This window comes from Streptomyces sp. NPDC006733, assembly GCF_040636125.1.
Taxonomy (GTDB): Bacteria; Actinomycetota; Actinomycetes; order Streptomycetales; family Streptomycetaceae; genus Actinacidiphila.
Map to the genome: position 1 here is coordinate 1 of NZ_JBEYJD010000006.1, position 222,373 is coordinate 222,373.

177 protein-coding genes, 6 tRNA genes and 1 riboswitch are annotated in these 222,373 nt (G+C 72.8%); of the genes, 88 read left to right on the top strand and 95 right to left on the bottom strand.

Annotation, left to right across the window (positions count from 1 at the left end; genetic code table 11):
• Nucleotides 1-58 precede the first annotated feature (58 nt).
• Together ABZ721_RS07550 and ABZ721_RS07555 are read right to left on the bottom strand one after the other, a co-directional pair.
• Entirely contained in the window at nt 59-1,309 is a 1,251-nt protein-coding gene (locus tag ABZ721_RS07550) for a PTS transporter subunit EIIC (RefSeq protein WP_358787662.1), read from the bottom strand.
• Between the two features lie 230 nt (nt 1,310-1,539).
• The gene (locus tag ABZ721_RS07555) at nt 1,540-2,838 is read right to left on the bottom strand and encodes a PTS transporter subunit EIIC (protein WP_358787663.1); all 1,299 of its coding nucleotides are present in this window, start codon (nt 2,836-2,838) and stop codon (nt 1,540-1,542) included.
• Nucleotides 2,839-3,083: 245 nt separating this feature from the next.
• Here ABZ721_RS07555 and ABZ721_RS07560 point away from each other — a divergent pair, with 245 nt between their 5' ends.
• The 4 genes from ABZ721_RS07560 (at nt 3,084) to rdgB (ending at nt 5,276) form a co-directional block, all read left to right on the top strand.
• Nucleotides 3,084-3,323, top strand: a complete 240-nt coding sequence (locus ABZ721_RS07560; RefSeq protein ID WP_138356607.1) for a PTS glucose/sucrose transporter subunit IIB — start codon at nt 3,084-3,086, stop codon at nt 3,321-3,323.
• 73 nt (nt 3,324-3,396) lie between these two features.
• Entirely contained in the window at nt 3,397-4,119 is a 723-nt protein-coding gene (rph, locus tag ABZ721_RS07565; RefSeq protein WP_358787664.1) for a ribonuclease PH, read from the top strand.
• 147 nt (nt 4,120-4,266) lie between these two features.
• Nucleotides 4,267-4,656: a hypothetical protein gene (locus ABZ721_RS07570; RefSeq protein WP_358787665.1), complete on the top strand. Its 390-nt coding sequence runs from the start codon at nt 4,267-4,269 to the stop codon at nt 4,654-4,656.
• 17 nt (nt 4,657-4,673) lie between these two features.
• The gene (gene rdgB / locus ABZ721_RS07575; RefSeq protein WP_358787666.1) at nt 4,674-5,276 is read left to right on the top strand and encodes an RdgB/HAM1 family non-canonical purine NTP pyrophosphatase; all 603 of its coding nucleotides are present in this window, start codon (nt 4,674-4,676) and stop codon (nt 5,274-5,276) included.
• 58 nt (nt 5,277-5,334) lie between these two features.
• Here rdgB and ABZ721_RS07580 read toward each other — a convergent pair.
• From ABZ721_RS07580 to bcp, 4 genes are all read right to left on the bottom strand, one after another.
• Nucleotides 5,335-5,419, bottom strand: a tRNA-Leu gene (locus ABZ721_RS07580).
• A gap of 46 nt (nt 5,420-5,465) precedes the next feature.
• Entirely contained in the window at nt 5,466-6,485 is a 1,020-nt protein-coding gene (locus ABZ721_RS07585; protein ID WP_358787667.1) for an HNH endonuclease, read from the bottom strand.
• A gap of 173 nt (nt 6,486-6,658) precedes the next feature.
• On the bottom strand, nt 6,659-8,167 hold the full coding sequence (gene proP, locus ABZ721_RS07590; RefSeq protein ID WP_358787668.1) for a glycine betaine/L-proline transporter ProP: 1,509 nt from the start codon (nt 8,165-8,167) through the stop codon (nt 6,659-6,661).
• A 108-nt stretch (nt 8,168-8,275) separates the two neighbouring features.
• Nucleotides 8,276-8,743 (bottom strand): thioredoxin-dependent thiol peroxidase, encoded by a 468-nt coding sequence (gene bcp / locus ABZ721_RS07595; RefSeq protein ID WP_358787669.1) that lies wholly within the window; start codon nt 8,741-8,743, stop codon nt 8,276-8,278.
• 132 nt (nt 8,744-8,875) lie between these two features.
• Here bcp and ABZ721_RS07600 point away from each other — a divergent pair, with 132 nt between their 5' ends.
• The 3 genes from ABZ721_RS07600 (at nt 8,876) to ABZ721_RS07610 (ending at nt 9,969) form a co-directional block, all read left to right on the top strand.
• Nucleotides 8,876-9,199, top strand: a complete 324-nt coding sequence (locus tag ABZ721_RS07600; RefSeq protein ID WP_358787670.1) for a DUF3618 domain-containing protein — start codon at nt 8,876-8,878, stop codon at nt 9,197-9,199.
• 49 nt (nt 9,200-9,248) lie between these two features.
• Entirely contained in the window at nt 9,249-9,551 is a 303-nt protein-coding gene (locus tag ABZ721_RS07605) for a co-chaperone GroES (protein ID WP_250980180.1), read from the top strand.
• Nucleotides 9,552-9,617, top strand: a riboswitch (guanidine-III (ykkC-III) riboswitch).
• Nucleotides 9,618-9,648: 31 nt separating this feature from the next.
• Complete coding sequence (locus ABZ721_RS07610; RefSeq protein WP_358787671.1) at nt 9,649-9,969, top strand: multidrug efflux SMR transporter; 321 nt, start codon at nt 9,649-9,651, stop codon at nt 9,967-9,969.
• A gap of 41 nt (nt 9,970-10,010) precedes the next feature.
• On the opposite strand, the gene ABZ721_RS07615 is transcribed toward ABZ721_RS07610, so the two are convergent.
• Entirely contained in the window at nt 10,011-12,275 is a 2,265-nt protein-coding gene (locus ABZ721_RS07615) for a transglycosylase domain-containing protein (RefSeq protein ID WP_358787672.1), read from the bottom strand.
• Between the two features lie 291 nt (nt 12,276-12,566).
• Here ABZ721_RS07615 and ABZ721_RS07620 point away from each other — a divergent pair, with 291 nt between their 5' ends.
• The 3 genes from ABZ721_RS07620 (at nt 12,567) to ABZ721_RS07630 (ending at nt 15,392) form a co-directional block, all read left to right on the top strand.
• The gene (locus ABZ721_RS07620; protein ID WP_358787673.1) at nt 12,567-13,376 is read left to right on the top strand and encodes an ABC-2 family transporter protein; all 810 of its coding nucleotides are present in this window, start codon (nt 12,567-12,569) and stop codon (nt 13,374-13,376) included.
• Nucleotides 13,377-13,497: 121 nt separating this feature from the next.
• Nucleotides 13,498-14,301 carry an ABC transporter permease gene (locus ABZ721_RS07625; RefSeq protein ID WP_358787823.1) on the top strand — a complete coding sequence of 268 codons (804 nt, stop codon included), beginning with the start codon at nt 13,498-13,500 and terminating at the stop codon, nt 14,299-14,301.
• A gap of 47 nt (nt 14,302-14,348) precedes the next feature.
• Nucleotides 14,349-15,392 (top strand): ATP-binding cassette domain-containing protein, encoded by a 1,044-nt coding sequence (locus ABZ721_RS07630; RefSeq protein ID WP_358787674.1) that lies wholly within the window; start codon nt 14,349-14,351, stop codon nt 15,390-15,392.
• Here ABZ721_RS07630 and ABZ721_RS07635 read toward each other — a convergent pair.
• Nucleotides 15,381-16,523: an aminotransferase class V-fold PLP-dependent enzyme gene (locus ABZ721_RS07635; RefSeq protein WP_358787675.1), complete on the bottom strand. Its 1,143-nt coding sequence runs from the start codon at nt 16,521-16,523 to the stop codon at nt 15,381-15,383. The genes ABZ721_RS07630 and ABZ721_RS07635 overlap by 12 nt on opposite strands.
• A gap of 133 nt (nt 16,524-16,656) precedes the next feature.
• Between ABZ721_RS07635 and ABZ721_RS07640 the strand changes: the two genes are divergently transcribed.
• From ABZ721_RS07640 to ABZ721_RS07660, 5 genes are all read left to right on the top strand, one after another.
• The gene (locus tag ABZ721_RS07640) at nt 16,657-18,000 is read left to right on the top strand and encodes a DUF445 domain-containing protein (RefSeq protein WP_358787676.1); all 1,344 of its coding nucleotides are present in this window, start codon (nt 16,657-16,659) and stop codon (nt 17,998-18,000) included.
• 63 nt (nt 18,001-18,063) lie between these two features.
• Nucleotides 18,064-18,918, top strand: a complete 855-nt coding sequence (locus ABZ721_RS07645) for a class E sortase (protein WP_358787677.1) — start codon at nt 18,064-18,066, stop codon at nt 18,916-18,918.
• Nucleotides 18,919-18,929: 11 nt separating this feature from the next.
• Entirely contained in the window at nt 18,930-19,136 is a 207-nt protein-coding gene (locus tag ABZ721_RS07650) for a DUF3311 domain-containing protein (protein ID WP_358787678.1), read from the top strand.
• The gene (locus tag ABZ721_RS07655) at nt 19,133-20,611 is read left to right on the top strand and encodes a sodium:solute symporter family protein (RefSeq protein WP_358787679.1); all 1,479 of its coding nucleotides are present in this window, start codon (nt 19,133-19,135) and stop codon (nt 20,609-20,611) included. The genes ABZ721_RS07650 and ABZ721_RS07655 overlap by 4 nt, the downstream gene beginning before the upstream one ends.
• A 332-nt stretch (nt 20,612-20,943) precedes the next feature.
• Entirely contained in the window at nt 20,944-21,801 is an 858-nt protein-coding gene (locus ABZ721_RS07660) for a fumarylacetoacetate hydrolase family protein (RefSeq protein ID WP_358787680.1), read from the top strand.
• A gap of 96 nt (nt 21,802-21,897) precedes the next feature.
• Here ABZ721_RS07660 and ABZ721_RS07665 read toward each other — a convergent pair whose 3' ends face one another.
• From ABZ721_RS07665 to ABZ721_RS07675, 3 genes are all read right to left on the bottom strand, one after another.
• On the bottom strand, nt 21,898-22,986 hold the full coding sequence (locus ABZ721_RS07665) for a hypothetical protein (protein WP_358787681.1): 1,089 nt from the start codon (nt 22,984-22,986) through the stop codon (nt 21,898-21,900).
• 346 nt (nt 22,987-23,332) lie between these two features.
• On the bottom strand, nt 23,333-23,803 hold the full coding sequence (locus ABZ721_RS07670; RefSeq protein ID WP_358787682.1) for a heme-degrading domain-containing protein: 471 nt from the start codon (nt 23,801-23,803) through the stop codon (nt 23,333-23,335).
• Complete coding sequence (locus tag ABZ721_RS07675; RefSeq protein WP_358787683.1) at nt 23,800-24,873, bottom strand: Gfo/Idh/MocA family oxidoreductase; 1,074 nt, start codon at nt 24,871-24,873, stop codon at nt 23,800-23,802. The genes ABZ721_RS07670 and ABZ721_RS07675 overlap by 4 nt, the downstream gene beginning before the upstream one ends.
• A gap of 56 nt (nt 24,874-24,929) precedes the next feature.
• On the opposite strand from ABZ721_RS07675, the gene ABZ721_RS07680 reads away from it, so the two are divergent.
• The 11 genes from ABZ721_RS07680 (at nt 24,930) to ABZ721_RS07730 (ending at nt 35,113) form a co-directional block, all read left to right on the top strand.
• A complete protein-coding gene (locus tag ABZ721_RS07680; protein ID WP_358787684.1) occupies nt 24,930-26,024 on the top strand; it encodes an ROK family transcriptional regulator in 1,095 nt (364 codons plus the stop codon).
• Between the two features lie 38 nt (nt 26,025-26,062).
• Nucleotides 26,063-26,809, top strand: coding sequence for a GntR family transcriptional regulator (locus tag ABZ721_RS07685; RefSeq protein ID WP_358787685.1), 747 nt, complete (start codon nt 26,063-26,065; stop codon nt 26,807-26,809).
• A gap of 138 nt (nt 26,810-26,947) precedes the next feature.
• Nucleotides 26,948-28,066, top strand: a complete 1,119-nt coding sequence (locus tag ABZ721_RS07690) for a TIGR03364 family FAD-dependent oxidoreductase (protein WP_358787686.1) — start codon at nt 26,948-26,950, stop codon at nt 28,064-28,066.
• Nucleotides 28,067-28,073: 7 nt separating this feature from the next.
• On the top strand, nt 28,074-28,808 hold the full coding sequence (locus ABZ721_RS07695) for a phosphonatase-like hydrolase (RefSeq protein WP_358787687.1): 735 nt from the start codon (nt 28,074-28,076) through the stop codon (nt 28,806-28,808).
• Nucleotides 28,805-29,935, top strand: coding sequence for an ABC transporter ATP-binding protein (locus ABZ721_RS07700; protein ID WP_358787688.1), 1,131 nt, complete (start codon nt 28,805-28,807; stop codon nt 29,933-29,935). The genes ABZ721_RS07695 and ABZ721_RS07700 overlap by 4 nt, the downstream gene beginning before the upstream one ends.
• Nucleotides 29,936-29,942: 7 nt before the next feature.
• A complete protein-coding gene (locus ABZ721_RS07705) occupies nt 29,943-30,926 on the top strand; it encodes a 2-aminoethylphosphonate ABC transporter permease subunit (protein WP_358787824.1) in 984 nt (327 codons plus the stop codon).
• The gene (locus ABZ721_RS07710; RefSeq protein ID WP_358787689.1) at nt 30,913-31,710 is read left to right on the top strand and encodes an ABC transporter permease subunit; all 798 of its coding nucleotides are present in this window, start codon (nt 30,913-30,915) and stop codon (nt 31,708-31,710) included. The genes ABZ721_RS07705 and ABZ721_RS07710 overlap by 14 nt, the downstream gene beginning before the upstream one ends.
• A 68-nt stretch (nt 31,711-31,778) precedes the next feature.
• Complete coding sequence (locus ABZ721_RS07715) at nt 31,779-32,843, top strand: 2-aminoethylphosphonate ABC transporter substrate-binding protein (RefSeq protein ID WP_358787690.1); 1,065 nt, start codon at nt 31,779-31,781, stop codon at nt 32,841-32,843.
• A 110-nt stretch (nt 32,844-32,953) separates the two neighbouring features.
• Entirely contained in the window at nt 32,954-33,733 is a 780-nt protein-coding gene (locus tag ABZ721_RS07720; RefSeq protein ID WP_358787691.1) for an HAD-IIA family hydrolase, read from the top strand.
• Nucleotides 33,734-33,916: 183 nt separating this feature from the next.
• A complete protein-coding gene (locus ABZ721_RS07725; protein WP_358787692.1) occupies nt 33,917-34,456 on the top strand; it encodes a hypothetical protein in 540 nt (179 codons plus the stop codon).
• A 6-nt stretch (nt 34,457-34,462) separates the two neighbouring features.
• Complete coding sequence (locus ABZ721_RS07730; protein WP_358787693.1) at nt 34,463-35,113, top strand: class F sortase; 651 nt, start codon at nt 34,463-34,465, stop codon at nt 35,111-35,113.
• A gap of 78 nt (nt 35,114-35,191) precedes the next feature.
• Here the strand turns inward: ABZ721_RS07730 and ABZ721_RS07735 are convergent, their stop codons facing one another.
• From ABZ721_RS07735 to ABZ721_RS07755, 5 genes are all read right to left on the bottom strand, one after another.
• On the bottom strand, nt 35,192-35,749 hold the full coding sequence (locus tag ABZ721_RS07735; RefSeq protein WP_358787694.1) for a hypothetical protein: 558 nt from the start codon (nt 35,747-35,749) through the stop codon (nt 35,192-35,194).
• A gap of 192 nt (nt 35,750-35,941) precedes the next feature.
• Nucleotides 35,942-37,072 carry a PP2C family protein-serine/threonine phosphatase gene (locus tag ABZ721_RS07740; RefSeq protein WP_358787695.1) on the bottom strand — a complete coding sequence of 377 codons (1,131 nt, stop codon included), beginning with the start codon at nt 37,070-37,072 and terminating at the stop codon, nt 35,942-35,944.
• A gap of 22 nt (nt 37,073-37,094) precedes the next feature.
• Nucleotides 37,095-37,451, bottom strand: a complete 357-nt coding sequence (mnhG, locus tag ABZ721_RS07745) for a monovalent cation/H(+) antiporter subunit G (RefSeq protein WP_358787696.1) — start codon at nt 37,449-37,451, stop codon at nt 37,095-37,097.
• Nucleotides 37,452-37,497: 46 nt separating this feature from the next.
• Nucleotides 37,498-37,716 (bottom strand): monovalent cation/H+ antiporter complex subunit F, encoded by a 219-nt coding sequence (locus ABZ721_RS07750; protein WP_358787825.1) that lies wholly within the window; start codon nt 37,714-37,716, stop codon nt 37,498-37,500.
• 47 nt (nt 37,717-37,763) lie between these two features.
• Nucleotides 37,764-38,285 carry a Na+/H+ antiporter subunit E gene (locus ABZ721_RS07755; protein ID WP_358787697.1) on the bottom strand — a complete coding sequence of 174 codons (522 nt, stop codon included), beginning with the start codon at nt 38,283-38,285 and terminating at the stop codon, nt 37,764-37,766.
• Nucleotides 38,286-38,395: 110 nt separating this feature from the next.
• Here ABZ721_RS07755 and ABZ721_RS07760 point away from each other — a divergent pair, with 110 nt between their 5' ends.
• Both ABZ721_RS07760 and ABZ721_RS07765 read left to right on the top strand, forming a co-directional pair.
• Complete coding sequence (locus ABZ721_RS07760; protein ID WP_358787698.1) at nt 38,396-39,853, top strand: penicillin-binding transpeptidase domain-containing protein; 1,458 nt, start codon at nt 38,396-38,398, stop codon at nt 39,851-39,853.
• A gap of 183 nt (nt 39,854-40,036) precedes the next feature.
• Nucleotides 40,037-41,509: a M1 family metallopeptidase gene (locus ABZ721_RS07765; RefSeq protein ID WP_358787699.1), complete on the top strand. Its 1,473-nt coding sequence runs from the start codon at nt 40,037-40,039 to the stop codon at nt 41,507-41,509.
• Between the two features lie 13 nt (nt 41,510-41,522).
• Here the strand turns inward: ABZ721_RS07765 and ABZ721_RS07770 are convergent, their stop codons facing one another.
• The 3 genes from ABZ721_RS07770 to ABZ721_RS07780 are packed head-to-tail and all read right to left on the bottom strand — an operon-like array spanning nt 41,523 to nt 46,494.
• Complete coding sequence (locus tag ABZ721_RS07770; RefSeq protein WP_358787700.1) at nt 41,523-43,142, bottom strand: Na+/H+ antiporter subunit D; 1,620 nt, start codon at nt 43,140-43,142, stop codon at nt 41,523-41,525.
• Nucleotides 43,139-43,624 carry a Na(+)/H(+) antiporter subunit C gene (locus ABZ721_RS07775; protein ID WP_358787701.1) on the bottom strand — a complete coding sequence of 162 codons (486 nt, stop codon included), beginning with the start codon at nt 43,622-43,624 and terminating at the stop codon, nt 43,139-43,141. The genes ABZ721_RS07770 and ABZ721_RS07775 overlap by 4 nt, the downstream gene beginning before the upstream one ends.
• On the bottom strand, nt 43,621-46,494 hold the full coding sequence (locus ABZ721_RS07780; protein WP_358787702.1) for a Na+/H+ antiporter subunit A: 2,874 nt from the start codon (nt 46,492-46,494) through the stop codon (nt 43,621-43,623). The genes ABZ721_RS07775 and ABZ721_RS07780 overlap by 4 nt, the downstream gene beginning before the upstream one ends.
• A 114-nt stretch (nt 46,495-46,608) precedes the next feature.
• Between ABZ721_RS07780 and ABZ721_RS07785 the strand changes: the two genes are divergently transcribed.
• Complete coding sequence (locus tag ABZ721_RS07785; RefSeq protein WP_358787703.1) at nt 46,609-47,448, top strand: metallophosphoesterase; 840 nt, start codon at nt 46,609-46,611, stop codon at nt 47,446-47,448.
• 138 nt (nt 47,449-47,586) lie between these two features.
• Nucleotides 47,587-47,982: a nuclear transport factor 2 family protein gene (locus tag ABZ721_RS07790; protein ID WP_358787704.1), complete on the top strand. Its 396-nt coding sequence runs from the start codon at nt 47,587-47,589 to the stop codon at nt 47,980-47,982.
• Between the two features lie 114 nt (nt 47,983-48,096).
• Here the strand turns inward: ABZ721_RS07790 and ABZ721_RS07795 are convergent.
• A tRNA-Lys gene (locus ABZ721_RS07795) sits at nt 48,097-48,170 on the bottom strand.
• A gap of 122 nt (nt 48,171-48,292) precedes the next feature.
• A complete protein-coding gene (locus tag ABZ721_RS07800) occupies nt 48,293-52,039 on the bottom strand; it encodes a S8 family serine peptidase (protein ID WP_358787705.1) in 3,747 nt (1,248 codons plus the stop codon).
• Between the two features lie 214 nt (nt 52,040-52,253).
• Here ABZ721_RS07800 and ABZ721_RS07805 point away from each other — a divergent pair.
• Nucleotides 52,254-52,327, top strand: a tRNA-Lys gene (locus ABZ721_RS07805).
• Nucleotides 52,328-52,394: 67 nt separating this feature from the next.
• Here the strand turns inward: ABZ721_RS07805 and ABZ721_RS07810 are convergent.
• Nucleotides 52,395-53,150 carry an IclR family transcriptional regulator C-terminal domain-containing protein gene (locus tag ABZ721_RS07810; RefSeq protein WP_358787706.1) on the bottom strand — a complete coding sequence of 252 codons (756 nt, stop codon included), beginning with the start codon at nt 53,148-53,150 and terminating at the stop codon, nt 52,395-52,397.
• A gap of 334 nt (nt 53,151-53,484) precedes the next feature.
• Between ABZ721_RS07810 and ABZ721_RS07815 the strand changes: the two genes are divergently transcribed.
• Both ABZ721_RS07815 and ABZ721_RS07820 read left to right on the top strand, forming a co-directional pair.
• Nucleotides 53,485-54,594, top strand: a complete 1,110-nt coding sequence (locus ABZ721_RS07815; RefSeq protein WP_358787707.1) for an LLM class flavin-dependent oxidoreductase — start codon at nt 53,485-53,487, stop codon at nt 54,592-54,594.
• Between the two features lie 222 nt (nt 54,595-54,816).
• Nucleotides 54,817-56,619: a glycosyl hydrolase family 18 protein gene (locus tag ABZ721_RS07820; RefSeq protein WP_358787708.1), complete on the top strand. Its 1,803-nt coding sequence runs from the start codon at nt 54,817-54,819 to the stop codon at nt 56,617-56,619.
• A gap of 127 nt (nt 56,620-56,746) precedes the next feature.
• Here ABZ721_RS07820 and ABZ721_RS07825 read toward each other — a convergent pair whose 3' ends face one another.
• On the bottom strand, nt 56,747-58,471 hold the full coding sequence (locus ABZ721_RS07825; protein ID WP_358787709.1) for an EAL domain-containing protein: 1,725 nt from the start codon (nt 58,469-58,471) through the stop codon (nt 56,747-56,749).
• A gap of 372 nt (nt 58,472-58,843) precedes the next feature.
• Between ABZ721_RS07825 and ABZ721_RS07830 the strand changes: the two genes are divergently transcribed.
• Nucleotides 58,844-60,031 carry a M6 family metalloprotease domain-containing protein gene (locus tag ABZ721_RS07830; protein ID WP_358787710.1) on the top strand — a complete coding sequence of 396 codons (1,188 nt, stop codon included), beginning with the start codon at nt 58,844-58,846 and terminating at the stop codon, nt 60,029-60,031.
• A 4-nt stretch (nt 60,032-60,035) separates the two neighbouring features.
• Complete coding sequence (locus ABZ721_RS07835) at nt 60,036-61,289, top strand: M6 family metalloprotease domain-containing protein (protein ID WP_358787711.1); 1,254 nt, start codon at nt 60,036-60,038, stop codon at nt 61,287-61,289.
• A gap of 85 nt (nt 61,290-61,374) precedes the next feature.
• On the opposite strand, the gene ABZ721_RS07840 is transcribed toward ABZ721_RS07835, so the two are convergent.
• The 13 genes from ABZ721_RS07840 to ABZ721_RS07900 all read right to left on the bottom strand — a co-directional run bounded on the left by ABZ721_RS07840 (nt 61,375) and on the right by ABZ721_RS07900 (nt 77,361).
• Nucleotides 61,375-61,803: an OsmC family protein gene (locus tag ABZ721_RS07840; RefSeq protein ID WP_358787712.1), complete on the bottom strand. Its 429-nt coding sequence runs from the start codon at nt 61,801-61,803 to the stop codon at nt 61,375-61,377.
• Between the two features lie 107 nt (nt 61,804-61,910).
• Nucleotides 61,911-62,801 carry a polysaccharide deacetylase family protein gene (locus ABZ721_RS07845; protein WP_358787713.1) on the bottom strand — a complete coding sequence of 297 codons (891 nt, stop codon included), beginning with the start codon at nt 62,799-62,801 and terminating at the stop codon, nt 61,911-61,913.
• A gap of 180 nt (nt 62,802-62,981) precedes the next feature.
• Nucleotides 62,982-66,179, bottom strand: a complete 3,198-nt coding sequence (lysX, locus tag ABZ721_RS07850; RefSeq protein WP_358787714.1) for a bifunctional lysylphosphatidylglycerol synthetase/lysine--tRNA ligase LysX — start codon at nt 66,177-66,179, stop codon at nt 62,982-62,984.
• A 98-nt stretch (nt 66,180-66,277) separates the two neighbouring features.
• Nucleotides 66,278-66,925: a hypothetical protein gene (locus ABZ721_RS07855; RefSeq protein WP_358787715.1), complete on the bottom strand. Its 648-nt coding sequence runs from the start codon at nt 66,923-66,925 to the stop codon at nt 66,278-66,280.
• 249 nt (nt 66,926-67,174) lie between these two features.
• Nucleotides 67,175-69,772 carry a phosphatidylglycerol lysyltransferase domain-containing protein gene (locus ABZ721_RS07860; RefSeq protein WP_358787716.1) on the bottom strand — a complete coding sequence of 866 codons (2,598 nt, stop codon included), beginning with the start codon at nt 69,770-69,772 and terminating at the stop codon, nt 67,175-67,177.
• 177 nt (nt 69,773-69,949) lie between these two features.
• Complete coding sequence (locus ABZ721_RS07865) at nt 69,950-70,669, bottom strand: class F sortase (RefSeq protein ID WP_358787717.1); 720 nt, start codon at nt 70,667-70,669, stop codon at nt 69,950-69,952.
• A gap of 162 nt (nt 70,670-70,831) precedes the next feature.
• Nucleotides 70,832-70,905 (bottom strand) — tRNA-Lys (locus tag ABZ721_RS07870).
• A gap of 58 nt (nt 70,906-70,963) precedes the next feature.
• Nucleotides 70,964-71,581 carry a bifunctional DNA primase/polymerase gene (locus ABZ721_RS07875; protein WP_358787718.1) on the bottom strand — a complete coding sequence of 206 codons (618 nt, stop codon included), beginning with the start codon at nt 71,579-71,581 and terminating at the stop codon, nt 70,964-70,966.
• A gap of 163 nt (nt 71,582-71,744) precedes the next feature.
• Nucleotides 71,745-72,107 (bottom strand): hypothetical protein, encoded by a 363-nt coding sequence (locus ABZ721_RS07880; RefSeq protein ID WP_358787719.1) that lies wholly within the window; start codon nt 72,105-72,107, stop codon nt 71,745-71,747.
• A gap of 102 nt (nt 72,108-72,209) precedes the next feature.
• Nucleotides 72,210-73,592 (bottom strand): AAA family ATPase, encoded by a 1,383-nt coding sequence (locus tag ABZ721_RS07885; RefSeq protein ID WP_358787720.1) that lies wholly within the window; start codon nt 73,590-73,592, stop codon nt 72,210-72,212.
• Nucleotides 73,589-75,220 (bottom strand): hypothetical protein, encoded by a 1,632-nt coding sequence (locus tag ABZ721_RS07890; protein WP_358787721.1) that lies wholly within the window; start codon nt 75,218-75,220, stop codon nt 73,589-73,591. The genes ABZ721_RS07885 and ABZ721_RS07890 overlap by 4 nt, the downstream gene beginning before the upstream one ends.
• The gene (locus ABZ721_RS07895) at nt 75,211-76,356 is read right to left on the bottom strand and encodes a hypothetical protein (RefSeq protein WP_358787722.1); all 1,146 of its coding nucleotides are present in this window, start codon (nt 76,354-76,356) and stop codon (nt 75,211-75,213) included. Before ABZ721_RS07895 ends, ABZ721_RS07890 begins: the two co-directional genes overlap by 10 nt.
• A gap of 21 nt (nt 76,357-76,377) precedes the next feature.
• Nucleotides 76,378-77,361: a phosphatase PAP2 family protein gene (locus ABZ721_RS07900; RefSeq protein WP_358787723.1), complete on the bottom strand. Its 984-nt coding sequence runs from the start codon at nt 77,359-77,361 to the stop codon at nt 76,378-76,380.
• A gap of 213 nt (nt 77,362-77,574) precedes the next feature.
• Between ABZ721_RS07900 and ABZ721_RS07905 the strand changes: the two genes are divergently transcribed.
• Both ABZ721_RS07905 and ABZ721_RS07910 read left to right on the top strand, forming a co-directional pair.
• A complete protein-coding gene (locus ABZ721_RS07905) occupies nt 77,575-78,276 on the top strand; it encodes a TetR/AcrR family transcriptional regulator (protein ID WP_358787724.1) in 702 nt (233 codons plus the stop codon).
• Between the two features lie 39 nt (nt 78,277-78,315).
• The gene (locus tag ABZ721_RS07910) at nt 78,316-78,924 is read left to right on the top strand and encodes a histidine phosphatase family protein (protein ID WP_358787725.1); all 609 of its coding nucleotides are present in this window, start codon (nt 78,316-78,318) and stop codon (nt 78,922-78,924) included.
• A 31-nt stretch (nt 78,925-78,955) separates the two neighbouring features.
• On the opposite strand, the gene ABZ721_RS07915 is transcribed toward ABZ721_RS07910, so the two are convergent.
• Nucleotides 78,956-80,260 (bottom strand): tetratricopeptide repeat protein, encoded by a 1,305-nt coding sequence (locus tag ABZ721_RS07915; RefSeq protein WP_358787726.1) that lies wholly within the window; start codon nt 80,258-80,260, stop codon nt 78,956-78,958.
• Between the two features lie 253 nt (nt 80,261-80,513).
• On the opposite strand from ABZ721_RS07915, the gene ABZ721_RS07920 reads away from it, so the two are divergent.
• Together ABZ721_RS07920 and ABZ721_RS07925 are read left to right on the top strand one after the other, a co-directional pair.
• Entirely contained in the window at nt 80,514-80,873 is a 360-nt protein-coding gene (locus tag ABZ721_RS07920) for a hypothetical protein (RefSeq protein ID WP_358787826.1), read from the top strand.
• Nucleotides 80,874-80,898: 25 nt separating this feature from the next.
• On the top strand, nt 80,899-81,765 hold the full coding sequence (locus ABZ721_RS07925) for a fused MFS/spermidine synthase (protein WP_358787727.1): 867 nt from the start codon (nt 80,899-80,901) through the stop codon (nt 81,763-81,765).
• Nucleotides 81,766-81,864: 99 nt separating this feature from the next.
• Here the strand turns inward: ABZ721_RS07925 and ABZ721_RS07930 are convergent, their stop codons facing one another.
• On the bottom strand, nt 81,865-82,404 hold the full coding sequence (locus ABZ721_RS07930) for a hypothetical protein (RefSeq protein WP_358787728.1): 540 nt from the start codon (nt 82,402-82,404) through the stop codon (nt 81,865-81,867).
• Nucleotides 82,405-82,571: 167 nt separating this feature from the next.
• On the opposite strand from ABZ721_RS07930, the gene ABZ721_RS07935 reads away from it, so the two are divergent.
• From ABZ721_RS07935 to ABZ721_RS07945, 3 genes are all read left to right on the top strand, one after another.
• Nucleotides 82,572-83,261: a response regulator transcription factor gene (locus tag ABZ721_RS07935; protein WP_358787729.1), complete on the top strand. Its 690-nt coding sequence runs from the start codon at nt 82,572-82,574 to the stop codon at nt 83,259-83,261.
• Nucleotides 83,258-84,652 carry a HAMP domain-containing sensor histidine kinase gene (locus ABZ721_RS07940; RefSeq protein WP_358787730.1) on the top strand — a complete coding sequence of 465 codons (1,395 nt, stop codon included), beginning with the start codon at nt 83,258-83,260 and terminating at the stop codon, nt 84,650-84,652. Before ABZ721_RS07935 ends, ABZ721_RS07940 begins: the two co-directional genes overlap by 4 nt.
• A 125-nt stretch (nt 84,653-84,777) precedes the next feature.
• Nucleotides 84,778-86,256, top strand: a complete 1,479-nt coding sequence (locus ABZ721_RS07945) for a cellulose binding domain-containing protein (protein ID WP_358787731.1) — start codon at nt 84,778-84,780, stop codon at nt 86,254-86,256.
• Between the two features lie 133 nt (nt 86,257-86,389).
• Here ABZ721_RS07945 and ABZ721_RS07950 read toward each other — a convergent pair whose 3' ends face one another.
• The 4 genes from ABZ721_RS07950 to ABZ721_RS07965 all read right to left on the bottom strand — a co-directional run bounded on the left by ABZ721_RS07950 (nt 86,390) and on the right by ABZ721_RS07965 (nt 91,326).
• Complete coding sequence (locus tag ABZ721_RS07950; RefSeq protein WP_358787732.1) at nt 86,390-87,847, bottom strand: GH1 family beta-glucosidase; 1,458 nt, start codon at nt 87,845-87,847, stop codon at nt 86,390-86,392.
• 58 nt (nt 87,848-87,905) lie between these two features.
• Nucleotides 87,906-88,823 (bottom strand): carbohydrate ABC transporter permease, encoded by a 918-nt coding sequence (locus ABZ721_RS07955; protein ID WP_358787733.1) that lies wholly within the window; start codon nt 88,821-88,823, stop codon nt 87,906-87,908.
• A gap of 4 nt (nt 88,824-88,827) precedes the next feature.
• Entirely contained in the window at nt 88,828-89,838 is a 1,011-nt protein-coding gene (locus ABZ721_RS07960) for a sugar ABC transporter permease (protein WP_358787734.1), read from the bottom strand.
• Nucleotides 89,839-89,982: 144 nt separating this feature from the next.
• Nucleotides 89,983-91,326, bottom strand: a complete 1,344-nt coding sequence (locus ABZ721_RS07965; protein WP_358787735.1) for an ABC transporter substrate-binding protein — start codon at nt 91,324-91,326, stop codon at nt 89,983-89,985.
• Nucleotides 91,327-91,616: 290 nt separating this feature from the next.
• Between ABZ721_RS07965 and ABZ721_RS07970 the strand changes: the two genes are divergently transcribed.
• Complete coding sequence (locus ABZ721_RS07970) at nt 91,617-92,645, top strand: LacI family DNA-binding transcriptional regulator (protein WP_358787736.1); 1,029 nt, start codon at nt 91,617-91,619, stop codon at nt 92,643-92,645.
• Between the two features lie 155 nt (nt 92,646-92,800).
• Here the strand turns inward: ABZ721_RS07970 and ABZ721_RS07975 are convergent.
• The 3 genes from ABZ721_RS07975 to ABZ721_RS07985 all read right to left on the bottom strand — a co-directional run bounded on the left by ABZ721_RS07975 (nt 92,801) and on the right by ABZ721_RS07985 (nt 94,832).
• Nucleotides 92,801-92,873, bottom strand: a tRNA-His gene (locus tag ABZ721_RS07975).
• A 67-nt stretch (nt 92,874-92,940) separates the two neighbouring features.
• On the bottom strand, nt 92,941-93,543 hold the full coding sequence (gene orn / locus ABZ721_RS07980) for an oligoribonuclease (RefSeq protein ID WP_358787737.1): 603 nt from the start codon (nt 93,541-93,543) through the stop codon (nt 92,941-92,943).
• Between the two features lie 5 nt (nt 93,544-93,548).
• Entirely contained in the window at nt 93,549-94,832 is a 1,284-nt protein-coding gene (locus ABZ721_RS07985; protein WP_358787827.1) for a helix-turn-helix domain-containing protein, read from the bottom strand.
• 1,097 nt (nt 94,833-95,929) lie between these two features.
• On the opposite strand from ABZ721_RS07985, the gene ABZ721_RS07990 reads away from it, so the two are divergent.
• Nucleotides 95,930-96,451 (top strand): universal stress protein, encoded by a 522-nt coding sequence (locus ABZ721_RS07990; RefSeq protein WP_358787738.1) that lies wholly within the window; start codon nt 95,930-95,932, stop codon nt 96,449-96,451.
• A 73-nt stretch (nt 96,452-96,524) separates the two neighbouring features.
• Here ABZ721_RS07990 and glmS read toward each other — a convergent pair whose 3' ends face one another.
• Nucleotides 96,525-98,339, bottom strand: coding sequence for a glutamine--fructose-6-phosphate transaminase (isomerizing) (glmS, locus tag ABZ721_RS07995; RefSeq protein WP_358787739.1), 1,815 nt, complete (start codon nt 98,337-98,339; stop codon nt 96,525-96,527).
• A 127-nt stretch (nt 98,340-98,466) separates the two neighbouring features.
• Nucleotides 98,467-98,742, bottom strand: coding sequence for a hypothetical protein (locus ABZ721_RS08000; RefSeq protein ID WP_358787740.1), 276 nt, complete (start codon nt 98,740-98,742; stop codon nt 98,467-98,469).
• Between the two features lie 175 nt (nt 98,743-98,917).
• On the opposite strand from ABZ721_RS08000, the gene ABZ721_RS08005 reads away from it, so the two are divergent.
• A complete protein-coding gene (locus ABZ721_RS08005) occupies nt 98,918-100,606 on the top strand; it encodes a beta-N-acetylhexosaminidase (protein ID WP_358787741.1) in 1,689 nt (562 codons plus the stop codon).
• 182 nt (nt 100,607-100,788) lie between these two features.
• On the opposite strand, the gene ABZ721_RS08010 is transcribed toward ABZ721_RS08005, so the two are convergent.
• The 4 genes from ABZ721_RS08010 to ABZ721_RS08025 are packed head-to-tail and all read right to left on the bottom strand — an operon-like array spanning nt 100,789 to nt 106,482.
• Entirely contained in the window at nt 100,789-101,949 is a 1,161-nt protein-coding gene (locus ABZ721_RS08010; protein WP_358787828.1) for an acyl-CoA dehydrogenase family protein, read from the bottom strand.
• Between the two features lie 8 nt (nt 101,950-101,957).
• Nucleotides 101,958-102,896 carry a hydroxymethylglutaryl-CoA lyase gene (locus tag ABZ721_RS08015; protein ID WP_358787742.1) on the bottom strand — a complete coding sequence of 313 codons (939 nt, stop codon included), beginning with the start codon at nt 102,894-102,896 and terminating at the stop codon, nt 101,958-101,960.
• On the bottom strand, nt 102,893-104,854 hold the full coding sequence (locus tag ABZ721_RS08020; RefSeq protein ID WP_358787829.1) for a biotin carboxylase N-terminal domain-containing protein: 1,962 nt from the start codon (nt 104,852-104,854) through the stop codon (nt 102,893-102,895). Before ABZ721_RS08020 ends, ABZ721_RS08015 begins: the two co-directional genes overlap by 4 nt.
• 14 nt (nt 104,855-104,868) lie before the next feature.
• Nucleotides 104,869-106,482 carry a carboxyl transferase domain-containing protein gene (locus ABZ721_RS08025; protein WP_358787743.1) on the bottom strand — a complete coding sequence of 538 codons (1,614 nt, stop codon included), beginning with the start codon at nt 106,480-106,482 and terminating at the stop codon, nt 104,869-104,871.
• 84 nt (nt 106,483-106,566) lie between these two features.
• Between ABZ721_RS08025 and ABZ721_RS08030 the strand changes: the two genes are divergently transcribed.
• The 3 genes from ABZ721_RS08030 (at nt 106,567) to tesB (ending at nt 109,285) form a co-directional block, all read left to right on the top strand.
• The gene (locus ABZ721_RS08030) at nt 106,567-107,178 is read left to right on the top strand and encodes a TetR/AcrR family transcriptional regulator (RefSeq protein ID WP_358787744.1); all 612 of its coding nucleotides are present in this window, start codon (nt 106,567-106,569) and stop codon (nt 107,176-107,178) included.
• 63 nt (nt 107,179-107,241) lie between these two features.
• A complete protein-coding gene (locus ABZ721_RS08035) occupies nt 107,242-108,399 on the top strand; it encodes an acyl-CoA dehydrogenase family protein (protein ID WP_358787745.1) in 1,158 nt (385 codons plus the stop codon).
• Nucleotides 108,400-108,409: 10 nt separating this feature from the next.
• Complete coding sequence (gene tesB / locus ABZ721_RS08040; protein WP_358787746.1) at nt 108,410-109,285, top strand: acyl-CoA thioesterase II; 876 nt, start codon at nt 108,410-108,412, stop codon at nt 109,283-109,285.
• A gap of 16 nt (nt 109,286-109,301) precedes the next feature.
• Here the strand turns inward: tesB and ABZ721_RS08045 are convergent, their stop codons facing one another.
• The 4 genes from ABZ721_RS08045 to ABZ721_RS08060 form a co-directional block, all read right to left on the bottom strand.
• On the bottom strand, nt 109,302-110,471 hold the full coding sequence (locus ABZ721_RS08045) for a histidine kinase (RefSeq protein ID WP_358787747.1): 1,170 nt from the start codon (nt 110,469-110,471) through the stop codon (nt 109,302-109,304).
• On the bottom strand, nt 110,468-111,136 hold the full coding sequence (locus tag ABZ721_RS08050; RefSeq protein ID WP_358787748.1) for a response regulator transcription factor: 669 nt from the start codon (nt 111,134-111,136) through the stop codon (nt 110,468-110,470). Before ABZ721_RS08050 ends, ABZ721_RS08045 begins: the two co-directional genes overlap by 4 nt.
• 104 nt (nt 111,137-111,240) lie before the next feature.
• Nucleotides 111,241-112,032, bottom strand: a complete 792-nt coding sequence (locus ABZ721_RS08055) for a phosphatase (RefSeq protein ID WP_358787749.1) — start codon at nt 112,030-112,032, stop codon at nt 111,241-111,243.
• Between the two features lie 169 nt (nt 112,033-112,201).
• Nucleotides 112,202-113,752, bottom strand: a complete 1,551-nt coding sequence (locus tag ABZ721_RS08060) for a PucR family transcriptional regulator ligand-binding domain-containing protein (RefSeq protein WP_358787750.1) — start codon at nt 113,750-113,752, stop codon at nt 112,202-112,204.
• Nucleotides 113,753-113,943: 191 nt separating this feature from the next.
• On the opposite strand from ABZ721_RS08060, the gene speB reads away from it, so the two are divergent.
• The 3 genes from speB to ABZ721_RS08075 all read left to right on the top strand — a co-directional run bounded on the left by speB (nt 113,944) and on the right by ABZ721_RS08075 (nt 120,519).
• Nucleotides 113,944-114,915, top strand: a complete 972-nt coding sequence (gene speB / locus ABZ721_RS08065; protein WP_358787751.1) for an agmatinase — start codon at nt 113,944-113,946, stop codon at nt 114,913-114,915.
• A 217-nt stretch (nt 114,916-115,132) separates the two neighbouring features.
• Nucleotides 115,133-118,975: an ABC transporter ATP-binding protein gene (locus tag ABZ721_RS08070; protein ID WP_358787752.1), complete on the top strand. Its 3,843-nt coding sequence runs from the start codon at nt 115,133-115,135 to the stop codon at nt 118,973-118,975.
• Between the two features lie 86 nt (nt 118,976-119,061).
• A complete protein-coding gene (locus ABZ721_RS08075; RefSeq protein ID WP_358787753.1) occupies nt 119,062-120,519 on the top strand; it encodes a S28 family serine protease in 1,458 nt (485 codons plus the stop codon).
• A 13-nt stretch (nt 120,520-120,532) separates the two neighbouring features.
• Here ABZ721_RS08075 and ABZ721_RS08080 read toward each other — a convergent pair whose 3' ends face one another.
• From ABZ721_RS08080 to ABZ721_RS08100, 5 genes are all read right to left on the bottom strand, one after another.
• Nucleotides 120,533-121,246, bottom strand: coding sequence for a hypothetical protein (locus ABZ721_RS08080; RefSeq protein WP_358787754.1), 714 nt, complete (start codon nt 121,244-121,246; stop codon nt 120,533-120,535).
• Nucleotides 121,247-121,509: 263 nt separating this feature from the next.
• A complete protein-coding gene (locus tag ABZ721_RS08085) occupies nt 121,510-123,330 on the bottom strand; it encodes a glycoside hydrolase family 3 protein (protein ID WP_358787755.1) in 1,821 nt (606 codons plus the stop codon).
• A gap of 78 nt (nt 123,331-123,408) precedes the next feature.
• Nucleotides 123,409-124,497 carry a hypothetical protein gene (locus ABZ721_RS08090; protein ID WP_358787756.1) on the bottom strand — a complete coding sequence of 363 codons (1,089 nt, stop codon included), beginning with the start codon at nt 124,495-124,497 and terminating at the stop codon, nt 123,409-123,411.
• Between the two features lie 311 nt (nt 124,498-124,808).
• The gene (locus ABZ721_RS08095) at nt 124,809-125,606 is read right to left on the bottom strand and encodes a sugar phosphate isomerase/epimerase family protein (protein ID WP_358787757.1); all 798 of its coding nucleotides are present in this window, start codon (nt 125,604-125,606) and stop codon (nt 124,809-124,811) included.
• A gap of 203 nt (nt 125,607-125,809) precedes the next feature.
• On the bottom strand, nt 125,810-126,886 hold the full coding sequence (locus tag ABZ721_RS08100) for a LacI family DNA-binding transcriptional regulator (RefSeq protein ID WP_358787758.1): 1,077 nt from the start codon (nt 126,884-126,886) through the stop codon (nt 125,810-125,812).
• Between the two features lie 158 nt (nt 126,887-127,044).
• Between ABZ721_RS08100 and ABZ721_RS08105 the strand changes: the two genes are divergently transcribed.
• The 7 genes from ABZ721_RS08105 (at nt 127,045) to ABZ721_RS08135 (ending at nt 136,524) form a co-directional block, all read left to right on the top strand.
• A complete protein-coding gene (locus ABZ721_RS08105) occupies nt 127,045-128,196 on the top strand; it encodes a Gfo/Idh/MocA family oxidoreductase (RefSeq protein ID WP_358787759.1) in 1,152 nt (383 codons plus the stop codon).
• On the top strand, nt 128,193-129,440 hold the full coding sequence (locus ABZ721_RS08110; RefSeq protein WP_358787760.1) for a dihydrodipicolinate synthase family protein: 1,248 nt from the start codon (nt 128,193-128,195) through the stop codon (nt 129,438-129,440). The genes ABZ721_RS08105 and ABZ721_RS08110 overlap by 4 nt, the downstream gene beginning before the upstream one ends.
• Nucleotides 129,437-130,306 (top strand): sugar phosphate isomerase/epimerase family protein, encoded by an 870-nt coding sequence (locus ABZ721_RS08115; RefSeq protein ID WP_358787761.1) that lies wholly within the window; start codon nt 129,437-129,439, stop codon nt 130,304-130,306. Before ABZ721_RS08110 ends, ABZ721_RS08115 begins: the two co-directional genes overlap by 4 nt.
• A 336-nt stretch (nt 130,307-130,642) precedes the next feature.
• Complete coding sequence (locus tag ABZ721_RS08120) at nt 130,643-132,859, top strand: ATP-dependent RecD-like DNA helicase (RefSeq protein ID WP_358787762.1); 2,217 nt, start codon at nt 130,643-130,645, stop codon at nt 132,857-132,859.
• A 124-nt stretch (nt 132,860-132,983) separates the two neighbouring features.
• Nucleotides 132,984-134,273, top strand: a complete 1,290-nt coding sequence (locus ABZ721_RS08125; protein WP_269270072.1) for a citrate synthase — start codon at nt 132,984-132,986, stop codon at nt 134,271-134,273.
• A 491-nt stretch (nt 134,274-134,764) separates the two neighbouring features.
• Nucleotides 134,765-135,514, top strand: a complete 750-nt coding sequence (locus ABZ721_RS08130) for an SDR family oxidoreductase (protein ID WP_358787763.1) — start codon at nt 134,765-134,767, stop codon at nt 135,512-135,514.
• A gap of 260 nt (nt 135,515-135,774) precedes the next feature.
• On the top strand, nt 135,775-136,524 hold the full coding sequence (locus ABZ721_RS08135; RefSeq protein ID WP_358787764.1) for a VTT domain-containing protein: 750 nt from the start codon (nt 135,775-135,777) through the stop codon (nt 136,522-136,524).
• Nucleotides 136,525-136,575: 51 nt separating this feature from the next.
• On the opposite strand, the gene ABZ721_RS08140 is transcribed toward ABZ721_RS08135, so the two are convergent.
• Complete coding sequence (locus ABZ721_RS08140) at nt 136,576-137,166, bottom strand: TetR/AcrR family transcriptional regulator (protein ID WP_358787765.1); 591 nt, start codon at nt 137,164-137,166, stop codon at nt 136,576-136,578.
• A 172-nt stretch (nt 137,167-137,338) separates the two neighbouring features.
• On the opposite strand from ABZ721_RS08140, the gene ABZ721_RS08145 reads away from it, so the two are divergent.
• Entirely contained in the window at nt 137,339-139,564 is a 2,226-nt protein-coding gene (locus ABZ721_RS08145) for an MMPL family transporter (protein ID WP_358787766.1), read from the top strand.
• 42 nt (nt 139,565-139,606) lie between these two features.
• Here the strand turns inward: ABZ721_RS08145 and ABZ721_RS08150 are convergent, their stop codons facing one another.
• Nucleotides 139,607-139,810 (bottom strand): MarR family transcriptional regulator, encoded by a 204-nt coding sequence (locus ABZ721_RS08150; protein ID WP_358787767.1) that lies wholly within the window; start codon nt 139,808-139,810, stop codon nt 139,607-139,609.
• Between the two features lie 230 nt (nt 139,811-140,040).
• Between ABZ721_RS08150 and ABZ721_RS08155 the strand changes: the two genes are divergently transcribed.
• From ABZ721_RS08155 to ABZ721_RS08165, 3 genes are all read left to right on the top strand, one after another.
• On the top strand, nt 140,041-140,664 hold the full coding sequence (locus ABZ721_RS08155) for a helix-turn-helix domain-containing protein (protein ID WP_358787768.1): 624 nt from the start codon (nt 140,041-140,043) through the stop codon (nt 140,662-140,664).
• 52 nt (nt 140,665-140,716) lie between these two features.
• The gene (locus ABZ721_RS08160) at nt 140,717-143,260 is read left to right on the top strand and encodes an FtsX-like permease family protein (protein WP_358787769.1); all 2,544 of its coding nucleotides are present in this window, start codon (nt 140,717-140,719) and stop codon (nt 143,258-143,260) included.
• 96 nt (nt 143,261-143,356) lie between these two features.
• Nucleotides 143,357-144,817, top strand: a complete 1,461-nt coding sequence (locus ABZ721_RS08165; protein ID WP_358787770.1) for a cellulase family glycosylhydrolase — start codon at nt 143,357-143,359, stop codon at nt 144,815-144,817.
• On the opposite strand, the gene ABZ721_RS08170 is transcribed toward ABZ721_RS08165, so the two are convergent.
• A complete protein-coding gene (locus ABZ721_RS08170) occupies nt 144,814-145,230 on the bottom strand; it encodes a CBS domain-containing protein (protein WP_358787771.1) in 417 nt (138 codons plus the stop codon). The genes ABZ721_RS08165 and ABZ721_RS08170 overlap by 4 nt on opposite strands.
• A gap of 265 nt (nt 145,231-145,495) precedes the next feature.
• Nucleotides 145,496-145,571: transfer RNA gene (locus ABZ721_RS08175), tRNA-Arg, on the bottom strand.
• Between the two features lie 318 nt (nt 145,572-145,889).
• Between ABZ721_RS08175 and ABZ721_RS08180 the strand changes: the two genes are divergently transcribed.
• From ABZ721_RS08180 to ABZ721_RS08205, 6 genes are all read left to right on the top strand, one after another.
• On the top strand, nt 145,890-147,500 hold the full coding sequence (locus tag ABZ721_RS08180) for a dynamin family protein (RefSeq protein ID WP_358787772.1): 1,611 nt from the start codon (nt 145,890-145,892) through the stop codon (nt 147,498-147,500).
• Nucleotides 147,501-147,539: 39 nt separating this feature from the next.
• Nucleotides 147,540-149,147: a GTPase gene (locus tag ABZ721_RS08185; protein WP_358787830.1), complete on the top strand. Its 1,608-nt coding sequence runs from the start codon at nt 147,540-147,542 to the stop codon at nt 149,145-149,147.
• Between the two features lie 562 nt (nt 149,148-149,709).
• On the top strand, nt 149,710-151,152 hold the full coding sequence (locus ABZ721_RS08190; RefSeq protein WP_358787773.1) for a thioester domain-containing protein: 1,443 nt from the start codon (nt 149,710-149,712) through the stop codon (nt 151,150-151,152).
• Between the two features lie 218 nt (nt 151,153-151,370).
• Complete coding sequence (ettA, locus tag ABZ721_RS08195; RefSeq protein ID WP_358787774.1) at nt 151,371-153,035, top strand: energy-dependent translational throttle protein EttA; 1,665 nt, start codon at nt 151,371-151,373, stop codon at nt 153,033-153,035.
• Nucleotides 153,035-153,490, top strand: a complete 456-nt coding sequence (locus tag ABZ721_RS08200) for a thioesterase family protein (RefSeq protein ID WP_358787775.1) — start codon at nt 153,035-153,037, stop codon at nt 153,488-153,490. Before ettA ends, ABZ721_RS08200 begins: the two co-directional genes overlap by 1 nt.
• Nucleotides 153,487-154,191, top strand: coding sequence for a hypothetical protein (locus ABZ721_RS08205; RefSeq protein WP_358787776.1), 705 nt, complete (start codon nt 153,487-153,489; stop codon nt 154,189-154,191). Before ABZ721_RS08200 ends, ABZ721_RS08205 begins: the two co-directional genes overlap by 4 nt.
• A gap of 72 nt (nt 154,192-154,263) precedes the next feature.
• Here ABZ721_RS08205 and ABZ721_RS08210 read toward each other — a convergent pair whose 3' ends face one another.
• The 4 genes from ABZ721_RS08210 to ABZ721_RS08225 form a co-directional block, all read right to left on the bottom strand.
• Entirely contained in the window at nt 154,264-155,250 is a 987-nt protein-coding gene (locus tag ABZ721_RS08210) for an ABC transporter ATP-binding protein (protein ID WP_358787777.1), read from the bottom strand.
• Entirely contained in the window at nt 155,250-158,222 is a 2,973-nt protein-coding gene (locus ABZ721_RS08215) for an FtsX-like permease family protein (RefSeq protein ID WP_358787778.1), read from the bottom strand. Before ABZ721_RS08215 ends, ABZ721_RS08210 begins: the two co-directional genes overlap by 1 nt.
• A gap of 1 nt (nt 158,223) precedes the next feature.
• Complete coding sequence (locus ABZ721_RS08220) at nt 158,224-161,550, bottom strand: FtsX-like permease family protein (RefSeq protein WP_358787779.1); 3,327 nt, start codon at nt 161,548-161,550, stop codon at nt 158,224-158,226.
• A 194-nt stretch (nt 161,551-161,744) separates the two neighbouring features.
• Nucleotides 161,745-162,149 (bottom strand): globin, encoded by a 405-nt coding sequence (locus ABZ721_RS08225; protein ID WP_358787780.1) that lies wholly within the window; start codon nt 162,147-162,149, stop codon nt 161,745-161,747.
• 222 nt (nt 162,150-162,371) lie between these two features.
• Here ABZ721_RS08225 and ABZ721_RS08230 point away from each other — a divergent pair, with 222 nt between their 5' ends.
• Nucleotides 162,372-163,517, top strand: coding sequence for a methyltransferase domain-containing protein (locus tag ABZ721_RS08230; RefSeq protein ID WP_358787781.1), 1,146 nt, complete (start codon nt 162,372-162,374; stop codon nt 163,515-163,517).
• 26 nt (nt 163,518-163,543) lie between these two features.
• Here ABZ721_RS08230 and ABZ721_RS08235 read toward each other — a convergent pair whose 3' ends face one another.
• The 14 genes from ABZ721_RS08235 to ABZ721_RS08300 form a co-directional block, all read right to left on the bottom strand.
• Complete coding sequence (locus tag ABZ721_RS08235) at nt 163,544-164,449, bottom strand: FHA domain-containing protein (RefSeq protein ID WP_358787782.1); 906 nt, start codon at nt 164,447-164,449, stop codon at nt 163,544-163,546.
• A 48-nt stretch (nt 164,450-164,497) separates the two neighbouring features.
• The gene (locus tag ABZ721_RS08240) at nt 164,498-165,841 is read right to left on the bottom strand and encodes a VWA domain-containing protein (protein WP_358787783.1); all 1,344 of its coding nucleotides are present in this window, start codon (nt 165,839-165,841) and stop codon (nt 164,498-164,500) included.
• A 58-nt stretch (nt 165,842-165,899) separates the two neighbouring features.
• The gene (locus tag ABZ721_RS08245) at nt 165,900-167,165 is read right to left on the bottom strand and encodes a PP2C family serine/threonine-protein phosphatase (RefSeq protein WP_358787784.1); all 1,266 of its coding nucleotides are present in this window, start codon (nt 167,163-167,165) and stop codon (nt 165,900-165,902) included.
• Nucleotides 167,166-167,169: 4 nt separating this feature from the next.
• On the bottom strand, nt 167,170-169,788 hold the full coding sequence (locus tag ABZ721_RS08250) for a tetratricopeptide repeat protein (protein ID WP_358787831.1): 2,619 nt from the start codon (nt 169,786-169,788) through the stop codon (nt 167,170-167,172).
• 127 nt (nt 169,789-169,915) lie between these two features.
• Nucleotides 169,916-171,187 carry a hypothetical protein gene (locus ABZ721_RS08255; protein WP_358787832.1) on the bottom strand — a complete coding sequence of 424 codons (1,272 nt, stop codon included), beginning with the start codon at nt 171,185-171,187 and terminating at the stop codon, nt 169,916-169,918.
• Nucleotides 171,188-171,326: 139 nt separating this feature from the next.
• Nucleotides 171,327-172,322, bottom strand: coding sequence for a glutamate ABC transporter substrate-binding protein (locus ABZ721_RS08260; RefSeq protein ID WP_358787833.1), 996 nt, complete (start codon nt 172,320-172,322; stop codon nt 171,327-171,329).
• 50 nt (nt 172,323-172,372) lie between these two features.
• Nucleotides 172,373-173,752: a hypothetical protein gene (locus ABZ721_RS08265; RefSeq protein WP_358787785.1), complete on the bottom strand. Its 1,380-nt coding sequence runs from the start codon at nt 173,750-173,752 to the stop codon at nt 172,373-172,375.
• Nucleotides 173,753-174,103: 351 nt separating this feature from the next.
• On the bottom strand, nt 174,104-175,102 hold the full coding sequence (locus ABZ721_RS08270) for a BadF/BadG/BcrA/BcrD ATPase family protein (protein WP_358787786.1): 999 nt from the start codon (nt 175,100-175,102) through the stop codon (nt 174,104-174,106).
• On the bottom strand, nt 175,093-176,355 hold the full coding sequence (locus ABZ721_RS08275) for a 6-phospho-beta-glucosidase (RefSeq protein WP_358787787.1): 1,263 nt from the start codon (nt 176,353-176,355) through the stop codon (nt 175,093-175,095). The genes ABZ721_RS08270 and ABZ721_RS08275 overlap by 10 nt, the downstream gene beginning before the upstream one ends.
• Entirely contained in the window at nt 176,352-177,257 is a 906-nt protein-coding gene (locus ABZ721_RS08280; protein ID WP_358787788.1) for a carbohydrate ABC transporter permease, read from the bottom strand. Before ABZ721_RS08280 ends, ABZ721_RS08275 begins: the two co-directional genes overlap by 4 nt.
• 5 nt (nt 177,258-177,262) lie before the next feature.
• The gene (locus ABZ721_RS08285; RefSeq protein WP_358787789.1) at nt 177,263-178,210 is read right to left on the bottom strand and encodes a sugar ABC transporter permease; all 948 of its coding nucleotides are present in this window, start codon (nt 178,208-178,210) and stop codon (nt 177,263-177,265) included.
• Nucleotides 178,210-179,538, bottom strand: coding sequence for an extracellular solute-binding protein (locus ABZ721_RS08290; RefSeq protein ID WP_358787790.1), 1,329 nt, complete (start codon nt 179,536-179,538; stop codon nt 178,210-178,212). Before ABZ721_RS08290 ends, ABZ721_RS08285 begins: the two co-directional genes overlap by 1 nt.
• Nucleotides 179,539-179,678: 140 nt before the next feature.
• Complete coding sequence (locus ABZ721_RS08295; RefSeq protein ID WP_358787791.1) at nt 179,679-180,938, bottom strand: ROK family transcriptional regulator; 1,260 nt, start codon at nt 180,936-180,938, stop codon at nt 179,679-179,681.
• 209 nt (nt 180,939-181,147) lie between these two features.
• Nucleotides 181,148-182,215 (bottom strand): mechanosensitive ion channel family protein, encoded by a 1,068-nt coding sequence (locus ABZ721_RS08300; RefSeq protein WP_358787792.1) that lies wholly within the window; start codon nt 182,213-182,215, stop codon nt 181,148-181,150.
• A gap of 233 nt (nt 182,216-182,448) precedes the next feature.
• Between ABZ721_RS08300 and ABZ721_RS08305 the strand changes: the two genes are divergently transcribed.
• Nucleotides 182,449-182,985: an HNH endonuclease gene (locus ABZ721_RS08305; RefSeq protein WP_250975937.1), complete on the top strand. Its 537-nt coding sequence runs from the start codon at nt 182,449-182,451 to the stop codon at nt 182,983-182,985.
• Nucleotides 182,986-183,084: 99 nt separating this feature from the next.
• Here ABZ721_RS08305 and ABZ721_RS08310 read toward each other — a convergent pair whose 3' ends face one another.
• Nucleotides 183,085-186,582 carry a beta-N-acetylglucosaminidase domain-containing protein gene (locus tag ABZ721_RS08310; protein WP_358787793.1) on the bottom strand — a complete coding sequence of 1,166 codons (3,498 nt, stop codon included), beginning with the start codon at nt 186,580-186,582 and terminating at the stop codon, nt 183,085-183,087.
• Nucleotides 186,583-186,714: 132 nt separating this feature from the next.
• Between ABZ721_RS08310 and ABZ721_RS08315 the strand changes: the two genes are divergently transcribed.
• The 3 genes from ABZ721_RS08315 (at nt 186,715) to ABZ721_RS08325 (ending at nt 190,729) form a co-directional block, all read left to right on the top strand.
• Nucleotides 186,715-188,142: an amidase gene (locus tag ABZ721_RS08315; protein WP_358787794.1), complete on the top strand. Its 1,428-nt coding sequence runs from the start codon at nt 186,715-186,717 to the stop codon at nt 188,140-188,142.
• A gap of 158 nt (nt 188,143-188,300) precedes the next feature.
• The gene (gene malQ / locus ABZ721_RS08320) at nt 188,301-190,361 is read left to right on the top strand and encodes a 4-alpha-glucanotransferase (protein WP_358787795.1); all 2,061 of its coding nucleotides are present in this window, start codon (nt 188,301-188,303) and stop codon (nt 190,359-190,361) included.
• A gap of 119 nt (nt 190,362-190,480) precedes the next feature.
• Nucleotides 190,481-190,729, top strand: coding sequence for a hypothetical protein (locus tag ABZ721_RS08325; RefSeq protein ID WP_358787796.1), 249 nt, complete (start codon nt 190,481-190,483; stop codon nt 190,727-190,729).
• Between the two features lie 104 nt (nt 190,730-190,833).
• Here ABZ721_RS08325 and ABZ721_RS08330 read toward each other — a convergent pair whose 3' ends face one another.
• Nucleotides 190,834-191,352, bottom strand: coding sequence for a MarR family transcriptional regulator (locus tag ABZ721_RS08330; RefSeq protein WP_358787797.1), 519 nt, complete (start codon nt 191,350-191,352; stop codon nt 190,834-190,836).
• 118 nt (nt 191,353-191,470) lie between these two features.
• On the opposite strand from ABZ721_RS08330, the gene ABZ721_RS08335 reads away from it, so the two are divergent.
• Both ABZ721_RS08335 and ABZ721_RS08340 read left to right on the top strand, forming a co-directional pair.
• Entirely contained in the window at nt 191,471-192,769 is a 1,299-nt protein-coding gene (locus tag ABZ721_RS08335) for an MFS transporter (RefSeq protein WP_358787798.1), read from the top strand.
• Between the two features lie 82 nt (nt 192,770-192,851).
• Entirely contained in the window at nt 192,852-193,817 is a 966-nt protein-coding gene (locus ABZ721_RS08340; protein WP_358787799.1) for an EamA family transporter, read from the top strand.
• Here the strand turns inward: ABZ721_RS08340 and ABZ721_RS08345 are convergent.
• On the bottom strand, nt 193,709-194,173 hold the full coding sequence (locus tag ABZ721_RS08345) for an ATP-binding protein (RefSeq protein WP_358787800.1): 465 nt from the start codon (nt 194,171-194,173) through the stop codon (nt 193,709-193,711). The genes ABZ721_RS08340 and ABZ721_RS08345 overlap by 109 nt on opposite strands.
• 170 nt (nt 194,174-194,343) lie before the next feature.
• Between ABZ721_RS08345 and ABZ721_RS08350 the strand changes: the two genes are divergently transcribed.
• Genes ABZ721_RS08350 through ABZ721_RS08360 form a run of 3 tightly spaced genes read left to right on the top strand, consistent with a single transcriptional unit; the run spans nt 194,344 to nt 195,648 of the window.
• A complete protein-coding gene (locus ABZ721_RS08350) occupies nt 194,344-195,219 on the top strand; it encodes a helix-turn-helix transcriptional regulator (RefSeq protein WP_358787801.1) in 876 nt (291 codons plus the stop codon).
• 12 nt (nt 195,220-195,231) lie between these two features.
• Nucleotides 195,232-195,438 (top strand): DUF397 domain-containing protein, encoded by a 207-nt coding sequence (locus ABZ721_RS08355; RefSeq protein WP_358787802.1) that lies wholly within the window; start codon nt 195,232-195,234, stop codon nt 195,436-195,438.
• Between the two features lie 9 nt (nt 195,439-195,447).
• A complete protein-coding gene (locus ABZ721_RS08360) occupies nt 195,448-195,648 on the top strand; it encodes a DUF397 domain-containing protein (protein WP_358787803.1) in 201 nt (66 codons plus the stop codon).
• A gap of 680 nt (nt 195,649-196,328) precedes the next feature.
• Here ABZ721_RS08360 and pepN (ABZ721_RS08365) read toward each other — a convergent pair.
• Nucleotides 196,329-198,905: an aminopeptidase N gene (pepN, locus tag ABZ721_RS08365; RefSeq protein ID WP_358787804.1), complete on the bottom strand. Its 2,577-nt coding sequence runs from the start codon at nt 198,903-198,905 to the stop codon at nt 196,329-196,331.
• 184 nt (nt 198,906-199,089) lie between these two features.
• Between pepN (ABZ721_RS08365) and ABZ721_RS08370 the strand changes: the two genes are divergently transcribed.
• Complete coding sequence (locus tag ABZ721_RS08370) at nt 199,090-199,968, top strand: ABC transporter ATP-binding protein (protein WP_358787805.1); 879 nt, start codon at nt 199,090-199,092, stop codon at nt 199,966-199,968.
• Nucleotides 199,965-202,568 (top strand): FtsX-like permease family protein, encoded by a 2,604-nt coding sequence (locus tag ABZ721_RS08375; protein WP_358787806.1) that lies wholly within the window; start codon nt 199,965-199,967, stop codon nt 202,566-202,568. The genes ABZ721_RS08370 and ABZ721_RS08375 overlap by 4 nt, the downstream gene beginning before the upstream one ends.
• A 107-nt stretch (nt 202,569-202,675) precedes the next feature.
• On the opposite strand, the gene ABZ721_RS08380 is transcribed toward ABZ721_RS08375, so the two are convergent.
• From ABZ721_RS08380 to pepN (ABZ721_RS08390), 3 genes are all read right to left on the bottom strand, one after another.
• Nucleotides 202,676-205,993, bottom strand: coding sequence for a S8 family serine peptidase (locus ABZ721_RS08380; protein ID WP_358787807.1), 3,318 nt, complete (start codon nt 205,991-205,993; stop codon nt 202,676-202,678).
• A gap of 155 nt (nt 205,994-206,148) precedes the next feature.
• On the bottom strand, nt 206,149-207,183 hold the full coding sequence (locus ABZ721_RS08385; protein WP_358787808.1) for a hypothetical protein: 1,035 nt from the start codon (nt 207,181-207,183) through the stop codon (nt 206,149-206,151).
• 242 nt (nt 207,184-207,425) lie between these two features.
• Nucleotides 207,426-210,002: an aminopeptidase N gene (pepN, locus tag ABZ721_RS08390; protein WP_358787809.1), complete on the bottom strand. Its 2,577-nt coding sequence runs from the start codon at nt 210,000-210,002 to the stop codon at nt 207,426-207,428.
• A 148-nt stretch (nt 210,003-210,150) separates the two neighbouring features.
• Between pepN (ABZ721_RS08390) and ABZ721_RS08395 the strand changes: the two genes are divergently transcribed.
• Both ABZ721_RS08395 and ABZ721_RS08400 read left to right on the top strand, forming a co-directional pair.
• A complete protein-coding gene (locus ABZ721_RS08395) occupies nt 210,151-210,789 on the top strand; it encodes a DsbA family protein (protein ID WP_358787810.1) in 639 nt (212 codons plus the stop codon).
• On the top strand, nt 210,789-211,178 hold the full coding sequence (locus ABZ721_RS08400; RefSeq protein ID WP_358787811.1) for a VOC family protein: 390 nt from the start codon (nt 210,789-210,791) through the stop codon (nt 211,176-211,178). Before ABZ721_RS08395 ends, ABZ721_RS08400 begins: the two co-directional genes overlap by 1 nt.
• Before the next feature lie 91 nt (nt 211,179-211,269).
• Here the strand turns inward: ABZ721_RS08400 and ABZ721_RS08405 are convergent, their stop codons facing one another.
• Complete coding sequence (locus ABZ721_RS08405) at nt 211,270-211,911, bottom strand: superoxide dismutase (protein ID WP_358787812.1); 642 nt, start codon at nt 211,909-211,911, stop codon at nt 211,270-211,272.
• 84 nt (nt 211,912-211,995) lie between these two features.
• Entirely contained in the window at nt 211,996-213,432 is a 1,437-nt protein-coding gene (locus tag ABZ721_RS08410; protein ID WP_358787813.1) for an amino acid permease, read from the bottom strand.
• 322 nt (nt 213,433-213,754) lie between these two features.
• Between ABZ721_RS08410 and ABZ721_RS08415 the strand changes: the two genes are divergently transcribed.
• The gene (locus ABZ721_RS08415) at nt 213,755-214,357 is read left to right on the top strand and encodes a biotin transporter BioY (RefSeq protein WP_358787814.1); all 603 of its coding nucleotides are present in this window, start codon (nt 213,755-213,757) and stop codon (nt 214,355-214,357) included.
• Between the two features lie 71 nt (nt 214,358-214,428).
• Here the strand turns inward: ABZ721_RS08415 and ABZ721_RS08420 are convergent, their stop codons facing one another.
• Nucleotides 214,429-215,877, bottom strand: a complete 1,449-nt coding sequence (locus tag ABZ721_RS08420; RefSeq protein WP_358787815.1) for an amino acid permease — start codon at nt 215,875-215,877, stop codon at nt 214,429-214,431.
• Between the two features lie 138 nt (nt 215,878-216,015).
• Here ABZ721_RS08420 and ABZ721_RS08425 point away from each other — a divergent pair, with 138 nt between their 5' ends.
• A complete protein-coding gene (locus ABZ721_RS08425; RefSeq protein WP_358787816.1) occupies nt 216,016-216,501 on the top strand; it encodes a ribose-5-phosphate isomerase in 486 nt (161 codons plus the stop codon).
• A gap of 7 nt (nt 216,502-216,508) precedes the next feature.
• Nucleotides 216,509-217,330, top strand: a complete 822-nt coding sequence (locus ABZ721_RS08430; RefSeq protein WP_358787817.1) for a DNA-formamidopyrimidine glycosylase family protein — start codon at nt 216,509-216,511, stop codon at nt 217,328-217,330.
• A gap of 31 nt (nt 217,331-217,361) precedes the next feature.
• On the opposite strand, the gene ABZ721_RS08435 is transcribed toward ABZ721_RS08430, so the two are convergent.
• Nucleotides 217,362-218,594, bottom strand: a complete 1,233-nt coding sequence (locus ABZ721_RS08435; RefSeq protein ID WP_358787818.1) for a GNAT family N-acetyltransferase — start codon at nt 218,592-218,594, stop codon at nt 217,362-217,364.
• A gap of 112 nt (nt 218,595-218,706) precedes the next feature.
• Here ABZ721_RS08435 and ABZ721_RS08440 point away from each other — a divergent pair, with 112 nt between their 5' ends.
• Both ABZ721_RS08440 and ABZ721_RS08445 read left to right on the top strand, forming a co-directional pair.
• Nucleotides 218,707-219,849 (top strand): PP2C family protein-serine/threonine phosphatase, encoded by a 1,143-nt coding sequence (locus ABZ721_RS08440; protein WP_358787819.1) that lies wholly within the window; start codon nt 218,707-218,709, stop codon nt 219,847-219,849.
• A gap of 243 nt (nt 219,850-220,092) precedes the next feature.
• Nucleotides 220,093-220,287 carry a hypothetical protein gene (locus ABZ721_RS08445; protein ID WP_358787820.1) on the top strand — a complete coding sequence of 65 codons (195 nt, stop codon included), beginning with the start codon at nt 220,093-220,095 and terminating at the stop codon, nt 220,285-220,287.
• On the opposite strand, the gene ABZ721_RS08450 is transcribed toward ABZ721_RS08445, so the two are convergent.
• Nucleotides 220,252-221,265, bottom strand: coding sequence for an asparaginase (locus tag ABZ721_RS08450; protein ID WP_358787834.1), 1,014 nt, complete (start codon nt 221,263-221,265; stop codon nt 220,252-220,254). The genes ABZ721_RS08445 and ABZ721_RS08450 overlap by 36 nt on opposite strands.
• 117 nt (nt 221,266-221,382) lie before the next feature.
• On the opposite strand from ABZ721_RS08450, the gene ABZ721_RS08455 reads away from it, so the two are divergent.
• The gene (locus ABZ721_RS08455) at nt 221,383-221,835 is read left to right on the top strand and encodes an Lrp/AsnC family transcriptional regulator (protein WP_358787821.1); all 453 of its coding nucleotides are present in this window, start codon (nt 221,383-221,385) and stop codon (nt 221,833-221,835) included.
• Nucleotides 221,836-221,864: 29 nt separating this feature from the next.
• On the opposite strand, the gene ABZ721_RS08460 is transcribed toward ABZ721_RS08455, so the two are convergent.
• On the bottom strand, nt 221,865-222,236 hold the full coding sequence (locus ABZ721_RS08460; RefSeq protein ID WP_358787822.1) for an ArsC/Spx/MgsR family protein: 372 nt from the start codon (nt 222,234-222,236) through the stop codon (nt 221,865-221,867).
• Nucleotides 222,237-222,373 lie beyond the last annotated feature (137 nt).

A 222,373-nucleotide genomic window follows, 5' to 3' on the forward strand; every position in this document is an offset into this window, starting at 1 on the left:
GCGCCCGCCGGCGCCCCCCCCCCCCCGTTCCGCCGCCCAGCGGGCGGCGGCACCGGGCTCACGCCTTGGTGAGGTCCTCGATCTCCTCCTCGGGCTCGCGGCCCGGGGTGGTGAGGTTGAACTTGAGGATCGCGAAGCGGAAGACCACGTAGTAGACCACCGCGAAGCAGAGCCCGATCGGGATGATCAGCCAGGGCTTGGTGGAGAGGTTCCAGTTCAGCGCGTAGTCGATGAAGCCGGCCGAGAAGGTGAAGCCGGCGTGCACGCCCAGCGCCCAGGTGACGGCCATCGAGACAGCGGTGAGCACCGCGTGGATCGCGTAGAGCACCGGGGCGATGAACATGAACGAGAACTCGATCGGTTCGGTGATACCCGTGACGAACGAGGTCAGCGCGAGCGAGATCATCATGCCCATGACCGCCTTGCGGCGCTCGGGGCGGGCGCAGTGCGCGATGGCGATGGCGGCGGCCGGCAGGCCGAACATCATGATCGGGAAGAAGCCCGACATGAACTGTCCGGCGGTGGGGTCACCCGCGAAGAACCGGGTCAGGTCGCCGTGCACGACCTCGCCCGCGGAGTTCTTGAAGTCGCCGAGCTGGAACCAGGAGACCGAGTTCACGAACTGGTGCATGCCGACCGGGATCAGCGCGCGGTTGATCAGGCCGAACAGGCCGGCGCCGACGGCGCCCAGACCGGTCATCCACTCGCCGAAGTCGCTGATGACCTTGCCGACCGGCTCCCAGCCGAGGCCGAATATGACACCGACGAACGTTCCGACGAACGCCATGATGATCGGGACCAGGCGGCGGCCGTTGAAGAAGCCGAGCCAGTCGACCAGCTGCTTGCGGTGGTAGCGCTGCCACAGCACCGCGGCGAGCAGGCCCATGATGATGCCGCCGAGGACGCCGGGGTTGTTGTACACCGCCGGATCGTCCTTGCCCGCCTTGATGACGGCCTCGGTCACCGGGAACGCCTTCAGCACGTTGCTGTAGACCAGGAAGCCGACCAGCGCGGCGAGCGCGGTCGAGCCGTCCGCCTTCTTGGCGAAGCCGATCGCCACACCGATGCAGAACAGCATCGGCAGGTTGTCGAACACCGCGCCGCCGGCGGTCGCGAAGACAGCCGCGACCTTGTGCCAGCCCAGGCCCTTGTCGCCGAAGACGTCATCCTGGCCGAGACGGAGCAGGATGCCCGCGGCCGGCAGGACGGCGATCGGCAGCTGGAGGCTGCGACCGACCTTCTGCAGACCGGAAAAGAGACCGGAGCCCCGCTTCTTTGCGGGGGCCGCCGCAGCGGTGGCCGTACTCATCAGATTCCTCCTGGTGAGGCGGGCTCTTCAAGGGGGACGGCCCGCCGCTATGGTCTATACCACTGAGTGGTGTAGACCAGTTTTACACGTCGGGACGGAATAAAGGAATCCCCAATTCCGATTCAGTCCCAGTGGTCTGGACCACACGCCGAACGGCCCCCGAGTCCAAGGACTCGGGGGCCGTTCCGCGCGGAGCTTTGTACCCGGACATCCGCCGGGCGGCTGTTGCGTTACTTGATGTTCTCCTGCACCAGTTCCTCCTCCACCTCGTCCGGCTCGCGGCCCGGCGTCGGCAGGTTGAACTTGGTGATCACGAAGCGGAAGAGCACGTAGTACACCACCGCGAAGCAGAGCCCGATCGGGATGATCAGCCAGGGTTTGGTGGCCAGGTTCCAGTTGATCAGGTAGTCGATCAGACCCGCCGAGAAGCTGAAACCGTCATGGACACCGAGCCCCCACGTGACCGCCATCGAGACGCCGGTCAGCACCGCGTGGATCGCGAACAGCAGCGGGGCGATGAAGAGGAACGAGTACTCGATCGGCTCCGTGATCCCGGTGACCAGCGACGTCAGGCCGATCGACAGCATCATGCCGCTCACCTCCTTGCGGCGGTGCGGCTTGGCGCAGTGCGCCATCGCCAGCGCCGCGGCCGGCAGCGCGAACATCATGATCGGGAAGAAGCCCGAGGTGAACTGGCCCGCCGTCGGGTCGCCCGCCAGGAAGCGGGTGATGTCGCCGTGCACGACCGTGCCGTCCTGCTTCGTGAAGTCGCCGAACTGGAACCAGACGAAGACGTTCAGGAACTGGTGCAGGCCGATCGTCAGCAGCGCGCGGTTGGCGACGCCGAAGATGCCGGAGCCCACCGAGCCCAGGTCCACCAGCCACTTGCTGAAGCTGGTGAGCGCGTCACCGATCGGCGGCCAGATCCACAGGCAGAGCACCGCGAAGACGATCGCCACGAACGACATGATGATCGGCACCAGGCGGCGCCCGTTGAAGAAGCCGAGCCAGTCCACCAGCTTGGTGCGGTGGTAGCGCTGCCAGAAGAACGCCGTCGCCAGCCCGATCACGATGCCGCCGAAGACCCCCGGGTTCTGGAAGGCCGCCGCCGTGACCGTCGTGCCCTCCAGGCAGACACCCGTGGAGAACTTGCCGCCGCCGCAGTCCTCCGGGAACTGGCGCAGCACGTTGTAGTAGACGAGGAAGCCCGCGACCGCCGCCAGCGCGGTCGAGCCGTCCGCCTTCTTGGCCATCCCGATCGCCACACCCACGGCGAACAGCAGCGGCAGGCCCAGCGAACCGTCCAGCAGCGCGCCGCCGGCGCCGGCGAAGACCTTGGCGACCTTGTCCCAGCCCAGGCCGTCCGCGCCGAAGACGTCCGGCTGGCCCAGCCGGTTCAGGATGCCGGCCGCCGGAAGTACGGCGATCGGCAACTGCAGGCTGCGGCCCATCTTCTGCAGCCCCTGGAAGAAGCCGCTCGTCCACTTCTTCCTGGGTCGCTGCCCGACGGCGGCGTTCTCCGAACTCATCGGTGGCCTCCTGGTGCTGCCGGTCCGGCGGCGTCGCGGCGCCCTCCGGCTCTCCTGTTTTGTCGCGTGGCCCAAAGTGGTGTAGACCATTTACGACGAGGGTGGCACTACGCCCCCGAGGGCACGGCACCAGTGATCGTTATCATTCGGCACAAACCGGAACCCTGCCCGCGAAGATGGGCCAAACGTGCGTTACCGTTTGAAATCGGACCGGGCCGCCGGGCCGAGACACTCAGGAGTGAGCAATGGCCACCAAGGCTGAGCAGATCGTCGCCGGACTCGGCGGACTCGACAACATCGAAGAGGTCGAGGGCTGCATCACCCGCCTCCGCACCGAGGTGAAGGACCCCGGCCTCGTCGACGAGGCCGCCCTCAAGAAGGCCGGCGCCCACGGCGTCGTCAAGATGGGCACCGCGATCCAGGTCGTCATCGGCACCGACGCCGACCCCATCGCCGCCGACATCGAAGACATGATGGACAACTGAGGCCCACTTCTCAGCGCGGGGGCCCGTTCCGACACCGGAACGGGCCCCCGCTGTTTGTCGATAGGCTCGAACCATGTCTCGATTCGATGGCCGCACCCCCGAACAGCTCCGCCCCGTCACCATCCAGCGCGGATGGAGCAAGCACGCCGAGGGCTCGGTCCTCGTCTCCTTCGGCGACACCAAGGTCCTCTGCACTGCCAGCGCCACCCAGGGCGTACCCCGCTGGCGCAAGGGCAGCGGCGAAGGCTGGGTCACCGCCGAGTACTCCATGCTCCCCCGCGCCACCAACACCCGCGGCGACCGCGAAGCCGTCCGCGGCAAGATCGGCGGACGCACCCACGAGATCTCCCGCCTCATCGGACGCTCGCTCCGCGCCGTCATCGACTACAAGGCCCTCGGCGAGAACACCATCGTCCTCGACTGCGACGTCCTCCAGGCCGACGGCGGCACCCGCACCGCCGCCATCACCGGCGCCTACGTCGCCCTCGCCGACGCCGTCACCTTCATGCAGCAGAAGAAGCTCATCAAAGCCAGCGCCAAGCCCCTGACCGGCACCGTCGCCGCCGTCAGCGTCGGCATCGTCGACGGCCTCCCCCTCCTCGACCTCGCCTACGAGGAGGACGTCAAGGCCGAGACCGACATGAACGTCGTCTGCACCGGCGACGGCCGCTTCATCGAGGTCCAGGGCACCGCCGAAGGCGCCCCCTTCGACCGCACCGAACTGGGCGCCCTCCTCGACCTCGCCGTCGGCGGCTGCGCGGAACTCACCGCCGCCCAACTCGCCGTCCTCGGCTGACCGGCCCGGCCACCAGACCCCGACCCGACGCTCCACGAACCGGCCTCAAAGCTGTCACTTTCGTGCAACCAGGCAACTGGGGCGGCGCGCGGCGCGTGTCTACCGGTACAGATCTCACACGGAGATCCCCCGGGGAGGAACCCACCCATGGCCACGCGCCGCCGTCTCACCATCGCCGCCCTCGCCGCGGCCGCCGCCCTGACGCTCCCGGCCGCCGCCGGCTGCAGCGCCATCGACAAGGCACTCGACTGCGCCCACGTGGCCGCCACCGTCGCCGGCGACGTCCAGAACCTGCAGAACGCCGTCAGCAACGCCGGCAACAGCCCGCAGGACGCCGTCAACGCCCTCGACCAGATCTCCGCGGACCTCAAGGACGTCGGCAGCAAGACCGACAACGCCGACGTCACCAAGGCCGTCAACGACCTCAACACCGCCGTCCAGAACGCCCGCACGGCCGCCAACAAGGGCACCACCCCCGACGTCTCGCCCGTCGCGGACGCGGCAAGCGAGCTGACGAAGGTCTGCACCCCGGGCTGAGCGCGATAATCGACGGCATGCAGCGCCTTGTCCTCGCGACCCGAAACGCCCACAAAGTCACCGAACTCCGCGCCATCCTCGCCGACACAGGTCTCGCCGTCGACCTCGTCGGCGCGGACGCCTACCCCGAGATCCCCGACGTCAAGGAAACCGGCGTCACCTTCGCGGAGAACGCCCTCCTCAAAGCCCACGCCCTCGCCCAGGCCACCGGCCTGCCCGCCGTCGCCGACGACTCCGGCCTCTGCGTCGACGTCCTCGGCGGCGCCCCCGGCATCTTCTCCGCCCGCTGGGCCGGCACCCACGGCGACGACGCCGCCAACCTCGCCCTGCTCCTCGCCCAGCTCTCCGACATCGACGACCCGCACCGCGCCGCGCACTTCGCGTGCGCGGCCGCGCTCGCCCTCCCGGACGGCACGGAACGCGTCGTGGAAGGCCGCCTCCCCGGCACCCTCCGCCACACCCCGGCCGGCACGGGCGGCTTCGGCTACGACCCGATCCTCCAACCGGCGGGTGAGACGCGCACGTGCGCGGAACTGACCCCGTCGGAGAAGAACGCGATCAGCCACCGGGGGGAGGCGTTCAGGGCACTGGCGCCCCTGGTCGCCGACCTGCTGGGCTAGGAACGCCGAAGGCCCGATCCGAGCACTGCTCGGATCGGGCCTTCGAATCGTAGGCAAGTGCGGCCGGTGGGATTCGAACCCACACGAGGTATGACCTCACTGGGACCTAAACCCAGCATGACTGCCAGTTCCATCACGGCCGCATGTTTTGGTCATGGTACCGGCTGCCACTCCGGGGTTCACGCGGTTTCAGTCCCCTGCCACGCGCCGGACACGCCCCTCCGTTCGGCGACTGCGACACCACGTTTCGGTGGTCGCGTGGCAGTTGGGGCAGAGGTAACGCAGGTTCTCCCGGCGGTTGTCGAGCCAGTCGCCGTTGATGTGGTCGATCTGCAGGGTGACGGGCCTGCCCCGCCACTCGCCCTCGTTGCCGCAGGACACGCACCGGTACGGGACGCCGATTTCCGCCAGCGCCCGGTGGAGCCGCAGACGGTTCACACGAGGCGAACCCGCGGGGCGCGCCCGCAGGACCTCTGGGGCCACGGGCGCCTTCGGCTCGGGCACCCGTACCGATCCCCACGTCCTCCGCTTGAAGTGGGAGGTGTCCAGACCGAGTTCCGCGACCAGCCGGCGCACCCTCCGGTGGTTCGTCTCGTTCACGGGCACCCCCACCGACCGCATGACGTCGGCGAAGCTGGTGGCGTCGGCCACGGCCGCTCGCACGTCCCTCTCCGGGAGGACCAACCGCCCGTAGCGGAAATGGCTGATGTCGACGCCGGACTCCGCGAGCATGCGCCGAAGCGCCGCGCGGGAGCCGCTGTCGTCGGGGACGCCGAGGTCCCGGGCCATGGCGCGGATGCTGGTCACCGAGGCGGCTGACGTCCTGAGCTCGGCCTCGGTGAACGGCAGTTCCCGTTCCTGACGGTTCAGAGCGGGGAAGTGGCCGGTGTCGATCCCCGCTGCGGCGATCCGGCGCCGGATGTGGGACAGCGTTCCCGTGGCCGGCGGCGCGCCCAGTCTCTGGACGACCTCGCGCAGCGTGTTCGACGAGGCGACGGCTTCGGCGATGGCCTCGTCCGGGTACTTGCGCCACGGGCTGCGCTGTTTGAAGTGGCTGGTGTCGATGCCGAGATCGGCTGCCGCCTTCTGCACCAGGCGGCGGCGCCCGCCCGTGACGGCGAAGCCGAGCCGCCGCATCAGGTCGCTCCACGTCACGGCCTGTGCGGCGGCCTCTTCGAGGCGTTCACGGGTGTACTGGCTGGGTGGCATGGGGATCCCCCTCCGGATCCGGGGTGGGAGGGGGATTCCTCGCAGCCGCTACCGGGAATCCCTCGCTCACCGGTGGTGGCTGCAGAGCCCTGGGTGCGGCCGCTTGTCGCAGCCTCGTACGTACTAACGAGGCATTCGGGTGACGGTCACGGGCCGGGGTGCCGCCCGGAGGGTCAGAAGCGGGGGGCCGTGGCCTGGGCGGCGCAGAGGTCCGCGGCCTCCTGGGGGGTGGCTACGGCGGGCGGGGAGCCTGCCAGGGGCCGGCGCGCGGTCTCCTTCATGCAGGCGACGGCGATGACGCCGACGAGGGCCGCGGCCATCGAGTAGTACGCGGGCATCATGTCGTCGCCGGTCAGGCTGATGAGGCCGGTGATGACCAGCGGGGTCGTGCCGCCGAAGAGGGACGTGGAGACGTTGTAGCCGACCGACAGGGAGCCGTAGCGGACCTGGGTGGGGAAGAGGGCCGGGAGCGCGGCGGACATCGTGCCGAGGAGGCAGACGAGGGCGAGGCCGAGCATCAGCATGCCGGCGGAGACGGCGATCAGGCTGCCCTGCTTGACGAGCAGGAACGCGGGGGCGGTCAGGACGAGGAAGCCGAGCATGCCGGTCATGAGGAGCGGCTTGCGGCCGTAGTGGTCGCTGAGGCGGCCGACCTGGTTGATGACGAGCATCAGGAAGACCATGACGCCCAGCAGGATGAGCAGCCCGTGCGTCTCGTTGTAGTGCAGCTCGTCGGTGAGGTACGTCGGCATGTAGGAGAGCAGCATGTAGTCGGTGATGTTGTACGCGGCGACCAGGGCCATGCAGAGGATCAGGGCCGGCCAGTGGTCGGCGAAGATGGTGCGCAGGTCGCCCTTGGCGGTGGTCTCGGCGGTGGCCGTGTCGGAGGTGCGGGCGGTCTCGTTGCCGAGCTTCTGGAAGGCGGGGGTCTCGTCGAGCCGGAGCCGGAGGTAGAGGCCGATCAGGCCGATGGGGCCGGCGACGAGGAAGGGGATGCGCCATCCCCAGCTCTCCATGGAGCCGGTGTCGAGGACGGCGCTGAGGATCGTGACGAGTCCGGCGGCGCCGATGTAGCCGGCGAGGGTGCCGAATTCGAGGAAGCTGCCGTAGAACCCGCGGCGCTTGTCGGGGGCGTACTCGGCGATGAAGGTGGACGCGCCGCCGTACTCGCCGCCCGTGGAGAAGCCCTGGACGAGCCGGAAGAGGATCAGCAGGACGGGCGACCAGAAGCCGATGGCGGCGTAGGAGGGGATCAGGCCGATCGCGAAGGTGCCGACCGCCATCATGATCATGGTGAGGGCGAGGACCTTCTTGCGGCCGATGCGGTCGCCCATGGGTCCGAAGACCATGCCGCCGACGGGGCGGATGAGGAAGGCGACGGCGAACGTCGCGAAGGACGAGAGCAGCTGCACGGTGTCGCTTCCGGAGGGGAAGAACACGTGGCCGATGGTGACGGCCAGGTAGCTGTAGATGCCGAAGTCGAACCATTCCATGGCGTTGCCGAGCGAGGCGGCCTTCACGGCGCGCTTGACGGCGGCTTCGTCGGTGACGGTGATGTCGCTGCGGCGCAGCGGGGGGTTCCGGCTGCGGCGGATGATCCGGTAGAGGCCGGGGTGGCGGCGGCGGGCGCCCTGGTCGGCCGCCTCGGTTCCGGCCGTGGTTTCGGCGTCACGGGTCGGCACAGGGGGGTCCTCTCGGTCGGTGGCTCTGGTCCGAGGGGCTCTCCTGCGCAATCGGCGCCGGTGTAAACCAAGGTCCCGGGATTCGGGACCTTGGTCACTCCGGGCGGGTCAGACCTTCAGGTCCTTGATGAGCTTGGCGACGTGGCCGGTGGCCTTGACGTTGTAGAAGGCGTGTTCGACCTTGCCGTCGGCGCCGACGATCACGGTGGAGCGGATGACGCCGGTGACGGTCTTGCCGTAGAGCTTCTTCTCGCCGAAGGCGGCGTAGGCCTCGAGGACCTTCTTGTCGGGATCGCCCACCAGGGTGACTTTCAGATTTTCCTTCTCGCGGAACTTGGCGAGCTTCTCGGGCTTGTCGGGCGAGACGCCGATCACGTCGTAGCCGGCGGCGGCGAGCAGGTCGAGGTTGTCGGTGAAGTCGCACGCCTGCTTGGTGCAGCCGGGGGTGAGGGCGGCCGGGTAGAAGTAGACGATCACCTTGCGGCCGGCGTGGTCGGCGAGGGAGACGGGCGTGCCGTCCGCGTCCGGGAGGGTGAAGGCGGGGGCGGTGTCGCCGGGCTGGAGGCGGTCGGTCATGGGTGAGGACTCCTTACGCGGGTACACGCGGGGTACTCCCGGGTACGCAAACGGGGTGCCGACGGGGCGCGGTCCGCGTCGGGCTGACAGACTGTCCGTCACGGTACCGGTCGAGGCGTTGGAGGCAATGCGGTGTCGGAAGGCAGGACTCCCGCTCAGATTGAGGCGGAGATCTCCCGTAGGCGGCAGGATCTGGCCGCGACGCTGGACGAGATCGCGGTAAGGGTGCACCCGAGCACGGTCGCGCGGGATGTGAAGGCGAAGGCCTTCTCCGCGGTGGACCGGACGGTGGGCCAGGCGTATGTGGCGGTGAATCGCGCGGTGAGCGACGCCCGCGGGCACTTCGTGTCCGAGGAGGGCGTGCTGCGGGTGGACCGGGTGGTTCCGGTGGCGGTGGCCGCGGTGGCGCTGGTCGCTGTGGTGGCCGGGCTCTCGGTCCGTCGGCGTCGCCGGTAATCTCGTCGCCGTGAGTTCCCATAGCGAGCACGACAAGCTGCCCATCCGGATGCTGCACGACCGGGTGCTGGTCAGGGCCGAGGGTTCGGAGGGTGAGCGCCGCTCGGGCGGCGGCATCCTCATCCCCGCCACGGCCGCGGTGGGCCGGCGCCTGGCGTGGGCCGCGGTGGTCGCGGTGGGCCAGAACGTGCGGACGGTGGAGGTCGGGGACCGGGTGCTGTACGACCCGGAGGACCGGGCCGAGGTCGAGGTGCGGGGTGTCGCGTACGTGCTGATGCGCGAGCGGGACCTGCACGCGGTCGCGTCCGAGCGGCTGCAGGGCTCGGAGGACTCCACGGGTCTTTATCTGTAGTTTGCTACGGTTGGTGTGAGCCCGACGAGACGCGCCGTACCGGGACCCATGCAAAGACGACGCACCCCCTGGAAGCAACAACCCTGGAGGTGCCGTCATGGCATGGGTCCTTTTGTGCGTCGCGGGTCTGGTCGAGGTCGCCTGGTCGATCGGGATGAAGTACACCGACGGGTTCACGCGGCTGTGGCCGAGCGTGTTCACGGGTGCGGGCATCGTGGTGAGCATGATGCTGCTGTCGCAGGCGGCGAAGACGCTGCCGATCGGGACGGCGTACGGCGTGTGGGTGGGCATCGGCGCGGCGGGGGCGGCGATCCTCGGCATGGTGGTGCTGGGTGAGCCGGCGACCGCCGCCCGGATCTTCTTCATCTGCCTGCTGCTGGTGGCCGTCGTGGGCCTGAAGGCCACGTCCGGGCACTAGCAGCGGGCAGCACGCAGCAGGCCAGCCGGTGCCGCCCCGTGTCAGCCCGCGTCCACGCCGCCGTCCCCGCCGCCTCCGCCGACCGCTCCGCCGCTGGGCAGCAGGGTCGGGGGCCCGCTGGTGGGGGGCGGGGACTCGTCGGTGGGGGTCTCCGACGGGGTTTCGGACGGTGTCTGCGACGGGGTCTGGGACGGCGTCTGCGACGGGGTCCTGGACGGGGTCTGGGACGGGGTCTGCGAGGGCGTGGACGACGTGGGCGGTGCGGTGGTGGGGGGCTCGGTCGGGGCGGTGGCGCCGTCCTGCAGTTCGAGGTCGAAGTCGACGTCCTCGGTGCCGCTGAGGGCGGCCTCGGTGTAGGAGGCCCAGACCTCGCCGGGCGCGCCGCCGCCGTTGACGCGGTCGACGCCGAGTGCGCCGTTGAGCGACTCGTGCTTGCCGGTGTCGGGGTTCTGGCCCATCACGGCGACGACGGTGGCGAGGTTCGGGGTGTAGCCGGCGAACCAGGCGGCCCGGTCCTCGTCGATGGTGCCGGTCTTGGCGGCGGAGGTGCGTCCCGACTCCTGGGCGACGGAGGCGGTGCCGCCCTCGACGACGCTCTGCAGGATGGACGTGGTGGTGTCGGCGGCCTCGCGGGGGACGGCCTGCCGGCTGTCGCGGTGGGGGAGGCTGAGGTCGCCGTTGTCCTTGGTGATCTTCTCCACGAGCGTGTACGGGATGTACTTGCCGTGGTTGGCGAGGGTCGCGTACGTCTGCGCCATCTGCAGCGGGCTGGCCTCGGTGATGCCGAGGGCCATGGAGGGCACGGACTCCAGCTTGACGGACTCGGGCATGCCGAGGGCGCGTACGGTCTCGTTGACCTTGGAGGGTCCGACGTCCTGGGCCATCTGCGCGTAGACGGCGTTGACCGAGTGGTCCATCGCCTTGGTGACGGTGATGGCGCCGTAGTCCTTCTGGTCCTCGTTGGGCGGCGCGTAGCCGACCGGGCCGTCGGGGCCGATCACCGGGCGGCGGTTGTCGCCGTCGTAGACGGTGCGCGGGGTGATCAGGCGGCCGTCCTGCGTCTGGGAGTTGTGCTGGACGGCGGCGGCGAAGATGAAGGGCTTGAACGTCGAGCCGACCGCGTAGTCGGTGCGGGTGGCGTTGTTGACGTACTGCTTGGTGTAGTCGATGCCGCCGTACAGGGCGACGACCTTGCCGGTGGCGGGGTCGATGGAGGCGCCGCCGGCGCGTACGAAGCTGTCGGCCTTGGTGGTGCCGAGCTGGTCGTAGACCTTCTTCTTGGTGGCCGCGACGAAGGCGTCCTCCTTGGGCTTCTGGATGGTGGTGACGATCCGGTAGCCGCCGGCGCGCAGGGTCTCCGCGTCGATGATGTTGTTGTCGTCGAGGTAGTCGTTGACGGCCTCGATGATGTATCCGCGCTGGCCGGCCTTGCTGGCGGCGGGCTTGGGCTTGCCGGGGGTGGGGAACTTCGTGGTGGCGCGCTCCGCGGGGCTGAGCCAGCCTTCCTTGACCATGCCGTCGAGGACGTAGTTCCAGCGGGCCTTGGCCTTGGCGAGGTTCTGCGGGTGGGCGACGACGTCGTACTCGCTGGGGGCGTTGAGCAGGGTGGCGAGGTAGGCGCCCTCGGCGGTGGTGAGCTTGTCGGCGTCCTTGCTGAAGTAGGCCCGGGAGGCGGCCTGGATGCCGTAGGAGTTGCGGCCGAAGTAACTGGTGTTCAGATACCCCTCGAGAATTTCGTCCTTGGTCTCGTTGCGATCGAGTTTGATCGCGATGAAGAACTCCTTGACCTTGCGGAGGGCGGTCTGCTCCTGGTTCAGGTAGTAGTTCTTCACGTACTGCTGGGTGATCGTGGAGCCGGACTGCTTGCCCTTGCCGGTGACGGTGTTCCAGGCGGCGCGGATCATCGCTTTCGGGCTGACGGCGGACTCGTGGTAAAAGCCGCGGTCCTCGGCGGAGAGCGCCGCGTACTGGGCGGTCTTGGCGATCTGCGCGAGGGTGACGTTCTCGCGGTTGATCTCGCCGTCGCGGGCCAGTTCGGTCTTGCCGTCGGCGTAGAAGTAGACGTTGCTCTGCGCGGTGGCGGCGGCGTTGGGGTTCGGGATCGGCACCAGCGCGTAGCCGATGAAGAACCCGCCGACGCAGATCAGCAGGACGACGATGACCGTGCCGGCCACCATCCGCCAGGTCGGGATCAGCCGGCCGAGGCCGGTGCGCCGGGGCCGTCCCTTCCTGTTGAGGGCCGGCGGTCGGGGCTCCCAGCCCGGCGAAGCGTTACTGCTCTGGTGCTGCTCCGGCTCGTCGCTCATGACTGTTAGGACTCCTCCGCCGCCGCCGAGGTTGGTCCGCGACGGAACATCTTGGGTCAATCGTTACGTACGCCCCGTTGAACACTGTCGCATCATCGGTGCTTGTGCGATCAACGGCGCGCACCCGTGACAGGGCTGTGACAGGCCGAACGGCTGATCCGGTGCACTCGAACGGGTGGAAATCCATTGGCGGGTCCTCCCGATGGGCGATTAAGCTCGGCGGCTTTGGCGCGGACGGGCGGGTGCGGGACCGGGCCGGTCCTCGCCCTGACACGGAGGGGACGTGGGCGGGTGGGCGGGCTACGTCTGTACGCGGCGGTCGCCCTCAGCGGGTTCCGGCGGTTCGCGACCTATCGGGTGGCCACCGCCGCCGGGGTCTTCACCAACACGGTCTTCGGTTTCATCCTCGCCTCCACCTATATCGCGCTGTGGGACGCGCGTCCCGGGTTGGGCGGATACGACCGGTCCCAGGCGCTGACCTATGTGTGGATCGGCCAGGCGCTGCTGATGACCACGGCGATGATGGGCGGCGGATTCCAGGACGAGCTGATCGAGCGGATCCGGACCGGGGACGTGGCGATCGACCTGTACCGGCCCGCCGACCTGCAGCTGTGGTGGCTCGCCACCGACCTGGGCCGGGCGGCCTTCCATCTGCTGGGCCGGGGCGTGGTGCCGATGCTGGTCGGCGCGCTCGCCTTCGAGCTGACGCTGCCTGCGGACCCGCTGACCTGGCTGCTGTTCCTGGTGTCGGTGGCGCTGGGGGTCGTCGTCAGCTTCGCGCTGCGCTATCTCGTCGTACTGAGCGCGTTCTGGCTGCTCGACGGGGCGGGAGTCGGCCAGATCGCGGGGCTGGCGAGCATGTTCTTCTCGGGCGCCCTGCTGCCGCTGACGCTCTTCCCCGGCTGGCTCGGCGAGGTGGCGCGGGTCCTGCCGTGGGCGTCGCTGCAGCAGATCCCCGCCGACGTCTTCCTGGGCCGGCACACCGGCGCCGGCCTGGTGCGGGCGTTCGCCTTCCAGGCGGGCTGGGCGGTGGCGCTGCTGGCGGCGGGGCGGGCGCTGCAGTCCGTGGCGACCGGCAAGGTCGTGGTGCAGGGTGGCTGAGGCGGAGCGGGGAGCGGTGGCCGAGGGGGAGCGGGGAGCACTGGCCGGGCGGGAACGGGGAGCCGCCGCCGGGCGCGAACGGGAGGCCGCGGCCGGGCGCGGCGCGGGCGGGGAGCGGCCGCTGGTCGACGGGCTGCGGGCGTACGGGCTGATCGTCGCGATGTGGGTGCGGTCGACGATGGCGTACCGGGCGTCGTTCCTGATGACGGCGCTGGGCAACCTGGCGGTCACCGGCCTGGACTTCGCCACGATCATGCTGATGTTCTCGCACGTCACGACGTTGGGCGGGTTCACGCTGCCCGAGGTGGCGTTCCTGTACGGGACGACCAGCACCGCGTTCGGGCTGGCCGACCTGGCGATGGGCAGCATGGACCGGCTCGGGCGCCGGGTCAGGGACGGCACGCTGGACACGCTGCTGCTGCGCCCGGTGCCGGTGCTCGCGCAGGTGGCGGCCGACCGGTTCGCGCTGCGGCGGCTGGGGCGCGTCACCCAGGGCTCGCTGGTGCTGGGCTGGTCGCTGAGCCGGCTGGACGTCGACTGGACGGTGCTGAAGGTGGCGATGCTGCCGATGATGCTGCTCAGCGGTGCGGCGATCTTCGGGGCGGTGTTCGTGGCCGGGGCGGCCTTCCAGTTCTGGGCGGGCGACGCCTCCGAGGTGCAGAACTCCTTCACGTACGGCGGGAACACGCTGCTGCAGTACCCGCCGTCGATCTTCGCCAGGGACCTGGTGCGCGGTGTCACGTTCATCGTGCCGCTGGCGTTCGTCAACTGGCTGCCCGCGCTGCGCATCCTGGGCCGCGCCGACCCGCTGGCCCTGCCGGGGTGGCTGGACTTCGCGTCGCCGCTGGTGGCGGTGGTGTGCTGCGCGGTGGCCGGGCTGGCGTGGCGGACGGGCCTGCGCTCGTACCGCAGCACGGGGAGCTGAGGGCCGCCGGCCGGGCGGGAGGGCGGCGAAGAGACCTGGGACGGACGATGAGGGGACCGGCGGTGCACGGGACGACGGACGAGGCGCACATCGAACTCGACGCGGTGGAGAAGGTCTTCGACGTGCGGCGCAAGGCCGGGCGGTGGCGTCGCGAGCGGCATCAGGTGCGGGCGGTCGACGGGATCTCGTTCTCGGTGCCGCGCGGCGAGATGGTCGGCTACATCGGGCCGAACGGGGCCGGGAAGTCCACCACGATCAAGATGCTGACCGGAATCCTGATGCCCAGCGGCGGACGGGTGCGGGTCGCGGGGATCGACCCGACGCGGGACCGGACGAAGCTGGCGCGCCGCATCGGGGTGGTGTTCGGGCAGCGCACCACGCTGTGGTGGGACCTGCCGCTGAAGGACTCCTACCAGCTGGTGCGGCGGATGTACCGGATCGAGGACGCGCGGTACGCGCGGAACCTGGCGCGATGCGTCGACCTCCTCGACCTCGGGCCGCTGCTGGACGTCCCGGTGCGGCAGCTGTCGCTGGGGCAGCGGATGCGCGGCGACATCGCGGCGGCGCTGCTGCACGATCCGGAGGTGCTGTACCTGGACGAGCCGACCATCGGCCTCGACGTGGTCAGCAAGGCGAAGGTGCGGGAGTTCCTGCGGACGGTCAACGCCGAGCAGGGCACGACCGTGCTGCTGACCACGCACGACCTGACCGACATCGAGCAGCTCTGCGAGCGGGTGATGGTCATCGACCACGGGCGGCTGATGTACGACGGCGGTCTGGACGGGCTGCACGCGGTGGGGGAGAGCGAGCGCACGCTCGTCGTGGACTTCGAACGGGAGCTGCCGGCGGTGGTGGTGGCGGGCGCCCGGTGCGTGAAGGTCGAGGGGCCGCGCCAGTGGCTGGCGTTCCCGGCGGCGGCCAGCGCGGCGCCGCTGGTCGCCGCACTGGCGGAGCGCTACCCGCTGGTGGACCTGTCGGTGCGGGAGCCGGCGATCGAGGACGTCATCGCGCGGATGTACTCGACGGTGCCGGTGCCGGCCCCGTCGCCCGCCCCGTCGCCGGCCCCGTCGGCGGGCGGCTCAGCGCAGTGAGCTGAGGGCCGCGTGCACCCGGTCGACGGCGGCCAGCGGGGTCGAGGCGTGCGCCGACAGGCGCAGCGAGTCCCCGCGGACCGTCGGGGTGACCTCGTAGCCGTGCAGCGCCTTGGCGACCAGCCGCGGGTCGGTGCCGGGGACGCGGAACGAGACGATGCCGGCGCGCTGCTCGGGGGCGACGGGGGAGAGCACCTCGCCGCCGCAGGCCAGAACGGTGTCGATGAGTTGGGCCACCCGGGTGGTGATGTGCTCCTCGATGGCGGCCACCCCGGACCGTTCGACCAGTTCCAGGGCGGCGGCGAGGGCGGCCGCGGCGACGGGGCTGAGGTTGGTGATGCTCCACCGCCGCGCACCGGTGGCGGGCGGGTGCTCCACGTCGTCGAAGAGGCCCGCGTCCTCCACGCCGGTCCAGCCGGTCAGGACGGGCTCCAGCCGTTCCAGGGCCCGGTCGGAGAGCGCGGCGAAGCCGGTGCCCCAGCCGGCCCGCAGCCACTTCTGGCCGCCGGTGACGACGACATCCGCGGCCTGCCAGGGCAGGTCGGCGACGCCGAAGCCCTGGATGGCGTCCACGATCAGCAGCCGGTCGCCGATCACCTCGCGGATCGCGGCGAGGTCGGCGCGCTGCCCGGTGCGGAAGTCCACCGCGCTCAGCGCCACGGCCACCACGCCGTCTCCGTCGGGGCCGCTCAGGGCGTCGCGGACGGTGTCGGGGGTGATCATGCCCCGCTGGTCGGGGGCGAGCGGCCGGGGTTCGGCCCTGCCGAGCTCCGCGGCGCGCCGCCACGGGTACTGGTTGGAGGGGAACTCGCCGGACGGGACGAGGACGGTGCCGCCGGTGACGCCGAAGGCGGCGTGGAACAGGCCGGTGGACGTGTTCGGCAGCAGCACCACGTGGTCGGGGTCGGTCCCGGCCAGCCGGGCGGCGGCCTCCCGGGCCCGGGGCTCGGCGCGCATCAGGTCGTCCACGGTGCTGTGGGTGGCGCGGGCGGACTCGGTCAGGGCCCGCGCCGTGGCGTCCAGCACGTCGCGGGAGGGCGGGCCGTAGCGGGCGAAGTCCAGGTACCCCTCGGGCTCCTCGAAGTGTCCGGCGTAGCCGGGCAGCCCTCCGGTCCTGTCCTGCGCTGTCATCGCGGCTCGCTCCTTCGTACGGGGGTTCCGGCGTTCCTGGCGTGACCACCCGGGACGCGGGGAACCTGTTGTTCGTTCCCAGGTTGGCAGTGGCGGTGACGATACGCGGGTGGAGCGGATGGAAGCAGCGGTAATGAGCGATCCGGACGGCGGACCGGCGGACGGCCCACGCGGCGGTCCGGGCGGCGGCCCACGCGGCGGACCGGGGGCGGCGCTGGGCGCCGCGGAGGCCGCCGACGAGGGCCGGCGCCGCGGGGTGCGCCGGATGAAGGTGATCGCGACCGGGCTGCTGCTCGCCGCCACCGTCGTCTACGCCCTGGCGAAGTGGGCGGAGTCCGCCGGTGCGGGCGGCTGGGCGGGGTACGTGGCGGCCGCCGCGGAGGCGGGCATGGTCGGCGCGATGGCGGACTGGTTCGCCGTCTCGGCGCTCTTCCGCCACCCGCTGGGCCTGCCGATCCCGCACACGGCGATCATCCCGACGAAGAAGGACGCCCTCGGGCACAGCCTCGGCGACTTCGTCGGCGAGAACTTCCTGTCGGCGGACGTCGTCAGGACGCGGCTGCGGGCCGTCGGCATCGGCTCGCGGCTCGGCGCCTGGCTGGCCGACCCCGAGCACGCCGACCGGGTGACGGAGCAGGCCGCGGCGGCGCTGCGCGGGCTGCTGAGGGTGCTGCGGGACTCCGATGTGCAGGCGGTGGTCGGCGAGGCCATCACCCGGCGCGCGGAGGGCCAGGAGGTGGCGCCGGGCGTCGGCCGGATGCTGGAGCACGTGGTCGAGGACGGCGGGCACCGGCGGGTGGTCGACCTGGTCTGCGTGCGGGCGCACGACTGGCTGGTGCGGCACGGCGACTCGGTGATGGACGCGGTGCAGGGCGGGGCGCCCGGGTGGACGCCCCGGTTCGTGGACCGCAAGGTCGGCGAGCGGGTCTACAAGGAGCTGGTGCGCTTCACCGCCGAGATGCGCGACATGCCGGACCATCCGGCGCGCGGCGCGGTGGACCGGTTCCTGGGGGACTTCGCGGTCGAGCTGCAGTCCGACCCGGACACCCGTGAGCGCGTCGAGCGGCTGAAGAAGGACCTGCTGGCGCGGGGCGAGGTGCAGGACCTGATCGAGTCGGCGTGGACGGCGGTGCGCGGCATGGTCGTGGCCGCCGCCGAGGACGAGCGCAGCGAGCTGCGGCTGCGGACCCGGGCGTCGCTGCTGTCGCTGGGCGCCCGGATGGCGACCGACACCGCCCTGCAGGCGAAGGTGGACGGCTGGCTGGAGGACGCCGCCACGTACGTGGTGACGACCTACCGGGACGAGATCACCTCGCTGATCACCGAGACGGTGGCGGGCTGGGACGCCGACCAGACGTCCCGCAAGATCGAGGCGCACGTGGGCCGCGACCTGCAGTTCATCCGGATCAACGGCACGGTGGTCGGCGCGCTGGCGGGGCTCGCGATCTACACGGCGTCGCAGCTGTTCACGGGGTAGCGCCCGAGCCGGCCCGCCCCGGGGCCTGTCCCGGGAGCGGGAACCGGCCGTATCGTCAGCCATATGACGGTGCGTCAGAAATCCAGGTCCGCCCGAGTCGTCGTCCAGGGCCGCGGACGCCTCCTGCGCAGCGGCGGCGCGCGGCGGACCCCGCTGGGGCGGGCGCTGTGGGGCGCCGCCGAACTCGGCGTGACGCTCGGGGTCGTCGTGCTGCTGCTGGTGGCGCACCAGTTGTGGTGGACGAACCTGCGGGCGCACGAGTCCGCGCGGCGGCAGGTCGCGGCGCTGGAGCGGCAGTGGGACGCGGCCCCGGCGCAGGACCCGGCGCAGGACCCGGCGCGGGGCCCGGAGCCGGACCCCGGCTCCGACCCGGCGCAGCCGTCCGCCGACACCCCGACGATGGATACATCCGATGACCCGGCCTCAATGAAGGCCCCGCAGCGGCAGGCGGCAGCGCCCGAACGGGACGACCTGGCCTACGCCGTGCTCCGCATCCCCGCGATCGGCGTGACGGCCCCGGTGGCCCAGGGCGTCAGCAAGACCGCCATCCTCAACCACGGCTACGTCGGCCACTACCCGCAGACCGCGCAGCCCGGCCAGACCGGCAACTTCGCCGTCGCCGGGCACCGCAACACCCACGGGGAGCCGTTCCGCCACCTCGACCGGCTGCGCGCCGGCGACACGGTGACCGTCGAGACGGCCACCGGCCGCTTCGTCTACACCGTGGAGAAGACCGTGCCGCAGACGTACCCCTCCGACGGGTCCGTGATCGCCCCGGTGCCGTTCAGCAGCGTGCACCCGGGCGCCCGGATGACCGGCGCCGCCGCGTACATCACGCTCACCACCTGCACGCCCGAATACACCTCCAAGTACCGGCTGGTGGTGTGGGGACGGCTGAAGTCGGCGCAGGCGCGCTAGGGTCAGGCCGCGTGCCCAAGCTGCTGAAGGACCGACGTCATCTGCTGTGGCTGCTCGTGCCGTATGTGCTGTACCTCGGCGTGCTGCCCCTGGTGAATCGCGTGCACCCGCTGGTGTTCGGGATCCCGTTCCTCTTCTTCTGGATGGCGGTCGCCACGCTCGCCACCCCGCTCGCGGTGTGGCTGGCCTACCGCGGCGACCGGCGGAGGCGCTCGTGAACGCCGCCGTCGCCACGTCGATCTTCGGCGCCTTCATGGTGGCGACCGTCGCGCTGGGACTGCTCGCCGTCCGCGGGCGCGGCTCGCAGGGCGGCCTCACCGAGTGGTCGGTGGGCGGCCGCAGCCTCGGCCCGGTCTTCATCTGGGTGCTGATGGCGGGCGAGAGCTACACCAGCTTCAGCTACCTGGGGGCGGCCGGCTGGGGCTACAACTTCGGTGCGCCCGTGCTCTACGTGCTGGCGTACCTGTCGTGCGGCTACGCGGTCGGCTACGTCGTCGGCCCCATGCTGTGGGCCTACGCGCGCCGCCACAACCTGGTCGGCATCGCCGACATGATCGCCCACCGCTACGCCAGCCCGCGGCTCGGCGCGCTCGTCGCGGTGCTCGCCACCCTCTGCCTGCTGCCCTACATCCAGCTGCAGATCACCGGCATGGGCGTCGTCGTCTCGACGATCTCGTACGGGGCGATCAGCCTGAACTGGGCGTACTTCCTCGGCTTCGCCGTCACCACCGGGTTCGTGGTGGTGAGCGGGCTGCGCGGCAGCGCGTGGGTGTCGATCCTCAAGGACGTCCTGGTCATCGCGACCCTCGGCTTCCTCGCCTGCTACGTCCCGTTCCACTACTTCGGCGGCTACGGCGAGCTGTTCCGGCGGCTGGCCGAGGAGAAGCAGCAGTGGCTGACGTTCCCCGGGCACACCTCGGGGGGCCTGGGCCAGAGCTGGTTCATCACCACGAGCCTGCTCAACTCGCTGACCGTGGTGATCTTCCCGACGACGGTCGCCGGCTACCTGAGCGCCCGCGACGCGGACGCGCTGCGCCGCAACGCCATCGCGCTGCCCTTCTACCAGCTGCTGCTCTTCGTCCCGATCCTGCTGGGCATGGCGGCGCTGTTCGTCGTGCCGGGCCTGACCGGCGCCGGCTCGAACCTCGCCCTGTTCGAGCTGATCACCGACTCGCTGCCGGCCTGGGCCGTCGGGATCATCGGGGTGGCCGCGGCCCTGTCGTCCATCGTGCCGATGGCGGTGTTCATGCTCGTCATCGGCACGATGTGGGGCCGCAGCGTGCTCGGCGCGGTGCCGCGGCTGGCCGGCCGGCAGAAGCTCTGGTCGCAGGTGGTGGTGGTCGCGGCGGGCTCGCTCGCCCTGCTGCTGACGTACACCCTGCCCAACACCCTGGTGCGGCTGTCGCTGATCTCCTACGAGGGCATGGCGCAGCTCGTCCCGATGCTGCTGCTCGGCCTGCTGTGGCGCCGGCTGACCCTCGCGGGCGCCCTCAGCGGCCTGCTGGCGGGCGGCACGCTCGTGTGCTGGCTGGTCTTCACCGGCCGCGACCCCCTGTGGGGCGTGAACGCCGGGCTGCTCGCCCTGGCGCTGAACCTGGCCGTCGCGCTGGCCGTCACCTACGCCGTCCCGGCGCCGGCCGACGAACGCCCGGACGAGGAGGTCCTGGCGGACGAGGCGCTGACGGCGGCGTAGGCCCGCGCCCACCGGGTCCGTCCCGTCCCGGCGGCCGCGCTGCCCGAGGCACCCGGTGCCGTTCCCGGAACCGGCGCGCCGACGAAGATCCTTCCGCCGCTCTCCTTCGGCACGCCGCGGACCGCCGCCTGCGTCCCCTTGGCGGCCGGGCTCTATCTGGCCACCGCCACCGCGTGGAGCACCGCGGAGCGGGCCCGGCCGCGGCGTGCCCCACATGTGGCACTGGATGCCGCGAAGTCCACTTCGTGAAAAGGGGCTTGCGGGACGGGCTGAAGACTTGGAGGATCTGCCAAGACATCGGATGACCACCCTCGCCCCACAGGAGTACGTCTGTGAAACTGCTGCGTGTCGGACCCGTCGGAGCGGAAGCTCCGGCCCTGCTGGACGGTGACGGAATCCTGCGTGACCTCTCCGGCACCGTCGCCGACATCGACGGCGCACTCCTCGCCGACGATGCCGCGCTCGCCCGGATAGCCGCCGCCGCGGCGGACGGATCCCTGCCCGTGCTGGACGCGGCCGGACTGCGCGTCGGCCCGCCGCTCGCCCGGATCGGCAAGATCGTCTGCATCGGTCTCAACTACCACGACCACGCGGCGGAGACCGGCGCGCCGGTTCCCGCCGAGCCGATCGTCTTCATGAAGGCGCCGGACACGGTCGTCGGCCCGGACGACACCGTCCTGGTGCCGCGCGGCAGCGTGAAGACCGACTGGGAGGTCGAGCTCGCCATCGTCATCGGGCGCAAGGTCCGGTACGCGGCGTCCCAGGAGGAGGCGCTGGCCGCGGTCGCGGGCTACGCCCTCTCCCACGACGTCTCGGAGCGCGAGTTCCAGATCGAGCGCGGCGGGCAGTGGGACAAGGGCAAGAACTGCGAGACGTTCAATCCCATCGGCCCGTGGCTCGTCACCGCCGACGAGATCCCGGACCCGCAGGCGCTGGGCCTGCGGCTGTGGGTCAACGGCGCACCGCAGCAGAACGGTTCCACCGCGGACCAGATCTTCCCGGTGGCCGAGGTCGTGCGCTACCTCAGCCACTTCATGACGCTCTACCCGGGCGACGTCATCAACACGGGCACGCCCGCCGGCGTGGCGATGGGCCGGCCGGAGCCCAAGCCGTACCTGCGGGCGGGCGACGTGGTGGAGCTGGAGATCGACGGCCTGGGCCGCCAGCGGCAGGTGCTGGCGGACGCCTGACCCGTGCGGAGCGCGGGGACCGGCGCACCGTGCGGGTGCGCCGGGCCCGGCCCGGGTCCGGCCTCCCCCGTGCGCGCGGGCGGCCGGTGCCCGGGGTCAGAAGACGCTCGGGTAGTACTTCTGGATGTTCGGCAGGGCGATCAGCACCGCCTTGTAGCTCGGGTCCGCGCCGATGATGAGTCGGAGCCGCCGCTCCAACTCGGCCTTGGTGCCCTGGTTGCCGACGGGGGAGCACTTCTGCGCCTTCAGGTAGTCGCAGAAGACGACGGTGTGCTGGAAGTCCGCGTGCGTCGTCGTCTTCGGGCAGAGCAGCGCGACGACGCTGTCCTTCCAGTACACCGGGAAGTCCGCCTGCTTGCAGTCCAGGCCGGCGAAGCCCTCCACCCACGCGCTGCCCACCACGGTCGGGGAGTGGACGTTCTGGCCGACGGTCAGCGTTCCCCCCGGAACCGCGATGGTTCCCCTGAAGGAGAGCGTCGGCATCAGCGAGGCCACCCACCCGGCCGTGACGTAGGGGGCGATCCACACGATCGACCCGAAGACCTCGCTCTTCGAGATGGCGTCGATCAGGCCCTTGGGCGTCGTGAGATCGCCGAACGAGCAGAGCCAGTTGACGCTGCTGTCCGCGTTCACCGCGTTGTAGCCGCTCTCCTGGCCGTCGGGCTGGACGCCGCCGATCTGCGCCACCGTCACGTCGTTCGTGCCGCGCCGCAGCCAGCCCTTCAACGGGGAGTCCGCGGCGGCGACGTACAGCTTGTCGCCGCTCCCGACGAGGACCCGCTTGCGCACCCCGCCGACGGTGCAGAAGACGGGCACGTCCTGGTAGCAGAGACTGCCGCCGTTCCACGTGAAGTACTTGGCGTTGAACGGCTCCGGGGTCCCGAGGGAGATGGCACTGAGACAGGACACCCCCGCCGCCTTCAGCGTCGCACGGTCCAGGGCCATCAGGTTCGCCTTGGGCATCGGGAACGCCGGTGCCCCGGCGGTGAACTGCGGGAACGCCACCCGCAGGGCGGACTCGAAGGCGCCCAGTTCACCGTGCAGCCGCAGGTGCGACACCAGGCGCTGGTAGTCGGCGCCCTTCGTCATGTCGGTGAGATCCGAGGCGATGTCGGCGGTGTCGGGGGGACCGCCCTTGAACCAGTTCAGGACATTGGGGTACGTCGGGGGCGTGTGCGTGCTCATGGTTTTCCCTCCCGTTGGACATGCGGCGGGGGGCTTTCCGCAGCGCGCACACGGCACGCGAACAGGTGCCATCGCCCGGGCCGGAATCCGCGAATGGAACAGCGGGACCCGAAGCGTGATCGCGTTGCGTGACGTCCCCCGTGGCCTGATTGGCGCAGCCGTCGTCACGGTACAACGCACGCACACGTCCGGCGCTGGTGGCGCCGTGACTACGCACCCGCGCGCGACGGAACTACGCTCGCCCCCGGGCCGCGGTTTCGCGTCGAACTCCTGAACCGGTCAGGCCTCCGTGCGTTCACGACCTGGGGTCGAGTCGAATGCGAGCCATCGCCCCGGAGGGTCCGCGCTACTCGCGCACCAGGCGGGACAGCGCCTCGACGACCAGGGCGTGGTCCTCCGCCTGGGGGAGGCCCGAGACCGCCACCGTGCCGATGACTCCTACGCCCGCCACGCGCAGCGGCACCGCGCCGCCGTGGGCGGCGTACCGGTCCGGGTCGAGGCGGGAGGACTCCTCGAAGGTGGTGCCCTTGGCGCGGAAGCGGGCGCCGACGAGGTAGGACGAGGCGCCGTAGCGCTCCGCGACGCGGGACTTGCGGCCGAGCCAGGCGTCGTTGTCCGGGGAGGTGCCGTCGAGCGCGTAGTGGAAGAGCTGCTGGCTCCCGCGGCGGATGTCGATGGTCACCGGGGCCGAGCGCTCGCGCGCCAGCTCGACCAGGAGGCAGCCCAGCCGCCAGGCGTCGTCGTGGGTGAAGTGCGCGAGGACGAGGTCGCGCTCCTGCGCCTCGAGTTCCGCGACGAGGTCGCTCGGGGTGGTCACGCGCGGGCCTCCACTTCCACGGTGCGGCCCTCGCGGGCGGAGAGCCGGGCCGCCTCCAGGACTTCGAGGGCGGCGGCGGCCTCCAGCGCGGTGACCGGCGGGGCCGAGCCGTCGCGCAGGGCGGCCGCGACGGCCGCGTAGTAGGCGGGGTAGTCGCCGGGCAGCGTCGGGACCGCGCGCACCGAGTCGCCGGCGCCGAGGGTGCCCCACGCGGACTCCGGCTCGGTGCCCCAGTCGGCGGGGCCGGGGCGCAGGCCGTCGCGGAGGGCGGCCTCCTGCGGGTCGAGGCCGTACTTGACGTAGCCGGCCGTGCTGCCGAGCGCGCGGAAGCGGGGGCCGAGCTGGGCGGTGGTGGCGCTCGCCCACAGGTGGGAGCGGACGCCGCCGGCGTGGGTGATCGCGATGAACGTGTCGTCGTCGACCTGGGCGCCGGGGCGGCGCACGTCGGACTCGGCGTAGACGCGGACGGCCGGGCCGAAGAGCGTCAGGGCCTGGTCGACCAGGTGGCTGCCGAGGTCGTAGAGGAGACCGCCGATCTCGGCGGGGTCGCCCGACTCGCGCCAGCCGCCCTTGAGCTCCGGGCGCCACCGCTCGAAGCGGGACTCGAAGCGCTGCACGGTGCCGAGCTCGCCGTCGTCCAGCAGGCGGCGCAGGGTGAGGAAGTCGTTGTCCCAGCGGCGGTTCTGGAAGACGGAGAGCAGCAGGCCGCGGTCCTTGGCGAGCGCGGCCAGCTCGTACGCCTCGGCGGCGGTGCCGGCGATCGGCTTGTCGACGACGACCGGCACGCCGGCCCGCAGGGCGGCGGTGGCGAGCGGCACGTGGGTGCGGTTGGGGGAGGCGAGCACCACGAGGTCGACGGGGTCGGCGCCGGTCCACAGCTCCTCGGGGGAGTCGGCGAAGCGCAGGCCGGGGTGCTCGGCGCGGGCCTGCTCGCGGCGCTCGGGGTTCGAGGTGGCGACCGTGTCGAGGACCAGGCCGTCGGTGGCGGCGACGAGCGGGGCGTGGAAGACGGAGCCGGCCAGGCCGTAGCCGACCAGTCCGACGCGGAGGGGGGTGGCGGAGCTACTCATGCCCCCTACTTTCGCAACAGTGTTGCCAAAGAGCAAGCACCGGCGACAATGGAGGGGTGAACAGGGGAATCTCAGGGGCCAATCTGCCCGCGCTGCGGCACCACAACGCCGCTCTGGTGCTCGACCTGCTGCGTGCCGCCACCCGGTCCGGGAGCGGCGGCATCAGCCGGATGGAGCTGGCCGAGCGCACCGGGCTCACCCCGCAGGCCGTCAGCAAGATCACCGCCCGGCTGCGGGCCGAGGGGCTCGCCGAGGAGTCCGGGCGGCAGGCGTCGACGGGCGGCAAGCCGCGCACCGAGCTGCGGCTGGTGCGCCGGGCGCGGTACGCCGCCGGGGTGCACCTGGACCGCGACGAGCTGACCGTCGTCCTCGCCGACCTGTCGGGGGAGCGGGTGCGGGCCCGCACCTCCCGGCTCGACCTCGGCCGCCCCGCCGGGGAGGTGCTGGAAGCGGTGGCCCGCGAGGTGCGGGCGCTGGACGCCGGCCCCGCCCTGCTCGGCGTCGGCGTCGCGGCCCCCGGCCCGCTCGACCACGCCTCCGGCGTCCTGCACCGCGTCACGGGCTTCCCGGAGTGGGACGGCTTCCCGCTGCGCGACGCCCTGGAGCGGCGGCTCGGGCTGCGGGTCGTCGTCGACAAGGACACCAACGCGGCGGCCCTCGCCGTCCTCGGCCAGGGCGCGGGCGGCGGCTCGTTCGCGTATCTGCACCTGGGGACCGGGCTGGGCGCCGGGCTGGTGCTGGACGGCGGGATCTTCCGCGGGGAGCGCACCGGCGCGGGCGAGTTCGGGCACCAGGTGGTGCAGCTGGACGGTCCGCTGTGCGGCTGCGGCAACCGCGGCTGCATCGAGGCGATGTGCCTGGCCGCGGTCGAGCGCGGGGACACGGCGGGCGCCGCGTACCTGCTGGGCGTCGGCGCCGCCAACCTCGTCTCGCTGCTCGACATCGACCGGGTGGTGCTCGGCGGGCGCACGGTGCTGGCCGACGAGGAGCTGTTCGGCCGGGAGGTCGCGGCGGTGCTGACCGAGCGCACGGCGCGTTCCGCGGGGCGCACGGTGCCGGTCTCGGTCGCCCCCGGCGGCACCCGGGTGGTGGCCGACGGCGCCGCGCTGCTCGTGCTGGCCTCGGTGTTCGGCGGCGCGGTGGTCGGCTGACGGACGGCGGGCCGCCGCGTTCTGCGAGGATCGGACCCGTGACAGACCCCCGCGCCCCGATCAGGTCCGGCGTGCCCGAGCACGGCCGGGTGCCCAAGTACTACGCCGTGAAGACCCGGCTGGAGGCCGTGCTCGACGAGTTGGGCGAGGGCGGACTGCTGCCGACCGAGCGGGAGCTGGCGGCCACGTTCGAAGTCGCGCGGGAGACCGTGCGGCAGGCGCTGCGCGAGCTGCTGATCCAGGGCCGGGTGCGGCGCAAGGGGCGCGGCACGGTGGTGGCGGGGCCGAAGCTGGAGCAGCCGCTGTCGCTGGCGAGCTACACCGAGGGCGTCCGGCGGCAGGGCCGGGTCCCGAGCCGCACCCTGATCACCCTGGAGAAGCTGGCCGCCGATCCGGTGCTGGCGGGTGAGCTGCGGATGCCGGCCGGTGAGCAGGTCTGGCACATGGAGCGGGTGCTGCTGGCCGACGACGAGCGGGTCGGGCTGGAGAGCACCTACACGTCGGTGGCCCGGCTGCCGGACCTGGAGCGGGACTTCGCCCCCGACTCGTCCTTCTACGCCTATCTGCGCGACCGGCTGGGCGTGGAGCTGGTCTCGGCCGACGAGCGGATCGAGACGGTGCTCGCGTCACCGCGCGAGGCGCTGCTGATCGGCACGCCGCCCGCGCTGCCGATGCTGCTGCTGCACCGGACGAGCCGGGACGCGGAGGGCGCGCCGGTCGAGCGGGTGCGCTCGCTCTACCGCGGCGACCGGTTCAGTTTCACCACCCAGATGTCGAAGGAGTAGCCGTCCCTCGGCGAGGCCCGTGCCCGCAGTTTGATCACGAAACGATAACGGGTCTAGTCCAAAGCTTGCTGGGCTGTTCACCATCGGTTCATGCCCGAGATACGAACGCTTCCGAACGCCCGAGCACCTTTGGGCCCCATGAGAGTCCTGATCGTCGGCGCCGGTGCGCTCGGCACGATGCACGCCTGGCACGCCGTCCACCGCGGCCATGAGGTCGTCCACCTGGAACGCGAGCGGGAGGCCCGCGGCGCCTCCGTCCGCAACTTCGGCCTGGTCTGGGTCGGCGGCCGGTCGGCCGGCGAGGAGCTGCGGACCGCGCTGCGGGCCCGCGAGCTGTGGCAGGACATCGGCGCCAAGGTGCCGGGGACCGGCTTCCGCGCCAACGGCTCGCTGACCGTGGTCCGCACCGCCGCCGAGCGGGCCGTCGCCGACGAGGTGATCGCCCGCCCCGACGCCGCCGAGCGCGGCTTCACGTGGCTGGACGCCGCCGCCGCCCGGGAGCACAACCCGGTGCTGCGCGGCGACATCGCCGGGGCCCTGCTGTGCGAGCGGGACGCCGCCGTCGAGTCCCGGGTCGCGCTGCCCGCGCTGCGCGAGCACCTGGCGGCGACCGGCCGCTACACGTTCCTGCCCGGCCGCGAGGTCCGCGAGGTCGGACCGGGCACGGTCCGCGACGACCACGGCCAGACGCACCGCGGCGACAGCGTCGTGCTGGCCACCGGGGCCTGGCTCTCCGGGCTGGTGCGCGAACTCGCTCCCGAACTGCCGGTGCGCCGGGTGCGGTTGCAGATGGCGCAGACCGAACCGCTGGGCGAACGGCTGACCACCTCCGTCGCCGACGCCGACAGCTTCCGCTACTACCCGGCGTACGAGGGCGCCGCGCTCGACGCGCTGCGCGCCGGACAGCCGCAGCCGCCGGTGGCGGCCGCGCACCGGATGCAGCTGCTGATGGTCCAGCGCCTCGACGGCGGGCTGACCATCGGCGACACCCACGAGTACGACGAGGCCTTCGACTTCGACGTCGTCGAGGACCCGTACGACCACCTGCTGGAGCGGGCCGCACAGCTGCTCGGCCGGCCGCTGCCGCGCATCGCGCGCCGCTGGGCCGGGGTGTACGCGCAGTGCGTGGACACCGCGCGGGTGGTGCACCGCCAGGAGGTGCTGGACGGCGTGTGGCTGGTCACCGGGCCCGGCGGGCGCGGCATGACGTGTTCCCCGGCGATCGGTGAGACGACCGCCGACGCATTGGGCTGGTGAGAAAGGGATGACGAACATGACGAACCTGACGGACCACGGCATCGGACTGGTCGTGCTCGACATGGCCGGGACCACGGTCGCCGACGGCGGCCTCGTGGAGCAGGCCTTCTCGCGCGCCGCCGAGCGCCTCGGGGTGGAGCCGGGCAGCGCGGACCACGAGAAGAAGCTCGACTACGTCCGCGCGACGATGGGCGAATCGAAGATCACCGTCTTCCGCGCGCTCTTCGGCGACGAGGAGACCGCCCAGCGCGGCAACGCGGCCTTCGAGACCGCCTACGCCGAACTGGTCGACGGCGGACGCTGCGCACCGCTGCCCGGCGCCGCCGAGACGATCGGACGGCTGCGCGCCGACGGCCGCACGGTCGTGCTGACCACCGGCTTCTCGCGCACCACCCAGGACGCGATCCTGGACGCGCTCGGCTGGCGGGACATCGCGGACCTCACCCTGTGCCCGGCCGACGCCGGGCGCGGGCGCCCGTACCCCGACCTGGTGCTCGCCGCCCTGCTGCGCACCGGGGCGGCCGACGACGTACGGGAGATCGCCGTGGCCGGCGACACCTCGTACGACATGCTCTGCGGACGGCGCTCCGGCGCCGCACTGGTCGCCGGCGTCCTGACCGGCGCCCACGACGAGGCCGCGCTGCGCGAGGCGGGCGCCACCCACGTCCTGGCCTCCGTCGCGGACCTCCCGGACGCGCTGGCCGGGCTCACGGCGGCCACCGGGGCGGGGCGGCAGCGATGAGTACGGAGCCGGGCGGGCCCGAGGAGGCCCGGACCCCGCGCGCGGTGCGCAGCGGCATCCGCTTCGACCACGTCAGCGTCCGGTACGGCGACCTGACGGTGCTCGACGCGCTCGACCTCACCGTCGAGCCGGGCGAGGTACTGGCCCTCCTCGGCCCGTCCGGCTCCGGCAAGACCACCGCCCTGCGGGCGGTCGCCGGCTTCGTGCGGCCGTCCGCCGGGCGGGTGCTGATCGGCGGGCAGGACGTCACCGACCTGCCGCCGCACCGGCGCGGCATCGGGATGGTCGTCCAGCAGTACGCCCTCTTCCCGCACCTGCGCGTCGACCAGAACGTCGCCTTCGGCCTGCGGGCGCAGCGCGCGCCCCGGGCCGTGATCCCCGGCCGGGTCGCCGAGGCACTGGAGATGACGGGGATGGCCGGCTACGCCCGGCGCTATCCCCGCGAGCTGTCCGGCGGCCAGCAGCAGCGCGTCGCGATCGCCCGCGCGCTCGCCATCCGCCCCGGTGTCCTGCTGCTCGACGAGCCGCTGTCCGCGCTCGACGCGCAGTTGCGCTCGGGCATGCTCGCCGAGCTGGCGCGGCTGCACCGCGAACTGCCCGACGTCTCGATCCTGTACGTCACCCACGACCAGATCGAGGCGCTCACCCTCGCCGACCGCATCGCGGTCATGGACAAGGCGCGGCTGCAGGACTGCGGCACCCCGCAGGACCTCTACCGGCGCCCGCGCACCGAGTTCACCGCCTCCTTCGTCGGCAGCGCGAACCTGCTGCCGGTGCGGGTCGGCGCCCTGGGCGCCGTGCACTTCGGCGACGCGGTGCTGCGCGCCGCGGAACTGCCGGAGGGCGCCGCCGAGGGCGCCGAGGCGACGCTGTGCGTCCGCCCGCACGCCCTCCGCCTGGCAGCGGCCGACAACGACGGCGCCAACACGCTCCGCGGCAAGGTCACCGGCGTCCAGTGGCGGGGCTCGACCCACCGCCTGCTGGTCGCCGCCGACGGCCACGAGCTTCGCGCGGACGTCGGCGACCTGCGGCAGCCGCCGCAGCCCGGCACGGAGATCACCCTCGCCTTCGACGCGGAGGACACCGTACTGCTGCCCGCAGGGGTAGGAGCCCCGACCCATGACTGACCTGACGATGGAGACGGCGCAGGAGGGGACGGGGCAGGGCGTCCCCGCAGGGAATCAAACGAATCCGACCGAAACTGCGAAGACGACACGCGCGTTTGGTTCCCGAGGAGACGCCCCGCCGCGGCGCCGACCCCCCAGACGGCAGCACACGACCCGCTGGCTCTGGACGCTCCCACCCGTGGCGGCCCTCGCGCTCGCGTTCCTCTACCCCCTCGCGCTCGTCGTCCAGCAGTCGTTCACCCCGGAAACGGGCGGCGGCGGGCACAACCTCTCCGGCTACACCGAGGTCTTCGCCGAAACGGGCTTCCGCACAGCGCTCTGGACGACCATCTGGATAGCCGTCGGCTCGACAACCGGCTGCCTGGTCCTGGGCTTCGCGCTCGCGCTCGTCATCGCCTTCGTCCCCTTCCCCGGCGGCAAAGCCCTCAGCCGCTTCATCGACGTCTTCCTCGCCTTCCCCTCCTTCCTGATCACCCTCGCCCTGCTCTTCGTCTACGGCACCGCCGGCATGGCCAACGGCCTGTGGACCGACGCGACCGGCGCGGCAAGCGGCCCCGTCGACTTCCTGCACACGCCCTGGGGCGTCCTGCTCGCGGAGATCACCTACTTCACGCCGTTCGTGATGCGCCCGCTGCTCGCCGCGTTCTCCCAGGTCGACACCGCGCAGATCGAGGTCGCGGCCTCGCTCGGCGCGAAGGCGCCGCGGATCGTGCGGCAGGTGATCCTGCCGGAGGCGCTGCCGTCGCTCGCGGCGGGCGGCAGCCTCGTGCTGGTGATGTGCCTGAACGAGTTCGGCATCGTGCTCTTCACCGGGGCCAAGGACGTCACCACGCTGCCGATGCTCGTCTACGGCAAGGCGATCCTGGAGTCGGACTACACCGGCGCCTGCGTCGTCGCGGTCGTCAACATCGTCCTGTCGGTCGCCCTCTACGGGCTGTACCGCTTCGTCGTCGCCACAACAGCCGCCGGAGGCCGCCGTGCTGGTGCATAGCCGCAGCGGCCGGTGGGCCGTGTGGACCGTCTTCCTCGTCCTGTTCCTTCCCCTGTTCGCGCTGCCGTTCGCGGTGATCGCCCTCGCGTCCTTCGCGACGAACTGGAGCGGCGCGCTGCCCTCCGGCCCGACGCTCGCGCACTACCAGGACATCACCCGCGGCGAGTCGCTGGACGCGCTCACCACCAGCCTGGTCACCGCGCTGGCCGCGAGCGTGCTCGCGCTGGTCGTCGGCGGCTGGGCGGCGCTGGCCGCCGACGGGCTGCGCGGCGGCTCGAAGCGGGCGCTGGACGCGCTGTTCATGCTGCCGGTCGCGGTGCCGTCGGTGGTGGTCGGGCTCTCCCTGCTGGTGGCGTTCTCCAAGCCGCCGCTGCTGCTCAACGGCACCCGCGGCATCGTCGTCCTCGCCCACGCGGTGCTGGTCACGGCCTTCGCGTACCAGTCCGTCACGGCCGCCGCGGCACGCCTGGACCCCGCCTACGAGCAGAGCGCGGCGAGCCTGGGCGCCCGTCCCGGGTACGTGCTGTGGCGAGTGAAGGTGCCGCTGCTGCTGCCGTCCCTCACCGCGGCGGCCGGCCTCTGCTTCGCCCTGTCGATGGGCGAGCTGAGCGCCACGATGATGCTCTACCCGCCCGACTGGCTCCCGCTGCCGGTCAAGATCTTCGGTGCCACCGACCGGGGTTCGCTCTTCTCCGGAGCCGCCCTCGCCGTGGTGCTGATGGTGACGACGCTCGTCGTCCTGCTCGGCGTGAGCCGGATCCGCACCCGGGCCGCCTACCGCTGACCGCACCCCCCGACCCCACCGCACCGACCCCTCGCCCTTCCCTCACCCAGCAAGGAGATCGATCCGCCATGCCCGCACCCAGCCGTACCCCGCTCGCCGCCGTCGCCTGCGCTCTGGTCCTCGCCGGCTCGCTCACCGCCTGCGGCGGCGACTCCGCCGCGAGTGACGCCAAGGAGATCACCGTCTACAGCGCCGACGGCCTCAAGGCCGACGACGGCTCCGGCTTCTACGACAAGGCCTTCAAGGACTTCACCGCCAGGACCGGCATCAAGGTGAAGTACGTCGAGGGCGGCTCGGGCGAGATGGTGCAGCGCCTGGTCCGCGAGAAGTCCAACACCCAGGCCGACGTCGTCATCACCCTGCCGCCGTTCATCCAGCAGGCCGACGGCAAGGGGCTGCTGGAGGCGTACAAGCCGGCCGGCTCCGAGAAGGTCGCCGCCGGCGACAAGGACGCGGCCGGCAAGTGGACCTCGGTCGTCAACAACTACTTCTGCTTCATCTACAACACCAAGGAGCTGAAGGCGGCACCCAAGACCTGGGACGACCTGCTCGACCCGAAGTACAAGGGCAAGCTGCAGTACTCCACGCCGGGCGTCGCCGGCGACGGCACGGCGGTCGTCATCAAGGCGATCCACGACTTCGGCGGCCTGGAGCCGGCGATGGCGTACCTGAAGAAGCTGCAGACCAACAACGTCGGGCCCTCGAAGTCGACGGGCGCGCTCGCGCCCAAGGTCGACAAGGGCGAGCTGCACGTCGCCAACGGCGACGTGCAGATGAACTACGCCGACATGAGGACCATGCCGAACCAGGGCATCTTCTTCCCCGCCCCGAACTCCGGCGGCAAGCCCACCAGCTTCGCCCTCCCGTACGCGGCGGGCCTGGTCAAGGGCGCCCCGCACACCGAGAACGGCAAGAAGCTGCTGGACTTCCTGCTCACCCCCGAGGTGCAGCGGGAGGTCTCCTCGATCGGCGGCGGCTTCCCGGCGCGGACCGATGTGACGGCCACCGACGCGAACGCGGCCAAGCTGAAGGCGATCATGTCCGGCGTCGAGATCTTCACGCCCGACTGGGTCACGGTGAACACCGAGCTGACGACGTACGTCGACGCCTGGAAGAAGGCGACGGGCAGCTGACGGGAAAACCGTGCCGTGGCTGATCAGCGGCTGAGACGGCCGGGGCGTACGCCGTGCGCCCCGGCTAGGCTGAGCAGCGCAGCCGTACACCTGGACAGGAGAACACGCCCGTGTCGCATCGCAAGCCGATCGAATCCTGGCTCACCGACATGGACGGGGTGCTGATCCACGAGGGCACGCCGATCCCCGGCGCCGACGCCTTCATCAAGCGGCTGCGGGAGTCCGGCAAGCCGTTCCTGGTGCTGACCAACAACTCCATCTACACCGCCCGTGACCTGCACGCCAGGCTGTCGCGGATGGGTCTCGACGTGCCCGTCGAGAACATCTGGACCTCGGCGCTGGCCACCGCGAAGTTCCTCGACGACCAGCGCCCCGGCGGTACGGCGTACGTGATCGGCGAGGCCGGGCTGACGACCGCGCTGCACGACGTCGGCTACATCCTCACCGACGCCGAGCCCGACTACGTGGTGCTGGGCGAGACCCGCACCTACAGCTTCGAGGCGCTCACCAAGGCCATCCGGCTCATCAACGGCGGTGCGCGCTTCATCTGCACCAACCCCGACGAGACCGGCCCGTCGGCCGAGGGCCCGCTGCCCGCCACCGGCTCGGTCGCCGCGCTGATCACGAAGGCCACCGGCAAGGACCCGTACTTCGTCGGCAAGCCGAACCCGCTGATGATGCGGGCCGGGCTGAACGCGATCGGCGTGCACTCCGAGACCAGCGCCATGATCGGCGACCGGATGGACACCGACGTCCTGGCCGGGCTGGAGTCGGGCATGGAGACCTTCCTGGTGCTGACCGGCCTGACGTCCAAGGCCGACATCGACAAGTACCCCTTCCGGCCCTCCCGTGTCGTGAACTCCATCGCGGACCTGGTCGACGAGATCTGAGCTCCGGCACCCTGTGTGACCGGCACCCCCTGATGGCGTAACCAAACGCCGTCCGGGGTGCGGCGGAACCCCCGTGGATGGATGTTCGAAGCACCGGGTCCGCTGGCCGTACCCGGCCGAGCGGAGGTTCCCCCGATGCGAGATATCCGACGACCGGCAGCCGCCGGTGCGGCCGTTCTGTTCATGCTCAGTGGCGCTGTCCCGGCATTCGCCGACCAGACTTCGGCGACGGCCTCGGGGACGGTGAGCGTCACCCCGGGCAAGACCTGGGCGGGCGCGGTCATCACGCTGCACGTGAAGAGCGCGTGCCGCTCGGCGAACCGGGCCAAGGCGAGTGCCGAGGTCTTCGTGAGTTCCGTGACGCTGGCGCCGCCGGTGGACGGGCGCGACGGACTGGTCAGTGACGCGTCCATCCGCTCCGACGCGGTGGCGGGCACCTACGCCGTCTCCGTCGAGTGCGACGGCAAGACCCACGCCGCCGAGGGCAGCGTGGTCATCATCAACAGCGTCAACCCCGTCGAGCCGGTGAAGCCCGTCAAGCCCGTGCGGCCCGAGCCGCTCTGGCCGACGGCCCCGGTCCCGGCCGGCGGCGGCGGAGCGGCGCAGCTGGCCGCGGGCCCCGCGGAAGCGGGCCCCGGCAACGCCTCGGTGCTGGCCATCGGCGGTGCGGCAGCGGTGTCGTTCGCGGCCGTGGCGGTGTACCGCCGACGCCGCGACGGTTAGGCCGCGGTGCCGGACGAGGAACGTACCCCGGTCGGCGGCCGCACCTGGGTCGCGGTCGCCGTGGGGCTGGTGCTCTTCGCCGCCTGGGTGCTGGGTGACCCCGGCGGCGGAACGGAACCGGTCGGGCGCGGCGCCCAGCCGACCGCCGGAGCCGAGGAGCGCCCGCCGGAGGTCTACGCCCCGCACACCCCGCTGGCGGACTCCAGGCCGCTGCGGCTGGACATCGCGTCGATCGGGCTGCACGCCCGCATCGTCGAACGGGGCCTGGCCAACGGCGCGGTCGACCCGCCGCCGTACAGCACCCCGGACGTCGCGGGCTGGTTCCGCGGCGGCCCGGCGCCGGGCGCGGCCGGCGCCGCCCTGCTCGTCGGCCATGTGGACACCGAGACCAGGCCCGCGGTCTTCTACGGTCTGAGCACCGTGACGCGGGGCGCTGCGGTGGAGATCGGGCGGGCGGACGGCTCCGTCGCGGAGTTCACCGTCGAAGGGGTCGAGGTCGTCGACAAGGACCACTTCTCCGCGGACCGGGTCTACGGCGCGGGCACCCGGCCGGAGCTGCGGCTGATCACGTGCGGCGGCACGTTCGACCGCGAGAAGCGCGCGTACTCCGCGAACGTGGTCGTCTTCGCCGCCCTGACCGGCTCGCACCAGGGCTGATCGGCGGGGTTCGGCAGGACTTCGGTGCGGCGCCCGGCCGGCAACCCGCTCCCCCCGGAGCAGCCGGCCGGGCGCATCTCACCCTCGGGCGCCTGGACTGCGGGAGTGGTCCGGCGCGGCCGGGGGTGGCTGGGGGAGCCCTGGGGCGGACTCGGCGGCCTCGGCCGCGGAGTCGGGCAGCAGGGCGCGGAAGCGGATCAGCACGGCACCGTCGACGGCGTGGTGCACCTGGACGCCGTCGATGTGCGCACCCCTCTCCGCGTGGTCGGCGAGCCGCTGGCACAGGGCGGTCGCGGCGTACGAATGCGGCGGGGCGGGCGGGACCGTGAGCGGTTTGTCGTAGCCGTAGTCGGTGACCGAGACCGTACATCGCGCCCCGTCGACCCCCAGCGTCACGCGGTAGCGGTGCGCGAACCCGTGGTCGACGACGTAGCCGCACGCCAGGGTGATCGCATCCGCCAGCTGCGCGCTGACCTCGCCGTACGGCCCCAGGGTGTCGAGCGCGGCACACGTCATCCTGGCGGCCAGATCGTCGCTGCCCGGGGCGCGGTGCAGCGAGAACGTCCAGGAGAGATCGAGAGTCGATCGCCGCGGGTCGGAGAGGGGGAGTCGCGAGATCGCCGCAAGCTTCGCCATGACGCCGGTCCACGTCCTGCAGAATCGGAGGCGCTGGAGCCCGGTTGGGCTCTGCCTGGAGCGGACCGGGGTCCAGGGGCCGCGTAGCAACCCTAGAACAGGCGAACGCCCCGCCGCTAGGGCATCTTGACGAGACGTCATTGCGTGAGTACTCAGTGCGATGCTTCCGGCCACGCCCCGGGCGGCGCCCGCTCAGGCGGTGGGCGGCAGGGGAGTCGGGGCGGCGGGCGCGAGCAGCAGCAGGACGACGTCGTCGCCCAGCGAGCCGCCCGCGTGGCGCAGCAGGTCGGCGTAGACCCGCTCGACGGCCGTCTCCAGGTTCTGCGCCAGCCCCGCCACCAGGGCGCCGACCCGGTCGGCGAGGGGGTAGAAGGAGCCGTCCTGCGCGCTGCGGGCCTCGATCACCCCGTCCGTGCACAGCACGAGCACGTCCGTGCCGCAGAGCGGTGCCTGCCAGGCCGCGGGCACGCCCTTGACCAGCGCGCCCAGGCCCAGCGGCACCCACGGGTCGGGCGGGTCCAGCGTCGTCACCGTGCCGTCGGCGGCGACGCGCAGCGGGGCCACGTGGCCGTAGTGCAGGAGGTCGACGGAGCCGGGGCCGTCGAACTCGACGAACAGGGCGGTGGTGAACTCGCCGGTGCCGACATGCCGCTGCACGCTCGCCTCGACGCGCTGCGCGACCCGGGTCAGCCCGCCTTCGTCGTACGCGGCCTCGCGGAACGCGCCGAGCACCACCGCCGCGGTCTGCACGGCGTCCAGGCCCTTGCCGCGCACGTCGCCGATGAGCGCGCGCACGCCGTGCGGGGTGTCCAGGACGGAGTACAGGTCGCCGCCGATCTGGGCCGCGTCCGCCGCCGAGACGTACCGGACGGCGAGCCGGACGTCGCCGACCCGGTCGCCAGGGGGCCGCAGCAGGGCGCGCTGGGCGGCCTCGGCGACCGAGGTGATCGCGCTGAAGGCCCGCTGCCCGGTCTCGCGCCGCCACGCGATGTAGGCGCTGAACAGGCTCACCACCAGGTAGGTGGTGAACTGGCCGGTGAGCAGGACCCAGTCGTGGATCTCCACGACCCCGTTGTACGGCGCGAGCAGCACCTGCGAGGCGAGGCCCAGGGCGGCGACGAGCAGGGTGCGCAGCCAGGTCGTCGTGATGGACGCCAGTGCCGGGGCGACCACCATGCCGGGCCCGATGTAGTGGTCCCGGCCGGCCGCCAGGTCCGTCACCGACACGACGGCGATGGCGAGCAGCGGAAGCCCCATGCCCTGGCGGGACAGGACGCTCTCCTCCAGGGACCGCAGCGCGCCGACGATCCTCGCATTTCTCACATACCGAACCTACCGGCTCGGCTCAGTCGGGGCCGGGTCGCGTCAGGTGGTCGTCCAGCTCGTCGAGGACCAGCCGGTCGGTGCGCACCTGCCCGGTGCGGTACGCGGCACGGCCCACCAGGTGCGCCGCCACTGGCACCGTCATCAGCTGGAACGTCCCGATCAGCACCAGGGTGCCGAGGTCCACCCAGGAGCGCAGCCGCAGCGCCACCCCCAGCAGGACCAGCAGCAGCCCCAGGACCTGCGGCTTGGTCGCCGCGTGCATCCGGGTCAGGGTGTCGGGCAGCCGCAGCAGCCCGATCCCGGCCACGCAGCAGAGCACGGCGCCCAGCAGCAGGCACACCGCCGCGACCCAGTCGCACGCGGATCCCCAGCTCATGGCGTCCCCCCGCTCATGGCGTCCCCCCGCCCACGCGTCCTCCGGCTCATGACGCGTCCTCGTCCCGGAAGGCGATGAAGCGGGCGATGGCGACCGAGCCGGTGAAGCCGAGGAAGGCCAGCACCAGCAGGACCGGCAGCGAGTACGGGGTGCGGTCGGCCGCCGCCTGCGCGCCCAGACCCGCGACGACGACGGCCAGCAGCGCGTCCACCGCCACCGCCCGGTCGAGCATCGACGGGCCGCGCACCAGCCGGACGAAGACCATCACCCCGGCCGCGATCAGCAGGCCGAGCACGGCCCCGGTGACCCATTTCACGCCGTGCCTCCAGAATCGAGCGCGGCGATCTCCGCGCGGGTGCCGAAGGCGCGCACCACCAGCGTCTCCAGCCGGCGCACCCCGTCCCTGGCCTCGTCGCTGTCCGCGCCCATGACGTGCACGAACAGCGTCGCGGTGGAGCGCTGGACCTCCAGCACGGCGCTGCCGGGCACCGCCGAGACGGCGATCGCGGTGGCCGTGAGCATCAGGTCGCCGGGGCAGCGCAGCCGGACCGCCAGCACCGCGCAGGGCAGCGGGCCGGGGGACAGGACCTGCCGGACGGTCCGCAGCCCCGAGGCGGTCAGATCGACGAGGAAGAGCGCGGCGAACCGCACTAGGCCGACCGGGTGAATCCGCAGCCCCAGGCCGAGCGGCGGCAGCGGGAAGACCAGGCAGAGCACGACCGCCACGACCACCCCGGTGATCACGTTCGCCGCCGTGACGCTGCCCCACAGCAGCACCCAGACGACGACGAGCCAGCCGACCAGCGGCCACTGATGTCCTCGCAGGGTGCGCACGGTGGCGATCCTCACAGAGCGGGACCGTTCCGCAGGTGAGCCGCGACCTGTGGGGAACCTGTGCTCACCCGCCGGAACCAACGCATCCCCCGGAAGCGTTCTTGCAGGGGATGAACAAGACAATCAGGCGTGCGTCGGTCTTCAGCCTCCTGCTCGTCCTCGCGGTCATGGTGCGGGTGACGTGGGTGCAGGCGGTGGACGGCCGGGCGCTCGCGGACGACCAGCACAACCGGCGGAACATCATCGCGCAGTACGCGAACCCGCTCGGGGACATCGTCGTGGGCGGAAAGCCGGTGACGGGCTCCACCACGACCAGCGGCGGGGACCTGCGCTACAAGCGCACCTACCCCGGCGGCGGCCTGTACTCGGCGGTCACCGGCTACAGCTCGCAGGTCTACGGCGCCACGCAGCTCGAGGGCATCTACCGCGGCGTCCTGGGCGGCACCGACCCGCGGCTGGGGAGCCTGCCCGACGCGCTCACCGGCAAGGCCGCAGAACCGGGCGACGTGATCACCACCATCGCCCCCGCCGTCCAGGAGGCCGCCTTCAAGGGGCTCGGCGACAAGAAGGGCGCGGCCGTCGCCCTCGACCCGGCGACCGGCCGGATCCTCGGCATGGTCAGCACCCCCAGCTACGACCCCTCGAAGATCTCGGGCGGTTCGAACGCGGACGGCTCGGCGTGGCAGGCCCTGCAGGCCGACAAGGACCAGCCCATGCTCAACCGGGCCCTGCGCGCCGCGTACCCGCCGGGATCGACGTTCAAGCTGGTGGTCGCCGCGGCCGCGCTGGAGAACGGGCTCTACCCGACGATCGACGAGCCGACGAAGAGCCCCAACCCGTACCCGCTGCCGAACTCCTCGCGGAAGCTCGTCAACGAGTCGGCCTCCGCGCCCTGTGAGAACGCGAGCATCAACGTCGCGCTCCAGTACAGCTGCAACAACGTCTTCGGGAAGATGGCCGTCGACCTCGGCCAGGACAAGGTGCGCGCCACCGCCGAGAAGTTCGGCTTCAACACCGCCGACCTGGACGTTCCGGTGCGCGCGGCCAAGAGCAGCTACCCGAAGGGCATGGACGCGGCGCAGACCGCCCTGTCCGGCATCGGGCAGTTCGACGACACCGCGACCCCGCTGCAGATGGCGATGGTCGTCGCGGCCCTCGCCAACGGCGGCGAGCTGGCGAGCCCGCACATGGTCTCGCAGGTCACCGACGGCAACGGCGCCGTGCTGCAGTCCTACCCGGACGGGAAGAGCACGCGCGCGGTCAGCGCGGACACCGCGCGGAAGCTGCGCGAGGCGATGGTCAACGTCGTGGACCACGGCACCGGCTCCAACGCGAAGATCAGCGGGATCGAGGTCGGCGGCAAGACCGGCACCGCCCAGCACGGCGAGAACAACAGCGGGACGCCGTACGCCTGGTTCGTCTCCTACGCCGACGACGGCAAGGGCCACCGGGTCGCGGTCGCCGTGGTCGTCGAGCAGTCGGACGCGGCCCGCTCGGAGGTCAGCGGGAACGGGCTGGCGGCGCCGATCGCGAAGGCGATGATGAAGGCCGCGTTGACAACAGGTTGAGCGGGGATCACGGCGGGTGGTCGCCGGGCGGTGTTTTGAGACGTTGTGTTGCGCGCGGTGAACGTCTTGAGACAGCGGGGGGCGAAGGGGTGGCTGGGACCACAGCCGCTTCCTAGGGTCGGGGTGTCCGAACTCACCCCGCGCTGGAGGACCCCTGTGCGTAAGAGAGCGATCGTTTCGGCCGTGAGCGCCGCCGGCCTGCTGCTGGCGATCCCGGCATCCGCCGCCGACGCAGGACCGGGCGCGCCCGGCATCGGCGACGCGTACTACCCGACGTACGGCAACGGCGGGTACGACGTGTCCCACTACGACCTGCGGCTGAAGTACCAGCCCGCCACCGACGAGCTGGAGGGCACCGCGACCCTGCTGGCCACCGCCACCCAGGGGCTGACCCGCTTCAACCTCGACTTCGCGCTGGACGTCAGCGAGGTCCGGGTCAACGGCCGGGTCGCGAAGTTCGCCACCAGCGGCGAGCAGGAGCTGGAGATCACCCCGGCCACCCCGCTCGCCAAGGGCCAGCAGGCCACCGTCGTCGTCCGCTACTCGGGCGTGCCCGGCAAGGTGAAGCGCTACGGCTTCACGTCCTGGCAGCGGACCCCCGACGGCGGCGTCGCCGCGAACGAGCCGGAATCCGCCTGGTGGTGGTTCCCCAGCAACGACCACCCGCTGGACAAGGCCACCTACGACGTCTCGGTGCTCGTCCCCGACGGCACGGCGGCGATCAGCAACGGCGTGCTGGTCTCGCAGACCTCGAAGATCGGCTGGACGCGCTACAACTGGCGGCAGAACAAGCCGCAGGCCACGTACCTGGCCACGCTCGCGGTCGGCAAGTTCGACATCACCACCAGCACCACCGCCAACGGGCTGCCCGTCATCAACGCCTACAGCAAGGACCTCGGCGACAACGACGGCGCCGCCCGCGCGAGCGTCGAGCGCACCGGCGAGATCATCGACTGGGAGAGCGAGTACTTCGGCCCGTACCCGTTCAGCGCCGCAGGCGGCTACGTCCCGAACGTGCCCACGCGCTACGCCATCGAGACGCAGGGCCGGGTCTTCTACAGCCCCCGGCAGTTCGCGGCCGGCTCGAACCCCTCGCTCGTCGTCCACGAACTGGCGCACCAGTGGTGGGGCGACAGCGTCTCGGTCGCCCACTGGTCCGACATCTGGCTCAATGAGGGCTTCGCCAGTTACGCACAGTGGCTGTGGTCGGAGTACCAGGGCGAGGGCACCACGCAGGAGCTCGCCGACTGGGTCTACGACCAGCACCCGGCCGACGACCCGTTCTGGACCGTGAAGCCCGGCGATCCCGGCGCGGAGAACCAGTTCGACAACGCCGTCTACGACCGGGGCGCGCTCGCCATCCAGGCGCTGCGCAACACGATCGGCGACACGGCGTTCTTCACCCTGCTCAAGGAGTGGCCGACGCAGCACCGGTACGGCAACGGCTCCATCGCCCAGTTCCAGCAGCTCGCCGAGAAGCTCTCCGGCAAGAAGCTCGGGCCGCTCTTCCAGACCTGGCTCTTCACCGCGTCCAAGCCGGCGGCGCCGGCGGCGGCCCCCAGGGCGGGCGCGCTGCGCGCGGCGCCGGCCGCCCCGCAGGCGGAGCCGAAGTCCTGGAAGCAGATCGAGGCGACGCACACCGCGCACAACCGGTGAGCCGGCCGAAAGGTCAGCGCGCCAGGACCGCCCGCACGTAGGGCGTCCGTGACAGGAGCTCGCCGGCCGCCCGGTCGGCGAGCCCCGTCAGGGGCCCCGCCAGCACGGTGTAGGCCAGCCCGAGCGCGACCAGGGCCATGGTCGCGGCGAGCATCGTGCGGGGGAGCGCGGCGGTGGTGGTGATGGAACGGCCGCTCAGCGACGCCGACTCGGGGCGCCCGGCGGGCATCGGGGTGTCCTCGTCGGAGTCGTCCTGGTCGTCATCGTCGTCGGTCTCCAGGACGGTGCCGTCCGCGCACAGATCGGGCGGCGCGGCCCGCCAGAACGCCAGGTTCCAGACCTTGACCAGCGCGTAGAGCGTCAGCAGGCTCGTCACCACCCCGCCGCCGACCAGGAGGTACGCCCAGACGCCGCCGTCGGCGACGCCCGCGCGCAGCAGTCCGAGCTTGCCGAGGAAGCCCGACAGCGGCGGGATCCCGGCGAGGTTCATGGCGGGCACGAAGAAGATCGCGGCCAGCAGCGGCGAGATCCTGGCGAGCCCGCCGAGCCGCTGCAGGTCGGTGGTGCCGCCCCGGCGCTCCACCAGGCCGGTGACGAGGAAGAGCGTGGTCTGCACGGTGATGTGGTGCGCGACGTAGAACACCGCGCCCGCGACGCCGCCGCGCGAGGCCAGCGCGATGCCGAAGACCATGTACCCGATGTGGCTGACGAGGGTGAACGACAGCAGCCGTTTGAGGTCGGTCTGCGCGACCGCCCCCAGGATCCCGACCACCATCGACAGCAGGGCGATCAGCATCAGCGGCTCGGCGAGCCGGGTGCCGGGGAACAGCAGCGTCTGGGTGCGCAGTATCGAGTACACGCCGACCTTGGTGAGCAGTCCGGCGAAGACGGCGGTGACGGGCGCGGGCGCGGTCGGGTAGGAGTCGGGGAGCCAGGCGGCGAGCGGGAAGACGGCCGCCTTGATGCCGAAGACGGTGAGCAGGGCCAGCTGCAGCACCAGCCGGATCCCGGCGGGCAGGTCGGCCAGCCGCACCGAGAGCTGCGCGAGGTTCATGGTGCCGGTGGCCGCGTAGACCATGCCGATCGCGACCAGGAAGAGCACCGAGGACAGCAGCGACACCACGATGTACGTGGCTCCCGCGCGGATCCGGGCCGCCGTGCCGCCGAGCGTCAGCAGCACGTAGCTCGCGGTCAGCATGATCTCGAAGCCGACGTAGAGGTTGAACAGGTCCCCGGACAGGAACGTGTCGGAGACCCCGGCGACGAGGATCAGGTACGCGGGGTGGAAGACCGACAGCGGGGTCGCCTCGTCGCGGTCGGCCATGCCCTGGCCGATGGAGTACACCAGCACGCACAGCGTCACCGCGGACGACACCACCAGCATCAGCGCCGACAGCCGGTCGGCGACCAGCGCGATGCCGATCGGGACCGGCCAGCCGCCCGCGTGCATCACCTGCGGCCCGTCCCGGTCGGCCGCCACCAGCAGGGCGACCGAGGCGGCCAGTACGGCGCTGAGAACGGCCGCGCTGATGAACCGCTGGATGCGGGGGAGCCGCAGTCCCACGGCGAGCTTGAGGCCCGCCGCGAAGAGCGGGAGGACGACGGGCAGCGGCAGCAGCGTGGTCGCGTTCACCGGTCGGCCCCCAGCACGTTGTCCCACAGCTCGTCGTCGAGGTCCTCGGAGTCCTCGGCCCGCGCCTGCCGGGCCCGGTCCGCGCGGATCACCGCCCGCAGCTCGGCCCGGGTCCCCTCGTGCTCGGCCCGCAGCGCGACCCGGATGTCCTCGACGTCGTCCTGGACGTCGTCGCTGCCGGTCAACTGCCAGCTGCGGTACGCCACCGCGAGCAGGAACGCGGTCAGCGCGAGGGTGATCACGATCGCGGTCAGCGCCATCGCCTGCGGGAACGGGTCGGAGACCGCCGCCGGATCGGTGCCGGAGGCCAGCAGCGGCGCCTTCCCCGACGGGCCCGAGGTGGCCAGCACCAGCAGGTTCACCCCGTTGCCGAGCAGGACGGCGCCGAGCAGGATGCGGGTCAGCGGGCGGGCGAGCAGCAGCGCCGTCCCGCAGGCGAACAGCACCCCGCCGGCGGCGATCAGGGCGATGGTGGCGGTCATGCCGTCCTCCTGGCTTCCTCGCGCTCGATCTGCTGGTCGATCTTGGCGCCGAGGCTGCGCAGCACGTCGAGGACGACCCCGAGGACCAGCAGGTAGACACCGAAGTCGAAGAGCACGGAACTGGGGACGTGCACGTCGCCGAAGAGCGGCAGCCGGGTGTGGAACACCCCGCCCGCCAGCACGTCCGAGCCGAGCACCAGCCCGCCCAGGCCCGTTCCCACGGAGACCATCAGGCCCGTGCCGAGCAGGAACCCGGCGTCGACGGGAGCGGCCTCCGCCAGCTCGTACCGGCCGCCCGCCAGATACCGCACGACGAGCGCGAGGCCCGCGACGAGCCCGGCGGTGAAGCCGCCGCCCGGCAGGCTCTCCGCGCAGAACAGCAGGTACAGCGAGAGCACGAGCACGGGGTGGAAGACCAGCCGCGCCACCACCTCGAAGACCACCGACCGCCGGTCGGGGTCGAGGGTGTCGCCCGCCGCCAGCCAGGTGCGCTCCGGCGCGGCGCGCGGACCGGCGCGCACCTCCGACGCCCACACGCCCGCCGCACCGCCCTCGTCCTGCGCGCGCGGCAGCGAGCCCGCCCGGCGGCGCAGGTAGACCAGGCTCGTCACGCCGACGGCGGCGACCGCCAGCACCGCCGACTCGCCCATCGTGTCCCAGGCGCGCAGGTCGACGAGGATCGTCGCGACGACGTTCTGCAGCCCGTCGTGCGCGGTCTCGGCGACCATGTCGGCGCCCGCGGCCGGATGCCTGCGGGCCGCCACCGCCAGGTACGTCAGACCCGCCGCGAGCGTGCCCGCGGTGACCCCGAGCGCGGCGTGCAGCGCCCGGCGCCACGCCGTCGCCGTCGGCGGGAAGCGGTGCGGCAGGCGGCGCAGCACCAGGACGAAGACGACGATGCTGGTCGTCTCCACCGTGAACTGCGTCAGCGCCAGGTCGGGCGCGCCCTGCAGCACGAACAGCACGGCCGTGCCGTATCCGGTCGTCCCGGCCAGCACCACCGCCTTCATCCGCTGCCGGGTCGGCAGGCACAGCACGCCCGCCGCCGCCACCGCGACCGCCACGGCGATCTGGGCGGCGTCGTCCCCCCAGCGCGGGGCGCCGCCCCACGCCCACGGCCGGTCGGTGAGCAGCGCCGCCGCCTCGGCGCCCGAGAAGACCAGCAGCGCCGTGCCGAGGTAGACCGGCAGCGAGCCGCGCTGGATGCTCCCGGTGAGCTGCAGCGCGAAGCGCTCCGTCTGCCACAGGATCTGGGCGAACGCCGTCTCGGCGGTCGGCAGCGCGAGCCGCTTGCCCCAGCGCACCAGCCGGTCCCGTACGACGAACAGCGCGACGCCGGCCGCCCACGCGATCTCCGACAGGGTGAGCGGCAGCCCGAAGCCGTGCCACAGGGCCAGGTGGTACGGGGTGCCCACGGACGGGAAGGCGGACGCGTACCGCTCCATCAGCGGCTGCAGCCGGCCCACCCCCGGGCCCAGTAGCAGTCCCGCCAGCGCCAGCAGCGCCGTGGGAGCCAGCAGGGCCGGGGCCGTGCGCCGCCGCGTGCTGCGCGCGGGCGGCAGGTCGGGCGACGTGGCCGGGCCGAAGGCGCCGTACAGGAAGCGCAGCGTGTACGCGGTGGTCAGGGCAGACCCGGCGACGGCGGCGTACAGGGTGAGCCGGTCGGCGGGGCCGCCGGCCCAGAGCGCGGCGAACGAGGCCTCCTTGGCGGCGAAGCCGAGGAAGGGCGGCAGGCCCGCCATGGACGCGCCCGCGAGGCAGGCGGTGCCGCAGACCAGTGGCATCGCGCGCGCCAGCCCGCCGAGGCGGCGGATGTCGCGGCTGCCGGTGGCGTGGTCGACGATGCCGACCACGAGGAACAGCGGCGCCTTGAACAGCGCGTGCGCCAGCAGCATGGTGGCGCCGGCCAGCGCGGTGTACCGGGACCCCGCCCCCACCAGCGCGGTGAGGAAGCCGAGCTGGCTCACCGTCCCGTAGGCGAGGATCCGCTTGAGGTCCGTCTCGCGCAGCGCCCGCCAGCCGCCGAGCAGCATCGTCGCGGTGCCGAGCGCCAGCGTCACGCCCCGCCAGGGCGCGACCGCGGCGAAGGCGGGGGAGAGCCGGGCGACGAGGTAGATGCCGCCCTTCACCATGGCCGCCGCGTGCAGATAGGCGCTGACCGGCGTCGGCGCCGCCATCGCGCCGGGCAGCCACAGGCTGAACGGCCAGACCGCGGACTTCGACAGCGCCCCGGCCAGCACCAGCACCAGGGCGACCGGCACCGCCGTGCCGCCCAGCGGCGGCGGGTGCGCGACGAGGGCGGAGATCCGGTACGTTCCGGCCGCCTGACCGAGCATCAGCAGGCCGACGAGCATCGCGAGGCCGCCGACCGTGGTGACGAGCAGCGCCTGCAGCGCGGAGCGCCGGTTGGCCTTCTTCACCGACAGGTGGCCGATGAGCAGGAACGAGAAGACGGTGGTCAGTTCCCAGAAGACGTACAGCAGGATCACGTCGTCGGCGAGGACCAGCCCCAGCATCGCCCCGGCGAAGGCGGTCAGGTTGCCCGCGAAGCTCGCCAGCCCCGGCTCGTCGTCGTCGAAGTACCCGCCGCAGTAGCCCAGTACGAGCGCCCCGACCCCGCCGACCAGCACCGTCAGCAGCAGCGCGAGGGCGTCGAGGCGCAGCGCGATGTCCAGCCCGAGGGCGGGCGCCCACCGCCACCGCTCGACGCGCACCGCGCCGCCGGCCACGGACCCCCACGCGGCGAACGCCCACACCGCGGTGGCGGCGGACGGCAGCGCGAGGACGAGGAAGGCGCGCCGGCCGAGCCACCGCACCAGAGGGGAGGCGCAGCCGGCGAGGACGAAGTGGGCGGTGACCAGGACGAGCACGCGGCGAACACTTCCCCCGCCCGGGCGGCACGGCCGACCGGCGCGCCAGACGTAGGCCAGGATCACCCATTGGGCGGGGTACCGCCCCCGCCCGGATCCGCCTACGGTCTGCATATGCCGGATGGAAAACTCTGGGGTATCAGCGACCTGCACGTGGCCTTCGCGGAGAACCGGAAGATCGTCGAGGGCCTGCGCCCCGAGTCGGACACCGACTGGCTGATCGTCGCGGGCGACGTCGGCGAGCTGACGGACGGCATCGAGTGGGCGCTGACGCTGCTCAGCGGCCGCTACGCCCGGGTGGTGTGGGCGCCCGGCAACCACGACCTGTGGACGCCCGCCGAGGACCCGGTCCAGTTGCGCGGCGACGAGCGCTACCGCCACCTGGTCGAGATGTGCCGGTCGCTGGGCGTGCTGACCCCGGAGGACCCGTACCCGGTCTGGGAGGGCGCGGGCGGCCCGGCCGTGGTGGCGCCGCTGTTCGTCCTCTACGACTACACGTTCCGCACCGAGACGGCTTCGACCAAGGAGGAGTCGCTCGCCCAGGCGTACAAGTCCGGGATCGTGTGCAGCGACGAGTTCCTGCTGCACCCGGACCCGTTCCCGAGCCGCGACGCCTGGTGCCGGGCCCGGGTGAAGGAGACCGAACGGCGGCTGCTGGACTGCGACCCGGCCCTGCCGCTGGTCCTGGTCAACCACTTCCCGCTGGTCCGCCAGCCCACCCGGATCCTGCACTACCCGGAGTTCGCCCAGTGGTGCGGCACCGAGCGCACGGCCGACTGGCACCAGCGCTTCACGGTGAGCGCGGTGGTCTACGGCCACCTGCACATCCCCAGGACCGCCTGGTACGACGGCGTCCGCTTCGAGGAGGTCTCGGTCGGCTACCCCAGGGAATGGAACCGCCCGGGTCACCCCAGAACCGTCCCCCGCCAGATCCTCCCGGCGCCGGCCGCCTGAGCCGCGCGCCCGCTTGCGCCGGTCGGGGCCGCCGAGCGCCGGGCGCCGGTGCGCGGAGGCTGGTCCGGCGGTGTGCGCGGTGGGAAGGTGAAGTCGTCATCCTCTGTCCGTGCATGTCAGGGAAGGTGGCGAAATGCCATGACCGAGCATCCGAACGCCGCGCTGGTCCGCCGGGGCTACCAGGCGTTCTCCCAGGGCGATATGGACACCCTCGGCGGGTTGATGACGGCCGACTGCGCCCACCATGTCCCCGGGAGCAACCCGCTCTCCGGTGACTTCGAGGGCGTGGAGGCGATCGTCGCCCACTACGCGGAACTCGCCGCGGAGACGAACGGCACGCTCCACGTGGAGCTGCGGAACGTGTTCGTCGACAGCCGCGGCCACGTGATGGCGGTGCACCAGGTCACCGCCGAGCGGGCCGGCAGGAAGCTGGACATGGCGGGCGGCATCGTGTTCCGCGTCGTCGACGGCGCGATCACCGATCTCGACGAGTGCATGGAGGACCTGGCGGCGGCGGACGACTTCTGGTCCTGACCCCTGGCCCCCGACCCCGACCATCGACCCCGACCTCTGATCCCGGACCCGGCCCGTGCGGAAACGGCGAAGGGCGCCCTTCCCGGAGGAAGAGCGCCCTTCGTCTTTCTGCTGTGCGCCGTCAGGGACTCGAACCCCGGACCCGCTGATTAAGAGTCAGCTGCTCTAACCAACTGAGCTAACGGCGCCTACGTGTCAATCATACGGGGCCGGAGGGGGTGCTGATGACCATCCCCTCCGGCCCGCGCCATGATCGGCTCGGAGCTTCCGGATCGGCCGGCGGATCAGCCGGCCGATCCGCCGACGGGGCTCAGCGGAGCCCGAAGGCCCGGATGATGTCCTGGCTGACGGTGCCGCCCTTGCCGTCCTGCGCGGTGGCCCGCAGCGAGACCGCGCCGCCCGGCTTGTTCGGCGTCCTGACCAGCGTGCTCCAGGAGCCGTCGCCCGTCCTGACCAGGAGCGTCGGCGCCCAGCTCTTGCCGTCGTCGTACGAGACCGACAGCGTCGCCCTGGTGGCCTTCGTCACACCGCTGAGCCACTCCTGCGTGCGGGACGAGAGGCCGATCCGCGTCCACTGCCCGGCCCTGACGTCACCCGCGGTGTCCATGGGCACGTCGTAGTCGAGCTGCAGCAGCTTGATGTCCTCCTGGAAGGGACCGTCCTTGGGCAGCGGACCGGAGACGAAGCCCCATTCGGTGCGGGTGCGGATGGAGGACTTCCAGACGGCCGCGTCCCGGGCCGAGTCCAGGACCATCCGGTACGGGACGGTGCCGGGGACGGCGGTCCACCCGCCGGCCCGGCCCGCGCCCTTCCGCAGCAGGGTGTCGCCCTGGTAGATCGCGTAGGTCGTGGTGTCGTACTCGTCCGACGGCATCGAGCCGGAGTGGCCCGCGCCCGCGTCCGTCCACGGGGTGAGGTTGAACTGGATGTCGTCGTAGACGCTGCGGTTCGGGCCCCAGAACGCCTGGCCCAGACGCGGCCGCTGCACCCCGCCGAACCACGACGTGGTGTAGTGCCGGCCCGTGGTGAAGTGGTCGTTGCCGCCGCGCATCTCGAACAGCTCGTCCGAGTAGTCGGCCTGGTAGACGGCGTGGTCCTCGTACCAGAAGCCGGCGCCGTGCTGCTGCGAGACGTACTCGGTGCGCCGGGACGGGTAGGTCTCCTTCTCGGCGAAGCCGACGCCCGGGCCCCAGGCGGGGATGTCGTAGCGGAAGCCGCCGCCGGCCCGCTGCCGGTCCCCGTTGTACGTGGCGTCGATCCGGGCGAGGTCGCGCTTCGGGTCGGGGGTGTAGGCGAGGGAGCGGTCGGGGATCGTGCCGTCCTGCTGTGAGAGCAGGTCGTAAAGGTAGCGCGGCTCGGCCCGCTGCGTCACGTCGAGGGTGAGCTTGCCGCCCTTGGCGTCGGCGATCAGCCGGGCGCCCGCCTCGCGCATGATCGTCACGACGCCGAGCGGGGTGCTCGTGCCCGCGTCGTCCGCGTAGTACTCCGAGAGCCGGCCGGTGCCGTCGTTGACGACGATCAGCAGCTTGGCGCCCGCCTTGAGCGCGTTCGCGGCGCGGTCGGCCGGGGAGACGTCGTCGCTGCGGGTGACCACGACGGCCTTGCCCCTGGTGTCCAGCCCCGCGTAGTCGGCCGCGGCGCCGCTGCCCGCGGTGACGACCCGCAGCTTGGCCGAGCCGTTGCCGACGGTGGCGCCGGCCTGCGGCATCAGTTCCAGGTCACGGCCGCGCGAGGAGGCGTCGACCTGCTTCTCGCCGAGCCGCCAGCGGGTCACGAAGGAGAAGGTGCCGTCGGTGACCTTCCGGGTGGGCGCGGCGTAGATCGCGTCGTACATCGGCGGAACGACGTACGCGTCACGGACGAGGTTGCCGTTCGAGAAGGTGCGGGCCAGGTCCAGGTGCAGCTGGCGCTGCTCGGTCTCCTGCGGGACGCGGGCGCTGACCTTGTGCGCCGTGCTCGCGTCGAGGGTGACGGTGGCCGCCTTGGTGAGCACGGTCTCGGGGCTGGCGAGCACCGCCAGGCCGAGGGAGTCCGCGCTGTCGCCGGCGACCTCGATCTCCGCGTACGCCATGTACGTGCCCGGCGGCAGGCGCAGCGTGCGCTGGCCGTCCACGCCCAGCGGCGACAGGTACGGGTCGCTCTTCTCGGCGAGGACGACGGTGCCGGCGGCGGGCTTCCCGTCGCGTCCGGTCAGCTTGATCGTGTAGTCGTAGAGCTCCTGCTCCTTGGTGAGCGCGAAGCCGGTGTGCGCGACGGTCCTGCCGCTGGCCGCGTCGACCGCGGTGACCTGGCCGGAGAAGGTGGTCGCGGCCGGGACGGTCGTCGGGTCGAGGGTGAGGGTGACGGCGGCGGTGCCGCCCGCCGGGACGGTGACCGTGCTCGCCGACAGCGTGTAGGCGCCCGCCGCCCGGGCGGCCGGGTCCAGCGCGAGGTTCAGCGTGACGTCCGCGGTGCCGTTGTTGCGGTAGGTGATGGTGCGCGTGGTGCTCGCGGCCCCGGCGTGCGGCCACTTGTAGACGGCGGCGGCGACCGACCCGGTGGCCTGGACGGTGGCGTCGACGGCGGCGAGCACGTCGAGCCGGCCGGTGCCCATCTCGTACGGGGTGAAGTCGGTGAGCTGCTTCGACGAGGTCATCAGCGCGTCCTTGAGCTGCTGACCGGTCCACTCCGGGTGCCGCTGCTTGAGGATCGCGGCGGCGCCCGCCACGTGCGGGGTGGCCATCGAGGTGCCGGACATCGTCTGGTACATGCCGCTGCCGGAGGCGAGCGCCTGCGAGCGGGCGGCGGTGATGTCGACGCCGGGGGCCGAGATGTCCGGCTTGAGGCCGTACGAGCCGGTCAGCGGTCCCATGCTGGAGAAGTCGGCGCGGCCGTCCTGCTTGTCGACGGCGGCGACGGTCAGCGCGGTGGCCGCCGAGCCGGGTGCGCCGATGGAGCCGGCCGCGTACGCGTTTCCGGCGGCGATGACGAAGAGCGGTCCGCCGTTCGCGGAGAGGCTGTCGACCGCCTGCGCCATCGGGTCGGTGCCGTCGTCGGGCAGCGGCGAGCCGAGGCTCATGCTGACCACGTCGGCGCCCTGGGCCTTGGCCCACTCCATGCCGGCGATGATCCCGGAGTCCGCCCCGGAGCCCTCGTCGGAGAGCACCTTGCCGATCAGCAGCTTCGCTCCGGGCGCGACGCCCTTGTAGTCGCCGCCGGAGGCGGCGCCGGTGCCCGCGATCGTCGAGGCGACGTGCGTGCCGTGGCCGTTCCCGTCGGTGACGGCCTGGCCGGGGACGAAGCTCTGCTCGGCGACGACCTGGTCCTTCAGGTCCGGGTGGGTGGCGTCGATCCCGGTGTCCAGGATCGCGACCTTGCGGCCCTTGCCGTCGTACCCCTTCGCCCACGCCTGCGGCGCGTTGACCTGCGGCACCGACTCCTTGAGGCTCGCCTCGACGCGGCCGTCCAGCCACAGCCGGTCGATGCCGTTGTCGAGCGACCGCGCCGACCGCGCCTTGGCGGGCGCGGCCACGACGTCCTGCCAGAAGGCGCGGGTCTCCTTCTTGCGCGCCTTGAGCGCGGTGCCGCCGATGCTCGGCAGGGCGCGGGTGGCGGTGCTGCCCGCGGGGGCGGCGGGCAGCGACCGGGCGGAGCGGGCGGCGGCGGTGTAGGTGGCGATCATGGGGACGCCGCCGGAGCGGGCGTCGTCGTACCCCATCTTCACCAGCGCGGTCAGGTCGAACAGCCGGCGGTCGAGCCTGCCCGCGGCGAGCAGCGGCAGCGCCTCGTCCGGCAGGACGTAGGTCTCGCCGCCCGCCTGCTGGATGTGCACGCCGCCGGGGGCGCCGTGCGGACGGTCCACGGTGACGGTGTCCTGGGTGCCGGGCCCGTCGGCGAAGTGCACGACGTCCCCGGTGACCAGGGTGATGTCGTACGTCCTGGCCTGCGGCGGCGCGGTGCGCGGGGTGGCGCCCGGGGCGGCGGCGGTGGCGGGGGTGGCGGGGAGGAGGAGTCCGGTGCTGAGCGCGAGCGCGGTGGCGCTGGCGAGCAGGGAGGCACGGCGTCTTATCGGCGTCATGCACATGATCTACCGGCCCGGAGCGGCGCCGCGCACCGGGCCGGCCTGGCAGGATCCCGCCTGGCGGTGATCCGCCGCCGTTCCGGATCCGTTTCGCCGCCGTTCGCGGCTTGTCCGCCGCCGTGCCGCTGTCTGTCCGCCGCCGTGCCGCTGCCGGTCGGCGGCCTGTTTTTGAGCACCCCGGAGGATCGGGTACGATCTTCCATGTCAGCACGCGCCGTTAGCTCAGTTGGTTAGAGCAGCTGACTCTTAATCAGCGGGTCCGGGGTTCGAGTCCCTGACGGCGCACCGACGGTCGAAGGCCCCTCGCGGAAGCGGGGGGCCTTCTTCGTGCTTCCGGTGCCGGCCCGGAGGGTCAGAAGCTCAGGGAGAGCAGCACCGGCGCCGCGCGTTCGTTCAGGGTGTCCACGGCCGGCTTCAGGCGGTGCGCCTGGGCGGTGGGCATGGACAGGGCCAGGCAGGCGACCGTGCTGCCGATCGTGACCGGGACCGCCGCGCAGACCGTGCCGACCGCGTACTCCTGGAGGTCGAGCATGGGGTGGCTGGCCGGGCGGCTCTCCAGGTCCGAGAGCAGGGCCCGCTCGCTGACGACCGTGCGCGAGGTCAGGCGCGCCGTCCGGTGCCGGGAGAGGTGGTCCCGGCGGCTGTCGTGGTCGAGCTGCGCGAGCAGGCACTTGCCGACCGCGCTGGCGTGGGCGGAGGAGCGGAAGTCGACCCACTCGTTGACCCGCGGGGTGGTCGGCCCGTCCGCCACGTCCACCACCGTCACCTCGCCGTCGTCGTACCGGCCGAAGTAGACGGCCGCGCCGACCTCGTCCCGCAGCTCGGTCAGGACGCTGCTGAGCTTGTCGGCGAGCGCCTGCTCGCGGTCGGCGGCGCCGAGCAGCACCAGGGACTCGCCGGTCACGTAGCCGCCGCCGGGCAGGAACGCGATGTAGCGCTCGCGCTTGAGCATGGCCAGCAGCTGGGAGAGGTAGCCGATCGGCACGCCGATCTCGCGGGCCAGCTGCTCGGCTGTCACGCCGTGGCGGTGGTGGTCGACCGCCTCCAGCACGCGCAGCGCGTACTGGACCGCGTAGACCGGCGCGGTCTGTCGGTACTCGAGCGCCACGAAATCCCCCTGCACGTGTGCCGTTCGCATCCGGTGCGGCATGCCGTACGTCACGGCCGTAGCCGCTGGTCACGGTCGAAGGGCACACCGATCGAACCCGGCAGCCGAGCCGTCTTCCACGATAGCCGCAACGGCGTTCCAGGTAGAGGCCGTTGACCGGCTGATTGGCGGTCCGTGTGCACAAATGCGGGAAATCGCGAGAACGGCATATGCCCAGGGCCTTCTTGCGTCGCAAGGGGAGCGGTAAGTGACGCGGGGGAGGGGCGGGAATAACCGGAGTCCGTCTCCGGTTGAAGGTGCCGCAGGCGAATACATGACCGAGGAGGCGCCCCCCGTGGGAGACGAACCGCAGACCACCGACCACATCCGCGGAGCAGCCCGCGGCAGCGCGCCCGTGCCGCTGTCCGTGCTCGATCTGGCGACCGTGGGAAGCGGGCTCACCGCCACCCAGGCGCTGCGCGCCAGTGTGGAGCTGGCCCAGCTCGCCGAGAACCGCGGGTTCCACCGGATGTGGGTCGCCGAGCACCACTCGATGCCGGGTGTGGCCAGCTCGTCCCCCGCGGTGATCCTCGCCCACCTCGCCGCGTTCACCCGCACGCTGCGGCTGGGCTCCGGCGGGGTGATGCTCCCCAACCACGCCCCGCTGGTGATCGCCGAGCAGTTCGGCACCCTGGAGGCGCTCGCCCCCGGCCGGATCGACCTCGGCCTGGGCCGCGCGCCCGGCACCGACGGCGCCACCGCCGCCGCGCTGCGCCGCACCGACCGCCAGGACGGCGCCGACGACTTCCCGCGGCAGCTCGACGAGCTGACCCGGTTCCTGGACGACGACTTCCCGGACGGGCACCGCTACGCGCGCATCCACGCGATCCCCGGCCCGGTGCAGGGCAGCGTTCCGGGCGGGGTGCAGTCCGCGTCCCGTCCGTCGGTCTGGCTGCTGGGCTCCTCCGGCTTCAGCGCCCGGCTGGCCGGCGCGCTGGGGCTGCCGTTCTCCTTCGCGCACCACTTCTCGGCGGCCAACACCGTCCCCGCGCTGGAGCTGTACCGCGAGTCGTTCCGCCCGTCCGCCGTCCTGGACCGCCCGTACGCCGCCATCGGCGTCTCCGCCCTCGCGGCGGACGATCCGGCCGAGGCGCGCCGCCAGGTGCTCACCGGCGCGCTGGGGATGCTGCGGCTGCGCACCGGGCGGCCGGGGCTCATCCCGTCGCCCGAGGAGGCCGAGGCGTACGAGTTCAGCGCTCTGGAGCGCGAGTTCATCGACTCCTGGCTCGTCAACGTGGTGCACGGCGGCGCCGAGGAGGTCCGTGACGGGCTCGACTCGCTGGTGAAGCGGACCGGCGCGGACGAACTGATCATCACGGCCAACGCCCACACACCGGCGGCCCGGCTGCGCTCCTACGCGCTGCTCGCGGACGCCTACCAACTGCCCGGGGGCGACGGCCCGTAGCGCCCGCCGCCGGTTAATACCGGGTTTCCCGAGGGGGCGTGGTTCTGCCTCCGGAGGGCCACATTCCGCATCCTTAACCCAGCCTAAAGCCGCCTGTCAGCACCTGCGACAGGCGGCTTTTCGCTGGCCGGAGGGGGTTTCCGGCGGGTAGGCCGTCGGCCGATTGGTCTAGTCCTAAGTCTGGTACAGACCATTGACCTGAGCATCTCAGGCGCGCTATTCATGCTGCAGCCACCCTGCAGCTCCTCTTCCCCCCGGAGGTCTTACGTGCAGCTCCATAAGAGATCACTCGTGGCGGCCGCCACCAGTGCGGCCCTCGCCCTCGGCGCGATCACCGCGCTCGTCGGCGGGCTCTCCCCGGCGAGCGCCGCGGGTACCGACGCCCAGCCTGCCGCCGCGGCGGCCAGCAGCGGCGGCGTGAAGATCGCCTACTACGACCAGTGGAGCGTGTACGGCAACGCCTTCTACCCCAAGGCCCTCGACACCCGCGGGATAGCGAGCAAGCTGGACGTCATCAACTACTCGTTCGGGAACATCCACCCGACCGACCTCACCTGCTTCGAGGCCAACAAGGCGGCCTCGCAGGACGAGAACAACCCCAGTGCCGGCGACGGCGCGGGCGACTCCTTCGCGGACTACCAGAAGTCCTTCGGCGCGGCCGACAGCGTGGACGGCGTCGCCGACACCTGGAACCAGCCGATCACCGGCGCGTTCAACCAGCTGCGCAAGCTCAAGGTGAAGTACCCGAAGCTGAAGATCAACATCTCCATCGGCGGCTGGACGTACTCCAAGTACTTCTCCGACGCCGCGAAGACCGACGCGAGCCGCAAGAAGTTCGTGACCTCCTGCGTCGACCAGTACATCAAGGGCAACCTGCCGGTCGACGGCGGCTTCGGCGGCCCCGGCTCCGCGGCCGGCGTCTTCGACGGCATCGACATCGACTGGGAGTACCCGGGCTCGACCGGCGGCCACCTGGGCAACCACGTGGACCCGGCCGACAAGCAGAACTTCACCCTGCTGCTCGCCGAGTTCCGCAAGCAGCTCGACGCGTACGGCACGGCCAACGGCGGCAAGAAGATGCTGCTGACCGCCGCGCTCCCGGCCGGCCAGGACAAGATCGCGCACATCGAGACCAACAAGCTCGGCCAGTACCTCGACTACGCGAACATCATGACCTACGACATGCACGGTGCCTGGGACGCCGACGGCCCGGTGTACCACCAGTCGCCGCTCGTCCCCGCGGCCTCTGACCCGACCGACCCGATCGCGCCGGGCACCGAGAAGTACAACGTCACCAACGCGGTGAACTCCTGGCTCGACGGCAACCCCGCGTACGGAATCGCCGGCGGCTTCCCCGCCAACAAGCTGACGCTGGGCTACGAGCTCTACTACCGCGGCTGGACGGGTGTCACCGCCGGTGCCAACCACGGTCTCGGCCAGCCCGCCACCGGGCCCGCCCCGGCGCGCAGCCTCAGCCAGCAGCCCGGTATCGCGTACTACAAGGAACTCGGCGGCATCGTCGACAACCCCGCGAACACCTACTGGGACGAAGCGTCGAAGTCCTCGTACTTCTACAACGGCACGGAGTTCTGGACCGGCCTCAACGCCCAGTCGATCCAGGCCCGCGCGGACTACGCGCACTGCCGCGGACTGGCCGGCGCGATGATGTACTCGCTGCTGGACCTGGACACCGGCACGACGCTGCTGAACAAGATCAACACTGCGGTGGGCGGCTCCGCGACCGGCTGCGGAACCACCCCGACGACGCCTCCCACGACGCCGCCGACCACTCCGCCGACCACTCCGCCCACGACGCCTCCGACCACGCCTCCGACCACCCCGCCGACGACGCCGCCGGGCGGCACGTGCGCGGCGGCCGCCTGGAGCTCCTCCGCGGTCTACACCACCGCCAGCGGAACGGTCTCCTGGAAGGGCCACAACTGGAAGGCCAAGTGGTGGACGACGGGCGAGGAGCCCGGCACCACCGGCGAATGGGGCGTGTGGCAGGACCTCGGGGCCTGCTGACCTGACCGCCCCATCCGGAGCCCGCGTCCCCGCCCCCCACGGACGCGGGCTCCGGCATGCCCGGCCCGCGCGGCCCTGCGTCGGCCCTGAGACCTGCCCGGCGCGGCTCCGGCCGCGCCGTCCGGCGTCAGCCCTCCAGCAGGCCCGAGATCCGGTCGGCGGCGACCGGGCGGGAGTAGTGCCAGCCCTGGCCGGTGTCGCAGCCGATCCGCCGCAGCCGCTCCGCCTGCTCGGCGTTCTCGACGCACTCCGCGGTGACGGTCAGGCCGAGCCGGTGCGCGAGTTCCACCAGGGCCTCGACGATGGTCTCGTCGGCGGGGTTGGGGTGTTCGGCCGAGCGGAAGCCCTGCACGAAGGAGCCGTCCAGCTTGAGGGCGGAGACCGGCAGCCGGCTCATGTAGGCCAGGTTCGAGTACCCGGTGCCGAAGTCGTCGATGGCGATCCGCACGCCCATCTCGCTCAGCGCGTGCAGTGCCTGCAGCGGCCGGCCGGCCGAGCCCATGACGGCGGACTCGGTCAGCTCCAACTGCAGCAGCTCCGGCGGCAGCCCCGTCTCCTGGAGGATGGCGGCGACGTCGGCGACCAGGTCGGAGTCCCAGACCTGGCGGACCGCGACGTTGACACTGATGAAGATCGGGTCGTCCGGGTGGTCCTTCTGCCAGACCCGCGCCTGGCGGCACGATTCAGCAAGCACCCAGCGGCCCAGCTGGACGATGGAGCCGTTCTCCTCGGCGAGACCGATGAAACGGTCCGGCGCCAGCCGCCCGAAGTGCGGGTGCTGCCAGCGCACCAGGGCCTCGACGCCGCGCAGCACTCCGCTGTCGAGTCCGACGAGCGGCTGGTACTCCAGGATGAACTCCCCGCGCTCCACGGCCTGCCGCAGCGTGCTGGACAGCGCCTGGCGCGTCATGCGGTGGGCGTTGCGCTCGGGGTCGAAGAGCGTCCAGCGGGCCTTGCCGTCGGCCTTGGCCCAGTAGAGCGTGGTGTCGGCGGCCTGCATCAGGCCGGTGGCGGAGCTGCCGGTCACCTCGCGCTCGACCACGCCGATGCTCGCGGAGACCGCGAGCCGCTGCCCGTCCACGTCGAACGGCCGCTGCAGCGCGGTGAGGACGGACTCGGCCAGCGCCGTGGCCTGGCCGGTGCCGGTGGAGTCCCGCAGGAGCAGGGCGAACTCGTCGCCGCCGAGCCGGGCGACCAGGTTGCCGCCGGGCTCCGCGCAGGCCAGCAGCCGCTGGGCGACGGCGGCGAGCAGCTCGTCGCCGATCCGGTGCCCGAGGGTGTCGTTGATGGCCTTGAAGCCGTCGAGGTCGAGGTAGCACAGCCCGACCCGGCCCGTCCTGCTGCCGCCGCCGTCCAGGGCGGCGGAGAGCCGCTCGAAGAACAGCGCCCGGTTGGGCAGCCGGGTGACGGAGTCGTGCATCTGCAGATGGCGCAACTGCTCGCGCAGGCTGTGGCGTTCGCCGATGTCCTCGACGGAGAGCAGCGCGGCGCCGCAGCCGCCCCCGGTGCCGGTGAGCGTCACCTCGGCCCACAGCAGGCCGCCGTCCCCGCGTTGGACGCGGCGGGTGCAGCGCATCTGGTCGCGGCGGCCGGCGAGCACCTCGCGGTAGGCGGTGCGGGCCGGGTCGTTCTCGGCGAGCCCGAGCAGCGCGGCGGCGACGCGGGCGGCGAGCCGGGCGGGCGTGGTGCCGAGGAGCGCGCCGAGCGCCCGGTTGGCCTCCAGCACTCCGCCGTCGCGGTCCACCAGCGCCATCGGCAGCCGGGCCGCGGTGAAGGCGGCGCGGTAGTCGCGCGGTTCGCCCGCCGAGGGGCCGCGCGGATCAGGAGTAAGTCCCTTACTCTGCGTGAGCATTACCGGTGTGATGTCGGGTTCGGCGCTGGGGCCGCCCGAGGGTCCGCCCATTGCCCGCTCCCCGTGTCGCGCTGGTCTCTGGGCGATCATAGGCGCTGGCGGAGCGGCGGATCCAGCGCCGTCCTGGTGATTCTTGGCACGCCCGCTGACGGATTGATCGTTTCTGCACGAAAGCGGCGAGCAACTGACCGCTTTGCATAATCCATTACGCACAGTGATGGGGGTGCCTGCACCTCGGGCGGAGCAACCGAACAGGGCATATCGCCGTTATCCATAGCAATGTGGTGAAGGTGCCCCGAACGGGCTCACGATTCCTCCCCGGAGGTCCATGTGCGGCGGTCAGGCATCCTCATACGGGCGCGGCGGCGGCCCTTGCGCGCGCTGGCAGCGGCGGCGAGCGTCTTCGCCGCCGTTGTCGCCTGGACGCTCTTCGCCGGACCTGCCGCGACAGCCGTCGCGCGGGGCGGGGAGTGCGCCCTGCCGCGCACGTCGGCCCACCACTCCGAAGGAGTGGACACCTGGAACGCCGCGTTCCCCCGTCCGGGTACCGCGCTGGATGCCGTGATGGTCTTCCTGTCGTTCCCCGACGCGGTGCCCGCGCTGACGCCCGCGGAGGTCGCCGCGGACCACTTCCCGGCAACCTCGGCGTTCTACGACCGCGCCTCGTACGGGCGGTTCCAGCTGCGCGCGCACCCCGTCGAGCGCTGGATCCCGATGCCGCACCGCTCCACCGACTACCTCATCCGGCGCGACTGGGACGCGAACCGGCGCGCCGGGTACCTGCGGGACGCGATCGCCGCGGCCGACCCGGTGGTGGACTTCTCGGCGTACGACCTCGTCTACCTGGTCGCGGACCCGAACGCGCCCGGCGTCGACGCGGACGCCACCAAGGTCGTCAACCTCGGCGTCCCGATGCGGGCGGACGGCACCGAACTGCGCCGGCTCGTCACGGTGTTCGAGCAGCACCCGCCGGACCACAACGTGCTGGCCCACGAGACCGGGCACGTCTTCGACCTGCCCGACCTCTACTCCCGGCCCGCCCCCGGCAGCGACGCCGACTGGGACACCCGGGTCGGCGACTGGGACCTGATGGGCAGCCAGTTCGGCCTCGCGCCGGAGCCGTTCGCCTGGCACAAGTGGAAGTTCGGCTGGCTGGAGGACCGCCAGGTGCAGTGCGTGTCCCGGCGCGGCACCAGCTGGCACGAACTGACGCCCCTGGAGACCGCCGGCGGCACCAAGCTCGTCGTCGTCCGCACCGGACGGCACACCGCGCTCGCCATCGAGGCGCGCACCGCGACCGGCAACGACGCGGGGCTGTGCCGCGAGGGGGTGCTGCTCTACCAGGTGCGCTCCAACCGGGAGTCCGGCGCCGGCCCCGTCACCGTCCTCGACGGCCACCCCGCCACCTCCGCCTGCCAGGACGGCTCCGCCTACCCGCCGCTGGCGGACGCGCCGCTCGGCACCGGCGAGTCCTACGCCTACGGCGCCGGACTCGTGCGGGTCACGGTCGAGTCCCGCTCCGCCGACGGCTCCTGGGCCGTCAAGGTCAGCGAGGGATAGCGCCGTGGCGACGGACGGGCGAATACCGTGGGTTCCCGGTGCGGGGCTGAAGACGGCCGCCATCGGGACGGTCGCGCTGCTCGCGGTGGCCAGTACGGCCGTCACCGGGCCGCAGGCCGCCTACTCCCCGCCCACGGCCGCCAGGCCGTGCGCGCTGCGCGCGACCCCGGGCACCGCGATGTCCGAGGGCTTCCCCGACCGGTCCGCGCGCGGACCGGGCAGCGAGTTCGCCCCGTCGACCGGGCAGGTGCGGGCCCTGACCCTGTTCCTCGACTTCTCCGACGCGCCCGCGCCCTACGCCGCCAGTGAGCGGTACGCGGAGTTCTTCCCCGCCGTCACCCAGTGGTTCGACCGCGGCTCGTACGGAAAGCTGCGCTACGAGTCGACGCCCGTGATGCGCTACATCCGCATGCCGCGGCCGTTCTCCGCGTACGGGATCGGCCGCGGCTACGGCTGGGACGCGCACACCGCGATGATGCGCGACCTGCTCGCGGTCGCCGACCGGGACATCGACTTCCGCGGCTACGACCTGGTCAACATCCTCGTCACCCCCAACGCGGGGCCGCCCGCCGACGAGGCCGTCCTGTCCGTCACCTGGACCGGCGCCTCGGCCGCCACCACCGACGACGGCGCCCGGCTCGACCGGGTCTCGCTGGTCTACGGCCACGACCAGTCCGGCTCCCGCGTCCTCGCCCACGAGAACGGCCACGCCTTCGGCCTGCCCGACCTCTACGCCGCCGACGACTTCCAGCGCACCGACACCCTGGCCGGGCAGTGGGACAGCATGTCCCTGGACTGGGGGCTGGGCGGCGACCTGTTCGCCTGGCACAAGTGGCGGCTCGGCTGGCTGGCGGACTCGCAGATCGCCTGCGCCTCGGTGCGCGGCGAGTGGACGTACGCGCTGCGCGCCGTCTCGCTGCCCGGCGGCCGCAAGGCCGTGGTCGTGCCCTACGGGCGGACGCGCGCGTACGTGATCGAGTCCCGGCAGCCGTCGGGCAACGACCGCGAGGCCTGCCGCGAGGGCGTGCTCGTCTACCAGGTGCGTACCGACGTCGACTCCGGCGCCGGGCCGGTGACCGTCCGCGACGCCCATCCCGCCACCAGCGCCTGCGACTTCAGCAGCGGCTCGTTCAACTCCCTGAACGACGCCCCGTTCCGGGTCGGCGAGGCCTTCGACGACCCGGCGACCGGCCTGACGGTGCGCGTGCTGGGCCGCGACCCCGACGGCGACTGGGAGGTCCGGGTGACCCGCCGCTGACCCGCCGCCGACCCCGTGAACGGCTCCGGCGCGGCGCCCCGGCCCTCCGAGGGGGAGGGCCGGGACACCGCGCCGCAGCGCCGCCTCAGGAGAGGAGTTCGGCGTTCAGGGTGATGTTCACGCCGGCCAGCGCCTTGCTGACGGGGCAGTTGGCCTTCGCGTCCTGGGCCGCGGTCTGGAAGTCCTCGGCGCTGATGCCGGGTACGTGGGCCTTGACCGACAGCACGATGCCGGTGATGCCCTCACCCGGCTGGAACGTCACGTCGGCCTTGGTGTCCACCGACTCCGGCGGGGTGCCCGCGCCGGCCAGGCCGTGGGACAGGGCCATCGAGTAGCAGGACGAGTGCGCGGCCGCGATGAGTTCCTCGGGGCTGGTCTTGCCGTTGGCCGCCTCGGCGCGCGAGGGCCAGGAGACCTCGTAGCTGCCGACCCCGGAGGAGTCGAGGGAGACGGTGCCGGAGCCGTCGAGGAGGGCGCCCTTCCACTGGGTGGTCGCGGTGCGGGTGGTTGCCATGGTCACAAGCCTCCAAGAGAGAGCGGGAAACGCCTCTCGCACGCTACCTCGCCGCCGGGCCCCGGGCGGGGGAAGCCCGCGGCGCGGGAGGGTCGGCGGCCGGGGAGTCAGCGGCCGGGGAAGCTGTACTTGTAGTGCTGCGCGTCGAGCTGGTCCAGCAGCCGGGACAGCGCCTGCACCGTCTGGGAGCGGTCGCCGCCGCCGTCGTGCATCAGCACGATCGCGCCGGGCCGCAGGTTGGTGTTGACGTGGCGCACGATGGCGTCCGCCCCGGGGCGCTTCCAGTCGTCGGAGTCCGACGTCCAGCCCAGCGGGCGCATGCCGTGGCCGGCGGCCATCTCCCGTATCCACGGCTTGAAGTCCCCGCCGGGCGCCCGGTAGTACGGCACTTCGGCGCCGGGCCCCGCCGCGGCGGCTATCTGCCGGCGGGCGTCCAGCATCTCGTGCCGGTTGTACTCGGCCGACTTGGAGCTCTGGTGCTCGTCGTGGTGCACCGAGTGGTCGCAGAGCCGGTGGCCGGCCGCGGTGATCTGCCGCACGACGGCGGGGTGGGCCTGGGCGTTCGGGCCGATCTCGCAGAACGTGGCCTTCGCGTGGTGCCGGGCGAGCAGCGCCAGTATCTGCGGCGTCCAGCGCGGGTCGGGCCCGTCGTCGAACGTGAGGGCCACGGCCTTGCCGCCGTCCTCGATGCCGTGCTGTATCTCCCGGCTGACGCGCGGGCCGGGCGGGGCGTCACCGGGTGCGTCGTCGGACGCCGTGTCCGGAGCGGACGCGGCGGACGAGGCGGGCGGGGCCGACGGGCCGCGCGGCGAGGACGTGGCCGGTGGCGTGCCCGTCCGGGTCTGGTGGGGAACGGTGGCGGTGGACGGCGCGGGCGACGGGGAGGCGACGTTGGCCGGGGGCGTGCCCTGCTGGCCGCCGCAGGCCGCCAGGGCGGCTCCCGCGAGCGTCACCCCCAGAGCGGTGGCGGTCGTCTTCCTTGCGTTGCCCAACGCCACGGTCTGTACCTCCATCGATGCGCTCGCCGAACCGAAAGGGCCGGTCCGCCTGGACCGGCCCGTTCGTGCGTTCCGTCATCCCACCGTAACCACCGTAAGGGCAGCCCGTTGCGGGCGTCCCCGTCCGTTCGGCCAAATCCGGGGGGACCTCGGACCCGCTATGGGCGGTATATCCGCAGATCAGCGCCGACGGACCAGGGGGAACGGCAGGGTCTCGCGGATCGAGCGGCCGGTAAGGAACATCACCAGGCGGTCGACGCCGATGCCCAGCCCCCCGGTCGGCGGCATCGCGTACTCCAGGGCGGTCAGGAAGTCCTCGTCCAGCTCCATCGCCTCGGCGTCGCCGCCCGCCGCCAGCAGCGACTGCTCGGTCAGCCGGCGGCGCTGCTCCACCGGGTCGGTCAGCTCCGTGTAGGCGGTGCCCAGCTCGGTGCCGTACGCGACCAGGTCCCAGCGCTCCGCGAGCCGGGGGTCGGCGCGGTGCTGCCGGGTGAGCGGGGAGACGTCCAGCGGGAAGTCCTTGTAGAAGGTCGGCGCGGTGGTGCGCTCCTCGACCAGCCGCTCGTACATCTCCAGCACCAGGTCGCCGCGCCCGTCGCCGGGGGAGTGCGGCACGCCCGCCCGGTCGCAGAGCCGCCGCAGCGCCTCGGGCGGGGTGTCGGCGGTGACCTCCTCGCCGAGCGCCCGCGAGATCGCGTCGTTGACGGTCAGCACCGGCCACAGCCCGGACAGGTCGACCTCGCCGCCGTCGCGGTGGGCGGTCTGCGATCCGTTGGCGGCGGTCGCGGCCTGCTGGATCAGCTCCCGGGTCAGGTCCAGCATCACGTCGTAGTCGGCGTAGGCCTGGTACGCCTCCAGCATCGTGAACTCGGGGTTGTGCTTGTACGACACGCCCTCGTTGCGGAAGGTGCGGCCGAGTTCGAAGACCTTCTCCACGCCGCCGACGCAGAGCCGCTTGAGGTACAGCTCCGGGGCGATGCGCAGGTACAGGTCCAGGTCGTAGGCGTTGATGTGGGTGGTGAACGGGCGGGCGTTGGCGCCGCCGTGCACCGGCTGCAGCATCGGCGTCTCGACCTCCAGGTACCCGCGGGCCACCAGCGACTCGCGCACCGAGTGCACCGCGGCGCTGCGCGCCCGCAGCACGTCGCGGGCGTCGGGCCTGACCACCAGGTCGAGGTAGCGCTGCCGGACCCGGGCCTCCGGGTCGGTCAGGCCGCGCCGCTTGTCGGGCAGCGGGTGCAGGCACTTGGCGTTCAACCGCCAGGCGGACGCGTCGGCGGTCACCTCGCCGGACCGGCTCGCGCCCATCACGGCCTCGAAGCCCAGCAGGTCGCCCAGGTCGACGTCGGAGGCGAACGAGCGCATCCCCGCGGCGGTGAACCGGTCCCGGTCGAGCAGCACCTGCAGATCGCCCGACCAGTCCCGCAGCGTCACGAAGTGCACGCCGCCGTGGTCGCGCAGCCGCAGCACCCGCCCGGCCAGCCGCACCGGGGTGCCGGCGGGCGCCGCCGCCGCGGCGGCCAGGGTGTGCGTGGGCTCGACACCGGGCGGGTACGGGTCGCCGTCCGCGTCCCGCAGCCGCTCCAGCTTCCGCAGCCTGACGCGCACCTGCTCAGGACGCCCGGAGCCGGCCGTCCGGTGCGGGGCCGCCGCCGACAGGTCCGCGGCGGCTTCCGAGGCCTCCTCCAGCGGGACGAACACCGGCGCAGGGGCCGGCCCGCCGCCGCGGTCCCGCCAGAAGCACAGCCGGGGCATCTCCACGAAGCCCTCCGCGATACCGGAGGCCAGGCCGATCCGGGCCAGGTCCTTCGCCTCGGAGTAGCACAGGAAGCGCGGGTACCACTGCGGCTGGTACTTCACGTTCGACCGGTACAGGGCCTCCAGCTGCCACCAGCGGGAGAAGAAGAGCAGCAGCCGCCGCCACAGCCGCAGCACCGGGCCCGCGCCGATCCTGGCGCCCTCCTCGAAGACCGAGCGGAAGACCGCGAAGTTCAGCGAGATCTGCCGGATGCCGAGCCGGGGCGCCTGCGCGGCCAGCTCCGCCACCATGAACTCCATGATCCCGTTGGGCGCGGCGGGATCGCGCCGCATCACGTCCAGCGAGACCCCGGCCCGGCCCCAGGGCGCGAACGACAGCAGCGCGATGACCTGGCCTTCGTCGTTCAGCGCCTCCACCAGCAGGCAGTCGCCGTCCGCCGGGTCGCCCAGCCGCCCCAGCGCCATCGAGAAGCCGCGCTCGGTGTCGGTGCCGCGCCAGGCGTCCGCCCGCTCCACCACCTCGCGCAGCTCCTCGGCCGACAGCTCGCGGTGGCGGCGGATCCGGCTCGTGGCGCCGGTGCGCCGCACCCGGTTGACGGCCTGCCGGGTGCCGCGCATCTCGCGGCCGCCCAGGTCGAAGCCGCCGACCTCCAGCACCGCCTCGTCGCCCAGCTCCAGGGCGCCCAGCCCGGCCCGGGCGTACGCCTTCGCGCCCTCCTCGCCCGCGCCCATCACGGCCGGCACCCACCCGTACCGCGCCGCGTGCTCCTGCCACGCCTCGATGGCCGGCCCCCACGCCTCGGTGTCGCCGAGCGGGTCACCGCTGGCCAGGCAGACGCCGACCTCGACGCGGAAGGTCACGGCAGCCTTCCCGCTGGGGGAGAAGACCACCGACTTGTCCCGCCGGGTCGCGAAGTAGCCGAGCGAGTCCTGCTCCCCGTACTTCGCCAGCAGCGCGCGGATCCGCGGCTCGTCGTCGCCGTGCAGCGCCGCCTCGACCTTCTGCGAGCGGAACAGCGCGGCGGCGGCGGCGAGCAGCGCGAGCGCGCCGAACAGGCCGAGCCAGAAGTTGGTCCAGAACGGCGGGTGGCCGATGCCGTCCGGCAGGTCGTTGACCCCGCCGACGACCCGGTTGATCGACCACCGCAGCCGGTCCTTGCCGACCAGGGTGCCGGGGAACACCGACAGCAGCGCCCAGCCGGCCAGCACGCCCGCCACCAGGCCCACCAGCAGCACCAGCAGCGCCCGCCAGAACGCGCCCCTGCGCACCCGGGCGGAGAACTCGCCGCGCGCCAGCACCAGGACGGCGAGCGCCGTCCCGGTGATCAGCAGCGCCGGGACAGCACTCCACTCGGAGAAGATGATCAGCACGACGTTCGCCAGGACCGTCAGCCCGAGGAAGACCACGACGATCCAGTAGGCGACCCGCTTGCGCGCCGCCAGGGCCCCGGCCAGCAGCATCAGGAACGCCGCGTAGGCGAGGTTCGCGGACGCCGGGACCGTCAGGATCTCCACCCAGCGGAGGACGGGTTCGAACAGGCGGTGCAGGGGGCCGACGACGGCGAGCACGGCGCAGAACACGGCCAGCGCGGCGAAGAACTCCCCGAACCACTCCGGCACCGAGCGCTTCCAGCGGGGCTCCTCCGTACGGCCGGGCCGGCCGCCCCCGGGGGTTCCCCCACCGGACGCGGCGGCCCGCGCCTGCTGCTGAGCGGGCTTCAGCGTCCCGCTCCCCTGGTCCGGCGGCGGCGCAGGACGACCGTGCCGGTCAGGGCGGCGGCGACGAGTCCGGCGCCCAGCGCGGTCTCGGCGGGATCCATGCCGATGCCGCCTCCCAGGCCGGTCTGCACGCCGCCGCGCGGGGTGCGCGACGAGACGGTGAGGGTGCCGGTGAACGGGCCCTCCTTGGGGGCGGAGCCGTTCGTGCACGTCACCGAGACCTCGTACTCGCCCGGCTCGGTGCCCTCCGGGATCATCCCGACGCCGCCGACCTCGTTGTCGAGCTGCGAGAGGGTGACCGGGGGGATGGCGGAGCCGCCGGACCTGGACCGGAACGTCGCGGTGCCCGAGGTGCCGGTGCAGTTGCCGCCGTCGAACACGGAGAACTGGGCGCCGGGGGCGACCGGGTTGGGCTGGACGACGACGGGGTTGGCGGGCACCACCGGCTTGAGCGGCACGGAGGGCGAGGAGAGGTCGGACGGCACCGAGGGCAGCGCGGTGGGCTGCAGGAGTTCGGCGGGCAGCGAGGCCTCCGCGGACTCGACGGGGACGACGGGCTCGGGCGGCGCGGCCGCCGCGGCTCCCGCCGCGCTCAGCGCGATGGCCGCGGCGAGGGCGGAGCCGGCGAGTAGGTGCTGTGAGCGCATCGGGTGTCTCCCAGGGCGGGGTCACGGACGGTGTTCCGGAGGACGGGCAGGAGACCGCCCTCCCTCCGAGGACACCTGGATGCCGTGCCGGTTGCCTGTCGGCCGGACGGCCGGACGTACGCCGAACGGCTCAGCGCCGAGGTCGCCGCCGGGCGGCAGGCGCAGGTCAGGCGGGTGTTCGGGCCGTCAGGACCCGATGCCGGCGCCACCGCCGGCCGGGTGAACGCGGCGGGCCGACCCGGGCCCGTCTCAGCGCGGGCCGGGAGCGGCGGCGCCGGGCGCCGGGACCGGCGCCCCGCCCGGCCGCGGCAGGCGCGGCGCCCGCAGGAAGCCCTCGGCCGTGGCGGTGGCGGCGGCGATGCGGGGCAGCTCGGCCGACCGCTCGTACAGCAGGTGGCGCGGGCGCCACTGCGGCAGGTAGGCGGCGTAGGAGCGGTAGCGGGCCTCCAGGTGCCAGCGGCGGGAGAGCAGCCGGAGGACCTTGCGCCACAGCCGCAGCAGCGGACCCGCGCCCGCCTTGCCGTCCTGCTCGAAGACCGAGCGGAAGACGGCGAAGTTGAGCGACACCCGCGTGACGCCCCGCACCGGCTCGGCATCGGCCCGCGCCCGGAGCAGCAGCTCGGTGATCAGGTAGTCGATCAGCGCGCTGCCGGACTCGCGGTCGCGGCGCATCAGGTCGAGGCAGAGGCCGCGCCGCCCCCACGGCACGAAGCTCAGCAGCGCCGAGGTGCGGCCCTGCGGGTCGCGGCACTCCACCATCACGCAGTCGCCGTCCGCGGGGTCGCCGAGCCGGCCCAGCGCCACCGAGAAGCCGCGCTCGCTCGCGTGCCGCCGCCAGGCGTCGGCGAGATGCGCCAGATCGGCCATCTCCGCGCGCGGGATGTCGCGGTGGCGGCGCACGACGGCGGTGTAGCCGGCGTCGCGGATCAGCCCGTGGGCCTCGCGCAGCGGGCGCAGCGCGTCGCCGCCGAAGGCGCCGTCCACGGCGGTGCCGAGATACGTGCCGGTGAACTCGGCGACGTCGACCACCGCCTCGTCGCCGAAGTCCAGCGACTTCAGCCCGGCCTGCTCGTAGGCGGCCGCGGCGCCGCCGCCGGCCCCGGTGACGGCCGGGATCCAGGCGTGCCGGCGGGCGGCGGCGAGCCAGCCGGCGATCGCCGCCGGCCACTGCTCACGGTCGCCGACCGGATCGCCGGAGGCCAGCGCCACCCCGTTCACCACCCGGTACAGCACGGCGGCCCGGCCGTCGGGCGACCAGCTCACCGACTTGTCGCGGCGCAGCGCGAAGTACCCGATCGGGTCGTGCTCCCCGTACTCGGCGAGCAGCTCGCGCAGCCGCGCCTCGTCCGACGCCTCCAGCCGGGCCCGGCCGCGCGGGGAGCGGAAGAAGGCGAGCAGCACCATCAGCATCAGGGCGACGCTCAGCAGGTTGATCGCGAGGTCGGTCCAGCCGGGCACGGTGATCTCGGGCAGGTCGAACAGGCTGGAGACGGTGAGCACGCGCAGCACGGCGTAGTGCAGGCAGGCCTTCCAGCTCGCGGGCGGCGCGGCGTCCGTGGCGTGCGTCAGGACGGTGCCCAGGCCCACCGCGACGACGCTGCCGACCAGCAGCGACAGCAGCCCGAGGGCGACGTTGCCGCGCTCGCCCCGCACGTTGAACGCCCGCCGGGAGACCAGCAGGGAGAGCGCGAGCAGCAGGGTCAGGCCGCCGGAGACCCAGTTGAAGGGGTGCGAGCGCGCCTCGGGCAGCAGGTCCAGCGCCAACGCGCACAGCGCCAGGTAGCCGCAGACCAGCGTGACGGCGACGATCCAGGACGCGCGCTTGCGGCGGCGCAGCGTCACCGCGAGCAGGAACGCCAGCGCGGCGCCGGTGAACCCCGGGCTCACCAGGAAGGCCGTGAAGTACTCCCCTTCGGTGGCCTGGTGCACCCGTTCGCGGAAGGGCGCGATCAACCCGGTGAGCACGTTCAGCACGCTGGCCACCCGCAGGTACCAGACGGCGGTCGCGGCGCCCGGCTCCTGCAGCGGCCGCAGCCACACCTCGATCCGCGAGGGCGGGATGTCGACGACGGTCGGGCGCGGCGGCACGGGGGCGCCCTCGGACTTCGACTTCAGGTGCGGGGCCCCCGCGACCGCGTCGATCAGCGTGGTCTTGAACGCGACCAGCCGCCGGTGGACGCGGTCCTCGCGCCGCTCCGAGCGGGCCAGCCGCCGCGGCCGCGAGTGGTAGCGCCAGCGGGACCAGGGGCTCGACGGGCGGGCCAGCCGCAGCGCCCCGATGATCGCGACCGGCGGCACCATCACGCCGATCAGGCCCGTCCACACCTTGCCCTTGATCAGGCAGATGACCACGAAGCCCAGCAGGACCGCCGCGACCCCGATCTGCTCTCCGTTGACCGCGCCGATGAAGCCGCCGAGCGGGGCTTCGCCGATCAGCAGCAGCCCGATTACCGCGACGGCGAGGATCACCGCGTCCACGGACTTGCGGCCCTGCTCGCTCCAGTAGACGTCCTCCAGGTGCAGGACGAGGGCGAACTCGTCGAGCACCAGCCCGCAGCCGATGCCGAACAGCAGCGCGAGCAGGTTGTGCGCGACGGGGCCGCCGCGCACCGCGAAGGAGCCGATGCCGCCGATGAGCATCATGGCCTGGCCGAAGACGACATGGTGGATGTGCAGGCCGCCGGGGTTGACGTTCCCCGGCCACCAGCTGACACCGCGCCGGATCATCCGCACGCTGAAGCGGATGAAGAGGAAGGACCCGATCAACCCGACGTGCAGCAGGAACAGCGGTTCGCGGCCGTTGTCGACGATCCGCGACCGGTAGGCGTCGGCCAGCCAGTCCCACATGGCGTCACCTCGAACCGGAGTCGGACCCCCGGCGCGGGGGCCGGACAGCTGGCGGATCAAAACTAGGACATACCGTACTCTCCGCCGCCGACGAGCGGTGTGCCCCCGGGCCGGCCCACCGGTCGCTCCCGGGGGTGGTCACGCGGGCGCGGTGCCGGGCGTGGTGCGGTGACGCGGTCAGGCGGAGCCGGTGAGGCGGGCGTAGACCACGACGTTGCCACGGTATCCCGCGACCTTGTCGAACGCTCCGCCGCAGGTGATCACGCGCAGCTCGGCGTCCCGTGTCGCGCCGTAGACCCGGTCGGTGGGGAAGTCCCGCTTGTCGTGGACCTCGTTGCCGTACACCGTGAAGACGGCGGTGCGGCCGTCCGCGCGGTCGACCTCGATCCGGTCGCCCTTGTGCAGGCTGCCCAGCCGGTAGAAGACCGCGGGGCCCTCACGGGTGTCCACATGCCCGGCCAGCACCGCACCGCCCGGCGCGCCGGGCGCCGGCCCGCCCGCGTACCAGCCGGCCAGCGCGCGGTCGGTCTCCGGCGGTGTCTCCAGGCGGCCGGCGGCGTCGAGCCCGAGCCGGGTGACGGACGCGTCGACGCCGATGGCCGGAATGCGGATCCGCTCGGGCGCGGCGGCCGGCAGCGGAGCCGCGCGCGGCGGCAGGACGGCCTCCGGCCGCCCGCCGCCCGCCGGGTTCCGCCCGGCCGTGGAGACCGCCTCGGCCGCGGCGGGCAGCGGCGGCTCCCGCTCCTGGGTGCCGTCGCGCAGCAGCCAGGCGCCGGTCACCACCGTGACCGCGATGAGGCCCGCCGCCATCCGGCCGGCGCGGTGCGACGGCGGACGCCGCACGTCGTCGCGCGCCCCGTCGGGCGCGTCCGGGGGACGGTAGTGCGGCAGCGGCATGCGGGCCTCCTGGGGACGGTCTCTCCCTGGCCTTGTTACCGCGCCGGGCCGCTCCCGTACCGCTCCGGCCCGGCTGCTGCCCCGGACCCGCACCGGACGGTGAAATGACGAAAGGCGCCCCTCCCGAAGGAGGAACGCCCAGGTCAACGGGATTCCCGTAGGTGCGCCGCCAGGGACTCGAACCCCGGACCCGCTGATTAAGAGTCAGCTGCTCTAACCAACTGAGCTAGCGGCGCGTGCTGCGAGACAGACATTAGCATCCGCTTCCGGCGGAGCGAAAATCGAATATCCCGATCAGGCGGGGGAGCCCGAGGGGGCCGGTGCCGGGGTGAACGGGCGGGCGGCGGCACGGGCCGCGCGGATGCAGGCCCACAGCAGCACGTCGGGTCCGGGGAGCCACGGCTGGCGGGTGTCGGGGGCCACCACCCAGCGCGAGGAGCCGCCCTCGGTGTCCAGGCCGGTCTCGTCGCCGTACAGCGGCGGCACGGTCACCGCGTCGCCCAGACCGTGGCACATCAGCGGCGGCACCGAGTGGCTCCACTCCTCCCAGCCCAGCAGCGACGGCAGCCGCTGGGCGGACCCGGGGGCGACCAGCAGCAGGATCCGGCCGCGGTGCAGCGCCACCGGCCCGCTGCCGGGACCGGCGGACCACAGCTGCTCCAGCACCCGGCGGCCGAAGAGCGCGGGGAGGTTCACCACGTCGAAGACGGTGCCGCAGGGCAGCACGCTGGGCGCGGTCGGGCGGGCGCTCCACAGCGCCTGGACGCTGCGCGGGAAGGCGCTGGCGGAGGCGAGCCAGTCGGCTCCCGCCGCCGTGACGTACGCGGTGTGCGACTGCCGCTCGGGGTCCGTCGGGTCACCGGTCACGGTGGTGTCCGGGTGCCTCCAGGTCTCCCACTGCCATTCGCTCATACACCTAGAGGTACCGGCCGATCGCGCTGCGTCGAGTTGAATCGGACGAATACGGGACAGGAACAACGGTCGTCCGGTACCTTGCGCAACCCGCATATGCCAAAAGCCGGTAGGCGCTTGACACAGTCACGAGCTCAGGGCAGAGCTTTCCATCGGCTTTCGGTCACCGCTCCTGCAGTCGTGTCCCGAACTCGACCATCTTCTTCGCGTAGTCCTCGGTCCAGCCCGACTGCTCGGCGATCGCGGCGAACGTCAGCCGGTCGAACCGGCGGGGGTCCGCCAGTTGGGCGGCGGCTATCGCCTGGTACTCCGTCGCCCGGTCGGCGGCGGCACGGAAGGCCAGCGCCAGTTCCGTGGAGCGCGCGAGCAGTTGGCGGGGGTCGTCGAGCGACTCGAGGTCGAAGAAGTGCTCCTCGTCGGCGAGGGCCTGGGCGGGCTCGAAGAGCAGCTCCGCCGGGCGCAGGCGCCGCGGGGTGGCCGGCGGGACGGGGTCACGCCGGTCGTGAGCCGACTGCGGCTCGGACATGTACCTACCTCCAAGGGATTCGCGCGTTCCATTGTCCCGCGCCCGCGCAAGGGGGCCTCGGGCCGTCCGACGTGGGGTTCCGCACAGCCCACCGCGGCGGGCCTACGCCCGGTACGGGACCCGGTGCTCGTCCAGGTGGGCCAGGACGGCGTGGTTGGCCTCCCAGCCGTCGGGGAACTTCACCGTCACGCCCAGCTGCACCGGCTCCGTCGACGGGTGCTCGTCCAGCAGCCGGGCCACGCCCGCCCGGCAGACCACGATGCAGGCGTGCCGGTGCCGGGAGGCGAGCACGCACAGCCGGCCCGTCTCCAGGTGGAAGGCGGTCGCGTCCGGACGCCCCGACAGCGGGTGCAGGAAGACCGTCACGTCGAACTCCCGGCCCTGCAACCGGTTCGCGGTGTCCACGGCGACCCCGGTCACGCCCAGCGCGGCGAGCGCCGCCCGCACCGCCGCCGCCTGGTCGCGGTGGGCCGTGCCGACGGCGATCCGGTCCGCGGTCAGCGGCGCCGGTTCCGGCGAGCGCTCGCTGAACGTCACCCCGCCCCGGTCCAGCAGCCGGCGCACCACCAGGGCCACCGCGTGCACCGCCTCCGGATCCGTCCGGGGGGTGTGGCGGGCCGGCAGCTCCAGCAGCCCCCAGCCCGACGCGGCCGCCTCGTCCAGCACCGCGTCCGGCCCGGTGCCCTGCGAGGGGACCCCGAACGACAGCCGCCGGACGCCGGGCCCGGTGCCGCTGCGGAACGGCGTGTACGGGTAGAACGCCCGCGACACCAGCGGCGCCGCCGACGCCGGGAGCCGCCAGGAGACCGGCAGCCGGTGCTGCGGAAGCCCCGGGTTGTGCGCCAGCAGCGTCACCACCGCGCTGGCCGACGGGTCGTAACTCAGCCCCGCCCACTGGTCGGCGCCCACCACGCTGAACGGGTCGAGCTGGCCTGGGTCGCCGACGAACAGCGCCCGCTCGAAGAGCCCGGCCACCTGCAGCAGCGCGTCCGAGCGCATCTGGTACGCCTCGTCGACGATCGCGTGCCGCCAGGGCGTCGTCAGGTCGGTGGTCTTGACGTACGCCCACTTCGCCGAGGTCGCGATCACCACCTTCTGCTGCGCGAGATCGGCCACCTTCGCGGACTTCACGATCGAAGGATGGCGGTCGAGCAGCGGATCGGGCGGCGAGTCGGCGCCGTGCAGCCGCCCGATCGCCAGTCCGGGGTCGGCGGTCGCCAGCCGGTCCGCGAGGTCGTCCACCTGCGCGTTCGTCTGCGCCACGACCATCAGCGACTCGCCCGCCGCCGCCAGTTCCCGCGCGGCGCGCACCACGAGCGTCGACTTGCCCGCGCCGGGCGGGGAGTCGACGACGACGCCGCGCGACGAGCCGTGCAGCGTGTCGCGCAGGATCGCCTCCGTGACCGCCGCCGCCTCGGCGGCGGGGTCGCGCGGGGCGGGACGGGCCGGGCCGTGGGGCGGCGAGTCCTCCGTCGTGCTGCTCACAGGAAGTCCTCCACGGTGACGGGATCGGGGGCGGGGGCGGCCGGCGCGGCGGCGGCCTGCGGCGGGCCGCCGTGCGTCCACGGCGTGTCCTCGGGGTCGGGCAGCTCGGGACCGCCGCGCGGCGCGTGCTCGAACAGCGTCCAGCACACGAGGTCGCCCTCGGCGGGCACCGAGCCCTCGTCCGGGACCTTGCCGCGGCCCATGCCGTTCAGCAGCCGCACGGTGACCTCGCCGGGCGCGGGCCGGTCGACGAAGCGCGCCTCCTGCGTCTTCCCGCCGGGCAGCGCGCGGTAGAGCTTCGCGTCGGCGTCGAAGTGCGGGACGTCCGCGGTCGCGACCGTCACCAGCGGGCGCGGGCGCGGCACCTTCGCCTCGCTGTACTCCATCACCACGTCGGTGACCTCGCCCGCGAACGCCTCGCCGGACAGCCGGCGGCCCGCCATCACCAGCGGATCGTCCAGCGCCTCCTGCGCCTCCAGCCGCACCTGGGCGGTCTCCCGGCCCATCAGCTTCTGCGCGGCGGCGATGGCGTCGTCCCGCTTGGGCTGTGGCGGCTCACCGGCCCGCACGCGGTCCCGGTGCGCGGTGAACGACCAGCGGTCGCGCTTCCAGCGCTCCTCCACGTGCCCGCCCGCCGGCAGCGCCCGCAGCAGGTCGATCCCGCGCCACACGTCGTCCCAGGCCGGCCGCAACTGGCTCTCGACGAGCCCGCGCACCTCGGCCTCGGCGACGGACATCGCGGCGACCGCCATCCGGTGCCTGCCGTGCGCCAGCGCCTGCTGGACCTCCGGCTTGGACTCGCGGTACGTCGCCGCCTGGGCTTCCCCCGCCGCTCGCGCCGCCGCGCGGGCCGCGTCGTAGCGGGACATCGCCGGGGCCAGCACCGCGTTGTCGAAGGCCGGGTCGGTCGCCGGGCCCGCGGGCGGGCTGAACAGCAGGCCGTCGGCGCCGCGCCCGGTCTCCGCGCGGCGGGCCGCCTCGGCGCCGGTCATGCCCTCCGGCGGGTCGATCCAGGCCAGCAGCGCGCCCAGGTGCTGGTCCTCCAGGTTGCTCTGGCCGGTCGCCCAGTGCCGCGCCAGCAGCTCCGTCATCGACAGCAGCAGGGACGCGCCGGGCGTGCGGGCCCGCTCGCCGTAGTGGGTCAGCCAGCGCCCGGCCAGCGGTACCCGCGACGGGACGGGATACGGCTCGTCCGGATTCTCCTCCGCCGTGCGGCGGAACCGCGTCGAGCGGCCGAGCAGCCGGACGTAGTCGGCCGCCGCCGCGTTCGGCACGATGATCTGCGGGGCGTCGGCGCAGACCTCGGACTCCTCGCGGTTGCGCGTCGCCGGTTCGGTCTCCACCACGTCCGCGTACCGGTCCATGTGCGCGACGACCGTGGTCGCCAGCGCCGCCAGGAAGTCGAAGCGCAGGTCCCGGTCGCGCGGCTGCGGCACCACCAGGAGACTCGGCCAGGCCCGGTCGCGGCCCACCAGCGCGCCCAGCGGCGCGCCGACCTCGCCCGCCGTGGTCAGCGGCACGAAGACCAGCGGACGGTCCGACAGGTGACGGTGCCTGACCGTCGTCAGCGGCTGCGCCCGGCCCGCGACCACGGCCTCGGCCCGCGCCAGGGTCCCGATCAGTGACATGCGGTACCTCCGGCGGCGAGCGCCTCGGCGCGCAGGGCGGCGGCCCGGCGCAGCGCGGCGACGGCCGGGTCGGCCTCGGCGCCGGCGGCGTCCGTGCCGAGGGCGGCGGCGAGCACCGCCTCGACCGTGGTCAGGGTGCCCAGCTCGCCGCGCAGGCTCCGGCCGAGGGACTCGACGGAGCCGCAGGCGCGGGAGCGGTCACGGCAGTGGAAGGCCAGCTCGCAGGCGGCCAGGCACTCGGGGGAGTACGCGGCGGGCAGCGACTCGACGGCCGCGGTCAGCTCGGGGGCGGGCCGGGTCGGCGTGCGGCCGTCCGCGGACCAGCGCAGGTCGAACGTGGTGCCCTCCGGCAGCTCCGCCGCGATCTCCTCGATGCGCGTCAGCCGGGTCAGCTGCCGCCGGGTCACCGACAGCTGCTTGCGCACGTCGACGAACTGGGCCGTCGGCAGGTTGGAGAAGTCCTTGGGGCAGACCAGCAGCACGTCGTGCGAGACCCGCACCTCGGCCGCGGACCCGGACTCCTGCAGGGTCGGGGCGAGCCGCTCCAGCGCCAGCACGTAGACGGCGGCCTGGCGGGCGGCGGCGCCCACCTTCACCGAGTCCGCGCCGCCGTCCAGGATCGGGAAGGACTTGACCTCCACGACCGTCCACGTGCCGTCCGGCGCGACCGCCACCGCGTCCGGCTCCAGGTAGGCCGTGGAGCCGGCCACGTCCAGCACCAGCAGCGGGTGGTCCAGCAGCGTCCAGCAGCCGGCGGTCGTCGCCTCCGCGAGGGCCAGCCGCGTCCGCGCCGTACGGCCCTCGGGGCCCGCGGCCGACAGGTCCGGCAGCAGGGCGCCGCTGTCCTCGGGGGCGCCCAGCAGCCGGAGCAGCTCGGCGCACTTGTCCGCCTTGACGCGGGCCTCGAAGGCATGGCCGCGGGCGAAGGCGAACTGGGACTGACCGAACGGGGCGGGCGCGCCCAGCACCTGCGCGACCGCCCCCTTGTCGATCCCGGCGGCGTCGAGCAGGGCCCGGCGGCGGCAGCCGGGGTTCGCGGCCAGGGCCGCGAGGGCCCGCGCGTCGAGCGGACGTGGTGGCGTGGCCGGTCCGCGCAACTCGGCCAGCCGCTCCCGCAGATAGTGCGTAGTGCTCACCCGCGGAAGTCTCGCACCCCGCTACGACAATCGGCCCTGACCCACGGAAGACCTGCTCGTGGGATCGGCTCTGTGCCCGTCCTGCGACGCCGTCCGCGGGGTCGGGACGCCGCTCGGTGCGGGGCCGTGCGGCGCGTTCCTGGACGCCGTCGGGCTCTTGGTGCCGCCGGAGGGTGCGGAGGCCGCCACGACGGGGCTGTGGCCCTCCGCGGAGGTGGTGGCGCCGGACCGGACGGCCCGCCGGGCGCGCAGCGCGTCGACGGCGGCCAGCGCCTTGGGGGCCAGCAGGTACCCGATGCCCATGACGGCCGCGCCGGCGACCGCGTCCAGCAGGTAGTGGTTGGCGGTGCCCATCACCACGAAGGTGGTGAGCAGCGGGTACAGGATGCCCAGCGAGCGCACCAGCGGGGTCCGCCCGTAGCGCCACAGCATGATCCCGCACCACAGCGCCCAGCCGACGTGCAGGCTCGGCATCGCCGCGTACTGGTTGGTCAGCCCGCCCAGGCCGCGCGGGGCGCTGGCCTCCTGGCCCCACCAGCCGTAGGAGCCGTACTGCGCCATGGTGTCGATGAAGCCGTGGCTGGAGTCGAGCAGCCGCGGCGGGGCCGTGGGCGTGAGGGTGAAGCCGATCAGGCCGATCAGGGTGGAGAGCATCAGCCACGTGCGGGCCGCGCGGTAGTGCGTCGGCCGCCGCCGCCAGAGCCAGACCAGGATCGCGGGCGTCACGAGGTAGTGCAGGGAGGCGTACGCGAAGTCCGCCGGCACACCGATCGCCGCGTACTTCGTACAGATGCCGTTGAGCCAGCGCTCCGGGTCGATCCGCATCAGCTCTTCGAGATGCAGGATGTCGATCCCGCTCTCCATGGCGCTGTCCACGTCGCCGCGGACCAGCAGGCGGCCGCACGAGTAGAGGGCGTACACGACGGCGATGAGCGGCAGCTCGGTCCACCAGCGCAGCCGGCCCCGATAGGCCGAGGCGCGAGGCGCTGTGGCGGTGATCGTCATGCGGCCGTTCTCCCCGTTTCGCGGATGTGGCTCGTTGCGGACCATGTCGTAGGCTCTACCGTACGTCGTACGCTAGACAGCCCGCACATCGCCCCGGAAATTCCCGGCCACATACTGTTTGTCCCGTGTTCAACATCTCTTGGTCGGGCATGCGTAGGTAGGACGCCAGGGGCGCCCTCCCAGGTTGCTCCCCGCGAGAAGTTAGAGAATGGCATGACCGTCACCCAGCCGGCTCGTTCCCCCCGGCGCCGCGCCCCCCGAAACACCCTCAATCCGGACAGAATCCTCGACGCAGCGGTCGCCCTTCTCGACCGGGACGGCGCCGAGGCGTTCACCATGCGCGCCCTCGCCGCGCAGCTCGGCGTGGGCACGATGGCCGTCTACTCGCACTTCCGCAGCAAGGAGGAGATCAGCGACGCCGTCGCGCAGCGGCTCCTCGGCGAGGTCGAGCTGCCCGCCCCCGGCGAGGTCGCGGGCGACGCCCGCGAGCAGCTGCGTGAGGTGTGTCGCAGTGTCTTCCGGCTCTTCGCCGACCACCCGTCGGCCCTCCAGCTGCTGACCACCCGGCCGATGCGCGGCGACGAGGCCATCGCCGTCATCGACCGCATGCTCGGCCTGCTGCGCGCGGCCGGCCTCGACCGGGTCGACGCCGCGCGCGCCCACGTCGCCCTCATGCAGTACACGGTCGGGTCCGCGCTGTGGAACGTCCGGCGGGACCGCGCCCTGTGCGAGGACGGCCTGCGCGAGCGGGTGCGCGCCCGGCTCGCCGACCTCCCCGCCGACCGCTACCCCGCGCTCACCGAGCTCGTCCCCGAGCTCGCCATCGCCCAGGACGCGGGGATGGCCCAGTACGAACTCGGTCTCGACGGGCTGCTGACCGGCCTCATCGGACCGGCGGTCCGCAGTACGCGATGATGGAGTGATCTCCTTCACGTGATCGAAAGGTCCCCTCGCATGGCTCCGCGCATCCTTCTGGTCCGTCACGGCCAGACGGAGTGGTCGCTCTCCGGCCGCCACACCGGCCGCACCGACATCCCCCTCACCGAGGAGGGCCGACGCACCGCGCGGCTGCTCGCCGACCGGCTCGGCGGCGCGCCCTGGGACGGGCTGCCCGGCGTCGAGGTCCGCACCAGCCCGCTCGTCCGGGCGAGCGAGACCTGCGACCTCACCGGCTTCGGCGACCGCGCCACCCCGTGGGACGCGCTCATGGAGTGGGACTACGGGGCGTACGAGGGGCTCACCCCGGACGAGATCGCCGCACGCGAACGCGCGGCGGGACGGCCCGACTGGAACATCTGGCGCGACGGGATCGTGGACGGGGAGGCACTCGCGGCGGTCGCGGCCCGCGCGGACGAGGTGATCGCCTGGGCCCGCTCGGCCGACCGCGACGTCCTCGTCTTCGCCCACGGCCACTACCTGCGCACCCTTGGCGCCCGCTGGCTGGGCCTGGACCCCTCGTTCGGCGCGTCGATCCGCCTGGACCCGGCCTCCCTGTCGATCCTGGGCTGGGCCTACGGCGAACCGGCGGTCGAACGCTGGAACGACACGGGCCACCTCGGCTGACGGGGGCGACGCCCCCGCCGGGAGCCGGGCGCTACTGCCGGCGGTTCAGGAACTCGGCCACCGCCGCGGTCCGGTGGTGGGGGCGCAGCCGGGTGGCCGTGGTGGTGAGCAGGGCCCGGACGCGGGAGGACTGGACGCGGCCGAGGAGGTCCAGGACGCGTGAGCCGGCCGCGGCCGCCTCGTCCGGCCGGTTGCCCGCGGCGAGGTTCGCCGCCAACTCGGCGCCGTAGAGTGCGATGTTGCGCGCGAAGTGCGGGTCCTGGAGGCTCACCGCGCGCCGCGCGGAGTCCGCGGCGCGGCGGTGGTCGCCCAGCGCCGACCAGGACTGCGCCTCCAGGCCCGCCAGTTCGGCCTCGCCGAAGAACGTCATCCACTGCGGATCGGCGTCCGACGGCCCGCGGCCGTACAGGGACTGGGCGCGCGTCAGCGCCCGTTCGCACCCGGCGCGGTCGCCGAGCCCCGCCCGGCCGCCCGCCTCGCGCAGCGCGAGCAGCGACAGCAGCCGGGGCGAGGAGAGCCGTCTGGCGGCCGCCTGGGCCGCCTGCGCGGCCCGCACCGCCTCGTGCGGCCGGCCCGCGTCACGGGCCAGGAAGGCGGTGTTGCAGAACGCGTGCGCCTCCAGGGCCGCGTCGCCCGACACGCGGGCCGTCGCGAGCGCCTCGGCGTAGTAGGAGCGGGCGTCGGCGAACCGGCCGGAGTCGTGGGCCAGCCACCCGACGGAGACGGCCAGTTCGCCCGCTCCGGCGTACAGGCCGTCGGCCACGGACTGGCTGTAGGCGCCCTCGTCGAGCAGCCGGTAGGCGGTCCGCAGGGCCTGGCCGGCCTGCTCGAACAGGCCGGCCGCGCCGTGCCGGTCGTCGTGCAGCCGGATGTGCCGGACGGCCTCCTCGACGGCGCGGACGTCGTTGACGCCGACCCGGCGCGGGTCGGACACCAGGGCGGTCGCCACGACGGCGGGGCCGCCGGTCATGAACACGCGACGCAGCACGTCGCTCTCCTCGAACTCGGTTTCGTACGTCTCTTGCGGCGGCGGGCCGCCGCGCCTGCCGCCCCGTACCGCTTCGCGGGGTGCGAAGCCCAGGTCGCCCAGCGACCGGCCGGGGAACATGTGGCGGAACACCCGCTCGTAGGCGTAGTTGGGGCACCGGATCTCCCCGGCCTCCACCCGCCCGATGTACCGGGCGTCGCAGCTGACCTGCTCACCGATCTCGCGCGCCGCACGGCGTACCGCCGCGGCGAACTCGTTGGGGGAACGGTCTCCGCGCAACTGCCGGAAGGCCGCGTTGGCCATGGTGGCGGGTCGGGCTGGATCGGGACTGGAGGACGGTGAAGCCATGGCGGACTCCTGGTGCGGACGGGCGCGACGACGGTACCCGCTGTGACAGGTCAGATACCAAGAGTTTGCCTACAAAAGGGATATCTCACCCAGGAACTGCCATGAAATGCCACCCCTTGCGGCGTTAAAGGGCCGTAGCTGTTGACACGGAAGAGCGTTGTACACCTCATAAGGGCGGTGCTGCGTCCGCCCGCGAGGAGGGTTTCCCTTGTTGCACACCGATCGGCACGAACCGAGTCCGGAGCGGAGCGAGCTGCCGCCGTCGACCCCGCCGTGCGACCTCGTCACCGTCCCGGTCCAGCAGGGGCTGGAGGCCGTCGACATCCTGCGGCTGCGAACCGGCGTGGGGCCGGTGCTGCACGACGACGCGGGGGACGGCATCGGCTTCCTGGTGCCGCAGGGCACCGCCGACGGCTGGGACCTGCCCGGCAGTTCGTGTACGCGGAGCAACGGGCGCGGCTTCTCGATCGGCGCTGAGCCGGCGGCGGAGGGCTCCGGCTGGCTGGTGCCGCCGGACAGCGGGCCCGGCCGGATCACCGCCACCGACCCGGTCGTGCTGCGGGCGGCGCTCGGCGAGGCGGCCCGCACGATCCGGCTGGCCGGCGGCGTCTGATCGTCCCCTGGCCGATACTGGTCGGGTGGCAGGTAAGAAGCAGGGCGGAAGGGCGCAGGCCAGGGAAGCGGTGGCCGCCGCCGTCGACGGCGGGCGGGCCGAGCTGGTCCCGGACCGGGAGCGGCCGCGCGGCTGGACGCTGCTGATCGACGGAGCCCCGCAGTCGCACGTCGATCTGGACGACCCGTCGTACCTGGACTTCTCGTACCAGCGCCGGCTCGGCCACGTCATCGACCTGATCGCGCCCCCGGGACGCCCGCTGCAGGTGCTCCACCTGGGCGGCGGAGCGCTCACCCTGGCCCGGTACACCGCCGCGACCCGGCCGCGCTCCACGCAGCAGGCCGTGGAGCTCGACGGCCCGCTCGTCGAGCTGGTCCGCCGCGAGCTGCCGTGGGACAGGACCTGGCGGATCAAGGTGCGCGGCGGTGACGCGCGGGCCGGGCTCGGCAAGGTCCCCGACGGCTGGGCCGACCTGGTCATCGCCGACGTCTTCGGCGGCGCCCGCACCCCCGCCCACCTGACCAGCACGGAGTTCCTGCACGAGGTACGGCGGGCGCTGCGCCCCGGCGGCTTCTACGCGGCCAACCTCGCCGACGGCGGTGCGCTCGGCTTCCTGCGCGCCCAGATCGCCACCGTCCGGTCGGCCTTCGCCGAGGTCTGCGTCAGCGCCGACCCCGCCGTGCTGCGCGGCCGCCGCTTCGGCAACGCCATCCTGCTGGCCGCCGACACCGAGCTGCCGATCGCCGAGCTGACCCGCCGGGTCGCCTCCGACCCGCACCCCGGCCGCGTCGAACACGGCCGCCCGCTGGCCGACTTCGCGGGCGGCGCCGCCCCGGTCACCGACGCGACGGCCGCCCGGTCGCCGGCCCCGCCGGAGTCGGTCTTCCGCTGACCGCGCCGACCGGATGCCGTGAACCGCGCGAACGTGAACCGCGCGGACGGGATCCGCGCGAACGTGATCCCGTGAACCGCGCCGACCGGATGCCGTCCGTCAGGCCTTGTACATCTCCACCGTCGGCGGGTGGCCGTTCCACGTGCAGAAGACCGACGAGGTGGCGGTGCTGCCGGTGAAGTCCACCCGTATCCACTCGTCCAGCTTCCAGACCTTCATCGCCCAGCCCGAGTCGGGAGTGGCCGAGACGAGGGTCGCCGAGGACGGTCCGAGGTCGAGCACGACCCGGCCGCCCTCGACCTTGTAACTGTGCACGTTTCCGGTGGCGTTGCCGGTGGAGGCGTCGTGCGAGGCGCCCGGGGGCCGCACGGGCGGGGTGGACGGCGCCTTCGTCGCGGGCCGGGTGGCGGGCGGCGCGGCCGGTGCGGGGGAGGTCGTGGACGGCGCAGGCTTCGGCCGGTGCGTGGAGGAGGCCACCGGTCGCGCGGAGGAGCCGGCGACGGCGTCGGAGACCGGCAGCGCGCGCGGCGGATCGTAGGCGGTACCGGTGAGCACCGAGTGCACCCCGAACCACGACATCGTCATCGCGGCGGTCGTCGCGAGTGTCCAGGCGCCGGCGTGGAGCAGTCCTCGTTGCATCGGCACATCCTGCCGCACGGGCGTCCGAACCGGGCGCTCGGCCCTGAACCCCGTCCTGATGTGCGCGAATGCGGTAGAGCGGCCGCGAGGGGGGTAAAGGGGGGCGTCGCGCGGGCGGTAAGCGGACGGACCCGTACCGCGTGCCCCGAATGGGCTACCGTGCGGCCATGGCAAGTGTGCTCGTGGTCGAGGACGACCAGTTCGTGCGCTCCGCCCTCATCCGGCACCTCACCGAGGCGGCCCACACCGTTCGCAGTGTGGGCACGGCTCTGGAGGCGCTGCGCGAGGTGGCGCAGGTCGGCTTCGACGTCGTGATCCTGGATCTCGGCCTCCCCGATCTGGACGGGTCGGAGGCGCTGAAGATGCTGCGCGGGATCACCGACGTCCCGGTGATCATCGCGACCGCCCGGGACGACGAGGCGGAGGTGGTCCGGCTGCTCAACGCGGGCGCCGACGACTACCTCGTCAAGCCGTTCTCGGTCGAGCACCTGTCCGCCCGGATGTCCGCCGTGCTGCGCCGGGCGCGCGGCCGGGAGGCCACGCCCGACGAGAGCGCGCGGCTCGCGGTCGGCGGCCTGCGGATCGACGTGCGCAGGCGGCGGGCGGAGCTCGACGGGGCGGCGCTGGACCTGACCCGCCGCGAGTTCGACCTGCTGGCCTTCCTCGCCTCGCGCCCCGGGGTCGTGGTGTCGCGCCGGGAACTGCTCGCCGAGGTGTGGCAGCAGTCCTACGGGGACGACCAGACGATCGACGTCCACCTGTCCTGGCTCCGCCGCAAACTGGGCGAGACCGCCGCCCGGCCCCGGTACCTGCACACCCTGCGCGGCGTCGGGGTGAAGCTGGAACCACCCGCATGAGATGGCTGCTGGTCAAGGTGTGCCTGGCGGTGACCGCGATGGTCGTCGTCGCGTTCGCCGTACCGCTGGGCCTGGTCGTCAAGGAGCTGGCCCGGGACCGGGCCTTCTCCAACGCCGAGCGGCAGGCCGCCGCGATCGGCCCCGCGCTGGCCATCACCACCGACCGCGTCCAGCTGGAGCGGGCGCTCGCCTCCACCCAGGCGGGCGCGGACGGCCGGATGGCGCTGCGAGTGCCGGCCACCGCCGGCTCCGCCCCGGTCGAGATCGGCAGGCACCGCTCCTCCAGCGCCGCGATGGACGCCGCCTCCAGCCGCGGCCGGGCCTCCACCGTCGGGGTCCGCGGCGGCTACGCGCTGCTGCAGCCGAACGCCGTCAGCTCCGGCACGGTCGCGGTCGTCGAGGTCTACGTGCCGGACAGCGACATCTCCCGCGGCGTCGCCACCGCGTGGCTCGTGCTGGCGGCGGTCGGCATCGGCCTGATCGTCGGCTCGGTGGCCATCGCCGACCGGCTCGGCACCCGGATGGTGCGCCCGGCGGGCCGGCTGGCGAGCGCGGCCAACGCGCTCGGCCGCGGCGACCTCGGCGTGCGGGTCTCGGAGGCCGGGCCGTCGGAACTGCGCTCGGTGGCGGTCGCGTTCAACGCCATGGCCGACCAGGTCGTCCAGCTGCTGGCCAACGAACGCGAGCTGGCCGCCGACCTCTCGCACCGGCTGCGCACCCCGCTCACCGTGCTGCGCCTCAACGTTGCCTCACTGGGGAACGGGCCCGTCGCCGAGCAGACCCGCGAGGCCGTCGCGCAGCTGGAGCGCGAGGTCGACACGATCATCCGCACCGCGCGCGAGCAGCAGAGCACCGCACCGGTCGTGGCCGGCTGCGACGCCGCCGAGGTGATCCGCGAGCGGATGGCGTTCTGGTCCGCCCTCGCGGAGGACCAGGGGCGCGAGGCGCGCACGGCGGGGGTGGACCGGCCGGTCCGGGTGCCGGTGGCGCGCGGCGAGCTGGCCGCCGCGCTCGACGCCATGCTCGGAAACGTCTTCCGGCACACCCCGGAGGGCACCGCCTTCTCCGTGGACATGCACAACGGCGAGGACGCCGTGATCGTGCTGGTCTCCGACGCCGGGACCGGCATCAAGGACCCCGCGGCCGCGCTGCGCCGCGGCCAGGGCGACGGCGGGCCGGGCTCCACGGGCCTGGGCCTGGACATCGTGCGCCGGGTCGCGGAGTCCACCGGCGGCGACATCACCATCGGCCACTCCGTGCTCGGCGGCACCGAGGTCCGGGTCTGGCTGGCGCTGCGCCCCGGCTCGGGGGAGTCCGGCCGCGGTCACCGTGTGCCACGCCGCCGTCGCAGGCCGGGGCAGAAGTCCGGCGCCAGTGGTCTGAACCATTAACCCGTCGTGATCCCTCCCTTAAGCGCGCCATAAGAACCTCAACCCCCGCTCTGGTCAGGGCTTTTGTCCGTTCCGCCCGCGCTAGCGTCGTGCCGCACCCCGCCCCCCACGAAAGGCAGGCCGGTATGGCCAGCACGCACCGCCGTCGACCCGGGCTCAAGACCAAGGCGATCGGCGGCCTCGTCGCCGCGGGCGTCGTGGCGGGAGGCGCCTTCGCGCTGGCCGGGTCGGCGAGTGCCGCGCCGGTCGGCGCCGCCTACACCAAGACGAGCGGCTGGACCGGGGGCTACACCGGCCAGTACGAGATCACGAACTCCTCGGACACGGCGCTGGCCGGCTGGACCCTGTCGTTCGACCTGCCGGCCGGCACCACGCTCAGCTCGCTGTGGAACGGCAAGGCCACCGCGAGCGGCCAGCACATCACCGTGACGCCGGAGAGCTGGAACGCCACCGTGGCGCCGGGCGCGAAGGTGGACGTCGGCTTCGTGGCGGCGTCCGCCGGCACCGCCGCCGACCCCGTCAACTGCCTGATCAACGACGCCAAGTGCTCGGTGGACAGCGGCCCGACCGCCACGCCCAGCGGCCGGCCGACGGTGACCGCGAGCCCCACCGCCTCGCCGTCCCCGACGAAGACCGCGACGCCGACGCCGACGAAGACCAGCACACCGACGCCCACCCCGACCAAGACCGGCGGCAACCCCACCCCGGTCGCCGGCGCGGGCTTCTCGCCGTACATCGACACCTCGCTGTACCCGGCCTACGACATGGTCGGCACCGCGAAGAGCACCGGCGTCAAGCAGTACAACCTCGCCTTCATCACCTCCGGCGGCGGCTGCACCCCCAAGTGGGGCGGCGTGACGGAGCTGGGCGCCGACACGGTGGCCGGCCAGATCGGCGCGCTGCGGGCGGCGGGCGGCGACGTCCGCGTCTCCTTCGGCGGCGCGTCCGGCTCCGAGCTGGGCACGGTCTGCACCTCGGTCGCCGACCTGACGGCCGCGTACGGCAAGGCCGTCGACCAGTTCAAGCTGACCAAGGTCGACTTCGACATCGAGGGCGGCGCGCTGCCGGACACCGCGTCCAACAGCCGCCGCGCGCAGGCCATCGCCGCACTGCAGAAGAGCCACAGCGGTCTCGACGTCTCGTACACCCTGCCCGCGATGCCGACCGGCCTGACGCAGGATGGCATCAACCTGCTCGCGGACGCCAAGAAGAACGGCGTGAGCGTCTCAGCCGTCAACATCATGGCGATGGACTACGGGGCCTCGTTCTCCGGCGACATGGGCCAGTACGCGATCGACGCGGCCACCGCCACGCAGGCGCAGGTCAAGAGCGTGCTCGGACTGTCGGACGCGGCCGCCTGGAAGGCGGTGGCCGTCACCCCGATGATCGGTGTGAACGACGTCAACACCGAGATCTTCAAGGTCGACGACGCGACCCAGCTGGTGGACTTCGCCAAGGCCAAGGGCCTGGGCTGGCTGTCGATGTGGTCCTCGACCCGTGACAAGCAGTGCCCCGGCGGCGCGAAGAACTACGCCGACGCGAGCTGCAGCTCGATCGTCCAGGGCGACCTGGCCTTCACCAAGGCGTTCTCCGCCGTCAACTGATCGCGGCGACCCAGCGACGCAGAGACGCAGCGCACCACGCACAGCGGCCCACCGGCGGAGCCTCCCGCCGGTGGGCCGCTGCTGTGCGAAGGGCTGCGACAGCACCCTCGAACCGCCGCACCCCCCGCGTCCCTTACGGAGCGTCGGGCTCCGTGACCTCACCCGTGCGCGCGACGTCGGCGTACCAGTGGGCGCTCGCCTTCGGGATGCGCGTCTGGGTGGCGTAGTCCACGTACACGGCGCCGAACCGCTTGCTGTAGCCGTAGGACCACTCGAAGTTGTCCATCAGCGACCAGAGGAAGTAGCCGCGGACGTCCGCGCCGTCCTCGATCGCACGGTGCACGGCGGCGAGATGGCCGCGCAGGTAGTCGATCCGCCGGGGGTCGTTGACCGTGCCCTCGGGGGAGACGTAGTCGTCGAAGGCGGCACCGTTCTCGGTGACCATCAGCGGCAGGCCGGGGTTCTCCTCGGCGGTGCGCCGCAGCAGGTCGTAGAGCCCGCTGGCGTCGACGGCCCAGCTCATCGCCGTGGTCTCGCCCGGCGGGAGGTGGAACGCGACCTCCTCGGAGCCGGGCCAGGGGGAGTGCGCGCTGGCGCCGTGGCCGTCGAAGCGGGTGGCGTCGGCGCCGTCCTGCGCGGGCAGCGGGCCCGAGACGACGGTGGGCGTGTAGTAGTTGATGCCCAGCAGGTCGATGGGGCGGGAGATCTCGGCGAGGTCGCCGTCGTGCACCAGGGACTGCCAGTCGACGATGTGCGCGGTGTCCTCCAGCAGGTCCGCCGGGTACCCGCCGTGCAGGATCGGCCCGGTGAAAACCCGGTTGCCGACGGCGTCGATCCGGCGGGCGGCGTCCAGCGCGGCGGGCGACCCGTCGAGCGGGCGCACCTGGTGGAGATTGAGGGTGATCGAGGTCTGCGCGGTAGCGGGGAGTGTGGAGCGCAGAACCCCGATCGCCCGTCCATGGGCGAGGTTGAGATGGTGGGCCGCCCTGAGCGCGGACTCCGGCTCGGTGCGGCCGGGCGCGTGCACCCCGGACCCGTAGCCGAGGAAGGCCGAGCACCACGGCTCGTTGAGGGTGGTCCAGTACGGGACGCGGTCGCCGAGCGCGGTCGCCATGATCGCGGCGTAGTCGGCGAACCGCTCGGCGGTGTCGCGCACGGTCCAGCCGCCGACCTCCTCCAGGTCCTGCGGCAGGTCCCAGTGGTAGAGGGTCGCGACCGGGGTGATCCCCTTCGCCAGCAGCTCGTCGGCGAGCGCGCGGTAGAAGTCCAGGCCGCGCTGGACGGCGGGTCCCCGGCCGGTGGGCTGGACCCGCGACCAGGAGACGGAGAAGCGGTACGCGCCGAGGCCGAGGTCGGACATCAGGGCGACGTCGTCGCGGAAGCGGTGGTAGTGGTCGGCGGCGATGTCGCCGGTGTCGCCGTTGTGGGTCCGGCCCGGGGTGTGGCTGAAGGTGTCCCAGATGGAGGGGGTGCGGCCGTCTTCGGCCACGGCACCCTCGATCTGGTAGGCGGCGGTGGCCGCGCCCCAGACGAAGCCGGGCGGAAAGCGGAGCAGACCGGTGGATGCGGTCTCGGGACGGACAGCGGTCATACGGGGGCACTCCAAAGGATGAGTGTGACGGGTGGGCGGGTGGGCCGGCGGGAGAGGATCAGCTCTTGACGGCGCCGGCGGTGATGCCGCCCACGATGTGTTTGCCGAGCAGCGCGAAGACCAGCAGCAGTGGCACGGTCGCGATCAGCGCGCCGGTCAGGACGACCGCGTGGTCGATGGTGTGGTCACCCGAACCGAGGCCGGCCAGCGCGACCTGCACGGTGGGGTTCTGTTGGTTCAGTGCGATGAACGGCCAGAAGAAGTCGTTCCAGGACTGGACGAAGACCAGCATCCCCAGCACCGCCATGGCCGGCCGGGCGATCGGGAAGACCACGTGCCAGACGATGCGCAGGCTGTGCGCCCCGTCCACCCGGGCCGCCTCGATCAGCTCGATCGGCAGGGCCTCGGCGAGGAACTGCCGCATGAAGAACACCCCGAAGGCCGCCACCAGGGACGGCAGGATGACCGACTGCAGCCGGCCCACCCACCCCAGATCGGTGATGATCTGGTAGAGCGGGATCACGCTGAGCTGCGGCGGGATCGTCATCGTGGCGACCACCAGCGTCAGCAGCCCGTTGCGGCCCCGGAAGCGCAGCTTCGCGAAGGCGAAGCCGGCCAGCGTGGCGAAGAGCACCGTGCTGAGCGAGACGAAGCCGGCGACGATCGTGGAGTTGATCAGTGCCTGGCCCATGTGGACCTGGTCCCAGGCGATCTTCAGGTTGTCGATCAGGTGGCTGCCGGGGAGCAGCTCGGTCGGCGGCTGCACGATCTGGGTGTCGGTGCTGGAGGCCGCGACGATCGTCCAGTACAGCGGGAAGAGCGAGACCAGCGCGGCGAAGACCAGGATCACGTACGTCAGGGGTCCGGCGTGGTCCTGCCGGCCCGCGCGGGCCCGGAAGCGGCGGCGTTTGGGCGGGGGAGCGGCGGGACCGGTGCCCGCCCGGCGGGCGCTCCGGTCGGCGACTGCGTGTGCCATGAGGTCAGCCCCCCAGCTTCCTGCGGTTGACCCGCGTGATGATCAGTTGGATGGCGCCCACGAGCAGCAGGATCAGGAGCATGACCCAGGCGACGGCCGACGCCTGTCCGAGCGCGCCGTTCTGCCAGCCCTTCTCGTACATGTAGAGGCTGAGCGTCTGGTACTGGTGCGCCGATCCGCCGCTGACGCCCAACCCGCCGCCGAACAGCATCGGTTCACCGAACAGCTGGGTGGCACCGATCGTCGAGACGATGATCGTGAACAGGATGGTGGGGCGGATCGAGGGGATGGTGATGTTGATGAACTGCCGCCAGCGCGACGCCCCGTCGAGCGCGGCAGCCTCGTACAGGTCGCCCGGCACGGCCTGCATCGCCGCCAGGTAGATCAGCGCGTTGTACCCCGTCCAGCGCCAGGTGACGATCGTCGAGATGGCGATCTGGGAGGGCCACTTGTCGGCCTCCCACTGGATGTGGTCCACCCCGAAGTGGCTCAGCAGCTGGTTGACCATCCCGTAGTCCGGGTTGAAGAGCTGCACGAAGACCAGTGAGGCCGCCGCGATCGAGGTCGCGTACGGGGCCAGGACCGCCACCCGGAAGAAGCCGCGCCCCCGGAGCTTGTAGTTCAGCAGGTGGGCCAGGCCCAGTGCCATCAGCAGCTGCGGGACGGTGGAGATCACCCCCAGCGAGAACGTGTTGCGCAGCGCGTTCCAGAAGAACTCGCTGTCCCACAGCCGGGTGTAGTTGTCGAAGCCGCGCCACTGGGCGTCGCCGCCCAGCTCGACCTGGTGGAAGGAGAGCCAGCCCGTGTAGATCAGCGGGAAGAGCCCGAACGCGGCGAAGCAGATGAAGAACGGGGCGATGTAGGCGTACGGCGTCGCCTTGAGGTCCAGGCGGTACAGCCGCGAGCGCCAGGAGGGGCCGGCGGGGGAGCCGGGGGTGCCCGGCGGTGCGGAGGCGGGGACGGGACGGGCCGGCGGCGGACTGCCGTCGGCCGACGCCCTGACGGAGGTGGCCACGAGTGGCGTCCTTCCCGGTCGGGTCAGGCGGTCGGTCTCGTTCGGTCGGGGCCGGTCACGGTCGGGACCGTCGGCCACGACCTGAGCGGGGTCGTGAAGGCGGGCCGCCCGGCAGGAGTGGTCACTGCCGGGCGGCCCCGCCGGCTACTGGTCGATCTTGTCCTTGACCAACGCCTGCACGTTGGACCACGCCTTCTCCTTGGACGTGCCGTGCTGCTCGATGTCGAGGATCCCGTTGTCGGTGATGTAGGTCTTCACCTGGCCGTCGTAGCGGCCGATCGGGGCCGGGGTGACGTTCTTCGCGGTGGCGGTGTAGACCTTGCCGATCGGCGCGGTGCCGAAGTACGGGTTGGTCGCGCCCGTCACGGTCGGCGAGTCGAGGCCGGCCTTGGTCGACGGGATGTTGCCGTTCTTGGCGAACACCTTCGCCTGCTGCTCGGGCGCGGTCAGCCAGGCGGCCAGCGCGGTCGCCTCGGCGGTGTGCTTGCCCGCCTTGGGAACGGACAGGAAGGCACCGCCCCAGTTGCCGGCCTCGGGCGCGGCGGCGACGTCCCACTTGGCCGCGTTGGCCGGGCCGCCCTGCTCCTTGATGATGCCGGTCATCCAGCTCGGGCAGGCGATCGTGGCGAACTTGGAGTTCTTGAACGCCGCGTTCCAGGTGCCCTTGTCGTCGAACTGCCGCAGCTTGCCGCTCAGGCCCTGCTGCGCCGCCTCCACGGCCAGGTCCCAGGCCTTCTTCACACCCGGGCTGGTGTCGTAGATCAGCTTGCCCTGGTCGTCGGAGTACTGCTGCGCCTGGCTGGAGACCACCGCGTTGAAGACGCCGCTGGCGGAGTCGGTGAACGCCACGCCCGCCGGGGCCTTCGCCTTGAACTGCTTGCCGACCGCGATGTACTTCGCCCAGTCGCCCGCCCACAGCGCCGCGACGGCCTCGCGGTCGGCCGGCAGACCGGCCTGCTGGAAGAGGTCCTTGCGGTAGCAGACCGCCATCGGGCCGACGTCGGTGCCGAGACCGATCACCTGGCCGCTCTTCGTGGTGGCCTGCTTCTCCTTCCAGTCGAGCCACTTGGTGGTGTCGACGCCCTGCGCCTTGCCCAGGTCGACGAACTTGTCACCGAGGGTCGCGGTCGCCTCGGCGATGAAGCCGACCTCGATCGCCTGGATGTCGGCCAGGCCGCTGCCCTGCGACAGGTGCAGCTTGAGCGCGTCCCAGTACTTCTGGCCGTCGGCGACGTTGTCCTCGACGATCGTGATGTTCGGGTGCAGCTTGTGGTACTCCGAGAACAGGGCCGCGCCCGTCTTGTCGTCGTAACCGAACGAGCCGAAGTCGCCGACGTGCAGGGTGATGTTCTCGGTGCCGGTGCTCTTCTTCCCCGAGTCCGAGTCGCTGTCACTGCTGCAGCCGGTGATCAGGGTCGCGCAGGTCGCGAGCCCCGCGACCGCGATCAGTGCGGTTCTGCGGGCACGAGTGCCGCTGGAAGTGCGCATTCCATCTCCTTGTCCAGGGTGGTGCTGACGTTCGTTCTGACGTTCGGATGACGACGAGATTGTGGGAGCGCTCCCACGTAGGCTTGCCGGAACATTCGTGCCTCAGGGGGTGAAGTGTCAAGAGATGAAGTCCATTTCGTTGCCGGAACGTGTCCGGGGCGGACCTTCGATCACTTCTTGAACGAATCGGGCGCGGTACGCCCGCTATCGTGAGGGATTGTGGGAGCGCTCTCACGTCGAGGGCGTCCGAGCGCCTAGGATGGCGCGTCAGTCATGTCGGGGAGGCGGAAGTGACCGTGAACGGTCGGCACAGCGGACGGCCCACGCTGGAGGAGGTCGCCGCACGCGCCGGTGTGGGCCGCGGCACGGTCTCGCGGGTCATCAACGGGTCACCCCGGGTCAGCGACCGGGCCAAGGCCGCGGTCGAGATCGCCATCGCCGAGCTGGGATACGTGCCCAACCGCGCCGCCCGCGCGCTGGCCGGCAACCGGACGGACGCCATCGCGCTCGTCATCCCGGAACCGGAGACCCGGCTCTTCGCCGAGCCGTACTTCTCCGACATCATCCGCGGCGTCGGCGCCGAGCTGGCCGACACCGACATGCAGCTGCTGCTGACGCTGATCCGCACGCCCAAGGAGCGCTCCCGCTTCGCCCAGTACCTCAGCGCCCACCGGGTCGACGGCGTCCTGCTGGTCTCGGTGCACGAGGACGACCCGCTGCCCGACCTGCTGGAACAGCTGGACATGCCCGCCGTCCTGAACGGCCGGCGCTCCGACCTGGAATCCGTCTCCTACGTGGACTCCGACAACGTCGGCGGTGCCCGCTCCGCCGTCGGCTACCTGCTCGGCCGCGGCCGCCGCGCGGTCGCCACCATCGCCGGCCCGGTCGACATGTACGTCGCCCGCTGCCGCGTCGACGGCTACCGCCAGGCCATCGCGGCGGCCGGGCTGGGGGACGACGCGTCGCTCGTCGCCCGCGGCGACTTCACCGAGGAGGGCGGCCGGCGCGCGATGCGCGAGCTGCTCGCCCGGCGCCCGGACGTGGACGCCGTCTTCGCGGCCTCCGACGTCATGGCCTCCGGTGCGCTCCAGGTGCTGCGCGAGACGGGCCGGCGCGTCCCCGACGACGTGGCCCTCGTCGGCTTCGACGACTCCGTCATCGCCCGCCACATGGACCCGGCCCTCACGAGCGTGCGGCAGCCCATCGAGGAGATGGGCCGCACCATGGCCCGCGTCCTGCTGGAGGAGATCGCGGAACGCACGGCCGTGCGGCGGCACGTGGTGCTCGCGACGGAACTGGTGCGGCGCGACTCGGCGTGAGCGCCGCGGGGATCACCTGATCGTGTGATGTCGGCCACACCGCGCCGGGGCGGCCGACGCTGCTCCGGCGCCCCCGCGGTCCTCTTCGTCCCCGTCGGTCCCGGGACATGACGAGGGCCCGGCCTGCTTTCGCAGACCGGGCCCTCGTCGTTCAGGGTGAGTGACGGGACTTGAACCCGCGGCCACCTGGACCACAACCAGGTGCTCTACCAACTGAGCTACACCCACCATGTCCGGCGCTTCTCGGCGCCGACCTGAAGAAGCATACAGGGTCCGGGAGGGTGCTCGCCTCAGGCTATTCGGCGGCCAGGACGTGCTTGGCCGCGATGGCCCGGGCGGTGTCGGTGTCCGGGCCGGGCTGCGCCACGAAGACGGCTTCGCGGTAGTAGCGCAGCTCCGCGATGGACTCGCGGATGTCCGCCAGGGCGCGGTGGTTGCCGTTCTTCTCCGGGCTGTTGAAGTACGCCCGGGGGTACCACCGGCGGGACAGCTCCTTGATGGAGGAGACGTCCACGATCCGGTAGTGGAGGTGCTGTTCGAGGGACGGCATGTCCCGCGCGAGGAAGCCCCGGTCGGTACTGACCGAGTTCCCGCACAGCGGGGCCTTGCGCGGCTCGGAGACGTGCTCGCGCACGTAGTCGAGCACCAGCTTCTCGGCCTCCTCGAGGGTCACACCGCCGTCGAGCTCCTCCAGGAGCCCGGAGGCGGTGTGCATCTCGCGTACGACGTCCGGCATGGTCGTCAGGGACTCGGCGGGCGGGCGGATGACGATCTCCACCCCCTCGCCGAGAATATTCAGCTCGGAGTCGGTGACCAGTGCGGCCACCTCGACGAGCGCGTCGTGGGCCAGGGACAGCCCGGTCATCTCGCAGTCGATCCACACCATGCGGTCGTTCATGGGTCTCACCCTAAGGGGCGATCGCGTGGACCAGGCATAGCCGGGTTGCGGCCGCGGGCGATGCGCTCCGCGCGCAGCCGTCCCCTCATGATCCCGTCGGTGCCGTCCATGCGGCTCTGCTCGGGCACGCGGGGGGCGTACACGTCGGAGTCGGGCTTGCCCGGCACCGTCAGGATCTGCGGCGGCACGCCCCTGCGCGGCGGCAGGTGCTCGGTCGGCGCTGGTGGCCGCTCCGGGTCGTCCTGCGGCCGCCGGGCCCGGTAGGCGGCCCGGTAGGAGGCGGGCGACGACCCGAGCTGGCGGCGGAAGTGCCCGCGCAGCGCGACGGGGGAGCGGAAGCCGCAGCGGCCCGCCACCTCGTCCACCGAGAAGTCGGACGTCTCCAGCAGCCGCTGCGCCTGCAGCACCCGCTGTGTGATCAGCCACTGCAGCGGGGCGCTGCCGGTCAGCGATCGGAACCGCCGGTCGAAGGTCCTGCGGCTCATGTAGGCGCGCGCCGCCAGCGCCTCCACGTCGAACTGCTCGTGGAGGTGCTCCAGCGCCCAGGCGACGACCTCGGCCAGCGGGTCGCCACCGATCTCCTCTGGTAATGACCTGTCGAGGTGGCGCTGGCTGGACGGCCAGTCGCTGCGCCGCGGCGGCACCACGAGCCGCCGGGCGAGCGCGTTCGCCGCCTCGGCTCCGTGGTCGGTGCGCACGACGTGCAGGCAGAGGTCTATTCCGGCCGCCGTGCCGGCCGAGGTCAGTACGTCTCCGTCGTCCACGAACAGCTCCCGGGGGTCCACATGTACGGAGGGATAGCGCTTGGCCAGAGTGGGCGCGTACATCCAGTGGGTGGTCGCCGGGCGACCGTCCAGAAGGCCCGCGGCGGCCAGTACGAACGCCCCCGTGCACAGGCCGATGATCCGGGCGCCCTCCTCGTGGGCCCGGCGCAGTGCGTCCAGGGCCTCGGGAGGTGGTGGCTGGGAGATCGAGCGCCAGGCGGGCACCACCACGGTGCCGGCCCGCGAGAGCGCTTCGAGCCCGTAGGGGGCGCTGAGTTCCAAACCCCCGGTGGTGCGAAGTGGCCCGTCCTCGCCGGCGCAGACCAGCAGCCGGTAGCGGGGCACGCCCGCGTCCTGCCGGTCGATGCCGAACACGGAGAGCGGGATGGAACTTTCGAAGATCGGCCCGCCGCTGAACAGCAGCACGGCGACGACTTCGGCACGCCGCCGCGCGGACAGTTTGCGAGTGGCGCGGGACGACGCTGACGCTGCTGAGGACCCGGCGGATGGCGACAGGTTCTCCATCGCCGTACCGGTCCTGGACTCCTGGCTCATCATGGAGCTCAAGCCCCCCTCGATCGACGCGGCCCCTCGGTCCTGCACGTTTCCCCCGCCATATTTTCCAAGATCGAATCTACTGTGTTTGGTGTGTCCGGTGAGGCAGTTGTGAATACTTCACCACCTGGCGCTAAGTCGACTTGACCACGTGGCGTGAAGCATTCGATCACGAAGCGTTCCACTCACCGGGCCCGCTGGGAAGTACGCCTCTGGCTCCCGCGGTGGCCTACGAAGCCCCCCACGCCCCCTGAAACCGTTTCATTGCAGGTGGCAGGCGTGTCTTCCGGGGCTTTTGCCAACAGGGGTAGTACGGCCAGAAGTTGGCCGAAAAACGTAGGTGTGCTCACACGCGCCCCCGAACGGCGCCCCGTTGTGCGCCCCCTGGCCAGCCAACCGCCCCGGCGCGCTCCGTGCGGTCGGCGGCGTCGGCGAGGCGTTATCGGGCCATTTGCCACCCGCGGGCAGGGCGGGTGTCTTGATCGCGACGGTGTCGCAGGGAATTGGTTTGCGCGGCGGACGGGGTTCATGCCCTCGACCGCGGGCCGAGGTGCCCCGCCCAGGTCCGGGGTGTCGCGGGAGCGGCGCCGGGGAGGGTTACGGGGGGTCTCGTGGCGCCCTCGACCCGCCGTGGAGCGGAACCGGAGGCGGCCCGGAGCCGTTCTGGAGCCGTTCGGGAGGGGCGGCGGAGTGGGGCCGGAGCCGGGGTGGGGCCGGGCCGGAGTCGCGCTGGAGCCGCTGCGGGGCGGGGTGCCCGAACCGGCCGCTCCGGTCGCGCGGATTCGCCCCGCCGGATGGCGGCGCGACGTTGCGCTCAGGGCCGGGCTCCGGCATTCTCTCGGAAACTCCGCGTGCGGGACGCCCGCGGAGGCTTGACGAGTCTGTGCAGGGATACGTCTCCGCCGTACTCTGGAGTCATCAGGGTCGGAAGCCCGCGAACTGGCCGAAACCGGTCAGCCCCACGGCCCCCGACAGGGTATTACCGAAGACGCAGCGACCCCCGCTGTGACCGCCGTTGTCCACCGGTCGGCACGCTCCCCGCGCCGCCCTTGCCGAGAAACCGCATCATGGCCGGTTATGAGCACTATGAGCCCGCTGAAGGCAAGCCGCTCGCCGAATCGGCGTCGCTCCCCGAAGCGGCCCCAGAGCTGCGCTCGTCCTGCGACCCGGCCTTCCGGCACGGCGTCGTCGTCGGTTTCGACGGTTCGGTCTCCAGCGAGCGGGCGCTCGCGTACTCGATCGGCATGGCGCGCCGCCTGGGCTCGGCGCTGATCATCGTGCACGTCGCCAACCGCCTGCCGGCCACGGTCTGGGCCGGCTGCGAGCCCCCGGTCTTCGTCGACGTGCCGGACCACAGGACCGAGGTCCTGGGCCTGGAGCTCGCCTGCGCCGACCACCTCGCCGAGGTCCCGTGGATCCTGGTCGAGCGCGGCGGCGACATCTGCCACGAACTGGAGGAGGTCGGCCGCGAGTACGAGGCCGACGCCATCGTCGTCGGCGGCACGCAGGGCCTGATCGGCCGCATCTTCGGCTCGGTCGCCGGCCGCCTGGCCCGCAGGGCCCAGCGCCCGGTCATCGTCATCCCGTAGGACATCCACGACGGAAGGCGGGGCCCGGATCCTCCGGGCCCCGCCTTCCGCGCGCTCAAGCCGTCCGCAGGACCTACTCCACCGTCACGGACTTCGCCAGGTTGCGCGGCTTGTCGATGTCGCGGCCCATCGCCTTCGCCGTGTGGTAGGCGAACAGCTGCAGCGGGATCCCCATCAGGATCGGGTCCAGCTCGACCTCGTTCTTCGGCACCACGATGGTGTGGTCCGCCTTCTCCTGCACCTGGTGCGCCACCGCCAGGATCCGCCCGCTGCGCGCCTTGATCTCCTCCAGCGCCGCCCGGTTCTTCTCCAGCAGCTCGTCGTCCGGCACGATCGCCACCGTCGGCAGCGCCGGCTCGATCAGCGCCAGCGGACCGTGCTTCAGCTCGGAGGCCGGGTACGCCTCCGCGTGGATGTAGCTGATCTCCTTGAGCTTCAACGAGGCCTCGCGGGCCACCGGGTAGCCCCGCACGCGCCCGATGAACATCATCGACTTGGCGCCCGCGTACTCCGCGGCCAGCTTCTCGATCTCCGCCTCGCCCTCCAGCATCTCGGCGATCTGCGCCGGCAGCTTCCGCAGCCCGGCGATGATCCGCTTGCCGTCCGCGACCGACAGGTCGCGGATGCGGCCGAGGTGCAGCGCGAGCAGCCCGAAGGCGACCACGGTGTTGGTGAAGCACTTGGTGGAGACGACGCAGACCTCGGGGCCCGCGTGCACGTACACCCCGCCGTCCGTCTCGCGGGCGATCGCCGAGCCGACGACGTTGACCACGCCCAGCACCCGCGCGCCCTTGCGCTTGAGCTCCTGGACGGCGGCGAGCACGTCGTAGGTCTCGCCGGACTGCGACACCGCGATGTAGAGGGTGTCGGGGTCGACGACCGGGTTGCGGTAGCGGAACTCGGAGGCGGGCTCGGCGTCCGCGGGGATGCGGGCCAGCTCCTCGATCATCTGCGCGCCGATCTGGCCCGCGTGGTAGGACGTGCCGCAGCCGAGGATCTTGATCCGGCGGACGCTGCGCGCCTCACGGGGGTCGAGGTTCAGGCCGCCGAGGTGCACGGTGGAGAAGCGGTCGTCGATGCGGCCGCGCAGCACGCGGTCGACCGCGTCGGGCTGCTCGGAGATCTCCTTGTGCATGTACGTGTCGTGGCCGCCCATGTCGTACGACTCGGCCTCCCACTCCACGGTGGTCGGCGTGGCCGAGGTGCTGGAGCCCTCGGTGGTGTACGTGCGGAAGTCGTCGGCCTTGAGGGTGGCCATCTCGCCGTCGTCGAGGGTGACGACCTGGCGGGTGTGGCTGACCAGCGCGGCGACGTCCGAGGCGACGAACATCTCCTTGTCGCCGATGCCGAGCACGACCGGCGAGCCGTTGCGGGCGACGACGATGCGGTCGGGGAAGTCCTGGTGCATGACGGCGATGCCGTAGGTGCCCTCGATGCGGCGCAGCGCCTCCTGGACCTTGGCCTCCAGGGTGTCGGCCTGCGAGCGGCCGATGAGGTGCACGACGACCTCGGAGTCGGTCTCGGAGGTGAATTCCACGCCGTCGGTGATCAGTTTGGCGCGCAGGTCGTCGGCGTTGTCGATGATCCCGTTGTGGACGAGGGCGACTTTGCCGTCGGCGTCAAGATGGGGGTGCGCGTTCTCGTCGTTCGGAGCGCCGTGCGTGGCCCACCGGGTGTGCGCGATACCGGTGGTGCCGGTGAAACGCTTGGGGATGCGCGCCTCGAGCTCGCGGACCCGGCCCTTGGCCTTGACGGTCTTGAGGACCCCGGACTTTCCGGTGATGACGACGCCCGCCGAGTCGTAGCCCCGGTACTCCAGCCGCTGCAGGCCTTCCAGCAGCAGTGGAGCCACGTCGCGCTTACCGATGTATCCGACGATCCCGCACATATGGTCGTCCCTCTCCGTCGTGTGTCCGTTGGTGGCGCCCCGCCCGCACGCGGGGCGCCGAAGATGCAGATGTGGTGAGCGGGCCGCTCGGTGGTTCAGCCGTTCGGCCGCTCGTTCGTTGCGTCGTTCAGCCGTAGACGATGCGGCGCAGCTGCCGCAGGGAGAGCTCCGGAGGGGCCACCGCGCGGTACGGCAGCTCCTCGGTGATCCGCTCGAAGATCACCGCGTTGACCAGGCCCTTGGCCTGCAGCTCGCGGTGGCGACGGCGGACGTACAGCTCGGTCGTCTCGTCGAAGTACGCCAGCACGTCCTGAATCACCCGGGACGCCTCACCGCGGTGCAGCGGTGTGGTGCGAACCAGGTGATCGACGAGGTCCTCGTGGGACGTCTGGCGGCCGGGCATCCGTAGATACTGGTGTGATCATCTCCCGTTTGCAAGAATCCTGCCCGATTTCGGGCAGAACGTTGATCCGGGTGAGCCATCAGCGTGGGGAATTGGTCTACACCTTGACCACTCCGGGTGCGCGCGGTACCCAAGGGGCAGCGTTACTCCGCCTCCCGCTGAAGGGATTCCCCCGGTGAGACGACCCAGCGTCCGGAAGGACCTGCCGCAGATCCTGTGCTCGCTGCTGCTCATCGGCGCCGCCGGCTGGGCCTCGGCGCCGTCGGCCGCGACGGTCGGCGCGGCCGACGGCCCGGCCGGTGCCTCGGCGGCCGTGCTGGAGCGGGTGGTCCCCGCCCCGGCGTCCGTGCAGGCGGGCGGCGCCCCCTACACCGTCGGCGCCGGCACCCGCATCCACGTGCCGTCCGGCTCGGACGAGGTGCGCAGGATCGGGGAGTACCTCGCCGCGATCCTGCGGCCGTCCACCGGCTATCCGCTGCCCGTCGTCGCCGACGGCGGCGACCGCGACGGCATCGCCCTCAAGCTGGGGGCGACGGTCGGCGCCGCGGCCCGCAGCACGTCGGCCGGCGCGCCGGCGGCCGACGCCGGGGCGCCCCGCGACACCGCCGTCGCGCTCGGCGCGGAGGGGTACCGGCTGGCCGTCTCCGGGCAGGCGGTGACCCTCGGCGCCGAACAGGCCGCCGGGCTGTTCCACGGCGTGCAGACGCTGCGCCAGCTGCTCCCCGCCGCGGTCGAGAAGCGCACCGTGCAGAGCGGCCCCTGGACGGTGCCGGGCGGCACCGTCACCGACGCGCCGCGCTACGCCTACCGCGGCGGCATGCTCGACGTCTCCCGGCACTTCTTCTCGGTCGCGCAGGTCGAGCGGTACATCGACCAGCTCGCCCTGTACAAGATCAACCAGCTGCACCTGCACCTGTCGGACGACCAGGGGTGGCGGATCGCCGTCGACTCCTGGCCGCGGCTGGCCACCTACGGCGGCAGCACCCAGGTCGGCGGCGGGCCCGGCGGCTGGTACTCCAAGGCCGACTACCAGGAGATCGTGCGCTACGCAGCGAGCCGCTATCTGACGGTGGTGCCCGAGATCGACATGCCGGGCCACACCAACGCGGCCCTCGCCTCCTACGCGGAGCTGAACTGCTCCGGCACCGCCCCGCCGCTCTACACGGGGACCAACGTCGGCTTCAGCTCGCTGTGCGTGTCCAAGGACGTCACCTACCGGTTCGCGGACCAGGTGCTGGGCGAGCTGGCCGCCCTCACCCCCGGCCCGTACCTGCACATCGGCGGCGACGAGGCGCACTCCACCAGCCACGCCGACTACGTGACGTTCATGGACAAGGTCCAGCCGCTCGTCACGAAGTACGGCAAGACCGTGCTCGCCTGGCACCAGCTGGCGGGCGCGCACCCGGTGCCCGGGGCCGTCGGCCAGTACTGGGGCACGAACGGCAGCGAGAAGGAGGTCGCGGACGCGGCCAAGGCCGGTATGCGGCTGATCCTCTCGCCCGCCAACCGCGCCTACCTGGACATGAAGTACAACGCGTCCACGCCGCTGGGCCTGGCCTGGGCCGGCTACGTCGAGGTGAAGGACTCCTACAACTGGGACCCCGCGACCTTCGTCAAGGGCGCGCCCGCCTCCGCCGTCCTCGGTGTGGAGGCTCCGATGTGGACCGAGACGCTCGTGACCAGCGCGAACCTCGACTACATGGCGTTCCCGCGGCTGCCGGGCATCGCCGAGATCGGCTGGTCCCCGGCGGCCACCCACCAGTGGGACACCTACAAGGTGCGGCTCGCCGCCCAGGGCCCGCGCTGGACGGCGCTGGGCATCGGCTTCTACCGCTCGCCCCAGGTGTCCTGGCCGACCGACTGAGCCCGCCGGCGGCGGACGGTCCGGCGGACGGTCCAGGTGACCGTCCGCCGACCGGGCCGGTGTGCCGCCGGCAGGCCGTGGGCCCGTGGGGCTGTCAGCCGGCGAGGCCGTCAGCCCGTGCGGCCGATTGCCGGTCAGGCCGTCAGCCTGTGAGGCCGTTTGCCGGTCAGGCACTCAGCCTGTCAGCCGGTGAGGCCCAGTTCGCGGGCGATCAGCATCCGCTGCACCTCACTGGTGCCCTCGCCGATCTCCAGGATCTTCGAGTCCCGCCACATCCGGGCCACCGGGTACTCGTTCATGAAGCCGTACCCGCCGTGGATCTGCGTGGCCTCCCGCGCGTTGGTGACCGCGATCTCCGAGGAGTACAGCTTCGCCAGCGCCGCCTCCTTCTTGAACGGCTCTCCGGCGAGCAGCCGGGACGCGGCGTCGCGCCAGGCGAGCCGGGCGGTGTGGGCGCGCATCTCCATGTCGGCGAGCTTGAACTGGATCGCCTGGTTGGCGCCGATCGGCCGCCCGAACGCCTGCCGGCTCTTGGCGTACGCCAGCGACTCGTCGACGCAGCCCTGGGCGAGCCCGGTGGCCAGCGCCGAGATCGCGATCCGCCCCTCGTCGAGGATCCGCAGGAACTGCGCGTAGCCGCGGCCCTCCTCGCCCAGCAGGTTCGCGGCCGGGACCCGGCAGTCGGAGAACGACAGCTCACGGGTGTCGGAGGCGTTCCAGCCGACCTTGGAGTACGGGGCCGCGACGCCGAAGCCCGGCGTGCCGGAGGGCACGATGATCGACGAGATCAGCGGCCGTCCGTCGTCCTTGCGGCCGGTGACGGCGGTGACCGTGACCAGACCCGTGATGTCCGTGCCGGAGTTGGTGATGAAGCACTTGCTGCCGTTGATCACCCATTCGTTCGTCGCCTCGTCCAGCCGGGCGGTGGTGCGGGTGCCGCCGGCGTCGGACCCGCACTCGGGCTCGGTCAGCCCGAACGCGCCCAGGATCTCCCCGGAGCACATCCGCGGCAGCCACTCGCGCTTCTGCTCCTCGGTGCCGAAGCGGAAGATCGGCATCGCGCCCAGCGAGACGCCCGCCTCCAGGGTGATGGCGACGGACGAATCCACCCGCGCGAGCTCCTCGAGGACGATGCCGAGGGCGAGGTAGTCGCCGCCCATGCCGCCGTACTCCTCGGGGAAGGGCAGGCCGAACAGGCCCATCCGGCCCATCTCGCGGATGATCTCGTACGGGAACTCGTGGTTCTCGTAGAACTCCCCGATCTTCGGTGCGATCACGTCGTGCGCGAACGCCTCGACGGTGCGGCGCAGTTCCTCGTGCTCGGGGGCGAGGCGGTGGTCGATCGACATGACTACGGCTCCTGGTGGGAGAGGGCGCGGACGGTGCGGGAGGGGCTTGGCCTCCCGAGCTGCTCCGCCATCCACACGCTTGTGGCGGTGAGGCGGTCGAGGTCGACCCCGGTGTCGATGCCGAGGCCGTTCAGCATCCAGACGAGGTCTTCCGTGGCGAGGTTTCCGGTGGCGCTCTTGGCGTACGGGCAGCCGCCGAGGCCGCCCGCCGACGCGTCGACGACGGTCACGCCCTGCTGGAGCGCGGCCAGCGTGTTGGACAGGGCCTGGCCGTACGTGTCGTGGAAGTGCACGGCGAGCCGGTCGACCGGGACGCCCTGCTCCGCCAAGGCGGCGAGCAGCGCGGTGACGTGGCCGGGGGTGGCGACCCCGATCGTGTCTCCGAGGCTCAGCTCGGTACATCCCAGGTCGTACAGCCGACGGGCGACGTCCGCCACCCGGTCCACCGGGACCGGGCCCTCCCACGGGTCGCCGAAGCACATGGAGAGGTAGCCGCGGACGGTGGCCCCGGTCTCCCGGGCCCTGGCGACGACCGGCTCGAACATGGCGAGGGACTCGTCGACGGTCCGGTTGAGGTTGGCCTTGGCGAACGACTCGGTCGCGCTGCCGAAGACGGCGATCTCCCGGACGCCGAGCGCCAGCGCCCGCTCCAGGCCCCGTTCGTTGGGGACCAGCACCGGCAGGTGCGCGTCGACGTCCGCCAGCAGCGGCATCAGTTCGGCGGCGTCGGCCAGCTGGGGCACCCACTTGGGGTGCACGAAGCTGGTCGCCTCGATCGTGCCGAGCCCGGCGGCGGCCAGCCGGTGGATGAACTCGGCCTTCACCGCGGTCGGGACGGTCGTCTTCTCGTTCTGCAGTCCGTCGCGCGCGCCGACCTCGTGGATCCTGACCCGCGCGGGCAGTCCGGACGCCGGCACGGACATGGGCAGCCCGCTGGTCATGACTCCTCCCGGGGGGTGACGACGGCGAGCACCTGGTCCATGGCGACGGTGCTGCCGGGGGTGACGTCGATCTCGGCGACCGTGCCGTCGTGGGGGGCGGTGATGACGTGCTCCATCTTCATTGCCTCGACGACCAGCAGGCTCTGGCCCGCGGTCACCTCGTCCCCGACCGCGACCTTGACGACGGTCACGGTGCCGGGCATCGGCGCGGTGAGCGCGCCGGTGCCGCCGGCGCCCGCGCTGCCGCTCAGGGCCGCCGCGACGGGGTCGTGGTCCGCGACGTGCCAGCTGTCCCCGTCACGGCCCAGCCAGGCCCCGGCGTGGTGGAAGGAGTGGGTGGCCCCGTCCCAGTGCAGGACGGCGCGTCTCCCGTCGGTGGCCAGACGCGCGGGGACCGCGGCCTGTTCGCCCACCCGGACCTCGTTCCCGCGGACCCGGACGGCCAGCGGCTCGTGGCCGGGCACCCGCAGGTGGTGGGTGGTCCAGGCCGGCTCGCCGCCCAGCCGCCAGCCGTCGGCCGCCGAGAAAGGGTCGGTCCAGGTGGTGGCGTCGGCCGGCGGGAGCAGGGCGGCCTGGCGCAGCAGCGCCGCGGCCGCGTAGACCTCGGGCGGCACATCCGACGAGGTCAGCGAGGAGACCTCGCGCTCCACCAGCCCGGTGTCGAGGACGCCGGAGACCACCTCCGGGTGGGCCAGCAGCCGCCGCAGGAAACCGGCGTTGGTGGCGACGCCCAGGGTCACGGTGCCGGCCAGCGCGGCGCGCAGCTTGCGCAGCGCGGTGGCGCGGTCGGGCCCGTACGCGATGACCTTGGAGAGCATCGGGTCGTAGAGGCTGCCGATCTCGGTGCCCTCGGCGAGCCCGGAGTCGGTGCGCACCCCGTCGCCCTGCGGTTCGTGCAGCGCCAGCACGGTCCCGCCGGAGGGCAGGAAGCCGCGGGCCGGGTCCTCGGCGCAGATCCGCGCCTCGACGGCGTGGCCGGTGAGGGTGACGCCCTCCTGCCCGAACGGCAGCCGCTCGCCGGACGCGACGCGCAGCTGCCACTCCACGAGGTCCAGGCCGGTGACCAGTTCGGTGACGGGGTGCTCCACCTGGAGGCGGGTGTTCATCTCCATGAAGCAGTACGCGGACGGATCGGCGCCGGGGACGATGAACTCGACGGTGCCGGCCCCGACGTAGCCGCAGGAGCGGGCGGCCTGCACGGCCGCCTCGCCCATCGCCGCCCGGGTGGCCTCGTCCAGGAGCACGCTGGGCGCCTCCTCGATGACCTTCTGGTGCCTGCGCTGCAGCGAGCACTCCCGCTCGCCGAGGTGGACGACGTTGCCGTGCGCGTCGGCCAGCACCTGGATCTCGATGTGGCGCGGCCGGTCGATCCAGCGCTCGACGAGGAGGGTGTCGTCGCCGAAGGAGCCGCGGGCCTCGCGCCGGGCGGCGGCGATCTCGTCGCCGAGCAGCGCCTCGTCCCGCACCAGGCGCATGCCCTTGCCGCCGCCGCCCGCGGACGGCTTGAGCAGCACCGGCATGCCGATCTTCCGCGCCTCGCCGATCAGTTGGTCGTCGGTGAGGCCGCTGCCGGACGAGCCGGGGACGACGGGGACGCCCGCTTCCCGGACGGTCGCCTTGGCGCGGATCTTGTCGCCCATCAGCTGGATCGCCGAGGCCGGCGGCCCGATGAAGACGAGCCCGGCGTCGGTGCAGGCCTGGGCGAAGGCGGCGTTCTCCGCGAGGAAGCCGTAGCCGGGGTGGACGGCCTGCGCCCCGGCCCTGGCGGCGGCGCGCAACTGCTCGTCGATGGAGAGGTAGTTCTCGATGCGGACCGCGGTGTCGGCCTCGCGGACGTGCCGGGCGTCGGCGTCCGCGTCGCTGAACACGGCGGCCGAGCGCACGCCGAGGTGCCGCAGGGTGCGGATCACCCGGACGGCGATCTCGCCGCGGTTGGCGATGAGGACGGTGTCGAACATGGTCATCTCGGTCCTCACATCCGGAAGACGCCGTAGCCGGGCTCACCCAGCGGCGCGTTGGCGCAGGCGGTCAGTGCCAGACCCAGGACCTGGCGGGTCTCCAGCGGGTCGATCACGCCGTCGTCCCAGAGCCGGGCGGTCGCGTAGTAGGCGTTGCCCTGGGTGTCGTACTGGGCCCTGATGGGGTCCTTGAACGCGGTCTCCTCGTCGGGCTCCCAGGTGTCGCCCGCCGCCTCGATCTGGTCGCGCTTGACGGTGGCGAGGACGGACGCGGCCTGCTCGCCGCCCATCACGGAGATCTTGGCGTTGGGCCACATCCACAGGAAGCGCGGGGAGTACGCCCGCCCGCACATCGAGTAGTTGCCCGCGCCGTACGAGCCGCCGATGACGACCGTCAGCTTGGGCACCCGCGCGCAGGCCACCGCGGTGACCATCTTCGCGCCGTGCTTGGCGATGCCGCCCGCCTCGTACTGGCGGCCCACCATGAAGCCGGAGATGTTCTGCAGGAAGAGCAGCGGGATGCCGCGCTGGTCGCACAGCTCGATGAAGTGCGCGCCCTTCATGGCGGACTCGGCGAACAGGATGCCGTTGTTGGCGACGATGCCCACGGGGTGGCCGTGCACATGGGCGAAGCCGGTGACGAGCGTGGTGCCGTACTCGGACTTGAACTCCGCGAACCGGCTGCCGTCGACGATCCTGGCGATGACCTCCCGCACGTCGTACGGGGTCCGGGAGTCGACGGGCACCGCGCCGGTGAGCCCCGCCGGGTCCACGGCGGGCTCCTCGACCGGGTCCACGTCCCACGGACGCGGCACGCGCGGCCCGAGGGTGGACACGATGTTCCGCACGACGCGCAGCGCGTGGGCGTCGTCCTCGGCCAGGTGGTCGGTGACGCCGGAGGTCCGCGAGTGCACCTCGCCGCCGCCGAGCTCCTCGGCCGTGACGACCTCGCCGGTCGCCGCCTTCACCAGCGGCGGGCCGCCCAGGAAGATCGTGCCCTGGTTGCGGACGATCACCGCTTCGTCGCTCATGGCGGGGACGTACGCGCCGCCGGCGGTGCACGAGCCCAGCACCGCGGCGATCTGCGGGATGCCGCGGGCCGACATCGTCGCCTGGTTGTAGAAGATCCGGCCGAAGTGGTCGCGGTCCGGGAAGACCTCGTCCTGCTTGGGGAGGAAGGCGCCGCCGGAGTCGACCAGGTAGACGCACGGCAGCCGGTTGTCGAGCGCGATCTCCTGCGCCCGCAGGTGCTTCTTCACCGTCATGGGGTAGTACGTGCCGCCCTTGACCGTGGCGTCGTTGGCGACGATCACGACCTCGCGGCCGGAGACCCGGCCGATGCCGGCGACGACGCCGGCGGCCGGGGCCTGGCCCTCGTACATCCCGTCGGCGGCGAGCGGGGCGAGCTCCAGGAAGGGCGAGCCGGGGTCGAGCAGCCCGTCCACCCGGTCGCGGGGCAGGAGCTTGCCGCGCGCGGTATGCCGGGCGCGGGCCTTCTCACCGCCGCCGAGCCGGGCCGCGGCGAGCTTGTCGCGCAGCCGCGCACTCAGTTCGGCGTGCGCCGCCGCGTTGGCGCGGTAGGTCTCCGACGCCGGATCGGCGGCGCTGGAGAGGACGGGTGCTGCCATGTGTCGGGCCCCCGGAAGTTAGCGAGCGTTAACGTGGTGGCCTTCACGTTAACGCTCGCTAACGGGATTGTCTAGACTCGTTGTATGCACCCCACGAAGACGACGGAGAACCGCCGCGACCAGATCCTCCGCGAGGCCGCCCGGCTCTTCGCCGAACGCGGATTCCACGGCGTCGGCGTGGACGAGATAGGGGCCGCGGTCGGCATCAGCGGACCCGGTCTCTACCGGCACTTCGCGGGCAAGGACGCGATGCTCGCCGAGCTGCTCGTCGGCATCAGCGGCCGGCTGCTGACGGCCGGGAAGGCCCGGGTCGCCGAGGCCACGGACCCGGCCGGGGCGCTGGACGCGCTGGTCCGCGGCCACATCGACTTCGCGCTCGACGACCGCCCCCTGATCACCCTGCACGACCGCGAGCTGGACCGGCTGCGCGACTCCGACCGCAAGCTGGTGCGCCAGCTCCAGCGGCAGTACGTCGAGCAGTGGGTGGAGGTGGTCCGGCAGGTGCGGCCGGCCGCACCCGAACCGCAGGTGAGGGCGGCTGTGCACGCGGTCTTCGGGCTGCTCAACTCGACCCCGCACCTGGGGGCCCACAGCGGCCTCCCGGGCCGCGACGACACCGCCGCGCTGCTGCGCCGGCTGGCACTCGCCGCACTGACGGCTCTGGACAGCATGGACGACCGGCGAGTAACTTACTGAGCGCTTGCTTATTTTCCGGATGCCCGTCCCGGATCCATGTCTCAGGCCACAAGGAGGCGCGCAGTGCGTCGTACGGTGTTCAACGAGGACCACGAAGCGTTCCGCGAGACGATCCGGGACTTCATCGCCACCGAGGTCGTGCCCGTCTACGACCAGTGGCTGGCAGCCGGCCAGGCTCCCCGCGACTTCTACCGCAAACTCGGCGAGCTGGGCGTCTTCGGTATCGAAGTGCCCGAGGAGTTCGGCGGCGCCGGCGAGACCAGCTTCAAGTTCCAGGCCGTCATCACCGAGGAGTGCGCCCGCGCGGGCGTCAGCTTCGGCGGCAGCGGCGTGCACACCGGCCTCTGCCTCCCGTACCTGCTGGCCTACTGCGACGACGAGCAGAAGAAGCGCTGGCTCCCGGACTTCGTCTCCGGCGACATGATGACCGCCATCGCCATGACCGAGCCGGGCACCGGCTCCGACCTGGCCGGCATGAAGACCACCGCCAAGCTCTCCGAGGACGGCACGCACTACGTCCTCAACGGCGCCAAGACGTTCATCACCGGCGGCGTCCACGCCGACCGCGTCATCGTCTGCGCCAGAACCGCCCCGGCCACCCCCGAGGACCGCCGCGCGGGCATCTCCCTGCTGGTCGTGGACACGAAGTCCGAGGGCTACGCGGTCGGCCGCAAGCTGGAGAAGCTCGGCCTCAGGACCTCCGACACGGCCGAGCTGTCCTTCACCGACGTGAAGGTGCCCGTCGAGGACCTGCTCGGCGAGGAGGGCAAGGGCTTCTCCTACCTCGGCCAGAACCTGCCGCAGGAGCGTCTGGCCATCGCCGTGGGCGCGTACGCGCAGGCCTCCGCCGCCATAGCCTTCGCCAAGGAGTACGTGCAGGACCGCACCGTCTTCGGCCAGTCCGTCGCCGCGTTCCAGAACACCAAGTTCGTGCTCGCCGACTGCAAGGCCGAGGTGGACGCCGCCCAGGCCGTCGTCGACCGCGCCCTGGACGCGCACGACGCCGGTGAGCTCACCGCCGCCGACGCCGCCTCCGCCAAGCTGTTCTGCACCGAGGTCGCGTCCCGCGTGATCGACAAGTGCCTGCAGCTGCACGGCGGCTACGGCTACATGCTGGAGTACCCCATCGCCCGCCTGTACGCGGACAACCGCGTGAACCGCATCTACGGCGGCACCAGCGAGGTCATGCGCTCCATCATCGCCAAGTCGATGGGCCTGTGAGCGCGTCCCTGTGAACACGGCACTGACGTCCCTGCTCGATCTGCTCGACCTCGAGCGGATCGAGCAGGACATCTTCCGCGGCATCAGCAGGTCGGCGGTCGTCCCCCGGGTGTTCGGCGGCCAGGTCGCCGCCCAGGCGCTGGTCGCGGCGGGCCGCACCGTCCCCGGCGACCGTGCCGCGCACTCCCTGCACGCGTACTTCCTGCGCCCGGGCGACCCCGGCGCGCCCATCGTCTACCAGGTGGACCGGATCCGGGACGGACGCTCCTTCACCACCCGAAGGGTGGTGGCCGTCCAGCACGGGCAGCCGATCTTCCACCTGTCGGCGTCCTTCCAGGAGCACGAGGAGGGGCTCGAGCACCAGGAGCCCATGCCGCCGGCGCCGGACCCCGAGACGCTGCCCACCGCGGAGGAGCTGCTGCCCGCGCACGCGGACCGGTTCCCCGACCCCAAGGTCATCGACCGCCTCCTGGAGGCGCGGGCCGCCGTCGACCTGCGGTACGCCGAGGACCCGCCGTTCCTCGCCGCCGGGCAGGGCCCTCGCGAACCGCGCTCCCAGGTGTGGTTCCGCACCCGCGGCAAGCTCGCGGACGACCCCCTGCTGCACGTCTGCCTGGCCACGTACGTCTCGGACATGACGCTGCTGGACTCGGTCCTCCTCGCCCACGGGCGCGGCGGCTGGGCCGTCGGCGACGTGGTCGGCGCCAGCCTGGACCACGCCATGTGGTTCCACCGGCCCTTCCGCGCCGACGAATGGCTGCTGTACGACCAGCAGAGCCCCTCGGCGTCCGGCGGCCGCGGCCTGGGCACGGCGCGCATCTACACCCAGGACGGGCGCCTGGTGGTGTCCGTCATCCAGGAGGGCGTGGTCCGCGTCCCCCGCTAGCGGTCCGCGCTTCCGGCTAGGCGGGCAGGACGGCCCGGACCAGGAAGCCGCCGTCGGGCTGCGCGCCGGCGTCCAGGGTGCCGCCCAACTGGGCGGCCCGCTCGCGCAGGCCGGTGAGGCCGTGGCCGCCGGAGGGCAGGTGCGGACCCGGCGGCCCGTCCGCGGGGCCGTTGCGCACGCTGACGAGCAGCCGGCCCCCGGCCAGCCGCACGTCGACCTCCGTCTCCGCGCCCGTCGCGTGCTTGCGCACGTTGGTCAGCGACTCCTGGACGATCCGGTAGGCGGCCTGCCCGAGGGGCGCGGGGCAGCCTCCCGCGTCGACCCGGCTCCGCACGGTGGGTCCCGCCGTGGCGAGCAGCGCCGGCAGTTCGGCCAGCCCGGGTCCGGCCGGCGGGTGGATCGACGAGCCGGTCGGTTCCGACGGGTCGGCCGTCCCGGTCACCGGAAGCCGCAGCAGGCCCACCAGGTTGCGCAGTTCGTCCAGCGCGTCCCGGCTCAGCTCCCGCACCGCTCCTGCCGCGTCACGGGCCTCCTGGCTCCGCGCGGTGACCTCCAGCGCGCCGGACTGCACCGCGATGAGGCTGATGTGGTGCGCGACGGTGTCGTGCATCTCGCGGGCGAGCCGCGCCCGTTCCCGGACGACGGCCTGCTCGGCGGCGAGCCGCCCCTCGCGCTCCCGGCTCTCGGCCAGTTCGGCCAGGCGCGCCGCCAGCTCCCGCCGGGAGGCGCCGAGCAGCCCCAGCGCCGTGGGGGCGGTGGCCAGCAGCGCCGACAGCAGCAGGGCCAGGATCGTGGCCGCGGGCTCCCAGTCGACGGTGCCGAGCCACGGCCAGGGGACGAACGAGACCACGGCCACGGCGGCGGCGCAGCCGCCGACGACCCACATGCGGGGGGTGACGCGGGGGCCGGTCGCCGCCCCGGCGCCGGCCGGCGCGGTGCGGCCCGTTCCGCCGTAGGCGACCTGGAAGAGCGCGGCCATCGGCGCCAGCCACACGTACCCGAGCGAGAGGGCCGGCAGCGTCGCCGCGAAGGCCAGCAGTGGAAACCGCCGGCGCACCAGGAGCGCGGCCGTCGCCGTGCACGCGACGGCGAGCGAGAGGGAGCCGCCCAGCGACCGGGTGGCCCACACCTCGGACGCGGACAGGGCGATGAGGACGGCCTCCGTAACGGCCGGCCGCAGCCTCACGTCCGCTCCGCCGCCGGGACGAGCCCCGCGCGGTGGGCGAGCACGGCCGCGGCCACCCGGTTGGGCGCGTCCAGCTTCCGCAGCACCGCGCGCACATGGTCCTTGACGGTGGCGACCGTGATGCCCAGCCGTGTCGCGATGTCGGCGTTCTGCCGACCCGCCGCCATGAGGACGAGCACTTCGCGCTCGCGCGAGGTGAGCAGCCCGAGCGCGACGGCGTCCGCGCCCTCGGGACCAACGTCGGCCCCCGCCCCGAGGTAGCCGCGCACGACGGTACGGCTGACGGTGGGGGTGAAGACCGTGCCGCCGGAGGCCAGGACCCGCACCGAGTCGATCAGCGTGCCCACGGCCGTGTCCTTGAGGAGGAAACCGGTGGCGCCCTCCCGCATGGCGGCGCTGATCCAGGCGCTGGTGTCGAACGCCGTGAGCATCGCCACGACTGGCGGCCGCGGCAGCGCGCGCAGTTCCCGCAGCACCGTCAGCCCGTCCGGGGGAGGCATGACGGCGTCGAGCAGCACGAGGTCGGGGCCGGCCGCCTCGATGGCGGCCACCGCGTCCCGGCCGTCGCGGTCGACGACCACCGCGATGTCTCCCGCGGATTCCAGAATCCGCCGCAGGGCGACCCTGACCAGCGCCTCGTCATCGACGATCGCTACACGGATCACGTTGCGCCTGCCTTCTGGAGCCCCTCTGCGATCGTAACCAGAGTCGCCGGATCCGCAGAGTCCGGATCCGCTGCGCGGAGGTAGGCCGCGTGCCCGCGGCTCGCTCAGCTCCGTGCTTCGAGGCCGGCGGCGGCCAGCAGGTACGCGGTGAGCGGGTCGTAGAGGTGGGGCGCCACGTTGTCGTCCAGGGGCACCGTCACCGTCAGGTCGCCCTCGGCCTCGCCGACGAACAGCGCGGGGTCGTTGCAGTCCGCGAAACCGACCGTGTCGATGCCCTGGCTGCCCGCGTAACCCGCCCACCCGTGGTCGGCGACGACGAGATCGGGCTCCTGGCCCTCGCTCTCCATCGCGTCCAGCACCTCCCGCATCGGGTCGGGGGAGTGGGTGTGCATGAGGTTGCCGCCGCGGTGCAGGACGGACACGCCGCCGATGTGCCGGATCTCGCCGTTGTCGGCGTACAGGCGGTCCGCGGGCAGCAGGACCTCGCACCCGGCGGCGCGCATCGCGGCGGCCAGCTCCTGGTGGACGGCGAACATCCCGGCCGGGTGGCCGGTGGCGAAGAGCACGCGGGCCCGCGATTCCGCGGCCTTGCGCAGCTCGACGGCCATCCGGTCCAGCGCGTCGATCGTCAGCTCCGCGTCGATGGTGTCCTGCCCCCTGCGGTGCTTCGGGTCGGCGACCACCCCGCAGCGCTCCGCCATGAGCTCCAGCACGGCCCGCGGATCCGTCCACCGCGTGCCCAGATCCAGGCCCAGCCAGTAGTAGCGGTTCCCCTCGGCGAGCTCACGGTAGTGATCCAGGTTGTTCTCGCGGCTCGTGGCCACGTCACCCGCGATACGGGTGCGTATGAGGTGCTCGGCGAGGGACTGGCGGGACGGCGTCGTGTCATGGGGCATGTGTCTCATTGTCGCGCCTGGCCGCACGCGCGTAGGGGTCGAGGGTGATCGACACCGATGTGTGACCCTCGGCGGGCCCGGAACCGGACATTTCGAGGGCTGCCGGCGGCAGGTCCGCGCGTCCGGGCGGCGTCCTCCGGATCCACCGCGCCGTCGGAGTCGCCGCTGCTCACAGCCAGCGCAGGGCGAACCACAGGTCCATCCGGGTGTCGGGGTCGTCCAGGTCCGCGTCCAGGAGCGCCGCCGTCCGGGCGATGCGCTGCCGCACCGTGTTGCGGTGCACCTCCAGGGCGACGGCGCTGCGGTCCCAGCTGCCGTGCAGCGCCAGCCAGGCGCGGAGCGTCTCCACGAGGGCGGGGGAGTCCAGCAGCGGTTCCAGCAGCGCGCGGGCCTGGGCGCGCGCCTCCTCGGGCGCCACGAGCACCGCCATGCCCGCGCCGCCGCCGCGGTGCCGGGCCAGTTCGGAGCCGTTCGCGACGGCCCGGCGCAGCGCTCCGGCCGCCTGGACGTCGGCCGCGGCGAGCCCTTCCGTGGACGCGGGGCCGCTGACCCCCAGGATCCAGCCCGGCTGCGCGGCGACCTGGCGGTCGGCGGGCAGCAGGGCCCGGACGGCGTCCCCGTCCGCGTCGACCAGGGCGGTGCCGAGGGCGGCGGCCAGCGCGGCGGCGGCCAGGGGCGCCGTCTCGCCCCGGGCGGGTCCGGTGCCGCGGCGGCGCCCGTGCACCACGATCCAGCGCGGCCCCCGACCGGGCTCCCCGGCCGGGCCGGCGGGGCCGGTCAGCAGGGGCGCGACGTCCTCGGGGCGCGCGCCGAGCAGCAGTCGCACCAGGGCGGCCGAACGGTCGGTGTCGGCCGTGCCCTGGTAGGGGCCGGTGAGCAGGGAGAGCAGCACGGTGGCGACCCCGGCGAGGGCGTTGTCGGCCGCGTCACGGCGCGCCGCCGCGACGGCCAGCACCAGCCCCTCGCCCGGAGCGCCGCCGGCCAGCGCGTAGGCCGCCAGCTGCGTACCGGCGACGGTGTCGGTGGCGGACGACGGAGCCTGCGCGTCCTGCGGCCGGTCGTCCGGCAGCGGCCTGACGACCTGGGCCAGCGCGTCGAGCGCCGAGCGGACCGGCGGGCCGGGCCGGGTGCCCGCCCCGTACAGCTCCGCCCCGCCGGGGCCGAGGAGGGCGGCCCAGCCGCCCAGGTGGCGGGCGAGCTGGCGCAGTACGGCGGGGACCGGCTCGGGGCGGGCGGCGGCGGAGGCCAGGGACCGCTGGGCCTCGGCGACCCGGCGCAGCTCGCGGTGGCGGGCCTCGGCCATCGCCTGCCAGACGGCCCGCGCGAGCGCGGTGAACGGGGTCTGCGGCGGGACCTCCACCAGCGGCAGGCCGTGGCGGTCGCACGCCGCCACGAGGGCGCGGGGCGTCACGTCGTGGACGGGCGCGAGCCCGAAGCCGAGCGCCGCGACCCCCGCCCCGGCGGCGCGCGCCACGTACCGGTCGAGGTAGTCGTCCTGGGGCCCGTCCGCCGTGCCCGCCGAGGGCGGGAAGTGCACTCCGGCGGTCAGCAGCAGCTCGCCGCCCAGCAGGTACGGCGCCGGGTCCGCCAGCTCGCTGCTGTGCACCCAGTGGACGGGTACGTCCTCGCGCGGGCCCGCGACCTGGCGGAGTCCCAGGTCGGCGCGGGCCAGCAGATCGGCGAGCGGGACCGGAGGGGTGGGCGGCGCCAGCGTCGGCATGTGCGATCCATCCATTGGAATTGCCATAAGTGGAGGAAACGTACACTTCTCGGCGCGCGTGCGGCCACCTAACATCGTCCCCGAATCGCCCGGACCCGAAGTTATCCACAGGCCCCATTCGCCTGTCGGTGGATCGGGGGAGACTCGAACCACGTCGAAGCACCACGAGTCACACGAAAGAAGGCACCCCGATGAGCAGCAACGAACCGCGCGGACCGATCGACTCGTCCCGCATCCCGCGGTATGCCGGCCCCGCCACGTTCGCCCGGCTGCCGCGGCTGGACGAGGTCGGCAGGGCGGACGTCGCCGTGGTCGGTGTGCCGTTCGACAGCGGGGTCTCGTACCGCCCCGGCGCGCGCTTCGGCGGCAACGCCATCCGTGAGGCCTCCCGGCTGCTGCGCCCGTACAACCCGGCGCAGGACGCCTCGCCGTTCGCGCTCGCCCAGGTCGCGGACGCGGGGGACATCGCCGCCAACCCGTTCAACATCAACGAGGCCGTCGAATCCATCCAGGCCGCCGCCGACGACCTGCTCGACACCGGCGCCCGCCTGATGACGCTCGGCGGCGACCACACCATCGCGCTGCCGCTGCTGCGCTCGGTCGCCCGCAAGCACGGGCCGGTCGCCCTGCTCCACTTCGACGCGCACCTGGACACGTGGGACACGTACTTCGGCGCCGAGTACACGCACGGCACGCCGTTCCGCCGGGCTGTCGAGGAGGGCATCCTCGACACCGAGGCGCTCTCCCACGTCGGCACCCGGGGCCCGCTCTACGGCAAGAAGGACCTGGACGACGACGAGAAGATGGGCTTCGGCATCGTCACCTCGGCGGACGTCATGCGCCGCGGTGTCGACGAGGTCGCGCAGCAGCTGCGCGAGCGCATCGGCGACCGCCCGCTCTACATCTCCATCGACATCGACGTCCTGGACCCGGCGCACGCCCCGGGCACCGGCACCCCGGAGGCCGGCGGGCTCACCTCCCGCGAGCTGCTGGAGATCATCCGCGGCCTCTCCTCGTGCCACCTGGTCTCCGCCGACGTCGTCGAGGTCGCCCCCGCGTACGACCACGCGGAGATCACCTCCGTCGCGGCCTCCCACACGGCGTACGAGCTGACCACGATCATGTCCCGGCAGATAGCGGAGGCCCGCCGCACCGCCGGGTGACCTCTCGCGACGCGGACGACCCCGCCGCCGAGATCCCCCCGGCACCACCGACCGGACCCGCCCACCGGGGCGGCCCGGCTCGAGCAGGGCTTGGGCCCATTGCCCGAGAGACATGAGACCTTGGCCCCTCTTCGGCCATGGTTTGTTGCTGCAGGATGAAATCCGCACGCCAGCGCGTTGCAGCGTCGGGTAGTCGTGGATCGGTGGGAGGACCCGGGTGACATCGGCGAAGGTTGAGCCGGAGCAGGGCTGGTTGCGGCGGTTGGTCGGCTATTGCTGGCGGTACCGCCGCAACGTCCTGCTGGCGTTGGGCGCGTCGCTGGGCGGGATGGCCGTCACCGCGCTCGTGCCGCTGGTGCCGAAGCTGATCATCGACGACGTGGTGGTGGCGCACGACCGGCCGCTGCTGCCCTGGGCGATCGTGCTGGTGGTCGCCGCGGTCGCCGTCTACGTCCTGACGTACGTGCGGCGCTTCTACGGGGGCCGGCTCGCCCTCGACGTGCAGCACGACTTGCGCAGCGACATGTTCCGCTCGCTGACCAGGCTGGACGGCCGGCGGCAGGACGAACTGGACACCGGCCAGGTGGTCGGCAGGGCCACCAGCGACCTGCAGCTCATCCAGGGCCTGCTCTTCATGCTGCCGATGATGATCGGCAACGTGCTGCTGTTCGTGCTGTCCCTGGTCGTGATGCTCACCCTCTCCCCGCTGCTGACCCTCGTCGCGCTGGCCGTCGCCCCCGCCCTGTGGTTCATCGCCGACCGCAGCCGCAAGAAGCTCTTCCCCGCCACCTGGTACGCCCAGGGGCAGGCCGCGGCCGTCGCGGGCATCGTGGACGGGTCTGTCACCGGTGTCCGCGTGGTGAAGGGCTTCGGCCAGGAGCAGCAGGAGATGGACAAGCTGGAGGGCGTCAGCAGGAAGCTCTTCGCCGGCCGGCTCCGCTCGATCCGGCTCAACGCGCGCTACAGCCCGGCCCTCCAGGCCGTCCCCTCGATCGGCCAGGTGGGCATGCTGGCCCTCGGCGGATGGATGGCGACCCGCGGGCAGATCACGCTCGGCACGTTCGTCGCGTTCTCCACGTACCTCGCGCAGCTCACCGGCCCGGTGCGGATGCTGACCATGATGCTGACCGTAGGACAGCAGGCGCGGGCCGGCGTCGAACGCGTCCTGGAACTGATCGACACCGAGCCGACGCTGGAGGAGGGCACCCGCACGCTGCCCGAGGGCGCGGCCACCGTCGAGTTCGACCACGTCACCTTCGGGTACGACCCCGAGCGGCCGGTGCTCAGCGACTTCTCGCTGCGCGTCGAGCCCGGCGAGACCGTCGCCGTCGTCGGCGCCTCCGGCTCCGGGAAGTCCACCGTCTCGCTGCTGCTGCCGCGCTTCTACGACGCCACCGGCGGCGCGGTGCGCATCGGCGGCGAGGACGTCCGCGACCTCACCTTCGACTCGCTGCGCGGCGCCATCGGCATGGTGCCCGAGGACAGCTTCCTGTTCTCCGACACCGTGCGCTCCAACATCGCCTACGGATTCCCGGACGCCACCGACGAGCAGGTCTTCGCCGCGACCCGCGCGGCGCAGGCGCACGAGTTCATCGAGGCGCTCCCCGAGGGCTACGGCACCGTGGTGGGCGAGCAGGGACTGACCCTGTCCGGCGGCCAGCGCCAGCGCGTCGCCCTCGCCCGCGCGATCCTGACCGACCCGCGGCTGCTGCTCCTTGACGACGCGACCTCGGCGGTCGACGCCCAGGTCGAGGCGGAGATCTTCGACGCGCTGCGCGAGGTCGTGACCGGCCGGACGACGCTGCTCATCGCCCACCGCCGCTCGACGCTGGCGCTCGCCGACCGGATCGCCGTACTGGAGGACGGCCGGCTGGCGGACATCGGCACCCATGACGAGCTGGAGGAGCGCTCCGCGCTGTTCCGCAAGCTGCTGACCGACCCGGACGCGCTCGGCGCCGACGTGGTCACCGCCGACCCGGCCGGGGTCCTCGCCGCCGCCTGGTCGGGCGAGGGCGCCGCGACCGGACTGGCCGAACGCACCGCCACCGCACCCGAGTCCGGCACGTCGAAGGACGCCGGCCCGCTCGACGGGGTGACGCCCGCGCTGTGGCGCAGGGAGCCGCTGCCGGCGGACGGGTCCGCGCCGGGCACGGCCCGGGCGAACGGCCCCGCCGCGGCCCCGGCCGTCCCGGCGGGCGGCGGACCCGGCGGCATGGCCGCCGCGATGGCCGGGATGCCCGCCTCTCCCGACCTGCTCGCGAAGGTGGCGGCGCTGCCGCCCGCCACCGACACCCCCGGGGTGGACGAGGCACAGGCCCGCATCGTCGACGAGGAGTTCGGCCTGCGCAGCCTGCTGCGCGGCTTCCGCACCCCGCTGCTGCTGAGCCTGCTGCTGGTGGCGGCGGACGCCGTCGCCGGGCTGATGCTGCCCGTGCTGATCCGGCACGGCATCGACTCCGGCGTCCGGGAGGCCGCGCTCGGCGCGGTCTGGGCGGCCTCGGCCGCCGGCCTGGTGATCGTCGCTGTGCAGTGGGCGGCGCAGTGGGGCTCGGCGCGGCTGACCGGCAGGACCGGCGAGCGCGTCCTCTACACCCTGCGCGTGAAGATCTTCTCGCACCTGCACCGGCTCGGGCTCGACTACTACGAGCGCGAACTGACCGGCCGGATCATGACCAGGATGACCACGGACGTCGACGCGCTGTCGACCTTCCTGCAGACGGGCCTGGTCACCGCCCTGGTCAGCGTGCTCACCTTCTTCGGCATCCTGATCGCGCTGCTCGCCCTGGACGTGGAGCTGGCCCTGCTGGTCTTCGCGACGCTGCCGCCGCTGGTCCTGGCCACCTGGGTCTTCCGCCGCAAGTCGGTCCGGGCGTACGAACTGGCCCGCGAGCGCGTCGGCGTCGTCAACGCCGACCTGCAGGAGAACGTCGCCGGGCTGCGCATCGTGCAGGCGTTCCGCCGGGAGCGCGGCGGCGCCGTCCGCTTCGCGGAGCGCAGCAGCGCGTACCGCGAGGCCCGGGTGCGCGGACAGTTCCTGATCTCGGTCTACTTCCCGTTCGTCCAGCTGCTCTCCAGCGGCGCCGCCGCGCTGGTGCTGATCATCGGCGCCCAGCGCGTCGGCGCGGGCACGCTGACCGCGGGCGCGCTCGTCGCGTACCTGCTCTACATCGACCTCTTCTTCGCCCCGGTGCAGCAGCTGTCGCAGGTCTTCGACGGCTACCAGCAGGCGTCGGTGTCGCTCGGCCGGATCCGGGAGCTGCTGCGGATGCCGAGCACCACCCCGCCCGCCGCCCGACCGCTGCCCGTCCCGGCGCTGCGCGGCGAGATCACCTTCGAGGACGTGCACTTCCGGTACGGGGACGGGGCCGAGGCGCTCAGCGGCGTGAACCTGCGGATACCGGCCGGGCAGACGGTCGCCTTCGTCGGCGAGACCGGCGCGGGCAAGTCCACGCTGGTCAAGCTGGTCGCCCGGTTCTACGACCCGACCGGTGGCGGTGTCCTGGTCGACGGTACCGACATCCGCGAGCTGGACATGACGGCCTACCGGCAGCGGCTGGGCGTCGTCCCGCAGGAGCCGTACCTCTTCGCCGGAACGGTGCGCGACTCCATCGCCTACGGGCGGATGGACGCGACCGACGCGGAGGTCGAGGCAGCGGCGCGCGCGGTCGGGGCGCACGACATGATCGCGACGCTCGACGGCGGCTACCTGCACCTGGTCACCGAGCGCGGCCGCAACCTGTCCGCCGGCCAGCGCCAGCTGATAGCCCTGGCCAGGGCCGAGCTCGTCGATCCCGACGTCCTGCTGCTGGACGAGGCGACGGCCGCGCTGGACCTGGCGACGGAAGGGCTGGTCAACCAGGCCGCCGACCGGCTGGCGGTGCGGCGCACGACGCTCGTCGTCGCGCACCGGCTGACCACGGCCTCGCGCGCCGACCGTGTCGTCGTGCTCGACCACGGCCGCGTCGTCGAGGACGGCACGCACGACGAACTGCTCGCCGCCGACGGGCGATACGCCCGCCTGTGGCGCACATTCGTCGGCGAAGTACGGGCCGCCGCCTGAAAATGCACTGCCGCAACGCCCTCTGGCGGTAGGACCGTTGCTCCCCTAGGTTCTGCGGCAACGTCCGTGAACCCAGGGGAGGGTCCATGCGTAAGGCGCTCAGATGGCTGCTGTCACTGATGCTGCTCGTCGGCGCGACCGGTGCGGTCGGGGCCGGTGCGACGGGAACGGCCGCCGCCGCCGGCCGACCGGACAGCGCGGCCGCGACCGGTGCGAACAGCGCCGCGGACGCGGCGAGCACCGACATCAAGGACCGCATCCTGGCGATACCCGGGATGACCCTCATCGAGGAGAAGCCGGTCACCGGCTACCGGTACTTCGTCCTCAACTACACCCAGCCGATCGACCACCGGCGCCCCTGGAAGGGGACGTTCCAGCAGCGGCTGACGGTACTGCACAAGGCGACCGACCGTCCGACGGTCTTCTTCACCTCCGGCTACGGGCTCTCCACCAACGCGAGCCGGTCGGAGCCGACCCGGCTCATCGACGGCAACCAGGTCTCCATGGAGTACCGGTTCTTCACCCCGTCCCGTCCCGCCGAGCCGGCCGACTGGTCCAAGCTCGACATCTGGCAGGCCGCCAGCGACCAGCACCGCATCTTCCGGGCGCTGAACCGGATCTACGACCGTAACTGGCTCGACACCGGCGGCAGCAAGGGCGGCATGACCGCCACCTACTTCCGCCGCTTCTACCCGGACGACATGGACGGAACGGTCGCCTACGTCGCGCCCAACGACGTCGTCAACAAGGAGGACTCGGCCTACACGGAGTTCTTCAAGAGGGTCGGCAACGCCGACTGCCGGGCCGCGCTCAACGCCGTGCAGCGCGAGGCACTGGTCCGCCGGGACGAGATCGTCGCCCGCTACCAGAAGTACGCCGACGACAACTCCCTGACCTTCACCACCGTGGGCAGCGCCGACAAGGCGTACGAGAACGTGGTGCTGGACCTGGTGTGGGCGTTCTGGCAGTACCACCTGGAGGCGGAGTGCCCGACCGTCCCCGCGCCGACGGCGACCACCGATGAGCTGTACACGTTCATCGACACCATCTCCGGCTTCGACTTCTACACCGACCAGGGCCTGGAGTACTACACGCCGTACTTCTACCAGGCCGGCACCCAGCTCGGCGCGCCCACCTTCGCGACCCCGCACCTCAAGGGCCTGCTGCGCTACCCGGGCATCTACCAGCCGCGTTCGTACGTGCCGCGGTCCATCCCGATGACGTTCCAGCCGCAGGCGATGCCCGACGTGGACAACTGGGTGCGGCACCACGCCCAGCGGATGCTCTTCGTGTACGGCACCAACGACCCGTGGGGCGCGGAGCCGTTCCGCCTCGGGAAGGGCGCGAAGGACTCCTTCGTGATGTGGGCGCCCGGCGCGAACCACGGCGCGAACATCGCCGCGCTGAACCCCGCGGACAACGCCAAGGCGACCGCCGAGGTGCTGAAGTGGGCGGGCGTCACCCAGGCCACGACGCTCGTGCCCTCGTTCGACGCGAAGCTCGACGTACCGAGCGAGCTCATGGACCGGCGCCACCCGCTGTAGGCGCGGACGCAGCTCAGAGCCGGCGGGCGCACCCGGTGCCCGCCGGCCCGACGCTGACGAACAGATCGGTTCCGGGCGGGCATTGCGCGCGATCGGGTGCGATCGATTCGACCCGGTATCCGGGCTTGTTGCGGCTGGAACCGTCGCAGGCCGTCTCCTTCACCTCGCCGGCACCCGTCGAGTAGACGCAGTCGCCGACGATGGTGCGCGGCCCGCCGCCCGCCCCCGGGTCACCGGGGTGCGGGTCGTCGAGCTTGCGCATGCAGGCGTAGCCGGGCGACCGACCGGACCGCACGGTCAGGACGAAGTCGGTCGTCTCCGGGCAGCGGGTCCCCGCCCGTACGGTCGAGCCGCCGGCCGCCGCACTCGGCGGTGTGCCGGACGATCCGCCCGTCGGCTGGCTGTCCGTCTGCGATCCGCCCGCCGAGGCGTCGGGCAGCAGGCCGTGGAGGCGGACCGTGACCTGGGCGATGGCGTAGGGATCCGAGCACGCCACCTCCACGTACGAGTCCAGCGGATCGCTCTGCGCACACGCGCCCTCCGCCAGGAACGTCCCCCCGGTGCCCGTGGCCGCCGGTGAGGCCGATCCCGCCCGCCCCCCGCCGCCCGCCGCCCCCTGGAAGGGCGCGCAGGCCCCGAGAGCGATGAGGGCGGTGAGGGCGCTGAGCACGGCCGCCGATGTCACCGCGGTGTGCAGAAACGATCCGACATGGCCGTATCCGCGCATGATGGCCCCCCTGAGTTCCCCCGGGCAAGATGCACCCATACGTCAGGGTAGGGGGCGGATCCGACCGAGGGGAGGGCCTGCCGGATCCCGTTCGGGCGGACCCGTTCCGAAGGGGTCACAACCTGGCAGAACGTGTTCGCGAATGCCCCGGCCACCGGCAGCCCGTGACCGGCAGCCCATGACCGGCGGCCCGTCACGGACACCCCACCACCGACACCCCACCACCGACACCGCACCACCGGCAGCCCGTTCCCGGTGGCCCGCTACCGGTACCCCAGCCCGTGGCCGATCGGGTAGAGCACCTGTCGCGGATCGTCCGCGCGCGGCACCGCCACCGGAAGCCGCCCCGTCGGAGCCGCCCTCCCGGCGATGACCCGCGCCGCCGCGCGCATCGACACATCGGTCCAGCCGTACACCGCCAACCCGGCCGCGACGCCGTCGAGCCACGCGATGTCGTACGGATTGCGCACGGCGACCTGGACGACCGGCACGCCGGTCGCCACCAGTGCCGCGACCAGGGCGATCTGACCGGTCGAGGCCCCCGTGACGTTGTACGTCCCGATGACGACGGCGTCCTTGCCGCGGGCGGCGGCGACGGCCTGGTCGATGACGGCCCTGCCCGGCGCGGTCCCGGTCGGCAGGGACTCCGCGGGGTGGCCGAGGTCCGTGAGCGCCTTGGCCAGGACGGAGGTCGGCGGGCCGCCGGTGCCGGACGGCGCGGCCGGATCCGCGCCGACGACGAGCAGGTTCCGGTGCGCGCGGCGCGGCAGCGGCAGGATCCGGGAGGGGTTGGAGAGCAGCGTGACGGTGCGGTCGGTGATCCGCTCGGCGGTCGCGAGGTGCGAACGGATGCCGACCGCGCGGTCGACGCCCTGGTGCGTGACGTACGGATCGCGGAACAGGCCCCTGCGGGCCTTGAGTTCCAGGATCCGGACGAGGGACTCGTCGATCCGCTGCTCGCTGATCTCCCCCGACGCGAGCGCGTCGAGCACCGCGTGCCAGGCGACGTCGAGGAGCGGCGGGTTCAGCAGCTGGTCGGCTCCGGCTTTGAGAGCGAGCACGGGCACCCGGTCGTCGCCGTACTTCTGCCGCACCCCTGCCATGCCGAGCGAATCGGTGATCACGACACCGTCGTAACCCAGCTCCTCCCGGAGGATTCCGGTGAGGATCGGGTGCGAGAGGGTGGCGGGGTCGCCCGAGTCGTCCAGCGCCGGCACCAGGATGTGGGCCGTCATGATCGAGTCGATCCCGGCGGCGATCGCGGCACGGAACGGCGGCGCGTCGATCCGCCGCCACTCGTCCTGCGAATGGGTGATGACCGGCAGCTCGAAATGGCTGTCGGTGCCGGTGTCCCCGTGCCCTGGGAAGTGCTTGGCCGTGGCGGCGATCCCGGCCCCCTGGTACCCCCTGACCTGGGCCGCCGTCAGAGCGGCGACGGCCTGCGGATCGGCGCCGAGGGACCGTACGCCGATCACGGGGTTGGCCGGATTGACGTTGACGTCCGCGACCGGGGAGAAGTTCTGGTTGACGCCCATGGCGCCGAGTTCGGTACCGACGACCCGGGCCGCGGCGCGGGCGTCGTGCGGATCGCCGTCCGCGCCCAGCGCCATCCCGCCGGGGAAGAGGGTGGCGGGGGAGCCGATCCGGGCGACCGCGCCCTGCTCCTGGTCGGTGGAGATCAGCAACGGGATCGGCGTCCCGTGGGCCAGCCCGGCGCGCTGGATGCCGTTGGAGAGGTCGGCGATCTGGTGCGGGTCGCGGGTGTTGTGCGCCCAGCTGAAGTAGATGATGCCGCCGAGGTGGTACTTGGCGATCAGTTCGGCGGCGTTGGAGATGCCCATCTCGCTCTGGTTGGAGGCGACGTCGGCGGCGTCGGGGGCGGTGGCGGAGTGACCGTAGACCCGCATCACGAAGAGCTGGCCGACCTTCTCCGCACGGCTCATCCGCGCGATGATCGCGCGGATGAGCCTGCGGTCCGGAACGGCGGCCTGGGCCGAGGGGACACCGGCGGCGAGGGCGCCCGCCGTGACGGCGGTGGCGGCCGCGGTGGCGAGGACGGTTCGGCGGGATGGCTGATGGTGCATGTCGAACTCCTTCCGGCTGGAGGAGATGAGCACGCTGAAAGTTTTCTTCAGTTGACACGGATAGCCGGAAAGTTTTCGTCAGTCAATGGCTGTGACGCGAGTCGGCAGCACATTCACCGGGACGGCCAGCACCGCCGCGTAGAACTCGGGCCGGATGCAGCGGATGTTCTCGCCCCCGGTCGGCGCCGCGGAGACCCGTCCCTCGGGCGAGACGAGGAGCGTGGCGCCGGTGGGCCGGCAGCCGGAGAGCTCGAAGCCGAAGCGCCGCTCCCCGCTCTTCGGCGGATGCGCGGCCAGCTGCGCGCGCACGGCGGAGGCGCCGGAGGCGGGAAGACCCGCCAGATAGGTGTTCAGCTGGGCGGGCTGGGTCACTTCCGACCCCTTGGAACGCCCTGGCCCGCCCTGGCCCTGGGCCGCCACGACGTCGAGGTGCGCGAACGCCACCGTCGTACCGGGGCCGGGCGAGGTGGCCGGCTCCCGTCGCACCCCGAACACCGGATGCTTCGGCATGCGGTCCCGCGGCACCTCGAACACCACCGTGACGCGGTTGGCGACGAGGCACTCGGGCGGGGGCTTCGGCTGGCTGACCCCGAGCGTCAGCCGGTCGCCGCTCGCGAGCAGCGCGACGCCGGTGGCCTGGCTGCAACCGGTGGTCTCCGTCCAGCCCACGAGCACGTTGCGCGAGAAGTCCGTCTTCTGGCTCCGCTGGGCGATCTCGCGGGCGGCCGCCGGATCGGAGCCCGCGAACCAGCTCGGGAAGCGGGAGAGTTCGAGTTCGCTCGTGACCACCGAGTGCACCGCGGGCGGGTTGCGCACCCCCGTGGAGAGGTACACGACCCGGGACTCGATCCCGCGGGTCCCGGAGGGGATGGTCGAGGTGCCGCCGGAGGTCGAGGTGCCACCGGACGACGGACCGGACGACGGCGAACCACCGGTCGGTGTCGTGGGCAGCGGGGTCCCCGTCGCCGACGTGGAGGGGCTGTGGTCGCCCCCGACGTTGTCGGACGGCGGCGCGCCGGTGGCGGGACGGTCCTGGCCGCAGCCGGTGGACAGGGCTGTCAGGGACGCGGCCAGCACCGCGACCGACACGGTTCTACGGAGCTTTTTCAGCAGCATGTGGCTTGGACGGGCGGATTCCACGACCGGTTCCGTGCGATGGCTGGACATGGCTCCATCGTGGGGTCGCCCGGGGCGGCAGAGGAGCGCGCGACGCGCCGTGCGGCCGAATGTCCCCGTGACTCCGCCCGAATCCCCACCCTCAGGACCGCCCGCCCGTCACGCTGGGTCGTCCGCCGGGCCGAACCGCCCGCCGGGCCTGACTGTCCGTAGCGTCGAGCCGTCCGTCGCTGAGGCGTCCGTAGCGCCGAGTCGTCCGTTGCGCCGAGCCGTCCGTCAGGCGGAGTGGCCCGTCAGGCGGAGCGGCCCGTCACGCCGAGCCGCCCGTCACGCCGAGGCGCCCGTCCGGACCGGGCCGCCCGTCACGCCGAGCTGGCGAGCAGTTGCGACAGGTGCTGCCGGGCCGGGGTCAGCAGCTCCGGAAGCTCCGCGACCTGCGGGTACCAGCGCTTCTCGTACTCCCAGCACAGCCAGCCGTCCCAGTCCCCCCGGCTCAGCACCTCCACGGTCTCGGCCAGCGGCAGCACGCCCTCCCCGAGCGGCAGCGGCGTGGTGTCCTCGGCCGAGGCGATGTCCTTGACCTGCACGTATCCCAGGTGCGGGGCGAGCACCGGGTAGCTCTCGGACGGCTGCTCGCCGCCGCGCCAGGTGTGCATCACGTCCCAGATCACCCCCACGCTGCCGTGTCCCACCAGCCCCATGATCCGCGCCGCGTCCGCCCCGGTCGCGTGGGAGTCGTGCGTCTCGAGCAGCACCTTCACCCCGAGGCGGGCGGCGTCCGGCGCGACCGCCGCCAGGCGGCGCGCGGCGTACAGGTCGGCCTCCTCCGCGGGCAGTTCCCCGCCGCCGGGGAAGACCCGTACGAACGGGGCCCCGAGATCGGCCGCGAGTTGCAGGTTGGCCCGCAGGTCGGCGAGCACCGGCTCGTCGTCACCCGGCGCGGCGACCTTGGCGTAGGCCGCCACCGTCAGGATCTCCACCCCCGCCTTCCCGAACTCGGCCACGACCGCTTCGCGTTCCGCCGCCGACAGGCCGGTGTTGACGGGTTCCTCGGCGTTGGCCCGGAGTTCCACGCCGTGGAAACCATGCTCGACGGCGAGGCGGACGACCTGCTCGATGGGAAGGGCGGGGACACCGAGGGTGGAGAACGCGAGCTTCATCCGCCGGACACTAGGCACCGCGCCGAGCAGGGTCAACCTCCGGCGGCGCCAGTCGCCGCGCGCCGCCGCGATCCGGCCTGCGGGCGGTTCCGCCCGAGAGGTCTCCTTCCGGCCTCCCGCGGCCGTGCAGGCCCTGACCTCAGGCGCTGACCTCAGGCGCTGACCTCAGCCCTGGCCTCAGGCCCTGGCCTCAGGCGGGGATCTCAGGCGGAGCCGGCGCGCGGCCCCGCCGTGGAGGCCCGCACCATCAGCTCGGTACGGATCGTCGCGAGGCCGCCGGGCGGCGGAGCCTGCCGCCCCATGACGAGACGGCCGGCCCGTGCGCCCGCCTCCTGGAGCGGAATGCGCACGGTCGTCAGGGCCGGGGCTGTGTCCACGCTGAACGGGAGGTCGTCGAAGCCCGCCACGGAGATGTCGTCCGGAATGCGCAGCCCTTGGTCGCGCACCGCCGCGCACACGCCCAGCGCGACCGTGTCATTGGCGGCGAGGACGGCGGTCAGCGACGGTTCCCTGCGCAGCAGTTCCAGCGCCGCGTCATAGCCGGACGAGCGGTCGTACGAGCCGTGCACCGTGAGCCGTTCGACCTCCGGCCCGGCGGACGGCAGCCCGTGGTCGGCGAGCGCCGCCCGGTGGCCCCTCAGCCGGTGCCGGGTGGTGGTGCGGTCGGCGGGACCCGCGACGTACCCGATCCGGCGGTGGCCCAGGGAGAGCAGGTGCTCGGTGAGCCGCCGCGCGCCGCCCTGGTTGTCGAAGGCGACGGTCGCGACGGGGATCTCCGTGCCCGGCTGGTCCAGCGGCGGGCGCCCGCACAGCACGATCCGCGTGCCGGACCCGGCGAGGCGGGCGAGCCGGGCGGCGACCGCCGCGCTGTGCTCGGCGCCCTCGACCGCGCCTCCGGTGATCACGACTCCGGCGGCGCGCTGGCGTTCCAGCAGCGTCAGGTATGTCAGTTCGGCCTCGGGGGAGCCGCCGGTGTTGCACACCACCGCGAGCTTGCCGCCGCCGGGCGCGGACGGGTCGCTGATCTCGGCCTGGACGGCGCTCGCGATCAGTCCGAAGAACGGGTCCGCGACATCGTTGACGAGCACGCCGACCAGGTCGGAGGTGGCGGCCGCCAGGCCTCTGGCCTGCCCGTTCACCACGTAGTCCAGATCCTCGACCGCGCGCTGGACGCGTTCGCGCGTGCTGCCGGCGACGGGGTAGTTGCCGTTGAGGACGCGCGAGACAGTCGCGGACGACACCCCGGCGCGCGCCGCGACATCGGCGAGGGTCACTGCCATCTGCGTCCGTACCTCCTGCTGGCCGTTCCCGGACCGCTCCGCCCGTTGCCGGACATGTTCTCACCTTGTCGGATCGGCCCGCTTCCGGCTAGCGTGCAATGGAAGAAAGCGCTTGCTATCGCTCGACGGGCGGTAGCGGCCGAAGGGGAGGACCCAACGTGACACGCAGGACAGTGCGGATCGCCATGAACGGCGTCACGGGCCGCATGGGCTACCGCCAACACCTCGTCCGCTCGATCCTGAGCCTGCGCGAGCAGGGCGGGCTCGACCTCGGGGACGGCACGACGCTGTGGCCCGAGCCGATCCTCGTCGGCCGCCGGGAGCACGCGCTGCGCGCGATGGCGGACCGGCACGGGCTGGAGCACATCTCCACCGACCTCGACGCCGTCCTGGCCGACCCGACCGTCGAGATCTACTTCGACGCCCAGGTCACCTCGGCCCGCGAGGAGTCGGTGCGCAAGGCCATCGCCGCCGGAAAGCACATCTACTGCGAGAAGCCCACCGCGACGTCCCTGGACGGCGCCCTGGAGCTGGCCCGGCTCGCCACCGCCGCCGGCGTCAAGCACGGCGTGGTCCAGGACAAGCTCTTCCTCCCCGGCCTGCTCAAGCTCAAGCGGCTCATCGACGGCGGCTTCTTCGGGCAGATCCTCTCCGTGCGCGGCGAGTTCGGCTACTGGGTCTTCGAGGGCGACTGGCAGAGCGCCCAGCGGCCTTCCTGGAACTACCGTTCGCAGGACGGCGGCGGCATCGTCGTCGACATGTTCCCGCACTGGGAGTACGTGCTCCACGAGCTGTTCGGCCGGGTCAGGACGGTGCAGGCGCTGACCGCCACCCACATCCCGCGGCGCTGGGACGAGGACGGCAAGCCGTACGACGCGACCGCCGACGACGCCGCCTACGGCATCTTCCAGCTCGACGGCGGCGCCATCGCCCAGATCAACTCCTCCTGGACGGTGCGCGTCAACCGCGACGAGCTGGTGGAGTTCCAGGTCGACGGCACGCACGGCTCGGCCGTCGCGGGCCTGCGGGACTGCCGGGTGCAGCACCGCTCCGCCACCCCCAAGCCGGTCTGGAACCCGGACCTTCCGGTCACCGAGCCCTTCCGCGACCAGTGGCAGGCGGTCCCGGACAACGGCGAGTTCACCAACGGGTTCAAGAGCCAGTGGGAGCTCTTCCTGCGCCACGTGGTGCTCGACGAGCCCTGGCAGTGGGACCTGCTGGCCGGTGCGCGCGGCGTCCAGCTCGCCGAGCTGGGGCTGAAGTCGTCCGCGGAGGGCCGCCGCTTCGACGTCCCGGAGCTGTCCCTGTGAGCGGCCGGACCATCGGGCTCCCGACCGCCTCCGGCGAACTGCGCGCCTACGCTCCGCGTACCGAGCCCGTCGTGCACGCACCCGGTACCTCCCCGGGCGGCGCACAGGGTGCCGCATCGGGTGCCTCCCCAGGTGCCTCCCCGGGTGCCTCCCCGGGCGTCTCCCCGGGCGGTGAGCTGCGCAGCCGGGTCGTCTACTCGGCCGCGCACGTCGTCGCGGACCCCTGGCGCAGCGCCGCCGACGAGCCCGCGGCCATCGACTGGGACGCCACCCTGGCCTTCCGCCGCCACCTGTGGTCGCAGGGCCTGGGCGTCGCCGAGGCGATGGACACCGCCCAGCGCGGAATGGGCCTGGACTGGCCGGCCGCGGCCGAACTGATCCGCCGCTCCTCCGCCGAGGCCCGGGCCACCGGGGGCCGCATCGCCTGCGGCGTCGGCACCGACCAGCTCGTCGCGCCCGCCGCGACGCTCGCCGAGGTCACGGCCGCCTACGAGGAGCAGCTCGCGGTGGTGGAGGAGGCCGGATCGCAGGCCGTCCTCATGGCGTCCCGCGCGCTGGCGGCCCTCGCCAAGGGCCCCGACGACTACGTCGAGGTCTACAGCCACCTGCTCCGCCAGTCCGCGGAGCCGGTCGTCCTGCACTGGCTCGGCCCGATGTTCGACCCCGCCCTGGCGGGCTACTGGGGCAGCGACGACCTGGACGCGGCGACGGAGACGTTCCTGGAGGTCATCGCCGCCCACCCGGACAAGGTCGACGGGATCAAGGTGTCGCTGCTCGACGCCCGGCGCGAGGTGGAGCTGCGGCGCCGGCTGCCGAAGGGCGTGCGCTGCTACACCGGCGACGATTTCAACTACCCCGAGCTGATCGAGGGCGACGAGCAGGGCTTCAGCCACGCCCTGCTCGGCATCTTCGACCCGCTGGCGCCACTCGCCGCGGCCGCCGTACGCACTCTGGACACCGGCGACACGGCGGGCTTCCGGGCGCTGCTCGACCCGACCGTTGAGCTGTCCCGGCACCTGTTCGGTGCTCCGACGCGCTACTACAAGACCGGGGTGGTGTTCCTGGCCTGGCTGGCGGGCCACCAGTCGCACTTCACGATGGTGGGCGGGCTGCAGTCGGCGCGCTCCCTCCCGCACCTCGCGCACGCCTACGAGCTGGCCGACGGCCTCGGGCTCTTCCCGGACCCGGCGCTGGCCGAGGCACGGATGCGGCAGCTGCTCGCGATCAACGGGGTGTCGGCATGAGCTCCCACGGCGTGGCCCCCGACGATTCGACCGCTCCCGGCGACCTGGCGCGGCTGAGCATCAACCAGGAGACCGTCAAGCAGTGGTCGCTGCCCGAGCTGGCGGCGGGCTGCGCGGCACTCGGGGTGCCCGGCGTGGGCCTGTGGCGCGCACCGGTGCAGGAGTACGGCGTCGAGCGGGCGGCCAAGCTGATGCGGGAGACCGGCCTCCAGGTGACGTCCTTGTGCCGTGGCGGCTTCTTCACCGCGAGCGATCCCGCCGCCCGCCGGGCGGCGATGGACGACAACCGGGCCGCGATCGACGAGGCGGCGGCCCTGGAAACCGGCACCCTGGTGCTGGTTTCGGGTGGACTGCCCGCAGGAGAGCGCGACATCGCGGCGGCCCGGGAGCGGGTCGCCGACGCGCTGGCCGAACTGGCTCCGTACGCCGCCGAGCGCTCGGTCCGGCTGGCGATCGAGCCGCTGCACCCGATGTACGCGTCGGACCGGTGCGTGGTCTCCACGCTCGCTCAGGCTCTGGACATCGCCGAGCGCTTCCCCGCCGAGCAGGTCGGGGTCGTCGTGGACACGTACCACCTGTGGTGGGACGACCGGGCGCCGGCGCAGATCGCCCGTGCCGGGGCGGCAGGCAGGATCGCGGCCTTCCAGCTTGCGGACTGGGTCACCCCGCTGCCCGAGGGCGTGCTGCTGGGGCGGGGCCAGCTCGGTGACGGCTGCATCCACCTGCGCGGATTCCGGGAGCAGGTGGACGCCGCCGGGTACGCGGGCGCCGTGGAGGTGGAGATCTTCAACCCCGCCCTGTGGGCGCGGGACGGCTCGGAAGTGGTCGCGGAGATCGCCCGCAGGTACCGCGAACACGTGCTCTGAAAGATCTTCAAAATATTTCTGTCAGGCGTACAACCCTTCTGGGGGGTCGCCGGTCTTACAGGCATCAAGGTTCCCGGGAGGGGTTCGGGGAACCGCGATGGAGATACGCCCGAGGGGGGCTTCGGGGGTACTGGGGGGAAACGCGAAGGGGTCCGGCTCACGCCGGGCCCCTTTCGCATGGCGCATGCCCGTCCCACCTCCCCTGCCGCGGTTGTCCACAGGCCCGTCCGGAGTGTCGGGGGCAGGCGGTACCTTCGGACCAGATCGCCGCCGAGCACGCAGTCGGGCAGCCGCCGGACAGCCGCGGAGCGCCGCTGGGGGAGGGGAGGCCGGGCCATGGGGGACGCGCGGTTCGCGGTGCTCGAAGCCGTCCTGGAACGGATCACCTACGCCAACGAGGACAACGGCTACACGGTCGCGCGGGTCGACACCGGCCGGGGCGCCGGCGATCTGCTGACCGTGGTGGGCGCCCTGCTGGGGGCGCAGCCGGGCGAGTCGCTGCGGATGGAGGGCCGCTGGGGCTCGCACCCGCAGTACGGCAAGCAGTTCACCGTCGAGAACTACACGACGGTCCTGCCGGCGACGATCCAGGGGATCCGCCGGTACCTGGGTTCGGGGTTGATCAAGGGGATCGGGCCCAAGATCGCCGACCGGATCGTGGAGCACTTCGGCACGGAGACGCTGGATGTCATCGAGGGCGCGCCGAAGCGGCTGATCGAGGTGCCGGGGCTCGGCCCCAAGCGGACGAAGATGATCGCGATCGCCTGGGAGGAGCAGAAGGCGATCAAGGAGGTGATGGTCTTCCTGCAGGGGGTGGGGGTCTCCACGTCCATCGCCGTGCGCATCTACAAGAACTACGGGGACGCGTCGATCTCCGTGGTGCGGAACCAGCCCTACCGGCTGGCGGCCGACGTGTGGGGCATCGGCTTCCTGACCGCCGACCGGATCGCCCAGGCGGTGGGGATACCCCATGACAGCCCGGAGCGGGTCAAGGCGGGGCTCCAGTATGCGCTGTCGCAGGCCACCGACAGCGGGAACTGCTTCCTGCCCGAGGAGCAGCTGCTCTCCGACTCCGTCAAGCTGCTGCAGGTGGACGCGGGGCTGGTGATCGACTGCCTAGCGGAGCTGGTGGGTGAGGAGGGCGTGGTCCGGGAGTCCGTACCGGATCCGGAGGGCGGTGATCCGGTGCGGGCGGTGTACCTGGTGCCGTTCCACCGGGCGGAGATCTCCCTGGCCGGGCAACTGCTCAGGCTGCTGCGGGGTCCGGAGGACCGGCTGCCGCTGTTCCAGGACGTGCAGTGGGACAAGGCCCTGACGTGGCTGGCGGGTCGTACGGGGGCGGATCTGGCGGAGGAGCAGCAGCAGGCGGTGCGGCTGGCGCTGACCCAGAAGGTCGCGGTGCTCACCGGCGGGCCCGGCTGCGGCAAGTCCTTCACCGTGCGCTCCGTGGTGACCCTGGCGCAGGCGAAGAAGGCCAAGGTGGTGCTCGCCGCTCCGACCGGCCGCGCCGCCAAGCGGCTGTCCGAGCTGACGGGCATGGAGGCGTCGACCGTGCACCGGCTGCTGGAGCTCAAGCCCGGCGGTGACGCGGCCTACGACAAGGACCGCCCGCTGGACGCGGACCTGGTGGTGGTGGACGAGGCCTCGATGCTGGACCTGCTGCTCGCGAACAAGCTGGCCAAAGCGGTGCCGCCGGGCGCGCACCTGCTCTTCGTGGGGGATGTGGACCAGCTGCCGAGCGTCGGTGCGGGCGAGGTGCTGCGGGACCTGCTGGCCGAGGGCAGCCCGGTCCCGGCCGTGCGGCTCACCCGGATCTTCCGCCAGGCCCAGCAGTCGGGGGTGGTGACCAACGCCCACCGGATCAACTCCGGCACCCCGCCGATCACCCAGGGGCTCCCCGACTTCTTCCTCTTCCCCGAGGAGGACACCGAGGAGGCGGGGCGGCTGACGGTGGAGGTGGCCGCCCGGCGGATCCCCGCGAAGTTCGGCCTGGACCCGCGCCGCGACATCCAGGTGCTCGCGCCCATGCACCGCGGCCCGGCGGGCGCGGGCGCGCTGAACGGCCTCCTCCAGCAGGCCATCACCCCGGCCCGTCCGGACCTCCCGGAGCGCCGGTTCGGCGGCCGGACGTTCCGCGTCGGCGACAAGGTCACCCAGATCCGCAACAACTACGACAAGGGTGCGAACGGCGTCTTCAACGGCACGGTAGGGGTCGTCACCGCGCTGGACACCGTGGAACAGAAGCTGACCGTCCTCACCGACGAGGACGAGGAGATCCCGTACGACTTCGACGAGCTGGACGAGCTGGCCCACGCGTACGCGGTGACGATCCACCGCTCCCAGGGGAGCGAGTACCCGGCCGTGGTGATCCCCGTCACCACCGGGGCATGGATGATGTTGCAGCGAAACCTGCTGTACACGGCTGTTACCAGGGCGAAACGCCTGGTGGTTCTGGTGGGGTCGCGCAAGGCGATAGCCCAGGCGGTGCGGACCGTCTCGGCAGGCCGGCGCTTCACCGCGCTGGATCACCGGCTCTCCCAGGGCGCGAAATAGGCACTCCGTGCCATGTTTCGGCCCTATGGCCGACCCCGAGTGCACGCGCCAGTGCCAAATGGGGGACAGTGGACCTAGTCAGGGCACCTCGAAGAAGAGGCAAAACCGTCGGTGAGGGAATGACGTGAGCGACAACTCTGTAGTACTGCGGTACGGGGACAGCGAGCACAGCTACCCGGTGGTCGACAGCACCGTCGGCGACAAGGGCTTCGACATCGGCAAGCTGCGCGCCGACACCGGTCTGGTCACCCTGGACAGTGGGTACGGCAACACCGCGGCCTACAAGTCCGCGATCACTTTCCTTGACGGTGAAGAGGGCATCCTTCGCTACCGCGGTTACCCCATCGAGCAGCTCGCCGAACGTGGCAGCTTCATCGAGACCGCGTACCTGTTGATCAACGGTGAGCTCCCGACCGTCGATGAACTTTCCACCTTCAAGGGTGAAATTACTCAGCACACGCTGCTGCACGAGGACGTCAAACGGTTCTACGACGGCTTCCCGCGCGACGCCCACCCGATGGCGATGCTGTCGTCCGTGGTCAGCGCGCTGTCGACGTTCTACCAGGACAGCCACAATCCGTTCGACCCGCAGCAGCGCCACCTGTCCACGATCCGGCTGCTCGCCAAGCTGCCGACGATCGCGGCCTACGCGTTCAAGAAGTCCGTCGGCCAGCCGGTGGTCTACCCGCGCAACGATCTCGGCTACGTCGAGAACTTCCTGCGCATGACCTTCTCGGTCCCGGCCGAGGAGTACGAGCTCAACCCGGTCGTCGTGGGCGCGCTCGACAAGCTCCTGATCCTGCACGCGGACCACGAGCAGAACTGTTCGACCTCGACGGTCCGCCTGGTCGGCTCCTCGCAGGCGAACCAGTTCGCCTCGATCTCGGCCGGCATCAGCGCCCTGTGGGGCCCGCTGCACGGCGGCGCCAACCAGTCGGTGCTGGAGATGCTCGAGGGCATCAAGAACGACGGCGGCGACGTCGACGCCTTCATCCGCAAGGTGAAGAACAAGGAAGACGGCGTGAAGCTCATGGGCTTCGGGCACCGCGTCTACAAGAACTTCGACCCCCGGGCGAAGATCATCAAGGCCGCGGCGCACGACGTCCTCTCCGCTCTCGGCAAGTCCGACGAGCTGCTGGACATCGCGCTCAAGCTCGAGGAGCACGCGCTCAGCGACGACTACTTCGTCTCGCGCAAGCTCTACCCGAACGTGGACTTCTACACGGGTCTGATCTACCGCGCCATGGGCTTCCCGACCACCATGTTCACCGTGCTCTTCGCGCTCGGCCGGCTTCCCGGCTGGATCGCGCAGTGGCACGAGATGATCAAGGAGCCCGGATCGCGCATCGGCCGTCCGCGCCAGATCTACACGGGTGTCGAACTGCGGGACTACCTTCCGGTCGAGTCCCGCTGATCCGAGGCGGCCCGTGGCGGGCCGAGCGGCGGATGTGCGGCCGCCGCCGGTGCCGCTCCGGACGCCTCGCGGAGCATGTGGAACAGGGCAGGAAAGCACCAGGAGCAGGGCATGAAGAAGCGCCCCGCGCTAGATCCCCCCACGGGTCCGGCGCGGGGCGCTCCCGTCCCCCGGATCGGATCCCCCCACGGGTCCGTACCGGGTGCTGGGTGACGCGCTATGCCGGGACGAGAAAGTCCGAGAGGGCCGCTCAAGCTCTCCGGGCACTTTCGCCCCGGCGACGCGATTGGGCCGTCCCCCAAGACGGCCCGCTCTTTCATCTCACCAACGCTCCCCGGGAGCGTGGTGTTCCCTTCCATAGACCCACGAGTGGCGGTAATGGTTACGTTCCATTCGGTGTGATCTACGTCTCTTTCCGTGCGCCCGCCCCCGCGCGCAGCCCGAAACGGCCGATCCCGTAGCGTGCTGTCACTTCTCGAGGGGCGGAGCGCATGGCAGAGAACGAGGCAGCGGGCCGGAACATCGTCGTGACCGGGGGCGGCACGGGCATCGGCCGGTCGATCGCGACCCGGCTCGCGGCGGCGGGGGACCGGGTCACGATCGTCGGCCGCCGCAGTGAGGTGCTCCGGGCCACCGCCGAGGAGCTGCGCGGCGAGCACGGCCTCGACGTCACCCCCGTCGACTGCGACCTCGCCGACCCCGACCAGGTGGAGGCGGCGCTGCCCCGGCTCCCCGACCACGTCGACGTGCTCGTGAACAACGCCGGCAGCCGGGAGCTGTCGACCGCCCCGGGCCCGCACGGGGTGCGCGCCCGGTGGCGCGGGGACTTCGAGCGCAACGTGCTGACCGCGGTGCTGCTGACCGAGTCGCTGCGCGACCGGCTCACCACGGACGGCGGCCGGGTCATCACCGTGACCTCGGTCGCGGCGCTGCGCGGCGGCGGCTCGTACGGCGCCTCCAAGGCCGCCCTGCACGCCTGGAACCACTCGCTGGCGGCCCAGCTCGGCCCGCAGGGCGTCACGTGCAACATCGTCGCTCCGGGGACCGTCGCCGGGACCGAGTTCTTCGGCGCCCGGCTCGACGAGGCGGAGCTGACGCGCCGGGCCGGCCGGACCCTCGTCGGCCGCGTGGGCCGGCCCGCCGACGTGGCGGCGGCCGTGGTGTTCCTGGCCTCGCCGGAGGCGGGCTTCATCACGGGCGAGATCCTGCAGTGCAACGGCGGCGAGGTACTGGGCCGCTAGCAGTCACTCGTTCGGGTGGTGCTCCCGCTCCCCGACCGCCCCCGGTCCTGTCGATGACCGGCGCCGGGGACCGGTGTCGCGGACCGGCTCTGCGACCACAGGTGGACCCGGACCGGTCCCTGGGGATGACGGGACCGGGTCCTGAGGATGACGTGATCCTGGCAATCCCCTGGGAATCCCCCTATCAGCAGGAAACTCTCTTGCAGCGCTCCAGCCGCCCCTGCCAGCTTGGAGGTACGGGAGGGAAGAGGGGCAGCCCCATGGACGTTGCACAGTTCGTGTCGTCACTCGACTTCACCGCCGGTCTCGTCGAGCACCTGCGGGGTGGAAACGTTGCGTGGGCCTACGCGCTGCTGGCCGCGACCACGCTGCCCCCGCTCGTGCCCAACGCCGTACTGCTGGTCACCGGTGGAGTGCTGGCGGCCCAGGGCCGGTTGGACCTCACCCTCGTCCTGCTGGTCGTCGCGCTGAGCGCGCTGGCCGGGGACATGCTGATCCACCGCACCGGCAGAGCCGTGAGCGGCCGCGTCGTGTCCCGCGTCCACTGCAGGCCGCGGCAGGCGGCGCTGCTGCGCTGGGCAGCGCTGCGCATACAGCGGCATGGGGTGCCCTTCGTCATCGCGGTGCGCTTCCTGCCGAGCGGCCGACTGATCGGCGGCCTGGCCGCGGGCGTCGTCCGCTATCCGGCCCGCCGGTACCTGGCCGGAGCGGGTGTCGCCGAGGCGGTGTGGGCCACGTACTCCGTCGGCGTCGGCTACTTCAGCGGCCGCGCGGCCTCCAACTCCCTGTACGCCGTCGGCCTCGGCCTCGGCGTCTCCCTGCTGGTCGCCGGCGTGGGCGTGCTGGCCCAGTGGGCCTCGGGGGCGCGGGAGCGCCGCCAACTGCCGACGCCCCTTCCCGCGGCCCTCCCGGCCGGTTTCGCGGCCTCGGCGTTCGCTCCTGCCTCGCCCGTCCGGCCCGCGGGCGTCGTGGACGAGGCCCTCTGCGAGTCCGCGGGGCGCAGCAACTAGGCCGCACCGTCGGCGTACTGCCCGGCGGGGGTGCCGCCGCCCAGTCGGCGCTCAGTGGTGGCCGAGGGGCGGGCGGGACTCGGTGCCGACGTACGGGGCCAGGTAGCGGTACAGCAGCCCCTTCAACTCCGCGATGTACGCGTCCTGTTCGGCGCCCTCCTGTGCGAGGACGAGTTCCAGGCCGGTCTTGAACACGGCGAACGCGATCTCGGAGATGCGGGCGCGGTCCGCGGCCGAGAGGAGCGGCGCCCGCAGCTCGATCAGCCGGTCGACCCGTTCCAGCAGGGAGGCGTGCAGCTGATCGTGCTCGTCGACGACCTTGCCCGGGGTGTCGGGGCCCTTGATCAGGGCGAGGAAGGCCGGGTTGGCGCAGTTGAAGTCGATGAACGGGTCCACGATGCGGTCGATCATCTCGGAGAGCGGCAGCGCGGCGTTCTCGGGCGTGAAGACCACGCCGTGCGCCTGCTGCATCTGCTGGATGAGCCGGCCGCCCAGCTCGACCGCGATGGCCTCCTTGTTGGGGAAGAACTGGTAGAGCGTGCCCGGGGAGACGCCGGCCTCGCGGGCGATCGCGTTCGTGCTCGCGGCCCGGTAGCCGGACGTGCAGAACACGCTCGCGGCCGCTTCCAGCAACTGCGTCACGCGGCGCTCCCCGCGCGCCTGGCGACGGCGCGGCTTCTCCTCCACCTCGGACACGTGTAGGCCCCAATCATGATTGACAAACGCGAGTGGTCGCTCGCATTCTTGAAAACGCGAGTGTCTGCTCGTGTTTTTCATTCTAAAGCTCGTTCTACGGGGAGGGGACACCTCAGTGATGCCCGATGTCAACCGGGAGCGCGCCGTGGGGGGCTGGACCCGGCTGGTCACCGCCCGGCCCAGGCTGACGCTGCTGCTCGCGCTGCTCTTCACCGCCCTCGCCGTGGTAGCCGGCAGCGGTGTCGCGGACCGGCTGAGCGGCGGCGGGTGGGAGGCTCCCGACTCGGAGTCGTCCTACGCGACCAAGGCGCTGGAGGAGCGGTTCCCCGCCTCGCAACCCAACCTCGTCCTGCTGGTGGACAGCCGTGGAGCGGGGGTCGACAGCCCGCGGGTGGCCGCGGCGGGCCGCGATCTGGCCCGCAGGCTCGCCGCCGACCCCGCGATCGCCGGCGTCACGTCGTACTGGGGCATGGGAGCGCCCGAACTGCGGGCGAAGGATCGTGGCGAGGCCATGATCGCGGCCCGGATCGTGGGCGGTGACGACGCGGTGGGTGCCGCCGTCGACCGGATAGCGCCCGCCTACCGGGGCTCCCAGGGGGTGGTGGACGTGCGGATCGGCGGAGTGGCCGCGGTCCGGCACGAGTTGCAGAGCACCATCGAGGAGGACCTGCTGCGCGCCGAGATGATCGCGCTGCCGGTCACGCTCGTGCTGCTGGTGATGGTCTTCGGCAGCGCGGTGGCCGCGCTGCTGCCCCTCGGCGTGGGCATCGTCGCGATCCTGGGCACGAACGCGGTGCTGCGCCTGGTCACGTCCTTCACCGATGTCTCCCTCTTCGCCCAGAGCCTGACCACCGTCCTCGGGCTGGGTCTGGGGATCGACTACGCGCTGTTCATCGTGCGCCGCTTCCGCGAGGAGCTGGCGGAGGGGAGCGAGCCGTTGGCGGCGGTGGGCGCGACGCTGCGCACGGCCGGTCGTACGGTGCTGTTCTCGGCGCTCACGGTCGCCGCCGCGCTCGCGGCGATGCTGCTCTTCCCGCAGTACTTCCTGCGCTCCTTCGCCTACGCCGGCATCGCGGTGGTGCTGCTGGCGGCCGGCGCCGCGCTGATCGCGCTGCCCGCCGCCCTGGTGCTGCTCGGACACCGGGTCAACGCGCTGGACCTGCGCAGGCTGTGGCGGCGCCGGACCCCGGCCGCGGAGCGGCGCGAGCCCGGTGCCGGATACGCCGCGCTCGCCCGGCTGGTGATGCGGCGGGCCCCGCTGTTCGCCCTGGGCGCCGCCGCGGGACTCCTGCTGCTCGGGCTGCCCTTCCTGCAGGTCCAGTTCGGCACGGCCGACGACCGGCAGCTGCCGGCCGGAGCCGAGTCGCACGCCGTCCAGCAGCACATACGCGACGACTTCCCCGGCAAGCCGGGCGGCGGCATCACGGTGCTCGCCGAGGGAAGCCCCGACCGGGGCGCGCTCGCCGGATACAAGGCGGAGCTGGCCGCGCTGCCGGGGGTCGTCACGGTCGACGGACCCTTCGTCGCTCCTTCCGGTGGTGCGGCGTACCTGACCGTGCTGCCCCGTACCGAGGCCGTCGACGCCGCCACCCAGGACCTGGTGGGCGAGATCCGGGCGGTGAAGGCACCGTTCACGACCTCGGCCACGGGTCAGGCCGCCGTTCTGGTCGACGCGCAGAAGGCGATCGCCGACCGCCTGCCCTGGGCGGTCGGGATGATCGCCGTCGTCACCCTCCTTCTGGTGTTCCTGCTGACCGGAAGCGTGGTGATACCGCTCCAGGCGGTGGTGCTCAACGCGTTGAGCCTGACCGCGATGTTCGGAGCGGTGGTGTGGGTGTTCCAGGACGGACATCTGTCCGGGCTCCTGGGGTTCACCGCCACCGGCAGCATCGAGACCACCCTGCCGGTCCTGATGTTCTGCCTGGCCTTCGGACTGTCGATGGACTACGGGGTCTTCCTGCTGTCGCGCATCAAGGAGGAGTACGACCGCAGCGGCGACCATCAGGGGGCGATCGTCTTCGGCGTGCGGCGCACCGGCGGCCTCATCACCGCGGCCGCGGTGATCCTCGCCGTGGTCATGGTGGCCATCGGCACCTCCCGGGTGGCCAACACCAAGATGCTCGGCCTCGGTATCGCCCTGGCCGTCCTGATGGACGCCATGGTGGTCCGCACCCTGCTCGTCCCGGCCGTCATGCGGCTGACCGGCCGGGCGACATGGTGGGCGCCGCCCGCGCTGCGCCGGTTCCACGACCGGTTCGGCATAAGCGAGGGCGGGGGAGCGGCGCCGGAGACGGCCCGCGCTCCGCAGCCCGATCAGCGGCGCGAGCCCGAGCCGGTCCGGTAGGCAGGTGACCGAGGGCCCGTCGGGGGCGGGCCCTCGCGAGGGTCAGTCGGATCCCCGGCGGCCCCGGTTTCCGGGCCGCCGGGCACTCCAGGCTCTGATGGTGTCGGCATACCAGAAGGGCTTGCCGCTCTCCACGACATCCGGAGAGGGCAGATGCCCGTGCTTGCGGTACGAGCGCACGGTGTCGATCTGGACCCGGATGTGTGCGGCGATCTCTGCGTACGACCACAGGGTTCGGTCGGTCATGTCACGCACCTCCCTACGGTGGGGTGGCTGTTGATCAGTAAGCCTTGTCCTGTGAACGACATGTCCCGATGGCCGCATGGGCCTGTTGATCTTCTGTGACACGGAACCCGCGTAATGGTGACAAACGTGGCAAGGAGGTGACGATCGCCGCAAGGGTGGGGCCAGCCCCCGTAGTGATTCACGGGGCGCCTCCAGTGCACAGGTAAGTGTGCACAAACGAGTGTGTACCCATGGCGAAGCAACGACAGATCAGGGAGATCGGCGATCTCGGGGCGCTCAAGGCGCTCGCCCACCCACGCCGCCGGCAGATCCTCGAACACCTGGCACTGCACGGTCCGGCCACGTCGGCGACGCTCGCCCGCGCCCTGGACCTGAACACCGGTGCCACCAGCTACCACCTGCGGGAACTGGGCCGCTACGGCTTCGTCGAAGCGGCCGAGGGGACCGGAAGGGGGCGCGAGCGCTGGTGGCAGGCGGCGCCCGCCGACCTGCGCTTCCCCCGGCGCTCCGCGCAGGATGACGCGATGCGGCCGGTCGTCGACGAGATGAACCGTCTCGCGTTCGCCGCCGACCTCGCGCTCTTCGAGCGCTCCCAGCGCGAGGCCGAGGGCGCGTGGGCGGACGGGCTGCCGTACTCCCGGGGCTCCATCCAGGTCACCCTCCCCGAACTGCGGCAGTTCTTCGAGGAGTACATCGCCCTGATCAACCGGTACAAGCGAACCGACGGCGACCTGCCGGACGGCGCGCGGAACGTGCTCACCCGCTTCCTCGCCTTCCCGGCACCGGCCGACGACCCCGCCGGGAGTCCCGCCGAAGGCACCACCGATGACACCGCGAACGGGGACCCCGCATGAGCACCTGCACCGTGGACACCGAGCACCTGATGCGCCGGGGAGCGTGGTTCTGATGCTGCACTACGCACTGCGGTCCCTGCGGGCCCGCAAGGGCGGCTTCGCGGGAGCCTTCCTCGCCCTCTTCTGCGCCGCGGCGCTCGTCACCGCCTGCGGGGTGCTGCTGGAGACCGGCCTCCGGGGCGAGATCGCGACCGAGCGCTACGAGGCCGCGCCGATCGTCGTCGCCGCCGACCAGAACGTGCACCGGACCACCGTCACGGAGAAGAAGGGCAAGACCAAGGTCAAGCACAAGGCCAAGGCGCTCGCGGAGCGGGTCTGGCTGCCGGACAGCGCGGTGCGGACCGTCGCCGGGGTGCCCGGGGTACGGGCAGCCGTCCCGGAGGTCACCTTCCCCGCCTACGCGGTCGGCCCGGGGGCGAACCGGGGCGGGACGAGCGGGAAGCCGTCGCTCGGGCACGACTGGGCCTCCGCGGTCCTGACGCCCTTCACCCTCACCGAGGGCCGCGCCCCGCAGGTGGACGGCGAGCTCGTCGTCGACCGCGACCTCGCCGCCCGCACGGGGCTGAAGCCGGGCAGCAGCGTCACCGTCCAGTCCACCGGTGCCCCGCGTGCCTACCGCGTCAGCGGCATCGCCGCCGCACAGGGCGGCGACCTGCGGCAGCAGACCTCGCTGTTCTTCAGCACCACCGAGGCCCGGCGGCTGGCCGGGCACGCCGGCCAGGTCACCGCGATCGGCGTCCTGCCGGAAGCCGGTGCGGACACCGGCGCCCTCGCCACGAAGGTCGCCACCGCGCTGCGGGGCACGACGGCGCAGGTCCGCACCGGCTCCGACCGCGGTCCGGTGGAGTTCCCCGACGCGGCCAGGGCGCGGATCAAGCTCGTCAGCATGGGCGGCGCGATCGGCGGCACCTCCCTCCTCGTCGCGGTGCTCGTGGTCGTCGGCACCTTCGCCCTGACCATCCAGCAGCGCCACCGGGAGGTGGCCCTGCTGCGCGCCATCGCCGCCACCCCGAAACAGATCCGCCAGCTCATCGGCCGGGAGGCGCTGCTGCTGGGCCTCGCGGCGGGCGCCCTCGGCTCCGTCGCCGGTCTGCCGGTCGCGTCCTGGCTGCACTCCGAGTTCGTCGGCTTCGGCGCCGTCCCGGACACGCTGCGGGTCGCCTGGAGCCCCTTCCCGATGTTCGCGGCCGTGGGTGCCGCGCTGCTGGGCGGCTGGTCCGCGGCCCGGATCTCCGCTCGCAGGGCGTCCAGGATCCGGCCGGCCGAGGCGCTGTCCGAAGCCGCCATGGAGACCCGCACCACCTCGTGGGGCCGGCTGCTCGCCGGCGGGCTCTTCCTCGCGGGCGGCATCGTCCTGCTCGTCGTGCTGAGCGGCCTGCGGACGGAACCCGCGTCCACGCCGGTCACCTTCCTGACCGTGGTGGTCCTCGCCGTCGCGGTCTCCCTGCTCGGGCCGCTGCTGGTCCGTATCGCGGCCACGGTGGCGGCCGTGCCGCTCCGCCTCTCCCGTATCGGCGGCCATCTGGCCGCCGCCAACCTGCGCACCAACTCCCAGCGCGTCTCGGCGGCGGTCACCCCCCTCGCGCTGCTCGTCGCGATGACCTGCACGGTGGTCTTCGTGCAGACCACGATGGGCCACGCCGCCCAGCAGCAGGCCTCCGAGGGCAACCGCGCCCAGTGGGTGCTCGGCGGCGCCGCGCCCGGCGTGCCCGGCGAAGCCGCCGCGGCGGTGCGCAAGGTCCCCGGCGTCACCGCGGTCACCGAGGTCGTACGGACCAGCGTCCGCGTCGGCCTCTCGAAGTACTCGGCGCAGGGCGTCACCCCGGCCGGACTGACGACCACCTGGGACCCCGAGGTCACCCAGGGCACCCTGCGGGGCTTCGGCGACGGCGACCTGGCCCTCAGCGAGGTCGCCGCCGACGGACTGGGAGTGCGGCCGGGCAGCACCGTGCGGCTCACCCTGGGCGACGGCACCCCCGCCGCCCTCCGGGTGACGGCCGTCTACGCACGCGGCCTCGGATTCGGCGACCTGACGATGTCCCACCAGCTGATCGCCCGTCATGTCGACAACCCGCTCGCGGCGGCGGTCCTCGTCGCCAGCGACGGCCGCCCGGACCGTGCGGCGCTCGGCGCGGCCGTCAGGGACTTCCCGGGCGTCGCTGTCCTCGACCACGACGAGGCCGGGGCGGTCCAGGCCGAGGTCCAGCAGTCCAACGCCGAGGTCAACTTCCTGGCCATGGGCCTGGTGCTGGCCTTCACCGCCATCGCGGTCGTCAACACCCTGGCGATGTCCACCGCCGACCGGTACCGGGAGTTCGCGCTGCTGCGGCTGGTGGGCACCACCCGCCGGCAGGTGCTGCGGATGCTGCGGCTGGAGGCGCTGACGGTGGTGACCGTCGGGGCGGTGCTCGGCACGGCGATAGCCGTGGCCACCCTGACCGCGTTCAGCCTGGGGATGACGGGAGCGGCGGCGCCGCGCCTGGACCTCGCCGGATACGCGCTGATCGTGGCCCTGGCGGCGGCACTGACCCTGCTCGCCACCGCCCTGCCGGGCCGGATCGCGCTGCGGGTCCGGCCGTCCGAAGCCCGCGGCTGACCACGAAAGAAGTCCCGTTCGAACGCTTGCTCCCGCAGGGGCTACCGGACAGTATCGGCAGCCATCCGTACGGAGCCCGAGCCGGAGAGGTGGGCCATGCGCCTGCGCCGCACCGCCATCGCACTCGCCGTCAGCGCCGCCCTCCTGGGCGCGGGAAGCCTTCCCGCCACGGCGCAGAGCGCGCCGCCGCCGCGCCCCACCGCGGCGACCGGCACCGTCACCACCCCCGACGGCCGGACCCTTCTCGCCGACCGCGAGGGCCGCGCGCTGCAGTTGCACGGCCTCAACCTGGGCAAGACCGACACCGTCACCGAGGCCGGCATCGCCGAACTGGCGGCGAGCGGCTTCAACCTCGTCCGGCTCAACATCCAGTGGCAGAAGGTCGAACCGCGACGCGGCCACTACGACACCGGCTACCTGCGCTACCTCGACCGGATCATGGGCTGGGCGGACCGGTACGGCGTCCTGGTCCTCGTCGACTGGCACCAGGACGTCTTCGGACCGGCGTTCGGCTTCAACGGCGCCCCCGCCTGGGCCACCCGCACCGACGGCATCCCCTACGAACCGCTGCCCGGCGACGACTGGTTCGCCAACTACTTCCAGCCGGCGGTCGGCGCGGCCTTCCGCCACCTCTACGACGACGCCGACCTGCGGTCCGCCCAGAGCGCCGCCTATGCCCAGGTGGCCGCGACCCTGCGCGGCCACCGGTCCCTGCTGGGCTACGACCTGTTCAACGAGCCGTTCGGCCCGTTCACCGGCGATCCCACCGACCCGGCCACCCAGATCGAGAACTCCGCCGCCATGGAGCGCGGCCGGCTCGCCGGCCTCTACCGGCGGCTGATCGCCGCCGTCCGCACGGCCGACCAGGACGCCTGGCTGTTCGTCGAGCCCACCGTCCTCATCGGCCAGGGCGTCCCCACGCAGCTGCCCGGCTTCGACGACCCGCGGCACGGCGCCGACCGCATCGGCTACGCCCCCCACTACTACGACACCGCCGTGGAGAACGGCGCCGACTGGGACCCGGCCGACGGATTCATCGAGGCCTACGAAGCCGTCATCCGCGCCTATCCGGCCGCCCACCGCATGCCGGTCCTGGTCGGCGAATGGGGTCCCGCGAAGGCCACCGGCAGCGGCAACGCGGAGCTGATACGCCGCCAGACGGCCTCCCTGCGCGGCTTCGCGACCGGCTGGGCCCTCTGGTACGACTGCCACGCCCCCGACGGCGGCGGCTACTGCGCCTACGACACCGACGGCAGGCCCGCGCCCGGCAAGGAGCCGGTCTTCGCCCCCTACGCGGCCGCGACCGCCGGGACACCCGGAACGGAGTCCTACGACGCCGCCACCCGTACCTACACCCTCGTCCTGACCACCACCGCGGTCTCACGGCGCGCCTGGACGGACCTCAGGCTGCCCGCCACGGCCTTCCCGCACGGCGCCAGGGTGTCCGTCACCGGCGCCCGCGGCGCGGTCGTCCACCGGACGGCGGGCGCGGCCCGCATCCTGCTCCCGGCGACCCCGCCGGGCCGCCACGTGACCGTGACGGTCACGGCCCGCTAGTTGGCGCGGATGGCCACCGCCAGCGCACCGGCCTGGGCCGCGCCCAGGTTCCGGGCGACATCGGCCTCGCTGATCATGCCGACGAGCTCGTCACCGTCGAGCACGGGAATCCGGCGGACGCGCTTCTCGGCCATCGCGGCGACGACGCTCTCCGCGTCGTCATCGGCCTTGGCCGCCACCGGCTTCCCGTTCATCAGTTCGGCGGTCCGCACGGCCGCCGGGTCGTGCCCGATGGCCACGCAGCGCAGGACTATGTCCCGATCGGTGAGCACGCCCCGCAGTCCACCGTCCGAGTCGGTGATGGCCAGCGCGCCGATGCCCGCATCCCGCATCCGCTTCGCAGCCACGTCCAGCGTCTCGTGCTCGGAGATGCTTTCCACACCCTTGTGCATGATGTCGCGTGCAGTCGCCACGGAAAACTCCGTCCATCGCAGGTAAGCCCCCGCATCGACGCTAGGCGAGCCCACCGCACCCTGCATCCGGAACCACCCCCGGCTGAGCCGCCCGGGCCCGGCCCAGCACCGGCCCACAGCCGAGATCGCGCCAACCGCGCGGCGCCGCGGAGATCGCGGCCATACCGAAGAAGAACGGAGGGCGATACTCCGCGCCCCCGGCACCATCAGGGCGCTGACCTGCGGAAAGGTTTCGGCGCGGCGGTACGCCGGGCGGGTGGTGCGGTGGTGCCCCCAGCAGGACTCGAACCTGCGGCCAAGTGCTTAGAAGGCACCTGCTCTATCCACTGAGCTATGGGGGCCGGACAGTGGCCGCGGCTGTCTCCGCCCCTGGGTGGTTCCGTGACCTGGCCGGGGTCAAGGATAGGGCGCGGCGGACCTTCTACCGGTTGCTTCACCTCCGTGACACGTTGTGGAGGTTCAGTGAAGCGGTCCGATAATCGCAGGCGGGTACGAATGCTGCACTGCTTTTTCCGCCTCGGTCGGCGGCTGTTGTGCACTCGTTATGCCCGGGTCTCGTCCCGAGTTCCCGGCGCCGTATCGCGTGCGTGCGGGTTGAAAAGGTGTGAACTGGGCGGTATACGCTTCAAAAATGCGCCAAAATGGGGCATTCTGCCGGTGTGGCGATCTTGGACGTACGGCCTGATCTGCTCGACGCGCTGTCCGCGCTGCGCGACCGCGTCGACGTCGCGCGCTTCCCTTTCCCCGTCCGTGGAGCCGCGCGGGCCCGCCGTACCCGCCAGGAGCTGATCGCGCAGCTCGACGACTATCTGGTGCCCCGGCTGCGGACCCCCGAAGCCCCGCTGCTGGCGGTGGTCGGCGGATCGACCGGGGCGGGGAAGTCCACGCTGGTCAACTCGCTGGTGGGGCGACGGGTCAGCGCGGCCGGGGTGCTGCGGCCCACGACGCGGACGCCGGTGCTGGTCTGCCACCCCGCCGACCGCGCCTGGTTCGCCGACTCGCGGGTCCTGCCGGGCCTGTCACGGGCCTGGTCCGCGGGGCCGGGGACGCGGGACGGGGAGGAGGACGGCGGCGCGGAGGACGAGCTGCTGCGGCTGGAGGTCGACGACGCGCTGCCCGAAGGGCTCGCGCTGCTGGACGCCCCCGACATCGACTCGCTGGTCGCGCGCAACCGCGAGCTGGCCGCCAAGCTGATCTGCGCGGCGGACATCTGGATCCTGGTCACGACCGCTTCGCGGTACGCCGACGCGCTGCCCTGGCACCTGCTGCGCACCGCCAAGGAGTACAACGTCACGCTCGCCACCGTGCTGGACCGGGTGCCGCACCAGATCGCCGGGGAGGTCGGCCGGCACTACGCGGCGCTGCTGACGAAGGCCGGGCTCGGGGACGTACCGCGCTTCACCGTCCCGGAGCTGCCCGAGTCGGCGGGCGGCGGCGGGCTGCTGCCGCAGACCGCGGTCGCCGCGCTGCGCCAGTGGCTGGCGGACCACGCCGAGGATCCGGACACCCGCCGCCGCGCGGCGCACCGCACCGCCGTCGGCGTCCTGGACTCGCTGCGCGCCAGGATGCCGGCGCTGGCCGCCGCCTCGGCCGTCCAGCACGCCACGGCGGTACGGCTGGCCCGCGGCGCGGACGACGCCTACGCGGAGGCCGCGGAACGGATCGACAGCGCCGTGACGGCCGGTGTACCGCTGGCCGGGGAGGCGCTGGCGCGCTGGCTGGAGTACCCGCACTGCGGGCGCGAGGCGCTGCAGTCCGCGCTCGCCGACGGGCTGGCGGCGCTGCTGCGCTCCGAGGTCGTGGCGGCCGACGAGCGCGTCACCACCGGATGGCAGCGGGACCGCGCCGGGGTCGCGCTGCTCGCGGAGCCCGGGGCGAGCCCGGACCGGGCGGCGGCCGCGGAACGGATCGAGGCCGCCGTCGCGCGGTGGCGCGAGGGGCTCACCGACCTCGCCTACGCCGAGGTGCGGGCCGCCCGCGACACCGACCGCGCCGCCGCCGACCCGGAGGACGCGGCGGCGCTGCTGGCCACCGTCCTGCTCGGCGGCCGCCGCGGCGGCGGGGCGGGCGAACGGCTCGCCGACACCGTCGGGGCGCAGGCCGCGCTGCGGATGCGCGACCGGGCGCGCGAGCGGCTGGAGGACGGGGTCGCCGCCCTGCTGCGCGGCGAGTGCGAGCGGCGGCTGGCGCCCGTGGACGCCCTCGACGTGAGCGTGCGGCAGCAGTCCTCGCTGATCGCCGCACTGTCCCTACTGCAGAAGGAGAGGTGAGCGGTGGCTTCCACAGCGGGCACCGGCAGGACCGGCGCCATGGGAGGGACGCGCGGCTCGTACGGGGCCCGGCGCGCCCCCGATCCGCTCGCGGCGCGGGTCGACGCGCTCGGGGAGCTCCTGGGGCTCTCCAGGACCCGTGTCAGCCCGGACGAACTGGCCGAGAGCGGAGCGCTGCTGGAACGGCTCGGCGAACGCCGGCGGCTGTCGCTCGACCACACGGTCGTCGCGCTGGCCGGAGCCACCGGCAGCGGCAAGTCGACGCTGTTCAACGCGCTCGCGGGACTGGACCTCTCCGAGACCGGCGTCCGCCGCCCGACGACCGCCGCGCCGGTCTCCTGCTCCTGGGACCCGGCGGGCGCGGCCGGGCTGCTCGACCGGCTCGGCATCGCCCCGCAGGACCGCTACGCCCGGAGGAGCGTGCTGGACGGCGCCGATCGCGTGCCCGGGACGGACGAGCGGCTGGCCGGGCTCGTGCTGCTGGACCTGCCGGACCACGACTCGGCCGCGCTCGGCCACCGCGACCAGGTGGACCGGCTGCTGCGGCTGGTGGACGTCGTGGTGTGGGTGCTCGATCCGGAGAAGTACGCGGACGCCGCGCTGCACGAGCGCTACCTGCGGCCGCTGGCCGGCCACGCGGACGTCACGCTGCTGGTGCTCAACCAGGTGGACCGGCTGCCCGGGGACGCCGCCGACCAGGTGCTCGACGACCTGCGGCGGCTGCTGGACGAGGACGGGCTCGCGGTCGGCGAGCACGGCGACGCCGGCGCGGTGGTGCTCGCGGTCTCGGCGCTCAACGGCGACGGCGTGCCCGACCTGCGGGCCTGCCTGGGGCAGATCGTGGCGGAGCGAGGGGCGGCCAACCGGCGGCTGGCGGCCGACGTGGACCGCACCGCGGACCGGTTGCAGCCGCTGTACGTGGGCGAGGGCGCGGTGGGCCTGACGGATCCCGCGCGCGAGGAGTTCATCGACCGGCTGGCCGACGCGGTGGGCGTCACGGGCGCCCGTGAGGCGGCGGAACGGGCGTGGACGCGCTCGGCGGAGGCCGCCTGCGGCACCCCGTGGGCGCGGCTGACGACCGATCGCCAGGCCGGGGCGGGCGTGAGCGCCCGCGGGCCGGCCGGGCCCGCCGCGTCCCGTCCCGCCGTGGACGAGGCGGTGCGGGCGCTCGCGGAGGACGCGGCCCAGGGGCTGCCCGCCCCCTGGGCGCGGGCGGTGCGGGACGCGGCGCGGCGCGGCGGCGAGGGGCTGCCGGCGGCGCTGGACACGGCGGCGGGCCGCGCGGAGCCGGGGGAGCCGGAACGGCCCGCCTGGTGGTCCGCGGTGGGCGTCGTCCAGTGGCTGCTGATGGGCCTGGCGGTGGCCGGAGCGGTGTGCCTGGTGGCGGTCGCGGTGGGCTCGCTCGACGCCTCGTGGTGGCTGCCGGTGATCCTGCTCGCGGTCGGCGCCCTCGGCGGCCAGGCGCTCGCCTGGGCCTGCCGGGTCGCCGCCCGCGGTCCGGCCCGCCGGCACGGGCAACTCGCCGAGCGCCGGTTGCGGTCGGCCGCGGCGGACCGCGGCCGGGAGCAGGTGCTGGAGCCGGTCGCGGCGGAGCTGCTGCGCTATCGCGAGGTGCGGGAGCAGTACGCGGTGGTGGCCGGGGGCTGAGCCCGGCGGGGCCGAGCAGGGAGCGGCTGAGTCCGGCGCGGTCGCGCCCCAGGCGGCCGGACGCGGCGCCCGCGCTCGCGGTTCGCGTATCGACATTTCACCCGCACGGGTGACGGAGATATCCACAAGCGGCGGGTTATCCACAGGTTGTGGCCCATTTCCCCACGCGCCGTCCCGAGCGGGCACGATGTCCTCAGGGCATTCGGGAGCGGGCTTCTGGCACCCGCCGCAATTCCGATATGTCCTGTGCGACGGGGGTGTTTCGGCAGGTGCGGCGGCGGTCCGGCCGAACCCCATTCCTTCCTGAGAGGACGAGATGTCCGGTTGCGGAGGTTTTTCTGGCTTTTATCGGAACACGTGCGACGGGTGACTTATCGACAATCCCGCGTTCATCCCTGAATTGCATAACGATTGCGATTCGAATGGGTTTGGGAAGGGGATTGTTGGTGGCCCGGATACCCCTGGTTCCTAGGATTCCCTCGGTACTACCGGGGGCCCGGATGCTCTCGGAGCCGCAGGCGAGGCCACCCTCACGACCAGGCTTCGCCCGAAGGGGAGTTCCATGTTCAAGATTCAGAGGCGAGGCGCTGCCCGCCTCGCCGCCGCGGGCCTGGTCACGGGCCTGCTTGCCGCCGGCACCATATCCGGAGCCGGGACCGCGCTCGCGGACGACGTCGCGCCGGCCGCCGGTGGCGCCACCGCCGTTCTCAAGGGTCTGCAGAAGGGCCTGTTCGGCGACGCCATCTACAAGGACGGCAAGGGCGAGACGCAGACGGTGTCCGCCGGCCTGTTCCGCATGGACGCCAAGGGCGGCGGCACGCTGCAGTCGTACTGCATCGACATCGGCACCCACACGGCCCCCGGTGCCAACTACCAGGAAGCCTCCTGGGGTGCCTCGTCACTGCACGACGCCGCCACCGCGAACCAGATCAACTGGATCCTGCAGCACTCGTACCCGCAGGTGAACGACCTCGCCGCGCTGGCGAAGTCGGCGGGCGCCAACAAGCTGTCGGCCGAGCAGGCCGCCACCGGCACCCAGGTCGCCATCTGGCGCTTCTCGGACCACGCGGACGTCACCGCCAAGAACCCGAAGGCGGAGAAGCTCGCCGACTACCTGACGGAGCAGGCGAAGGACGCCGCCACCGCCACCGAGCCGAAGGCGTCGCTCTCCGTCACGCCGACCGATGTCTCGGGCAAGGCCGGCGAGAAGCTCGGCCCCGTCACCGTCCACACCAACGCCGCCTCGGCGAAGGTGCGCCTGGCCGGTGACGCGCCCGACGGCGTCAAGCTCGTCGACAAGACCGGCAAGCCGGTCACCAACGTCACCGACGGCACCGAGCTGTTCTTCGACGTGCCGGCCGGCACCGCCGACGGCAAGACCAAGCTCATCGTCGAGGCCGCCACCAAGATCCCGGTCGGCCGCGTCTTCACCTCGGTGGGCGAGGTCCGCAAGCAGACCCAGATCCTCGCCGGCTCCAGCGAGAGCAGCGTCTCCGCCCCGGCCAACGCGAGCTGGGTCTCGAAGGGCGCGGTCCTGGCCGTCTCCGCCAAGGTCAACTGCGCCAAGGGCGGCGTGGACGTGACCGTCACCAACGAGGGTGACAAGCCGTTCACCTTCCCGCTGGGCGACAAGAGCTACACGCTCGAGGCGGGCAAGTCCCAGACGGTCACCGTCCCGGCGAAGGAGGACGCGAGCTACACGATCGTCGTCCCGCTCCCGGACGGCACCACCAAGACCTTCACCGGTGTTCTCGACTGCAAGGCGACCGGCCCGGGCACCCCGACGCCGACGCCCACCGCGACCCCGAGCACCCAGCCGAGCCCGGCCTCGGCCGGCACCACCACCGGCACCAACGGCACCACCGGCGGTGACCTCGCTCAGACGGGTGGCAGCAGCGCCACTCCGATGATCGCCGGCATCGCCGTCGCGCTCGTCGTGGTCGGCGGCGGCGCGGTCTTCTTCCTCCGCCGGAAGAAGTCCTCCGCCACTCCCGCGGGCCAGTAGCAGCGGGTAGCGGCAACCGGCTGGGACAGCCGGAATGACGGGGGCGGGACTCTTGGAGTCCCGTCCCCGTTCCGTTCCCGCACGGAAAAGCGACCCCGCGGAAAAAGCGCAGGCAGCGGCCGGAGAGCGGCTTTCTGACCTACCCGTTCGCCCCGTGGGGTGGACGTGCGGCAAGATGGGGTGTATCTGCCCACACATCGATTGCCGGACGGTTTCTCTTGGCTGAGTACATCTACACGATGCGCAAGACGCGCAAGGCACACGGCGACAAGGTCATCCTTGACGACGTGACGCTGAGCTTCCTGCCCGGCGCGAAGATCGGTGTGGTGGGTCCCAACGGTGCCGGTAAGTCCACGGTGCTGAAGATCATGGCAGGCCTGGAGCAGCCCTCCAACGGCGACGCCTTCCTGTCGCCCGGCTTCACCGTCGGCATTCTCATGCAGGAGCCGAAGCTCGACGAGTCCAAGAGCGTCCTGGAGAACGTGCAGGACGGCGCCGCCGAGATCATGGGCAAGCTCAAGCGCTTCAACGAGGTCGCCGAGCTGATGGCGACCGACTACTCCGACGCGCTGCTGGACGAGATGGGCAAGCTCCAGGAGGACCTGGACCACGCCAACGCCTGGGACCTGGACGCGCAGCTGGAGCAGGCCATGGACGCGCTGGGCTGCCCGCCCGGCGACTGGCCCGTCACCACCCTCTCCGGTGGCGAGAAGCGCCGCGTGGCGCTCTGCAAGCTGCTGATCGAGGCGCCGGACCTGCTCCTCCTCGACGAGCCCACCAACCACCTCGACGCCGAGTCGGTGAACTGGCTGGAGCAGCACCTGTCGAAGTACGCGGGCGCCGTCGTCGCCGTCACTCACGACCGGTACTTCCTGAACAACGTCGCCGAGTGGATCCTCGAGCTCGACCGCGGCCGCGCGATCCCCTACGAGGGCAACTACTCCACGTACCTGGAGAAGAAGGCCACCCGCCTCAAGGTCGAGGGCCGCAAGGACGAGAAGCGCGCCAAGCGCCTCAAGGAAGAGCTGGAGTGGGTCCGCTCCAACGCCAAGGGCCGCCAGGTCAAGTCCAAGGCGCGCCTTGCCCGTTACGAGGAGATGGCCGCCGAGGCCGACAAGGTGCGGAAGCTGGACTTCGAGGAGATCCAGATCCCGCCGGGCCCGCGCCTGGGCTCCATCGTCGTCGAGGTCAACAACCTCTCGAAGGCGTTCGGCGACAAGGTCCTGGTCGACGACCTCTCGTTCACGCTGCCGCGCAACGGCATCGTCGGCATCATCGGTCCGAACGGCGCGGGCAAGACCACGCTGTTCAAGATGATCCAGGGCCTGGAGCCGGCCGACTCGGGCACGGTCAAGATCGGTGACACGGTCAAGATCAGCTACGTCGACCAGAGCCGCGCCAACATCGACCCCAAGAAGACCCTCTGGGCCGTCGTGTCGGACGAGCTGGACTACATCAACGTCGGCCAGGTCGAGATGCCGTCGCGGGCGTACGTCTCCGCGTTCGGCTTCAAGGGCCCGGACCAGCAGAAGCCGGCCGGCGTGCTGTCCGGTGGTGAGCGCAACCGCCTGAACCTGGCGCTGACGCTCAAGGAGGGCGGCAACCTGCTGCTCCTCGACGAGCCCACCAACGACCTCGACGTCGAGACCCTCTCCTCGCTGGAGAACGCGCTGCTCGAGTTCCCGGGCGCGGCCGTGGTCATCTCCCACGACCGCTGGTTCCTGGACCGGGTCGCGACCCACATCCTCGCGTACGAGGGTGAGTCCAAGTGGTACTGGTTCGAGGGCAACTTCGAGTCGTACGAGAAGAACAAGGTCGAGCGGCTCGGCGCCGACGCCGCCCGCCCGCACCGCGCCACCTACAAGAAGCTGACCCGCGGCTGATGGCCCGGCACATCTACAGCTGCCCGCTGCGCTGGTCGGACATGGACGCCTTCGGGCACGTCAACAACGTGGTCTTCCTGCGGTACCTGGAAGAGGCGCGGATCGACTTCATGTTCCGGCTGGCGCCGGGTGAGGGCAGCGCGTCGTTCACGGGCGGGTCCGTCGTGGCCCGGCACGAGATCGACTACCTGCGGCCGCTGGTCCACCGGCACGAGCCGGTGACCATCGAGTCGTGGGTGACGAAGATAGGCGCTGCCTCGATGACCGTCGCGTACGAGATCAAGGACGAGGAGACCGTGTACGTACGGGCCTCCACGGTCGTGGTCCCGTACAACCTGGCGGAGGGGCGGCCGCGGCGGATCAGCGCGGAGGAGCGCTCCTTCCTGGAGGAGTACCGCGACGAGCCGGCCGGCAAGAAGGCGGAAGCCGTGGCAGAAGAGGCCGTCGCCGCATGACGCGACTGCTGCTCGCCGGTGCCGGGGAGGCGGCGGATCTCGCCGCCTTCCTGGGCCGGCTGGTCCGCTGGGACAAGGCCGCCGTGGTGCGGCTGCGCTCCACCGAGGGGGTGCTGGCGGTGTTCGGCCAGCCGCCCTTCGGCGGCGTCCTCGCCATCCGCACGGCCTCGCTCCGCGAGGTCCGGGACCTCGACGCCACCGTTTCGGCGGGGCAGCTGCTGGAAGGCATCGAGGAAGGCGGCAGTGAGGGTTCCGGTGCGCCCTCCGGCGGGGCATCCGGCGACGGCGGCGACGCCGTCGTGGTCCCGCCGTCCGTCACCGGCCCCGCCTGGGCCGGGCTGCTGCCGCCGCGCGGCGGCTGGCAGCGGGCCGCGGAGTTCGCACCGGACGACGTCCGGGCCGCCGCGAAGCGGCTGGTGGGGGAGTTCCGCTCGCGTACCGAGGTGCTGGTGCCGGAACGGCGGACGCGGGCGGAGCTCGACGCGCTCGCCGAGGAGGTATGGTCCCGGCCGGTCGGGGACACGGTGCTCCCGATGCGTGCCGTGCACGCGGCGCAGGCGCTGGGATTCCTGCGGGAGGGTGGTGTCGAACCGCTCCTGCTGCTCACGGCGGGCGCCTGGCTGCGGCTGCGCACGCCCTACGGATCGGTCGCCGTACGGCGCACCACCCTCGGCTCCGGCCTGACGGTCACGCCCGCCTGACCGTCGGACCGGCATGACGGTTACCGCCGGCCTGAGAGCCGGGCGGCCGCTCCTCAGCCGGCCCCCACCCCGTCAGTCCTGCTCCGGCGCCGCCGCCCGGTCCGGCCACACGCCGATGTGGTCGGCCTCCAGCTCCAGCAGGACCCGGTTCTCGATCGCGAGCGCCTCCGTGTAGTCGCGCGGGAGCTGCAGCCGGCCGGCGCGGTCGACCGTGGCGTACTCGCGGGCCACCACCGACTCCTGCCCGTGCTCGTCGATCTCCGTGTGGCGCAGCACCTCGGAGGCCGTACGGCCGTCCCTGATCGCGACCGTGCGCCGTACGGCGTCGGCCACGGCGTGGTCGTGGGTCACGACGACCACGGTCGTGCCTAGCTCCTCGTTGGCGGTCCTGAACGCGGCGAAGACCTGCTCGCCGGTGGCCGAGTCCAGCTCACCGGTGGGCTCGTCGGCCAGCACCAGGGACGGCGAGTTGGCGAGCGCCACGGCGATGGCCGTGCGCTGCTGCTCGCCGCCGGACATCTGCCCGGGGTGCCGGTCGTGGCAGTGGCCGACGCCGAGCATCGACAGCAGCTCCGTGGCGCGGGCGGCGTGCTGCCGCTTGGCGCGGAAGCCGCCCTTGCCGGCCAACTGCATCGGCAGCACGACGTTCTGGGCCGCCGTCAGGTACGGCAGCAGGTTGCGGGCGGTCTGCTGCCAGACGAAGCCGACGACCTCCCGGCGGTAGCGCAGCCGGGACTTGGCGTCCATGTCCAGCAGGTCGTAGCCGTCGACGGAGGCCGCGCCCGCGGTCGGGACGTCGAGTCCGGCGAGGATGTTCAGCAGGGTCGACTTGCCGCTGCCGGACGCGCCGACCAGCGCCATCAGCTCGCCGTGGGCGACGAGCAGGTCCAGGCCCTGCAGCGCCTGGACCTCGACGCCGTCGGCCGTGAAGATCCGCACCAGCCGGTCGCAGCTGATGAGCGCGTCCTGCCCGTAGGCGGGCCGGTCGCGGCGGGCGGTCGCCCGCTGCTCCAGGTCGGCCAGCGTGGTCGTGGCGCGGCCCTCGGTGGTGTCGGTCATCAGCGGTCTCCTACTCTCAGGTCGGTGCTCTCACGGCGGCGTCCGGTCACCCACACCTGGGCCAGCAGCACCACGTAGGCCAGCGCCAGCAGCCCGGCCGACGGCAGGGCCAGCGACAGCGGGTCGACGCGGAGCCCGGGGCCGGCCGGCACGGTCGTGCCCGGGTCGCTGCCGAACGCGAGCGCGGTGATGTCCACGCCGGGTCCGAGCAGCGGGATGACGGCGAGTCCGACGAGCACGCCGCCGACCGCCGCGAGCAGCGCCTGCGGCAGCATCTCCAGGAACACCAGCCGCCGCCGGTCGCGCCGGCCCATCCCCATCGTCCGCATCCGCGCGAGCAGCGCGGTGCGCTGCGGGGCGGCCTGCAGCAGGGACAGCAGCAGCGCGAGCGCGCTGTAGCCGGCGCCGCCCGCGACCGCGGCGAGGTAGATGCCCCGCGCCCCGGACTGCAGGGCCGAGTCGGAGAGCGTGCCGCGCTCCTCGCTCAGCAGGGACACGAACATGTCGCCGCCGGTCGCGGCGGTGGCGGCGCGCAGCGCCTTGCCGTCGATCCGGCCGTCCGCCGTGATCATCAGGACGGTCGGACCGGTGAAGTGGCCGATGTTCATGTCCGGGTGGCGCTTGACGAGCTGCGCGGACGAGACGATCACGAAGTCGGTGTTGGGGGCGGCCGGGGTGGTGTCCAGGGCCGCCGCCACCCGGATGTCGGTCGTTCCGATGGCGGGCTGCACCGAGGCCGTCCCGCCCGCGAGCTTCGTCGCGAGGTTGCGGGAGACGACGGCGGGCATCGGCCCGGTGCCGTCGTCGCGCTGGAGCGCGTCGGCGGGGAAGGCGGGGAGCCCGATGGAGCGGGTCAGTGCGGCGTACGCGGCCGGGTCGACGCTGACCAGGCTGTACGGCACGCCGAAGCCGGCGGTGGAGGCGTTGGGCTCGACCCGGACGCCGAGCGTCCCGGCGACGCCCGGCACCTTGCGGACGTTGGCCGCGAGCTTCTCCGGCAGGACGAAGTTGGCGTCGATCCTGGCGTCCGCGCCGATCGCCGTGCGGGCCGCCGCGTCCCGGCCGTCCGCGACCCCGGCCAGCACCGAGCCGCCGAACGACGCGACGGACAGCGACATCAGCAGGGCGAGCAGCGGCAGTTGGGCGCTGGCGGGGGAGCGGCCGGCACGGGCCAGCCCGAGGTGGGTGACGGCGCCGGAGAGCCGGGCCGCGGGCCGGGCGAGCAGCCGCAGCGGCAGCGGGTACAGCCGCAGCAGGACGAGGGCGGCGGCGATGGCGACGAGGACGGGCGCGGCCGCCAGGAACGGGTCGGCGCCGCTGACGGTGCCCCGCCGGCGCAGCGCGGTCACCGCGCCGATGACCAGGACGGTGATCGTGAGCTCGGCCACCGTGCGGCGCCGGGAGGGCCGGGCCGCGGCCATGTCCTCGCGCGCGGCGGCCCGCGGCTTGCGGTGGACGGCGACGGCGCGCAGCGGCAGCGCGAGCGAGGCCGTCACGGCCACGGCGGCCCCGAGCAGCACGGACAGCAGGTAGCGGTCGGTGGGCAGCACGACGAGGGCGAGCACGGTTCCGACGAGCGCGGCCGGCACGGCGGCCGCCGCCGTCTCGCCGAGCAGGCGTCCGGCCATGCCGCGCAGCGAGCCGCCGCGCGAGCGCAGCAGGGCGAGTTCGTCCCGCCGCCGCTCGGCGGCGAGGCCGCCCGCCATCAGCAGGACGGCGAACGCGGTGGCCCCGACCCCGATCGCGGCGACCAGGACCAGCGGCAGTGCCGCCGTCCGCTCGCGCTCGTAGGAGGTGAGGAGCCGGCCGAGCCCGGTAGTGGTGTGGAGGAAACTCCCGCTTCCGGTCTCCAGCTTGGCCGCGTCCGGGCCGCTGTCGAGCGAGGCCAGCCGCGTCTGGAGCGGGCCGACGTCCTGGGGGGTGAGCCCGGAGGTGTCGGCGGGGTGGTGCCAGTAGAAGGTCGCGCCCTTGCCGAGGCTGAGCAGGGCGGGGGCCGCCTCCGGCGCGATCAGCACGGTGAAGTGCCAGTAGAACGTGGGGAGGTCGCCGGGCTTCGGGGGCGGGGACGTCAGCTGCGGGGTGAGGACGTCCGGGTCCTCGTTCCAGTACGCGCCGCCCGGTTCCGTGGGCGAGACGATGCCGGTCACGTGGAGGGTGAACGCCGTGCGCAGCGTGCTCAGGTGGATCTCGGAGCCGACCCGCAGGCCCATTACCTTGGCGGTCCGGTCGGTGACGACCGCGTCGACGCGGTTCACCTCGCCCGACACGTCGGTGGGGGCGGGGCCGTGCGGCATGGTGCCGGCCACCAGCCGGGAGTGCTGCTCCAGGCCCTGCTGGGCGACGAGGTCGGCCTTCGGGTTCAGCGCCTTGGTCGGCCGGGGCAGCGCGGGGTCCAGTGCCGCCGAGTCGCTGCCGGTCCTGACCCCGAACACGGACTGGCCCGGCAGCAGGCGCAGCGGCGGCCGGATGAGCTTCTGGAACTCCGCCTCCACGCCGGCGAGCCACTCCGGTGCGAAGCGCGACGTTCCGGCCGCGCCCTCGTTGTCCGGGCCCGACGAGGACTCGCTGAGGGTGAGGCTGCGGTCGCGCAGGTCGGCGTCGGCGAGGGAGCCGCGCAGCGCCTTGATCTCGTAGCGGTCCACCGCCCGCGGCAGCGCGGCCGCGAGGAAGGACGTGACGAGGACGAGCAGCGCCATCGCGACGGCGGCGGCCGGCGCGGAGCGCAGCCGGACCCGCACCCAGGGGAGCGCCGCGATCCGATCGCCGCGCCCGGCTCCGGCGCCGTCCGGTGCCGTACTCCCGCGCCCGGCTCCGTCGCCGTCCCGTGCCGTACTTCCGCGCCCGGCTCCGTCGCCGTCCCGTGCCGTACTCCCGCGCCCGGCCTTGCCGCCGTCCCGTTCCGCGATGCCGTGCCCGGCTCCGTCGCCGTCCCGTTCCGCCCCGCCGGGGAGACCTTCGGTCCCGTTCGTCATGTCAGTCCTCCCCTTGCCTGCGCAGCGCGGTCACGGGGTCGCCGCGCCGGACCGCCGTCAGGACCACCACCAGCAGCGGTACGACCAGCACGATGGCGATCAGCTGGGCCAGCGGTCCCACCGGCAGGGTGACCCGCAGTGCCGGGACGGGCTGGGACGCCTGCGCGGTCAGCACGATCAGCGGGACGACCAGCCGGGTCAGCAGCGCGCCCAGCGCCACCCCGACCACCAGCGCGAGCAGCACCAGCAGCCCCTGTTCGGCGGCCATCATCCGGGCCAGCTTGCGGCGGGGCGCCCCCAGCGCCCGCAGCACCGCGAACTCCCCGTTGCGCTCGCGGATCGCGCCGGCCGAGCTGACCGCGAAGCCGACCGCCGCCAGCACGGCGGCGGCGATCACGGCGGCCGGCAGCGCCGACTGCGGGCCGGCGCCGAGCGGGTCGGCCCGCATCTCCGACGCGAACTCGTCGCGCACCAGCAGCGCGTCGATGTCGGCCCGGTCGCGCAGCGCGGCGGCGGCCTTCGCGCTCGCGCCCGGCTGGGCGGACAGCCACCACTCGGTGGTCTCCATGCCGCGCCCGCCGGTCGCGTCGAGCACCGTGTTCACGGCCCGCAGGTCCAGCAGCAGCGCTCCGCCGTCCTTCTGGGTGGCCGTCGGCGGGGCGGTGCCGGGCAGGGCCCGGATCGCGGAGCTGATGCGGACCGACGTCTCGACGCCGTTCAGCCCGATGCGCACGTCCCCGCCCACCTTGCTGCCGGTGGCCGCCAGGAAGGCGTCGGTGGCGATGCCGGCGAGCGGCGCCGCGGCGGGTTCGGCGACGCGTACGGACAGGTGGGCGCCCTTGGAGTCACCCAGGGCGGGGTCGGCGGCGCCGGTGGAGTACTCCACGGTCAGCGCGTCGCCGGCGGGGGCACTGGTGACGGTGCCCGCGTTCGGCCGCAGGCTCGGGTCGCCGCCGAGCGAGACGTCGGCCCGCTGCATCTGCGCCTTCGCCGCCCAGGACGAGCCGGCCGCGGCCTTCAGCGGGCGGACGGCGCCGTTCGAGGCGACGACCGCCGGGCTGAGGGTCAGCCGGTGCTTCTCGACGAAGTCGGGGGCCGCGTAGTCGACTTCGACGCGGATGAGCCGCAGCGGCCCCGCCGGGGTGCCGCCGGTCCGGCCCGCCGCCTCGTCGAGGTCCAGGACGAGGAGGTGCGGCTTCGCGTCGGCCGGGACGTCGCCGAGCGGGAAGGCGTACGTGACGCCGTTGCCGTCCTTGAGGACCGCGGTGAGCGAGTCGACGACCTCGCCGTGCCCGTCCGAGTCGAGCCGCGCGGTGAGGCGCAGCTGCTGGGCGGTCTCGTCGACGGGGAAGCCGCCGGTGTCCTCGGCCGCGCCGGACGGGCGGCCCCGCAGCGGCTGGAGCAGCTCGGGCAGCGGGCGGTCGGAGAGGTCGTCGCGGAACCGCATCACCTCGCCGGCCTTCGCCGAGTCGATCATGAGGATGGAGGCGACCCGCTGTTCGGGGAGCGTCAGTTGGGTGCGGGCCGCGGGGGCGGCGGTGGCGATGCCGGGAGTGCGGTCGAACACCCCCGGCTGTCCGAACGGCGGGGTGGTGGAACCGGTCACCCGCAGGTCCGCGCCGACGGTGAAGTCGGCCTGGTCGCGCTGCGAGCGGTCCCAGCTGGCGCCCTGCCCGATCGCGAACATCCCCATGGCGACGGCCAGGACGAGCAGCAGCACGGCCCCGGCGCCGCGCCGCGGCCGCCGGGAGAGCTGCCAGCCCGCGAGGGCGAGCGACAGCCCGCTGCCCCGCGCGGCCCTGCGCTCGCCGAGCCGGGCGGCCAGCGGCAGCAGCCGCAGGATCAGGACGGTCCCGGCCAGCAGGCACAGCGCGGGCGCGGCGACCAGCACCGGGTCCACCCCGAGGCCGCCGCCGGTGTCGGCGCTCAGCACCCCGCTGTCCTTGGCCCGGCGCGACAGCTGCCAGTAGGAGATCCCGGCGAGCAGCAGCAGCCCGAGGTCGGCCCCGGCCTGCACGGCGGCGGGCAGTGCCCCGCGCCTGGCGCGGGCCGAGCGCTCCGCGACGTAGCTGCCCGCGCTGCGCAGCGCGGGCACGATGACGGCGAAGGCGCAGGCCAGCGCGGTACCGGCGGCCACCCACCAGGCGGTGGCGCCGATCGCCCCGCCCAGGTCGGTGCCGGACCTGGCCAGCGCGCCCTGCCCGGCCAGCAGCCGGATCACCGGCCCGGCGAGCAGTGGCGCGGCCAGCCCGGCGGGCACCGCGAGCAGCAGGGACTCGGTGGCGGCCAGCCGGGCGACCCGGCCGCGCGAGCCGCCGCGGGCCCGCAGCAGCGCGGTCTCGCCGGCCCGTTCCTCGGACAGCAGCTGGGCGACGAGCAGCAGGGCGAAACCGGCCAGGATCAGCAGCTGCAAGGCGCCGATCAGCAGGGTGGAGCGGGTCACCAGCAGCGTCTTCTGCACGCCGGTGAGCAGGTCGGGCAGGTCGGAGGCGATCTGGATGCCGGCGTTGGCCGGGTCCTTGGCGGTGGCGTCGATGGTCTGCCGGACGTCGTCCCGCACCCCGGGGATCCCGGCCGCGTCCAGGTTCCGGAAGTCGGCGGTGCTCTGCCAGGACATCTCGGCCGGTGCGAGGCGGCCGGTGGCGAAGACGCTCGGGTCGGCGAGCAGCGGCCCGTAGGTCGTGAACGACACGGTCCTGACACCGTGGCCGCCCATCGGGTCGAGCTGCCAGTACGGGGCGGTGCGGTCGGTCGGGCGGTAGGTGCCGGTGACCTTGACGCGGAGCGCCGGGGCGTCGAGCCGGCTCTTCAGGTCGATCAGCGTGCCGGGCCGCACGCCGAGGGAGCGGGCCACGGGTTCGGGGACCGCCACCGGCACGACCCCGGCGCTCCGGTCGACGGCGGACGGCCAGCCGCCCTGGACCAGCGTCACGCGCGCCCGGTCGAACGTGGCCAGCAGCGTCAGGTCCGGCTCGCCGCCCTTCGGGGCGCCGGACGCGCCGCCGCCGAGGGCGGCCGGCAGGGCGTACGGCCCGGAGCGGGTGCTGGCGTGGACCTGCGCGGGCAGTCCGTCGTACGCGCCGCCCAGGCTCTTGCGGATCGCGGTGTCGGCGGTCCGCCAGGTGTCGGCCGTGACGGTCTGCTGGACGTTGACGGTGGTCCGCGCGGCCGACTGGTGTTCCAGCGTGCGGCGCAGCCCGGCATCGCCGATGGCGCTGGTGAACGCGGCGAGGGTGGCCAGCACGCTGGTGGTGAGCACCACGGTGAGCAGGGCGGCGGTCAGCAGCAATCGATGCGCGCGGACACGCAGAAACACAAACCCCGTCACGCCGCTCCCCCGTTCGCCCGCTGTTCGGATGCTCTCAAACAGATCGGGCGTGAGGAAGTGCAGAAGATTGTCGCAATACGATCGTGACCCGTTGAACGATGACCATTGTCCGCTCAGCGAACGCCTGCGAACTCAGCCGAATCGGTCGGGGGTTGCGCCGATCCGCTCAGCCCGCGGTGTGCAGCCGGCGGTGTTCACCCCGCGGTGTTCACCATCGACGCGGCGGCGTAGACCAGGTAGTCCCACAGCTGCCGTTCGTACTCGGGGGCGAGCGCCAGGTCGTCGACGGCGTCCCGCATGTGGCGCAGCCACGCGTCGTGCGCGGCCTGGTCCACCTGGAAGGGCGCGTGCCGCATCCGCAGCCGCGGGTGGCCGCGGTTGTCGCTGTACGTGCGCGGGCCGCCCCAGTACTGCATGAGGAAGAGCGTCAGCCGCTCCTCGGCCGGGCCGAGGTCCTCCTCCGGGTACATCGCCCGCAGCTCGGGGTCGCCCGCGACACCCTCGTAGAAGCGGTGCACCAGACGCCGGAACGTCTGCTCGCCGCCGACGGCGTCGTAGAACGTCTGCTGCGGCGCCGTGTCCTGCGGGGTCTCGTTCACTCAGCTCCACCTCAAGATGTCGCACCGGCCCGGCGCCGGTCGACGTGGTCCGCGCACGCGGCCCCGGGGTCGCCCCCGAAAGCGTGCGGCACCCCTCCATGGTCTCAGACGGCCCGGCCGAGGACCCCGGACCTAGGACCTGCCGGCGCCCCTCCCGTCGGCCCGCTGCCGCCGGCGCCCCGGGGCGTCGCGGATCGGGCCCGGCCGCCGCACAGTGGAAGCATGGGTGACGCGCACCGGAAGGATCGCCACGCGGTGGTGGCGGACGTGCTGCGAGCGACGCTGGTGCGGCGGATCGTCGCGGCGGGCGGGCTGGCCGACCCCGCGTGGCGGGCGGCGTTCGAGCGGGTGCCGCGCCATCTGTTCGTCCCCGAGTACTTCAGCCCGCGGCCCGGCGGTTACGAGCGGCTCGCCGCCGACGACCCCGACCCGCGGCAGCGCGCCCGCTGGCTGACCGGCGCCTACGAGGACGTCCCGCTCGTCACGCACGTGCGGGACGGGCGGCTGATCTCGTCCAGCAGCCAGCCGTCCCTGATGGCCTCGATGGCCGAGGCGCTTGGGGTGGGGGAGGGGCGGACGGTCTTGGAGATCGGCGCCGGCACCGGCTACAACGCGGCACTGCTCGCCCACCGCCTCGGCGACGACGCCGTCACCACCGTCGACCTGGACCCGGCCATCACCGGCGCGGCCCGCGCGCACCTCGCGGCGGCGGGCGCCGCGCCCGCCGTCGTCACCGGCGACGGCGCCCTCGGCCACCGGGAGCGGGCCCCCTACGACCGGATCCTCGTGACCTGCGAACTGCCGTCCGTGCCGGCCGCCTGGCTGGGCCAGTGCCGGACCGGCGGCCGGATCCTCGCGCCGTTCGCGGGCGGGCTGATCCTGCTGACCGTCACCGGCCCCGACCGGGCGGAGGGCCGCTTCCTGCCCACCGCGGCCTACTTCGTCCCGCTGCGCGGCCCGTCCGCCCACCGGCCGCCGCAGGAGCGCACCCCCGGCGCCCCCGGCGAACCGAGTGCCCCGGGCCGGGCCCGCCGGTCCGGCACACCGCCGAGCGTCCTGCGGGACGACCTCTTCCGCTTCCTGCTGACCCTGTGGGCGGGCCCGCTGGAGGCCGGCTGGGACTCCGGCGACCGCGGCGTCACCCTGACCGCCCCGGACGGCTCCGCCGCCCGCGCCGACCGGAACGGCACGGTCCAGCCGTCCGGCCCGCGCGACCTGTGGGCGGTCGTGGAGCGCGCCCACGACCTGTGGGAGCGCACGTCCCGGCCGGCTCGCGAGCGCTACGGCCTGACCGTCACCCCCGACCGCCAGTGGACCTGGCTCGACGACCCGTCCGGCCCCCACACCTGGCCGGTCCCGCCCGCCTGACGACCGGGGACCCGACGTTCCGGAGGTCAGCCGCGGCTGACGGTGATCGTCGTCCAGGCGCCCACGTGGACGCGGTCGCCGTCCTTCAGGGGGACCGGGAGGTAGGGCTGGATCGGGTCCGCGGCGCCGTTGATCGTGGTGCCGTTCGTCGAGTCCTGGTCGACGACCGACCAGCCGCCGTCCGGCTGCTGCACCAGGACGGCGTGCTTGTGCGAGACGCCCGGGTCCTCGGGGGCGCGCGACAGGTCGATGTCGGGGGCCTCGCCCGTGCTGTGCCGGCGGCGGCCGATGGTGATCTGGTTGCCGACCAGCGGCAGCCGCAGTTCGGGGGAGTACGACGGGAAGTACAGGCCGGTGGCGTCCGGGCCGCTGCGGGCCATCATCGCCGTGAAGTAGTCGCGGTCGGCGGCGACGGTGGCGACCCACGTCGTCACCTCGGGTGCGGCCGGAGCCGCCTGCTCCGGCACCGCGGTGGCCCCGGAACGGGACGCCGCCGGGGTGGAGGGCGCGCTCGGCGGGGTGAGCAGGAAGTCGCCCGAGTCGCCCTCCTCGCCCGGGGTGACCGCCTCCGGAGCCAGCGGCTCCGCCGGGCGGTTCATCTGCGACGGGCGGGAGCGCTGCGACTCGTACCGCTGGTAGGGCGGGAACCCCGGCGAGGGCGGGCTGGGCGGCGGGACGAACGTGGTGGCCGTGTGCGTCTGGAAGTTGTAGCGGCACTCCTCGCAGAACAGCGCCATCCCCTCCCGGGGAGTGCCGCAGGCCGGGCACGGCTCCGCCGCCGCCGTCGCGTCCGGGTCGTAGCCGGAGGGCGCCGGGCGGGCGGCCCCCGAGCCGGCGGAGGAGGACGGCGCGGCGGGTGCGGACATGCGGTGGCCGCACACCTCGCACCAGTCGTCGGTATCCGACTGGTGGCCGTTCGGACAAGTCGACATTCGGCTGGCTCCCCCTCCGCCTGCGAGCGCGGTTGCTTGCGAGCGTGGTTACTTCTTGACGCGGACGGTTTTCGTCGAGCGCGTCTCCAAGGTCATCTCGTCGGCGTCCGCGACCCTCGCCTTCAGCCGTACGGTACCGCTCGGCGCGTCGACCACGTCGACCACCTTGGCCAGCAGCTTGGCGGTGTCATCGTTGCCCGAGGCGCTCGCGAGCTGCACCGCGCGGCCCAGCTTCGCGGTCGCCCCGTCGATGTCGCCCGACTTGCGCGCCTCCAGGCCCTCCTGGATGACGGAGGCCAGCTCCGCCTGGCCGGTGTAGTGCGCGACCTGCGGGTTGATCCGGGTCGAGGCGGCCATGTCGTCCGTCCACACCGCCCGCACCAGCCCCTGCGAGAGCACCTGGGAGGTGCCGTCCGGCTGCGGCAGGACCAGCGAGAGGCGGGCGGCCAGCATCTCCTGGCCGACACCGGCGTTGGGGACCTGGACGCACACGTGGTAGTCGCGGGACTCGTCGCCCCAGGAGCCGGTCGGGTAGTCCCCGGCCCGCGGACCGGCCTCCGTACGGCGGGCCGTCAGGTCCTCGACCGTCGGCGCGACCTGCTTGACGAACTTGATCTCGGAGCCCTGCGGGGTCCACAGCCGCAGCCCCACGTCCGCGACCTCCTTGCCCATCGCGGTCTCCATCATCGCCTGGAAGTCCGCCTTCAGACCGGCCGGATCGGCGACGATGTCGACGGAGCCGAGCATCGCCGAGGCGATCCCGGTCAGCTCCTTGACCTCCCAGTCCGTGCCCACGCCGCGCGCGTCGCACGTGAAGCGGCCGGAGCACGCCTCCAGGGTGGCCCGCAGGTCCTCCGGCTTCTCGTGCTCGTTGCGGCCGTCGGTCAGCAGGATGCCGTGCCGGATCGGCACGTCGGCGGTGGCCAGCAGCCGGTCCGCGAGCCGCAGCCAGGTGCCGATCGCGGTGCCGCCGCCCGCGGTGAGCTTGCGCAGCGCCTGCTTGGCCTGGCCGCGGGTCTGCGCGTCGGCGATCGCGAGGCCGCCGTTGGCGGGGTAGACCTCGCGGGCCTGGTGGGTGCCGCCGACCACCGCGAAGGCGACACCGTCGCGGATCGTGTCGATCGCGGCGGCGGTCGCGTCGCGGGCGTTGCGCATCTTCGTGGGCGGGTAGTCCATCGAACCCGAGCAGTCGACCATGATGACCACCGCTCCGCCCGGAGCGCCGTCGACGGCGTATCCGGGAGCCGCCAGCGGGTGGCCGCCGGAGGTGCCGCCGCCGGTCGACGTCACCGTGACGATGGCATTGACCTCGCGGCCGCCCTCGGGCAGGTATTCGTTCTGATAGATGTCGACCGAAAACTGCGGCACGTTCGACTTGGAGAAATTGGCCATCGCTTGAGCTCCTCGCGCTCCTCAGTCCACAAAGACATCCCCCGACGAGGGACCGGTTCTACGCAGGTTCGGATCCTGCCCGCCCCACCGTGGCCGGGAACGGAAGTACAGCGACTGTTACGTTGTCGTGGCCCCCGCCGTCGAGGGCCACCCCCACCAGCGTCTGCGCGCAGTGCAGCGGCCTGGCGCGGGCGTCGGCCGGTACCACCGCGGCCAGTTCGGCGGCGGACTCGGCGTAGTTCCACAGCCCGTCGGTGCACACGACCACTACACCCGTTCCCTCCGGCTGGAAGGAAGCGGTGTGCGGGTCGATTTCGACGGCGTCCGCGCCGAGCCAGCCGGTGATCGCGTGGGCGCGCTCGTCCGCGTACGCCTCGGCCTCCGACATCAGGCCCGCCGACACCATCCGCGCCGCCCACGAGTCGTCCTCGGTCAGGCGGGCGGACGGGGTGTCGCGGTCGTCCGGGATCCAGTACGCGCGGCTGTCGCCGATCCAGCCGACGGTGAAGACCGGGCCCGCCGCGACGGCGCTGACGCAGGTGCAGGCCGGTGCGTTGTGGTGCGGGCCCTGCCGGCCGTCGTCCTCCTCGGCCAGCACCGCCACCGCGTGCGCCGCCGCCAGCAGGGCGTCGTGCATGGCCTGTTCCGGCGGGCTGCCGTGCTCCAGCGCGTCGAGCAGCGTCTCGCTGCCCACAGTGGCGGCCGCCGCCGAGGCGTCGTCCGGGCGGTACGCCGACGAGACGCCGTCGCAGACCACGGCGACGATCGCCGGGGTCCCGTCCGGCAGCGAGGTCGCCGCGACGGCGAACGCGTCCTCGTTGCGGTGGTGCCGCAGACCGCGGTCGCTGACCGCGGCCACGCCTTCGAGCTCACGTTCCTGGTGGTCGCGCAGCCGCGGCTGGGCGTGCCCGCAGTGCTCGCAGTACCCGTCGGCGTCGACCCCGCCGACCCCGCACGCCACACACGTCCGCCCCTGCGGCGCCGGCCCCGCGAGCAACTCCTCGCGGGGGTCCGCGACCTCCGCCGCGGGCTGCGGCGCGGCCGGGGCTGCGGCGCCCGCCGCAGGGCGGTCCGGCGCGGCCTGCGCGGACGCCGCCGGGCTCTGCGGCGGGGCGAGCGCGAAGGGGTCGGCGCCGTTGCGCGGCGCCGTGGAGCCGTTGCCGGAATGCCCGGTTCCGGGCAGGTCGGAGCCCGCGGCGGGGAACGGCGCGGTCACGTCCGTGCCGCACACGCCGCAGTACCTGTCGCCCTCCTCCAGCGGTTCCGCACAGCTGGGGCAGCTGATCGACTGAGCTGACTGGGCCGACTCCGGCAGTCCTGGCATTCGGTTACACCCACGTCCGGGGGCGGAAACGGTTGGCCCGCTCCACCAGTTCGATCCTCGTGCGGTCCTTCTGGGCCAGCCGGGCGAGTACCCGGTAGGAGCGCTCCAGGCCGAAGCGCAGCCCCCGTTCGTCCAGGGCGCTGCCCAGCAGCGCCGGACGGGCGCCGACGGCGGAGGGCGAACCCTGCCCGCCCGCCAGCACCCAGTCGAGCGCGCTGCCGAGCACCTCGGTGGACAACTGCTCGCGCCGGTCGGCGTCGAGGCCCTGCTGCTGCAGCTGCTCGACCTGCCGGCCGGCGGCCAGCAGGTCGTCCAGCAGCGGCTCCTGCGGGGACCGGTCGCGCAGCCTGGCCTTGATCGCCGCGACCCGAGCCGCCGTGAAGTGGATGGACGCCTCGGGCACCGACTCCAGCACCTGGACGGCGCCGGGCCGGTCGCCCGCCGCCAGCCGCACCCGGGCCAGCCCGAACGCGGCGCTGACGTAGCTGTGGTCGGTGGTCCACACCAGGCGGTAGTACTCGGTCGCGTTGTCCAGCTGGCCGAGCACCTCGGCGCAGATGCCCAGCGCGAGCTTGGGCGCGGACTCGCCGGGGAACGCGTCGTAGACCGCGTCGAAGGAGAGCGCGGCCGTCTCGTGGTCGCCGGTGCTCAGCGCGGTCAGGCCGCGGTGCCAGACGACGCGCCAGTCCTCCAGGTCGTCGTCGGCCAGGCCCTGCAGCACGGACAGCGCGCCGGCGCCGTCGCCCAGTTCGAGGCGGGCCCGCAGATCGCGCAGCCGCCGCTCGACCGAGTCGACGGGCGAGGACTGCAGCGCGGCGATCAGTTCGGTGGGCGCCGCGGACGACAGGCCCGCCAGGAAGCCGGCGTTGGGGTCCGACGGGTCCACGTGCGGTACGGGCAGCGCCAGTACGGCCGCGGGCGCGTCCAGCCGGGTGATCGACGGGAAGACGGATCCGGGGGCCTGGACCACCGCACCGGAACCGCCTGCCGGGGTGACGGGCACCCCGACGACGGTCGCGCTGTACGGGACGGGGGCGCCGGGGGACAGCGCGGGAGCGCCCGGCCCACCCGCCGGGAGCGGCTGCCCGCCGCCGAGCTGGGGGCCGCCCGCCTGCTGCCCGGCCTGCTGGGGGCCGCCCTGCGCCGGGATGAGGACGGGCGGTGCGCCGTTCGCCCCGCCCGCCGCACCGGCCTTGCGGCCGCGGCCGGCGCCGAGCCGCGACGCGTCGCCGGGCAGCGGCCGCACCAACTCCGTGTCCACCACCCGGATCTCCGGCCCGAACAGCGTGGACAGTGCGGGCCGCGGCTTGCCGGTCTCCAGCGCGACGACCTCGCGCAGCACGCCCAGCAGCTGGTCCGACATCTCCTCCGCCGACGCGAAGCGCTTGTCCGGGTCCGGGTCGGTGGCACGCACCAGCAGCCGGTAGAAGGACTCGTAGCGGGAGAAGACGTCGATGTTGTCGGGGTCGGGCAGGCTGTCGGCGAAGACGTTGGTGTAGCCCTGGAAGTCGAAGGTCAGCACGGCCAGCGTACGCGCGACCGTGTACAGGTCGGAGGCGACGGACGGGCCCAGCTCCGCGACCTCGGGGGCCTGGTAGCCGACCGTGCCGTAGATGGCGCTGTCGTTGTCGTCCATCCGGCGGACCGCGCCCATGTCGATCAGTTCGAGGCGGTCCTCCTGCTGGATCGCGTTGTCGACCTTGAAGTCGCAGTAGAGCAGGTTGCGGCTGTGCAGGTAGCCGAGCGCGTCCAGCGCCTCGATGGCGTACGCGATGGCCGTCGCCACCGGCAGCGGCTCCCGCTTGCCGTCGGCGCCGCGCCGCTCGTTGGCGATCTCCTTGAGCGACTTGCCGCCGACGTACGCCATCACGATGTAGCCGTCGAGGGTGCCCGACCGCTGGTCCAGGTGCTCGACGAAGTTGTAGATGCGGACGATGTTCGGGTGCTCGATCTCGGCGAGGAACCGCCGCTCGGAGACGGCCGCGGCCAGCGCGTCCTCGTCCCCGGTGTCCAGCAGGCCCTTGAGCACCACCCAGCGGTCGGAGACCGCGCGGTCCACCGCCAGGTAGATCCAGCCCAGCCCGCCGTGCGCCAGGCACCCCACGACCTCGTACTGCCCGCGCACCACGTCGCCCGCCCGCAGCTTCGGCGAGAAGGAGTACGGGTGGCCGCACTTGGTGCAGAAGCCCTCCGTGCGGCCCGGCTTGTCACCGCGGCTGCGTCCCACCGGCGCCCCGCAGTCGCCCCTGCTGCAGTACCGCTTGCGCTCGGGGACCTGCGGGTTCTCCAGGACGGCCGCCGCCGGGTCCGGTCGCGGGATGGGCGGTACGGAGACCAGCCCGGCGCCCAGCTTGCCGCGCGTCGAACCGCTGCCGGCGCTGCGCGAGCTGCGCACCGACACCGAGCGGCCGCCGGTCGAGCCGCTCAGGGCGCGCGACAGCCGGCCCGACACCGAGCGGCGCGAGGAGCGGGAGGAGGACCGGGAGGAGCGCGAGGAGTGCGCCGAGGCGCGCCCCGAGTCGGCGCCGCCCCCGGCGGCCGACCGCGCCGAGCCGCTCGCCGGCGCGACGGCGGCCACCGGCGCCAGCCCGCAGGTGTCGCAGTACAGCTCGCCGCCACCCATGTCCTCCAGAGCCCCGCCGCAGCCGGGCCGTTGGCATGTGCTCACGGTGTCCCCCCTCGTTCACTCGCGCGGCCGTCCGACGGCCGCCCAGCCCTCTTCGGTGATCCCGTCATCCGATGGTCCCGCATCAGCCGTCCCGCCTGTCCGCGGGCTGCGACCGCTGGGCCGGCCGCGGCGTCAGCGTCTCCGCCACCGCCTGCTGGTAGCGCAGCACCGTCGACTCCGCGGCCCGCAGGTCGCACGGCGCGCTCCACAGCATGCGGCGCGCCTGGTCGTACCGCTCGATCAGCAGCGGGTCCTCCGCCATGCCGTGCCGCGCCACCTTCGCGCGGTAGGCGTCCAGCCGGCCGCGCAGCTCCGCGCGGACCGCGAGCGGGGCCGTCACCGCCGTCAGGGACTCGCGGGCCCGCAGCAGCTCGTCCTCCGCCTGCTGCTCCAATCCGTCCAGCAGCGGCGACAGCCGGTGCCACTGGCCTGTCCTGCGGTACTCGTCGGCCGTCGCCAGCCGCTCGTGCAGCGCCGACGAGGGGCCGCTGACCGCCGGGACCTCCGACGCCGCGATCTTCGACAGCACCTCGACGCGCGCGCTGCGCGCCTCGGTCAGCGTCCGGTCCGCCCGCGACAGCACGTCCCGCAGGTGCAGCAGCCGCTGGTCGGCGTCGTCGCTGACGTGCAGCACGGCGTCCACCTCGCGGCGCAGCTCCTCCAGCCGCCGCCCGGCCTGCTCGTAGCGGGTGATGTCCGCACGGCCCGGCTTCGGCTCCGGCAGCCAGAACGCCAGCGGGTCGGAGACCACCTGCGCGCGCAGCGCCGCCAGGTCCTCGATGAGCCGCTCCAGCTCGTCCCCCGAGGGGTGGGCGCCGGGGCGCACCCCCACCGAGTGCGCCAGCGAACGGACCCGCTGCACGTCCGCGGCGAGCAGGTCGATCCGGGCGGGCAGCGCGGACCAGACCGAGTCGGCGGCGGCGACCGTCGCCATGGCCTGCTCGTACCAGCCGTTCATCCGGTCCAGCAGCTGCTCCATGCTGAACCGCTCGGTGAGCAGGGCCGGACCCGTCAGACCGCGTGCCGCGTCCGGGACCGCGGCGCCCGACACCGAGACGCCGTTGCCGCGCAGCAGCTCGGTGAGCGCGTTCAGGTCCGTCTGGGTCGGCCAGCGGCGGCGGCCGCGCAGCTCGCGCGCGGTGTTCAGGGCCGCGGTGTACGCCTCGAAGTGCGACCAGAGCAGGGTGATCGCCGAGTCCGTGCGCGCCCAGCGCTCCTTCGTGACGCCGGTCAGCTCGGCACCTTCGAGCAGCCTGCGGCCGGAGTGGTCCTGCAGCGCGAGCAGCGAGGACTCGATCGCCTCGTGGTCCGCGCCGAGCCGCGCCAGGGCACGGTCGACCTCCTCCCGGCCCATCACCGGCCCGGACGGTCCCTCCTCCGACCTCCGGCTGGGAGGTGCGCCCTCCGCCATCGAACCTTCTTTCCCGTAACCGGCACGTCGTGTGCGGAGCTCAGTCCTGCTGAGCCGGCCCCCGTGGGCCGGCCCCGGTGGCTCAGTTCCTGTAGAGCGGCGCCGGCGGACCCGTCACGTCCGGCAGCTTCGCGGCCAGCCAGTGACGGTACGCCTGCATCCACGGGCTGTTGGCGCCACCGGCCCGGTAGTCCTCCAGCACCTTGTTGACGCGGGCCACCAGGTCGGTGTCCTGGAGGTTCATCGCCACCCCGTACGGCTCGGCGGTGACCTTCTGGCCGATGAGGTGGACCGACGGGTCCTGGGCGGCCTGCCCGGCGGCCAGCGCGTTGTCGGTGAACACCGCGTCCACCAGGTTCAGTTGCAGCCGCACCAGGCAGTCCAGCTGGTTCGGCACCAGGACGACCTTGGCGCCGTGCGACTCCTCCTTCAGCTTGGCCTCGCCCGTCGAGCCCTTCGCCGTGCAGACCGTCCGCCCGTTCAGCGAGTTGTCGAACCCGGTGACCGAGGTGCCCTGCAGCGGGACCAGGAGCTGCTGCCCGGCCTCGAAGTACGCCGTGGAGAAGGCCACGTCCTTCAGGCGCGAGCAGTTGATGGTCATGGTGCGCACCACCATGTCCACCTTCCCCGCCTTGATCATGGGGATGCGCTGATCCGTCGGCACCGTCAGGTACTGGACCTTCTCCGGGTCGCCGAGGATGTCCTTCGCTATGGCCCGCACCAGGTCGATGTCGAAGCCGGTGATCCGGCCGGTGGCCGGGTCGCGGAACCCCCACAGGTAGCTGTTCTGGTCCACGCCGACGACGAGCTTGCCGTGCTCCTTGATCCGCCGGACGGCGGCACCGTCCACCGTCGACGGCCGCTGCCCGCTGGCCTCCGGCTGCTCGCAGGTGTCCTCCGTGGAGGCGTACTGGGCCGTCAGGACGCCCCCGGGCGCCGCCGGACCCCCGTCGTCCGCCGCGCCCGTGCCGCGCAGCGGGACCGCCACCGCGGAGACGACCAGCGCGCAGGCCGCCGCCATCCCCGCGACCCCGCCCCACCCGCGCCAGCTGCGGCGCGTCCGCCGCGTCCGCGGCATCTCCTCGCCCATGGTCCGCTTCCCTCCACCGGCCTGGCCGGTCACGCCGGTCACCGGTACTCCGACAGCCGGCGTCCGATACCGAGCGCGGCACCGGCCGCCGCCAGCACGGCCAGCAGGGCGGCACCCACCGGAAGCCCGGTCAGCGCCCCGCGGCCGTCGTTCGCGGCCTGTACGAATTCCTGCTGCTCGTGGTCGACGGCCTTGCGCAGGCTGGCGTCCACCACGTCGAAGCACTGGCCGGTGGTCGCGGTGACCACCTCGCCCTGCTGGTTCTTGCCGCCGATCACCGCGGCGACGGCGTCCTGGTAGTTGCCGCCGTTGTCGCTGGCGCGCGCCGCGGTGTGCCGGCCCCGCCAGGCCTGCACGCCCTTGATCGCGTCATTGACCGGGGCGCGCCCCGCCTCGTCGTCCGCGAGCGCCAGCGCCTGCGCCATCTCGCCGCCGACGCCCTTCGGGTCCTTGCCCGCCAGCGTCGACATGCCGCCCTGGAAGTTCGTCTCGTACGACGCGCCCGAACCGCGCGCCACCAGGGTCAGGTTCTCGTCACCGCGCGCCTGGAGGACCCCGATCCGGGCGCTGTTGAGCACCTGCAGCGACTTCGCCCCGTGGTCGTACGAGGTGTCGAGCTGCGAGGCGGCCACCGTGTGGCCCACCACCGCCCACAGCAGGACCACCACGGACGCGGCGCTCGCCGCCAGCATCCCCTGGTTGAAGACCCGGTTCGTACGACGGTACGACCGGCGCTGCGCCCACAGCAGGGCGCCGAGCGCCACCACCCCGAGCGTCCAGGCCAACCACGGAAGTTCCTTGGCGGAGCCGTAGTCCTCGCCCAGCCGGGCCGTCTCCGCCTTGTACAGCTTGTCGGCGGTGTCCAGCAGCCCGCCGTCCTGACGCATCAGCTCGTTGGCGTACCGCAGGTGGGCGCCGCCCACCGGGAAGCCCTGCCGGTTGTTGGCACCGGCCCGCGCCACTTCCTCCGTGTACCCCTTGAGCTGCTGGTTGAGCAGCGAGATCTGCTCCAGGGTCTTCGACGACCCCTGCGCGTTGCCCGCCGCCTCGGCGATCAGCTGCGACGCCGTCCGCAGGTCCTGGTCGTACCGGTCCGTGACCGACTTCGGCTGCTGGCCCCCGATGAGGAAGCCGCCGGAGGCCGTGGTGTCCGCGTCCGCCAGCGAACGGTAGATCTCCGCGGCCTTGGCGCTCAGCGGGGCGCTGTGGTTGACCACGTCGCTCGCCGCCGACGCCCGGTCGGTGATCTGCCAGGCCGTCACCGCGCCGAACGCGACCACCAGCACGGCCAGCACCGCGCCGATGATCCGCAGCCGGCCCGGCTCGGTCGTCGCCGCCGCGCGCAGCCGGTCCGTGCCCTCGCTCCAGGCCCGCCGCCGCGGTGGCGGGGGCGGCGGCGGTACGACCGGCGGCCTCACGGGCGGCTCGGGAGCACGCGGCGCGGGCGGGGCACCGTAGCCCTGCGCGGCCGGGTTCCCGCTCCCCGTCGGCGTGTGTGTCACTGATCCTCCCCCGGAACAACTCCCCTGCGCACGGAAGTCGAACTCATCGCCAGCAGTATGGCCGTAGGCGGTGTCATCCACCTAGGGATTGCGTGGATCTTGCGCGAACTGCCCGCAATGCGGCTCTGCCGTACGAACTTCACCCGTATCCCATCACGTCCTGGACCCCTGTTCGGTTCCGGGGCGACCGCCAAAAACCGGACGGACCCCGGTGACGGGCCCGCCCGGCTCGGTGCGGCGGCCGCGCGCGGTGCGCGCGCACGACGGCTACGCGTAGTGCGCGCGCACCCTCGCGTGGACGTCGAACTCCGCACCCACGTGGTCCAGGCCGAGCAGCGCCGCGCCCAGCACCGGCGCCGCGCTCACCACCCGCGTCACGGCCTTCGGCGCGCGCAGTGCCAGCCGCTCCGCGATGGCGTCCATCAGCGTCGGGTTGCCCGCCGCCATGACACCCCCGCCGAGCACCACGTCCACCTCCTCGTCCAGCAGCCCCAACCGCCCCAGGGCCACGCTCGCCAGCGCGACGATCTCGTCCGCCTGCCGGCTGACGATCTCCCGCGCCACCGCGTCCCCCGCGTCCGCGGTGCGGAACAGCACCGGCGTCAGCTCGTACTTGCGCGACGGCGCGATGTGCTCCAGGTGCAGCGCCTCGATCAGCGCGTACATCGAGGAGAGCCCGAAGTGCGCGGGCAGCGCGGTGGCCAGCTCGGTGGGACCGCCCCGGCCGTCCTCGGCCCGCGCGGCGTGGAACAGGGCCTCCTCCGCAAGACCCGATCCACCGCCCCAGTCACCGGAGATCTTGCCGATCGCCGGGAACCGGGCGGTCCTGCCGTCCGGCAGCATGCCGACGCAGTTGATCCCCGCGCCGCACACCACCGCCACCCCCCGCGGCTCGTCGACGCCGGCCCGCAGTATCGCGAACGTGTCGTTGGCGACCCGCGTGCTGCGGCTCCACCCCCGGGCGTGCACCGCCAGTTCCAGTTGCTGCTCCTCCACCGGCAGGTCGGCGTTGGCCAGGCAGGCCGAGGTGTGCTCGGTCAGCGGGCGGTCGCCGGGGTCCAGGCCGGCGGCGGCCGCGGCGCCGGCGACGATCGCCGCCAGCGACGCGATCGCCGAGTCGATACCGACGACCGGCGGTTGGAAGCCGCCGCCGCGGGCGGTGCCGAGCACCGTCCCGTCGGCGGCCACGATCGCCACGTCGGTCTTGCTGTTGCCCGCGTCGATGGCGAGGACGCCACCCGGCACGAGCGGTTCGTTCAGGCCCACGCCAGGTGCTCCCGGTTGTGCGCGATGAGACTGTCGGTGAGCGCCTCGGCGTACTCGTACTGGCCGATGAGCGGGTGCGACAGCAGTGCCTTGAAGACCCGGTCCCGGCCGCCGTGCAGGGCGGCCTGCAGCGCGAGGTCCTCGTAGGCGGTGACGTTGGCGATCAGGCCCGCGTACAGCGGGTCCAGCGGGGCGACGGGCAGCGGGGAGGTCCCCTTGCCGTCCACCGTCGCCGGGACCTCGATCACCGCGTCGTCCGGGAGGAACGGCAGGGTCCCGTTGTTGTACGTGTTGACGACCTGGATGTCGCCGGTGTTCCGCAGCAGGGAGGAGGCCAGGGCCACCGCCGCCTCGGAGTAGAAGGCGCCGCCGCGCTTGGAGAGCAGCTCAGGCTTCTCGTCCAGCGTCGGGTCGCCGTACATCGTCAGCAGCTGCTTCTCCATCTCGGCGACCTCGGCCGCCCGTGACGGCTTGGTGCCCAGCTCGCGGACGACCTCGTCGTGCGCGTAGAAGTACCGCAGGTAGTACGAGGGGACGACGCCGAGCCGGTCCAGGATCACCCGCGGCAGCTTGAGGTCCGCGGCGATGGCGTCGCCGTGCTCCGCGAGCAGCTTCGGCAGCAGGTCCTCGCCGCCGGGGCCGCCCAGGCGCACCCCGCGCTCCCACGTGAGGTGGTTGAGGCCGACGTGGTCCAGGTGGACCTGGTCCGGGGCCACGTCGAGGAACGCGGCGAACTTGCGCTGGAAGCCGATCGCGACGTTGCACAGGCCGACGGCCTTGTGGCCGGCCTGCAGCAGGGCGCGGGTCACGATGCCGACCGGGTTGGTGAAGTCGATGATCCACGCGTCGGGCGCGGCCCTGCGGACCCGCTCGGCGATGTCGAGCACCACCGGGACGGTGCGCAGCGCCTTGGCGAGGCCGCCGGCCCCGGTGGTCTCCTGGCCGACGCAGCCGCACTCCAGCGGCCAGGTCTCGTCCTGGTTGCGCGCGGCCTGCCCGCCGATGCGCAGCTGCAGCAGCACCGCGTCGGCGCCGGCGACGCCGGCCTCCAGGTTCGCGGTGGTGGTGATCTTTCCGGGATGCCCCTGCTTGGCGAAGATCCGCCGCGCGAGCCCGCCGACGAGCTCGAGCCGGTCGGCCGCCGGATCGACGAGCACCAGCTCCTCGATCGGCAGCGTGTCCCGCAGCCGCGCGAACCCGTCGATGAGCTCGGGGGTGTACGTCGACCCTCCGCCGACAACTGCCAGTTTCATCCCTTGACTCCAGTCAGGGTCACGCCTTCGATGAAGGCCTTTTGGGCGAAGAAGAAGACCACGATCACGGGCGCCATCACCAGAATGGTGGCTGCCATCGTGAGGTTCCAGTTGGTGTGGTGGGCGCCCTTGAACGATTCGAGGCCGTAGCTGAGGGTCCAGGCGGCCGAGTTGGAGCTGGCGTAGATCTGCGGGCCGAAGTAGTCGTTCCAGCAGTAGAAGAACTGGAACAGCGCGACGGCGGCGATGGCCGGCTTGATCATCGGCACGATCACCGTGAGGAGCGTGCGGAGTTCGCCGCAGCCGTCGACCTTGGCGGCCTCCGTGTACTCCTTCGGGATCGTCAGCAGGAACTGGCGCAGCAGGAAGATGGTGAACGCGTCGCCGAACGCCATCGGGATGATGAGCGGGTACAGGGTCCCGTCCATGCCCATCTGCCGGGTCCAGAAGAGGTACATCGGGATGATGATGACCTGCGGCGGCAGCATCATCGTCGAGATGACCAGCACCATCATCAGGTTGCGGCCGCGGAAGCGGAACTTCGCGAGCGCGTAGGCGACGGGCAGGCTGGAGACGACGGTCAGCACCGTGCCGGAGACCGCGTACACCAGGGTGTTGCGCCACCAGGTCAGGAAGCCCGGGGTGTCCCAGACCTGACGGAAGTTGCTCCACTGCCAGTCGTGCGGCCACAGGTCGCGGCTGAGCGCCTGGTTGTCGCTCATCACGGCGGTCAGGAAGACGAAGACGAACGGCAGGACGAAGAAGAGCGCCGCGGCGATGCCGAGCGAGTGCACGGCGATCCAGTGCAGGACGTCCTTGCGCCGGGCGGTCTTCCGGGCCGCCGCCGCCGAGGGGTGCGGGGCCCGGTGCTGGGCCGGCGGGGCGAGAGTCGCTTGGGTCATGTGGATCAGTCCTCCGCCGACAGGAAGCCGTTGCGGCGTCGCATGAGCAGCGCCGTGAACGCCATCGCCAGGACGAAGAGCACCAGTGCGATCACGCAGGCGGAGCCGTAGTCGAAGCGCTGGAAGCCCAGGTTGTACACGAGCTGGGGCAGGGTCAGGGTCGACTTGTCCGGGTAACCGGGTTCGAGCTGCTGGCCCGAGTTGCCGATGATGCCGGAGGCGATCTTCCCCGCGACCAGGGGCTGCGTGTAGTACTGCATGGTCTGGATCACGCCGGTGACCACCGCGAACATGATGATCGGCGAGATGTTGGGCAGCGTCACGAAACGGAACCGCGCCCACGCGCCGGCCCCGTCCAGCTCGGCGGCCTCGTACTGGTCCTTGGGCACGTCCAGCAGTGCGGCCATGAAGATGACCATGAGGTCACCGATGCCCCACACCGCCAGGATGGTCAGCGCGGGCTTGGACCACGCCGGGTCGGTGAACCAGCCGGTGGTCGGTATGCCGACCGATTCCAGGATGTGGTTGACCGGACCGGTGCCGGGGTTGAGCAGGAAGACGAACGCCATGGTCGCGGCGACCGGCGGGGCGAGGTACGGCAGGTAGAACGCCGTCCGGAAGAAGCCCGCGCCGGTCTTGATCTTGGTGATCAGCAGACCGATGCCGAGTCCGAAGACCACCCGCAGCGTCACCATGACCACGACCAGCCACAGGGTGTTGCGCAGCGACGGCCAGAACAGCGGGTAGTCGTTGAAGACGTACGACCAGTTCTTGAAGCCGGCGAACGTCGGCGCGTTGAACCCGTCGTAGTTCATGAAGGAGAAGAAGACGGTCGACAGCAGCGGGTAGACGAAGAAGACGCTGAAGCCGATGATCCACGGCGAGATGAAGCCGAGGGTCCGGAGAGCTGATTTCCTGCGCTTCGCCTTGAGCAGGGGGTGGATGGCGGTCATCACTTGGCCTGCGCGATGTCCTTGTCGACCTGGACGTCGACACCCCGCAGACCGGCCTGGACGTCCGTCTTCTTGCCGGACTCGAAGGCGTAGCCGAAGTCCTGCAGCGTCACCTGGTAGGCGCCGCCGTTGACGCTCGCCGGGGTGGTGTTGCTGTACTGGTTCTGGGCGATGTCCAGGAAGACCTTCGGGACGCCGTTCAGCTCGGGCGACTTCTGCGCCTCGAACGTGGACGGCACGTTGTGGATCGCGTTGGCGAAGGAGACGACGGCCTTGGTGTCGGTGGTCATGAACTTGACCAGCTCCCAGGAGGCGTTCTTCTTGGTGCTGGTGTTGGAGACGCCGACGATGGTGCCGGAGAGGTAGCCGCGGCCGTAGGTGTCCTTCTGGTCGTCCGGGACCGGGAACGGCGCGACGGCGAGGTCGGCGGCGGCGCCCGAGTCCTTGGCCATGCCCAGGCGCCATTCACCGTCGATGCCCATGGCGACCTGGCCGGTGTGCAGCGGGTTCTTGGCGCCGAACTCGTCACCGAAGGTGTTGCGGTACTTCTCCAGCTTGTCGAAGCCGCCCAGCGACGTCACCAGGTCGCGCTGCCAGGTGAACATCTCCGCGAAGCCCTTGTCCTTGGACAGCTGGGCCTTGCCGCTGGCGTCGAAGTACTTGGCGCCCCACTGGGCGGCGAGGTGGCCGGGGGTGGACTCGTAGCCGTGGAAGTTGGGCATGAAGCCCAGCTGGGAGTACGAGGATCCGGTGGACTTCGTCAGCTTGATGGCGTCGGCCTTGAACTCCGACATGGTCTTCGGCGGACCGGCGATTCCGGCGTCCTTGAAGGCCTTCTGGTTGTAGTAGAGGCCGAAGGCGTCGCCGAGCAGCGGCAGGGTGCAGCGCTTGCCCTGGAACTGGGTGTACTCCAGCATCGGCTTCGGGAAGACCTTGACCGGGTCGATGTTGTCCTTCTTCAGGAACGGCGCCAGGTCGGCGAACGCGTTCGAGGAGCAGAACTTGCCGACGTTGTCGGTGGTGAAGGACGACACGACGTCGGGGGCGGTCGCGCCGCCGGCCCGCAGCGCCTGGTTGATCTTGTCGTCGGTGATGTTGGCCTGCACCTTGACGTGGATGTTCGGGTGCGCCTTCTCGAAGCGGGCGACGTTGTCGTTGATCGCCTTGAGCTCGTTGGGCGCGGTCCACCCGTGCCAGAAGGTGATGGTGACGTCCTTGGTGGCGTCATCGTTCGCCTGGGTGGTGCTCTGGCCGGTACAGGCGCCGGCCAGCAGGGTGATCGCGGCCGTGGCCGCGACGGCGGCGGCCACCTTCTTGGTACGGGACACTGCGCTTCCTCCGGGGGATGAGAGGGGTCGGTGAGGCGGGAGAAGGGTGTGCGGAGCCAACGGGCCGGCCATCGGGGCCGGTCCGGAGCGGGTGACGCTGTGGTGTGTGGTGCGTCGTGTGGTCGGCGGGGGAGCGGGGGTCAGCGCGAGGTGTCGAACACCTCGTCGCGTGTGGTGGCGAGGGCGCTCTGCAGCGCCCCGCACAGGACGGGGTGTTCCTGCACCGCGCCGATCACCAGGCGGGGCCGCGGAACGGCGAGTTCCGCCAGCTCGGCCTGGATGAGGGCGCGCAGCGGCTCCCCGCCGGCGACGATGACGCTGCCGGTGAGGACGATCAGTTCGGGGTCGAGGACGGCGACCATCGAGGCCAGGCCGATCGCCAGGCCGGTGGCGATCCGCGCCAGCAGCTCGGCGTGGGCCGCGGCGGTGCCGTCGCCCGCCGCCGGTTCCGCGGCCTCTTCCGCCGCCGCTGCCTCCGCCGCCTCGACGGATCCGGACGCCACGGCGAGCAGCGCGGCGGCCTGGTCCTGGAGGGGGCGGCCGCCGGGGATCGCCAGGCCGAGTTCGCGGGCGACGCGCAGCACGGCGTTGCAGCCGGCCAGTTCCTGGAAGCCGCCGTTGTTGGCCTTGGCCACGTGCCGGACCAGGGGCGTGCCGGGCACCGGCAGGAAGCCGACCTCGCCCGCGCCGCCGGTCCAGCCCCGGTGCAGCCGGCCGCCGATGACGATGGCGGCGCCGATGCCCTCCTCGTTCCACAGCAGGACGAAGTCCTCGTGGTCGCGGGCGGCGCCGACGCGCTGCTCGGCCACGGCGGCGAGGTTCACGTCGTTGTCGTACTCCAGCGGCACGGCGAGGGCGGCGGCCAGCTCGTCGAGCACGGTGGTGGAGTGCCAGCCGGGGAGGTGGCTGGCGTAGCGCAGCCGGCCGGTGCCGGGGTCGAAGGCGCCGGGGGTGCCGATGACCACCCGGTGCAGGTCGGAGCGGTTCAGCCCGGCCGCCTTGGCGGCCTCGTCCACCGCCTGGACGACCTGCTCGACGGTGCCCTGCGCGCGGCGCCCGGGCGTCGGCAGCTCGAACTCGCCGACGGTGCGGCCGGTGATGTCCGCGACGGCGGCCCTGATCCTTATCGGCGTGACGTCCAGGCCGGCGACGTACGCCGCGGCCGGGTTCACCGAGTACAGCTGGGCGTTGGGTCCGGGCCGGCCCGCCGTGGTGCCGGTGGCGAGGACCAGTCCGGCCGCTTCGAGGCGCGCCAGGAGCTGGGAGGCGGTGGGCTTGGAGAGGCCGGTGAGCTTGCCGATCCGGGTGCGGGAGAGCGGCCCGTGCTCCAGAAGGAGGTCGAGCGCCGCTCGGTCGTTCATGGCGCGCAGTACGCGCGGGGTTCCAGGGGTGCCAGCCATGCGCGCCATCCTCCCTCAGTTCACTGTTAGGAAACTTTCCTATTGGTGAAACGAAAGGTAGGCCCGCTGTCGGCGGAGCGTCAAGGGGGGCCGCGTACAGCTCGGCCAAAGCGTTACCTCCATGAAAGCGGCCCCCGGCGCAGTGCGCCAGGGGCCGGAGGTCGTGTCTGTCAAGACCGCCGAAAGGGGGATGCCCTTGGGGCGCTTGGCTACTTGGGGGTTTCGGCGCCCTGCGGAGGCACCGGGCGGGCGGCCATCGCCTGCGGCGAATCGGGGTTCGCCATGGCTGAAGGAGCCGCCACCGCGACCATCGGATCGGCCGGCACTCCCGTGTCGTCCACGGCCGCGGTCGGCGTGCCGCCGACGATCGTGATGCCCGCCTCGTCGAAGGCCCGCTTGATCCGCCAGCGCAGCTCCCGCGCGACCGCCGCGGCCTTGCCCGGCATCGTCTTGGCCTGCGCCTGGATCACCACCGAGTCCGCGGTCACCGACTCCAGGCCCAGCACCTGCACCGGCTCCCACAGGGCCTCGTCCCACGGGGCGGTCTTCGCCATGTCCTCGGCGGCGGCCTCGATCACCGCGCGCGCCCGGTCCAGGTCCTGCGCGTAGCCGACCTGCACGTCGACCACGGCCGTCGCCCAGCCCTGGCTCAGGTTGCCGATCCGCTTGACCTCGCCGTTGCGGACGTACCAGATCTCACCGTTGTCGCCGCGCAGCTTCGTCACCCGCAGCCCGACCTCGATCACCGTGCCGCTGGCCACGCCGGCGTCGATGACGTCACCCACGCCGTACTGGTCCTCCAGGATCATGAAGACGCCGGACAGGAAGTCCGTCACCAGGTTCCTGGCGCCGAAACCGATCGCGACACCGGCGACCCCGGCGCTCGCCAGCAGCGGCGCCAGGTTGATCTGCAGCACCGACAGCACGGTCAGCGCCGCGGTGCCGAGGATGGTGAACGACGCGATGCTGCGGAGCACGGACCCGATCGCCTCGCTGCGCTGCTTGCGCCGCTCCGCGTTGACGACCAGCAGCCCGCCCAGCGTGGTGCCCTGCGCGACCGCCACGCCCCGGTTCATCCGGTCGATCAGCTTGCTGATCGTCCGCCGGACGATGGCGCGCAGCACCAGCGCGATGGTGATGATCAGCAGGATGCGCAGGCCCGCGCCGAGCCAGTCCGCCCAGTTGGCCTCAACCCAGCCCGCGGCCTCGGTGGCGGATTTCTGGGCGTCGTCGAAGCTGGTGGCGGGAGCACTCGGGGACGGTGCGGGGGTGGACACGGTGGAAAACCTCCGTTGTGGGACAGACCCTCCACACTAACGGGCTAACGGATATGCCTCGTTGCGCTGTTCGAGGGCCAACAGCCCGAAAGGTGGGGAAGTAAAGGAGTGTGGTCGAAAACACCCTGAGTCCGTTACCTGGTCATGGTGGCGCAGCCACCCGGCTTCCGGAGAGACTGAGGGCAGATCGTCCCGGCGCGAGCCACGCGCCGCCGGCGTATAAGGAGGCACCCGTGCCGCATGTCCTGGTCCTCAACGCGTCGTACGAGCCGCTCGGTGTCGTACCGCTCCGCCGTGCGCTTGTCCTCGTACTGAACAAGAAGGCCGTGTGCCTCGAGGAAACCGGCGCCTATCTGCACAGCGAGTCCTGCGCTCTTCCGGCGCCCAGTGTCGTCAAACTCACCAAGTTCGTGCGAGTCCCCTTTCGAGGCACCGTCCCGCTGACCCGCAGGGCACTCTTCGCCCGCGACGGCGGCAGGTGCGCGTACTGCGGAGCCGCCGCAACCAGCGTCGACCACGTCATCCCGCGCAGCCGCGGCGGTCAGCACGCCTGGGAGAACGTCGTCGCCGCGTGCAGGCGCTGCAACCACGTCAAAGCGGACCGGCACGTCGCTGAGCTGGGATGGCGGCTGCGCCATACGCCCGCCCCACCGGCGGGTCTGGCCTGGCGGATCATCGGGACAGGGCACAGAGACCCGCGCTGGCTTCCGTACCTGCAACCATTCGGCGCGGACGACGCACTGGCCCGGATCGACGGCATCTCTGCCTGACATCCGGGCTTTCGTGTCTGCGGAGCCGGTACGCGTGCCGGCCGGGCTGCGGCCCGGCCGGCACCTCGCTGCGCCCCCGTACGGCGGTAGGACTCCGCGTCACGGCAGGACCGCGTACGCCTCCACCCCGAACAGGCTGTAGCTGTACTTCGTCGCCCGCTCCACCCCGTGGATCCGCAGGAACCTGACGTCCTGGGGCGGGGTGGCCACGGGCGGAACGGCCGTGGGCGGGGCGGTGGCCGGGGTGGTGCCCGCGTCGTCCAGCCGGACGGACTCGGTGCCGCCCTTGCCGTCCCGCACGGTCGCCGCGGTCCGCCACGTGACCCCGTCGGCCGATGTCTGCACCTCGTAGCGGGCGGCGTACGCGTCCTGCCAGTGCAGCACCACGCGGCCGACCCGGGCCGGCGCGGCCAGCTCCACCTGCACCCAGGCGTCGTCCCGCACCGGCGACGACCAGCGGGTGCCCGGGTCGCCGTCCGCGATCGCCGAGGCCGGGAAGTCCGGGGTCTCGTCCCCGGAGGACGTCGCCCGCGCGCCCCTGACCAGGTCCGGGCCGCCGGTCCGCGGCCGGGCCCGTACGGTGATCCACTGTTCGGCCGAACGGCCGTCGACGGTGAAGCGCACCGGGACGGAGTACGTGCCCGGCGCCGAGCCGGGCGGCACCGACACGCGCAGCGGCACGACCGGGGTCGCGCCGCGCCGCACCACGACGGCGCCGGGCGCCTCGACGCGCACGCCGCCCTTCACCATCGCCGCCTCCACCGTGCCGCGCGCGTCCTGCGGCCGTCCCGAGCGCAGCTCCGCGTGGACGGTGACCGGGTCGCCGCCGATCTCCGCGTCGACCTCGGTCTCGTCCAGCGTGATCCGCGGCGGCTCGTCGAACCACGGCACGATCTCGTGGACGGGCGCGGAGCTCGTGCCGGTGCCTGTACCCGTGTCCGCGCCCGTTCCGCTGCTCGCGGGCGCCGGGACGAGACGGACGGCGTCAGCCGTCACCCCGTGGGTCGCCAGCTCCGTCCACCCGTCCGCCAGGGTGCCCACCTTCTGCCAGCCCTTGCCCGGCACACGCACCTCCACCGAGGCCGGGGCGCTCGCCGTCGGGGCCGTGCCGTCCGGCTCCGTCAGCACGGTCACCGCCTCCAGCGGGCGGGCGGCGCCGAACTCGACGGTCAGCGGCCCGACGGGCCGGTACGAGGTCGTCACGTCGTCGTCCGTGACGGCAGCTGCCGCCGGGTCACCGCCCACCACCTGCGCCTCCGGCACGTCGGCCGGTACGTCGAAGGAGCGCACCGCGACCGAGCTGGGCTGCGTGCCCGTCGCCCGCAGCCGGACGAAGCGGGCGCGGGTGCCCGCCGGGAGCCGCGCGTCGATCGTCCGGAGGTCGTGGAAGGTGCCGGCCGGCTGCCAGCCGGCGTCGTCGCCCGCGGAGTACTCCAGCACCGCGTCGTGCAGGTAGTCCTCGGCGTCGGCGGCGCTGCCCATCGCGATCCGCACCGCTCCCACCGGCCGGACCTGGCCGAGGTCCACCCCGAAGGCGTCGCCCTGCTGCGGCGGCAGGTCGCTCGACCACGCCGTGCCGTCCTCGCCGTCGAGCATCAGGGACGGATCGGTGGCCCGCGCCGAACCCTGGGTGACGGTGGCGGTCCGCCGGTCGGCGGGCACACCCGTCCACGCGTCCGCCGCCGTCGTCGCCTTCGCGAGGAACTCGTCCAGAACGGCGCCGCCGCCCACCTTCGCCGTACCCGCGCCGAGCCCGGCACGGGCGCGCTGCACCGCCAGCCGGGCCTGTCCGCCGGCCGTCCCGTCACCGCGGGCCTGCGCCAGCAGCATGTCCACCGCCCGCTCGCCCGCCGTGCCGTACAGCGCCAGCCGGTCCAGCCACGGCCGCACCTCGTCGCCGAACGCGCCGTCGGCGAGCCCCGCGAGCCGGCCAGGCGCCCACCGCATCGTGGTGAACGCGGCCCGCAGCCCGCGGGCTGCGTCCGGCAGGCCCTTGCGGTCGGCCGACTCGTACGCCGCCCAGAACGCCGCCAGCAGCGGCCGCAGGTACGCCGACTCCGTCCCGCCGAGCGCCGAGGACGCGTCCTGGCCCGCGAAGGCGTGCAGCGCCTCCCGGGCGGCCGGGTCCGGTCCCGCGAGGTCGTCCACCGCCGCCCGCCAGGACGCCCGCACGTCGTACCCGCGCGGGTTCCAGGCGTAGTCCGCCGTGGTGAACAGCGCGATCCGCGACGCCGCCGGCTGCTGCATCGCCGCCGCCACGACCCCGGCCGACACGCCCGCCACGGCCGGCTCCCGGCCGGTGTACGGGCCGAGGAAGAGCCGGGTGGGCGCGTAGTCGTTGACCGGGTAGTTGTCGACGGTCAGCAGCGGGTGGCGGAACGCGGCCGTCGTGGCGGCCAGCTGGGCGCCGGTGATCCGCTCGGGGACGACCCCGATGCCCGTCCACGCCACGGTGATGCCGGGGCGCAGGGCGCCCGCCAGGGCGGTGCGGTACGCGGTGGGGCCGTCCTGGTAGTACTCGGTCGGCATGAGGGACAGGTCGGTGGAGCCCTGGCGCTGCCGCAGGTGGTCCGCGAGCGCGTTGGCCACCCGCGCCTGCGCGCGGGCCGCCGCCTCCGGGCCCCGGCCGAACTCCCGCGCGTCCGCGCCGCAGTGCCACTCCGTGTAGCTGACGTCCTGGAACTGCAGCTGGACCGCGCGGAAGCCCAGCGCCCACATCGCGTCGACCTTGCGGGTCAGCGCCGCGAGATCGGCCGCCGACGAGAAGCAGAACCCCTGGCCGGGGGCGACGGCCCAGGCGAGCGTCACGTGGTTCGCCGCCGCCCGCTCGGCGAGCGCCCGGAACTCCGCCCGCTGCGCGGCCGGGTACGGCTCGCGCCACCGGGCGGCCTGCCGGTACGGGTCGTCGCCCGGCGCGTACAGCAGCCGGTTCTGCTTGGTGCGGCCCATGAAGTCCAGCTGCGACAGGCGCTGGTCCCGGGTCCAGGGGACGCCGTAGAAGCTCTCGGCGGTGCCGCGGATCCTGGCGGTCGGCCAGTCCCGGATCAGCACCGGGGTGAACCGCCCGCCGTCCAGCAGTTGCCGCAGGGTCTGCGCCGCATGGAACAGACCGTCGTCGCCGACCCCGGCGAGCGCGACGGTGTCACGGTCGATGCCGAGCCGGTACCCGCCGGCCGGCAGGTCCGCCCGCGGCTGCTCCTTGAGCCGGCTCAGCTGCGCCTCGGCGGCCGGGCCGTCGGCGTACACGGTCAGCCCGGCCCCTCCGCCCCCGCCGCTCGGGCTCTCGCGGATGGTGCGCGCGCCGGCCCGGCGCAGCAGGTCGCGGATGACGGCGAGCGCGTGCGGGTCGGCCGCCGGATCGGCGACCAGGGTGACGACGCCGGTCACGCGGGCGGCCTCGCCGCCGGTGGCGCGCAGCGACTGCGGGCGCGGCCAGACGGCGGGCGCCGCCCGCGCCTGCCGCTGCTGCTCCTGCTGCTGGGAGGGCGGTACGGGCGCGGCCCCGGCCACCGCCCCGCTGCCCGCGACACCGACCCCGACGCCGCCGATGACGGCGGCGAGGAGGGCCACGGCTGATCTGCTGCGCAGGGGTCGCACGGTTCCTCCTCGCGGCACGCGGAACTGAGCGCCGAGCCCATCACCCCGCCGCCGGTCGTGTCAACGCGCGGGCCGTCGGGATGGGCGTCCGCCTTCCCCCGGTCCCGGCCGTACGCGAACTAACCTGCCCGGATGGGCGAACCTCATGAACTGACGATGCTGGAGCAGGCCGCCGCGGTGCGCAGCGGGGCGCTGTCGCCGACCGAGCTGGCGCGCCACTACCTCGCGCGGATCGAGCGGCTCAACGACGCCGTCGGGGCCTACGTCACCGTGACGCCCGAGCGGGCGCTGGACGACGCGGCGCGCGCCGAGCGGCGGTTGGCGGCGGGCGGGGAGCTGCCGCCGCTGCTGGGGGTGCCGGTGCCCGTGAAGGACCTGACGCCGGTGGCGGGGGTGCGGTGGACGGCGGGGTCCGCCGTGTTCACCGATCGCGTCGCCGCCTCGGAGCCGCACGTCGTGGACCTGCTGCGGGCGGCCGGGACCGTGCTGCTCGGGAAGACCAACGCGCCCGAGTTCGGGCTGCCCGCGTACACCGAGGGCCGGATCGCGCCTCCGGCGCGGAGCCCGTACGACCCGGCGCTGATGGCCGGCGGGTCGAGCGGCGGGGCGGCCGCGGCCGTGGCCGCGGGCCTGGCGCCCGCCGCGCACGGCAGCGACGGCGGCGGCTCCATCCGCATCCCCGCGAGCTGCTGCGGAGTGGTGGGGCTGAAGCCGAGCCGGGGGCGGGTGAGCTGGGCGCCGTTCGGGGATCTGACGGGGCTGGCGGTGACGGGGCCGATCGCGCGGACCGTGCGCGACACGGCGGCGCTGCTGGACGTGATGGCGGGGCCGGTGCCGGGGGACCCGATGCCGATGGCCGCGTTGGGGGCGGCGGGTACGTCGGGGGCGTCGTCGTTCCTGGAGTGGTGCGCGCGCGAGCCGCGCCGGCTGCGGATCGGGCGGTGGGCGCGGCCCGATGTCGACGTGCCGGTCGATCCGGTGGTGCTGGCGGCGTACGAGCGGACGTCCGCGCTGCTGGCGGGGCTGGGCCACGAGGTGGTGGACGTCGAGCAGCCGCTCGGGCCGGGGGACCACGGCTCGTTCGACCCGGTGTGGGAGGTGATGGCGCTGCTGGCGCCGGTGCCCGCCGGGCGGGAGGGGGAGTTGATGCCGCTGACCCGGTGGCTGCGGGAGCGCGGCAGGGCGGCGTCGGGGGAGCGGTTCGCCCTGGCGATGGCGGCGATGCAGGCGGTGGGGCGGAAGTTCGCGGCGGCGGTGGCGCCGTTCGACGCGGTGCTGACGCCGACGCTGGCCCGGCTGCCGCAACCGGTGGGGACGTTGCGCGACGACGCGGACCCGGCGGCCGACTTCGCGGCGCAGTACGCGTTCACGCCGTTCACGGGCGCGTGGAACATCGCGGGGCTGCCGGCCGTGTCGCTGCCGGTGGAGTGGACGGACGGCGGGCTGCCGATCGGGATGATGCTGGGCGCGCCGCACGGCGCGGAGGGCCCCCTGCTGGCGCTCGCGGCCCAGGTGGAGGCGGCGGCGCCGTGGCGGCAGCGGCGGCCGGTCGCCTGGTGACCTTCCCCGCCGCCGGTGGTCGGGGCGGCGGCGTCCGGTGACGGCGTCGGCGACGGCCCGGCGGAGCGGGGGCGTCTGACGGAGCGTCCGGCGGGGTAAGGCTCGGGTGATCCCCACCTCGGGTGATCCCCACCTAGCACTGTGATCTTGGAGGCCCGATGGACCGGGAGCGGCTGGCCGCGCTGCACGGCGTGGACACGACGTACCGCCCTGGGCCCGACCGGGAGGTCCGGGTGCCGGAGGAGACGGTGGTGGCCGTCCTGGCCGCGCTGGGTGTGGACGCCTCGACGCCGCAGGCGGTGCGGGACGCGCTGGCCGCGTACGAGCACCGCGACCGCCGGCGGCTGCTGGCGCCCTGCACCGTGGTGCGCCAGGGCCGCCCGCTGCCGCTGGGGGTCCCGGAGGGCACCCGGGTGCTCATCGAGACGGAGTCGGGCGAGGTCTTCGACGACGGGGGCTGGGAGCGCATCCCGCTCGGCCGGCACGTGGTGCGGGCGACCGCGCCGGACGGGCGGACGGCGCGCGCCGACCTCGTCGTCGCGCCCGAACGGCTGCCGGGCCCGCCCGGCCGCTCGTTCGGGTTCATGGCGCAGCTCTACTCGACGCTGTCGGAGCGCTCCTGGGGCATGGGCGATCTGGGTGATCTCGCGGAGCTCGCCGCGTGGTCGGGGCGGGCGCTGGGTGCCGGGTTCCTGCAGATCAACCCGCTGCACATCGCGGTGCCGGGGCGGCCCACCGACCCCTCGCCGTACCGCCCGTCGTCCCGGCGCTTCCCCGACCCGGTCTACCTGCGGGTCGAGGACGTGCCGGAGTACGCGTACCTGGCGCCCGACGACCGGGCGCGGGCCGCGGAGCTCGGCGGCAGGGCCGCCGCGCTGCGCGCGGGCGTGCTGCACAAGGACGCGCTGATCGACCGGGACGCCGTGTGGGAGCTGAAGCTGCAGGCGCTGCGGCTGGTGCGGAAGGTGCCGCTGCAGCCGGGGCGCAGGGCCGCGTACGCCGACTTCCTGGCCGAGCAGGGGCAGGCGCTCGACGACCACGCCACCTGGTGCGCGCTGGCGGAGGTGAACGGCCCGGACTGGCACGCCTGGCCCGCCGGGCTGCGCGACCCGCGCTCCCCGCAGGTCGCGCGGGCGCGCGGCGAACTGCTGGACCGCGTCGACTTCTACTGCTGGCTCACGTGGCTGACCGACGATCAGCTGGGCGCGGCCCAGTCGGCGGCCCGCGCCGCGGGGATGCCGATCGGGATCGTGCACGACCTGGCCGTCGGCGTGCACCCGTCCGGCTCCGACGCCTGGGCCATGCAGGACGCCCTGGCGCGCGGCATGTCGGTGGGCGCGCCGCCGGACGCCTTCAACTCGCGCGGCCAGGACTGGGGCCTGCCGCCCTGGCGGCCGGACGCGCTGGCGGCCACCGGGTACACCCCGTACCGCGACCTGCTGAGCCGGCTGCTGCGGCACGCGGGCGCGCTGCGGATCGACCACGTGATGGGGCTGTTCCGGCTGTGGTGGGTCCCGGAGGGCCGGCCGCCGACCGAGGGCGCCTACGTCCGGTACGACGCGGAGGCGATGCTCGGCGTGCTCGCGCTGGAGGCGCACCGGGCGGGCGCGGTGGTGATCGGCGAGGACCTGGGGACGGTGGAGCCCGGGGTACGGGAGGAGCTGTCGGACCGCGGCGTCCTCGGCACGTCGGTGCTGTGGTTCGAGCGCGACCACGACGGTGACGGGAAGCCGCTCGCCCCGGAGCAGTGGCGGCCGGCCTGCCTGGCCACCGTCACCACGCACGATCTGCCCAGCACGGCGGCCCGGCTGACGGGTGAGCACGTCGAGCTGCGGCACCGGCTGGAGCTGCTGACCCGGCCGTTGGCGGAGGAGCAGGCGGAGGACACGGCGGAGGTCGCGGAGTGGATCGCGCTGCTCGGCCGGCTCGGGCTGCTGCCCGAGGGGGCGGCGGACGAGGAGGCCGTCGTCAAGGCCGTCCACCGGTTCCTGGCGCGCACCCCCGCGGCGATGGTCGGCGTCTGGCTGCCCGACGCGGTCGGCGACCGCCGCCCGCAGAACCTGCCGGGCACCTGGGACCAGTACCCGAACTGGCGGCTGCCGGTGGCCGACGCGGCGGGCCGGCCGGTCACCCTGGAGCAGCTGGCCGGGTCGCCGCGGCTGTACGCCCTGCTGGACGAGGTGCGGGCCGCACTGGCGCCGGAGGACGCCCCCTCGTAGAGCATCACCGCAGGTCGCGGGGGTACAGGCGGGTGACGGGCGGGTGACGGCGCGGGCGGGGGCACCCGAAAGGACACCCCGGGCGTGCGGGCCCGCAGGCCGTTCACTACATTGAGGGCGTGGACAAGAAGCTCAACAAGAAGGCCGTGCGCGCCGGGGTCATCACCGCCGGGACGACGCTGATGCTGCTGATGTCGTCCCCCGCGTTCGCGGTCACCCGCGACGACGGCGACGACCCGGGTTCCGGCCTGAGCGTCGTGGAGACCCTCGGCCTGTTCGTGCTCGCGCCGATCGTGCTGTTCGCGATCATCGCCGGCGTGGTGATGGCGACCGACAAGACCCGTAAGCAGCAGCGAGAGAACATCTGACGCACGTCTGACCTGCTCGCCTGCCCGGCCCCCTGACGCAGTGCGCGGCAGGGGGCTCAGTGCTGTCCCGAGCGCTGTTCCTGGTGCTGTTCCTGGTGCTTTTCCTAGAGCTGCTCCGACGAGCTGAGCAGCTGGCGCAGCAGATCGGACAGCTGCGCCGCCTGCGCGTCGTCCATCGTGCCGAGAGCCGCCTTCTGTACGGCGAGCCCGGCGCCCACCGCCTCGTGCAGCAGCGTGAGGCCCTGTTCGGTGAGGGTGACCCGCAGGCCGCGCCGGTCGTGCGGGTCCGGGCTGCGCTCGACGAGGCCCCCGCGTTCCAGCTTGTCCAGCCGTCCCGTCATGCCGCCCGTGGTGAGCAGCAGCGCCGAGGAGAGCTCGCGCGGTGACAGGGTGTACGGCTCACCGGCCCGGCGCAGCGTCGCCAGCACGTCGAACTCGCCGCGGCTGATGCCGTAGCGCCCGTACTCCTTCTCCATCCGGTCGCCGACCGCCTTCGCGATGCGGTAGATGCGGCCGAAGATCGCCATCGGCACGGTGTCGAGCTCGGGGCGGACGGCGTTCCACTGCGCGGTGATCCGGTCCAGCGGATCCGGGGCGTCCGGCGGGGAGGGGGGCGTGGTCATACGGAGAAGTATCGGACCGGATTGGATCGCTTGCAAGAAAGTAGCTTGACGGTAAGTCGCTTAGCGCTAAGCTAATCACCATCGAGCTACTTCGGCGGCGATCTCCCAGGAGCCAGTCATGTCGAGCACCCCACGGATACCCGGCGAGCGGTCCATGCTCGCCGCGATGACCGTCAACGCGGTCGGCTCCGGGATGTACCTCCCCTTCACCCTGATCTTCTTCCACCACGTCACGGGCCTGTCCTTCGCCGCGGTCGGCGCGGTGCTCACGGTGGCCGGGCTGGTCGGGCTCACCACGCTGCCGCTGGCCGGGACCGCCGTCGACCGCTGGGGTGCGCACCGCGTGCAGCTGGCGCTGTACGCGGTGCGGGGGGCGGGCTTCGCGCTCTACCCGTTCGCGCAGTCGGTGCCCGCCTTCGCCGTCGTCGCCCTGGTCACGATCATCGGGGACGGCGCCTTCCCCGCCGTCCAGCAGTCCTTCCTCGGCGAGATCGCCCGCGGCGCCGACCGCGACCGGCTGCAGGCCGCGTCCCGCGCGCTCAGCAACGGCGGCATGGGCGCGGGCGCGCTGCTCGCCTCGCTGGTCGTCGGCTTCGGCGGGGACACCGGCTTCACGGCGGCGGCGTGGCTCAACGCGGCCAGCTTCGTCCTCTCCGGACTGCTGATGTGGCGGGTCCGCCCGGTCCGCCCGGTCCGCCCGGTCCCGGCGGTCCGGGACGCGGCCGCCGCCGCCCGCCAGAAGGCCGGCTACCGGCTGGTGCTCCGCGACCGCCCGTTCCTCGGCCTGACCGCCGCCAACTTCCTCATCGCCCTCGGCTACACCGCGCTCCCCGTCCTGTACCCGCTCTACATCGCCACCTGGCTGCACGGCCCCGAGTCCCTGACCGGCGCCGCCTTCACCGTCAACACGGTGCTGTGCGCGGTGGGCGGCGTCCTGGTCGCCTCCTTCGTCCGCCGCCGAGGCGCCCGCCGCAACCGGTCCGCGGCGCTCGGCGCGGTGCTCTTCGCGGCGGCCTTCGCCGGACAGATCGTGCTCGGCACGGTGCGGCCGCAGGCCGGCTGGGCGATCGGCGCCGGGCTCGCCGTGATCATCACGGTGCACACCGTCGGCGAGATGGTGCACAACCCGTCGGCCGGAGCCCTGGCCATCGCCGCCGCCCCGGACGCGCTGCGCGGCCGGTACATGGCCGCCTACCAGTTCTCCTGGCAACTGGTCCGCGCCCTCGCCCCGTCGCTCTTCACCGGCCTGATGGCCGTCGACGGCCGCCTCCCGTGGCTGCTCCTCATCGGCACCACGCTCGGCGCCGCACTCCTCCTGATCCGCCTGGAGCCGCACCTGTCGGCGGAGGCGGTCCACCCGGAGCCTGCGCGGCGGGTGGCGGGGTCGCGGAAGGAGGGCCTGGTGCGGGCGGCGTGAGGGGGCGTCCCACCGACCAGCCCACCGCGCCACCGACCCCCTGCTCGCCGATCCGTGCTCGCCGTCCCGTGAGGAGCCCGCAATGTCCCGTGCCTCCGCCACCGTCCTCTCCACCACCGCACTGACCGCCCTCGCCCCGCTCGCCTGGGGCTCCACCTACGCGGTCACCACCCAGCTCCTGCCGCCGGACCGCCCGCTCTTCGCCGGCCTGATGCGGGCGCTGCCCGCGGGCCTCGTCCTGCTCGCCGCCACGCGGGCGCTGCCGCGCGGGGACTGGTGGTGGAAGTCGGCGGTGCTCGGCACCCTGAACATCGGCGCGTTCTTCCCGCTGCTGTTCCTTGCCGCCTACCGGCTGCCCGGCGGCGTCGCCTCCGTCGTCGGCTCGGTGGGCCCGCTCTTCGTGGCCGGCCTCGCGGCGGCCCTGCTCAGCGAGCGCCCCAGCGCCCGCACGCTCACGGCGGCCGTCCTCGGCGTGATCGGCGTCAGCCTCGTCGTCCTGCGCTCCGGCGCCGGATTCGACGCCCTCGGCCTGCTGGCCGGCGTCGCCGGCTCGGCGAGCATGTCGGCCGGGACCGTCCTAACCAAGCGCTGGGGCCGCCCGCAGGGCGTCGGCCCGCTCGCCTTCACCGGCTGGCAACTCACCGCGGGCGGACTGCTGATCGCCCCGGTCGCCCTCCTCGCCGAAGGCCTTCCGCCGGCCCTCGACGCCCGTGCGATCACCGGCTACGCGTACCTGGCGGTCGCCAACACCGCGGCCGCGTACTGGCTCTGGTTCCGCGGCATCAGCCGCCTCCCCGCCACTTCGGTCTCCCTCCTGGGCTTCCTCAGCCCGATCGCGGCCGCGGCCATCGGCTGGACCCTCCTGGGCCAGGCCCTGACGCCGGTCCAACTGATCGGGATGGGCGTCGCGTTCGCGGGAACCCTGCTGGGCCAGCGGGGCTACCGGCGGCGGAAGGCGTCGGTACCGGTGCCACTTCCCGTGGAAGCGACGATGTCGCACCACACCAGCTTCCCGGCGACGCCGAGGATCTCCTCGCCGACCAGGTAGTACCCCCAGTCCTCCGCCAGCTCCCGCACCAGCAGCAACCCCCGCCCGCCCTCCGACTCGGCCGGGTCCACGGCGCTCGGCGCCGGGGGCTCGGCCGAGTTGTCGACCACCCCGAGCCGCAGGGTCTCCTCCCGCCAGTGGACCCGAAGGGTCACGACCCCGTCGGAGTACTCCAACGCGTTCCCGACCAGCTCGGACACCAGCAGCTCCGAGACCTCGACCAGCCCGTCGAGGTGATGGGCGCGCAACACAGCGCGCAAGGTCCCGCGCGCGACCCGCGCGCTGCGGAGATCGTTCGGTAACTGGAGGGAGTAACTCCAGCCGGTGTCGGTCTCAGGGGCGAGTGCGGTGACCATACGGGGCTCCCACGGTGTCGGGTACGACGGGGGCAGGGGCGAGTCGCCAACTCCGTTGGACCGTCGACTCGTTACCGACGGTAGGGCCCAACTTCGTTACGTCGCAAGTCTGGTACCCGTATTTCGCCCCCATGGGTGGTCGCGTGGCAGAGTTACGCTGCACTCCGCACTTGATCGGACCGGAAGGGGCAGCAATGCCACCGAGGAGCTTCCCGACCGCCCGTCAGCAGCGTCTGGGCGCGGAGCTCCGCAAGCTCCGCGAGCGCGCCGGCATGACGGGCCGCGAGGCGGGTTCCACCCTCGGCGGAAACCAGATCCAGATCAGCCACATCGAGTCCGGCCGCTACGGCGTCAGCGGAACGCGAGTCCGCCAACTCGCCGCGCACTACTCAGCCACGGACCCGGCGCTGGTCGAAGCGCTGGTGGCGATGGCGGAGGAGCGCGGAAAGGGCTGGTGGGAGAAGTACCGGGGTGGGCTGACGCCCGGATTTCTCGACCTGGCGGAGCTGGAGCAGAACGCCACGCGCATGCGAAGCGTTCAAATGCTGCACATGCCAGGTCTCCTGCAAACCGAGGACTATGCGCGGGCGGTCTTCGCGGGTGGTGTGACCTCGCGGCCCGAGTCGGAGATCGATATCCGGGTCGAGTTCCGTATGAGACGTGGCGAGGTTCTGGACGCGCCGTCACCACCGGAGTTCGAGCTCATCATCCACGAGGCGGCGCTCCGCATCCGCTGGGGTAGTCGCAAGGTGATGCAGTCGCAGCTCGCCTACCTCGCAGACGGATCGGAGCGGTCCAACGTGACCATCCGTGTAGTGCCTTTCGCCACCGACGGGCTCAGCAGTTCCGCACAGTCGATGTCGTATTTCTGCGGCCCCATCCCGGCTCTGGACACCGTGCAGGTGGATGCGGTGATCGGAAGCGGCCTCCTGGACGCCGAGGCGCAGCTGGCCAAATACCGGGCGCTGCTGACCGTGATGGAACGCGCTTCACTGGAACCGGGTCCGTCGCGGGAGTTCATTCGGGCCATGGCACATGACATGTGAGAGGAACTTTCCATGACCGCCCTGCCCATATGGCAGAAATCGTCCTTCTCGGGACCCGACGACGACAACAACTGCGTAGAGCTCGCGCCCGTCCCGGGCGCGGTCCTCCTCCGGGAGAGCGACGCCCCGGGCGTCGTCCTCACCACCACCCCGGCAGCCGTCGGCGCGTTTCTCGCCTCCCTCAAGGCAGGGGCCTTCGACGACCTTCTGCGCGCCTGAGGGGCCGGGATGAGCGACCAGATCATCTGGCGGAAGTCGTCCTTCTCCGGCGCTGACGAAGGCAACAGTTGCGTAGAGCTCGCGCCCGTCCCGGGCGCGGTCCTCCTCCGGGAGAGCGACGCCCCCGGCGTCGTCCTCACCATGACCCCCGCCGCGCTCCGCGCGTTCCTGCGGGCTGTACGTGCCGGGTCGTTCGACACCCAGGGGTGATCCCCTGGCTGAGGTCAGAGCAGCACGGAGTGCTCTTCTGCGGCGCTGCGCGCCTTGACCGGGCGGAGGGGGAGGGCCCCGGCGCTGCGCGCCTGGCAGCGAGGCGGTCCGCTGCGCTCCCCTTGGCGGGGCCGGGGCGGGTCGAAGCCGGTGGTGCGCTGCGGGCGGTGGGTTGCGGTGGAGCGGGGCGGTCCGCTGCGCTCCCCTGGTCGCCGGGAGCGCCGCTGGGCGGTGTTCTGAGCGTCCTTAGTGATCCACATCGGCCGGAACATCGTCACACGGGTCGCAGAGGACATCCCTCGTTACAGCGGCCCCGTTTCTCGGCGAGGAGAGTGCACAGAAGCTTCGCCCGGCGCCGAGCCAGGCTCCCCCGGCACACCGCGCCGGGCTCCCCTCCGCCCCCCCCGGTCCAGGTGCGCACCGCCGCCGACGGACACTCCGTGCTGCTCCGGCCTCGGCCACCCCTCCCCGCCGGTCGCCGCACGCGCTGCGCCCGGGTCGCCGGAATGCTCGGCGGCACCGCGCCGCTGGTGGACCAGAGGACCACTCTTGGGTGGTCCATTTTTGGATAGCCCAAAAATGGTCCATCCAAAAATGGTCCTCTTGTGCCTCATGGCGGGTAGGCGGGAGGCCCCGGACCGTGGGTTCGGTTCGGGGCCTCCCGGTTGTGGTGGTGCTGGTTACGCGCCTGCTGCCGCGTCCGCTGCCTGGGCCTTCAGGGCTCGTTCCACTCCCGCGCGCGACTCGGTGACGAGGCGGCGCAGGGCCGGGGGCGGGGTGGCTGCGGTGAGCCAGGCGTCGGTGGCGTCCAGGGTCTGCTGGGAGACCTGGAGGGACGGGTAGAGGCCGACCACGATCTGCTGGGCGATCTCGTGGCTGCGCGAGTCCCAGACGCCCTTGACCGCGCTGAAGTACCGCTCGGTGTAGGGCGCGAGCAGCTCGCGCTGGTCGGTCTGGACGAAGCCGCCGATCGCGGACTCCTGCACGCTGTTCGCGAGCTTGTCGTCCTCGACGACCGCGGCCCAGACCGCGGCCTTCGCCTCGGCGGTCGGGCGGGCGGCGCGGGCGCCGGCCGCGTGCTCCTCGCCGGCCGAGGTCGGGTCGAGGGCGAGCTCGGCCGCGATGGCCGCCTCGTCCGCCCGGCCGGTCGCCGCGAGGCGGTGCAGCAGGGACCAGCGCAGCTCCGTGTCGACGGCCAGGCCGTCGATGACCTGCGTGCCGTCCAGCAGCCCGGCGAGCAGGTCGAGCTGCTCGGGGGTGCGGGCGGTGGCCGAGAAGGCGCGCGCCCAGGCGAGCTGGTGGTCGCTGCCGGGGGCGGCGGCGCGCAGGTGCTCCAGCGCCGCCTCCGTCCAGCGGGTCAGGCCCGTGTCGCGCCAGGCCGGGTCCGCGTACAGGTCGAGCGCGAGCTTGAGCTGGCGGTGCAGCGACTGGACGACGCCGATGTCCGACTCCTTGGCGATGCCCGAGAGCACCAGCTCCAGGTAGTCGCGGGTGGCCAGCTCGCCGTCGCGCGTCATGTCCCAGGCCGCGGACCAGATCAGGGCGCGGGGGAGGGACTCGGTGAAGTCGCCGAGGTGCTCGCGGACGACGGCGAGGGACTCGTCGTCGAGGCGGACCTTGGCGTACGTCAGGTCGTCGTCGTTGAGGAGGATCACCTGCGGGCGCGGGGTGTTCGCGGGGAACGGCACCTCGGTCAGCTCGCCGTCGATGTCCAGCTCGATGCGGCTGGTGCGCACCAGCTTGCCGTCCTGGAGGTCGTAGCAGCCGACGGCGATGCGGTGCGGCCGCAGCACGGCCTCGCCCTTGGCGCCGGCCGGCAGCGCCGGGGCCTCCTGGCGGACACCGAAGGAGGCGACCGTGCCGTCCTCGGCGAGGGTGATCTCCGGACGCAGGATGTTGATGCCGGCCGTCTCCAGCCACGACTTCGACCAGCTCTTCAGGTCGCGGCCCGAGGTCTTCTCCAGCGCGCCGAGCAGGTCGGAGAGCTGGGTGTTGCCCCACGCGTGCTGCTTGAAGTACGCCTGCACCCCGGCGAAGAACTCGTCCTCGCCGACGTAGGCGACGAGCTGCTTGAGCACCGAGGCGCCCTTGGCGTACGTGATGCCGTCGAAGTTGACCAGGACGTCGTCCAGGTCGTTGATCTCCGCCATGATCGGGTGGGTGGACGGCAGCTGGTCCTGCCGGTACGCCCACGTCTTCATGGAGTTGGCGAACGTGGTCCAGGACTGCGGGAACTTGCTGCCCGGCGCGTACGCCTGGCAGGCGATCGAGGTGTACGTGGCGAACGACTCGTTCAGCCAGAGGTCGTTCCACCACTCCATGGTGACCAGGTCGCCGAACCACATGTGGGCCAGCTCGTGCAGGATGGTCTCGGCGCGCGTCTCGTACGCCGCGTCCGTCACCTTGGAGCGGAAGACGTACTGGTCGCGGATGGTGACCGCGCCCGCGTTCTCCATCGCGCCCGCGTTGAACTCCGGCACGAAGAGCTGGTCGTACTTGGCGAACGGGTACGGGAAGTCGAACTTCTCCTCGAACCAGTCGAAGCCCTGCCGCGTGACGTCGAAGATCGTGTCCGCGTCGAGGAACTCGGCGAGCGACGGGCGGCAGTAGATCGCCAGCGGGACGCTGCGGCCCTCGCCCTCCCAGCTGCTGTGCACGGCCGTGTACGGGCCGGCGATCAGCGCGGTGATGTACGAGGAGATGCGCGGCGTCGGCTCGAAGCGCCAGACGTTGTCCACCACGTCCTCGGGCTTGGGCGTCGGCGAGTTGGAGATGACCGTCCAGCCCGCCGGGGCGGTCACCGTGAACCGGAAGGTGCCCTTGAGGTCGGGCTGCTCGAAGCTGGCGAAGACCCGCCGGGCGTCGGGCACCTCGAACTGCGTGTAGAGGTACGCCTGCTTGTCGACCGGGTCGACGAAGCGGTGCAGGCCCTCACCGCTGTTGGTGTAGGCGCAGTCCGCGACGACGCGCAGCTCGTTGCGGCCGGCCACCAGGGACGACAGGGCGATGCGGGAATCCGCGAACACCTCCGCCGGGTCGAGCGCGGTGCCGTTCAGCACCACCTCGTGCACGGTCGGGGCGACCAGGTCGATGAATGACGACCCCGCCTTCGCGGCATCGAAACGCACCGTGGTCACCGAGCGGAAGGTGCCCCCGTCCTGCGCGCCGCTCAGGTCGAGGTCGATCTCGTACGCGTCCACGGTGAGGAGGCGAGCTCGGTGCTGCGCCTCCTCGCGGGTGAGATTCGTGCCAGGCACGGTAGGCCACTCCTTAATGAGACTGACCGCCATCCTCGCACGCGGCACCGACAGGAATCAGGGTCTGCACCAGCCCCAACCTCGGGTTTTCCCCACCCCCAGGACGCCGGGAACCGGCATGGTCCCGGGCCCCCTCCCCTCCGTAACTTCGAAAGGGTCGTCAGCAACCGAAACAGGGGACACCATGCGACTCCGGTCGAAGCACTCCAGCACCGCTCCCACGGCCCCCGAGGCGCCGCGGTACCCGCCGCGGACCAGCGGCGACTTCGCGCCCGGCGGCCACGGGCCGGTCGGCGGCGCCGCTGCCGGGACCGCCTCCGGTGCCGCCGTCGAGCTGCGCTCCGTGCGCCGCACCTACGGGCGCGGCGACTCCACCGTGCACGCGCTGCGCGGCATCGACCTCGCGCTGGCGCGGGGCAGCTTCACCGCGGTGATGGGCCCCTCCGGCTCCGGCAAGAGCACCTTCCTGCAGTGCGCGGCCGGACTCGACAAGCCGACGGCGGGCACCGTGCACCTCGGCGGCGCCGACATCACCGGGCTCAACGAGAACAAGCTCACCCAGCTGCGCCGCAGCCGCATCGGCTTCGTCTTCCAGTCCTTCAACCTGCTGCCCTCGCTCACCGTGCAGCAGAACGTCATGCTGCCGCAGCGGCTGGCCGGGGCGCGCCCCGACCGGCGGCGGGCGGCGGAGCTGCTCGCCCAGGTCGGCCTGGAGGGGTACGGCAAGCGGCGTCCGGGGCAGCTGTCCGGCGGTCAGCAGCAGCGCGTGGCCATCGCCCGCGCGCTGATCACCGCACCCGAGGTGGTGTTCGCGGACGAGCCGACCGGCGCCCTGGACACCAACACCGCCCGCGAGGTGCTGGGGCTGCTGCGGCACGCCGTGGACCGGCTCGGCGCGACCGTCGTCATGGTCACCCACGACCCGGTCGCCGCCTCCTTCGCGGACCGGGTGCTCTTCCTCGCCGACGGTTCGCTCGCCGGGCACCTGGAGCGTCCGCAGCCGACGGAGATCGCCGACCACATGGTCGCGCTGACCACCGGCACCGTGGCGCGTGCCGCGTGAACGGCCTCGCCCGCGCCTCCGTGCGCTTCCGGCCCGCGTCCTTCGCCGGCACGTTCGTCGCCCTGCTCTTCGCCGCCGCCATCGTGAGCGCCTGCGGCTCCCTGCTGCAGACCGGGATCGTCGCGCACCTGGCGCCCGAGCGGTACGCGAGCGCCCCGGTGGTCGTCGCGGCCGACCAGCACGCCCGGATGACCGTCGGCCACGGCGAGGACCGCGAGGAGGAGGCCGAGCCGCTGCCCGACCGGGCCCGCGTCGACGCCGGGCTCGCGGACCGCATCGCCCGCGAGCCGGGTGTCGCGGCGGCCGTGCCCGACGTGGCCTTCCCCGTGCAGAGCACGTCGCTGCCGACGCTGACCGGCCGCGACTGGTCGGCCACCGCGATCGGCACCGGCGCGACCGGCGCCACCCCGGAAGCGACCACCCCCGACGGGACCACCCCCGACGGGACCACCTCGGACGGGACCTCCCGGGACGGCAAGCGGCTGATCGAGGGGCGTGCGCCCGCGGCGGGCGAGGTCGTCCTCGACGCCGCCACCGCGCGCGCCGCGAAGCTGGCGACCGGCGACACCGTCACCCTCGTCGCGCCCGCCCGCACCGCCGGCTACCGCGTCTCCGGCCTGACGGCGGAACGCGTCGGCGCCGCCACCGCGTGGTTCGACGACGCGTCGGCGGGCCGCCTCGCCGGCCACCCGGGCCAGGCGGACGCCATCGCCGTCTACGCCCGCCCGGGCGTCAGCACCGCGCAGCTCGCCGCACAGGTCGAGCACGCCGTCGACGGGCACGCCCTGGTGCGGACCGGGAACGCCCGCGGCGAGGTCGAGCACCCCGAGCTGGCGGGCGCCAAGGAGGTGCTGACCGGCCTGGGCGGCTCCTTCGGCGGCATCGCCGCCATGACCGCGGTCTTCGTCGTCATGGGCACCGTCGCCCTCGCGATCGGCCAGCGCAGCCGGGAGATCGCCCTGCTGCGGGCGATCGGCGCCACCCCGCGGCAGATCCGCCGCACGGTCGCGACCGAGGCGATGATCGTCGCCCCGATCGCCGGGGCGCTCGGCATCCTGCCGGGGCTCGCGCTCGCCCACTGGTGGCTCGGCCAGCTCGTCGACCGGGAGGCGGTGCCCGCCGGGCTGGAGCTGTCCACCGGCTGGATCCCGATGGTCAGCGCGGTCGGCGCCGGACTGCTCAGCTCGCTCGTGGCCGGCTATCTCGCCGCCCGCCGGCCCTCCAAGGCCCGGCCCAGCCAGGCGCTGGGCGAGGCCGCGGTGGAGCGCGCGCGTCCCGGGGTGATCCGTACGGTGCTCGGCCTGGCGGCCCTCGCCGGCGGCATCGCCATGGCGGCGCTCGCGGCCCACACCACGGGGGACGACGCGGCCAACATCGCGCTCGGCGTCGTGATGCTCTTCATGCTCTGCGTCGCGCTGCTCGGCCCGGTCGTCGCGTGGCTCGCCGCCACCGTCCTGGGGATACCGTTGCGGGCCGGCGGCGCTCCGGGGGCGCTCGCCGCCGCCAACGCCCGTGCCAACTCCCGCCGGCTGGCCTCCGCGATCACCCCGATCGTGCTGGTCATCGCCTTCTGCGGCACGCTGGTCTTCATGCAGAGCACCATCACGCACGCCTCCTCCGAGCAGGTGCGCGACGGTGTGGTCGCCGACCAGATCGTCAGCGGCACCGGCGGGGGACTGCCGGCCACCGCCGCCGGGCAGGCGGCGCGCGTCGAGGGTGTGGACGCGGCCGTGGGCGTGCTGCGCACCGGCGCCCTCTACCGGGCGGCGGGCTCCTTCAACACCGCCTCCGTGCTGGGGGTCTCGGGCACCCCGGCCGACTTGGCCAAGGTGCTCGACCTCGGGGTGAAGGAGGGAACGCTGAACGGGCTGGCGGCGAACGACACCGTCGCGCTGAACCGGCTGCTCGCCGACACCGCCGACAAGTCGGTCGGCGACCGCATCGAACTGCGGCTCGGCGACGGCACCACCGTCAGCCCCCGGATCGTCGCCCTGTACGAGCGCGGCCTGGGCCTCGGTGAGATGGTGCTGCCGCGCGCGGCGGTCGCCGGGCACGTGACGGCCGCGTACGACAGCCAGGTGCTGGTGCGGGACGCGGAAGGCGCCGACCGGGCCGCCGTGGCGACCGCGCTGCGGCGCCTCGACGCCCCGGGCGTCGAGGTCACCGACCGTGCCGGCTACGGCGCCCAGGTCGACAGGAACCTGGAGCTCAACGCGTGGGCCAACCGCGTGATGGCCGCGGTCCTCGGTGGATTCGCCGCCGTCGCGGCGGCCAACACCCTGGTCATGACGGTCCTCGACCGGCGCCGCGAGGTCGCCCTGCTGCGGCTGGCGGGCACCACCCGCCGCCAGGTGCTGGGGATGATGCGCTGGGAGGCGCTGCTCGTCGGCGGCGCGGGCCTGGTGATCGGCGCGGCCATCGCCTGGGCGACGCTCACCCCGATCGCCCGCGGGGTGACCGGCGGCGCCCCGTACGTGCCGCCCGCAGCGGCCGCCGCCATCGCCGGCGGGGTGCTCCTGCTGGGCCTGGCCGCCACCGTCCTGCCGACCCGCGCGCTGCTGCGCACCCGGCCGATCGAGGCGGGCGCCGGCCGCGAGTAGCGGGTGCCGGGGGAGCGAAGGCGGGGCAGGTGCCGGGGAACGCCGACGGGGCGGGCGCTCGTGAGAGCACCCGCCCCGCCGTCGTACCGCTACCGGTCAGCGGCTGGTCAGCCGGTGACCTTCTTGATGATGACGCTGCCCGTGCCCGCGATGGTGCCGCGGGTGTTCAGCAGCTGCACCTCACCGAAGAACTGACGTCCTTCGGGGGCCGGGGACGCGGCCACGACCTGCGCGGAGAAGGACGCCGTGGCGCCGTTCGCCAGCGTGACGGTCTTGGTCTCGTCGACCTTGACCTGGCCGAGCGAGGCGGCGAAGTACACGTCCTTGTAGTTGTACTCCGTGGTGCCCGCCGGGACCGAGTAGCCGGTCACGACGACGGTGTACGTACCGGCGGCCGGGTTGGCGATGCTGACCGCCTCCTCGGAGTCGCCGTCCGCGGACGAGCCGACCTTGGTGGAGCCGAGGTAGACCTCGAGGTCGAGGTCCGCGCCGTTGTCCGAGGTGGAGCCGATCGCCACGTCGAGCCGCGAGGCGCCGGCGCCGACGACGACCGTCGTCTCCTTCGTCTCACCCTGCGCGATGGTCGGGCGGGCGGTCAGCGCGGAGCCGAGGGCGCCGCCCTTCAGCTTGCCGTCGATCGCGGCGAAGTTGTTGGTGACCTTCCAGTCGACCGCGGCCGGAACGCCGACCTTGGCCTCGTCGAGGGTCGCCACGGCCGGGTCGAACGTGACACCCAGCACCGACGCCGTGACGGCGTACGGGTTGTTCAGCAGCGGGGAGGTACGGCGCGACTCGACCTCGATCTCCCACACGCCGGGCAGCGGGTCGGTGTACGACCGCAGGTCCGGACGGCAGGTGTTGGCCGGGTTCACGTAGTTCAGGTAGCAGAACGGGGTGCTGGTGTTGTCCACCGGAACGCCGTACGGGTTGATCGCGATGAACCGGGTCTGGCTGGTCGCCTGGATGCCGCCGAGGGCGATCTCCAGGGACTTGGCGCCGGCCGGCACGTTCACGAAGTACGAGGTGGAGCTGTTGCGCTGCACCACTCCCGACTCCTTGAGGGAGAAGGCGGGCGAGGCCAGCGGCTTGGCGACCACGACGGTGGCCAGGATCTGCTGGTCGGTGCCCTTGGTGCGCTTGTCGTCCACGGTCAGGATGACGCTGTGCAGACCGGCGGTCTTCGCCTTCGCGGTGACCTTGACGGTGACCGGCACGTTCAGCGGCAGCGAGACCTCGCTGCTGCCGGCGAGCTTGAAGGTGCCGTCGTTGTTCTGCAGCGCCAGCGAGTGCTTGACCGCGCGGTCGGCGCCGGTGGTGCGGGTGATGGTAACGTCGTACGTCCGGGACTGGCCGGTCTTGAGGCCGCCCTGCCGGTCGTAGATGCCGGTGCCGAAGCCCGGGGTCTTCAGGAACGCTGACAGCGCGGTGTTGACCGGAGCCTTGACGGTGTACTCGTTGGCCGAGACACCCGCCTTGATCAGGTTCCAGGCACCGTTGATGTCGATCAGGCCCGAGCCCTCTTCGTACGCCTGGGCGCCCGCGATGTGCTTCGCGGAGCTGGTCAGCGCGGTCCGCAGGGCGGCCGGGTTCAGCGGGATGTTCTTCTGCTTCGCGGCGGAGATCAGCAGCGCGCTGGCGCCCGCGGCCTGCGGGGAGGCCATCGAGGTGCCCTGCAGCATCGCGTAGCCGGGCGGCAGGGTGTAGCCCGCCTCGGCGACCGGGCCGCCGGGCTCCCAGGTCGGGATGGTGTTGATCGAGGCGCCGGGCGCGGTGATGGTCGGCGTGAAGCCGCCGTCCTCACGCGGGCCGCGCGACGAGAACGGCATCATCGCGTACGGCTTGTCCACCTGCGAGCCGTAGTCGGCCGCCCAGGTCTCCTTGGAGATCGACGCGCCGACGCTCAGGACCTTGTCGGCGAGGCCGGGGTCGCCGATGGTGTTGGCACCCGGGCCGCTGTTGCCGGCCGAGATGACCAGCTGGACGCCGTAGGTGTCGATGAGGCGCGTGTAGAGCTCGGCACGCGCGTTGTTGGCGTCGTTCAGCGCGGGCAGGCCGCCGATGGACATGTTCACGATGTCCACGCCGCGGTTCACGACGAGGTCGATCATGCCCTCGGTCAGCGCGACGTTGGTGCAGCCGCCGCTCCAGGTGCAGGCGCGCGAGGAGACGATCTTCGCGCCGGGCGCGGCACCGTTCATCTTGCCGCCGAACAGGCCGTTCGCGGCGGTGATGCCCGCGACGTGGGAGCCGTGCTCGGACTCGATGAGGCCGATGTTGACGAAGTCGGCCTTCTTGCCGACCCAGTCGCCGCCGTACGGGTCCGTGGGGACGTCCTTGCGGATCTGGACCACGAACGGGATCGACTCGGAGATCGGGGTGGCGGGGTTGTCCGTCCCGAAGTGCGCGATCTGGAAGCCGTTCTTGTACGGCTTGAGCGCCTCGTCGTCGGTGAAGTCACCGTTGTTGTTCAGGTCGACGCGCACGGTGCCGGCGGCGGCGTCGTAGAGCACGCCCCAGACATCGGTGGTGTCGCCGTCGCGGTTGAGGTCGCCGGCCATGTCGCCGCCGGTCGTCGCGGCCTCGGCGAACTGGTTGAACAGGAAGGAGCCGGCCGGTGCGGTCCAGGTGCGGCCCGCGATGGTGAAGGTGGGCCCGGAGACCGCGGCCGTCATCCGGCGCCAGGTGGCGTCGCCGTCGGTTATCGGGTCGGTGGCGGTGACCCAGTCGACGATCTTGCGCTCGCCGGTGGTGGTCTTCTGCAGCGCCGGGTGACCGAGGTCGACCCCGGAGTCCAGGATGCCGATGGTCACGCCGCGGCCGTCGGCCTTGGGCTGGTTCTTGACGAAGTCCACCGCGCCGGTCTCGAAGGCGGGCTGGTACGGGTTCTTCGCCGGGGTGCTCGCGCTGGGACCGGGGTAGGTCTTCGCGGCGGCCTTGCTCTTGGCCTTGACGCTCTTGGCGGTGTCCGCCACGGGCGTCGGGTCGTCGAGCGCGATCTCCTGCTTGAGGTCGATGCCGTGGACCGAGGACAGCTTCTGGGCCTTGGCGATCGCCGCGTCCGCCTTGGCGGTCGGGACGGTCGCGCGCACGTAGCCGAGCTTGTCGTAGGTGCTCCCCACCGAGGCGCCGGAGGCACCGAGCTGGTCGACGACCTGCTGGGTGGCGCCGGGAGCGGTGGCGATCATCATCGTCACGGTCTTGTCGCCGTCGGACTTGGCCTCGGCCAGGAGGGCCGCGTCGGCGGAACCGAGCTTGTCGGTGGAAGCCTTGACCGGGGCGGAGGCGGGTCCGCCGGTCGGGTTGCCGGTTGGGGCGTTGTCGGCGAACGCGGTGGCGGACCCGGTCGCGGCCAGTGCGGCCACCAGGCCTGCGGCGAGCGCGACGCGGGCCACGCGTCTCTTGGCGCGTATGTGATCGAGAGGCATGGGCATCCTTGTTCGGAAAACGGTGCCGGTTGACCGCTAAGGGTCACGTAAGCGACCGGTGTTTGTGGAGAGTTGTCCGAGACGGGATGTGGACATGACGTATTTCCGCCATACGCCAGGTGAGGCAAATGGGGCGCTAGGGAGTAAAGCGCCGGTCAACTGGGGGTCACGACTACGTAAGCGGCCGGAGTCCGGTCGGTCGAGGCCATCAGAGCGGTGCGCACGACGGTCGCCTGCTGGTCCAGCGCCTCGCGTAGCTTCTTCGGGGTGAGGTGGACGACGGTGATGCCGAGTCCCTCCAGGTGCTCGCGCTTCTGGGCGTACTGCGACCACAGGGCGTCGTCGTCCTGGCGGGGTCCGCGCGCGTCGATCTCCAGCGCCACCGCGTGCTCCGGCCAGTAGGCGTCCACGCCGCCGAGCGAGGGTCCGCCGGGCAGCCGCAGGTCGACGTGCCACACCGGGTCCGGCAGGCCGTAGCAGGCCACCATCTCGTAGAGCCGGCCCTCGGCCAGCGCCCGCCCCTCCGCCAGCAGCGCGTCCACCGCGTCCACCACGTGCGGCCGGGACAGCAGCCGGGCCCGGCTCAGCTCCCGCACCACCGCGGCCGCGTCGCAGTGTCCGCCGCGCACCGCCTCGGTCAGCAGCCGCCGTACGGTCCCGGCGTCGTCGAGGTCCGCCACCGCGTCGGCCAGCGCCCGCGGGACCGGCGCGCACGGCAGCCCGGTCACCCGCTGCGGCGCGGGCAGCGTGTGCGCCCGGTGGATCGCCACGTCGCCGGCGTCCCGCAGCCGCCGCTGGCGCGGCACCAGGACGTCGATCCGGTCGATCCCCAGCAGCGGCGGCACCGAGGAGAACCGGTGCAGCGCCAGCGCCGCCAGCCCGGTCACCATCGCCTGCCCGTCCACCGGGCCGTCGGACCCGTCCGCTCCGTCCGGGCCGCCGGGCTCGCCCGGCTCGCACCCCGCGTACAGCAGCGCCGCCCGCAGCCGCTCGTCGCCGGTGGGCGGCCCGGCGTGCAGCAGGACCACCTGCGGCAGCAGCTGCTGCCAGGGCCCGCCGGGCCGGCAGCGTTCCGCCAGGGTGCTCGCGGTCACGCCGTGCTCGCGCAGCTGACGTGTCGTCAAGATCCGCCGCCGGGTGCGGGAGAGGTGGTCCAGGGGGCGGGGGGTGAGGGGCGCGTTGTGGTTCATGACGGGTTGCTTCCGCCACCGAACCGTCCGCTAACCGCTGTTACACGGTCGTCGACAAACCGGGACAAGCCCGCACTAAAGTTCAGGCGTTCGGATGCCGATGGGCGGTTTTCACCTATTCGGGTGAAGGACCCCCGTGGAGCGGGCGGATGAGCGGCGGAAACCGGGCACCGCACGGCGGAACCCCGCCGCGCCACTCCTCGAAAGGGTGACACGGCGGGGTTCGGCGGACAGGGCGGCCCTCAGCGGTCGACGGCCTGGGCGCGCAGCGCGCGGGTCAGGTCGTCGCGGGACTCCAGGACGAGTCGGCGCAGCGCGGGTGCCGCGTCCTGGTGCGCGTCGAGCCAGGCGGCGGCCGCGTCGGCGGTCTCCTGGGCGATCCGGTAGCGCGGGAACAGCCCCCGCACGATCGCCATGCCGATCTCGATCGAACGCTGCGACCAGATCCGCTCGATCACCTCGAAGTACCGGTCGGCGTACGGCGCGAGCAGCTCCTCCTGGCCCGGCTGGTCGAACCCGGCGATGCTCGCCTCGACCAGCGCGTTGGACAGGGCGTCCGACTCGACGACCGACGCCCACACCTGCGCCTTGACCGCCGCCGACGGCCGGGCCGCCAGGCAGCGCACCTGGTGCCGCCGCCCCGAGGCGGTGTCGTCGCGCGCCAGCTCGGCGGCGATCACGGCCTCGTCGACCTCGCCCGCGGCGGCCAGCGGCTCCAGGAACGCCCAGCGCAGCTCCTGGTCGATCTCCAGTCCGTCGATCTTGGCGTTGCCCTCCAGCAGCCCGCTCAGCAGCTGGAGGTCGGCCGCCGACGAGGCCACCGCGGCGAAGAAGCGCGCCCAGGCGAGCTGGTGCCCGCTGCCCGGCTCCGCCCGCCGCAGCTCGGTCAGCGCGCCCTGGGCCAGCGCGGTGGCGCCCTCGGCGCGCCACCGCGGCGCCGCGTACTGGTGCAGCGCGGTCCGCGCCTGCTGGTGCAGCGACTGCAGCACGCCGATGTCGGACTCCTGCCCGGCGAAGCGCAGCACGAGCCCGAGGTAGTCACGGGCCGGCATCAGCGCGTCCCGCGTCATGTTCCACACCGCCGACCAGGCCAGCGCCCGCGCCATGGGGTCGGACAGGTCGCCCAGGTGCCCCCGCAGGGTGTCGAGCGAGTCCGGGTCGAAGCGGATCTTGCAGTACGTCAGGTCCTCGTCGTTGACCAGGACCAGGTCGGGCCGCTCGGCGCCGGCCAGCTCCGCCACCACCGTGCGGGGCCCGGTCACGTCGGTCTCGGCGCGGGCGTAGCGCTCCAGGGCGCCGCCGTCGGTCCGCCGGTACAGGCCGACGGCGACGCGGTGCGGCCGCAGTTCCGGGTGCGACTCCGCGGCGCTCTGCAGGACGGCCAGCTCGGTGATCCGGTTCTCGCCGTCGTACACCGCCTCGGGCGTCAGCGAGTTCACCCCGGCGGTCTGCAGCCAGGCGCGGGACCACTGCGCCATGTCCCGGCCCGAGGTCTCCTCCAGCACCGCCAGCAGGTCCGCCAGCGTGGTGTTCCCGTACGCGTGCCGCTTGAAGTAGCGCCGCGCCGCCTCCAGGAAGGCGTCCGCGCCGACGTAGGCGACGAGCTGCTTCAGCACGGACGCGCCCTTGGCGTACGTGATGCCGTCGAAGTTGAGCTTGGCGTCCTGGAGGTCGTGGATGTCCGCCGTGACGGGGTGTGTCGAGGGCAGCTGGTCGGCCCGGTACGCCCACGCCTTGCGGCGGTTGGCGAAGGTGATCCAGCCGTCCGTGAAGCGGGTCGCCTCCACCTGCGAGTAGGCGCCCATGAAGTCGGCGAACGACTCCTTGAGCCACAGGTCGTCCCACCACTGCATGGTGACCAGGTCCCCGAACCACATGTGCGCCATCTCGTGCAGGATGACGTTGGCCCGGCCCTCGTACGCCGCCTGCGTCACCTTGCCGCGGAACACGAACTCCTCGCGGAACGTGACGCAGCCCGGGTTCTCCATCGCGCCGATGTTGTACTCGGGCACGAACGCCTGGTCGTACTTCCCGAAGGGGTACGGGTAGTCGAAGGTGTCGTGGAAGAAGTCCAGCCCCTGCTTGGTGACCGTGAAGATGTCGTCCGCGTCGAAGTGCGGCGCGAGCGAGGCCCGGCACAGCGCGCCGAGCGGGATGTCCAGCGCGGTGCCGTCGTCGAAGGTGCGCGAGTAGTGGTCGCGCACCACGTGGTACGGCCCGGCGACGACCGCCGTGATGTACGTCGAGATCGGCTTGGTGGGCGCGAAGTCCCACGTCGTGGAGGACGGGTCGGCGTCGCGGACGGGACCGGCCTGGGCTTCGTTGCTCAGCACGGTCCAGTGCGCGGGCGCGGTCACCGAGAAGGTGAAGGGCGCCTTGAGGTCCGGCTGCTCGAAGTTGGCGAAGACCCGGCGGGCGTCGGCCGGCTCGTACTGCGTGTACAGGTAGGTCTCGCCGTCCTGCGGGTCGGCGAAGCGGTGCAGCCCCTCGCCGGTGCGGCTGTACGCGCACCGCGCGTCCACGGTGAGGACGTTGTCGGCGGCGAGGTCGTCGAGCGCGATCCGCGTCCCGTCGAAGACGGCCGCCGGGTCCAGCGCCCGGCCGTTGAGCACCACGGAGTCGACGGCCGGTGCGAGCAGGTCCACGAAGGTGGCCGCGCCGGGCCGCGCGGACCGGAAGCGGATCGTGGTCACCGAGCGGAACGTGTCCTCGTCCGGCCGGGTGGCCGACCGCAGGTCGAGCGCGACCTCGTATCCGTCGACCGCGAGGATCCGCGCACGCTCGCGGGCCTCGTCACGGGACAGGTTCTCACCGGGCACTGATGACTCCTTTGTCAGCATCTTCGATCGATTCGCATACTCCCACGCCGCACGAATGGACGACAGGCGGGAATGCGGCCCCCGATCCCGAGGTTTCCGAGGTACGAGCGGTCCATGCCGTGTTGTTCGTTCCTGAGGAGAAGCTGAAGTGACCACAGCAGAGAAGACCCCCGTCGACTTCTGGTTCGACCCCCTGTGCCCCTGGGCGTGGATGACCTCGCGCTGGATGCTGGAGGTCGAGAAGGTCCGCCCGGTCGAGGTCCGCTGGCACGTCATGAGCCTCGCCGTCCTCAACGAGCCCAAGATCGACGAGCTGCCCGAGCAGTACCGCGAGCTGCTCGGCCCGAAGGGCTGGCGGCCGGTGCGCGTGGTCGTCGCGGCCCAGCAGAAGTACGGCGACGAGGTCGTCGGCAAGCTCTACACCGCGCTCGGCACGCGCTTCCACAACCGCGGCGAGGGCCCGACCCTGGAGGCGATCGTGGGGGCGCTGGAGGACGCGGGCCTGCCGCCCGAGCTGATCGACTACGCCGACCAGGACACCTACGACGCCGAGGTGCGCGCCTCCCACCAGGAGGGCATCGACAAGGTCGGCCAGGACGTCGGCACCCCGGTCATCGCCGTTCCCGGCGCCGACGGCGAGCAGGTCGCGTTCTTCGGCCCGGTCGTCACCCCCGCCCCCAAGGGCGAGGCCGCGGCCCGCCTGTGGGACGGCACCCTGCTGGTGGCCGCCACCCCCGGCTTCTACGAGATCAAGCGCTCCCGGACCGCCGGGCCGATCTTCGACTGATGCCGCACCTCGGACTGGTGACCCTCGTCGTCCGCGACTACGACGAGGCCATCGTCTTCTACACCGGCGCGCTCGGCTTCGAGCTGCGCGAGGACACCGCACGCGACGACGGCAGCCGCTGGGTGGTCGTGGCCCCGCGCGCGTCGCAGGGGACGACGGGCCTGCTCCTGGCGCGGGCGTCGACCCCCGAGCAGGAGGCCCGGATCGGCGGCCAGACCGGCGGCCGGGTGGGCCTCTTCCTGAACACCGACGACTTCGACGGCGACTACAAGCACATGGTCGCGGCCGGCGTCGTCTTCGAGGAGGAGCCGCGGCACGAGGCGTACGGTTCTGTCGTGGTCTTCCAGGATCTGTACGGCAACCGCTGGGACCTCATCGAACCCCGCTGACGTCCGGTCGGCAGGCAAGGGCGAAGGCCCCCGCGCGACACCACCGCGCGGGGGCCTTCGGCTTTCGGGTGCGCCGGGAGGCGTCCTTCCACTAGGCCGGCAGCAGCAGGCCGCTCGCCCGCTCTTTGGCGGCGGTGTACCGGGCCTGGACGTCCTGCCAGTTCACGACGCCCCACATCGCCTCGACGAAGTCGACCTTCTGGTTGCGGTACTGAAGATAGAACGCGTGCTCCCAGGCGTCGAAGACGAGCAGCGGGACGCTGCCCTGGCCGACGTTGCCCTGGTGGTCGTAGACCTGCTCGACGATCAGCCGCTCGCTGAGCGGCTCGTACGCCAGCACGCCCCAGCCTGAGCCCTGCGTGGTGGCCGCGGCCTTGGAGAGCTGGGTCTTGAAGCGGGCGAAGCCGCCGAAGTCCTCCGCGAGGGCGTCCGCGAGCTGCCCCGTGCCGTCCTTGTCGAGCGGCTCGCCGCCGCCGTCGCCGGACATGTTCGACCAGTAGATGCTGTGCAGGATGTGGCCGGAGAGGTGGAAGGCGAGGCTCTTCTCCAGGCCGTTGATGCCGCCCCACTGCTCCTTGTCGCGAGCTTCGGCGAGCTGTTCGAGGGTGTCGTTCGCGCCCTTCACGTACGCCGCGTGGTGCTTGTCGTGGTGCAGCTCGATGATCTCGCCGCTGATCACGGGCTCCAGCGAGGCGTAGTCGTAGGGCAGTTCAGGAAGCGTGTAGACGGGCATGCGCGAGTTCCTCCGGCCGCTAGCTTATTGCAAGTCTTATGCAATTGCACGCTAGCAGCAGAAGGATCGCCGACCCGGGCGCCCCTACCGGCCGGCCCCCTTCCCGCCGGTGTCCCGCAGCTCCGTGTCCTTCCGGCCGGTGTCCCGCGCGCCGCCACGGCGCCCGCGCCACTCCCGTCCGAGCGCCACCGCGAGCACCACGGCCGTCGCCCCCGCCGACCACAGCACCTGCGGGCGCGCCGCGTCGTCCGTCAGCATCAGCACCAGGACCGCGGCCATCCCCGCCAGCGCCGCCCAGCTCAGCCACGGGAAGCACCACATGCGCAGGCTGAGCGCCCCCGGTGCCTCGCGCTCCAGCCGCCGCCGCAGCCGCAGCTGCGAGGCGGCGATCAGGCTCCACACCACGAGCAGCACGGCGCCGACCGCGTTGAGCAGGTACTGGAAGACCGAGTCCGGCCACTCGAGGTTGAGCAGCACCGACACGAAGCCGAACGCCACGGACGCCAGCACCGCCGGGCGCGGCACCCCGCCGCGCGAGATCCGCGTCAGGCGGGCCGGCGCCTCGCCCCGTTCGGCGAGCGAGAAGACCATCCGCGACGAGCCGTACAGGTTGGCGTTGAGCGCGGACAGCAGTGCGACGAACACCACGATGTTCATGATCTGGGCCGCCCCGGGGATGCCGATCCGGTCCAGCACCGCGACGTACGGGCTCCGCCCGGGTACCACGGCGTCCCACGGCAGCAGGGTCACGATGACGAGCATCGAGCCGACGTAGAAGAGCAGGATGCGCCAGACCGCGCTGCGCACCGCGCGCCCCACCGCGCGCGCCGGATCGTCCGACTCGGCCGCCGCGATGGTCACGACCTCGAGACCGCCGAAGGCGAAGACGACCGCGAGCACGCCGGAGACCACGCCGTCCCAGCCGTTGGGCAGGAAGCCGCCGCGGCCGGTGAGGTTCGCCAGGCCCACCGGATCGGTGTCGGGGAGCAGCCCGCAGACGGCCAGCAGGCCCAGCCCGAGGAAGAGCACGATGGCGGCGATCTTGAGCGCCGCGAACCAGAACTCGAACTCGCCGAAGTTGCCCACGGCGGCGAGGTTGGCGGCGGTGAACACCACCATGAACAGCAGCACCCACGCCCAGGTCGGCACCGCCGGCAGCCAGCCGTTCGCGATCTTCGCCGCGCCGGTCGCCTCCACCGCCAGCACCACGACCAGCAGCAGCCAGTACAGCCAGCCGACCGTGAAGCCGGCCCAGCGGCCGAAGGCCCGTTCCGCGTGCACCGAGAACGACCCGGAGGCGGGCATCGCGGCCGACAGCTCGCCGAGCATCCGCATCACCAGCATCGCGAGCAGGCCCGCGATCAGGTACGACACGACGATGCCCGGTCCGGCGACCGCGATCCCGGCGCCCGAGCCGACGAACAGCCCCGCACCGATCACCCCGCCCAGGCCGAGCATGGTCAGATGGCGCTGCTTCAGCCCGGCCGACAACGGCTCGGCGGGGGGCGGTACGTCAGGCATGGCGCGGGAACTCTCAGAGGACGGGGGCGGCGGGGGAGTGGGTGGGGTTTGGTGGGACTCCACAGTCTCCCCGGGCCCGGCCGTGCTCCGCAAAACCGTCGCGCGCCGGGCGCGGCGACCCGCCCCGATCGTGACGAGCATCACGTGACCTGCTGAAACAAGCTGAACACCCATGCGGCTGTGGAGGCTGGGGCGTTCAGGGAACTCTCCAAGACGCCGGGCGAGCCTTTGTCGGCTGCTGACGGTGATCTTGTGATGCCCGCTGCGTTAGCGTCACGGCGTCAGCTGGAGAAATCCCCCTTCCCTCACCCTCGGAGTACCGATGAGCACCGCTGCTGTCTCAGACACCCGGACCGGCACGGTCCTCGCCGACCTGCTCCCTGCCTCCTCCGCCGCCCGCGCGCGGGTGCGGGACGTGGCCCTGGTGGTCGGCGGCGCCGCGCTCACCGGCCTGGCGGCGCAGCTGTCGGTGCCGGTCCCCGGCTCCCCGGTCCCGGTCACCGGCCAGACCTTCGCCGCGCTGCTGGTCGGCACCGCGCTCGGCGCCCGCCGCGGCTTCGCGGCGCTGGCGCTCTACGCCGTCGCGGGCGTGGCGGGCATGCCGTGGTTCGCGGAGGGCACGTCGGGCTCGTCCATGCCGAGCTTCGGCTACATCCTCGGGATGCTGCTCGCCTCGGCCGCCGTCGGCGCACTCGCCCGGCGCGGCGCGGACCGCACCGTGCTGCGGACGGCCGGCGCCATGGTGCTCGGCAGCGCCATCATCTACGCGGTCGGCGTGCCGTACCTGGCGCTGTCCGCGCACCTGTCCGCCGGCAAGGCCGTCTCCCTCGGCCTGACGCCGTACCTGCTCGGCGACGCGCTCAAGGCCGCGCTCGCGATGGGCGTGCTGCCCGCCGCCTGGCAGCTGGTGAACCGCAAGGGCTGACGGTCCCAGGGAGCACGACGGCGGCCCGGCCCCTCGGAAGGGGCCGGGCCGCCGTCGTACCCGCGGGGTGGCTACGACCCGGTGACGGCGTCCTCGCGGCGGTTGCGGCGCATCCGCTCGCGGACCAGCGAGACGGCGATGACCACGGCGGCCACCAGCAGCGACAGCAGCACCTGCGGCCGGCCGTCCTTGTCGGTGAGCATGTAGACGAGCACGAACGAGATCATGCCGATCGTCGCCCACGTCAGGTACGGGAAGAGCCACATCCGCACGATGAGCTTCTCCGGTTCCTCCCGCTCGATGATCCGGCGCATCCTCAGCTGCGAGAAGCAGATGACCAGCCAGACGAAGAGCGCGACCGCGCCGGACGAGTTGAGCAGGAACTTGAAGACGGTGTCCGGCCACTCGTAGTTGAAGAAGACGGCGACGAAGCCGAACAGGACCGAGCCCAGGATCGCGTTTCGCGGCACGCCGCCCTTGCTGGTCTGCGCGAACCGCGCCGGCGCGTCGCCGCGCTGCCCGAGCGAGAAGGCCATCCGGGACGCGGTGTAGAGGCCCGAGTTGAGGCAGGACAGCACGGCCGTCAGCACGATGACGTTCATGATCTGCCCGGCGTGCGCGATGCCTATCGAGTCCAGGGCCGCGACGTACGAGCCCTTCTTGACGATCGCCGGGTCGTCCCACTTCAGCAGGGAGACCACGATCAGGATCGAGCCCAGGTAGAAGACGCCGACGCGCCAGATCACGCTGTTGGTCGCCTTGGTGATCGCCTTGCGCGGGTTCTGCGACTCACCGGCCGCCAGGGTGACGATCTCGCTGCCCATGAACGAGAACACCACCATCAGCACGCCGGTGAGGATGGCGCCGGGCCCGTTCGGCAGGAAGCCGCCGTGCCCGGTGAGGTTGGCCATCCCGACCGCCTCGTGGTCCGAGCCCGGCAGGATGCCGAAGGCCGCGAGCCCGCCCAGGACGATGAACGCGGCGATGGCGACGACCTTGATCCCGGCGAACCAGAACTCGAACTCGCCGTACGAGCCGACGGAGACCAGGTTGGTCGCGGTCAGCACGGCCATCACGATCAGCGCCCAGGCCCACTGCGGGACGCCGGACACCCAGCCGTGCAGGATCGTCGCGCCGGCCGTCGCCTCGACCGCGAGCACCACGACCCAGAAGAACCAGTAGAGCCAGCCGATGGAGAACCCGGCCCAGCGGCCGAGCGCCCGGTCCGCGTAGGCGGAGAACGAGCCGGACGTGGGGTTGGCCACCGCCATCTCGCCCAGCATCCGCATGACGAACACGACCATGGTGCCGACGAGCGCGTACGAGAGCAGGATGCCGGGGCCCGCTGCCGCGATGCCGGAGCCGGAGCCGACGAACAGGCCGGCGCCGATCACGCCGCCGATCGCGATCATCGACAGGTGGCGGTTCTTGAGTCCGGCCTGCAGGCCGGAGGACTGCTGTGGAGCGGGGTCGTCCTGCTTGGGGGAATCGGTCACAACTGAGGGGGGAAGTGAGCTCATGGGGTCGCATCCAATACCCGAACCCCTCACTTACGGAACAGCTGAGGCCAATTCGTTGTTTTAACCTCAAATAACCCTCAAGCGCGCTCGGTGCCCCCCTGACGTTTGCCCGCCTCCGGACGTGCCACACTCGTGCCCATGCGCGTGTATCTCGGCTCCGACCATGCCGGCTTCGAACTCAAGAACCACCTCGTGGAGTGGCTCAAGGCCAACAACCACGAGGTGACGGACTGCGGTCCGCTCATCTATGACGCCCAGGACGACTACCCGCCGTTCTGCCTGCGTGCCGCGGAGCGGACCGCCGCCGACCCCGGCAGCCTCGGCATCGTCATCGGTGGCTCCGGCAACGGCGAGCAGATCGCCGCGAACAAGGTCAAGGGCGTCCGCGCCGCGCTCGCCTGGAGCGAGCAGACCGCGGCCCTGGGCCGCGAGCACAACGACGCCAACGTGATCAGCATCGGCGGCCGGATGCACACCGAGGACGAGGCGACGAAGTTCGTCGAGATCTTCCTCGCCACCCCGTACTCCGGCGAGGAGCGGCACACCCGCCGCATCGACATGCTCACCGCGTACGAGAACACCGGCGAGCTCCCCGCGATCCCGGCCCACCACCCGCAGGGCTGACCGCACCATGCCCGAAGGGCACACGATCCACCGGCTGGCCGCCGACCACCTCGCGAGGTTCGGCGGCCGCCCTGTGCGGGCGAGCAGCCCGCAGGGGAAGTTCTCCGACAGCGCCGCGCTGCTGGACGGCGCGGTCCTCGACCGCGTCGACGCCCACGGCAAGCACCTGTTCCTCGGGTTCGACGCGGTCGGCTGGGTCCACATCCACCTCGGCCTCTTCGGCAAGCTCGGCTTCGGCGACGGCAAGGCCCCGCCGCCCACCGACACCGTCCGGCTGCGGCTCGCCGTCCCGGACGCGTACGCCGACCTGCGCGGCCCCACCACCTGCGCGTTGATCACCGACGGCGAGAAGCAGGCGATACACGACCGGCTGGGCCCGGACCCGCTGCGCCCGGCGGACGACCCGGCCGCCGCCTGGCAGCGGATCAGCCGCAGCCGCACCACGATCGCGGCACTCCTGATGGACCAGAAGGTCGTCGCGGGCGTGGGCAACGTCTACCGGGCCGAGGTGCTCTTCCGGCACGGCGTCGACCCCTACCTCCCGGGCCGCGACCTCACCCGCGCCCGGTGGGACGCGATCTGGGCCGACCTGGTCGCGCTCATGCGCGAGGGGGTGCGCAACAACCGCATCGACACCGTCCGCCCCGAGCACGAGCCGGAGGCGATGGGCCGCCCGCCCCGCCGGGACGACCACGGCGGCGAGGTCTACGTCTACCGCCGCACCGGGCAGCCCTGCCTGGTCTGCGCGGAGGAGATCCGCACGGCGGGCCTGGCGGCGCGGAACCTGTTCTGGTGCCCGCGCTGCCAGGGACGGCCGTCGGCCGGCTGAGACCGGCGGCCGTCCCCCCGCGTGCCCGGTCTCAGAAGCCGTGCGGCAGCCACGGCCTGACGTCGGAGCCGAACGCGGCCGAGGCCTCGGCCAGCGCGCCCGGCCGTACCTCCGTCACCCGCCCGGCCGCCGCCAGCGCGCTCAGCGAGAACCCGCCCAGGTAGGCCGCGCCCAACTCCCGGGCCGACAGCGCCAGGTCAGCCGCGTCGGCGGTCCGCTCGCACGTCGCGCCCTTCGCGTCGCCCGCCAGCCGCCAGCGCCCCGCGTTCCAGGGGCAGAACGCGTCCTCGACGTCGAGCACCACGTCCACCGGCGCCGCGTACGTGCGCGCCTCCAGCGCCGCCCCGACGTCCACCGTCCGCACGAAGAGGCCGTCGCGGACCCCGACGGCGCACCGGCGGATGTCGGAGACCAGGTGCAGGACCGGGTCGTCGACCGGCCGGTTGCGGATCCGCACCGAGGACGTCAGGTCGATCCCGAACAGGAAGTCCCACAGCGCGGCGTACGCCGCCGGGTCGAGCGCCTCGACGTCACGCAGCAGCACCACGCCGTCGGGGCCGGACGCCGTGCTCCAGACCGGCTTCAGCCCGTACCGCGCGTACCCGCGCACCTCGCCGTCGACCTCGGCGAGCACGCACAGCAGTTCGCCCGCGCCGTCCCGCATCGACTTCGGGTCGAGCAGCGGCTGTCCGTCCCAGCCCGGCTGCCGGGCGAGCATGCCCGGCCTGGCGGTGACCCGCTGCGCGTAGACCGCCTCGCACGCCTCCCGCGCCGCGGCGGCCGGCACGACCCGCAGCCGCACCCGGTCGGTGCCGGCCGGCAGGGCGAGCCGGACGCGGGTGGTGTCGATCTCCAGCCGCATCTGCTCGGTGGCCAGCCCGTACCCGAAGCGGCCGTAGATCGCCGGCTCCGAGGCGGTCAGGACCGCCAACGGCTCGCCGGCGGCGCGCACATCGTCCAGCTGCCTGCGCATCATCGACGTCAGCACACCGCGCCTGCGGTGCGTCGGCTGCACGCTCACCATCGTCACACCGGCGGCCGGCACCAGCGCGCCGCCCGGCACCGCGAGGCGGAACGAGAACGCCCCCGCGGTGCCGACGACCTCGTCGCCGTCCCACACCGCGAGCGACCGTTCGCATTCGGTCAACTCCCGCCACAGCGCGCGTTCCTCGCGGGACTCCGGGGGGCCGCCGAAGGCCCGCTCCAGCATCCCGTACCACTCGTCCCACCGCTCCGCGTCGAGCGTCCGCACTTCGGTCGTCATACACCCTGCCTACCAGGCCTCTTGGCGCGACGCGAACCCATTTACCGCACTCGGCGACCCACCGTCCGGGGAATCGACGTGCCGCCGAAAGGGTGGGTAGGGTCGCCGGAACATGGGTAAGGACGCGGCAAGAGACAGCCTGGGTACCCGGTGGCGCCGGTCGCTGCACAGGGTCCGCCTCGGCCTGCGCAAGTCCGCCGTCGACTACTTCCGCGGGGACGCGTCGGACTGGCTCGCGCTGAGCGTGCTGATGCTGACCATCCCGGCCCTCGCCTGGACCACCATCTGCATCCCCGTCTGGTGCCCGCCCAGCGCCCTCGTGCTGCCGATCCTCACCGGGGGCCTGCTGCTGCGCCCGGCGAGCCTGCTGGTGCTCTACATCGGCTCCGCGGTCGCGCTGGTCGTCGAGTCCGCGGTCCTCGGCCCGTACCGCGACGGGCCGTCCCGGGTGACCCCGGGCATCGTCCTGGTGGTCTCCGCCGTCGCACTGTCGGGGCTGCTCATCGCCCAGTTCCGCAGCCGCGTCGGCGTGCCGTGGCGGGGCGGCCACACGATGCTGTTCGACCTGCGCGAACGCATCCGGGTGCAGAGCCGGCTACCGCGGCTCCCGGCGGGCTGGCACGCCGAGATGGCGCTGCGGCCGGCCGGCGGCCAGTCCTTCTCCGGCGACTTCGTGGTCGCCACCCGCACGCTGGGCGGCCGGGTGCTGGAGGCGGTGCTGACGGACGTGTCGGGCAAGGGCATGGACGCCGCGTCCCGTTCGCTGCTGCTCTCCGGCGCCTTCGGCGGCCTGCTCGGCTCGCTGCCGCCGCACGCCTTCCTGACCGCCGCCAACGGCTACCTGCTGCGCCAGAACTGGGACGAGGGCTTCGCGACCTCCATCCACCTGGTGCTCGATCTGGAGAGCGGCGACTACGAGTTGCTCTCGGCCGGCCACCTGCCCGGCGTCCAGCTCAGCGCGGGATCCGGGCGCTGGCAGGAGATGGCGGCGGAGGGCCCGCTGCTGGGGGTCTACGACGGCGCCGAATTCCACGGCATCAAGGGCACGTTGCGATCGGGAGATGTTCTCCTGCTGTTCACCGACGGCCTGGTGGAGGCCGCGGACCGGGACATCACGGAAGGAATCGACCGGCTGATCGGCGAGGCCGACCGGTTCGTCGCCACCGGATTCCGCGGCTCCGCCTGGCGGTTGATCGAGGCGGTCGCCAAGGACGTCAACGACGACCGTGCGCTGCTGGTCGTGTGCCGTGACTGACCCGGCGGGGCCCGCTCCGGCGGCCCCCTCCGCGGAGCCGTCGCCGTCCGGCCCAACGCCCTTCACCCGCACGTCAGTTCGGCACCCCTGTTCGTGAGACGAGCTGTCCGATGGGCGGGATGTCGTGGAACGATGTGGTTCACGGGCCCATGGTGTCGGTGCTTGGTGGCACGATGGAAGCGGTGGGGGCGCGGCGACTCCCCGGACCGTCGTTGGGGTGTCTCGAAGAGGAAGTGATCCGCTGTGGCCATCTCCCTGTCCGTAGTCCTTCTGCTGGGCGTCATCCTTGTCGTCATGATCAGGGGGAAGTCGATCAAAGTCGGCCCCGCGATAGTGGCGGCCCTGTTCGGCTTCTTCATCGCCTCGACCAGCATGGCGCCGTCGGTGAATCGATTCCTTACCTCACTGGCCGACACCATCAACCAGATAAAGCTCTGAGGCGGAGTCCACGATCCGGCGCAGCGCCTCGGGGCGGCCGGCGCGGTCGGGGGTGGAGAGCAGGGCGGAGAGCACCGCGATGCGGGCCTGCCCCGCGCGCAGCGAGCCGGCCAGGACGGCGCCCGCCTCGACCAGGTCCACGGCCCCGCCACCGGTGTAGATCGGCGCCACCGCGCCGGCGGCCACGCGGGTGCTGACGGCGACGAGCACGCCGGCGGCCACCGCCCGGCCGACCGCGGCCGCGAAGTCCGGGGTCGCGTTGCCGGCTCCGGTGCCGACCAGCACGATGCCCTCGGCGCCCGCGGCCAGCGCGGCGTCGAACAGCACGGGGTCGGCGTCACTGTGGTGCATCACGATGTCCACCCGCGGCGGCCGCACGCCCACGGGGGGCAGCGGCAGCGCCTCGGGCCGGGGGCGGTGCCGGCCCCAGGTGACCCGGCCGAACTGCACCCGGCCCAGCGGCAGCCCCGTCGGGTCGGCGAACGCCTGGACGTCGACGGTGTGCTTCTTCACCGTCCCCCGGGCCGCGTGCACCAGCCCGCCGAAGACGACGACCGCGCCGATGTCCCGGCCGGTGGAGGCCGTCAGCAGCGCGTCGTAGAGGTTGCCCGCCGCGTCGCCGTCGGTCGCGTCGAGCGGCTTCTGCGCGCCGGTGAGGACGACCGGCCTGCGGTCCGCGTGGTGCAGGTCCAGCAGGAAGGCGGTCTCCTCCAGGGTGTCCGTGCCGTGCGTGACGACCACGCCGTCGACGGCCGGGTCGGCCAGCACCTCGTGCACCTTGCGCAGCAGCTCCAGCTGGTGCGCGGTGGTCAGCCGCGAGCTGTTGACGGTGAACAGGTCCACGACCCGCACGTCGACGCCCTCGGGGATGGCGCCCGCGGCCAGCACCTCGCGGCCCGCGGCCTCGGCCGCGTAGCCGGCCCCCTGCCACCTGCTGGCGATGGTGCCCCCGGTGCTGATGACGACGATGTGCGGCACAGTGACCCGCTTCCGCAATAGTCCGATTATGTCCACCGCAAGGATATGCGCTGAACGACACTATTTGATTGCTGATTACGGCGCGAAATGCTCGTCGGAGTGCTAGAAAATGTCATCATGGATGCCATCGACAGACGAATCTTGCGCGAGCTGCAGGCCGACGGCCGGCTGACCAACCAGGAGCTGGCCCAGCGGGTCGGCCTCACCCCCTCCCCGTGCCTGCGCCGGGTGCGCCAGCTGGAGGACGACGGGGTCATCCGCAGCTACCGCGCCGTCGTCGAGCCGGCCGCCGTCGGCCGCGGCTTCGAGGTCTTCGCCTCGGTCGAGGTCCGCCGCGACCGCGACTCGGTCGCCGCCTTCGAGGCGCAGCTCCAGTCCACCCCGGACGTCGTCGAGGCGTACCGCCTCTACGGCGCCCCCGGCTGCCTGCTGCGCATCGCCGTCGCCGACAGCGAGGCCTACGAGCGCTTCTGGACCGACCAGCTGATCGCCCTCCCGGGCGTCAGCGACGTCAACTCCCAAATGATCATGAAGCGCATCAAGGCCCCCCAGGGCATCCCCGTCGACTGACCGCGGCCCCGCCCCGCTCTTCCGCTCTTCTACTGCGCGGCCCCGCGCGACAGGGCGTCGCGGACCGCGTCCTCGGTGCGGGCGACCTGGGCGGTGCCGTCGTCCGAGGTGATGATCGGGCGCTGGATGAGGGAGGGGTGCGCGGCGAGGGCGTCGATCCAGCGGTCGCGGTCCCCGGGGGTGCGGGTCCACTCCTCCAGACCCAGCTCCGCAGCGGCCGGCTCGCCCGTCCGCGCGATGTCCCACGGTTCGAGCCCCAGCCGCTCCAGCACCGCCCGCAGCTCGCCCGCGTCCGGCGGGTCCTCCAGGTAGCGGCGGACGGTGTACCGAGCGCCCTCGGCGTCCAGCACGCTCAGCGCGGAGCGGCACTTCGAGCAGGCCGGATTGATCCAGATCTCCATCGCGGCAGCCTAGGTCGTGTCTTCACATCCTCGTCTGGTCGGCGGGGTCTGGCACGCACGCTCGCGGCGTTGTCGTCGGTCGCCTACGCTCCGCGTGGACTCCCTCCTCCGCCTTGCGATCGCACGCACCAGACCCC

Coding starts and splice junctions, on each gene's coding strand:
- ABZ721_RS07915 (WP_358787726.1), bottom strand. CDS start 80,260: ATGGCTTCACCGTCCTCCAGTCCCGATCCAGCCCGACCCGCCACCATG.
- ABZ721_RS08285 (WP_358787789.1), bottom strand. CDS start 178,210: ATGACCGCCATCCACCCCCTGCTCAAGGCGAAGCGCAGGAAATCAGCT.
- ABZ721_RS08135 (WP_358787764.1), top strand. CDS start 135,775: ATGGACGTTGCACAGTTCGTGTCGTCACTCGACTTCACCGCCGGTCTC.
- ABZ721_RS08120 (WP_358787762.1), top strand. CDS start 130,643: ATGGGGGACGCGCGGTTCGCGGTGCTCGAAGCCGTCCTGGAACGGATC.
- ABZ721_RS08165 (WP_358787770.1), top strand. CDS start 143,357: ATGCGCCTGCGCCGCACCGCCATCGCACTCGCCGTCAGCGCCGCCCTC.
- ABZ721_RS07785 (WP_358787703.1), top strand. CDS start 46,609: ATGCCGGATGGAAAACTCTGGGGTATCAGCGACCTGCACGTGGCCTTC.
- ABZ721_RS07820 (WP_358787708.1), top strand. CDS start 54,817: ATGCTGCAGCCACCCTGCAGCTCCTCTTCCCCCCGGAGGTCTTACGTG.
- ABZ721_RS08150 (WP_358787767.1), bottom strand. CDS start 139,810: ATGACCGACCGAACCCTGTGGTCGTACGCAGAGATCGCCGCACACATC.
- ABZ721_RS07700 (WP_358787688.1), top strand. CDS start 28,805: ATGAGTACGGAGCCGGGCGGGCCCGAGGAGGCCCGGACCCCGCGCGCG.
- ABZ721_RS08420 (WP_358787815.1), bottom strand. CDS start 215,877: ATGAGCTCACTTCCCCCCTCAGTTGTGACCGATTCCCCCAAGCAGGAC.
- ABZ721_RS08080 (WP_358787754.1), bottom strand. CDS start 121,246: ATGCGCGGATACGGCCATGTCGGATCGTTTCTGCACACCGCGGTGACA.
- ABZ721_RS08430 (WP_358787817.1), top strand. CDS start 216,509: ATGCCCGAAGGGCACACGATCCACCGGCTGGCCGCCGACCACCTCGCG.
- ABZ721_RS07695 (WP_358787687.1), top strand. CDS start 28,074: ATGACGAACATGACGAACCTGACGGACCACGGCATCGGACTGGTCGTG.
- orn (WP_358787737.1), bottom strand. CDS start 93,543: ATGAACGACCGCATGGTGTGGATCGACTGCGAGATGACCGGGCTGTCC.
- ABZ721_RS08295 (WP_358787791.1), bottom strand. CDS start 180,938: ATGGCTGGCACCCCTGGAACCCCGCGCGTACTGCGCGCCATGAACGAC.
- ABZ721_RS07665 (WP_358787681.1), bottom strand. CDS start 22,986: ATGAGCACGCACACGCCCCCGACGTACCCCAATGTCCTGAACTGGTTC.
- ABZ721_RS08460 (WP_358787822.1), bottom strand. CDS start 222,236: ATGGAGATCTGGATCAATCCGGCCTGCTCGAAGTGCCGCTCCGCGCTG.
- ABZ721_RS08210 (WP_358787777.1), bottom strand. CDS start 155,250: ATGACCGACACCACCGAGGGCCGCGCCACGACCACGCTGGCCGACCTG.
- ABZ721_RS07605 (WP_250980180.1), top strand. CDS start 9,249: ATGCTGCACGACCGGGTGCTGGTCAGGGCCGAGGGTTCGGAGGGTGAG.
- rph (WP_358787664.1), top strand. CDS start 3,397: ATGTCTCGATTCGATGGCCGCACCCCCGAACAGCTCCGCCCCGTCACC.
- bcp (WP_358787669.1), bottom strand. CDS start 8,743: ATGACCGACCGCCTCCAGCCCGGCGACACCGCCCCCGCCTTCACCCTC.
- ABZ721_RS07640 (WP_358787676.1), top strand. CDS start 16,657: ATGAGCGATCCGGACGGCGGACCGGCGGACGGCCCACGCGGCGGTCCG.
- ABZ721_RS07865 (WP_358787717.1), bottom strand. CDS start 70,669: ATGCCGCTGCCGCACTACCGTCCCCCGGACGCGCCCGACGGGGCGCGC.
- ABZ721_RS08330 (WP_358787797.1), bottom strand. CDS start 191,352: ATGACCACGCCCCCCTCCCCGCCGGACGCCCCGGATCCGCTGGACCGG.
- ABZ721_RS07965 (WP_358787735.1), bottom strand. CDS start 91,326: ATGCGCACTTCCAGCGGCACTCGTGCCCGCAGAACCGCACTGATCGCG.
- ABZ721_RS07985 (WP_358787827.1), bottom strand. CDS start 94,832: ATGGAGAACCTGTCGCCATCCGCCGGGTCCTCAGCAGCGTCAGCGTCG.
- ABZ721_RS08055 (WP_358787749.1), bottom strand. CDS start 112,032: ATGCCCCATGACACGACGCCGTCCCGCCAGTCCCTCGCCGAGCACCTC.
- ABZ721_RS07725 (WP_358787692.1), top strand. CDS start 33,917: ATGCTCAGTGGCGCTGTCCCGGCATTCGCCGACCAGACTTCGGCGACG.
- ABZ721_RS07555 (WP_358787663.1), bottom strand. CDS start 2,838: ATGAGTTCGGAGAACGCCGCCGTCGGGCAGCGACCCAGGAAGAAGTGG.
- ABZ721_RS07900 (WP_358787723.1), bottom strand. CDS start 77,361: ATGACGATCACCGCCACAGCGCCTCGCGCCTCGGCCTATCGGGGCCGG.
- ABZ721_RS08410 (WP_358787813.1), bottom strand. CDS start 213,432: ATGCCTGACGTACCGCCCCCCGCCGAGCCGTTGTCGGCCGGGCTGAAG.
- ABZ721_RS07615 (WP_358787672.1), bottom strand. CDS start 12,275: ATGAGCGACGAGCCGGAGCAGCACCAGAGCAGTAACGCTTCGCCGGGC.
- ABZ721_RS08130 (WP_358787763.1), top strand. CDS start 134,765: ATGGCAGAGAACGAGGCAGCGGGCCGGAACATCGTCGTGACCGGGGGC.
- ABZ721_RS08000 (WP_358787740.1), bottom strand. CDS start 98,742: ATGCCCGGCCGCCAGACGTCCCACGAGGACCTCGTCGATCACCTGGTT.
- ABZ721_RS07910 (WP_358787725.1), top strand. CDS start 78,316: ATGGCTCCGCGCATCCTTCTGGTCCGTCACGGCCAGACGGAGTGGTCG.
- ABZ721_RS07750 (WP_358787825.1), bottom strand. CDS start 37,716: ATGGTCTTCGTCCGGCTGGTGCGCGGCCCGTCGATGCTCGACCGGGCG.
- ABZ721_RS08425 (WP_358787816.1), top strand. CDS start 216,016: ATGCGCGTGTATCTCGGCTCCGACCATGCCGGCTTCGAACTCAAGAAC.
- ABZ721_RS08380 (WP_358787807.1), bottom strand. CDS start 205,993: ATGCCTCTCGATCACATACGCGCCAAGAGACGCGTGGCCCGCGTCGCG.
- ABZ721_RS07940 (WP_358787730.1), top strand. CDS start 83,258: ATGAGATGGCTGCTGGTCAAGGTGTGCCTGGCGGTGACCGCGATGGTC.
- ABZ721_RS08240 (WP_358787783.1), bottom strand. CDS start 165,841: ATGGCCAATTTCTCCAAGTCGAACGTGCCGCAGTTTTCGGTCGACATC.
- ABZ721_RS08185 (WP_358787830.1), top strand. CDS start 147,540: ATGGGAGGGACGCGCGGCTCGTACGGGGCCCGGCGCGCCCCCGATCCG.
- ABZ721_RS07855 (WP_358787715.1), bottom strand. CDS start 66,925: ATGCGCTCACAGCACCTACTCGCCGGCTCCGCCCTCGCCGCGGCCATC.
- ABZ721_RS08075 (WP_358787753.1), top strand. CDS start 119,062: ATGCGTAAGGCGCTCAGATGGCTGCTGTCACTGATGCTGCTCGTCGGC.
- ABZ721_RS08085 (WP_358787755.1), bottom strand. CDS start 123,330: ATGCACCATCAGCCATCCCGCCGAACCGTCCTCGCCACCGCGGCCGCC.
- ABZ721_RS07890 (WP_358787721.1), bottom strand. CDS start 75,220: ATGTCACTGATCGGGACCCTGGCGCGGGCCGAGGCCGTGGTCGCGGGC.
- ABZ721_RS08415 (WP_358787814.1), top strand. CDS start 213,755: ATGAGCACCGCTGCTGTCTCAGACACCCGGACCGGCACGGTCCTCGCC.
- ABZ721_RS07930 (WP_358787728.1), bottom strand. CDS start 82,404: ATGCAACGAGGACTGCTCCACGCCGGCGCCTGGACACTCGCGACGACC.
- glmS (WP_358787739.1), bottom strand. CDS start 98,339: ATGTGCGGGATCGTCGGATACATCGGTAAGCGCGACGTGGCTCCACTG.
- ABZ721_RS07875 (WP_358787718.1), bottom strand. CDS start 71,581: ATGAGCGAATGGCAGTGGGAGACCTGGAGGCACCCGGACACCACCGTG.
- ABZ721_RS08400 (WP_358787811.1), top strand. CDS start 210,789: ATGCCGCACCTCGGACTGGTGACCCTCGTCGTCCGCGACTACGACGAG.
- ABZ721_RS08245 (WP_358787784.1), bottom strand. CDS start 167,165: ATGCCAGGACTGCCGGAGTCGGCCCAGTCAGCTCAGTCGATCAGCTGC.
- ABZ721_RS08250 (WP_358787831.1), bottom strand. CDS start 169,788: ATGGGTGGCGGCGAGCTGTACTGCGACACCTGCGGGCTGGCGCCGGTG.
- ABZ721_RS07800 (WP_358787705.1), bottom strand. CDS start 52,039: ATGACGCCGATAAGACGCCGTGCCTCCCTGCTCGCCAGCGCCACCGCG.
- ABZ721_RS08345 (WP_358787800.1), bottom strand. CDS start 194,173: ATGGTCACCGCACTCGCCCCTGAGACCGACACCGGCTGGAGTTACTCC.
- ABZ721_RS07635 (WP_358787675.1), bottom strand. CDS start 16,523: ATGACAGCGCAGGACAGGACCGGAGGGCTGCCCGGCTACGCCGGACAC.
- ABZ721_RS07690 (WP_358787686.1), top strand. CDS start 26,948: ATGAGAGTCCTGATCGTCGGCGCCGGTGCGCTCGGCACGATGCACGCC.
- ABZ721_RS08275 (WP_358787787.1), bottom strand. CDS start 176,355: ATGAAACTGGCAGTTGTCGGCGGAGGGTCGACGTACACCCCCGAGCTC.
- ABZ721_RS07630 (WP_358787674.1), top strand. CDS start 14,349: ATGAGGGGACCGGCGGTGCACGGGACGACGGACGAGGCGCACATCGAA.
- speB (WP_358787751.1), top strand. CDS start 113,944: ATGAGCAGCAACGAACCGCGCGGACCGATCGACTCGTCCCGCATCCCG.
- ABZ721_RS07735 (WP_358787694.1), bottom strand. CDS start 35,749: ATGGCGAAGCTTGCGGCGATCTCGCGACTCCCCCTCTCCGACCCGCGG.
- ABZ721_RS07935 (WP_358787729.1), top strand. CDS start 82,572: ATGGCAAGTGTGCTCGTGGTCGAGGACGACCAGTTCGTGCGCTCCGCC.
- ABZ721_RS07760 (WP_358787698.1), top strand. CDS start 38,396: ATGAACAAGACAATCAGGCGTGCGTCGGTCTTCAGCCTCCTGCTCGTC.
- ABZ721_RS07550 (WP_358787662.1), bottom strand. CDS start 1,309: ATGAGTACGGCCACCGCTGCGGCGGCCCCCGCAAAGAAGCGGGGCTCC.
- ABZ721_RS08190 (WP_358787773.1), top strand. CDS start 149,710: ATGTTCAAGATTCAGAGGCGAGGCGCTGCCCGCCTCGCCGCCGCGGGC.
- ABZ721_RS08355 (WP_358787802.1), top strand. CDS start 195,232: ATGACCGCCCTGCCCATATGGCAGAAATCGTCCTTCTCGGGACCCGAC.
- ABZ721_RS08280 (WP_358787788.1), bottom strand. CDS start 177,257: ATGACCCAAGCGACTCTCGCCCCGCCGGCCCAGCACCGGGCCCCGCAC.
- ABZ721_RS08260 (WP_358787833.1), bottom strand. CDS start 172,322: ATGCCGCGGACGCGGCGGACGCGCCGCAGCTGGCGCGGGTGGGGCGGG.
- ABZ721_RS07860 (WP_358787716.1), bottom strand. CDS start 69,772: ATGTGGGACTGGCTGGCCGACGCCTACCGGTCGCGGATCGTCGACAAC.
- ABZ721_RS08100 (WP_358787758.1), bottom strand. CDS start 126,886: ATGGCAGTGACCCTCGCCGATGTCGCGGCGCGCGCCGGGGTGTCGTCC.
- ABZ721_RS07645 (WP_358787677.1), top strand. CDS start 18,064: ATGACGGTGCGTCAGAAATCCAGGTCCGCCCGAGTCGTCGTCCAGGGC.
- ABZ721_RS07945 (WP_358787731.1), top strand. CDS start 84,778: ATGGCCAGCACGCACCGCCGTCGACCCGGGCTCAAGACCAAGGCGATC.
- ABZ721_RS07990 (WP_358787738.1), top strand. CDS start 95,930: ATGGCCGGTTATGAGCACTATGAGCCCGCTGAAGGCAAGCCGCTCGCC.
- ABZ721_RS08335 (WP_358787798.1), top strand. CDS start 191,471: ATGTCGAGCACCCCACGGATACCCGGCGAGCGGTCCATGCTCGCCGCG.
- ABZ721_RS08215 (WP_358787778.1), bottom strand. CDS start 158,222: ATGACGAACGGGACCGAAGGTCTCCCCGGCGGGGCGGAACGGGACGGC.
- ABZ721_RS07715 (WP_358787690.1), top strand. CDS start 31,779: ATGCCCGCACCCAGCCGTACCCCGCTCGCCGCCGTCGCCTGCGCTCTG.
- ABZ721_RS07775 (WP_358787701.1), bottom strand. CDS start 43,624: ATGACCGCCACCATCGCCCTGATCGCCGCCGGCGGGGTGCTGTTCGCC.
- ABZ721_RS08315 (WP_358787794.1), top strand. CDS start 186,715: ATGGGCGAACCTCATGAACTGACGATGCTGGAGCAGGCCGCCGCGGTG.
- ABZ721_RS08405 (WP_358787812.1), bottom strand. CDS start 211,911: ATGCCCGTCTACACGCTTCCTGAACTGCCCTACGACTACGCCTCGCTG.
- ABZ721_RS07955 (WP_358787733.1), bottom strand. CDS start 88,823: ATGGCACACGCAGTCGCCGACCGGAGCGCCCGCCGGGCGGGCACCGGT.
- ABZ721_RS07585 (WP_358787667.1), bottom strand. CDS start 6,485: ATGCCACCCAGCCAGTACACCCGTGAACGCCTCGAAGAGGCCGCCGCA.
- ABZ721_RS08095 (WP_358787757.1), bottom strand. CDS start 125,606: ATGAAGCTCGCGTTCTCCACCCTCGGTGTCCCCGCCCTTCCCATCGAG.
- ABZ721_RS08160 (WP_358787769.1), top strand. CDS start 140,717: ATGCTGCACTACGCACTGCGGTCCCTGCGGGCCCGCAAGGGCGGCTTC.
- mnhG (WP_358787696.1), bottom strand. CDS start 37,451: ATGAGCTGGGGATCCGCGTGCGACTGGGTCGCGGCGGTGTGCCTGCTG.
- ABZ721_RS07570 (WP_358787665.1), top strand. CDS start 4,267: ATGGCCACGCGCCGCCGTCTCACCATCGCCGCCCTCGCCGCGGCCGCC.
- ABZ721_RS08360 (WP_358787803.1), top strand. CDS start 195,448: ATGAGCGACCAGATCATCTGGCGGAAGTCGTCCTTCTCCGGCGCTGAC.
- ABZ721_RS08230 (WP_358787781.1), top strand. CDS start 162,372: ATGGGTGACGCGCACCGGAAGGATCGCCACGCGGTGGTGGCGGACGTG.
- ABZ721_RS07950 (WP_358787732.1), bottom strand. CDS start 87,847: ATGACCGCTGTCCGTCCCGAGACCGCATCCACCGGTCTGCTCCGCTTT.
- ABZ721_RS07880 (WP_358787719.1), bottom strand. CDS start 72,107: ATGTCCGAGCCGCAGTCGGCTCACGACCGGCGTGACCCCGTCCCGCCG.
- ABZ721_RS08020 (WP_358787829.1), bottom strand. CDS start 104,854: ATGTTCGACACCGTCCTCATCGCCAACCGCGGCGAGATCGCCGTCCGG.
- ABZ721_RS07790 (WP_358787704.1), top strand. CDS start 47,587: ATGACCGAGCATCCGAACGCCGCGCTGGTCCGCCGGGGCTACCAGGCG.
- ABZ721_RS08455 (WP_358787821.1), top strand. CDS start 221,383: ATGGATGCCATCGACAGACGAATCTTGCGCGAGCTGCAGGCCGACGGC.
- ABZ721_RS07905 (WP_358787724.1), top strand. CDS start 77,575: ATGACCGTCACCCAGCCGGCTCGTTCCCCCCGGCGCCGCGCCCCCCGA.
- ABZ721_RS08155 (WP_358787768.1), top strand. CDS start 140,041: ATGGCGAAGCAACGACAGATCAGGGAGATCGGCGATCTCGGGGCGCTC.
- ABZ721_RS08340 (WP_358787799.1), top strand. CDS start 192,852: ATGTCCCGTGCCTCCGCCACCGTCCTCTCCACCACCGCACTGACCGCC.
- ABZ721_RS08030 (WP_358787744.1), top strand. CDS start 106,567: ATGCACCCCACGAAGACGACGGAGAACCGCCGCGACCAGATCCTCCGC.
- ABZ721_RS07560 (WP_138356607.1), top strand. CDS start 3,084: ATGGCCACCAAGGCTGAGCAGATCGTCGCCGGACTCGGCGGACTCGAC.
- ABZ721_RS08385 (WP_358787808.1), bottom strand. CDS start 207,183: ATGAACCACAACGCGCCCCTCACCCCCCGCCCCCTGGACCACCTCTCC.
- ABZ721_RS08235 (WP_358787782.1), bottom strand. CDS start 164,449: ATGTCGACTTGTCCGAACGGCCACCAGTCGGATACCGACGACTGGTGC.
- ABZ721_RS08060 (WP_358787750.1), bottom strand. CDS start 113,752: ATGCCGACGCTGGCGCCGCCCACCCCTCCGGTCCCGCTCGCCGATCTG.
- ABZ721_RS07825 (WP_358787709.1), bottom strand. CDS start 58,471: ATGCTCACGCAGAGTAAGGGACTTACTCCTGATCCGCGCGGCCCCTCG.
- ABZ721_RS08025 (WP_358787743.1), bottom strand. CDS start 106,482: ATGGCAGCACCCGTCCTCTCCAGCGCCGCCGATCCGGCGTCGGAGACC.
- ABZ721_RS07675 (WP_358787683.1), bottom strand. CDS start 24,873: ATGAGTAGCTCCGCCACCCCCCTCCGCGTCGGACTGGTCGGCTACGGC.
- ABZ721_RS08145 (WP_358787766.1), top strand. CDS start 137,339: ATGCCCGATGTCAACCGGGAGCGCGCCGTGGGGGGCTGGACCCGGCTG.
- rdgB (WP_358787666.1), top strand. CDS start 4,674: ATGCAGCGCCTTGTCCTCGCGACCCGAAACGCCCACAAAGTCACCGAA.
- ABZ721_RS07610 (WP_358787671.1), top strand. CDS start 9,649: ATGGCATGGGTCCTTTTGTGCGTCGCGGGTCTGGTCGAGGTCGCCTGG.
- ABZ721_RS08200 (WP_358787775.1), top strand. CDS start 153,035: ATGGCCCGGCACATCTACAGCTGCCCGCTGCGCTGGTCGGACATGGAC.
- ABZ721_RS08205 (WP_358787776.1), top strand. CDS start 153,487: ATGACGCGACTGCTGCTCGCCGGTGCCGGGGAGGCGGCGGATCTCGCC.
- ABZ721_RS07840 (WP_358787712.1), bottom strand. CDS start 61,803: ATGGCAACCACCCGCACCGCGACCACCCAGTGGAAGGGCGCCCTCCTC.
- ABZ721_RS08370 (WP_358787805.1), top strand. CDS start 199,090: ATGCGACTCCGGTCGAAGCACTCCAGCACCGCTCCCACGGCCCCCGAG.
- ABZ721_RS08440 (WP_358787819.1), top strand. CDS start 218,707: ATGGGTAAGGACGCGGCAAGAGACAGCCTGGGTACCCGGTGGCGCCGG.
- ABZ721_RS08090 (WP_358787756.1), bottom strand. CDS start 124,497: ATGTCCAGCCATCGCACGGAACCGGTCGTGGAATCCGCCCGTCCAAGC.
- ABZ721_RS08015 (WP_358787742.1), bottom strand. CDS start 102,896: ATGACCAGCGGGCTGCCCATGTCCGTGCCGGCGTCCGGACTGCCCGCG.
- ABZ721_RS08435 (WP_358787818.1), bottom strand. CDS start 218,594: ATGACGACCGAAGTGCGGACGCTCGACGCGGAGCGGTGGGACGAGTGG.
- malQ (WP_358787795.1), top strand. CDS start 188,301: ATGGACCGGGAGCGGCTGGCCGCGCTGCACGGCGTGGACACGACGTAC.
- ABZ721_RS07705 (WP_358787824.1), top strand. CDS start 29,943: ATGGAGACGGCGCAGGAGGGGACGGGGCAGGGCGTCCCCGCAGGGAAT.
- ABZ721_RS08255 (WP_358787832.1), bottom strand. CDS start 171,187: ATGGGCCGGGAGGAGGTCGACCGTGCCCTGGCGCGGCTCGGCGCGGAC.
- ABZ721_RS08115 (WP_358787761.1), top strand. CDS start 129,437: ATGAGCTCCCACGGCGTGGCCCCCGACGATTCGACCGCTCCCGGCGAC.